Annotated in this window: 137 protein-coding genes and 1 tRNA gene (1 of these 138 running past the window's edge); 47 read left to right on the top strand and 91 right to left on the bottom strand. The window is 74.0% G+C overall.

The genetic code is table 11. The features are described from left to right. Positions 1-174 precede the first annotated feature (174 nt). From MT994_RS17245 to argS, 28 genes are all read right to left on the bottom strand, one after another. A complete protein-coding gene (locus tag MT994_RS17245) occupies positions 175-1,476 on the bottom strand; it encodes an extracellular solute-binding protein (RefSeq protein WP_086150758.1) in 1,302 nt (433 codons plus the stop codon). Between the two features lie 70 nt (positions 1,477-1,546). After that, the gene (locus MT994_RS17240; protein ID WP_198285596.1) at positions 1,547-2,590 is read right to left on the bottom strand and encodes a LacI family DNA-binding transcriptional regulator; all 1,044 of its coding nucleotides are present in this window, start codon (positions 2,588-2,590) and stop codon (positions 1,547-1,549) included. Positions 2,591-2,845: 255 nt separating this feature from the next. Then, a complete protein-coding gene (locus MT994_RS17235; protein WP_354807224.1) occupies positions 2,846-4,126 on the bottom strand; it encodes an amidohydrolase family protein in 1,281 nt (426 codons plus the stop codon). A gap of 48 nt (positions 4,127-4,174) precedes the next feature. Further along, a complete protein-coding gene (locus MT994_RS17230; RefSeq protein ID WP_354807223.1) occupies positions 4,175-4,696 on the bottom strand; it encodes a DUF1990 domain-containing protein in 522 nt (173 codons plus the stop codon). Next, positions 4,693-5,679 (bottom strand): YndJ family transporter, encoded by a 987-nt coding sequence (locus tag MT994_RS17225; protein WP_354807222.1) that lies wholly within the window; start codon positions 5,677-5,679, stop codon positions 4,693-4,695. The genes MT994_RS17230 and MT994_RS17225 overlap by 4 nt, the downstream gene beginning before the upstream one ends. Then, the gene (locus MT994_RS17220) at positions 5,676-6,365 is read right to left on the bottom strand and encodes a TetR family transcriptional regulator (protein ID WP_354807221.1); all 690 of its coding nucleotides are present in this window, start codon (positions 6,363-6,365) and stop codon (positions 5,676-5,678) included. The genes MT994_RS17225 and MT994_RS17220 overlap by 4 nt, the downstream gene beginning before the upstream one ends. 198 nt (positions 6,366-6,563) lie before the next feature. Further along, complete coding sequence (gene nucS, locus MT994_RS17215) at positions 6,564-7,259, bottom strand: endonuclease NucS (RefSeq protein ID WP_021480889.1); 696 nt, start codon at positions 7,257-7,259, stop codon at positions 6,564-6,566. Positions 7,260-7,321: 62 nt separating this feature from the next. Further along, a complete protein-coding gene (locus MT994_RS17210; protein WP_021480888.1) occupies positions 7,322-7,738 on the bottom strand; it encodes a DUF2550 domain-containing protein in 417 nt (138 codons plus the stop codon). A 13-nt stretch (positions 7,739-7,751) separates the two neighbouring features. Continuing rightward, positions 7,752-8,018 (bottom strand): F0F1 ATP synthase subunit epsilon, encoded by a 267-nt coding sequence (locus MT994_RS17205; RefSeq protein ID WP_021480887.1) that lies wholly within the window; start codon positions 8,016-8,018, stop codon positions 7,752-7,754. Between the two features lie 132 nt (positions 8,019-8,150). After that, positions 8,151-9,632 carry a F0F1 ATP synthase subunit beta gene (atpD, locus tag MT994_RS17200; protein WP_021480886.1) on the bottom strand — a complete coding sequence of 494 codons (1,482 nt, stop codon included), beginning with the start codon at positions 9,630-9,632 and terminating at the stop codon, positions 8,151-8,153. A 91-nt stretch (positions 9,633-9,723) separates the two neighbouring features. Further along, a complete protein-coding gene (locus MT994_RS17195; RefSeq protein WP_021480884.1) occupies positions 9,724-10,620 on the bottom strand; it encodes a F0F1 ATP synthase subunit gamma in 897 nt (298 codons plus the stop codon). 2 nt (positions 10,621-10,622) lie between these two features. Beyond that, a complete protein-coding gene (atpA, locus tag MT994_RS17190) occupies positions 10,623-12,254 on the bottom strand; it encodes a F0F1 ATP synthase subunit alpha (protein ID WP_034653508.1) in 1,632 nt (543 codons plus the stop codon). A 109-nt stretch (positions 12,255-12,363) separates the two neighbouring features. Next, a complete protein-coding gene (locus MT994_RS17185) occupies positions 12,364-13,179 on the bottom strand; it encodes a F0F1 ATP synthase subunit delta (RefSeq protein WP_043655661.1) in 816 nt (271 codons plus the stop codon). Beyond that, on the bottom strand, positions 13,179-13,787 hold the full coding sequence (locus MT994_RS17180; protein ID WP_034653505.1) for a F0F1 ATP synthase subunit B: 609 nt from the start codon (positions 13,785-13,787) through the stop codon (positions 13,179-13,181). Before MT994_RS17180 ends, MT994_RS17185 begins: the two co-directional genes overlap by 1 nt. Next, the gene (locus MT994_RS17175) at positions 13,787-14,017 is read right to left on the bottom strand and encodes an ATP synthase F0 subunit C (protein WP_021482769.1); all 231 of its coding nucleotides are present in this window, start codon (positions 14,015-14,017) and stop codon (positions 13,787-13,789) included. Before MT994_RS17175 ends, MT994_RS17180 begins: the two co-directional genes overlap by 1 nt. 104 nt (positions 14,018-14,121) lie before the next feature. Next, on the bottom strand, positions 14,122-14,916 hold the full coding sequence (gene atpB, locus MT994_RS17170) for a F0F1 ATP synthase subunit A (RefSeq protein WP_021482770.1): 795 nt from the start codon (positions 14,914-14,916) through the stop codon (positions 14,122-14,124). A 238-nt stretch (positions 14,917-15,154) separates the two neighbouring features. Beyond that, positions 15,155-15,670, bottom strand: coding sequence for a hypothetical protein (locus MT994_RS17165; protein WP_228074545.1), 516 nt, complete (start codon positions 15,668-15,670; stop codon positions 15,155-15,157). Continuing rightward, positions 15,667-16,923 (bottom strand): MraY family glycosyltransferase, encoded by a 1,257-nt coding sequence (locus MT994_RS17160; RefSeq protein WP_194521023.1) that lies wholly within the window; start codon positions 16,921-16,923, stop codon positions 15,667-15,669. The genes MT994_RS17165 and MT994_RS17160 overlap by 4 nt, the downstream gene beginning before the upstream one ends. After that, positions 16,920-17,690 carry an L-threonylcarbamoyladenylate synthase gene (locus MT994_RS17155; RefSeq protein WP_085387554.1) on the bottom strand — a complete coding sequence of 257 codons (771 nt, stop codon included), beginning with the start codon at positions 17,688-17,690 and terminating at the stop codon, positions 16,920-16,922. Before MT994_RS17155 ends, MT994_RS17160 begins: the two co-directional genes overlap by 4 nt. Then, positions 17,687-18,697, bottom strand: coding sequence for a peptide chain release factor N(5)-glutamine methyltransferase (gene prmC, locus MT994_RS17150; RefSeq protein ID WP_144722696.1), 1,011 nt, complete (start codon positions 18,695-18,697; stop codon positions 17,687-17,689). The genes MT994_RS17155 and prmC overlap by 4 nt, the downstream gene beginning before the upstream one ends. A gap of 1 nt (position 18,698) precedes the next feature. Then, on the bottom strand, positions 18,699-19,802 hold the full coding sequence (gene prfA, locus MT994_RS17145) for a peptide chain release factor 1 (RefSeq protein ID WP_043655669.1): 1,104 nt from the start codon (positions 19,800-19,802) through the stop codon (positions 18,699-18,701). A gap of 203 nt (positions 19,803-20,005) precedes the next feature. Then, positions 20,006-20,224: a 50S ribosomal protein L31 gene (rpmE, locus tag MT994_RS17140; RefSeq protein ID WP_021483241.1), complete on the bottom strand. Its 219-nt coding sequence runs from the start codon at positions 20,222-20,224 to the stop codon at positions 20,006-20,008. Between the two features lie 164 nt (positions 20,225-20,388). Next, the gene (gene rho / locus MT994_RS17135; RefSeq protein ID WP_171468196.1) at positions 20,389-22,509 is read right to left on the bottom strand and encodes a transcription termination factor Rho; all 2,121 of its coding nucleotides are present in this window, start codon (positions 22,507-22,509) and stop codon (positions 20,389-20,391) included. Positions 22,510-22,758: 249 nt separating this feature from the next. Then, positions 22,759-23,688, bottom strand: a complete 930-nt coding sequence (gene thrB, locus MT994_RS17130) for a homoserine kinase (protein ID WP_043658744.1) — start codon at positions 23,686-23,688, stop codon at positions 22,759-22,761. Then, positions 23,688-24,791 (bottom strand): threonine synthase, encoded by a 1,104-nt coding sequence (gene thrC / locus MT994_RS17125; RefSeq protein ID WP_354807235.1) that lies wholly within the window; start codon positions 24,789-24,791, stop codon positions 23,688-23,690. Before thrC ends, thrB begins: the two co-directional genes overlap by 1 nt. A gap of 11 nt (positions 24,792-24,802) precedes the next feature. Next, positions 24,803-26,140, bottom strand: coding sequence for a homoserine dehydrogenase (locus MT994_RS17120; RefSeq protein ID WP_211933115.1), 1,338 nt, complete (start codon positions 26,138-26,140; stop codon positions 24,803-24,805). Between the two features lie 159 nt (positions 26,141-26,299). Next, on the bottom strand, positions 26,300-27,688 hold the full coding sequence (lysA, locus tag MT994_RS17115) for a diaminopimelate decarboxylase (RefSeq protein WP_354807218.1): 1,389 nt from the start codon (positions 27,686-27,688) through the stop codon (positions 26,300-26,302). Continuing rightward, positions 27,685-29,370 carry an arginine--tRNA ligase gene (gene argS, locus MT994_RS17110; RefSeq protein ID WP_354807217.1) on the bottom strand — a complete coding sequence of 562 codons (1,686 nt, stop codon included), beginning with the start codon at positions 29,368-29,370 and terminating at the stop codon, positions 27,685-27,687. The genes lysA and argS overlap by 4 nt, the downstream gene beginning before the upstream one ends. Before the next feature lie 214 nt (positions 29,371-29,584). Here argS and MT994_RS17105 point away from each other — a divergent pair. Next, positions 29,585-29,657 (top strand) — tRNA-Arg (locus MT994_RS17105). A gap of 111 nt (positions 29,658-29,768) precedes the next feature. Continuing rightward, positions 29,769-30,401: a CYTH domain-containing protein gene (locus MT994_RS17100; protein ID WP_034655122.1), complete on the top strand. Its 633-nt coding sequence runs from the start codon at positions 29,769-29,771 to the stop codon at positions 30,399-30,401. 39 nt (positions 30,402-30,440) lie between these two features. Here the strand turns inward: MT994_RS17100 and MT994_RS17095 are convergent, their stop codons facing one another. The 4 genes from MT994_RS17095 to MT994_RS17080 all read right to left on the bottom strand — a co-directional run bounded on the left by MT994_RS17095 (position 30,441) and on the right by MT994_RS17080 (position 34,438). After that, positions 30,441-31,004: a hypothetical protein gene (locus MT994_RS17095; RefSeq protein WP_354807215.1), complete on the bottom strand. Its 564-nt coding sequence runs from the start codon at positions 31,002-31,004 to the stop codon at positions 30,441-30,443. A 55-nt stretch (positions 31,005-31,059) separates the two neighbouring features. Next, positions 31,060-31,866, bottom strand: coding sequence for a M15 family metallopeptidase (locus MT994_RS17090; protein ID WP_354807214.1), 807 nt, complete (start codon positions 31,864-31,866; stop codon positions 31,060-31,062). A 155-nt stretch (positions 31,867-32,021) separates the two neighbouring features. After that, positions 32,022-33,065, bottom strand: coding sequence for a hemolysin family protein (locus tag MT994_RS17085; RefSeq protein ID WP_354807213.1), 1,044 nt, complete (start codon positions 33,063-33,065; stop codon positions 32,022-32,024). After that, positions 33,062-34,438 carry a hemolysin family protein gene (locus MT994_RS17080; RefSeq protein ID WP_043658600.1) on the bottom strand — a complete coding sequence of 459 codons (1,377 nt, stop codon included), beginning with the start codon at positions 34,436-34,438 and terminating at the stop codon, positions 33,062-33,064. The genes MT994_RS17085 and MT994_RS17080 overlap by 4 nt, the downstream gene beginning before the upstream one ends. A gap of 186 nt (positions 34,439-34,624) precedes the next feature. On the opposite strand from MT994_RS17080, the gene MT994_RS17075 reads away from it, so the two are divergent. From MT994_RS17075 to MT994_RS17065, 3 genes are all read left to right on the top strand, one after another. Continuing rightward, positions 34,625-35,431, top strand: a complete 807-nt coding sequence (locus MT994_RS17075) for a response regulator transcription factor (RefSeq protein WP_228075110.1) — start codon at positions 34,625-34,627, stop codon at positions 35,429-35,431. Then, positions 35,428-36,624 carry an ATP-binding protein gene (locus MT994_RS17070; RefSeq protein ID WP_137281208.1) on the top strand — a complete coding sequence of 399 codons (1,197 nt, stop codon included), beginning with the start codon at positions 35,428-35,430 and terminating at the stop codon, positions 36,622-36,624. Before MT994_RS17075 ends, MT994_RS17070 begins: the two co-directional genes overlap by 4 nt. 350 nt (positions 36,625-36,974) lie before the next feature. Next, positions 36,975-40,853 carry a multifunctional oxoglutarate decarboxylase/oxoglutarate dehydrogenase thiamine pyrophosphate-binding subunit/dihydrolipoyllysine-residue succinyltransferase subunit gene (locus tag MT994_RS17065; RefSeq protein WP_255376911.1) on the top strand — a complete coding sequence of 1,293 codons (3,879 nt, stop codon included), beginning with the start codon at positions 36,975-36,977 and terminating at the stop codon, positions 40,851-40,853. A 102-nt stretch (positions 40,854-40,955) separates the two neighbouring features. On the opposite strand, the gene MT994_RS17060 is transcribed toward MT994_RS17065, so the two are convergent. Continuing rightward, entirely contained in the window at positions 40,956-41,951 is a 996-nt protein-coding gene (locus tag MT994_RS17060; protein ID WP_043655897.1) for an aldo/keto reductase, read from the bottom strand. Positions 41,952-42,059: 108 nt separating this feature from the next. On the opposite strand from MT994_RS17060, the gene MT994_RS17055 reads away from it, so the two are divergent. Beyond that, on the top strand, positions 42,060-42,974 hold the full coding sequence (locus MT994_RS17055; protein WP_354807212.1) for an aldose 1-epimerase family protein: 915 nt from the start codon (positions 42,060-42,062) through the stop codon (positions 42,972-42,974). Between the two features lie 96 nt (positions 42,975-43,070). After that, positions 43,071-43,685 (top strand): GDSL-type esterase/lipase family protein, encoded by a 615-nt coding sequence (locus MT994_RS17050; RefSeq protein ID WP_021483233.1) that lies wholly within the window; start codon positions 43,071-43,073, stop codon positions 43,683-43,685. A gap of 73 nt (positions 43,686-43,758) precedes the next feature. On the opposite strand, the gene MT994_RS17045 is transcribed toward MT994_RS17050, so the two are convergent. The 5 genes from MT994_RS17045 to MT994_RS17025 all read right to left on the bottom strand — a co-directional run bounded on the left by MT994_RS17045 (position 43,759) and on the right by MT994_RS17025 (position 47,609). Next, entirely contained in the window at positions 43,759-44,562 is an 804-nt protein-coding gene (locus tag MT994_RS17045; RefSeq protein ID WP_021483234.1) for a DUF4097 family beta strand repeat-containing protein, read from the bottom strand. A 50-nt stretch (positions 44,563-44,612) separates the two neighbouring features. Next, positions 44,613-45,212, bottom strand: a complete 600-nt coding sequence (locus MT994_RS17040) for a PadR family transcriptional regulator (protein WP_076405974.1) — start codon at positions 45,210-45,212, stop codon at positions 44,613-44,615. Beyond that, a complete protein-coding gene (locus MT994_RS17035; RefSeq protein WP_354807209.1) occupies positions 45,212-46,141 on the bottom strand; it encodes a DUF4097 family beta strand repeat-containing protein in 930 nt (309 codons plus the stop codon). The genes MT994_RS17040 and MT994_RS17035 overlap by 1 nt, the downstream gene beginning before the upstream one ends. Before the next feature lie 404 nt (positions 46,142-46,545). Beyond that, positions 46,546-46,881 carry a mycothiol system anti-sigma-R factor gene (gene rsrA, locus MT994_RS17030; protein ID WP_021483111.1) on the bottom strand — a complete coding sequence of 112 codons (336 nt, stop codon included), beginning with the start codon at positions 46,879-46,881 and terminating at the stop codon, positions 46,546-46,548. Continuing rightward, positions 46,878-47,609: a sigma-70 family RNA polymerase sigma factor gene (locus MT994_RS17025; protein ID WP_354807208.1), complete on the bottom strand. Its 732-nt coding sequence runs from the start codon at positions 47,607-47,609 to the stop codon at positions 46,878-46,880. The genes rsrA and MT994_RS17025 overlap by 4 nt, the downstream gene beginning before the upstream one ends. A 304-nt stretch (positions 47,610-47,913) precedes the next feature. Between MT994_RS17025 and MT994_RS17020 the strand changes: the two genes are divergently transcribed. From MT994_RS17020 to hisN, 4 genes are all read left to right on the top strand, one after another. Further along, positions 47,914-48,540, top strand: a complete 627-nt coding sequence (locus MT994_RS17020; RefSeq protein WP_009862310.1) for a DoxX family membrane protein — start codon at positions 47,914-47,916, stop codon at positions 48,538-48,540. An 82-nt stretch (positions 48,541-48,622) separates the two neighbouring features. Beyond that, positions 48,623-50,017 carry a 3-phosphoshikimate 1-carboxyvinyltransferase gene (aroA, locus tag MT994_RS17015; RefSeq protein WP_354807207.1) on the top strand — a complete coding sequence of 465 codons (1,395 nt, stop codon included), beginning with the start codon at positions 48,623-48,625 and terminating at the stop codon, positions 50,015-50,017. Next, positions 50,017-51,084, top strand: coding sequence for a ribosome small subunit-dependent GTPase A (gene rsgA, locus MT994_RS17010; protein ID WP_354807206.1), 1,068 nt, complete (start codon positions 50,017-50,019; stop codon positions 51,082-51,084). The genes aroA and rsgA overlap by 1 nt, the downstream gene beginning before the upstream one ends. A gap of 58 nt (positions 51,085-51,142) precedes the next feature. Then, positions 51,143-51,937, top strand: coding sequence for a histidinol-phosphatase (hisN, locus tag MT994_RS17005; RefSeq protein WP_021482063.1), 795 nt, complete (start codon positions 51,143-51,145; stop codon positions 51,935-51,937). 57 nt (positions 51,938-51,994) lie between these two features. Here hisN and MT994_RS17000 read toward each other — a convergent pair whose 3' ends face one another. Genes MT994_RS17000 through MT994_RS16990 form a run of 3 tightly spaced genes read right to left on the bottom strand, consistent with a single transcriptional unit; the run spans position 51,995 to position 54,604 of the window. Continuing rightward, complete coding sequence (locus tag MT994_RS17000; protein ID WP_194521037.1) at positions 51,995-52,525, bottom strand: hypothetical protein; 531 nt, start codon at positions 52,523-52,525, stop codon at positions 51,995-51,997. A 4-nt stretch (positions 52,526-52,529) separates the two neighbouring features. Continuing rightward, positions 52,530-53,906: a hypothetical protein gene (locus MT994_RS16995; protein WP_354807203.1), complete on the bottom strand. Its 1,377-nt coding sequence runs from the start codon at positions 53,904-53,906 to the stop codon at positions 52,530-52,532. Beyond that, positions 53,903-54,604 carry a hypothetical protein gene (locus MT994_RS16990; RefSeq protein WP_171468205.1) on the bottom strand — a complete coding sequence of 234 codons (702 nt, stop codon included), beginning with the start codon at positions 54,602-54,604 and terminating at the stop codon, positions 53,903-53,905. The genes MT994_RS16995 and MT994_RS16990 overlap by 4 nt, the downstream gene beginning before the upstream one ends. Before the next feature lie 125 nt (positions 54,605-54,729). On the opposite strand from MT994_RS16990, the gene MT994_RS16985 reads away from it, so the two are divergent. Continuing rightward, positions 54,730-54,945, top strand: coding sequence for a helix-turn-helix domain-containing protein (locus tag MT994_RS16985; protein ID WP_061269161.1), 216 nt, complete (start codon positions 54,730-54,732; stop codon positions 54,943-54,945). Positions 54,946-55,037: 92 nt separating this feature from the next. Here the strand turns inward: MT994_RS16985 and MT994_RS16980 are convergent, their stop codons facing one another. After that, on the bottom strand, positions 55,038-55,577 hold the full coding sequence (locus MT994_RS16980; RefSeq protein WP_354807201.1) for a hypothetical protein: 540 nt from the start codon (positions 55,575-55,577) through the stop codon (positions 55,038-55,040). Positions 55,578-55,744: 167 nt separating this feature from the next. Between MT994_RS16980 and MT994_RS16975 the strand changes: the two genes are divergently transcribed. Both MT994_RS16975 and MT994_RS16970 read left to right on the top strand, forming a co-directional pair. After that, positions 55,745-56,893 carry a hypothetical protein gene (locus MT994_RS16975; RefSeq protein WP_354807200.1) on the top strand — a complete coding sequence of 383 codons (1,149 nt, stop codon included), beginning with the start codon at positions 55,745-55,747 and terminating at the stop codon, positions 56,891-56,893. 28 nt (positions 56,894-56,921) lie between these two features. Continuing rightward, positions 56,922-57,512, top strand: coding sequence for an Rv3235 family protein (locus MT994_RS16970; protein WP_354807199.1), 591 nt, complete (start codon positions 56,922-56,924; stop codon positions 57,510-57,512). Between the two features lie 154 nt (positions 57,513-57,666). Here MT994_RS16970 and secA read toward each other — a convergent pair whose 3' ends face one another. From secA to mtrA, 7 genes are all read right to left on the bottom strand, one after another. Beyond that, a complete protein-coding gene (gene secA, locus MT994_RS16965; RefSeq protein ID WP_354807198.1) occupies positions 57,667-60,732 on the bottom strand; it encodes a preprotein translocase subunit SecA in 3,066 nt (1,021 codons plus the stop codon). A gap of 291 nt (positions 60,733-61,023) precedes the next feature. Beyond that, positions 61,024-62,268, bottom strand: a complete 1,245-nt coding sequence (locus MT994_RS16960; protein WP_354807197.1) for a crosslink repair DNA glycosylase YcaQ family protein — start codon at positions 62,266-62,268, stop codon at positions 61,024-61,026. Between the two features lie 263 nt (positions 62,269-62,531). Beyond that, on the bottom strand, positions 62,532-63,185 hold the full coding sequence (raiA, locus tag MT994_RS16955; protein ID WP_021482087.1) for a ribosome-associated translation inhibitor RaiA: 654 nt from the start codon (positions 63,183-63,185) through the stop codon (positions 62,532-62,534). A gap of 270 nt (positions 63,186-63,455) precedes the next feature. Beyond that, positions 63,456-64,352, bottom strand: a complete 897-nt coding sequence (locus MT994_RS16950; protein ID WP_354807195.1) for a ComF family protein — start codon at positions 64,350-64,352, stop codon at positions 63,456-63,458. A gap of 145 nt (positions 64,353-64,497) precedes the next feature. After that, a complete protein-coding gene (locus MT994_RS16945; RefSeq protein ID WP_354807194.1) occupies positions 64,498-66,258 on the bottom strand; it encodes an LpqB family beta-propeller domain-containing protein in 1,761 nt (586 codons plus the stop codon). Then, entirely contained in the window at positions 66,255-68,096 is a 1,842-nt protein-coding gene (gene mtrB, locus MT994_RS16940) for an MtrAB system histidine kinase MtrB (protein WP_354807192.1), read from the bottom strand. The genes MT994_RS16945 and mtrB overlap by 4 nt, the downstream gene beginning before the upstream one ends. Continuing rightward, positions 68,093-68,776: an MtrAB system response regulator MtrA gene (mtrA, locus tag MT994_RS16935; protein ID WP_034655451.1), complete on the bottom strand. Its 684-nt coding sequence runs from the start codon at positions 68,774-68,776 to the stop codon at positions 68,093-68,095. Before mtrA ends, mtrB begins: the two co-directional genes overlap by 4 nt. Positions 68,777-68,980: 204 nt before the next feature. On the opposite strand from mtrA, the gene MT994_RS16930 reads away from it, so the two are divergent. The 7 genes from MT994_RS16930 (at position 68,981) to MT994_RS16900 (ending at position 76,377) form a co-directional block, all read left to right on the top strand. Then, entirely contained in the window at positions 68,981-70,402 is a 1,422-nt protein-coding gene (locus tag MT994_RS16930) for a hypothetical protein (RefSeq protein ID WP_354807190.1), read from the top strand. Continuing rightward, positions 70,399-71,061 carry a DUF4129 domain-containing protein gene (locus tag MT994_RS16925; RefSeq protein ID WP_085387532.1) on the top strand — a complete coding sequence of 221 codons (663 nt, stop codon included), beginning with the start codon at positions 70,399-70,401 and terminating at the stop codon, positions 71,059-71,061. The genes MT994_RS16930 and MT994_RS16925 overlap by 4 nt, the downstream gene beginning before the upstream one ends. Further along, positions 71,058-72,326, top strand: a complete 1,269-nt coding sequence (locus MT994_RS16920) for a DUF4350 domain-containing protein (protein ID WP_354807189.1) — start codon at positions 71,058-71,060, stop codon at positions 72,324-72,326. Before MT994_RS16925 ends, MT994_RS16920 begins: the two co-directional genes overlap by 4 nt. Positions 72,327-72,511: 185 nt before the next feature. Next, complete coding sequence (locus MT994_RS16915; RefSeq protein WP_034656053.1) at positions 72,512-73,486, top strand: MoxR family ATPase; 975 nt, start codon at positions 72,512-72,514, stop codon at positions 73,484-73,486. 10 nt (positions 73,487-73,496) lie between these two features. After that, positions 73,497-74,789, top strand: coding sequence for a DUF58 domain-containing protein (locus tag MT994_RS16910; protein ID WP_163188282.1), 1,293 nt, complete (start codon positions 73,497-73,499; stop codon positions 74,787-74,789). 177 nt (positions 74,790-74,966) lie between these two features. Beyond that, positions 74,967-75,089, top strand: coding sequence for a hypothetical protein (locus MT994_RS16905; protein WP_255179365.1), 123 nt, complete (start codon positions 74,967-74,969; stop codon positions 75,087-75,089). Positions 75,090-75,096: 7 nt separating this feature from the next. Beyond that, positions 75,097-76,377, top strand: coding sequence for a winged helix DNA-binding domain-containing protein (locus MT994_RS16900; protein ID WP_354807187.1), 1,281 nt, complete (start codon positions 75,097-75,099; stop codon positions 76,375-76,377). An 11-nt stretch (positions 76,378-76,388) separates the two neighbouring features. Here the strand turns inward: MT994_RS16900 and MT994_RS16895 are convergent, their stop codons facing one another. Next, entirely contained in the window at positions 76,389-77,378 is a 990-nt protein-coding gene (locus MT994_RS16895) for a stage II sporulation protein M (protein WP_137281191.1), read from the bottom strand. A gap of 86 nt (positions 77,379-77,464) precedes the next feature. On the opposite strand from MT994_RS16895, the gene MT994_RS16890 reads away from it, so the two are divergent. Further along, on the top strand, positions 77,465-78,283 hold the full coding sequence (locus MT994_RS16890; protein ID WP_034654446.1) for an RDD family protein: 819 nt from the start codon (positions 77,465-77,467) through the stop codon (positions 78,281-78,283). Here the strand turns inward: MT994_RS16890 and MT994_RS16885 are convergent. From MT994_RS16885 to ahcY, 5 genes are all read right to left on the bottom strand, one after another. Beyond that, a complete protein-coding gene (locus MT994_RS16885; protein ID WP_354807185.1) occupies positions 78,256-79,608 on the bottom strand; it encodes an acyltransferase family protein in 1,353 nt (450 codons plus the stop codon). The genes MT994_RS16890 and MT994_RS16885 overlap by 28 nt on opposite strands. A gap of 156 nt (positions 79,609-79,764) precedes the next feature. After that, complete coding sequence (locus MT994_RS16880; protein ID WP_034651737.1) at positions 79,765-80,424, bottom strand: response regulator transcription factor; 660 nt, start codon at positions 80,422-80,424, stop codon at positions 79,765-79,767. Between the two features lie 115 nt (positions 80,425-80,539). After that, positions 80,540-82,075 carry a sensor domain-containing protein gene (locus MT994_RS16875; protein ID WP_354807184.1) on the bottom strand — a complete coding sequence of 512 codons (1,536 nt, stop codon included), beginning with the start codon at positions 82,073-82,075 and terminating at the stop codon, positions 80,540-80,542. A gap of 82 nt (positions 82,076-82,157) precedes the next feature. After that, positions 82,158-82,766 (bottom strand): hypothetical protein, encoded by a 609-nt coding sequence (locus MT994_RS16870; RefSeq protein WP_086150795.1) that lies wholly within the window; start codon positions 82,764-82,766, stop codon positions 82,158-82,160. A 40-nt stretch (positions 82,767-82,806) separates the two neighbouring features. Then, positions 82,807-84,306, bottom strand: a complete 1,500-nt coding sequence (ahcY, locus tag MT994_RS16865; RefSeq protein WP_031316692.1) for an adenosylhomocysteinase — start codon at positions 84,304-84,306, stop codon at positions 82,807-82,809. Between the two features lie 639 nt (positions 84,307-84,945). Between ahcY and MT994_RS16860 the strand changes: the two genes are divergently transcribed. The 3 genes from MT994_RS16860 (at position 84,946) to MT994_RS16850 (ending at position 88,206) form a co-directional block, all read left to right on the top strand. Beyond that, a complete protein-coding gene (locus MT994_RS16860) occupies positions 84,946-86,307 on the top strand; it encodes a glycine betaine/L-proline ABC transporter ATP-binding protein (RefSeq protein WP_354807183.1) in 1,362 nt (453 codons plus the stop codon). After that, the gene (locus MT994_RS16855) at positions 86,304-87,173 is read left to right on the top strand and encodes a proline/glycine betaine ABC transporter permease (RefSeq protein WP_061267508.1); all 870 of its coding nucleotides are present in this window, start codon (positions 86,304-86,306) and stop codon (positions 87,171-87,173) included. Before MT994_RS16860 ends, MT994_RS16855 begins: the two co-directional genes overlap by 4 nt. A gap of 97 nt (positions 87,174-87,270) precedes the next feature. Further along, positions 87,271-88,206, top strand: coding sequence for a glycine betaine ABC transporter substrate-binding protein (locus tag MT994_RS16850; RefSeq protein ID WP_194521050.1), 936 nt, complete (start codon positions 87,271-87,273; stop codon positions 88,204-88,206). Between the two features lie 159 nt (positions 88,207-88,365). Here MT994_RS16850 and MT994_RS16845 read toward each other — a convergent pair whose 3' ends face one another. The 3 genes from MT994_RS16845 to MT994_RS16835 are packed head-to-tail and all read right to left on the bottom strand — an operon-like array spanning position 88,366 to position 90,404. Beyond that, positions 88,366-88,554, bottom strand: coding sequence for a hypothetical protein (locus tag MT994_RS16845; RefSeq protein ID WP_021479800.1), 189 nt, complete (start codon positions 88,552-88,554; stop codon positions 88,366-88,368). Continuing rightward, positions 88,551-90,008, bottom strand: a complete 1,458-nt coding sequence (locus tag MT994_RS16840; protein ID WP_354807181.1) for a phosphomannomutase/phosphoglucomutase — start codon at positions 90,006-90,008, stop codon at positions 88,551-88,553. Before MT994_RS16840 ends, MT994_RS16845 begins: the two co-directional genes overlap by 4 nt. Positions 90,009-90,050: 42 nt before the next feature. Continuing rightward, complete coding sequence (locus tag MT994_RS16835; protein WP_009863301.1) at positions 90,051-90,404, bottom strand: DUF3499 domain-containing protein; 354 nt, start codon at positions 90,402-90,404, stop codon at positions 90,051-90,053. Between the two features lie 145 nt (positions 90,405-90,549). Here MT994_RS16835 and MT994_RS16830 point away from each other — a divergent pair, with 145 nt between their 5' ends. After that, positions 90,550-91,128 carry a metallopeptidase family protein gene (locus MT994_RS16830; protein ID WP_336244565.1) on the top strand — a complete coding sequence of 193 codons (579 nt, stop codon included), beginning with the start codon at positions 90,550-90,552 and terminating at the stop codon, positions 91,126-91,128. Between the two features lie 7 nt (positions 91,129-91,135). On the opposite strand, the gene MT994_RS16825 is transcribed toward MT994_RS16830, so the two are convergent. From MT994_RS16825 to MT994_RS16815, 3 genes are all read right to left on the bottom strand, one after another. Next, the gene (locus MT994_RS16825; RefSeq protein WP_354807179.1) at positions 91,136-92,881 is read right to left on the bottom strand and encodes a DUF5719 family protein; all 1,746 of its coding nucleotides are present in this window, start codon (positions 92,879-92,881) and stop codon (positions 91,136-91,138) included. Positions 92,882-92,886: 5 nt separating this feature from the next. Next, complete coding sequence (locus tag MT994_RS16820) at positions 92,887-96,252, bottom strand: glycosyltransferase (protein ID WP_354807177.1); 3,366 nt, start codon at positions 96,250-96,252, stop codon at positions 92,887-92,889. 132 nt (positions 96,253-96,384) lie between these two features. Further along, the gene (locus MT994_RS16815; RefSeq protein WP_021482334.1) at positions 96,385-96,714 is read right to left on the bottom strand and encodes a WhiB family transcriptional regulator; all 330 of its coding nucleotides are present in this window, start codon (positions 96,712-96,714) and stop codon (positions 96,385-96,387) included. Between the two features lie 178 nt (positions 96,715-96,892). Between MT994_RS16815 and MT994_RS16810 the strand changes: the two genes are divergently transcribed. Next, positions 96,893-97,681 carry a TIGR03089 family protein gene (locus MT994_RS16810; RefSeq protein ID WP_354807233.1) on the top strand — a complete coding sequence of 263 codons (789 nt, stop codon included), beginning with the start codon at positions 96,893-96,895 and terminating at the stop codon, positions 97,679-97,681. Between the two features lie 21 nt (positions 97,682-97,702). On the opposite strand, the gene MT994_RS16805 is transcribed toward MT994_RS16810, so the two are convergent. Then, positions 97,703-98,737, bottom strand: coding sequence for a M15 family metallopeptidase (locus tag MT994_RS16805; protein WP_354807176.1), 1,035 nt, complete (start codon positions 98,735-98,737; stop codon positions 97,703-97,705). Between the two features lie 430 nt (positions 98,738-99,167). On the opposite strand from MT994_RS16805, the gene MT994_RS16800 reads away from it, so the two are divergent. Then, positions 99,168-99,875 carry a class I SAM-dependent methyltransferase gene (locus MT994_RS16800; protein ID WP_354807175.1) on the top strand — a complete coding sequence of 236 codons (708 nt, stop codon included), beginning with the start codon at positions 99,168-99,170 and terminating at the stop codon, positions 99,873-99,875. A 32-nt stretch (positions 99,876-99,907) separates the two neighbouring features. Here the strand turns inward: MT994_RS16800 and MT994_RS16795 are convergent, their stop codons facing one another. Together MT994_RS16795 and MT994_RS16790 are read right to left on the bottom strand one after the other, a co-directional pair. Then, on the bottom strand, positions 99,908-100,750 hold the full coding sequence (locus MT994_RS16795) for a hypothetical protein (RefSeq protein ID WP_354807173.1): 843 nt from the start codon (positions 100,748-100,750) through the stop codon (positions 99,908-99,910). A gap of 154 nt (positions 100,751-100,904) precedes the next feature. Then, a complete protein-coding gene (locus MT994_RS16790) occupies positions 100,905-101,741 on the bottom strand; it encodes a hypothetical protein (RefSeq protein WP_143317308.1) in 837 nt (278 codons plus the stop codon). Between the two features lie 118 nt (positions 101,742-101,859). Between MT994_RS16790 and rfbA the strand changes: the two genes are divergently transcribed. Together rfbA and MT994_RS16780 are read left to right on the top strand one after the other, a co-directional pair. Then, positions 101,860-102,723, top strand: coding sequence for a glucose-1-phosphate thymidylyltransferase RfbA (rfbA, locus tag MT994_RS16785; protein ID WP_086150803.1), 864 nt, complete (start codon positions 101,860-101,862; stop codon positions 102,721-102,723). Between the two features lie 311 nt (positions 102,724-103,034). Beyond that, positions 103,035-104,630, top strand: coding sequence for an N-acetylmuramoyl-L-alanine amidase (locus MT994_RS16780; protein ID WP_354807172.1), 1,596 nt, complete (start codon positions 103,035-103,037; stop codon positions 104,628-104,630). A 9-nt stretch (positions 104,631-104,639) separates the two neighbouring features. Here MT994_RS16780 and rfbD read toward each other — a convergent pair whose 3' ends face one another. Next, a complete protein-coding gene (gene rfbD, locus MT994_RS16775) occupies positions 104,640-105,488 on the bottom strand; it encodes a dTDP-4-dehydrorhamnose reductase (RefSeq protein WP_086150805.1) in 849 nt (282 codons plus the stop codon). A gap of 106 nt (positions 105,489-105,594) precedes the next feature. Between rfbD and rfbC the strand changes: the two genes are divergently transcribed. After that, complete coding sequence (gene rfbC / locus MT994_RS16770) at positions 105,595-106,212, top strand: dTDP-4-dehydrorhamnose 3,5-epimerase (RefSeq protein ID WP_354807232.1); 618 nt, start codon at positions 105,595-105,597, stop codon at positions 106,210-106,212. A 31-nt stretch (positions 106,213-106,243) separates the two neighbouring features. Here rfbC and MT994_RS16765 read toward each other — a convergent pair whose 3' ends face one another. The 4 genes from MT994_RS16765 to MT994_RS16750 form a co-directional block, all read right to left on the bottom strand. Then, positions 106,244-108,115 carry a hypothetical protein gene (locus MT994_RS16765; RefSeq protein ID WP_354807170.1) on the bottom strand — a complete coding sequence of 624 codons (1,872 nt, stop codon included), beginning with the start codon at positions 108,113-108,115 and terminating at the stop codon, positions 106,244-106,246. Continuing rightward, the gene (rfbB, locus tag MT994_RS16760; protein WP_354807169.1) at positions 108,058-109,053 is read right to left on the bottom strand and encodes a dTDP-glucose 4,6-dehydratase; all 996 of its coding nucleotides are present in this window, start codon (positions 109,051-109,053) and stop codon (positions 108,058-108,060) included. Before rfbB ends, MT994_RS16765 begins: the two co-directional genes overlap by 58 nt. 106 nt (positions 109,054-109,159) lie before the next feature. Then, positions 109,160-110,113 (bottom strand): NAD-dependent epimerase/dehydratase family protein, encoded by a 954-nt coding sequence (locus tag MT994_RS16755; protein WP_354807167.1) that lies wholly within the window; start codon positions 110,111-110,113, stop codon positions 109,160-109,162. Further along, positions 110,110-111,117, bottom strand: a complete 1,008-nt coding sequence (locus MT994_RS16750) for a glycosyltransferase (RefSeq protein WP_354807166.1) — start codon at positions 111,115-111,117, stop codon at positions 110,110-110,112. The genes MT994_RS16755 and MT994_RS16750 overlap by 4 nt, the downstream gene beginning before the upstream one ends. 102 nt (positions 111,118-111,219) lie before the next feature. Between MT994_RS16750 and MT994_RS16745 the strand changes: the two genes are divergently transcribed. From MT994_RS16745 to MT994_RS16730, 4 genes are read left to right on the top strand one after another with little or no spacing between them, the layout of a single operon-like run. Continuing rightward, positions 111,220-111,750 carry a GtrA family protein gene (locus tag MT994_RS16745; RefSeq protein ID WP_354807165.1) on the top strand — a complete coding sequence of 177 codons (531 nt, stop codon included), beginning with the start codon at positions 111,220-111,222 and terminating at the stop codon, positions 111,748-111,750. Beyond that, a complete protein-coding gene (locus MT994_RS16740) occupies positions 111,747-112,586 on the top strand; it encodes a glycosyltransferase family A protein (RefSeq protein ID WP_354807163.1) in 840 nt (279 codons plus the stop codon). The genes MT994_RS16745 and MT994_RS16740 overlap by 4 nt, the downstream gene beginning before the upstream one ends. Positions 112,587-112,642: 56 nt before the next feature. Continuing rightward, on the top strand, positions 112,643-113,227 hold the full coding sequence (locus tag MT994_RS16735) for a hypothetical protein (RefSeq protein WP_354807162.1): 585 nt from the start codon (positions 112,643-112,645) through the stop codon (positions 113,225-113,227). Continuing rightward, a complete protein-coding gene (locus tag MT994_RS16730; protein WP_354807161.1) occupies positions 113,224-115,545 on the top strand; it encodes a hypothetical protein in 2,322 nt (773 codons plus the stop codon). Before MT994_RS16735 ends, MT994_RS16730 begins: the two co-directional genes overlap by 4 nt. Before the next feature lie 6 nt (positions 115,546-115,551). On the opposite strand, the gene MT994_RS16725 is transcribed toward MT994_RS16730, so the two are convergent. The 13 genes from MT994_RS16725 to MT994_RS16665 form a co-directional block, all read right to left on the bottom strand. Then, on the bottom strand, positions 115,552-117,783 hold the full coding sequence (locus tag MT994_RS16725; RefSeq protein WP_354807160.1) for a hypothetical protein: 2,232 nt from the start codon (positions 117,781-117,783) through the stop codon (positions 115,552-115,554). Further along, positions 117,780-118,499, bottom strand: a complete 720-nt coding sequence (locus MT994_RS16720) for an ABC transporter ATP-binding protein (protein WP_086150815.1) — start codon at positions 118,497-118,499, stop codon at positions 117,780-117,782. The genes MT994_RS16725 and MT994_RS16720 overlap by 4 nt, the downstream gene beginning before the upstream one ends. Beyond that, complete coding sequence (locus tag MT994_RS16715; RefSeq protein ID WP_233140123.1) at positions 118,499-119,350, bottom strand: ABC transporter permease; 852 nt, start codon at positions 119,348-119,350, stop codon at positions 118,499-118,501. Before MT994_RS16715 ends, MT994_RS16720 begins: the two co-directional genes overlap by 1 nt. A gap of 37 nt (positions 119,351-119,387) precedes the next feature. Further along, positions 119,388-121,373, bottom strand: a complete 1,986-nt coding sequence (locus MT994_RS16710; RefSeq protein ID WP_354807158.1) for a glycosyltransferase — start codon at positions 121,371-121,373, stop codon at positions 119,388-119,390. Continuing rightward, positions 121,370-122,557 carry a UDP-galactopyranose mutase gene (gene glf, locus MT994_RS16705; protein ID WP_354807157.1) on the bottom strand — a complete coding sequence of 396 codons (1,188 nt, stop codon included), beginning with the start codon at positions 122,555-122,557 and terminating at the stop codon, positions 121,370-121,372. The genes MT994_RS16710 and glf overlap by 4 nt, the downstream gene beginning before the upstream one ends. A gap of 154 nt (positions 122,558-122,711) precedes the next feature. Beyond that, complete coding sequence (locus tag MT994_RS16700) at positions 122,712-123,875, bottom strand: polysaccharide pyruvyl transferase family protein (protein ID WP_354807156.1); 1,164 nt, start codon at positions 123,873-123,875, stop codon at positions 122,712-122,714. Between the two features lie 88 nt (positions 123,876-123,963). Beyond that, complete coding sequence (locus tag MT994_RS16695; RefSeq protein ID WP_354807155.1) at positions 123,964-125,925, bottom strand: DUF6541 family protein; 1,962 nt, start codon at positions 125,923-125,925, stop codon at positions 123,964-123,966. Beyond that, entirely contained in the window at positions 125,922-126,773 is an 852-nt protein-coding gene (locus tag MT994_RS16690) for a glycosyltransferase (RefSeq protein ID WP_354807153.1), read from the bottom strand. Before MT994_RS16690 ends, MT994_RS16695 begins: the two co-directional genes overlap by 4 nt. Continuing rightward, complete coding sequence (locus MT994_RS16685; protein WP_354807152.1) at positions 126,766-127,758, bottom strand: glycosyltransferase; 993 nt, start codon at positions 127,756-127,758, stop codon at positions 126,766-126,768. The genes MT994_RS16690 and MT994_RS16685 overlap by 8 nt, the downstream gene beginning before the upstream one ends. Then, positions 127,751-129,874: an acyltransferase family protein gene (locus tag MT994_RS16680; RefSeq protein ID WP_354807150.1), complete on the bottom strand. Its 2,124-nt coding sequence runs from the start codon at positions 129,872-129,874 to the stop codon at positions 127,751-127,753. The genes MT994_RS16685 and MT994_RS16680 overlap by 8 nt, the downstream gene beginning before the upstream one ends. After that, entirely contained in the window at positions 129,871-131,865 is a 1,995-nt protein-coding gene (locus tag MT994_RS16675) for a DUF6541 family protein (RefSeq protein WP_354807148.1), read from the bottom strand. The genes MT994_RS16680 and MT994_RS16675 overlap by 4 nt, the downstream gene beginning before the upstream one ends. Beyond that, positions 131,865-133,175: a nucleotide sugar dehydrogenase gene (locus MT994_RS16670; protein WP_354807146.1), complete on the bottom strand. Its 1,311-nt coding sequence runs from the start codon at positions 133,173-133,175 to the stop codon at positions 131,865-131,867. The genes MT994_RS16675 and MT994_RS16670 overlap by 1 nt, the downstream gene beginning before the upstream one ends. A gap of 56 nt (positions 133,176-133,231) precedes the next feature. Continuing rightward, complete coding sequence (locus MT994_RS16665) at positions 133,232-134,398, bottom strand: glycosyltransferase (RefSeq protein WP_354807145.1); 1,167 nt, start codon at positions 134,396-134,398, stop codon at positions 133,232-133,234. 70 nt (positions 134,399-134,468) lie between these two features. Here MT994_RS16665 and wecB point away from each other — a divergent pair, with 70 nt between their 5' ends. After that, positions 134,469-135,536 (top strand): UDP-N-acetylglucosamine 2-epimerase (non-hydrolyzing), encoded by a 1,068-nt coding sequence (wecB, locus tag MT994_RS16660; protein WP_354807144.1) that lies wholly within the window; start codon positions 134,469-134,471, stop codon positions 135,534-135,536. A gap of 92 nt (positions 135,537-135,628) precedes the next feature. After that, the gene (locus MT994_RS16655) at positions 135,629-137,014 is read left to right on the top strand and encodes a hypothetical protein (protein ID WP_354807143.1); all 1,386 of its coding nucleotides are present in this window, start codon (positions 135,629-135,631) and stop codon (positions 137,012-137,014) included. Positions 137,015-137,069: 55 nt separating this feature from the next. Here MT994_RS16655 and MT994_RS16650 read toward each other — a convergent pair whose 3' ends face one another. From MT994_RS16650 to MT994_RS16635, 4 genes are read right to left on the bottom strand one after another with little or no spacing between them, the layout of a single operon-like run. Further along, positions 137,070-138,281: a glycosyltransferase family 4 protein gene (locus MT994_RS16650; protein WP_354807142.1), complete on the bottom strand. Its 1,212-nt coding sequence runs from the start codon at positions 138,279-138,281 to the stop codon at positions 137,070-137,072. A 6-nt stretch (positions 138,282-138,287) separates the two neighbouring features. Next, positions 138,288-139,292, bottom strand: a complete 1,005-nt coding sequence (locus MT994_RS16645; protein ID WP_354807141.1) for a Gfo/Idh/MocA family oxidoreductase — start codon at positions 139,290-139,292, stop codon at positions 138,288-138,290. Further along, positions 139,292-140,392, bottom strand: coding sequence for a DegT/DnrJ/EryC1/StrS family aminotransferase (locus tag MT994_RS16640; RefSeq protein WP_354807140.1), 1,101 nt, complete (start codon positions 140,390-140,392; stop codon positions 139,292-139,294). Before MT994_RS16640 ends, MT994_RS16645 begins: the two co-directional genes overlap by 1 nt. Beyond that, the gene (locus MT994_RS16635; protein ID WP_021479751.1) at positions 140,389-140,985 is read right to left on the bottom strand and encodes an acyltransferase; all 597 of its coding nucleotides are present in this window, start codon (positions 140,983-140,985) and stop codon (positions 140,389-140,391) included. Before MT994_RS16635 ends, MT994_RS16640 begins: the two co-directional genes overlap by 4 nt. Before the next feature lie 155 nt (positions 140,986-141,140). Here MT994_RS16635 and MT994_RS16630 point away from each other — a divergent pair, with 155 nt between their 5' ends. From MT994_RS16630 to MT994_RS16615, 4 genes are all read left to right on the top strand, one after another. Then, a complete protein-coding gene (locus MT994_RS16630; protein WP_354807138.1) occupies positions 141,141-141,860 on the top strand; it encodes a glycosyltransferase family 2 protein in 720 nt (239 codons plus the stop codon). A 10-nt stretch (positions 141,861-141,870) separates the two neighbouring features. Next, entirely contained in the window at positions 141,871-142,293 is a 423-nt protein-coding gene (locus tag MT994_RS16625; RefSeq protein WP_086150833.1) for a DUF2304 domain-containing protein, read from the top strand. A gap of 75 nt (positions 142,294-142,368) precedes the next feature. Beyond that, the gene (locus MT994_RS16620; protein ID WP_354807136.1) at positions 142,369-143,649 is read left to right on the top strand and encodes an LCP family protein; all 1,281 of its coding nucleotides are present in this window, start codon (positions 142,369-142,371) and stop codon (positions 143,647-143,649) included. 4 nt (positions 143,650-143,653) lie between these two features. Continuing rightward, the gene (locus MT994_RS16615; protein ID WP_354807134.1) at positions 143,654-145,090 is read left to right on the top strand and encodes an LCP family protein; all 1,437 of its coding nucleotides are present in this window, start codon (positions 143,654-143,656) and stop codon (positions 145,088-145,090) included. Between the two features lie 3 nt (positions 145,091-145,093). Here MT994_RS16615 and MT994_RS16610 read toward each other — a convergent pair whose 3' ends face one another. The 3 genes from MT994_RS16610 to MT994_RS16600 all read right to left on the bottom strand — a co-directional run bounded on the left by MT994_RS16610 (position 145,094) and on the right by MT994_RS16600 (position 149,149). Further along, positions 145,094-147,244 (bottom strand): acyltransferase family protein, encoded by a 2,151-nt coding sequence (locus MT994_RS16610; protein ID WP_354807133.1) that lies wholly within the window; start codon positions 147,242-147,244, stop codon positions 145,094-145,096. 127 nt (positions 147,245-147,371) lie between these two features. Then, positions 147,372-147,911: a 5-(carboxyamino)imidazole ribonucleotide mutase gene (gene purE / locus MT994_RS16605; protein WP_074807746.1), complete on the bottom strand. Its 540-nt coding sequence runs from the start codon at positions 147,909-147,911 to the stop codon at positions 147,372-147,374. Next, positions 147,908-149,149, bottom strand: coding sequence for a 5-(carboxyamino)imidazole ribonucleotide synthase (locus MT994_RS16600; protein WP_354807131.1), 1,242 nt, complete (start codon positions 149,147-149,149; stop codon positions 147,908-147,910). Before MT994_RS16600 ends, purE begins: the two co-directional genes overlap by 4 nt. Positions 149,150-149,259: 110 nt before the next feature. On the opposite strand from MT994_RS16600, the gene MT994_RS16595 reads away from it, so the two are divergent. Then, on the top strand, positions 149,260-149,811 hold the full coding sequence (locus tag MT994_RS16595; RefSeq protein WP_354807129.1) for a GtrA family protein: 552 nt from the start codon (positions 149,260-149,262) through the stop codon (positions 149,809-149,811). Positions 149,812-149,832: 21 nt separating this feature from the next. Here the strand turns inward: MT994_RS16595 and MT994_RS16590 are convergent, their stop codons facing one another. Continuing rightward, a complete protein-coding gene (locus MT994_RS16590; RefSeq protein ID WP_086150836.1) occupies positions 149,833-151,164 on the bottom strand; it encodes an ATP-binding protein in 1,332 nt (443 codons plus the stop codon). A gap of 43 nt (positions 151,165-151,207) precedes the next feature. Further along, positions 151,208-151,891 (bottom strand): response regulator transcription factor, encoded by a 684-nt coding sequence (locus MT994_RS16585; RefSeq protein ID WP_031316534.1) that lies wholly within the window; start codon positions 151,889-151,891, stop codon positions 151,208-151,210. A 104-nt stretch (positions 151,892-151,995) separates the two neighbouring features. Here MT994_RS16585 and MT994_RS16580 point away from each other — a divergent pair, with 104 nt between their 5' ends. The 5 genes from MT994_RS16580 to MT994_RS16560 form a co-directional block, all read left to right on the top strand. Next, positions 151,996-153,552, top strand: coding sequence for a histidine kinase (locus MT994_RS16580; protein WP_354807127.1), 1,557 nt, complete (start codon positions 151,996-151,998; stop codon positions 153,550-153,552). Positions 153,553-153,594: 42 nt separating this feature from the next. Further along, positions 153,595-154,329 (top strand): response regulator transcription factor, encoded by a 735-nt coding sequence (locus tag MT994_RS16575; RefSeq protein WP_021482457.1) that lies wholly within the window; start codon positions 153,595-153,597, stop codon positions 154,327-154,329. A 218-nt stretch (positions 154,330-154,547) separates the two neighbouring features. Next, positions 154,548-155,369 (top strand): ABC transporter ATP-binding protein, encoded by an 822-nt coding sequence (locus MT994_RS16570; RefSeq protein ID WP_021482458.1) that lies wholly within the window; start codon positions 154,548-154,550, stop codon positions 155,367-155,369. Positions 155,370-155,392: 23 nt separating this feature from the next. Next, on the top strand, positions 155,393-157,927 hold the full coding sequence (locus tag MT994_RS16565; RefSeq protein WP_354807125.1) for an FtsX-like permease family protein: 2,535 nt from the start codon (positions 155,393-155,395) through the stop codon (positions 157,925-157,927). A 112-nt stretch (positions 157,928-158,039) separates the two neighbouring features. Beyond that, positions 158,040-162,139, top strand: the 5' portion of a protein-coding gene (locus MT994_RS16560) for an FtsK/SpoIIIE domain-containing protein (RefSeq protein ID WP_354807124.1). Its footprint extends 250 nt past the window's final position; the window shows 4,100 of its 4,350 coding nt (coding positions 1-4,100); the start codon lies at positions 158,040-158,042; the stop codon falls past the right edge of the window.

The following is a 162,139-nucleotide window of genomic DNA, read 5'->3' as shown; positions in this document are numbered from 1 at the left end:
CCGCGGTCGCGCGCGGCGCCTCGCGCGCGGGTCCGGGCCCGGCCTCGGGCACGGTGTCGGTGCGGGTGGTCATGACGGTCTCTTTCGCGGGAGGTCCTCGGGCGGTGCTCGGGTGGTGCCCGGGCGGCCGGCCGGCGCAGGTGCCGGCCGGCCGCCCGGGACGGGCGGTTCCGCTCAGCTGTCGAGCAGGTCCGCCTTGCCGTCCACGTAGGCGGACTCGAGGCCGTCGAGCACCTCGGTCGGCGACTTCGACTGGTTGATGAGGGACTGGAGCTCGCTGACGATCACGTCGTAGTAGCCGGGCACGGGCCAGTCGGGGTAGAACGCGAGGCCGTCGTCGTCGAGGATCGCCTGGAAGTTCTCGGTGAGCTGCTGCGTGCGCTCGTCCGTGATGACGGACGCGTCACCGGCGACGGGCAGGCCGCCCTTCTCCGCGAGGATGTTCTGCACCTCGGGACGCAGCGTGACGTCGATGAACTCCTCGGCGAGGTCGGGCGAGTCCGCGTTCGCGGGGACGACCCACAGGTTGCCGGACGAGCCGACCTGGAGCGTGTTGCCGGGGAAGTTGAACTGGCCCCAGTCGGCGTCCATCTCCTCGACGATGCGGCCGAACCACCACGAGCCGGAGACCATCATCGGGTAGGTGCCGTTGATGAACGAGACGCCCATGTCCTCCGCGGTGAGCGCCGCGGAGTCGGACGCGACGTAGCCGTCCTTGATCCAGGAGTCGAGCGTCTCGGTCGCCTGCGTCATCTCGGGACCGTGGAAGTCGGGGTCGCCGTCGAAGAGCTGGTACTGGTCGATGAAGTCCCGGTCCGAGTTCGCGAGCACGAGCTCGTACCAGAGCTGGCCCATCGGGTACTCGGCACCGGCCTCGGCGAGCGGCGTCACGCCCTGGGCCTTGAAGGCCTGCATGACGGTCTCGAGCTCCTCGAGCGTCGTCGGCACCTCGAGCCCGTACTGGGCGAACATGTCCTTGTTGTAGTAGACCTGCACGAACTCGCCGTAGTTCGGGACGCCGTACCACTCGCCCGAGCCCATGAGGCCCTGGTCGTCGTAGGTCGCGGTCGTCTGGAGCGAGCCGCTGAGCTTCTCGTCCCAGCCGCGCTCGGTCGCCGCGTCGGTGAGCGGGGTCAGCAGGCCCTGCGCGGCGAGCTGGCCGGCGGTCGCGTTGCCCTTGTTGTACTCCATGACGTCCGGCACGTCGTCGCCGGTGAGGACGATCTTGGCGTTCTTCTGGATCTGCTCGAACGTCTGCTTCTCGACGACGACGTCGACGTCCGGGTTCTCCTCCTCGAAGATCTCGATCGCCTTGGCCCAGGCCTGGCCCATGGCCGAGTCCTCGTTCTCGTAGTGCCAGATCGTCAGGGTCTGGTCGTCGGACCCGCCGCTGCCGCCGGAGCTCCCGCACGCCCCGAGGGCGAGTGGGAGCGCTGCCACGGCAGCGACGAGCGAGATCTTCCGGGATCGCAGCATGTGCGTGTCCTCCTCATCGAGTTCCGGCGGGGGCCGGAGGGCGGCCGGGCGTCGCCCGGCCGGTCGGTGTTCAGCGAGCCGCGGGCTCGGGGTCGTCGTCCGGTGCCCGGCCGGCCGCGGGGGCGACGCTGCTGCCGGGCTCGAGGACGCACGGGATGAGCACGTTCGGTGTGCTCGGACGGGAGCCGTCCACGAGGGACAGCAGCTTCTGCACGCCCAGGCGGCCGAGCTCGGCCCCGGGGGCGTGCATGGTGGTGAGCGGCGGGTTGCTCATCTCCCCGACGCCGGGCGACGTGACGATCGACAGGATCGACATGTCGCCGGGGATCGCGACGCCGCGCTGCTGGAGCTCGGCCACGACGCCGAACGTCGCGATCTCGTTCATGGTGACGAACGCCGTGAGGCGGGGCTCGCGCGCGAGCAGCGTCGCGACGGCGTCACGGCCCGCGCTCGGCGACTCGTCGACGCGCAGCGCGACCGGCTCGAGCCCGCGACGGCGCATCGCCGCCTCGAAGCCCTCCTCGGCGCGGAACGTCGGCGCGTAGCCGTCGTCCGCCGTCGCCTGCGAGTGGTTGACGAGCGCCACGTGGCGGTGCCCGAGGTCCACGAGGTGCTGGACCGCGTCGTCCGTCGTGCGCTCGAAGTCGATGTCGACCGACGGCCGGTCGGACACGTCGCGCGTCCGGCCGATCATCGTGTACGGGACGCCGGCCTCGTGCAGCACGTCGACCCGCGCGTCGTCGAGCGCGACCTCCATGAGCAGGACGCCGTCCGCCATCCCCTGGCGCACGAGGTCGCGGACCTCGGGCGCCTGGGTCGTGCGGAAGGGCCACAGGACCAGGTGGTAACCGTTCTCGCGCGCGGTCTCCGCCGCCGACGAGACGAACTCCGCGACCGTGCCGCCGAGGCCCTTCTCCATCGCGGGGTAGATGAGGGCGAGCACGTGGCTGCGGCGGGACGCGAGGCCGCGGGCCATCGCGTTGGGCTGGTAGCCGAGCTCGGCCATGGCGTCCTCGATGCGCCGACGCGTGGCGTCGGAGACCGGACGCGTGCCGGACAGCGCGTACGAGACCGTGCTCAGCGAGACCTGCGCGCGTCGCGCCACGTCCTGCATCGTCGCCATCCTCACCACTCCCCTGTGGTCCGGTCCCGCGCCTCGGCCGTCGAAGCGCTTCGTCGAAACGCATCGTCGAAGCGCTTCGATTTTACGAGTATTGGTTGAACAAATGGCTGGCGTCAAGTCCGTCGGGCAAGAGCACGCTCTCTCGTTCTTGCTGCGCGCCCCGACCTGCGACGACGTCCGGACGCGCACGAGCCGCCGGGCGGCAGGACCGCCCGGCGGCTCGATCGGTCACCGGCGGGCCCGGGGTCAGGCGGAGAGGTCGACGCCCTCCCCGCCGCGCAGCACCTCGCGCACGCGCAGGTCGCCGTCCGTCACGACGACGTCGGCACGCAGCCCCGCGACCAGCCCGCCGCGGTCGTCGAGGCCGAGCACGCCGGCCGGGGTCCACGACGCCGCGCGGACCGCGTCGACGAGCGGCACCCCCGCCTCGACCGTCTCGCGCACGACGTCGAGCAGGTGGTACGTGCCGCCGGCGATGGCCCCGCCGTCGGTGAGGCGCGCGACGCCGTGCGCGACCGTGACGCGCATCGGACCGAGCTCGTACGCGCCGTCCGCCATGCCGGCCGCGGCCATCGCGTCCGTGACGAGCGCGACGGCGTCCGGCCCGGCCACCGCGCCGTCCGCCCCCACGTGCGGGCCGACGAGCTCGACGACGCTCCGGATCGTGCCGTGCGCGAGGTGGGTGCCGTCGGCGACGAGCTCGACGACCATCTCGCCGCGCGCGGCCGCCGCGAGGCACGCGGCCACGGGCCCCGGCTCGCGGTGGTGCAGCGGGCGCATCCCGTTGAACAGGTGCGTCGCGGTCAGCCGCGCGCCCGGCCGGCCCGCCGCGGCGAACGCCGCGACGCCCGCGGCGATCGCCGCCTCGGTCTGCTCGGTCGTCGCGTCCGTGTGCCCGATCGAAGGCACGGCGCCGACCTCGACGAGCGTCTCGATCACTCCCCCGGGCCCGACGACGCCCGGCACCTCGGGCGCGACCGTCATGGTGCGCAGGTGCCCGCGCGCCGCGGCAGCGATCGCCCGGACGAGCTCCGGGTCGCCGTCGAGCATGTCGTGCGGGTTCTGGGCTCCGCACCGCACCTCCGAGAGGAACGGGCCCTCGAGGTGGATGCCGACGATCTCGCCCGCCTCCGCGAGGTCGGCGAGCGTCGCCGCGCGGGCGAGCAGAACGTCGCGCGGCGCGGTCACGAGCGACGCGACGAGGCTCGTGGTGCCGTGCCGCAGGTGCTCGCGCGCCCCGCCGAGCGCCTCGGCCGCGCTCGTCGCGTCGGGGAAGCTCGACCCGCCGCCGCCGTGGTCGTGCACGTCCACCAGGCCCGGGAGCAGGGTCACCCCGTCCCCGGCGGGCACGTCGGGGAACCCGGCGGCCGCCGCCTCCGAGCGCGGGCCGACCCACGCGACGAGTCCGTCACGGACGGCCACGACGCCGTCGTCGAGCACCCCGTCCGGGGTGACGACGCGACCCGCGAGGACGCGCGCGGTGCCGGGCTGTTGGTCGGGACGAGGGCTGCGGACGGCGTCGGTCATGGGGCCATTCTGGCGCACTTCGTACACCCGGCGTGCAAACCTCTCGGGTCAGCCGTCGGCCGCCTCGAGGAGCCGTCGCGCACCCCGTCCGAGGTGCAGCGCGAACAGCCGTTGGAACGTCGGCACGGCGAACGAGAACGGTCGCACCCACCACAGCACGGGGCGGCTGAAGACGTCGATGCGCCACCACAGGTCTCCGGCGTCGTCGCGCTCGACGGCGAACCGCTCCTCCCCCACGAACGCGTGGCCCGGGAGCGTCCCGTAGGCGAAGCCCACGCGTTGCTCGGTGCGCTCGACCCACACGACCTCGCACGGCTCGTACAGCCTCAGGCGCCCGACACCGAGCAAAGTCGTGACCCGCACCCCCGGGGCTGCCTCCGCGGCGTCCGTCTCGAGCCGCACGCGTGCCGCGGCGTGCACCTGCCACGTGAGGAGCTGCTCGCCCAGCCGGGCGAGGTCCTCGGGCGGCCGGGCGCGGTCGGTGAGGCGGCGCCGCACGTGCAGGTGCCGGTACCCGGCGGGCCAGCGGTCCGTGCGCGTCGCCCCGACCTCGGGATAGGTGAACGTCATGCCGTGCTCCTCTCGGCCCCCGGGCGGGGGCTCGTCGGGTCCGGGTCCCCTGCCGGGGACGGGGTCGTGCCGTCACGGGCGAGCAGCCGGACGCCGAGCAGCGCGCACAGCACGAAGCCGAGCGCGTTCCCGACCCCGTGCGTCGCGGCCATGACGTCGAGGCTCGGGTGCGCGAACCCGAAGGCCTCGCCCCCCGCCCACCACAGCGCGAGCACCATCGACGCGCTCACGACGACGGCCGCCGTGCCGAGCAGCGCCCGGGCCGCGGCTGGCCGTCCGCCGCGGCGCGCGAGCGACCGCACGACGGCGGCCGCCGTCGCCCACAGCGCGAGCGTGAGGACGACCGCCCCGACGAGCTCGGCGACGTCGCCCACGAAGTACCCGACGAGGACGAGCACCGTCCCGGCCGGGACGCCCCAGGCGCCCGCGGTCGCGAGCCGGTCGCCCGGGGCGAGCCGCGCGACCGCGCCGGCGACGAGCGCCGCCCCGAAGCCCGCGTAGAGCATGTGCGGCACCGTGAGGGCGAGGTACGTGCCGGAGAACCCGAGCAGACCCCACTCCGCGCGCTCGGCGACGAGCGCGCTCGCCCCGACCGCGGGCAGCACGAGCGCGGTCACGGTCGCGGCCCGGCTCGCGAGGTCGACGCGCGGCGGCACGTCGCCCAGGCCGGCACGGGGCACGACGGCGTGCGCGCGCCCCGGGCGGGCGGGAGGCGCCACGTCGCGCAGCGTGCCCACGGCGAGGCGGATGCCCGCCCCGAGCAGCACGGCGGACGCGAGCACGAAGGGCAGCGTCAGCACGACGGCCAGCCTGCTGTGCGGCAGCAGGAGGCTCACGACGGCGGCGGCGCCGGCGAGCGGCCAGGCGGCGCTGCGCGGCGCCGGGACGACCTGCCGCCCGAGGAGCCGGAGGCCGAGCGGGAGCACGACCACCGCGCCGAGCGCCACGAGCAGCCCGACGACCGCCTCCCCCGCCGGGCTCACGACGGCACCCCGCGGGTCGGGGCCGGCGCCGAGACGTCCTGGGCGAGGCGCAGGGCGTCGTCGACCACGCCGCGGGCGACCGGGAGGCGTGCCAGCCGGACGAGGTTGCCGACGAGCGTCGCGCCGCCGTCGACGAGGCGGCGCGTGCGCGCGAACCCCGGCGAGGAGTCGTAGACCCAGAAGAGCGTGATGCCGAGCTGCGCCAGCCAGAGCAGCTCCGGCAGGCGCGCCCGGAGGTGCGCCGGGACGCGCGACGACGTCCCCGCCACGACCTCCTCGAAGAGGTCGCGCGAGAGGTCGCGCGCGTCGGTCGACGCGGCCGAGAACGGGCTCGCGTCGGAGCCCGGACGGATCGCGACCGAGATGAACTCCGCGCCGAACGTGTGGAAGGGGGCGAACGCGTCGATCGCCGCGCCCCACACGCCGCGCAGCCGGTCGGCGAGCGACCCGCCCGCCGCGAGGACCGGGGCGGCGAGCGCGGCGTGCTCGCGCTGCACGTCGAGGTAGAGCTCCTGGACGAGCGCGTCCTTGGACGGGAAGTGGTAGTAAGCGTTCCCCGTGCTCACGCCCGCCTCCGCCGCGACGGCGCGCATCGTCGTGCGCTCGTAACCGACGTCGCGCAGCATCCGGATCGCGACGTCGCGCAGGTGCGCGCGGGTCCGCTCGGACTTCGGCGTCGCGCTCATGCGTCAGGGCCCTTTTTGAACATGTTCAAAAACTACCACGGCACGATCCCGTCCCGTGCGGTGCGGTGACGGCGCGCGCCGAGTGGCCATCTGCTGCTGTCAGCCGCCGAGCAGGCGGTCCTGGCGGGACGAACAGGCGGTGGTGGCTCGTCCGGGGGCAGGAAGGCCACGACCGCCCGCTCGGCGGTGGGACGGGCGTCAGAAGAGACGCGAGTCGACGTCGTCGACGCCGCGCATCGCGTCGTAGTCGAGCACGAGGCAGCCGATGCCGCGGTCGGTCGCGAGCACGCGCGCCTGCGGCTTGATCTCCTGCGCGGCGAACACGCCGCGCACGGGCGCGAGCAGCGGGTCGCGGTTGAGCAGCTCGAGGTAGCGCGTGAGCTGCTCGACGCCGTCGATGTCGCCCCGGCGCTTGATCTCGACCGCGACCGTCGCGCCGAGCGGGTCCTTGGCGAGGATGTCGACGGGACCGATCGCCGTCGGGTACTCGCGGCGCACGAGGGTGTGGCCCGAGCCGAGCAGCTCGATCTGCGCGGCCAGCATCTCCTGGAGGTGCGCCTCGACGCCGTCCTTGACGAGCCCCGGGTCGACGCCGAGCTCGTGCGAGCTGTCGTGCTGCACCTCGTGCAGCTCGATCTCCAGCCGGTCGTCGCTCTTCGCGTGCTGGACGGCCCAGACCTCCGTGACGCCGCGCTCGCGCGCCTCGTCGGAGGGCGCGCGCACCGCGAGCGAGCACGGCGGGCTCATCCAGTTCAGCGGCTTGTACGACCCGCCGTCCGAGTGCAGCAGCACGCTCCCGTCGGCCTTGACGATGAGCACGCGCGTCGCGAGCGGCAGGTGGGCGGACAGGCGGCCCGTGTAGCGGGCGGAGCAGCGGGCGACGACGAGGCGCATGAGGCGGGTACTCCGGGTCGGTGGTGGGCGGTCCGGTCACGGCGTCTGCCCCGGGCGACGCCTCAGACGACGACGTCGCGCCGCCCCGGAGGCGCGGCCTCCAGCCAGGAGGCGAGGCCCTCGTAGGCGGCCCGCGACATCGTGAGCTCGAAGTCCTGGCCGCGGTAGCGGCAGCGGACGAGGTAGGTGTCGGACTCCTCGCCGGCGAGCGGCTCGCGGCCCGCGATGACGAGGTCGTAGCGCGACCAGGTGCGGGCGGGCCGCAGCGACACGGACCACAGCCGCCACCAGTCGATGCGGCCGACGCCGTAGTGCGCGATGCCCGCGACCCAGGGGGCCCCGGGGGCGCCCGCGCGCCGCGCGCCGCACTCGAACGAGCCGACGCGGTGCGACAGGGCGCGCAGACGCCACACCCCCAGCCCGATCGCGACAAGGACGAGGACGAGCAGTCCGAGCGCGATCCAGGCCAGAGGCGTCATGGTCGGGCGGAGGTCAGCGGGCCGGTACGGACTCGACGGAGTCCGCCACGATCGTGACCTGGTTCGAGTCGACGGAGAGGAACCCGCCGGAGACGCGGACCTCGAGGGACTCCCCCTCGCCCGCGATGCGTACCGAGCCCTCCTGCAGCACGGAGAGCAGCGGCGAGTGGTCCGCGAGGATGCCGATCTCGCCGTCCGCCGCGGGGGCCGTGACCCGCTGCGCGCGGCCCGACCAGATCTTGCGGTCCGCCGCCACGAGGTCGACGTTCAGCTGTGCCACGGGAACTCCTTCATGGGCGGTTCATGCCCGGTGTGCTGTCCGGGACGACGCCCGGTCCGCGTGCGGCGGACCGGGTCGGGAGCGACGCCCACGGGGCCGGGCCGTCCGGCCCGGCCCCGTGCGAGCGTCGGGTCAGGCGCCGTACTCCTTCTGGATGCGGGCCCAGTTGCGCTCGAGGTCCTCGAGGCCACCGATGTTGTAGAAGGCCTGCTCGGAGATGTGGTCGAACTCGCCGTCGGCGATCTTCTTGAACGCCTCGATGGTCTCGCTCAGCGGGACCGTCGAGCCCACGACGCCGGTGAACTTCTCGGCCATGTAGGTGTTCTGGGAGAGGAACTGCTGGATGCGGCGCGCACGCGCGACGACCGTCTTGTCCTCCTCCGAGAGCTCGTCCACACCGAGGATCGCGATGATGTCCTGGAGCTCCTTGTTGCGCTGCAGGATCGACTTCACGCGCGTCGCGACGTCGTAGTGCTCCTGGCCCACGTAGCGCGGGTCGAGGATGCGGCTCGTCGAGGCGAGCGGGTCCACCGCGGGGTACAGACCGCGCGAGGCGATCTCACGGGAGAGCTCGGTCGTCGCGTCGAGGTGCGCGAACGTCGTCGCCGGCGCCGGGTCGGTGTAGTCGTCCGCCGGGACGTAGATCGCCTGGAGCGACGTGATCGAGTGACCACGCGTCGAGGTGATGCGCTCCTGGAGCAGACCCATCTCGTCGGCGAGGTTCGGCTGGTAGCCGACCGCGGACGGCATGCGCCCGAGCAGCGTCGACACCTCGGAACCCGCCTGCGTGAAGCGGAAGATGTTGTCGATGAACAGGAGGACGTCCTGCTTCTTCACGTCGCGGAAGTACTCCGCCATGGTCAGCGCGGAGAGCGCGACGCGAAGACGCGTGCCCGGGGGCTCGTCCATCTGGCCGAAGACGAGGGCGGTCTTGTCGAAGACGCCCGCGTCCTCCATCTCGTGGATGAGGTCGTTGCCCTCACGCGTGCGCTCGCCGACGCCGGCGAACACCGAGACACCGCCGTGGTCCTGCGCGACGCGCTGGATCATCTCCTGGATGAGGACCGTCTTGCCGACGCCCGCACCACCGAAGAGGCCGATCTTCCCACCCTGTACGTACGGGGTGAGGAGGTCGATGACCTTGATGCCCGTCTCGAACATCGTGGTCTTCGACTCGAGCTGGTCGAACGCCGGGGGCTTGCGGTGGATCGGCCAGCGCTCGGTGATCTCGATCGTCTCGCCGGGCTCGGCGTTGAGGACGTCGCCCGTGACGTTGAAGACCTTGCCCTTGGTGACGTCGCCGACGGGGACGCTGATCGGGGCGCCCGTGTCGGTGACCTGCGCGCCGCGGACGAGGCCGTCCGTCGGCTTGAGGGCGATCGCACGGATGAGCGAGTCGCCCAGGTGCTGGGCGACCTCGAGCGTGAGCGTGAACGACTTCTCGCCCTCGCCCTGCGACGACAGGTCGATGTCGACGGTCAGCGCGTTGTAGATGTCGGGGATGGCGTCCGCCGGGAACTCGATGTCCACGACGGGGCCGATCACACGAGCGACTCGGCCCACGCCGGGACCGCTGGAGTGCTCGACCTGTGCTTCCACGGTGGTGGCGGTCATTGCTGGCCTCGCTTCGCAGTGCCGGAGTGGTCCCCGGCGGGTTCGGTCAGGATGTCGGTGATGGTGCTGGCCGCGCGGGCCTCGCGGCCCGTCATGACGCCGCCAGGGCGTCGGCACCCGAGACGATCTCGCTGATCTCCTGGGTGATGTCCGCCTGGCGCGCCTGGTTCGCGAGCCGCGTGTAGTTGCGGATGAGGTCCTCCGCGTTGTCTGTCGCGGTGTGCATCGCCCGCTGCCGCGCCGCGAGCTCGGACGCCGCCGCCTCGAGGAGGCAGCTGAAGATCCGGCTGCGGACGTAGCGCGGGAGCAGCGCGTCGAGCACCGCCTCCGGCGAGGGCTCGAAGTCGTACAGCGGGAGCACGTCGTGCTTGCCGGCGGGGGCGACGCCCTCGACGACCTCGAGCGGGAGCATCCGCACGACGCGGGGGCGCTGCGTGACCATGTTGACGAACTGCGTGTAGACGATGTGCAGCTCGCTCACGCCGCCCTCGGCGGCCGGCGCGAGGAACGCACCGAGCAGAGTCTCGGCGATCTCGCCCGCGACCTCCGCGTTCGGGGCGTCCGACCCGTACGACCACGTGCCCGCGAGCTCGCGCCCACGGAACGTGTAGTACTGGATCGCCCGACGGCCGGCCGCGTAGAGCGCGACCTCCTTGCCCTCGGCGGCGAGCCGCTCCACGAGGCGCTCCGTCTCGCGGATGATCGACGCCGAGTAGGCGCCGGCCATGCCGCGGTCGGACGCGACGACGAGCACCGCGACCCGGTTGGTGTCCGTGCGCTCGCTCGTCAGCGGGTGCTGCGTCGTCGTGTGCGTCGCGACGGCCGACACCGCCCGGGTGATCGCCCGGGCGTACGGCGCCGCGGCCGCGGTGCGGTCGCGGGCCTTGCCGATGCGCGACGCGGCGATGAGCTCCTGCGCGCGGAACATCTTCTTGAGCGACTGCGTCGACTTGATCCGCTGCTTGTAGACGCGCTGGGATCCGGCCATGCTCAGGCCCTCTTCTGCCGGACGATCTGCTCCTGCTCGATCTCCGTCTCGGTCTCGTCCTCGGTGTCGCCGCCGACGAGCGGCGTGCCGTCACCCTTGAGGAAGCCGGCACGGAAGGCGTCGACCGCCTCCGAGAGCTGCGCCTCGGTCGCGTCCTCGAGCTTGCCCGTCTCGACGATCGTCGAGAAGACGTCCGTGTTGCGGCGCAGGTGGTCGAGCATCTCGGACTCGAAGCGGCGCACGTCCTCGACGGGGACGTCGTCGAGCTTGCCCTTGGTGCCGGCCCAGATCGACGCGACCTGCTCCTCGACCGGGAACGGCGAGTACTGGCCCTGCTTGAGCAGCTCCATGAGGACCGCTCCACGCTGGAGCTGGCCCCGCGACGCCGCGTCGAGGTCGGACGCGAACATCGCGAACGCCTCGAGCGAGCGGTACTGCGCGAGCTCGAGCTTCAGCGTGCCCGAGACCTTCTTCATCGCCTTGACCTGGGCGTCACCACCGACGCGGGACACCGAGATGCCGACGTCGACGGCCGGACGCTGGTCCGCGTTGAAGAGGTCGGACTGGAGGAAGATCTGCCCGTCCGTGATGGAGATGACGTTCGTCGGGATGTACGCCGAGACGTCGTTCGCCTTCGTCTCGATGACCGGCAGACCCGTCATCGAGCCCGCGCCCAGCTCGTCCGAGAGCTTCGCGCAACGCTCGAGGAGGCGGGAGTGCAGGTAGAAGACGTCACCGGGGTACGCCTCGCGGCCCGGCGGGCGGCGCAGCAGCAGCGACACCGCGCGGTACGCCTCGGCCTGCTTCGACAGGTCGTCGAACACGATGAGGACGTGCTTGCCGCCGTACATCCAGTGCTGGCCGATGGCCGAGCCGGTGTAGGGGGCGAGGTACTTGAAGCCCGCCGGGTCGGACGCCGGAGCCGCGACGATCGTCGTGTACTCGAGCGCGCCGGCCTCCTCGAGGGCGCCGCGGACCGACGCGATCGTCGAGCCCTTCTGGCCGATGGCGACGTAGATGCAGCGGACCTGCTTGGTCGGGTCGCCCGACTCCCAGTTCGCCTTCTGGTTGATGATCGTGTCGATCGCGATCGCCGTCTTGCCCGTCTGGCGGTCACCGATGATCAGCTGACGCTGACCGCGGCCGATCGGGATCATCGAGTCGATCGCCTTGAGGCCCGTCTGGAGGGGCTCGTGGACCGACTTGCGCGCCATGACGCCGGGCGCCTGGAGCTCGAGGGCGCGGCGGCCCTCCGTCGCGACCTCGCCGAGGCCGTCGATCGGGTTGCCCAGCGGGTCGACGACGCGACCGAGGTAGCCGTCACCGACCGGGACGGAGAGGACCTCGCCCGTGCGACGGACCTCCTGCCCCTCCTCGATGCCGGTGAACTCGCCGAGCACGACGACACCGATCTCGCGGACGTCGAGGTTGAGGGCGAGACCGAGGGTCCCGTCCTCGAAGCGCAGCAGCTCGTTGGCCATCGCGCCCGGGAGACCCTCGACCTGGGCGATGCCGTCGGCGGCCAGGGTGACCCGGCCCACCTCCTCGGACACGGCGCCCTCGGGCTCGTAGGACTTCACGAAGCTGTCCAGAGCGGCCCGGATCTCCTCCGGCCGGATCGTCAGCTCAGCCATTGCTCTTCTCCTGTCGTGGCCGCACCTCGTGGTTCGGGTGCGGTCGAACGTTTGTCGGTTGTGCGGCCGGTGGCCGGCAGGACGGTCGTCGGTCGGAAGGGTGGGCCGGTCAGCTCACGAGACGTCGGCGCGCGTCGGCCAGCCGGGCCAGCACCGTGGAGTCCACGACGTCGGCACCGACCTGGACGCGCATCCCGCCGAGGACGGCGGGGTCGACCGTGACGTTGAGCTGCACGGCACGCCCGTAGGCCCGCTCGAGCAGCGCCGAGAGGCGGTCGAGCTGTGCCTGCGTGAGCACCGTCGCCGACGTCACGGAGGCGACGAGCCGCTGCCGACGCTCGGCCGCGACCTCACCGATCCAGCCCAGCGTCGGGACGAACCGGCGCCCGCGCAGCGCGCGCGTCGCGTGGACCGCGAGCACCTCGGTCGCACGGTCGGCCTTCCCGCCGAGCAGCGCGTGCACGAAGGCGGCGCGACGCTCGGGGTCGATCGTGTCGTCGGAGAGGATCTGCCGCGCCTCGCGCTGCCCGACGAGCGCGCGCGACGTCCGGAAGAGCTCGTCCTCGACCTGCTCGAGCGCACCACGGGACTGGGCGGACGCGAGGACCGCCTCCAGGCCGAGGCGCTCGGTCGCGTCCGCGAGGTCGCTCTCGCGCGACCACCGCGACCGGACGAGGCCGGCCATGAGGTCGACGACGCGCTCGTCGAAGCCCGACGCGAGGACGGCCGTGACCAGCGCCGCCTTGTCCGCACCGGAGCGGGACGGGTCCGCGAGCGAGCGCCGCAGCGGCGCCGACTCGTCGAGCGCCGCCGTGACCGCGAAGAGCTGCTCGCCGAGCGCGAGCGCGCTCTCGCCCGCCGAGCGCAGGACCGGCTCGAACCGGTCCCGCGCCTGCGTCAGGGACTCGCCGCTCGTTCCGCGCATCAGCGCTCCTCGGTGCCGGGACCGGTGCCCGCCGCGCTCGCCGCCGCGGGACCCGCGGCCTCGAGCTCGTCGAGGAAGCGGTCGACGACGCGGCTCTGGCGTGCCGAGTCGGCGAGCGACTCGCCCACGATCTTGGAGGCGAGCTCCGTGGCGAGCAGACCGACGTCGTTGCGCAGCGAGACCGCGGCCTGCTGGCGCTCGGCCTCGATCTGGCGGTGCGCCGTCTCGACGATGCGCGCGGCGTCGTCGGACGCCTTGGCCCGCAGGTCGGAGACGATCGCCGAGCCCTCGGCGCGCGCCTCCTCACGGATCTTCGCCGCCTCGGTGCGTGCCTCCTGGAGCTGCTGGTGGTACTCCGCCAGCGCCGCCGCGGCCTCGGCCTGGGCGGACTCCGCCTTGGCCAGACCGCCCTCGATCTTCGCGGTGCGCTCGTCCAGGACCGCCTGGAACTTCGGCAGGACCGCCTTGTAGAAGACGACCGCGATGATGACGAGGACGACGGCCGACCACAGGATGTCGTAGCCGGCGGGGAGGAACAGGTCGATGCCTGCCGGCTCCTCGCCGGTCTCCGCCGCGAGGGTGAGCGCGGCGTCAGCCAGCGCCGTCATCACTGGAAGAGGAAGCCGGCGACGAGCCCGAGCAGCGCGAGCAGCTCGACGAACGCGACACCGAGGAACATGGTGGCGCGGAGCTGGCCGGCGACCTCAGGCTGGCGGGCCATGCCCTCGACGGTCTTGCCGATGAGGATGCCGAGGCCGATGCCCGGGCCGATCGCGGCGATGCCGTAGCCGATCGTGTTGATGCTGCCGGAGACCTCGGCGAGGGTGGTGACGTCCACGTGTGCTCGTTCCTTCCGTTGGGCGCCCGACCGGTCGGCCGGGCGTCACATTGAGTGGTGCGTGATGGGAGAGGGTCGGTCGGGGCGCGCGGTGCGGCCTCGGGTCAGTGCTCCTCTTCGAGCGCGATGTTCAGGTACACCGACGCGAGGAGCGCGAAGATGTAGGCCTGCAGGGCCGCGACGAGGAGCTCGAAGAGCGTGAAGATCAGCCCGCCGGCGAGCGTCAGGACGCCGAAGGCCTTCATCGCGGGGACCGCCTCGAAGACGAAGTACTGCGTCGCGGCGAAGCACAGGACCAGCATGATGTGGCCGGCGACCATGTTGGCGACGAGACGGATCGCGAGCGAGGCCGGCCGGATGATGAGGATCTGGAGCAGCTCGATCGGGGTGACGATCAGGTAGATCGGCGCCGGGATCCCCGGGGGGAAGAGGCTGTTCTTGAGGTAGCCGCCGAGGCCGTGCGCCTTGATGCCCACGGCCCAGTAGGTGACGAGCACCCACAGCGCGAGCAGGAAGGGCAGGCCCATGCGGGCGGTACCGGCCATGTTGAGGCCGGGGATGATGCCCGTGAGGTTGAAGGCGAGGACCGCGAAGAAGATCGTCGTGATCATCGGCACGAAGCGCTTGGCGTGCTCCTTGCCCATGATCTCCTCGACGATCTGGACCCGGACGAAGTCCAGCATCATCTCGATCGCGTTCTGGAAGCGCCCGGGGACCAGGCGCGCCCGACGCGCGGCGACGACGAAGATCGCGAGGAGGACGATCGTGGCCACGATCCGGACGATCCAGATCCGGTCGATCTGGAAGATGGTGCCCTCGAAGAGGATCGCCGGCGGGAAGAAGTCGGCGATGGACGGCGCGTGGAAGCCACCTTCGCTCTCGGATGCAGCGAGGAGCACGGGGGTCGCAAGCGTGGACAGGGTGGACTCCCAATGGTCGTGTGGTCCGGGCAGCCGTCACCCGTGGGTGGGCACGCCGTCGGACCTGGCCGTCATGGATTCGCCAGTAGCCTAACGTATGGATCCGCGTGCTCTCGCCGTTCCCGGCCGCTTGTGACATTTTGCTCATGCTGCGGGACGAGGGTCCCTCCCCCCGCGCGGCGGCCCCGTGGTACGTCGGCGGCGCGCCGGTCGTACGTCAGCGCGCCGCGGGGTCGACGTACGGGATCCGTCCCCTGCTCACGGCCCGGTAGTCGAGCGCGGCGGAACCGATCACGCCGACGAGCAGCACCCCGGCGAACACCCACCGGTCGTAGAAGTCCATGCCGCGCAGCACGACGAGGACGGCGATGAGCACCACCATCTTGCCGAGCCAGCTCGCCATGACGATCGCGGCCGTCGTCGTCGGGCTGGAGTCGACGGTGCGCAGCATCGTCCAGACCGTGGTCGCGGAGAAGATCAGGGCGACGCCCACGCCCAGGAGCGCGCCCCAGACGCCTGGCAGCCCCGCGACGAGCGCACCGACGGCGACGCCGAGCACGGTCAGCGCGCCGAGCAGCACCAGCACGTCGCGCAGGGCGGTGCGGAACACCGCACGCACGGCGCGGCCGTGCGCGCCGATCGTCTGCTCGACGGCGCCCTCGGTCGCCGCGCCCTCCGGCCTGGCGTCCGGTCGGTCGTCCGGGCGGGCGGGCTCGGGCTGGCTCGTCGTCATCTCAGGGCTTCCTTCGGCGGGGTGGGGACGGCGGACGACGCGGCCGGGTCGCTGGGCCCGGGCGCGGAGGAGGTGGGGGGCGCGAGGACCGGCGGGACGTCGACCACCGCGGCGGCGTCGTCGTCGAGGAACCGCCCGCGCGTGCGCAGCGGTCCGAGCGTGAGGAGCGCCGCGGCGACGACGGCCGCCGTGAGCCCTGCGGCGACGCCGTGCCAGTGCCACTGGACCAGCGCGACGGCGGCGAACGCGAACACGGCCGTCCACACGTAGAGGATGAGCACGGCGCGCCGGTGCGAGTGCCCGATCGCGAGCATCCGGTGGTGCAGGTGCATGCGGTCCGGGTGGAACGGGGACTTGCCGCGCGCGACGCGGCGCACGACCGCCATGGCCATGTCGAGCAGCGGCAGGAGGATCACCGCGAGCGGCAGGAGGAGCGGGATGAACGCCGGGATCTGCTGCGCCCCGGAGAGCGTGGTCGTGTCGACCCGGCCCGTCACGACGATCGCCGCGGCGGAGAACACGAGGCCGAGGACCATCGAGCCCGAGTCCCCCATGAAGATCCGGGCGGGATGGAAGTTGTGCGGCAGGAACCCGACGCAGATGCCGACGAGGGCCGCGATGACGAGGGTCGCGAGGCTCGAGTAGTCGTCGGCGCTCGCCTTCTGCGTGAGCACGTACGAGTAGAGGAAGAACGCGGCGCCCCCGATCGCGACGAGGCCGGCCGCGAGGCCGTCGAGGCCGTCCACGAAGTTCACGGCGTTCATGGCCACCACGACCACGAGGATCGTGGCGACGAGCTGGAGGCGCGAGGACCAGATGAGCTGCTGCTCCCCGATGGGGATGGGCAGCGTGAACAGCACGACGCCCTGGCTCGCCATGAGCCCGGCCGCGAGCACCTGGCCCGCGAGCTTGGTCATCCAGTCGAGGTCCCAGATGTCGTCGGCGATGCCGAGCAGGCAGACGATCGCCGCGGCGCCGACGATCCCCCAGATCCGGGCGTCGGCGACCATCTGCCCCGCGACCTCGCCGACGAAGACGCTCTCGAGGAAGGGCATCTGCGACGCGAAGACGACCGCCACCACCAGCCCCAGCAGCATCGCGAGACCGCCGAGCCGGGGGGTCGGGATCGTGTGGACGTCGCGGTCGCGCACCGCCGTGATGGCGCCCGTGCGCAGCGCGACCCAGCGCGCGAAGGGTGTCGCGAGGAACGTCACCGCGGCGGCGACGAGCATCACGAGCAGGTAGACCCTCACCCGCCGTTCGCCTCCGGCTCCCCGGCGTCGCCGGAGCCTCGGGTCTCGGCGGGCGCGTCGGAGACGGCAGCCTCGGCGGGCACCGTCTCCGGCGGCTCCGGGGCCGCGTCCGCGGCCGGCTCGTCGTCGGGGCCGAGGACGGGCGCGACCTCGCGCAGCTGCTCGAGCGTCACGGCCCCCTGCCGCACGACGCGCAGCGCGCCGGACGTCGCGTCGACGATCGTGGACGCCACTCCCCCGGGCGCCGTCCCGCCGTCGAGGTAGACGCCGACGGCGCTGCCGAGCTGCTCGCGCGCGTCGTCGACGTGCAGCGCGGCGGGGCGACCCGTCGCGTTCGCGGACGACACGGCGAGGGGCCCGGTGCGGCGCAGGAGCGCGAGCGCGGCCGGGTGGTCGGGCATGCGCAGCGCGACCGTGCCGTGCGTCTCGCCGAGGTCCCACGCGAGCGACGGCTGGGCCCGCAGGATGATCGTGAACCCGCCGGGCCAGAACGCCTCGACGAGGCGGCGCGCGTCGTCGGGCACGTCGGTGGCGAGGCCGTCGAGCGTGCGCGCGTCGGGGACGAGGACCGGGGGCGGCATGTGCCGCCCGCGGCCCTTAGCGGCGAGCAGCGCGGACACCGCCTCGGCGTCGAAGGCGTCGGCGCCGATGCCGTAGACGGTGTCGGTGGGCAGCACGACGAGGCCACCGCGGGAGATCGCGTTGACCGCCTCGTCGATGCCGGCGCCCCAGGTGTTCGGGTCGGTCACGGGGTGGACGGAGCTCACGGGTCCATCCTTCCACGCCCGTGCGGCGACCCCGGGTCACCGGTGGCACCGGCTCGTCGTGCCACGACCATGCGGTCGCGGCCCGTGAGGTCCGTCAGGGTGCGCACCTCGACGAACGCGTCCGCGGCGCGGGCGGCCGCGCGCACGTCGGCGGCCTGCACCTCCGCGTGCTCCATGACGAACAGGCCGCCGGGCCGCAGCAGGCGCGCGGCGGCGCGCACGACGGCGCGCGGCACCTCCAGCCCGTCGGCGCCGCGACCGTAGAGCGCCAGGTCGGGGTCGTGGTCGCGGACCTCGGGGTCGACCGGCACCGCGTCCGGCGGGATGTACGGCGGGTTCGACACGACGACGTCGACCGTCCCGTCGAGCTCGGCGAGCAGGGCCGGGTCGCCCACGTCGCCGACGAGCGTGCGCTGGGTGCCCGACCCCACGCGCGCGGCGTTCGCCGTCGTCGCGCGGACGGCGTCGGGCGAGAGGTCGACCGCGACGACGCGCGAGCCCGGCACCTCGACGTCGACGCTGATCCCGATGACGCCCGACCCGCAGCACAGGTCCACGACGAGCGGCGGCCGGTCCGCGCGGCCCGGGTCGCCGAGGAGCCGTGCCGCCTCGTCGATCGCGACCTGCGCGACCGTCTCCGTCTCCGGGCGGGGCACGAAGACGTCGTCGAGCACCTCGACCGTGACGTGCCGGAACACGGTGTGCCCGACGATGCGCTGGAGCGGCTCACGCCCTCGTCGGCGCTCCACCGCGTCCGCGAAGTCGGCGAGGAAGCGGTCGGTCGCGCCCGTCGGGAGCGCGGGGGCGAGCGGGGCGTCGCCCGCGGGGAGCCGGTACCACTCGAGGCGCGGCAGGCCGAGGCTCCAGGCCGCGAGGGCCTCCGCGTCGTGGCGCGCGGACGGGACGCCGGCCTCCACGAGGATCCCCTCGGCGGCCCGCACCGCGCGCCGCAGGTCGTCCGCGGTGAGCGCGGCGGGCACGGACCGCTCGGTGCGCGCGTCGCCCATCTCAGGCCTCGCCCGCGGCGGCGAGCCGGGCCGCCTCGTCCGCCTCCACGGCCGAGCGCACGACGGGGTCGAGGTCGCCGTCGAGCACCTGGTCGAGGTTGTACGCCTTGTACCCGGTGCGGTGGTCCGCGATGCGGTTCTCCGGGAAGTTGTACGTGCGGATGCGCTCGGAGCGGTCGACCGTCCGCACCTGGGAGCGCCGCAGGTCCGCCGCCTCCGCGGCGGCCGCCTCCTGCTGCGCGGCGAGCAGACGCGCGCGCAGCACGCGCATCGCCTGCTCCCGGTTCTGGAGCTGCGACTTCTCGTTCTGCATCGACACGACGATCCCCGTCGGCAGGTGCGTGATCCGCACCGCGGAGTCGGTCGTGTTGACCGACTGCCCGCCCGGGCCCGACGAGCGGTAGACGTCGATGCGCAGGTCGTTCGGGTCGATCTCGACCTCGCCCGCGTCCTCGACCTCGGGGAACACGAGCACGCCGGCGGCAGACGTGTGGATGCGGCCCTGCGACTCCGTCACGGGCACGCGCTGGACCCGGTGCACGCCGCCCTCGTACTTGAGGTTGGCCCAGACGCCCTCGGCCGGGTCGGACGGCGTGCTGCGCGCCTTCACCGCGACCTGGACGTCCTTGTAGCCGCCGAGGTCGGAGTCGGTCGACTCCAGGACCTCCGTCTTCCAGCCGCGGCGCTCGGCGTACCGCAGGTACATGCGCAGCAGGTCGCCCGCGAACAGTGCCGACTCCTCGCCGCCCTCGCCCGCCTTGATCTCGAGGATGACGTCGCGGCCGTCGTCGGGGTCGCGCGGGACGAGCACGCGGCGCAGGCGCTCGCGCGCCTCCTCCTCGGTGGCGCGCAGGCCCGGGAGCTCGTCGGCGAACGCGTCGCCGTCGTCGCCGCCCAGCGCGGCGAGCTCGGCCGCGGCCTCGGCGTCGTCGCTCGCCTCGCGCCACGCCCGGTACGCGCCCACGACCTGGTTCAGCTCGGCGTAGCGCCGCCCGAGCGTGCGGGCGCGGCCCGCGTCGGCGTGGACGGCCGGGTCGGCGAGCTGCGCCTCGATCTCGGCGTGCTCGGCCAGCAGCGGCACGACGGCGGCGAACGACTCGGTCACGGACGGCTCCTCGGGCGGTACGGCGATGCGGGACGGCGGTCGCGGCGCGGCGCGCGGGCGCCGGGCGTGCGGTCGCACGCGGGCGCGTCACCGGGGCCCGGCGTTCCGACCGGCCCCCGACAACGCGACAGCGCCGGTGGTCCGAGCGCACCGACTGCCCCTGGAGAGGTTGTCGGGCTCGGACCACCGGCGCTGCGGTGCTGCTACTTGTCGGCGTCCTTCTTGCCGTAGCGCGCCTGGAAGCGGGCCACGCGGCCACCGGTGTCGAGGATCTTCTGCTTGCCCGTGTAGAACGGGTGGCAGGCGCTGCACACGTCGGAGCTGATCTTGCCCGACGCCTCGGTGCTGCGCGTCACGAACGTGTTCCCGCAGGTGCACGTCACCTCGGTGACGACGTACTCGGGGTGGATACCAGACTTCACGGTTTTCTCCTTGGGGTGACGTCTCCGGGTCAGGTGCGGCTACCGCACCTGTGAACCGGCGACAGGCGGCCTGACGAGCGCAGGCCGACGAACCATTGTGCCAGAACGCGCGGGGGCCCCGAGAACTTCCCGGGGCCACCCGCCGTCGGTGACCGGGTGACGCGTCAGATCGTGCGGCCGACGTTGTCGTCGTCGGCCAGCCCGCCGGGCGTCGTCTTCTGGACGTGCAGCAGGAACTCGACGTTCGTCTGCGTCTTCTTGAGCTGGCCGAGCAGCAGCTCGATCGCCTGCTGCTGGTCGAGGGCGCCCATGACGCGGCGGAGCTTGTAGATGATCTTCAGCTCGTCCTGCGACATGAGGATCTCCTCGCGGCGCGTGCCGGACGCGTTGACGTCCACGGCCGGGAAGATGCGCTTGTCCGCGAGGTTCCGGGACAGGCGGAGCTCCATGTTCCCCGTGCCCTTGAACTCCTCGAAGATGACCTCGTCCATCTTCGAGCCCGTCTCCACGAGCGCCGAGGCGAGGATCGTCAGGGAGCCGCCGTTCTCGATGTTGCGCGCCGCGCCGAAGAACCGCTTCGGCGGGTAGAGCGCGGACGCGTCCACACCACCGGACAGGATGCGGCCCGAGGCCGGCGCCGCGAGGTTGTACGCGCGCGACAGGCGGGTGAGCGAGTCGAGGAGCACCACGACGTCCTGGCCGAGCTCGACCAGGCGCTTCGCGCGCTCGATCGCGAGCTCGGCGACGATCGTGTGGTCCGACGCGGGGCGGTCGAACGTCGAGGCGATGACCTCGCCGCGGACCGTCCGCTCCATGTCGGTGACCTCTTCGGGCCGCTCGTCCACGAGCACCACCATGAGGTGGACCTCGGGGTTGTTCGCGGCGATCGCGTTGGCGATCTGCTGCATGATGATCGTCTTGCCGGCCTTGGGCGGCGCGACGATGAGACCGCGCTGGCCCTTGCCGATCGGCGCGACGATGTCGATGACGCGCGGCGTGAGACGCGTGGCCTCGGAGTTCTCGAGGCGCAGGCGCTCCTGCGGGTACAGCGGCGTGAGCCGGTTGAACTCCGGACGCTCGCGCGCCTCCTCCGGCGACATGCCGTTGACCGTGTCCAGGCGCACGAGCGCGTTGAACTTCTGGCGCGCGGTGTTGCCCTGGTTCTCGCCCTCGCGCGGCTGGCGCACGGCGCCCGTCACGGCGTCGCCGCGACGCAGCCCGGCCTTCTTCACCTGGCCGAGCGACACGTAGACGTCGTTGTTGCCCGGCAGGTAGCCGCTGGTGCGGACGAACGCGTAGTTGTCGAGGATGTCGAGGATGCCCGCGACGGGGAGCAGGACGTCGTCCTCGTTGACCTCGATGTCGTCGAGGCCCGAGAGGTCCGGTCCCTGGCGGTTGCGGCCGCGCTTGCGGTCGCGGTCGCGGCCGCGGTCGCGGCCCCGACGGCGGCGCCCGCCGCGCTCGTCGTCCAGGAGCTGGCGGTCGTCACGACGGTCGCCCTGACGCTCGCCCCGGCCCTGCTGGCCGGACTGCTGGCCGGACTGCTTCTCCGGCTGCTGCTCGCGCTGGCGCTCGCCGCCCTGCCCGTCACGCTGGCGGTCGGCGCGCGGTGCGTCGCCGTCGCCCTCGCCCGTGCGCGGGGCACCGGCACCGCGGCCCGCACGACGCGAGCCGCGCTCGCCCGTGACCAGGCCGACGGCGGCCGCGGCGCGCGCAGCACGCTCGTCGGGCGACTCGTTCGCGGTGTCGCGCGTGCGCACGCCCTCGCCGAGGGCCTCGGCGACCGCGGCCGCGGCCTCCGAGCGCGCGTCGCGGCGGCCGTCGCGGCGCTCGCCGCGCTGCTCCGTGCGCTGCTCGTCGGCGCGCACCGGGAGGTCGAGCACGGGAGCGGCGGTGCGCTCCTCGCGGCTCGCGGCCGACGGCGCGTCCTGACGCGTCGCCGGGGAGTCGCTGCCGGCCGCGGGGCTCGCCGCAGGCCGCTCGGCGCGGCGGCTGCGGCCGCGCCCCGAGGCGACGGGCGCCTCGTTCGTCTCACGCGACGCGGCGGGCGCCGCGTCCGTGTCGCGCCGGGACGCGGCGGGGCGCTCGGAAGCACCCTGCTCGCCCGTGCGGGCGCGGATGACGTCCACGAGATCGCCCTTGCGCATCTTGGACGTGCCCTTGACCCCGAGCTGCGACGCGAGCGCCTGCAGCTCCGGGAGGCGCAGGGTGGAGAGCGCGCCGTTCCGGGCGGTACCGCCGGCAGCGGTCGCGCTGCTCGTGGCGGTGTCGATGGTGTCTGTCACGAAGGACCCTTCCCCCTCGTTTGCGTCCGTCTCTCAGAGGGCGGACCGCGGGTGGTCGACGCCCGGCCGTGACGGCCGGTGCGCAGGTGTCACCACGCGTCAGTGGTACGACGACGTCATCTGACGCGGGCTGGATTGCCTTCTCTCGGACGGGCTCTGTCGCGGCACTTCCGCGCTGGAGAACGCTCGACTGCTGATGCGAGAGCGTGACCGAAGGCTGGGACCATCCTAGCACCGGCAGGACAGCGGTCAGAGCCGTTCGGCGACGACCCCGCGCGTGTCGACGTCGAGGCGGCGGACCGACCAGTCCGCGCTCCCCCCGACGAGCTCGTCCGCGACGCCCGCGACCTCGTCGAGGCGCTCCGCGGCGGACAGGACGAGGACCGTGGGGCCGGCACCCGACACCGTCGCCGCGAGCCCCCGCGCGCGCAGCGCGCGGACGAGCTCCGACGTCGTCGGCATGACGCCGGCGCGGTACCCCTGGTGGAGCCGGTCGTCGGTCGCGTCGAGGAGCAGGTCGGGACGCCGCGTGAGCGCCTCGACGAGCAGGGCCGACCGCCCCGCGTTGAACGCCGCGTCGGCGTGCGGCACCTGCGCCGGGAGCACCCCGCGCGCGCGGCTCGTCGCGAGCCGGGCCGAGGGGACCAGCACCGTCGCCCGCAGGTCGGGGTGCACGTCGAGCCGGACGGCACGCGCCCCGGCCCCGGGCGTCCCGCTCTCCCACGCGACGGTCGCGCCGCCGAGCAGCGCGGGCGCGGCGTTGTCCGGGTGGCCCTCGATCGCGGTCGCGAGGCCGAGCGCGACGTCGTCGTCGAGGACCGACGGGTCGGCGACGAGCGCGCGCGCCGCCACGATGCCCGCGACGACGGCCGCGGCGGACGAGCCGAGGCCCCGCCCGTGGGGGACGCGGTTGACGCACGTCAGGTGCAGGCCCGTCTGCGGCGCACCCGCCACGTCGAGCGCGGCCCGCAGGGCCCGCACCACCAGGTGGGACTCGTCGCCGGGCACCTCTCCGGCGCCCTCGCCCTCGACGTCGACCACGACGTCGTCGCTCGCGAGCGCGCGCACGTCGAGCACGTCGTGGAGCGCGAGCGCGAGGCCCAGCGCGTCGAAGCCGGGGCCGAGGTTCGCGCTCGTCGCGGGGACGCGCACCCGCACGTGGTCCGCGCCGAGCTGCATCAGTCGAGCCCGAGGGCGTCGGCGATGGACACCACGTCGGCGGTCACGCGCGTCGGCTCGACCTCGGTGCCGTCGAGCGTGCGCAGCGCCCACTGCGGGTCCTTGAGCCCGTGACCGGTGACCGTGACGACGATGCGCGCGCCCGCGGGCACGAGCCCGCGCTCGGCGCGCGCGAGGATCCCGGCGACGCCGGCGGCCGACGCGGGCTCGACGAACACGCCGACCTCGCTCGACAGCACGCGGTGCGCCGCGAGGATCTGCTCGTCGGACACGGCCTCGATGACGCCGCCCGACTCGTCGCGCGCGGCCTCGGCGAGCTCCCACGACGCGGGGTTGCCGATGCGGATGGCGGTCGCGACGGTCTCGGGCTCCGTGATCGGGTGGCCCGCGACGATCGGCGCGGCGCCCGCCGCCTGGAAGCCCCACATCTGCGGCGTGCGCGTCGCGACGGCCGGCAGGCCCTCCCCCGCGTGCCCCGCGGCGCCCTGGCCCGCGTACTCGCGGAAGCCCTTCCAGTACGCCGTGATGTTCCCCGCGTTGCCGACGGGCAGCGCGTGGATGTCCGGGGCGTCGCCGAGCGCGTCGACGATCTCGAACGCGCCCGTCTTCTGGCCCTCGATGCGGTCGGGGTTGACCGAGTTCACGAGCTCGACCGGGTACGCCTCGGCGAGCTTGCGCGCCGCGACGAGGCAGTCGTCGAAGTTGCCGTCGACCTGGAGCAGCCGCGCGCCGTGCGCGATCGCCTGGCTCAGCTTGCCCATCGCGATCTTGCCGTCCGGGACGAGCACCGCGCACGTCATCCCCGCGCGCACGGCGTAGGCAGCCGCCGACGCCGACGTGTTGCCCGTGGACGCGCACACGACCGCCTGCGCACCGCGACCCGCGGCCGCGGAGATCGCCGCCGTCATGCCGCGGTCCTTGAACGACCCCGTGGGGTTCATGCCCTCGACCTTGACGAAGACCTGGGCCCCCGTGCGCGCCGACAGGGCCGGCGCCTCGACGAGCGACGTGCCGCCCTCGCCGAGCGTGACGATCCGCTCGGACACGTGCGCGGGCAGCCGGTCACGGTACTCGGCGATGATGCCTTGCCACTGGTGGGCCATCTGGTGGGCCATCAGGCTCCCTCGACTCTCAGGACGGACGTGATCGTGCGGACGGGCTCGAGCTCGGCGACCGCCGCGACGGTGGCCGACAGCGCCGACTCGGGCGCCGCGTGCGTGGTGATGAGGAGCTCCGCGACGCCGGGCTCGGCGACGTCGGCCGCGCCGCGCGCCGTCGGCTGGCGGACCGCCTCGATGGACACGCCGTGCTCGGCGAGCGCGTGCGCGACCTGCGCGAGCACGCCGGGGCGGTCCTCGACGTCGAGCCGCACCTGGTAGCGCGTGACCGCGGCGCTCGGCGGGAGGATCGGGAGCTCGGCGTACGTGGACTCCTGCGGTCCCTTGCCCCCGAGCACGCGGTGGCGGGCGGCGGAGACGACGTCGCCGAGCACGGCCGACGCCGTCGGGGCGCCGCCCGCGCCGCGCCCGTAGAACATGAGCTCGCCCGCGGACTCGGCCTCGACGAACACGGCGTTGAACGAGCCGCGCACGTTCGCGAGCGGGTGCGAGGTCGGCACGAGCGCCGGGTGCACGCGCACGGACACGCCCGCCTCCCCGGTCGCCCCGCCGTCGCGCCGCTCGGCGATGGCGAGCAGCTTGATGACGTGGCCCGTCTGCGCGGCCCACGCGACGTCGTCGGCCGTGACGGCGAGGATGCCCTCGCGCGCGACGTCGTCGAGCGACACGCGTGTGTGGAACGCGAGGCTCGCGAGGATCGCCGCCTTGGCCGCGGCGTCGTACCCCTCGACGTCCGCCGTCGGGTCCGCCTCCGCGTAGCCGAGGTCCTGCGCCTCCCGGACGGCCTCGTCGAGGCCCCGGCCCGTCGTGGCCATCTGGTCGAGCACGTAGTTGGTCGTCCCGTTGACGATGCCGAGCACGCGGCGCACGCGGTCGCCCGCGAGCGACTCCCGCACCGGGCGCACGATCGGGATGGCGCCCGCGACGGCGGCCTCGAAGTAGATGTCCACCCCGGCGGCGTCGGCCGCCTTGTAGAGCGTGGGGCCGTCCTCGGCGAGGAGGGCCTTGTTCGCCGTCACGACGGCGGCGCCCGCCCCGATCGCGCGCAGCAGGAGCGACCGCGCGGGCTCGGTGCCGCCCATCACCTCGACGACGATGTCGGCGCGCTCGACGAGGCTCGCCGCGTCCTCCGTGAGCAGCGACCGGTCCACCGCGGCGTCGCGCGGGGCGGACGCGTCGCGGACCGCGATCCCGACGAGCTCCAGGGGCGCACCGACCCGGGACGCGAGGTCGTCGGCCTGCTCCGTGAGCAGCCGCGCGACCTGGGTGCCGACGACGCCGCACCCCAGCAGGGCGACGCGCAGGGGCGGGTGGGACTCGGCGGCAGACGGCACGACGGACCTTCCTCGGGTGGTCAGGACGGGTGCGGCGCCGGGCGCGGCCCGGGTCGTGCCCGGGTGGCTCGGGAGCCGCAGGCACAGGATACGGCGACGCGCGCGCCCGCCCCGGGCGTGCCCACAGGTCGGATGCCGACCTGTGGGCACGCCGGCGGGTCAGCCCTCGTCGAGCGCCAGCAGGTCCTCGACGGTCTCGCGCCGCACGAGCACGCGGCTCGCGCCGTCGTGCACGGCGACCACGGGAGGACGCGTCAGCAGGTTGTAGTTCGACGCCATCGAGCGGCCGTAGGCCCCCGTGGCGGGCACCGCGAGCAGGTCCCCCGCGCGCACGTCCCCGGGGAGCTGCACCTCGTGGACGACGATGTCGCCGCTCTCGCAGTGCTTGCCCACGACCCGCGCGAGCACGGGCCCGGCCTCGGAGGCCCGGCCGACGACCTCGGCGTGGTACTGCGCCGCGTAGAGCGCGGGGCGGATGTTGTCGCTCATGCCGCCGTCCACCGACACGTACGTGCGCACGCGCCCGTCGTCGAGGGTCACGGGCTTCACGGTGCCGACCGTGTAGAGCGTGAGGCCGGCCGGCCCGACGATCGCGCGCCCCGGCTCGATCGAGAAGCGCGGCAGCGGCGTGCCGAGCTCCGCGGCCACCGCCTCGACCGCGCGCGCGACGTCCTTCGCGACGCGCTCCGGGTCGAGCGCGACGTCGCCCGGGAGGTAGGCGATGCCGTAGCCGCCGCCGATGTCGACCTCGTCGACGAGCACGCCCGAGCGGGCCGCGAGCCGCGCCCGTAGCTCCAGCACCGCGCGCGCCGCGACCTCGAAGCCCGAGGGGTCGAGGATCTGGGAGCCGATGTGCGAGTGGATCCCGAGCAGGCGCAGCTCGGGGCGCGCGACGACGTCGAGCAGCGCCGTCATCGCCGGGGAGTCGCCGGCCACGCCGCCGTCCGCAGGGCGCGGCGCGGCGATCGACAGCCCGAACTTCTGGTCCTCGTGCGCGGTCGAGATGTACTCGTGCCCGCCCGCGTGGACGCCCGTCGTCACGCGGACCATGACGGGCGCGACCACGCCGCGCTCGCCCGCGAGCCGCGCGACGCGCTCGACCTCGACGAGCGAGTCGACGATGATCCGGCCCACGCCCTCGTCGAGCGCCCGGCCGATCTCGGCGTCGGACTTGTTGTTGCCGTGCAGGCCGATCTCCGGGCCGGGGACGCCGGCGCGCAGCGCGACGGCGAGCTCTCCCCCGCTCGCGGTGTCGACGCGCAGGCCCTCCTCGCGCGCCCAGCGCGCGACGGCCACGGTGAGCAGCGCCTTGCCCGCGTAGTACACGTCGACGTCCGACCCGACGGCGCGGAACGCCGTCTCGAACGCGGTCCGGTACGCGCGCGCCCGGGCGCGGAAGTCCGCCTCGTCGAGCACGTACGCGGGCGTCCCGTGCTCGGCCGCGAGGTCGTGGACGTCGACGCCCGCGACCTCGACCGCGCCGTCGTCCCGGCGCCGCACGCCGCGCGACCACGGCTCGCCGGGGTGTCCCGGCAGGCCCGTGCTCACATGCGCTCCGGCGCGCTCACGCCGAGCAGCCCCAGGCCGTTGGCGAGGACCTGGCGCACCGCGTCGTTGAGCCACAGGCGCGTGCGGTGCGTGTCCGTGACCTCCTCGTCCGGGTACGGCAGGACACGCTGCGACTTCTGCTGGTACCAGGTGTGGTAGTCGCCGGCCAGGGCCTCGAGGTAGCGCGCGACGCGGTGCGGCTCGCGCAGCTCGGCCGCCTGGGCGACGATGCGCGGGAACTCGGTGAGCCGCCCGACGAGCGCCGCCTCGCTCGGGTGGTCGAGCAGCGCGGGCTCGAACCCGTCGGCGCGCGCGACGCCGCGGTCGGCCGCGTTGCGGTCCACCGCCGCGGTGCGCGAGTGCGCGTACTGCACGTAGTAGACGGGGTTCTCGTTCGTCGCCCGCGCGAGCAGGTCGAGGTCGAGGTCGATGTTCTGGTCCGCGGACGAGCGCGCGAGCGAGTAGCGCGCGGCGTCGACCCCGACGGCGTCCACCAGGTCCTCCAGCGTCACGACCGTCCCGGCGCGCTTGGACATGCGCACGGGCTGGCCGTCCTTGACGAGGTTGACCATCTGCCCGATGAGGAGCTGGAGGTTCTTCCCCGGGGTGTCGCCGAAGGCCGCGCAGACCGCCATCATGCGGCCGACGTACCCGTGGTGGTCGGCGCCGAGCATGATGATGACCTCGTCGAAGCCGCGCTCGCGCTTGTCGAGGTAGTAGGCGATGTCGCCCGCGATGTAGGCCGCCTCGCCATCGGACTTGATGACGACGCGGTCCTTGTCGTCGCCGAAGTCGGTCGTGCGCAGCCAGGTCGCGCCGTCCTTCTCGAACATGTGACCGGACGCGCGCAGGCGCTCGACGGCGCGCTCGACGGCGCCCGACTCGTGCAGCGAGTCCTCGTGGAAGTAGACGTCGAAGTCGACGCCGAAGTCGTGGAGCGACGCCTTGATCTCGCCGAACATGCGCTCGACGCCGCGCGCGCGGAAGACCTCCTGCGCCTCGGCGTCCGGGAGCATGCGCGGGTCGGGGTCGCCCGCGGCCAGGGCGTCGGCGACGACCGCGTCGGCGATCTCGGTGATGTACTCGCCGCCGTACCCGTCCTCCGGCGCCTCCTGGCCGCGCGAGCGCGCGAGGAGCGAGCGCGCGAAGCGGTCGATCTGGGCGCCGTGGTCGTTGAAGTAGTACTCCCGCGTCACGTCCGCGCCGCTCGCCTCGAGCACGCGCGCGAGCGAGTCGCCGACGGCGGCCCAGCGGACGCCGCCGATGTGGATGGGCCCGGTCGGGTTCGCGGAGACGAACTCGAGGTTGACCTTCTTGCCCGCCTCGGAGTCGCCGCGCCCGTACGCCGGGCCCGCCTCGACGATCGTGCGCGCGAGCTCGCCCGCGGCGGCCGCGTCGAGCGAGATGTTGAGGAAGCCGGGGCCGGCGACGTCCACGGCCCGGATGCCCGGGTGCGCGGCGAGGCGGCGCGCGAGGTCCTCGGCGAGCGCCCGCGGCGTCGTGCCCGCCTTCTTCGCGAGTTGCAGCGCGACGTTCGTGGCCCAGTCGCCGTGCTCGCGCTGGCGGGGTCGCTCCACGTGGACGCGCTCGGGGACCGCGGTCGGGTCCAGTGCGAGGGTGCCGTCGGCGACGGCGGCGGCCAGGGCAGCGCTCAGCGCTTCGGAGAGCTCGTCGGGGGTCACCGGGCGATTCTACCGAGGCGCGGGGGGCGTCCGTCGCGCCATTTCGCCGCCGCCCGTCCCGCCGTGCCGGCGGCCGGGCCCGCTCCCCCGCGTCTCCGCGCCGGGCCGGAGCACCGGGGCGGCGCACCCGGTCGGCAGCCGGCCGCGCCGGGTCCGCGCACCCCCTGCGGGCTGGTAGTCTCGTGCATCGCGTCGGCGGTCACCGTCGGCGCTCGCCCTCGTAGCTCAGTGGATAGAGCGTCTGCCTCCGGAGCAGAAGGTCGTAGGTTCGAATCCTATCGAGGGCACCCGATCCGCTCCGACGAGCCCGGCCCGCCTCGCGCGGCCGGGCTCGCGCCGTCTCCGGGTCCGCTGCGCGAGGTCCGCCACGACCCGCGCGCTCCCGCTACGGTGGGGCCATGACCGACGGCGGCTACGGGGACTTCGAGTTCGAGCGCCGGTTCCTCGTGCGCGAGCTGCCCGAGGACCTGCGCGACGCGCCCGCGCTCATCGTGCAGAGCTACTACCTGGCCGACGAGGGCTACGCGCTGCGGCTGCGCGCCAAGGTGCCCACGGTCGACGCGACGATGGACGCCACGACCGACCCGGTCCGGCTCCTCGACCGCTACGCCCCCGCCGTCGACCTGTGCACGCTCACCGTCAAGGGCCCCATGGCCGGCGGCACGCGCTACGAGGCGGAGCGCGAGGTCGACGTGGCGGTGGGCGTCCAGATGATCCGCCGCGGCGGTGCGCGCGTCGTCAAGACCCGCTACTCCGTGTGGGTCGGGGCCGACGGCTGGGTCGTCGACGTGTTCGGCGGGGCGAACCACCCGCTCGTCGTCGCGGAGTGCGAGCGCACCGGTCCCGTCACGGACCTGCAGATCCCCGCGTTCTGCGTCACCGAACTCACGGACGACCCCCGGTTCTCCAACGACGCGCTCGCGGGCCGCCCCTACGGCGCGTGGCGCGAGGAGTTCGAGGCCGAGCTCGCCGCGTCGGGCCCGCGGTTCCTCCAGGACTTCGGCCGCAACGAGCGGCTCTCCGGCCCGTAGGCACCCAGCGGGCACACGCCCGGACGCCCGGTCCTCGGGTCAGCGCAGCGCGTCCGCTGCCGCGCACACCGCGGCGACGTCGAACCGGACCGTGCGCCCGTCGACCGGCACCCACCCGGGCTCGTGCCCGAACAGGACCGCCCACGGCAGCGCGCCGGGCGACACGTGCTCGCGCGCCCGGTCGTGCGCGCGAGCCTCCGCGACCTCGCGCTCGACGGCGTCCTCCAGCGCGACGAGGTCGGCCCGCACCGCGTCGCCCTTCTCCGTGAGCCGGCGCGACCGCCCCGCCTCCAGGTAGCCGTCGTGGCGGGCGCTGCGCACGACCTGGCGCGCGGCGTCGTGCACCCGGTGGCGCAGGGCGTCGTCGACCGGGTCGAGCGCGACGCGCGCCCCCTCGCCCGCCGTCTCGCCGAAGAGGGTCGACAGCGCGAGGTGCTCGCGCTCGGAGGCACGCGACGCGTCGAGGAGGACGAGGACGGGGGGCTCGCCGGGCGCCGTCGGCTCCACGCGGACGAGGCCGCCCACGGCGAGGCTCAGCACCTGCGCGGCGAGCGCGTGCTCGGGACGGCGCAGGACGACCGCGGCGAGGAGCAGGTCGGCCACGGTCCGACGATACGGCGCGGGGCGGCCGCCCGCGGGGCGACCGGCCGGGGGCGCGTCAGGAGTTCTGGATCTCCTCGACGCCCTGGACGAACTCGAAGTGCCAGGGTTCGTAGGCGCCGCTGCCGCCGCGCTTGGCCCACGCCGGGTTGGCCCAGCCGTACGTGGCGCCGTTCTGGTTGATCCACGCGTAGACCTCGCGCGAGCCGGTCTCCACGGAGCAGAGGTCGATCGCGAGCCCCCACCCGTGCATGGACCAGCCGGGGGGCGCCGCGAAGGCGCCGCGGGAGGACTTGAGCGAGACCTGCGTCGAGAGCGTGCGGTACGACGACACGAGGCAGAGGTCCCGGCCGAAGGTCGCCCGGAACGCCTCGTTCATCGCGGAGAGCGCGACGGCCGCGTCGGGTCGCAGGTGCTCGTCCGCCTGCCACAGCTCGCACAGGGCGTGCTCGTCGAGGTTGCCGTTCGTGCCCTCGGGCCGCACGGTCGGGTCGCAGCCCGGCAGCGGGTCGCGGGCGGCGGAGCGGGAGGCCGCCTCGCGGCGCACCTCGACGCGGGGCGCGGCGGCGACGCTCGGGGAGACGGCGGGTGCGGTCGCGGCGGCGGTCGCGAGGTCGAGCGCGCTCGGGCCGACGGGGCGGGTCTCCGGCTCGAAGGGCGACCCGCTGCCGAGCACGTCGTCGGCGCCCGCGGAGAGCGGCATCGCGATGGTCGCGGCGGCGAGCGTCCCGAGGACGGCGACGCGCGGCACCCAGCGGTGCTGGCTGGAGACCTGTGCCTGGGGGCGGCGACGCCGGGAGCCCTGCTCCGCCTCGCGCCGGGCCCGTCGTGAGTCGAGGGCGGGTGCGCCGTGCTGCGACTCCACCCGCCACCTGCCTCTCACGTCGTCGGGGTGGCTCCGAGCCACCGATGACCGATCAATCACGGAACAGTAACGAAGGGCTCCGGCGATGCCAAGTCCCCTGCTCAGAGCCTCGGCGGAGCACCATCCGGGGACCTCGCGCCGACCGGGCCGCCGGCCTAGGGCCGGCGCTGCATCGCGTCGCGCACCTCGCCGACGAGCTCCTCGAGGATGTCCTCGAGGAAGACCACCCCGAGCGCGCCCCCGCCCTCGGGACCGTCGACGCGCGCCAGGTGCGCCCCCGAGCGCTGCATGGCGCGCAGCGCGTCCTCCACCTCGTCGTCGGGCGCGGCGGCCGCGAGCGCCCGCACGCGCCACGACGGGACCGGGGCCTCGCGCGTCGTCTCGTCCGCGTAGAGCACGTCCTTGACGTGCAGGTAGCCCACGAGGTCGCCCGTGGCGTCCGCGACGGCGAACCGCGAGAAGCCGGTCTTCGCGACCAGGCGCTCGACCTCGTCGGGCGTGCAGCCCTCGGTGACGGTCACGAGGTCCGCGACGGGGACCATGACGTCGTGCGCGGTGCGCTCGGAGAACTCGATGGCTCCCGAGAGCAGCCCCTGCTCGTCGCGCAGGACCCCCTCGGCCTGGGAGTGCTCGACGATGGACTGCACCTCCTCGGCGGTGAACGCCGACGCCACCTCGTCCTTCGGCTCGACGCCCGTGGCGCGCACCGCGTGGTTCGCGAGCCAGTTGAGCGCGACGATGACGGGGCGCAGCACGCGCCCGATCCACACGAGCGGCGGGCCGAACCACATGACGGCCGTCTCGGGCCCGGAGACCGCGAGGTTCTTCGGGACCATCTCGCCGAGCACCACGTGCAGGTAGACGACGATCGCGAGCGCCACGACGAACGCGATCGGGTGCGCGAGCGCGGTGCTCACGCCGAGCGCGTGCAGCGGGTCCTCGATGAGGTGCGCGATGGCCGGCTCCGCGACGACGCCCAGACCCGTGGAGCAGACGGTCACGCCGAGCTGGGCGCACGCGAGCATGAGCGACACGTGCTCCATCGCCCACAGGACCGTCTGGGCGCGGCGGTTGCCCTGCGCGGCGAGCGGCTCGATCGCCGAGCGGCGCGCGGAGATCACCGCGAACTCGGCGCCGACGAAGAACGCGTTGCCGGCGAGCAGGAGGAGCGCGACGAGGAGCGCGGTGGTCGAGCTCATGCGTCCCCCTCCGTCGGTGTCGCGCGGACCGAGAGCCGCTCGACGCGCCGCCCCTCCATCGCCTCCACGCGCAGCACCACGCGGTGCCGGCCCTCGCCCGCGGCGATCTCGTCGCCGGGCTCGGGGACGCGGCCGAGGCGGGCCATGACGAGGCCGCCGAGCGTCTCGTAGGCGCCGTCCTCGGGGACGCGCAGCCCGGTGACCTCGGTGAGCTCGTCGGGCCGCATGACGCCGGGCACGAGCCACGAGCCGTCCGCGCGGCGGGCCGCGCCGGAGCGCCGGGGGTCGTGCTCGTCCGCGACGTCGCCCACGAGCTCCTCGACGACGTCCTCGAGCGTGACGACGCCCGAGGTGCCGCCGTACTCGTCGACCACGACCGCCATCTGGAGGCCGAAGCCGCGGAGCTCGACGAGGAGCGGGCCGAGCCGCACCGTCTCGGGCACCCGCGGGGCGTCGGCCATGAGGGCCGCCGCGGGGACCTCGTGGCGCCGCTCGTAGGGGACGGCGACGGCGCGGCGCAGGTGGACGAGGCCGACGACGTCGTCACGGTCCTCGCCGATGACGGGGAACCGCGAGTGCCCGGTGCGCCGGGCGGCGTCGACGACGTCCGCGGCGGTCGCGTCCCGGTCCACGACGACCATGCGCATGCGGTCGGTCATGACGTCGACGGCGCTCAGCTCGTCGAGCTCGATCGAGTTGGTGAGGAGGGTCGCGACGGAGACGTCGAGCGTGCCCTCCTGCGCGGAGCGGCGCACGAGGGCGGCGAGCTCGGACGCCGAGCGGGCGCCCGACAGCTCCTCGCGCGGCTCGACGCCTACGCGGCGCAGGATCGCGTTCGCCGAGCCGTTGAGCACGGCGATGACCGGCCGGAACAGCTTGGTGAACTGCCGCTGCACGGGCACGACCTGCCGTGCGGTGGCGTAGGGCGCGCTGAGCGCGAAGTTCTTGGGGATGAGCTCGCCGAAGAGCATCGAGACGAAGTTCACGACGAGCAGCGCGAGCACGCCCGCGAGGACCGCGGAGGCCGCGTGGCCGAGCGGCGTCGAGCTCAGGGCGTCCCCGAAGAGCGCGAGGAGCGCGGGCTGCGCGGTGTACCCGAGGAGGATGGTCGTGAGGGTGATGCCGACCTGCGCCGAGGAGAGCTCGGTCGACAGGTGCTTGAGCCCGGCCCGGACGCTGCGGTCGCGGCGGTCGGGGCCGCCCGTCCCGCCCGACGGCGGGGAGCCGCGTCTGTCGCCCTCCTGGTCGGCGTCGTCCCCGGCGGGGAGGACGGCGGGGTCGAGGGTGACCAGGGAGAACTCGCTGGCCACGAAGACGGCGGTACCTGCGGTGAGGAGCACCCCGAGCGCGACCATGACCCAGTCGCCTACCACGGAGTGCTCCACCGATATCGGGAGGTGCTCTTCATCGTGCCGACGATGTTAGCGCTCGCCCCTCGCCCGGCGCCCGGGAGGGACGGCTCGGCGGCGCCCAGGAGGGGCAGCCCCGCCGTGCGACCTGGTCCTCCGACGACGACGAAATCCGGCCGACCTGGGCCGACGTGTGCCACGCTGTATCCCATGGCAGATCCGAGGGCAGCGAGCGCAGCACCGACCGGCGCGGGGGCCGGTCCCGTCCCCGGCCGCGGGCCCGTGCCCACGACCGCCCCGGTGGCCGGCGGCGGCACCCCGCAGCAGGCGGCCACGGTCCTCGTCGTCGAGGACGAGCCTGCGATCGCGACCGCCATCGCGCAACGGCTGAGCGCGGAGGGCTGGCGCGTCGAGGTCGCGCGCGACGGCCTGTCCGCCGTCGACGCCGCGGCGCGCCTGCGCCCGGACGCGATCGTCCTCGACGTCATGCTCCCCGGCATCGACGGTCTCGAGGTCACGCGCCGCATCCAGGCGGAGCAGCCCGTCCCGATCCTCATGCTCACCGCGCGCGACGACGAGACCGACATGCTCATCGGGCTCGGCGTCGGCGCGGACGACTACATGACGAAGCCGTTCTCCATGCGCGAGCTCGTCGCGCGCATCAAGGCGCTGCTGCGCCGCGTCGACCGCGCCACGCAGGCCGCGAGCTCCGCCCCGAGCGACCCGCCCATGACGGTGGGCGACGTGACGATCGACAAGGCCCAGCGCCGCGTCTACCGCGCGGGTGAGGAGGTCCACCTCACGCCCACCGAGTTCGAGCTGCTCGTCATGCTCGCGAGCTCGCCGAAGACGGTCCTCACGCGCGAGCGCCTGCTCGCCGAGGTGTGGGACTGGGCCGACGCCAGCGGGACGCGCACCGTCGACTCCCACATCAAGGCGCTGCGCCGCAAGCTCGGTGCGGACCTCATCCGCACGGTCCACGGCGTCGGCTACGCGTTCGAGCCGCCCGCCGGATGACCTCCTCCCCCGCCGACCCCGCCGGCGGCACGGACCCGGGGCAGGCGCAGGCTCCCGGCCCGGCGCGGCCGGGACCGCACCGGGCCCACACGATCCGCCCGCACCTCCCGGACGTCCGACCGCTCGACTCGTTCCGCTCGCTGAAGATCAAGCTCGGCGTGCTGGTCGCCGCGACGGTGACGCTCGCGGTCCTCATCACGTGGATCGGGCTGCAGAACCAGCTCGGGCCGTCGCGCACGTTCCCGCTCGCGATCGTGCTGTCGCTGCTGCTCACGCAGCTCCTCGCGCGCGGCATGACGTCGCCCCTGCGCGAGATGACCGCTGCGGCCCGGGCGATGGCCGACGGCGACTACACGCGGCGCGTGCGCGCCACGAGCCGCGACGAGGTGGGCCAGCTCGCGGTGGCGTTCAACGTCATGGCGGAGGACCTCGCGACGAGCGACCAGGTGCGCCGCGAGCTCATCGCGAACGTCTCGCACGAGCTGCGCACCCCGATCGCGGCGCTCCAGGCCCAGCTCGAGAACGTCGTGGACGGGGTGACGCCCCCGACGCCCGCGACGATGGAGATGTCGCTCGCGCAGACCGAGCGCCTCACCCGGCTCGTCGCGTACCTCCTGGACCTGTCGCGGATCGAGGCGGGCGCGGCGGCGCTCAACATCACCCAGATCGACGTCGGCGACTTCCTCGAGGAGAACGCCGAGGCCGTGTCGATGGTCGAGGCGGGCAAGCAGCTGCGCTACGTCGTCGACGTCACGCCCCCGGACCTCGTGCTCGAGGCGGACCGCGAGCGGCTGCACCAGGTCGTGACCAACCTCCTGCAGAACGCGATCCGGCACTCGCCGCAGGGCGGGGAGATCCGGCTCGAGGCGTACCCGGTGGACGACGACGTCGTGCTGGAGGTCGTCGACGAGGGCCCCGGGATCGCCAAGGAGGACCGCGAGCGGATCTTCGAGCGGTTCGCCCGGGCCAGCGCGACGGGCGCGCACACGACGACGGGCGGCTCGACGGGCGGCACGGGGATCGGGCTCGCGATCGTGCGCTGGGCGGTGGACCTGCACGGCGGCCGGATCGAGGTCGCGGACTCGCGCCGGGGGGCGACGATGCGCGTCACGCTGCCCGCGCACGCGGGCTCCGCGCCGTTCCCGCCCGAGGACGGCGACGCGTCGTACACCGCCCACCCCGACGTGCGGTGACTCCGTCCTGACAGCGCGCGCACCCGCACGCGCTCGGTCGTGAGATGCGTCACACCGCCGCGCGGAGATACCTCGGGATGGCGTGGAATTCCGCGATCTTGCCCTCCGACGAGGTGCGCGTGGGGTCACGTTTGCCTGGCCCAGACACGGCGTGAAGAACCCGCGAACAGGCCGCGCCGGAACGCTCGGCCCAACGCCCGAGGCCGACGACGAGGGCCTAGGCTGGAGTGGTCCGGAACCCGGACGAGCCCGTGCCGACGTCGGGGGCGCCGCAGCAGCGGTGCGCCGTCGTGCCACGGTCGCGGGCTGTGACCGACAGCGACCTGTGTGTGAAAGTGGGCGATCCTCGCGTGTCCCCGAAGGCTGAGTCAGAGGCGATCAGCGACGCAAGCTCCGTGTTCGGAGCGAACGAGTGGCTCGTCGACGAGCTGTACGAGCAGTACCTCCAGGACAAGAACGCGGTGGACCCCGCGTGGTGGGACTTCTTCGAGGACTACCGCCCTGCGGAGCGCTCGGACGCCGACACCACGAGCGACGCCCCGGCGGCGCCCGCGAACGGGTCCGTCCCGGCCGCGGCACCCGCGAACGGGTCCCGCCCGGCCGCGGCGCCGGTGAACGGCTCGCCCGCTCCGGCGGCGCCCGCCGCGCCGGCACCCGCAGCGCCGACCGCCGTGACGGACGGCTCGGCCGCCGCCGAGGCCGCGCAGCGCGTCAAGCCGCCGAAGCTCCCGGCCGACCCGGCGGTCAACGCCGCGGTCGAGGCCGTGCACGCGTCGCGCCCCGTCGCGACCGCCCAGCCCGCGACGGCGCCGTACGCCCAGGTGCCCGCGCGCAAGGTCGCCGGCGCCCCCGCGCCCGAGGACCAGGCCACGGACGACGTGCAGAAGCTCCGCGGCCCGGCCGCGCGCGTCGTGACGAACATGGAGGCCAGCATCCAGGTGCCGACGGCGACGTCGGTGCGCGCGGTGCCGGCCAAGCTCATGGTCGACAACCGCATCGTCATCAACAACCACCTCGCGCGCGGTCGCGGCGGCAAGATCTCGTTCACGCACCTCATCGGGTTCGCGCTCGTCGAGGCGCTGGCCGACATGCCGGTGATGAACGCGAGCTACACGCAGATCGAGGGCAAGCCCGCGATCAACCAGCCTGCGCACGTGAACTTCGGGCTCGCGATCGACCTCGCGAAGCCGGACGGCTCGCGCCAGCTCCTCGTGCCGAGCATCAAGAAGGCCGAGACGATGGACTTCGCCCAGTTCTGGGCGGCCTACGAGGACCTCGTGCGCCGTGCGCGCGGCGGCAAGCTGGGCGTCGACGACTTCGCGGGCACCACGATCTCGCTCACCAACCCGGGCGGCATCGGCACCGTGCACTCGGTGCCGCGCCTCATGCAGGGTCAGGGCACGATCATCGGCGTCGGCGCGATGGACTACCCCGCGGAGTTCGCGGGCGCCTCGACCGAGCGCCTCGCCCGCCTGGGCATCTCGAAGGTCCTGACGATCACGTCGACCTACGACCACCGCATCATCCAGGGCGCGCAGTCGGGCGAGTTCCTGCGCATCCTGTCGCAGAAGCTCCTCGGCGAGGACGGCTTCTACGACCGCGTGTTCGCCGCGCTGCGCATCCCCTACGAGCCGGTGCGCTGGGTCCGCGACAACACGACGGACGCCGAGATCGAGGCGGCCAAGCCCGCCAAGATCGCCGAGCTGGTGCACTCCTACCGCTCGCGCGGCCACCTCATGGCCGACACCGACCCGCTCGCGTACCGCCAGCGCAAGCACGGCGACCTCGACATCCAGAACCACGGCATGACGCTGTGGGACCTCGACCGCACGTTCCCCACGGGCGGGTTCGGCGGCCGCACCAAGTCGACGCTGCGCGACATCCTCGGCCTGCTGCGCGACTCCTACTGCCGCACCGTCGGCGTGGAGTACATGCACCTGGCGGACCGCACGCAGCGCAAGTGGCTCCAGGAGCGCCTCGAGTCCGGGTACGCGCGCACGCCGCGCGAGGACCAGCTCCGCATCCTGCGCCGCCTCAACTCCGCCGAGGCGTTCGAGACGTTCCTGCAGACGAAGTTCGTCGGGCAGAAGCGCTTCTCGCTCGAGGGCGGCGAGGCGCTCATCCCGCTGCTCGACGCGATCCTGTCGAAGGCCGCGGAGAACGGCCTCGACGAGGTCGGCATCGGCATGGCGCACCGCGGGCGGCTCAACGTGCTCGCCAACATCGCGGGCAAGAGCTACGCGCAGATCTTCGCGGAGTTCGAGGGCAACCTCGACCCGAAGAGCGTCCAGGGCTCGGGCGACGTGAAGTACCACCTCGGCACCGAGGGCGTCTTCACGGCCGAGACCGGTGCGACGACGAAGGTCTACCTCGCGGCGAACCCCTCGCACCTCGAGGCGGTCGACCCGGTGCTCGAGGGCATCGTGCGCGCCAAGCAGGACCGCATCGACCTGGGCGGCGACGGCTTCTCCGTGCTGCCGATCCTCATCCACGGCGACGCGGCCTTCGCGGGCCAGGGCGTCGTGCCCGAGGTGCTCAACCTCGCGCAGCTGCGCGGGTACCGCACCGGCGGCACCGTGCACGTCATCATCAACAACCAGGTCGGCTTCACCACGGGCCCGTCGTCGTCGCGCTCGACGACGTACGCGACCGACGTCGCCAAGGGCTACCAGGTCCCGATCTTCCACGTGAACGGCGACGACCCCGAGGCGTGCGTGCGCGTCGCCGAGCTCGCCTTCGCGTTCCGCGAGCAGTTCGACCGCGACGTGATCATCGACATGATCTGCTACCGCCGCCGCGGTCACAACGAGGGCGACGACCCCTCGATGACGCAGCCGCTCATGTACAACCTCATCGAGGCGAAGCGCTCGGTGCGCAAGCTGTACACCGAGAACCTCGTCGCGCGCGGGGACATCACGCTCGAGGAGGCCGAGCACGTCCTCCAGGACTACCAGGCCCAGCTCGAGCGCGTCTTCACCGAGACCAAGGAGGGCGGCTTCACGCCCGCCGCGGACCGCGAGCCGGTCGCCGGTCTCGAGCGCCCGGAGTCCCAGCTCGAGGACGCCGGCACGATGGTCGGCTGGAAGACGGCGATCGACCGCTCGGTCCTCGAGCGCGTCGGCCAGGTGCACGTCGCGCCGCCGGAGGGCTTCACCGTCCACCCGAAGCTCGCGCAACTCCTCGAGAAGCGCCGGCAGATGTCCGTCGAGGGCAACATCGACTGGGGCTTCGGCGAGCTCGCCGCGTTCGGCTCGCTCCTCGTCGAGGGAACCCCGGTGCGCCTCGCCGGCCAGGACTCGCGCCGCGGCACGTTCGTGCAGCGTCACGCCGTCCTGCACGACCGCGAGACGGGCGCCGAGTGGACGCCGCTGCTGTACCTGTCGGCGGACCAGGCGAAGTTCTGGGTCTACGACTCGTCGCTCTCGGAGTACGCCGCGCTCGGGTTCGAGTACGGCTACTCGGTCGAGCGCCCCGACGCGCTCGTGCTGTGGGAGGCGCAGTTCGGCGACTTCGTCAACGGCGCCCAGACGGTGATCGACGAGTTCATCTCGTCCGCCGAGCAGAAGTGGGGCCAGTACTCCTCGGTCGTCATGCTCCTCCCCCACGGCTACGAGGGCCAGGGGCCGGACCACTCGTCCGCGCGCATCGAGCGCTTCCTCCAGCTCGCGGCCGAGGACAACATGACGGTCGCGCAGCCGTCCACGCCGGCGTCGTACTTCCACCTGCTCCGCCGGCAGGCGTACGCCCGCCCGCGTCGTCCGCTCATCGTCTTCACGCCGAAGCAGCTGCTGCGCCTCAAGGCGGCCGCGTCGAGCGTCGAGGACTTCACGACCGGCACCTTCCGCCCGGTGATCCCGGACGCGTCGGCCGACCCGGCGAAGGTCGACCGCGTGCTCCTGTGCACGGGCCGCGTCTACTACGACCTGCTCGCCGAGCGCACCAAGCGCGGCGACGAGGGCGTGGCGCTGGTCCGCCTCGAGCAGCTGTACCCGCTCGACGTCGACGGCATCCGGGCCGAGCTCGCAAAGTACCCGGGCGCCGAGGTCGTCTGGGTCCAGGACGAGCCCGAGAACCAGGGTGCCTGGTCGTTCGTGCACATCAACCTGCCCGAGGACCTGCCGCGCGTGAGCGTCGTCTCCCGCCCGGCGTCGGCCTCCACGGCCGCCGGCACGGCGAAGAAGCACCAGGCGCAGCAGGCCGTGCTGCTGGAGCAGGCGTTCGCCCGCTGACCGGCCCGCACGACCCGCGCACGACGAAGGCCCCCTCCGCGCGGAGGGGGCCTTCGTCGTCGGTGCGCCGTCGCCGTCGGACCGGGGGTCGGTCCTGCCGACCTACCAGCGGTCGTGGATCTTCTCGCGCAGGTAGCGGTCGTAGATCTCGCGCACGCCCGAGGTGAAGAGCGGGCCGAGGACGTCCGCGTCGCCCGCGGCGGCGTTCGACCGCGCCTGCTCGACGTTGCGCGCGCCGGGGATGACGGTCGACACGCCCGGCTGCTGCCAGACCCACGCGATGGCCACCTGGGCCGGGGTGAGGTCCTGCCCGACGACGTCGTGCACGAGCGTGGTGAACTCGGCCGCCGCCTGCACGCCGGTCTCGAAGTCGACGCCCGAGAACGTCTCGCCGACGTCGAACGCGCTGCCGTCGCGGTTGTACGTGCGGTGGTCGTCCGCGGCGAACGTCGTGTCCTTGGTGTACTTCCCGGACAGCAGCCCGGACGCGAGCGGGACGCGCGCGATGACGCCGACGCCGGCGTCGGACGCCGCGGGCAGCACCGCGTCGAGCGGCTTGAGCCGGAACGCGTTGAGGATGATCTGCACCGTGGCGACGTGGGGGCGCGCGATGGCCGTGAGGGCCTCGTCCACGGTCTCGACGCTCACGCCGTAGCTCGCGATCGCGCCCTCGGCGACGAGCGTGTCGAGGCCGTCGTAGACCTCGTCGCGCGAGTAGACGGCGGTCGGCGGGCAGTGGAGCTGCACGAGGTCGAGCCGGTCGGTCCGCAGGTTGCGGCGCGAGCGGTCGACCCACTCGCGGAACTTGGCGAGCGTGTAGTTGTCGGCGTCCTGCGGCTCCCGGCGGCCCATCTTCGTGGCGACCGTGATCCCGTGGCCGGGGTTGTCGGCGAGGTAGGAGCCGATGATCTGCTCGCTGCGCCCGTCGCCGTAGACGTCCGCGGTGTCGAAGAACGTCACGCCGGCCTGCGCGGAGGCGTCGAGGACGGCGCGCGCGTCGTCCTCGCTCACGTCGCCCCAGTCGGCGCCGAGCTGCCAGGTTCCCAGTCCGACGACCGAGACGAGCCGTCCCGTCCGCCCGAGCACCTGTCGTTCCATCGTTCCTCCTCGTGCTGCGTCGGGTGCGCCGGAAGACACACCCGGGCACCGAGTCTGACGGGCGTGGGCGCATCGCGCACCCGCGCACGCCGAGTACCGTATGTGAGCGTGAACACCCATGCCCCCTCAGGAGCCCAGGTCCGCATCGCCCACGGCGACCACGCAGCGACGATCACCGAGGTCGGAGCGGCCGTCCGCGAGTACGCGGTGGGGGGTCGGCCGGTCTTCACGCCCTTCGGCGAGGACGAGGTGTCACCCGCGTTCAACGGCGCCGTCCTGCTCCCCTGGCCCAACCGGCTGCGCGACGGGCAGTACACGGTCGACGACACGACGTACCAGGTGCCGATCTCGGAGCCGGACCGCGGGACCGCGCTGCACGGCCTCGCGTGCTGGCAGCGCTGGACGGTCGTCGAGCACGAGGCCGCGCGCGCGACGCTCGAGCTGCACCTGCCGCCGTCGCCGGGCTACCCGTTCGACCTCGTCGCGCGCGTGACGTACTCGCTCGACGACGCGGGGCTGCGCGTCCACGTCCGCACGACGAACGTCGGCGCGGCGACCGCCCCGTACGGCGTCGGCTTCCACCCGTGGCTCTCGGCGGACGGCGCGGACCTCGACGCGTGCACGCTGCGCCTGGACGCGGCGAGCCGCGTCACGACCGACGAGCGGCTCCTGCCGACCGGCACCGAGCCCGTCACCGGCACCTTCGACCTGCGCGAGCCGCGCCTGCTCGCGGGCGTCGACCTCGACGACGCGTACGTCGACGTGCTGCGCGACGAGGACGGGCTGTCCTGGATCCGCCTCACCGCGCCCGACGGCCGCACGGCCGCCGTGTGGATGGACGGCTCGATGGACACGTGGCAGGTCTGCACGGGCGACCACGTCGGCGACGTCGCGTTCCGACGCACCGGCGTCGCCGCCGAGCCGATGAGCTGCGTCGCGGACGCGTTCCGGACGGGCGAGCGCCTCGTCCGGCTCGAGCCCGGGGCGTCCCACGAGGTCACCTGGGGAGCGACGCTGGCCTGAGGCGTCCGGCCGCCGCGGCGACCCCGCGCGGGTCGACACGCCGTCCGCACCGGCTCGGATCGACCCGCGCGGCCCGCGTCGGGGAGAATGGCGCTCGTGGAAGACGCGGTGAGTCGTGAGGTACGGATCTGCGTCGTCGGCGACGAGCTGAGCGCCGGCGTCGGCGACGCGAAGGCCCTGGGGTGGGCGGGGCGCGTCGTCGCGCGCACGCGCTTCCCCCAGCCGGCGTACGTGTTCCCGCTCGCCATCCCCGGCGAGACGACGACGGCCCTCAGCCAGCGCTGGGAGGCGGAGACCGCGCGCCGGTTCTCCCCCGAGCCGGACGTCGACAACCGCCTCGTCATCGGCCTCGGCCGCCACGACCTCGACGCGGGGCTGTCGGTCGCGCGCTCGCGCCTCAACCTCGCGAACGTGCTCGACGTCGCGGAGTCCCACCGCCTGCCCACGTTCGTCGTCGGGCCGCCGCCGGGCCACGCGCAGGACGCGGAGCGCCTCGCGGAGCTGTCCCACGCGTTCTCGGACGTCGCGAACCGGCGCCGCGTCCCCTACGTCGACACGTTCAGCCCGCTCGTCACGCACGAGCAGTGGCTCGCCGACCTCGCGCAGAGCGGCAACGGCTTCCCCGGCCAGGCGGGCTACGGGCTCATGGCGTGGCTCGTGCTGCACACCGGCTGGCACGCGTGGCTCGGCCTGCCCGACGACACCGTCTGAGCCCGCAGGGACGCACGAGGGGAGGCGTGGTCACGGCGGACCACGCCTCCCCTCGGCGTCGGGGCGGTACCGCTCAGCCGCGCGAGACCGTGAGGTCGCCCGAGACGGTGCTCGCCGACACGTAGGCGCCGCCCGCGCCGTGCTGGTCGACGTGGTCGACGGACGTGGTGCGCTGCGCGCTGGAGTCGAGCCGCACCCCGTCGAGCACGGCCTTGCCGGTGACGCTGCGGGCCTTGAGGTTCACGGCCGAGCCGGCGCCGAGGCGCACGGCCACGTCACCGGAGACCGTGCGCGCGTCGACGAGCGGGGTGCTCTCGCGCGCGACGACCTCGACGCCGCTCGTGACGGTGTTGACCGACACGCGCCCGAGCGTGCCGCCGAGCGTGACGGTGCCGGACGCGGTGGTCACGTGGACGTCGCCGACGTGCTCGCCGACGTCGACGGAGCCGGTGGCCGTGCGGACCGACGCCGTGCCCGAGACGCCCTGGACGCGGACGGCGCCGGTCCCGGTCGTGACGGACACGTCCGCCCGCGTCCCGACGACGGTCGCCGCGGCGCGCGCGGTCGTCACCTTGAGCGGGACGCTCGCGGGCACGGTGACCCGCACGACGGCGCGGTCCTTGTCGCGCAGGCCCTTCGCGCGGTCGACGAGGCCCTCGATGCCGGCGAAGTCGTACCCGACGCGCAGCTCGCCGTCGTGCACGCTCACCTGCAGCGGGCGCTCGGACACCTCGCTCACGTCGAGGTGCGCCCCGCTCTCGCGGCCGGGGTCGGCGACGACGTCGACCGACCCGTCCGTGAGCTGGACGACGACGCGCCGGACGTCCGCGACGTCGACGCTCCGGGGGGCGTTGATGACCCAGGACTCGGTGCTCATGCGCTTCTCCTCGTTCGGTTCTCTGGTGCGTGGTCGGTGGTCTCGGGACGTCAGGGCAGGGTGGACCGCACGGCGCGGCGCGCGCTGTCGAGCACGGTGCGCAGCGTGTCGACCGTCAGCTCGGGCACCCCGCCGGTCGCGTCCGCCCGGCGCAGGTCCGCGCGGAGCTCGTCGCGGAAGCGCTGGAGCACGGCCTCCGCCTCGGCACGGCGCGCGGTCGACTCGCGACGGCGGGTGTCGTGCTCGCCGTCGCGCGGGCGGGCGCGCGCCGTCTGGGCGGCGGCGGCGAGCTCGGCGCGCAGCCCCCGCAGGGAGCCCTGCACGTCGGCGCGCAGCGCCTCGGCGCGCTGGCGCACCGTCTCGGCGATGCCGTGCTCGAGCGCCGCGACGTCCGCGCGCCGCGCCTCGATCTCGGCGCGCCCCGCGGGGGTCAGCTCGTACGTCGTCTTGCGCCCGTCGGCGCTGCGGTGGACCAGGCCCTCGTCCTCGAGCCGCGCGAGGCGCGGGTAGATCGTCCCGGCGCTCGGGCGGTAGGTGCCCCCGAACCGCTCGGAGAGCTCGGTGATGAGCTCGTACCCGTGCTTGGGGCCGGACGCGAGGAGCGCGAGCAGGTAGAGCCGGAGCTGGCCGTGGGCGAAGACGGTGGCCATCAGCGGTCCACCGGGCCGCTCGTGGGAGCCGGTCGCCCGGCGGGAGCACCGGGGCTGCCCCACGCCGGGGCGTCGGGGGCCGCGTCCTGCACCGGGGGCGCGTCGGCCGGGGCAGACGACGTCCCGGCCGTCCCCCGCAGGACCGTGACGTCGCCCGAGACGGCCGAGACGCGGACGGGCGCGCCCGCGCCGAGCCGCGCCGCGCGGTGGAAGGACCGCGCGGACCCGCGCTGCTCCTCGCCGTCGACGACGAGCCGGCCGCTGAGGCAGCGCACGGCGTAGTCCATCGCGTCCGGGTCGGGCAGGCGCACGAGCACGTCGGCGGAGACGGCGCTCACCGTGATCTCGTCCGGGGTCGTGCGCGTGTCGACGGTCACGGAGCCGGAGACCGAGTCGAGCCGCAGCGAGCGCAGCGCGCCCGTGGCGGTGAGGCCGCCGGAGACCGACTCCATCCGGACCGGGCCGTCGTGCTCGCTCGCGGCGACCTCGCCGGAGACGGTGTCGACGCGCAGCGGGCCGCGCGTCCGGCTCGTCATGACGGCGCCGGACACGGTCGCGAGCCGCACGCCCTCGCGGGCTCCCGCGACGAGCGCCTCGCCCTGCACGGTCGCGACCTCGACCTGCGCGCCCGCCGGGATGGCGACGTGGACCTCCGCGGCGTCCTTGCCGGTGTACGTGCGGAAGCGCTCGAGGAAGCCCTTCCAGCCCGCCTCGAACGGGCCGTAGCCCACCCGGAGCGTCGTCCCGTCGAGCCGCACCTCGAGCGCGCGCCCGCTCACGGAGTGCACCTCGACGCGCGCGTCGGTCCGTGCCGGGTCCTCGTGCGCGACGACGTCGATGCGCCCGCCGATCATCGTCGCGTCGAGCCGGCGCACGAGCGCGAGGTCGATGGCCTGCGGACCGGTGAGGGTCCAGAGCTCCTGCGTCATCCTGCGCTCCGTCCTGGTCGCCGCGCACCATCTCGACCAGGACGGCCGAAGGGCACTCGCGATATATCTCGTTCTGCCAGACACGATATATCGCGCGCTCGACCGTGACAAGGGGTCGCGTGTGGGACCATGGGAGACGGACTGGACACGCCGAGACCGGTCGTTCCACGTCGAGAACCGCCGAGACCGGCAGCACTCCCCGACCGTCAGGAGAACACCATGAGCAAGCGCGGACGCAAGCGTCGCAGCCGCAAGGGCAACGCCGCGAACCACGGCAAGCGCCCCAACGCCTGAGACGGCGCAGCCCCCGCGAGGGGGAGCACGGAAGAGGGCCCGGACCGACGTCGTCGGTCCGGGCCCTCTCTCGTGCGCACGGGCCCCAGGGGCTGGCCCCCGGGCCCGGGTCAGCGGGTCTCGACGACCGTCGTCGTCGTGACCATCACGGTGAGCTGCGTGTGGATGCGCTCCCGCAGCCCCGCCGGCGCCTTCTCGTGGCACGAACGGCGCACGAGCTGCTTGACGAGCTCCTCGACGCTCAGCTCGGCCAGGCACGGCGAGCAGTGCGCGACGTGCTGGCGCATGCGCAGCTCGTCGTCGGGCGTCATCTCGGAGTCCAGGTACTCGTACAGGTGCGTGAGCGCGTGCTCGCACTCGGACTCGCCCGCGGTCGAGTGCGGGATCGGGGTCACCGGCTCCTCGACCGGCCCCCGTCCGGGCTCACGGGTCTCTGACGTGCTCACGACTCACCTCCGGGGCTCTTCGCGCCCACCAGTCCTCGCCTCGCGGCGTAGTCGGCCAGCAGCTCGCGCAGCTGGCGCCTGCCTCGGTGCAGGCGGGACATGACCGTGCCGATCGGTGTCCCCATGATCTCCGCGATCTCCTTGTACGGGAAGCCCTCGACGTCGGCGTAGTACACGACCATGCGCCGGTCCTCGGGGAGCTCCTGGAGCGCGCGCTTGACGTCCGAGTCCGGCAGGCGGTCGAGCGCCTCCGCCTCGGCCGAGCGCAGGCCCTGCGACGTGTGCGACGCCGCGCGCGCGATCTGCCAGTCCTCGACGTCGTCCGTCTGCGCCTGCTGCGGCTCGCGCTGCTTCTTGCGGTACGTGTTGATGAACGTGTTCGTGAGGATCCGGTACAGCCACGCCTTGAGGTTCGTGCCCGGGCGGTACTGGTGGAACGCCGCGAACGCCTTCGCGAACGTCTCCTGCACCAGGTCCTCGGCGTCCGAGGGGTTGCGCGTCATCCGCAGCGCGGCGGAGTACAGCTGGTCGAGGTACTGCAGGGCGTCCCGCTCGAACCGGGCGGCGCGCGCGGCGTCGCTCTCGGCCTCCGGGGCGCGGTTCGTGTCCTCGGCGTCCGTCGCGTCGGCGGGCGGCATCGTGCCGGCGGGCGCACCGTCGTCCGGCGTCGTTCCCGACGTCGTCGCAGGGCTGCCGGAGACGTCGCTGCCGGAGATTCGCTCTGTCATCAACAACGAGCCTAGTCCCCCGTTCGTCTGGGTGTTCGATGAGGCGTCCCGCGCACGGCTCGGCACCGACCACGCGGCGGCGAACGCGGCGTCCGGCGCCGGGGTCGTCGACGCGACCCGGGCGGCGGGTGCGGGAGTCTGGAGCAGGGCGGTCACGAGGGGTGCAACCCGCGAGCGCCTCTGGGCATTCCCGGCCCGGGCACCGCCGCGGGTGGCGCCGTCCCGGGGGGCGCGGCAGGCTGGGACCCACCGGAGGACGCCCGCCCAGGGCACCGGCGAGTCACCAGCGATGAGGAGAGAACCGATGCTGCTGCGTCACCTCGCGAGGCCCATGCTGGCCTCGTGGTTCGTCTACGACGGGGTCCAGGCCGCGCTCAAGCCGGCGGAGCACGTGCGGGCCGCGCGCGCGGGCGTCGAGCTCGTCGAGAAGCGCGTCGGCATCGAGGCCCCGCTCAGCGAGCGGCAGGTGACGACGCTCGTCCGCGCCCACGGCGCGGCGACGGCGGTCGCGGGCCTGTGCCTCGCCGTCGGCAAGGCGCCCCGGACCGCCGCGCTCGCGCTCGCCGCGCTCACGGTCCCGCTGGCCGTCGTCAACCAGCCGTTCACGGGCGGCGAGGCCACGCGCACCGAGCGGACGCGGAAGTTCGTCGCGAACGTCGGCGCGATCGGGGCCGCGCTCATCGCGGGCGCCGACTACGAGGGCCGCCCGGGCGTCCAGTGGCGTCTCGAGCGGGCGCGGCACGACCTCGCGCTCGCCAAGCAGGCGAAGCAGGAGGCCGTCGTCGCGGGGGCGAAGAGCACCGCGAAGGACGTGTCGCGCTCGGCTCGCCGCGCCGCGAAGGCCGCCCAGGACGCCGCGCAGCACGCCGCGAGCAGCACCGCGGGCGCCGTGCACGACGCCGGGGCCGCCGTCCGCGCCAAGGTCGCCTGACGCGTCGCACCGCGCGGCCGCGCCCGTCCGCCGGGCGGGACCGGCCGCCGTCGGGCGGCGACGCTCCACTAGCCTGGACGCCATGACGACGCAGCCCCCCGCGCCCACCGACGCACCGTCCCCCGCCCCGGCCGACGCCTGGGTCGCGCCCACGGCGGGCGGGCCGCTCGACGCGACGGTCGAGGTCCCGGGGTCGAAGTCGCTGACGAACCGGCTGCTCGTGCTCGCGGCGCTCGCCGACGGCCCCGGGACGCTGCGCGGCGCGCTGCGGAGCCGCGACGCCGACCTCATGATCGCGGCGTTGCGCGCGCTGGGCGTGGGGATCGAGGAGGGCGCGTCGCCGACCGAGCTGCACGTGACGCCCGGCGCCCTGCGCGGACCGGTCGACGTCGACTGCGGTCTCGCCGGGACGGTCATGCGCTTTCTCCCGCCGGTCGCGGCGCTGGCGGACGGCGCGGTGCGGTTCGACGGCGACGAGGGCGCGCGGGTGCGGCCCATGGGCCCGGTCGTGGCGGCGCTCAGCGCGCTGGACGTCCCGGTCGCGGGCGACGACGGCGGCAGCCTGCCCACGACGCTCCCGTTCACCGTGCGCGGGCGCGGCCGGGTCCGCGGCGGGTCCGTCGACATCGACGCGTCGGCGTCGAGCCAGTTCGTCTCCGGGCTGCTCCTCGCGGCGGCGCGCTACGACCAGGGCCTCACGGTCCGGCACGTCGGGCACACGCTGCCGAGCATGCCCCACATCGAGATGACGGTGGAGGTCCTGCGGGAGGTCGGGGTCGTCGTCGACGACTCGCGCCCGGCGATCTGGCGCGTGGAGCCGGGGCCGATCGCGGCGCGCGACGTGCAGGTCGAGCCGGACCTGTCGAACGCCGCGCCGTTCCTCGCGGCCGCGCTCGTCGCCGGGGGCACCGTGCGCGTCACGGGCTGGCCGACGGCGACCACGCAGCCCGGCGCGATGGTCCCCGAGCTGCTCGAGACCATGGGCGCCACGTCGTCCCTCGACGGCGACGTGCTCACCGTGACGGGCACGGGCGAGGTGCGCGGCGTCGACGTGGACCTGCACGCCGCCGGCGAGCTCGCCCCGACGATCGCCGCCCTCGCGGCCCTCGCCGACGGGCCCAGCCGCCTGCGCGGCATCGCGCACCTGCGCGGGCACGAGACCGACCGCCTGGCCGCGCTCGCGACCGAGATCACGCGCCTCGGCGGGCAGGCCGAGGAGACGCGCGACGGGCTCGTCATCACGCCGCGCCCCCTGCACGGCGCCGTCTTCCGCACCTACCACGACCACCGCATGGCGACCTCGGCCGCCGTGATCGGGCTGCGCGTGGCGGGCGTCGGCGTCGAGAACGTCGCGACGACGGCCAAGACGCTCCCCGGCTTCGCGGGCATGTGGGAGCGGATGCTCGGCGGCTCGGCCGGGCCGGGGACCGGCTCAGGCACGGCCCCCGCGGCCGGCTCGGGGGCGGCGGCCCGCTGATGGCCCGCGTCCCGGACGAGTCCGACTTCCGCTCGCGCCCCGGCAAGCGCGGCAGCCGCCCGCGCACCAAGCAGCGCCCCGAGCACGCGGACGCGGTGACCGGGTTCGTCACGGGCGTGGACCGGGGCCGGTACACGCTGCTCGTGGGCGGGACCGACGACGGGACGGTCGTCGGCGCCGAGGACGAGCGCACGGTCCTCGCGATGAAGGCGCGCGAGCTCGGGCGCACGCGGATCGTGTGCGGGGACCGCGTCGACCTCGTCGGCGACGTCACCGGGGACGACGGCTCGCTCGCGCGCATCGTCCGCATCCAGGAGCGGTCGTCGGTGCTGCGTCGCACCGCCGACGACACCGACCCGTACGAGCGCGTCATCGTCGCGAACGCGGACCAGCTCGTCGTCGTCACCGCCCTCGCCGAGCCGGAGCCGCGCACGCGCATGATCGACCGGTGCGTCGTCGCCGCGTACGACGCCGGCATGGACGTCCTGCTGTGCCTCACCAAGGCGGACCTCGCCGACCCGGCGCCGCTGCGCGCGCTCTACGAGCCGCTCGGCGTCTCCGTCGTCGTCACGCGGCGCGCGCCCGACGGCCTCGCGCCGGACGGCTGGGCCATCGAACCGCTCGACGCGGTCCGCGAGGCGCTGGCCGGGCGCACGTCGGTGTTCGTCGGGCACTCGGGCGTGGGGAAGTCGACGCTCGTCAACGCGCTCGTGCCCGACGCCCGGCGCGCGACGGGGCACGTCAACGACGTCACGGGGCGCGGCCGGCACACGTCGACGTCGGCGGTCGCGCTGCGCCTGCCGGGCGGCGGGTGGGTCATCGACACGCCCGGCGTGCGGTCCTTCGGGCTCGCGCACGTGCAGGTCGACCACCTGCTGCGCGCGTTCGAGGACCTCGACGCCGTCGCCGCCGCGTGCCCGCGCGGGTGCACCCACCTCGACGACGCGCCGGACTGCGCGCTCGACGACTGGGTGGCGGACTCCCCCGACGACGTCACCCGCGACGCCCGCGCGGCGCGGCTCGAGTCGTTCCGGCGCGTGCTCGCCTCGCGCATCGGCGCCGCCTGAGCCCGCACCCCGCGCGGCGCCTCCCCCGGCCCGTGCGCGCACCGCTACGGTGTGAGCCATGACGCCCCCCTCGACGCGCGGCTACGACGACGACCTGCGCCTCGCCCATGTGATCGCCGACCAGGTCGACGCCCACACCCTGTCGCGCTTCAAGGCGCTCGACCTGCACGTCGAGTCCAAGCCCGACTCGACGCCCGTGAGCGACGCCGACCGGACGGCCGAGGAGATCATCCGCGGCCAGCTCGGCCGGGCCCGCGGCCGCGACGCGATCGTGGGCGAGGAGTACGGCGAGACGGGCCACGGCGCCCGCCGCTGGATCGTCGACCCGATCGACGGGACGAAGAACTTCGTGCGCGGCGTCCCCGTGTGGGCCACGCTCATCGCGCTCGCCGACGGCGACGAGGTCGTCGTCGGGCTGGTGTCCGCGCCCGCGCTCGGCCGGCGCTGGTGGGCCTCGAAGGGTACCGGAGCGTGGACGGGCAAGTCGCTCGCCGCCGCGTCGCGCCTGCACGTCTCGGGCGTCTCGTCGTGGTCCGACGCGTCGCTCGCCTACGCGTCGCTCGACGGCTGGGAGGAGCGCGGGAAGCTCGAGCCGTTCCTCGACCTCATGCGCGGCGCGTGGCGCACGCGCGGCTACGGCGACTTCTGGTCGTACATGCTCGTCGCCGAGGGCGCGGTCGACGCGGCCGCGGAGCCCGAGCTCGAGCTCTACGACATGGCCGCGCTCGTGCCGATCGTCACCGAGGCGGGCGGGCGGTTCACGTCGCTCGACGGCGCCGACGGCCCGTGGGGCGGCAACGCCGTCGCGACGAACGGCCTGCTGCACGACGAGGTGCTGGGCCGCCTGGGCTGACGGGGCCCGTCACCCCGGCGGCGTCCCAGGCTCGGTCTGCCCGGGTTCGCCCCGGCCTCAGGCGCGCGGCACGTCCTTGAGCTCGGACCAGTCGTACCAGAGCAGGTCGCGCTCACCCACGCGCTCGATGGCCGCGTCGAGCGCCGCGTCCGCGTCGGGACCGTCGTCGTCCGCCGCGGCGAGCACGGCCTCGACGTCCGCGACCGCCTCCGGCTCGTCGACGTGCACGCACACGATCGCGACGTCGGGCACCGTGCGCAGCACCTCGACGGCGCTCGGGGCGGGCGCGTCCTCGTCGTCGGAGTCCTCTGCCCCCACGACCTGGACCGCGCCGTCGGGCACCTCGAGCGTGACGACGAGCCGCTGCCGCGGCGCGTCCGGGCGTGATGCGACGAGCGCGAGCGAGTCGTCCGCCGCCTCGAGCGCCGCTGCGTACTCGAGACCCTCCTCGTCCTCGTCGGGCAGCGCACGCGTCAGCGCGGCGGTCACGGCGTGGGCGCCGCGCGGGGCGACGGTCCAGCGGGCGGCGTCGGCGGTCACGGTGACGGCGTCGAGCTCGTCGAGCGTCGCGGGGAGATAGATGCGCATGGGTTCAGTGTGCCGCCTCGAGCACCGGACCGGGCGCCGCACCACGCCCGGACGGGACGGCCTCCCGCACTGCCTCCGCGAGCCGGGCCAGCGCGCGCCGGGCAGGGCTCGCCGGGGTGGTCTCGCCGAGCGTCCTCCCCTCCCGGAGCGCCACGTCGACGGCGGTGTCCTCCGGGACGACGTGCAGGTCCTCGACGCCGGCGTACCGCGCCATCGCGTCGCGCACCGCGCGCTCGGGCCGTGGCCCGACGACGCTCGCCCGCACCCGGTTCACGACGACGACCCGGGCCGCGGCGACCGCCGCCCCGGAGTCTCCCAGCTCGTCGAGCGCGCGGACGAGGCGCTGCAGCCCGACCGGGTCTCCGCCGCCCACGACCACGACGACGTCCGCGGCGCCCAGCGCGCTGAGCGTCGCGTCGTGGCGCTGCGGGGCGCGGGTGTCGTAGCTGAGCAGCTCGTCCTGCTCGATGCCGAAGCCGCAGTCGACGACGGTCCAGTCCGCGACCGACCGTGCCACCTGCCACACCGCGTCGAGCGACGGGCCCGGCAGCTCGGGCCAGCGCGCCGCCCGGGCGAGGCCCGTGAGGACCCGGACTCGGGGCACGAGCACCGGGGCCAGCGCGCGGAGGCCCGCGGCGTCGAGCACGCCCTGACCGGCGCTGCGGGCCGCGGCGGCGAGCCCCGGGGACTCGTCGAGCAGCCCGAGGCGCTGCGCGACCGTCCCGCCGTACGTGTCCGCGTCGACGAGCAGCACCTCGGCCGGAGGCCCGACGGTGGCCGTGGGAGCCGCGTCGACCTCTCGCGCGCGGCGTGCGGCGCGGCGCCGACGGGGCCGCCCCGCGGGTGCCGGGCCCGCGAGCTCGACCGCGAGGTTCGTCGCGACGGTCGTGCGGCCCGGCGCCCCGGTCGGGCCCCAGACGACGACGGTCCGGCCGTCGCGCCGGTCGCCCTCGCCGTCGGCCGGCACGGGCGCCGGGACGCGGGCGGGCGCGCCGGGCGGGCCCGCGTGCCCGGTGCGCGCCGGCACGACCGCCCGGACGGCGTCGCACAGGGTGCCCGGGGACCGGTCCACGTCCACCACGGTGTCCACCCCGTGGGCCCGCAGCCGGTCCTCCTCCCACGTGCCCCCGGGGGCGAGCGCGACGACCCGGACGTCGTGCGCGTGCAGGTCGGCCACGGCCTGCCGGTCCAGCGCCGGGAGGTCGTGCGAGACGACGGCGACCCGCCCGGCCCCCGCGGCCGCCGCGGCGAGCAGCTCGACGACGTCCGCGCAGCGCCGCGTCACCCGCAGCCCGGACGCGTCGAGCGTCGTGACGACCTCCGCCTCGCGCGCCCCGCGGACCGCGCACAGGACCGTCGTGACCGTGGTCGCGCCGCTCACCCCGCACCGCCGACCGGGACCAGCGCGAGGGTCCCCTCTCCCGCGACGGCGGCGAGCACGGCGGGGAGGTGGTCGACCTCGACGAGCAGGTGCACCGTCGTCGGCCCGCCGACCACGAGCGTGCCCTCGCCCTCGTCGACCTGGGCGACCGTGACGCCGCCGACGAGCATCTCCGGCACGGCGCCCGGCCCGTCCGGGACGTCCTGCGCAGCGTCCGGGGACGGTGCGGCGGCGGCCTCCGGGACGTGCCAGAGGTCGACGTCGGCGCCGGCCACGATCCGCTCGGAGAGGCCCGACGTCACGGGCACCGCGACCGCCCGCACCGCGAGGTCGGTGGCGGCACCGAGCGCCGTCGCGGGGACGAGCTCGCCCGCGGCCACCGTCCGCAGGACGACCGCCTCGTCCGGGAGCCCGTCCTCGACGAGCAGGTAGCGGTCGGTCTGCGCGCCGAGCCGCACCTCGACCGTGCGCAGCTCGGCCGCACCGACGGTGGTGCCGGGCGTCAGCGGCGTGCCGGCCGCGTACACCGCGACCGTCCGGCTCGCGCTGCTCACGGCCCAGGACCCCAGCGCGACGGACAGCGCCACCACGACGACCCCCACGAGCAGCCGCGGGTCCTTCCAGCCCGGCCGCCGCAGCCGCGCGGCGGGCGGGGGCGTCGCGGCCCCCGGGACGGGTCGTTCCACGGTCGTCGTCATCCATCTCCCCCTCGGTGGTCGGCACGTCGCCCGTGCCGCGGCTTCATGATCCCCGGTCGGCGGGGCGCGTGGCAGGGCCTGTGGACGAGCACCGCGGTGGGGCGTGCGCGTGCCAGACTGACGCCATGCCCCAGCGGTTCCTCACCCTCGCCGACGTCACGGACGAGCTCAACATCTCGGCGGCGCAGGCGTACGCGCTCGTCCGGTCGGGAGAGCTCCCCGCGATCCAGGTGGGCGGACGCGGCCAGTGGCGGGTCGAGGTGAGCGAGCTCGAGGCGTACATCCAGCGCATGTACGCGCAGACGCGCCAGCGCATCGAGGCGGGCGACTTCGACGGCTGACGGCGCGCCGTCGCGCCTCCGCCGCCCCGTGCCGCGTCCCCACGCCGTCGTGCGACGGCGTCCCTGCTCCCCCGGCTCCCCCTGCCGCGCGCTCACCTCGGCACGTACCCCGCCTCCGCCTCGCTGACGCACACGACGGCCGACCAGGGCACGACCCGCGCGCCGTGCGCGCTGCCGGGCGACGGCTCGAGGTCGAGATGGTCCTTCCCCACCCGGGCGACCCACCCGGAGTAGGACCCGGCGGCCGTCCGCACCTGGACCGGTCTCCGGTCCCGCTGGAGCGCACGCAGCGCGTGCCCGAGGCCGAGCGTCGCCGACCGGGACGAGCGCGGCGGGTCGGCGTGCCGCCCGAGTCCTCGCACCGCGACCACGGCGTCCAGCGGGACGAGGTGCTGCCGGCTGCCGTCGACGACCAGCGCCCACTCCTGCGCGACCTCCCGCACCTCGCCGGTCACCGCCGACGCGTCGCGGAGCTCGAGCGTCACGGGCCCCGGCGCGGCGCGCATCCGCTCGGTGAGAAGCACCGTCGCGTGCTCCGCCCGGGTCAGGTCGGCGACCGCGGCGACGCGGTCCTGCGACTCCGCCGCGGCGAGCTGCGCCGCGAGGTCGTCGAACAAGGCGTCCCATCGCATCGGCACACCGTAGCGGGGCGCCACCGCACCCGACCCTCCGTCGTCCACATCACGGGACGGGCCTGGACAGGCGTCGATCCTGCGCGCTTAGATCGACGTGTCGTCATCAAACGACACCAAACGACATCAAAAGCCGTCGAGTGCGCGACGGCAGGCAGGGGGCAACGATGGACCGGGGTACTGCTGCATCCCGACGAGCCGGGGGTCTGCTCGCCCTCCTTGCGCTCGTCCTCGTCCTGGGCGGCGCGACGACCGTCCTGTCGCTCCGGGCGCTGCACCTCGTCGCCGCGCTCCCGACGCACCGCGTCGAGCCCTGGGTGGAGCTCGGCGCGGTGTCGGTGGGCGCGCTGGCCGCCCTCTGGGTCGCGCTCAGTGCGCTCGTCGCGGTGGCCTGCGTGGCTGCCGAGTCCGCCGGGCGGTCCTGGACGACGGGAGAACGCCTCCTGCGCCGCGCGGCGCCGGCCGTCGTCCGGCACGCGGCGCGCGCCGCCGTCGGCGCCACCGTCGGCGCGGGCCTGCTCGTCGCCGGCGGGACGGCGCACGCGGCCACCCCGGCGGACGACCCGGGCGTCGTCGCCGTCGATCTCGGGTGGCGACCCAGCGGTGCCGTCGCCGGGGGCGAGGGCACGGTGTCAGGGAACGGCGCGTCGGAGAGCGCCGCTTCGACGTCCCGGACGACCCCCGGCACCTCGTCCGCCACGGCGGACGGCTCCACGACGGGCTCCGGCGGTCCGTCGAGCACCCGGGCGGACGCCGCGCCAGGCCAGCCAGCGCCGGTCACCTCGGTGCCGCCGTCTTCGGTGCCACCGTCGTCCGTGCCGGCGCCTTCGGTGAGGCCCTCCGGGGTGCCGGGGGACGCGGGCACGTCGCAGGACCCCCACCGCTCGCAGGGTGCCACCTCCGCAACGACCGGCGCGACGCCGTCGACGAGCGCGGAGAGCGCTGGTACGGGCGACACCGCCGAGTCCGGAGGGACGCACGCCGCCGGGGCGGGCGTCGTTGGCCAGGAGACGGAGGCTTTCGGCACCGCGGGACCGACGGTCGCCGCGGAGGGGGCCTCGTCGGACGCCGCCCGCCAGCGCGACGCGGCGCTGGCCGTGACGCGCGACGTGCCCGGTCCGGAGGCCGCGCCGGAGGTGGTCATCGTGCGCGGCGACTCGCTGTGGTCGATCGCCTCCCGGCACCTGCCCGCGGGGTCCACCGACGGGCAGGTCGCGGAGGCGGTGGAGCGCTGGTACGCCACGAACGCCGACGTCGTGGGCGCGGACCCCGACCTCGTCCGGCCGGGCCAGGTCCTCGTCGCGCCGTCCGCCTGACCTCCACCGACCTCGAAGGAGCCCCACCATGACCGCTCCCCTGCTGGCCGGCGCACACGCCCCGGTCACCACCGTGACACCTGCGGCCGCACCGACGGCCCCTCCCACGAGCGGGACCACGGTCCGCCCGCTCCGCTCGACGAGCGTCCCGTCCGCCCCGCCGGCCCGGCTGCTCCGGTGCCTCGGCGACCCGACCGTCGCCACGGTCGACGTGACCGACCCGACGGCGGCCCGCGTGCCGCAGCACGTCGTCCGGGGTCGTCCCCTCGGGCGCCCGACGACGCCCGTGCCGCTGCCGGACCCGACCGCGCTGTGCTGCGCCGTGGTCCGGGCTGCGGTCGAGGTCGTCCGGGGCGAGCGCACGGTCGGACAGCTCGCGCGGTGGGTGTCGCCGGAGATCTACGAGGCGCTCGCCCGGCGCGCCCGACTCGTGGCCGACGGGCCGGGCGAGACCCCGGCCCGCCCGGTCGCCGTCCGCCGCGCGCGGGTCCTGCGCATCGGCGACGGCGTCGCCGAGGGGACGGTCGTCGTCCAGGACGGGGACCGGGTCCGCGCCGCCGCGGCGCGGCTGGAGGCGCGCCGCGGAGCCTGGCGCGTGGTCGCGCTCGAGATCGGCTGAGCCCTTCCCGGACCGGGCACGACGACGCCCTTCCCGGACGCGACGCCCTTCCCGGGCCCGACTCCCTTCCCTGGCTGGGCACGACGACGGCGAGGCCCCCCCGCAGGTGGACGCCTCGCCGTCGTCGTCAGGGTGCCCGGCGGACGGGCACCGGTCAGGCCTCGTTCTGGCCGTGGCAGACCTTGTACTTCTTGCCGGAGCCGCACGGGCACTGCGCGTTGCGGGGCGTGCCCGGGAAGGTCCGGCCGTCGCTCTCGACCGCCGTCGCCTCGCTGTGCAGCGCGCGGCGCGAGCGTCGGCCCGCGTCGCCGGACACGACGGCCTGGCCCGTGCCGTCCTCGCTCGGGGCGGTGTACGACAGCGGGACCTGGCGGTCGGGGCCGTCGAGGCCCTTCGCGATGAGCGTGCCAGGGCGGTCGCCGCCCGGGCCCTCGGCCCCCGCACGTGCCGCCACCGGCTCCGGCGCGACCGGCGCGTCCTCGACGGGCGCGTCCTCCGCGGAGGCGTCCTCGACCGGCTCGTCCGCGACGGGGGCGCCGTCGACGGGCGCGTCCTGCGTCGGAGCCGCGTCGCGCTGCGCCGCCGCCGCGAGACCGGCCGCCGCACCCGCCGACGCGGCACCCGCCGCCCCGCCGAGCGCCTGGCCCGCGGCCGACTGCGCGGCCTGCGCCGCACCCGCGACGGAGATCGCCGGCGCCTGGCCCGTGGCCGCGCCCGGCTCGGCGACCTTGACCTCGAGGTTGAACAGGTACCCGACCGTCTCCTCCTTGATGGCCTCGGTCATCGCCTGGAAGAGCTGGAAGCCCTCGCGCTGGTACTCGACCAGCGGGTCGCGCTGCGCCATCGCGCGCAGCCCGATGCCCTCCTTGAGGTAGTCCATCTCGTAGAGGTGCTCGCGCCACTTGCGGTCGAGGACCGAGAGCGTCACGCGACGCTCGAGCTGGCGCATGTTCGCCGCGCCGAGCTGCTCCTCGCGGTTCTGGTAGGCGATGCGGGCGTCCGAGAGGATCTCCTCGAGCAGCATCTCGCTCGTGAGACGCGTCTCGCCGCCGGCCTGCTCCACGACCTCGTCCACCGTGATGGAGATGGGGAACACCGCCTTGAGCGCGGTCCACAGCCCCTCGAGGTCCCAGCTCTCCGGGTTGCCCTCGGTCGTCGCACCCTCGACGTACGCGGTGACCACGTCGGTGAGGAAGTGCTGCACCTGCTCCTGCAGGTCCTCGCCCTCGAGCACGCGGCGGCGCTCGTCGTAGATAACGGTGCGCTGGCGCGACAGGACGTCGTCGTACTTGAGGACGTTCTTGCGGATCTCGAAGTTGCGCGACTCGACCTGGCCCTGCGCGCTCGCGATGCCGCGCGTGACCATCTTCGACTCGAGCGGCACGTCGTCGGGGAACCCGGCGCGGTTCATCATCGACTCGGCGAGCGTCGAGTTGAACAGACGCATGAGGTCGTCCTGCATCGACAGGTAGAACCGGGACTCGCCCGGGTCGCCCTGACGGCCGGAACGACCACGGAGCTGGTTGTCGATACGGCGCGACTCGTGCCGCTCCGTGCCGAGGACGTAGAGACCGCCGAGCTCGCGGACCTCGTCGTGCTCCGCGGCGACCGCGGCCTTCGCCTTCTCCAGGGCGTCGGGCCAGGCGGCCTCGTACTCCTCCGGGTTCTCCGCCGCGTCCAGGCCGCGCGCCGCGAGGTCCGCGACCGCCATGAACTCGGCGTTGCCGCCGAGCATGATGTCCGTACCGCGGCCGGCCATGTTCGTCGCGACCGTCACGGCGCCCTTGCGGCCCGCGAGCGCGACGATCGCCGCCTCGCGCTCGTGCTGCTTCGCGTTGAGGACCTCGTGCGGCACGCCCTGCTTCTTCAGCTTGGACGACAGGAGCTCCGACTTCTCGACGCTCGTCGTGCCGACGAGCACCGGCTGGCCCTGCGCGTGGCGCTCGACGATGTCCGCGACGACGGCGTCGAACTTGCCCTCCTCGTTCTTGTAGACGAGGTCGGGCTGGTCGACGCGCTGCATCGGGCGGTTCGTCGGGATCGGCACGACGCCGAGCTTGTAGGTGCCCTGGAACTCCGCCGCCTCGGTGTCGGCGGTACCGGTCATGCCCGCGAGCTTGGAGTACAGGCGGAAGTAGTTCTGGAGCGTGATCGTGGCGAGCGTCTGGTTCTCCGCCTTGATCTGCACGCCCTCCTTGGCCTCGATGGCCTGGTGCATGCCCTCGTTGTACCGGCGGCCGGGCAGGATGCGGCCCGTGTGCTCGTCGACGATCATGACCTCGCCGTTGAGCACGACGTAGTCCTTGTCGCGCTTGAAGAGCTCCTTCGCCTTGATGGCGTTGTTGAGGAACCCGATGAGCGGCGTGTTGAGCGACTCGTACAGGTTGTCGATGCCGAGGTAGTCCTCGACCTTCTCGATGCCGGGCTCGAGCACGCCGACGGTGCGCTTCTTCTCGTCGACCTCGTAGTCCGTCCCGGGGTTGAGACGGCGCACGACCTTGGCGAACTCACCGAACCAGCGGTTCGTGTCGCCCGAGGCCGGGCCCGAGATGATGAGCGGCGTGCGCGCCTCGTCGATGAGGATCGAGTCGACCTCGTCGACGATCGCGAAGTTGTGGCCGCGCTGCACGAGGTCGTCCGTGGACCACGCCATGTTGTCGCGCAGGTAGTCGAAGCCGAACTCGTTGTTCGTCCCGTACGTGATGTCGGCGGCGTACTGCTCGCGCCGCTGCGCCGGCGTCTGGCCGGACAGGATGACGCCGGTCGACAGGCCCAGGAAGCGGTACACGCGGCCCATGAGCTCGGACTGGTACTTCGCCAGGTAGTCGTTCACCGTGACGACGTGGACGCCCTTGCCCTCGAGCGCGTTGAGGTACGCGGCCGTCGTCGCGACGAGGGTCTTGCCCTCACCGGTCTTCATCTCGGCGATGTTGCCGAGGTGCAGCGCCGCGCCGCCCATGAGCTGGACGTCGAAGTGCCGCTGGCCGAGCGTGCGCCGCGACGCCTCGCGCACCGCGGCGAACGCCTCGGGGAGCAGGTCGTCGAGGGTCTCGCCCGCCTCGAGGCGCGCCTTGAAGCGGTCGGTCTCCTCCCGCAGCTCCTCGTCGGTGAGATCCTCGAAGCCGGGCTCGAGCTTGTTCACCTGGTCGGCGATGCCGGACAGCTTCTTGAGGATCCGGCCCTCGCCGATGCGAAGGACCTTGTCGAGGATCGAAGGCACGCAGGACTCCCGTATCGATCGGTGCCCGGGCCGGGTGGTCCGGGAGCAGAGCCGACGCTCTGCCGCGCGGGCGCGCACGGCAGCGGACGTCGGCAACGTCACACAACATCGTAGGGGAGTCGGGGCCGCGCCGGTCCCGTCCGGGTTTCGCCGACGACGAACCTCTCCCCCGCGACGTCGTCCGCCAGCCTACGGCGAGGGCCACCCGGGCCGGGCGCCTCGTCCACCGCCGACGCGGCGGTCGGGACGACCGCGGCGGCGGCGCCGCCAGCGACGACGGCAGCGACGACGTCAGTGCGCCGCGACCTCGGCGGCGAGCGCGGGCGCCAGGTCCCCCACCGGGGCGACGTCGACCTCCGGCACCCCCAGCCACCGGCCCAGCACGTGCAGCTCGGCGGCGAGGCGCGCCGCCGTCTGCGGCCCGGCCGCCTGCTCGCGGTGCGCCGACTGCACGCGCAGCACCCCGGCCCGACGGTCGGCCTTGAGGTCGACGCGCGCGGTGAGCACCTCGCCCTCGAGGAAGGGCAGGACGTAATAGCCGTGGACCCGCTTCGCCGCGGGCACGTAGATCTCGATCCGGTAGTGCACGTCGAACAACCGCTCGAGGCGCGTCCGCTCGAACACGAGCGGGTCGAACGGGTTGAGCAGCGTCGTCCCCGTCGCGCGCCGCGGGAGCGCCGCGTCCGCGTGCAGGTAGGTCGGCTCGTCCCACCCCCGCACGGTCACCGGGCGCAGGGTGCCCGCCTCGACGAGCTCGTCGAGCGCCGTCCGTACCGCGGGCCCCTTGAGCCGGAAGTAGTCGCGGAAGCAGCGCAGCGTCCCGACGCCGTGCGCGCGGGCGCCGATCTCGAGCAGCGCCCGGACGGCGTCGGCGTCCGCGACCGGCGGCGCCGCGACGACCTCCGGCGGGAGCACGCGCTCCGTGAGGTCGTAGCAGCGCTCGAACGCGCCGTTGCGGCGCGCGGACGTGATCTCCCCCGTGAAGAAGAGGAACTCGAGCGCGCGCTTCGCGACCGTCCAGTTCCACCCCCACTGCGAGCGGTCGCGCGGGTGCGCCCGCCCCTCGGCCTCGAGGATCTCGTGCACCTCGCTCGCCGTGATCGGGCCGCGCTCCGTGACGAGCCGCCGCACGTCCTGGACCGCCTCGGAGTGGCTCATCTCGACCGCGCTGATCGTGCCCCACGCCTCCGTGCGGTACCGGCGGCGGCGCCACTCGAGCAGCGGCCACGTGCTGGGCGGCACGTAGGACGCGACGTGCGCCCACGTCTCCACGAGCCGACGCGGCGCACGGCCCGCCGCGCGGTCGAGCAGCGCCGTGTCGTACGGGCCGAGCCGCGCGTACAGCGGCATGAGGTGCGCCCGCGCGAGCACGTTGACCGAGTCGATCTGGAGGAGCCCCAGGCGGTCGATGACCCCCTGGACCTGCCGCATCGTCGGGGCGCGCCCCCCGGACCCGGCACGCGCGGCGACGTCCGGGCGCTCCCGGTGCAGCCCTTGCGCGGCGAGCGCGACACGGCGCGCCTGGGACAGGGACATCGACTCGGACCTCGACGGCGTGGCGACCACCCTCCGATCCTGCCCGCCCCCACCCACACGCCGACCCGCCCCCGCCGAGCAGGCGGTCCTGGCGCGTCCCGGCCGCCGGACCCGCCACGACCACCTGCTCGGCCGACCGGGATCGCCTGGTCGGCGGCGGACGGCGGACGGCGGGCGGCGGGCGGCGGGGTCGGTCAGCGGACGACGGGTCCGGACAGCACGACGCGCCCGGACCCTCGAGGGTCCGGGCGCGTCGGGTGCGGTCAGGCGCTCTTCTCGACCGAGGCGTCGGCGCAGTCGCAGGACGTGTCGAGCGCGACGACGCCGTACGTCCAGCCGCGGCGGCGGTAGGCGACGGACGGGCGCGACGTCTCGATGTCGACGAAGAGGAAGAAGTCGTGGCCGACCATCTCCATCTCGTACAGCGCGTCGTCGACCGTCATGGGCTCCGCGGTGTGCAGCTTCTGCCGGATGACGACGGGCGAGTCGCCGAGCGTCGTCTCGACGGCCTCCCCGGGCGCGGTCGGCGCGGTCGGCGCCGGCGGCGGGGGTGCCTCGTGCGTGGCCGGGTCGTAGGGACGCACGTCGACGGGCGGCACGACGGTGTGGTTGCGGTGGTCCTTGCGACGGTCGCGGGCGCGGCGGAGCCGTTCCGCGAGCTTGTCCATCGCGAGGTCGAGGGCGCCGAACCGGTCGTCGGCCGCGGCCTCGGCGCGGACGACGGGTCCCTTGGCCCGCACGGTGAGCTCGACGCGTTCGCGGACCCCCGAGAGCCTCGGGTTGTTCTCGTGGGTGACCTCGACGTCCACGCGCTGCGCCGTGGGCGCGAGCTGCTGGACCTTGGCGAGCTTGTCCTCCACGTGCCGGCGGAAGCGGTCTGCCACTTCCGTGTGCCTGCCGACGACGACGATCTCCATGTGAGCCTCCGCGAGGATCTAGTGCGACGCCCGGCCCGGTGCGTCCGGGCGCCTCGTTCGGATTCGGTAGGAGCACCCGCTGCCGGGTGCGGTGGGCTACCACCTCCTTGCGGCGCAGGGCCGCGCGCTCGGTACGCTCGCGCGGCGGCGCACGTGTCCTGCACGTCCGTCGTCCGCGGCGACTGGCCCTCAGCCTAACCCCGGGTCCGGGGTGTCGGCAGCACCAACGGGAGGTGAACGAGGGGACCTTCGGCCCCCGCGGCGCGCACCTCACGGAGGCTGCCCGGCGGACCGCCGTCGTTCGCCCGGCGACGGGGTCGCGGCGAGCGCGACGGCGCCCAGCACGAGAGCGCCCGCGCTGGTCAGCGCCCTCTCGCACGCGGCGAGGGTCGCTCCCGTGGTGACGACGTCGTCGACGAGGAGGCACGCCACGACCGGTGCTGGCGCACCGGTCGACGGGCGCCGCCCGGGCGGTCCTCGACGCGCTCCGGCGGACGGTCCGACGAGCGGTCGGACGAGCCCTCCGGCACCGGCCCCGAGGAGTTTCCCGGGGGCGACGGCGACCGTGCCGAGCCGGGCCCCGCGCGCCCGCGAGCCGAGCCCGACCTGGTCCCGGGCGCGCCCGCGATGCACGAGGAGCGCGGCGCTCCGGGCGGGGGTCCCCGAGGCGTCGAGGCCGGCGGCGACCGCACGCGCGAGCAGGGCGACGGGGTCGCGCCCGCGGGCGCGACGCGCGGCCCGCGTCGTCGGAGCCGGGACGACGAGCACCGGGCACCCCCGGGACCCCTCCCCCAGGACCGCCCCGACCCCAGACCCGAGCGCGGGACCACGCCCCGGCCCGAGCACGGCTCCGAGCACCGGCCCCAGCGCGGTGCCCGCGCGCCACGCGGCGTCCGCGAGCGGCCGGTCGAGGTCCGCCCTACCGCGGTCCTTCCAGGCGACGACGACGCCGCGCACGGGCCCCGTGTACGCCGCCGGCGCCCACACCGGCAGGGGCGCGACGCCGTCGAGCCGGTCGAGGCGGGGCGCGCCACGTTCGCGCCGCCGGAGCGGGGCGCGCAGCGGCGCGAGGCAGGGCTCGCACCACCGGACGTCGGACGCGTCGCAGCCGGGGCACGCGACGGGCAGGACGAGGCGGGCGACGTCGTCGAGGGCGGCGAGGAGCACCGGGCCAGCGTGCCCGGTGGCGCGAGCGTCCGGCACCGGCGGACCGGCCACCTGTGGACGACGCACGCGCCGCTGGCTCCCGACCCGCGCCGTCCGGGAGCCTGTGGTCGCCCGGCGCGCCTCGCGCCGCCGGGCGCGCGGCGTCTCAGCCGGGGTACGTGGGCAACCGGACCTCGGTGGCGATCTTGGTCCAGAGGCTCGACGTGCCCGCGGCGTACAGGCTGCTGTCGCTCGTCCCGACGAGCGTGGTGCCGACGCCCGTGGCCGACGCGAGCGAGACGGCGCCCTCGACGGGCGAGGCGGCGAGCGTCGGTCCCCCGACGGGCACCCGCTGGACGACGACCTCGGACTCCCCGGACGCCCGGCCGAGGACCCCGAGGAGCGTGCGGTCGACCCACGTCACCTGTGTCGCGGCGGCGATCGGCTGCCCGACCCGGACCGGTGCGGAGAGCTGGGTCGGCCGGCCGGTCTCGTCGCGGACGATGCCCGCGACGTGGACCTGCGCCCCGGATCCCGAGTCGCTGACGACGGCCACCCGGGCGCCGTCGGGCGCGACCCGCAGCGACATCACGGTGCGCCCGTCGAGCCACGGCGCGGCCACCTCGGACACCGCAGCGTCGCTGCCCGCCTCCCGCAGGTCCACGACCTGCAACGACCCTGCCTGCACCTGCGGGCCGCTCCACACATACTGGAACCGGTCGATCGACGGCGCGACGAGGCTCGTCCCCGTGAGGAGCGTGACGGGCCCGGCCTCGGCCGTCGGCGCCGTGACGAGCCGCGCGGCGCCGTCCCGCACGACGTACGTGGCGTCGTCGGCCCGGCCGCGGAAGGCGAGCGCGGTGGGCTGGAGCCCGGCTAGGGGGGCGGCCGACGTCACCGCCCGCGTCGTGCGCCCCTCCAGGCTCATGACCTGGTCGCCCGAGAGCACGACCGGCTCGTCGGGCGTGGTGGCGACGCCGATGGTCGGGACGTCGTCGGCCGAGAGCTCCGAGCCACCGACGCCCACCGTGATGTCGACGGGCACGCCGAGCGAGGCCTGGAGCTGCGCGATGAGCATCGCGCGGTCGGCCGGCGACGCCGCGGTCACCGGGTCGGTGAGGGGCACCGCGACCCTGCCCTCCACCGGGGGCACGGAGTCGATGCTCAGCGAGGTCCCCTCGGGCGCGACCGTCGCGACGGACCCCGCGAGCCAGTCCGCCGGGCCGCGCAGCGTCTCGCGGACCGCGAGCGCCTGCCAGTTCCGGCTCGGGAACCAGCGGGCGTCGGGCACGAGGTAGGCCCGGTCGAGGGTCGGGAAGTAGAGGTTGGCCTGCTTGAAGGTGCGGGCGAAGTTCGTGGCCGTGATCGTCAGCCCGTCGTCGACCACGTCGATGCGCCACTGGTCGTCGGCGTCGCGGACGAGGCCGTAGGAGACCTCGGTGGTCCGGCCGGGCGCCTGCTCCGTGTAGACGCCGCGCTCGTCGACGGTGCCCACGACGTCGGCGGTGGCGCGGACCGTCGTCGTGCCGCCCTCGATCGCGGCCTCGTCGACGTCGAGCTGCGGCACGTCCTCGAGGATCGCGACCTGGGAGACGGGCGACCAGTCGTCCTGCGCGTCGCGCGTGAGGAACTCGGACGCGACGTCGAACGAGCCGCGCGCGCCCTGGGCCTGGGCGGCCAGGAAACCGCGGACGATCTGGTCCGGCGAGGCGTCGCGGCGGGGCGACGCGGCGCTGACGAACGGCTGGCCCGGGTCCTCCGGCGTCGCCTCGCCCTCGACCACGGGCCCGGACGTGGGGATCGAGGCGCACGCCGCGAGGGCGGCGACCCCCACGGCCGCGAGCCCGGCCGCGAGCGCGCGCCCGACCCGGCGCCGCAGGTCCGCCTGCCCCGCGGTCGGACGCCGCACGGTCCCCGTCGTGGTCATCGCCCCTCCTGGACGTCGTCGGGGCCGGCGGCCGGACCGCCGCCGGAGCCGGGCACCGTCGCCCGGCCGGGCTGGGGCGCGTGGTCGCGCGGGATGACGACGGGGATGCCGCCCGTGACGGACGGCAGGTCGGCGGGGCCCGCCGTGCCCTCGACGTCCTCGACGACCGGCGTCCGCACGCTCCACTCCGCGGGCAGCCCGCGGCCGGTGGCCGCCTCGGAGACGAGCGGCAGGGGAGACGACTGGAGCCGGATCCCGGCGCGCCGCGGGAGCGTGAGCCGGAAGCTCGCGCCCCGGCCGGGGCGGCCCCACGCCTCGAGCCACCCGCCGTGCAGGTGCGCGTCCTCCAGGGAGATCGCGAGCCCGAGGCCGGTGCCGCCGGTCGTGCGGGCGCGAGCGGGGTCCGCGCGCCAGAAGCGGTCGAACACGTGCTGGACCTCGTCGGTCGTCATCCCGACCCCGTGGTCGCGGACCGTCACCGCGACGGCGTGCCCGTCGCCGTCGACCGTGATCTCGACCGGCCGCTCCTCGGCGTGCTCGATCGCGTTGACGACGAGGTTGCGCACGATGCGCTCGACCCGCCGCGGGTCGATGTCGGCCGTGACGGGCTCGTCGCCGAGGTGGACCGACAGCCACACGCCCTTGCGCTCGGCGAGCGGGGCGGCGTGGTCGACGGCGGCGTTCACCACGTCGCGCAGGTCGCGCCGCTCGGCGTCGAGGACCGCGGCGCCGGCGTCGAACCGGCTGATCTCGAGCAGGTCGGCGAGCAGGTCCTCGAACCGGTCGAGCTGGGCCTGCAGGAGCTCGGTCGAGCGTCGCGAGACCGGGTCGAAGTCCTCGCGCGACGCGTACAGCACCTCGGAGGCCATGCGGATCGTGGTGAGCGGCGTGCGCAGCTCGTGGGACACGTCCGAGACGAACCGGCGCTGGAGCATCGACAGCTCCTCCATGCGCCCGATCTGCTCCTGGAGGCTCTGGGCCATCTCGTTGAACGAGTGCGCGAGGGACGCCATCTCGTCGTGGCCCTTGACCGGGAGCCGCTCGTCGAGGCGGCCGTCCGCGAGCCGTTCCGCGACGCTCGCGGCCTGGCGCACCGGGAGCACCGCCTGGCGCGTGACGAGCGCCGTGATGCCGACGAGCAGGGCGAGCAGCACGAGGGCCCCCACGAGCAGGACCGACTGGAGGAAGCGCAGCGTCTCCTGGTCGGCCTCGAGGTCGTAGAGGTAGTAGAGCTCGTACGTGCCCGCGACCGGCACCTCGACGGTCGAGCCCACGACGATGCCGGGCACCACCCCCGACGACTCCGGGTGCGCCGGGTCGACCGGGATCGCCACCGACTGGAGGTACTGCTCGCCGTCCGCCGCGACGGTCGCCGCGCGCATCTCGGGCGACACGAGGCCGTCGAGCTGCTGGTCGGTCGACTGGTCGAGGAAGCCGACCGTGCCCGACCCGCCGGACTGCCAGAGGAAGACGTCGCGCGACGACCCGGTGGTCTGGAGCATGGAGAAGAGGTCGAAGAGGAGCGACTGGGCCTCGGTCGGCGTCGACGCGGGCGACGCGTCGAGCGTGCGGCGCGCCTGCTGCGTGGACTGGGCGCTCTCCTGGTCGAGCTCGGCGGCACGCCGCTCGTAGAGGCCGTCGCGCATGGCGTCGGTGAGGTAGGCGCCGAGCGCCCCGACGGTCAGCACGCCGACGACGAGCGCCGACGTGACGACACGGAGCTGCATCGACGAGCGCCAGCGCCACACCACGCGGCGGACGGTCGCGCGCGCCCGGCGCCGGACGCGGCGCCAGAGCCCTCGCCCGCGCCCGTCGGCGGAGCCGGCCGTCGTGCTCACGTGCGGGTCGCGCCCGCCTTGTAGCCGACGCCGCGCACGGTGAGGACGATCTCCGGGTTCTCCGGGTCGTGCTCGATCTTCGAGCGCAGGCGCTGCACGTGGACGTTGACGAGGCGCGTGTCCGCCGCGTGCCGGTAGCCCCAGACCTTCTCGAGGAGCACCTCGCGCGTGAAGACCTGCCACGGCTTGCGCGCGAGCGCGACGAGGAGGTCGAACTCGAGCGGGGTCAGGGACACCTGCTCGCCGCCGCGCGACACGCGGTGCCCCGTGACGTCGATCTCGACGTCGCCGATGGACAGGTGCTCGGGGGCGGGCTCCTCCGTGCGGCGCAGGCGCGCCCGGATGCGGGCGACGAGCTCCTTGGGCTTGAACGGCTTGGAGATGTAGTCGTCGGCACCCGACTCCAGGCCGAGCACGACGTCGACCGTGTCGCTCTTCGCGGTGAGCATGATGATCGGGACGCCCGACTCCGCCCGGATGAGGCGGCACACCTCCGTGCCGTCCTTGCCCGGGAGCATGAGGTCGAGCAGGACCAGGTCCGGCTGCGTGGTGCGGAACGTCTCGAGCGCGAGGTCGCCGTCCGCGCAGAACACCGGTTCGAAGCCCTCGGAGCGCAGGACGATGCCGATCATCTCGGCCAGGGCGGTGTCGTCGTCCACCACGAGCACACGAACCTTCATGCGGACATCTTGCCATCGACGGGCCCGACGTCGGGGCGGCCGGGCCCCGCGGCGAGGGTGAACCCGCGGGCGGGGCGCACCCGGCGGCGCGAGCCGGTCGGCCGCCGCGCAGGGCCGCGTACTAGGGTGGCCTCGCCGCCGTTGCCGATCCTCGCCCGGCGGCCTGGACCGACGCCCGAGCCGATCGCGGGGGACCACGAGCACATGAGCACACCCGACACCTCCGGCACGCCGGACGGTGCCACGCCCGACCCGACGGCGGCCCCCGGCCCCACGCCGCCCGCCGCGCCCGGTCCGGGCGGCGACGCGAGCGGCTGGGGCGCGCCCTCGTACGGCGCCCCCGGCTACGGTGCGCCCGGCTCGTCGACGCCCCAGCCGCGGTACGGCCAGTACGCGCCCGGCCAGGAGCCCGGTCAGCACCCGCCGACGGACCAGCCGCCCGCACCCGGCGCGTGGGGTGCGCCCGGCGCCGCACCGGGACAGCCGGGGTACGGCCAGCCGGGCTACGGCCAGCAGCCCGGCTACGGCCAGCAGCAGCCGGGGTACGGCCAGCCCGGCTACGGTCAGCAGCCGGGTTACGGCCAGCAGCCCGGTTACGGCCAGCAGCAGTTCGGGCAGGGCCAGTACGGGCAGCAGCAGTACGGCGCACCGGGCTACGGCCCGCCGCCCGGCCTCGCGGGCGCGCCCTACGCGCCGGCCGCGGCGAAGCCCGGCATCATCCCGCTGCGCCCGCTGTCGCTCGGCGAGATCTTCGACGGCGCGTTCGGCGCGATCCGCCACAACCCCCGGGTCGTGCTCGGCATGAGCGCGCTCGTCGTCGTGGTGGCGACGCTGCTCGGCACCTTCCTGGGCTGGGCGTTCTCCGGCTACGTCGCCCAGTACTTCGACGTCATGCTGGACGAGGCCACCTTCCCCGGCTTCGACGAGAGCTTCGCCACGACGCTCGCGAGCTCCCTCGGCATCCAGGTGACCACGTTCTTCGCCGCGCCGATCATCGCGGGTCTCCTCACGGTCTCCGTCGGCCAGTCCGCGATCGGGCGCAAGGCCGGCGTCGGCGAGGTCTGGTCCCAGGTCGGACGGCGCACGTGGTTCCTCATCGCGTTCCCCCTGCTGACCGGCCTGGCCGCGTCCGTGGCGCTCGGCCTGGCCACGCTCCTCGTCGTCGCGGGCTTCGCGGTCTCCGAGGGGCTCGGCGCGTTCCTCATCGTCGTCGCCCTGCTCGCCTGGCCCGTGCTCCTCGTCTGGGTCGGGACGCGGACCGGCCTCGTGCCTCCCGCCCTGGCGCTGGAGGGGCAGCCGTTCTGGCGGACCGTCAAGCGGGCGTGGCTGCTCACCCGCGGCAGCTTCTGGCGCCTGTTCGGCATCTACCTGCTCGCCCTCGTGGCGATGAGCTTCGTCTCCGGCATCGTCGCGTACCCCGCGAGCCTCGCCGCGTCGTTCCTGCTCATGGCGGGCCAGACCTTCCTGTACCACCTCGTGCAGGCGATCGGCGTCGCGCTCTCGATGATCCTCACCTCGGTCTTCCTGGGCTGCATCGTCGCCCTGCTCTACATCGACGTGCGCATGCGCCGCGAGGGCCTGGACGTCGAGCTCGCCGCGGCGGCGAGCGAGCAGCCGCCCGCATGACCGTGCGGTCGCTCGCGGCCGACGTGCCCGTGCAGCCCGGCGCCGACGAGGCCCGGCGGTGGCTCGTCGGCGAGCTCGCCGGGCCGGAGTACCGCACGGACCCGTCGCTCCTGCAGCGGTTCCTCGAGTGGCTCCAGGGACTGTTCGACGGCGCGCCCACGCTCGACCTCGGCGGCCCGCTGACGGCGGTGGTCGTCGTCGTGGCGGTCGCCCTGGTCGCGGCGGTGGCCTACTGGGTCGCCGGTCCGGTGCGCCTGTCGCGCCGGGCGAAGGCCTCGGTGGTCGTGCTCGACGACGACGCGCGCACCGCGGCCGAGATGCGGGCCGCGGCCGACGCCGCCGCGGCGCGCGCCGACTGGGCGACCGCCGCGCTCGAACGCTTCCGCGGCGTCGTTCGCTCGCTGGAGGAGCGCGCGGTCCTCGACCCGCGTCCCGGACGGACCGCGTGGGAGGCCGCGCGGACGGCGGGCGAGCGCCTGCCCGACGTCGCCGACGGGCTCGAGCGCGGCGCGCACCTGTTCGACGACGTCGCGTACGGCGCCGTGACCGTCGGCCCCGAGGCGGACGCCTTCCTGCGCGCGCTCGACGAGCGGACGCTCGCGACGCGCCCCGCACTCCGTGCGGAGCTCGCCGCGTCCGCGCCCGGTGACGGCGCATGAGCGCCCCGACGACGTCCTCCGTCCCGCCCGGTGCGGCGCCCTCCGCGGGCGCGTCGGGCGACCCGCGAGCCGTGACGACCGCCTACGTGCCCGTCGTCGGCGACGGCACGACCGCCCGCTCGCGGGCACGCAGCCGCTGGCGCCGGGCGCGCTGGCCCGTCGCCGTCGTCGGCGCGCTGCTGCTGCTCGCCGGGCTGACGGCGCTCGCGCGGCCCGCGACGTCGGCCACACCGCTCGCACCCGACAACCCGGGCCCTGCCGGGGCGCGCGCGGTCGCGCAGGTGCTGGGCGACCAGGGCGTCGAGGTCACCTACGTGCGCACGGTCGCCGACGCGGTGCGCGCCGCCGAGGAGGGCGGCACGCTCCTCGTCGCGCAGGGCGACTACCTGCTCGACGAGCAGGTGGACGCGCTCGTCGGGACCCCCACGGACCTCGTGCTCGTCGCGCCGCCCGACCACCTGCTCGCCGCCGCGACCGACGGCGGCGCGGAGCTCGCGTACGCCTGGGGCTCCGGCGGGTCGGCACGACCGGCGCGCTGCGCGGACCCGGCCGCGCAGGCCGCGGGCTCGATGCGCTCCGACGGCGTCGGCTTCGTCGCGCTCGACGACGCGACCGTCCTCTGCTTCCCCTCCCCCGACGACCCGTCCCTGGGCGCCTACCTCGTGCACGAGGCCGACGGGCGCACGGTGCGCGCGGTGGACACGCCCGCCGTCCTGCGCAACGACTCGGTCACCGAGGACGGCAACGCCGCGCTCGCGCTCTGGACGCTCGGCGCGCACGACCGTCTCGTGTGGCTCGTGCCCGACCCGTTCGACACGTCGCTCGCCGACGACGGGAGCACGACCCCCGGCCTGTCCCTGCCGCCGTGGTTCGGCGTCGTCGCCCTCCAGGCGCTCGTCGTGCTGCTCGTGGTCGTGCTGTGGCGCGGCCGCCGGCTCGGCCCTCTCGTCACCGAGGACCTGCCGGTCGTCGTGCGCGCCGCCGAGACGACGCGCGGCCGCGGCCGCCTCTACCGGCGCGCCGGGGCGCGCGGCCACGCCGCCGCGGGGCTGCGCGCGAGCGCCGCCGACCGCCTCGCGCACCGCCTCGGCCTGCCCCGCTCGGCCGACGCCCCCACCGTCGTCGACGCCGTCGCCCGCGCGACGGGTCGGCCGGGCGACCAGGTCGCCCAGCTCCTGTACGGACCACCACCCGCCGACGACGCGGCGCTGCTCGAGCTCGCGCGTCACCTTGACCGGATCGAGAGCGAGGTCTACCACTCGTGACGCACCACCCCGACGGCTCCGTGCCGCAGCCCGACCGCTACGCGCCGCCCGCCCAGGACCCGGGCGTCGCCGACCGCGTGAGCGCGGCCGCCGGCCAGCCCGCGCACCGGCCCGGACCGCAGGCACCCGCCCCGCAGACGCCGTACGGCCAGGGCCACGCGCCCGCCGCGCCGACCCCCGCACCGGTGCACGACGCCCCGCCCGCGCCGTCGCCCGAGCTGCGGCAGGCGCTCGCCGCCGTCCGCAGCGAGGTCGGCAAGGCCGTCGTCGGGCAGGACGGCGCCGTGACGAGCCTGCTCATCGCGCTGCTCTGCAAGGGCCACGTGCTGCTCGAGGGCGTGCCCGGCGTCGCCAAGACGCTGCTCGTGCGCACGCTCGCCGCGTCGCTCGACCTCGGCACGAAGCGCGTGCAGTTCACGCCCGACCTCATGCCCGGCGACGTCACGGGCTCGCTCGTGTACGACGCGCGGACCGCCGAGTTCTCGTTCCGCGAGGGGCCGGTCTTCACGAACCTGCTGCTCGCCGACGAGATCAACCGCACGCCCCCCAAGACCCAGGCGTCGCTCCTGGAGGCCATGGAGGAGCGGCAGGTCTCGGTCGACGGGACGCCGCGCCCGCTGCCCGACCCCTTCCTCGTCATCGCGACGCAGAACCCCGTCGAGTACGAGGGCACGTACCCGCTGCCCGAGGCGCAGCTCGACCGCTTCCTGCTCAAGGTCGTGCTGCCGCTGCCGGAGCGCGAGCAGGAGGTCGAGGTGCTCGCGCGGCACGCCGCCGGCTTCAACCCGCGCGACCTCGCGGGCGCCGGGGTGCGCGCCGTCGCCGGGCGCGACGTGCTCGACCGCGCCCGCGCGGAGGTCGCACGCGTCCAGGTCGCGCGCGAGGTGCTCGGCTACGCCGTCGACGTGTGCCGCGCGACGCGCCACTCCCCCTCGCTGTCCCTCGGCGTGTCCCCGCGCGGCGCGACGGCGCTGCTCGCCACGTCGCGCGCGTGGGCGTGGCTCTCGGGCCGCTCCTACGTGACGCCGGACGACGTCAAGGCCCTCGCGCACCCCACGCTGCGCCACCGCGTGCAGCTGCGGCCCGAGGCCGAGCTGGAGGGCGTGACGGCCGAGAGCGTGCTCGACACCGTGCTCGCGTCCGTCCCCGTCCCCCGCTGAGGCGTCGCTCGTGGCCCTGACGTGGCGCGCCGTCGTGCTGGCGGCGCTCGGGATCGTCCCTGTGCTGCTCGTCCCCGTGCCGGGGACGGTGCTCGTGTGGACGCTGCTCGTCGTCGCGCTGTGCGCGCTCGACGCGGCCCTCGCGGCGTCCCCGCGGCGCGTCGCGATCGAGCGGCGCGTCGCGGGCTCCGTGCGGCTCACCGACGCGACGGCGTCCCGGCTCACGCTGACGAACCTCGCCCCGCGGCGGTTGCGCGCGCTCGTGCGCGACGCGTGGCCGCCGTCCGCGGGGACGCAGGTCAACCGGCACGCCGTCGACCTGCCGCCCGGCGAGGCGACGCGCGTGACGACCGTGCTCGTCCCGACGCGCCGCGGCGAGCGCGTCGCGGACCGCGTGACGATCCGCTCGTTCGGCCCGCTGCGGCTCGCCGCACGCCAGGCGTCGATCCCCGTGCCCGGGCGGCTGCGCGTGCTCCCCGAGTTCGCGTCGCGACGCCACCTCCCGAGCCGCCTCGCGCGCCTGCGCGAGATGGACGGGCGCGCCGCGGTGCAGGTGCGCGGCGAGGGCACCGAGTTCGACTCGCTGCGCGAGTACGTGCTCGGCGACGACGTCCGCTCGATCGACTGGCGCGCGTCGGCGCGCGGCCGGGACATGGTCGTGCGCACGTGGCGGCCCGAGCGCGACCGCCGCGTGCTCATCGTCGTCGACACGTCCCGCACGTCCGCGGCGCGCGTCGGGGACGCGCCGCGCCTCGACGCGAGCATCGAGGCGGCGCTCCTGCTGGCCGCCCTCGCGGGGCGCGCCGGGGACCGCGTCGAGCTCGTCGCCTACGACCGCACCGTGCGCTCGCGCGTCGCAGGGGCCGCCGGGCCGCGCCTCATGCCCGCCATGGCGGACGCCCTCGCGCCGCTCGAGCCCGCGCTCCTCGAGACCGACTGGCCCGGCCTCGTCGGCACCGTCCACGAGCGCCTGTCGCAGCGCGCGCTCGTCGTGCTCCTGTCGACGCTCGACGCCGCCGCCGTCGAGTCCGGCCTGCTGCCCGTCGTCGGGCAGCTCACGGCCAAGCACCAGGTCGTGCTCGCCGCGGCGGGCGACCCCGAGGTCGCCGCCCTGCGCGACGACCGCACCGGGACCGCCGAGGTGTACGACGCCGCGGCCGCCGCGCGCGGCGAGATCGAGCGCGCCGCCGTGACGACGGTCCTGCGCCAGCGCGGCGTCGAGGTCGTCGACGCCCTCCCCGACGACCTCGCCCCCCGGCTCGCCGACACCTACCTCGCGCTCAAGGCGGCCGGCCGCCTCTGAGCACCGCGCCCGCCCACCGCGCCCGAGACGGTCGCCGCGCGAGGGAGAGCCACGGTCCCGCAGGAGCCGACCCCGGGGCCGCCCGAGGCGCCCCACCTCCCGACCTCCCGACGACCTGCTGCGGGAGGCGAGAGGTAGGGTCGTTCAGCACGTCCATCCCGACCTCAGGAGACTCCCGTGGCCTGGCAGCCGACCGATCCCCGGCAGCGCGTCCGGCGCAACCGTCGCGTCGCGATCATCGTCGTGGTGGCGCTGCTCGCGACGTTCCTCGTCCCGGCGCTCGCGATCGTCCTGTCCTGACGGGCCGATGGCCGACGAGCGGTTCGGGCCGCGGCTGAGCCACGACGACCTCAACCGGGCGCTGCTCGCGCGCCAGCACCTCGCGGCACCGCGCGACGCGACCGTGCTGGACGAGGTGCGCCACCTCGTCGGCCTGCAGTCGCAGGTCCCGTCGTCGCCGTACCCGGCGCTCTGGTCGCGCCTGGCGGGCTTCGCGCCGGACGACCTGGGCGGCCGCCTGCTCGACCGCCAGGTGGTGCGCGTCGCGACGCTGCGCGGCACGGTGCACCTCGTCGCGGCCGACGACGCGCTCGAGCTGACGGCGCTCGCCCGCCCCGGCCTGGCGACCTACCTGCGGTCGCGGAACCAGCACGGGACCGCCCTCGCGCACGTCGACCTCGACGACCTCGAGCGCGCGGCGCGCGACCTGCTCGAGGAGCCGCTGACGTCGGTCGAGCTGGGGCGGCGCCTCGCGGAGCGCTGGCCCGACGTCGACCCCAAGCACCTCGCGTACGCGGCGCGCTGCCTCCTCCCGCTCGTGCAGGTCCCGCCCCGCGGCCTGTGGGGCGCGAGCGGCGCGGGCACGACGACCACCTGGACGACGGCGCAGGCCTGGCTCGGTCGGGCCGACGACGCCCTCGACGCCGTCGCGCACGGCACGGACGCGGACGCGACGCTCGCGGCGCGCGTGCGGCTCGTGCGCCGGTACCTCGCGGCGTTCGGCCCGGCGTCGGTGGCCGACGCCCAGCGCTGGGCGGGCCTGACCCGGCTGCGCGCCGCGGTCGACGTGCTGCGGCCCGAGCTCGTGACGTTCACCGGCCCGGCCGGCACCGAGATCCTCGACCTGCCCGACGCGCCCCGCCCGCCGGGCGACGAGCCCGTGCCCGTGGTCCTCGCGGGCGACTTCGACAACCTGCTCCTGTCCCACGACGACCGCACGCGCGTCCTCGGGGACCTGCCGGTCACGAGCGTCGTGAGCGTCAACGGTCAGGTCGCGGCGGCGGTCCTCGTCGACGGCCGCGTCGCCGGCGCCTGGACGGCCCGCCCGGCGGCACCGGCGGCGCGCAGCGCCCGAGCGGCGGACCCGGCCGACGGGACGCGCCCGGTCGACGGGACGGACGTCGTCGTGCACGTCGAGGTGCGGCCGCTGCGCGCACGGAGCGGCCCCGGCGCGCCCGGCGGCGAGGCGCCGAGCCTCGCCGACCGCCTCCGCGACCCCGCGGTGCGCGACGAGGTCGTCGCGCGCGCCGAGGACTGGGTGCGGTGCGGGTGGCCGGACGCGCGGGCGCGCGTCGTCGTCGACGGCTGAGGCGTCGCGGGTCAGGCCGCGACGGGCGCGGTGTCGCCCGCGTGGTCGGCCGTGAGGTCGCCCGTCTCCCCGGCCCGGACCGCGCGGCGGCCGAGCACGATCGTGTAGACCCAGAACGCCGCGAGCGCGACCGCCCCGATCACGATCTTGAGCCACCACGGCAGCTCCGACCCGGTGACGAAGCCCTCGATGACGCCGGAGACCGCGAGCGCGATCGCGAGGCCGATCGCGACGGTGACGAGCGCCCGGCCCTCCTGCGCGAGGGCGCGCGAGCGGGGCAGGGGGCCGGGGTCGATCCACGCCCAGAAGATCCGCAGCCCGGCGGCGCCGGCGACGAAGATCGACATGAGCTCGAGCAGCCCGTGGGGCGCGATGAGCTGGAGGAAGAGCGCGAGCTCGCCGTGCGCGGCCATCATGCCGCCGATCGAGCCGATGCCGACCGCGTTCTGGAACAGGACCCACGCGGGGAACACCCCCGTGATCCCGAGGCCCACGCAGAAGGCCGCGATCCGCGCGTTGTTCGTCCACACGACGGCGGCGAAGTCGACGCCCGGGTCGTAGTAGGACGCGAACGCGTCGTTCACGTACTCCTCCTGGACGCTGGGCGGGCCCATGGAGGCGAGGCCCTCGGGCGTGGTCGCGACCCAGACGCCCGCGACGAGCGCGACGAGGAGGCACGCGGCGGTCACGCCGACCGACCACCACCGGATCCGGTAGAGCGCGGCCGGGAGGGACACCGTGAGGAACCGCACGACGTCGCGCCACGCGGGCTCGTGCGCCCCCGCGATGCGCGTGCGGGCGCGCCCGAGGAGCACGGACAGGCGCGAGATGAGCACCGGGTCCGGCGCGACGGAGCGCACGGTCGACAGGTGCGTCGCGACGGCCTGGTAGAGCCGGACGAGCTCGTCGGCCTCCGCGCCGTCGAGCGTGCGGCGGCGGACGAGCGCGTCGAGGCGGTCCCACTCCGCGCCGTGCACGTCGGTGAAGGCGTCGAGGTCCACGACCGATACCCTGCCACACGGGGCGTGCCGCCGGTGCGCCGACCGACCGGCGGGCAGGGCCCGCGACGGCGAGGACGGGAGCGGGCGTGCGCGAGGGCATCGTGATCGGCGAGGGCGTGGTCCTGGACGCGCGACCGGCGTCGTTCGTGACGCGCGGGCTGGCGCTCGCGCTCGACCTGCTCGTCGTGCTCGTGTTCTTCGTCGCGACGCTCTTCGTGCTCGGCGCCTCGCTGGGCTCGCTCGAGCTCGACCTGGTCACCGCGATCCTCATCGCGTTCTCGGTCCTCGTCATGGTCGTCATCCCGACGACAGTCGAGACGCTCTCGCGCGGCCGCTCGCTCGGCAAGCTCGCGCTCGGCATCCGGGTCGTGCGCGACGACGGCGGCCCGGTCCGGTTCCGGCACGCGTTCCTGCGCGCTCTCGTCGGGGTCGGCGAGATCTGGCTGACGTTCGGCTCCGTCGCGCTCGTCGCGTCGCTGACGAACGACAAGGGCAAGCGGCTCGGCGACATGGCGGCGGGCACGTACGCGATCCGGGTGCGGGGCGGACGACCGACGCTCGCCCCGCTCGCGATGCCGCCCTACCTCGCCGCGTGGGCCGCGCACGCGGACATGCGCCGGCTGCCGGACGGCCTCGCGCTGGCCGCCCGGCAGTTCCTCGGGCGCGCCGACCGCCTGCACCCGGCGTCGCGCGCGCGGCTCGGCCAGGAGCTCGCGGGGCAGGTGGAGCGGTACGTCGCGCCGGGCCCGCCGCCCGGCACCCACCCCGAGACGTTCCTGCTCGCCGTGCTCACCGAGCGCCGCGACCGGGACCGCGCGACGGCCCACCGCGCGCAGGCCGCCGCGCGCGAGCAGGCCGAGCTGCTCCACCGGCTCCCCTACTCGGTGCCCGACCCGACGCGCTGACGCGCGCGGCGCCCCGTCGGGGCGTCCTCGAACCGCCCGACGACGCGCGCGATCCCGGCGAGCACGAGGGCGAACGCGCCGAACCACACGGGCCGGCTCGCCCACCAGTCGGCGCCGCCCACGGCCGGGAGCTCCTGCCCGAGCACCACGAGGACGACCCCGACCACGACCACCATCGCGGTGAGGTGCCACAGGTACACGGTCATCGAGCGTCGCGCGAGACCGCGCACGACGGACCGCCCCCGGCCGTCGGCCCAGCGCGCGAGCGGTCCCCGCGCGGCGAGCGCGAGCGCGACGAGCGCGACGGCGTGCAGCACGACGGGCGCGGTCGGCGGCCCCAGGTTGGACATCGCGTCGCCCGGCATGCCGATGAGCGAGACCGGGTAGGGCCCGACGGCGACGAGCAGGGCGGCGAGGGCCGCCGCGGCGAGCCCGACGGCCACGAGCACGCGGGGCCGCGGCACGACGGCGACGGGGACGACGCGGCCCCGGCGCACGACCCGCAGGCCCGAGCGGGCGTCGGCGTAGAGGAGCCCGACCGCGTACGGCACGGCCCACACGAGCACCACGTTGACGAGCGCGAGCCGCTCGAGCCCGGCGCCGAACCGCAGGGCCTCGACCGCGAGCGGGGCCGCGGCGAGCCCGGCGACGGCCCACCAGCCGGCGGCGTGCAGCGCGCGACGCAGGAGCGGCGTGAGCACGACGAGGCCGAGGTAGACCGCGAGGAACCACAGGAGCTGCGGCGCGAGCGTCGCGAGCGAGCGGACGGCGTCGGCGGGGAGCCCGACGGCCAGCAGGACGCCGACGGCGACCACCCACGCCCCGACGAAGACGGCCACCGGCCGCAGCAGGCGCGGCAGCCGGGCGCCCGCGAGGCGGACGCCGTCGGCCAGGTCGGCGACGGCGCTCGGGCGGGTCACGACCCGGCCCCGGGCCGCGGTCCCACCAGGGCCGTCGGCGCGTCGCAGCCCGTACGCCGCCGACGCGCCCGCCGCGAAGAACAGCAGGGCGAGCACCTGGAGCACCCACGTCACGGCCCACCCGGCGCCGTGCGCGAGCGCGTTCCCGATCCGGAGCTGCTCGCCGTCCCACGTCGCGTCCGCCATGAGCCAGTGCACCGTGAGGACGCTCAGGGTCGCGACGGCGCGCACGGCGTCGACGAACACGTCGCGCGACGGGCGGCGCGGTCCCTCACCCGCCGCGGCTGATGCACCGGGCCGGTCCGGGCGCGGGGCGAGCGGGCCGCCGTCCCGGGTCCGGCGCGCGGCCGGGAGGGCGGGCGACGACGCGCGGGGTCGGGCGGGGGGTGGCGACAGGACGGCCACGGGATGCTCCTCGGTCGGCGGGCCCGGGAGGTCTCCCGGTGCTCACCAGTCTCGAAACATCCCGTTCGTCCCGGTACGGGACGGTCCCCCGACCGCGTCGCGGTCGTCCACCGAGGTTCCGGGGGGTTGTCCCCCGCTGCTCAGGCCGTGAGCCGCTCAGACCTTGAGGTAGCGCAGGACCGCGAGGACGCGGCGGTGGTCGCCGGCGTCCTGCGGCAGCCCGAGCTTGCCGAAGATCGAGGTGACGTTCTTCTCGACCGCGCCGTACGAGAGGAACAGGGCCTCCGCGATGGCGGAGTTCGACCGGCCCTGCGCCATGAGCTCGAGCACCTCGGTCTCGCGCGGCGTGAGGCGCGCGAGACCGTCGTCGGACCGCGACGCGCCCATGAGCTGGCTGACGACCTCCGGGTCGAGGACGGTCTGGCCCGCGGCGATGCGCGTGAGCGCGTCGACGAACTCGCCGACGTCCGCGACCCGGTCCTTGAGGAGGTAGCCGACGCCGCGCGCCCCGCCCGTGAGCAGCTCGCTCGCGAACCGCGTCTCGACGTACTGGGAGAACAGCAGCACCCCGAGATCGGGGTGCGCCGCGCGCAGCGCGAGGGCGGCGCGCAGCCCCTCGTCCGTGAACGTCGGGGGCATGCGGATGTCGACGACGGCGACGTCCGGCAGCGCGTCCTGCGCCGCGAGCCGCGCGACCTGCGCGACGAGCTCGTCGCCGTCCGCGACCGCCGCCGCGACCTCGTGGCCGCGGCGGGTGACGAGCGCGACGAGACCGTCGCGCAGGATGGCGGAGTCCTCGGCGATGACGAGCCGCATGGTGTCCTTCCGGTCGGGCGGGCCGGGCGGCCCGGGCGGGCGCGGTGCCCCGGGGACATCCTGCCCGACGCCGCCCCGCCGCCCGGGCAGGACCGTCCCGTCCGTGCGCAGCACGTCAGACCCGGACGGGCAGGAGGACCGTGACCACCGTGGGCCCGCCGACGGGGCTCGTGAGCTCGAGCGAGCCGTCCACGGAGCGCACGCGCTCCGCGAGACCCGCGAGCCCCGAGCGGTGACCGTCGGAGCCCGGCTGCACGACGCGCGCGCCGCCCTGGCCGTCGTCGCGCACCCGCAGGCGCAGGCGGGCCCCCCGGCCGCCGCCCTGGCGCTCCACGAGCACGTACACGCCCGACGCGCGCGCGTGCTTGACCGCGTTCGTCACGAGCTCGGCGACGCAGAAGTACGCGATCGACTCGACCGCGGGGGCGAGCCGGCCGGACGCCTCGACGGCCGGGTCGACGTCGACCGTCACCGGCAGCGGCGAGCGCGCCGCGAGGGTCTCGAGCGCGACCGCGAGACCGTTGTCCAACGCCGGCGGGTGGATGCCGCGCGCGAGCTCGCGCAGCTCGACCAGCGCCTCCTTGGTCGACGAGTGCGCGAGGTCGACGAGCTCGAGCGCGTCGCCCGCGTCGCCGCCCGCCGCGAGCTGCTCCTTGGCCTCGCCGAGCTGCATCGCGACGGCGACGAGGCGCGCCTGCGTGCCGTCGTGCAGGTCGCGCTCGATGCGGCGCAGCTTCGCGTCGGCGTCCTCGACCGTGCGGCCGCGCGACTCCTCGAGGTCGGCGACGCGCAGGCTGGACAGCGTGGGGCCGAGCAGCGCCACGGTGAGCACGCGGAAGAGGTGCGCGAACGCGCGCGTGACGTGCGGCCACACCCAGAGGAAGAGCGCGCCGACGAGCACGAGGCCGAGCTGGCGCGCCGGGGTGTCGACGTACCAGTCGACGCCGATCTGCGCCCCGCGGTGCCACGTCCCGTCGGCGGCCTGCTGCAGCGGGAGCCAGCGCGACCAGATCCAGTGCGTCATGCCGCCCAGCCCGACGGCGAGGAGCACCGTGCTCACGACGAAGGACAGGATGGCGAGCGGGAACGTCACGAGGAGGAACAGCACGGCCCGCCACCCCGTGCCGTCGCCGATCCCGCTCCACAGCGTGCTCCAGAAGCCGCGGCGGCGCGTGTACGGGGCGGGGGCGGCGACGTCGACCCCGAGCAGGGACCGCGCGAGCGACCGGTACATCGAGCCCCAGCCGCGCCCGCCGACCACGAGCCACCCCGCGACGACGAGGCCCAGGACGGGCACGATCATCGCGACGAGGAAGACCACGGAGAACAGCCCGTAGGAGAACGCGAAGGGCGCCAGCAGGAGCGCGAGCGAGAGGTACCCGTACTCGCGCCACGTGCGCCCCGCGAACGGTGCGCGCGCGAAGCCGACCCGCTCGCGGTGGTCCACGTACCGCGGGTCGGGCTGCGAGCCCGCGAACGCGCCCGGGACCCCGGGCGCGGCGGCCACGGCGGACCCCGAGGGGTCCGACGGCGTGGCGGGCGACGACGGCACCGCGGAGGGGTGCGGCGTCGGCACGGCCGCCTCGGGCGCGCCGGGCGAGGGCTCGCCCGCGGGCACGACGCTCGGCTGGTCAGGGGTCACGGCAGTCATGGTGCCAGTCTGGGCGCGCGCGTGCGGCGACGACAGGGTGGCGTCCGCCGCACCCGGGTGGGGACAACCCCCGTGCCTGCCGTCAGTGCAGCAGGTACTTGACCGCGATGACCACGCCGCCGAACGCCGCGGCGAGCAGCGTCTCCCCCACCAGCAGGCCTCCGCGCGCCCCCGCGCGGTACGCGGCGAGGAACCCCACCACGCCGAGCAGGACGACGGTGAACCACACCGCGACGAGGGCGGCACCCTCGGCGTCGAGCCCGGCCGCGAGCGCCACGAGGTACACGACGATCCCGGGGAGCGCGCCGAGCAGCACCCCGACGTTGGACCGCAGCGCGACGACCGTGCGGCCCCACAGCGAGTGCCCGGTGTCGTGGAAGCGTCCGCTCACCGCGTCCACGTAGCAGTGCGCGAGCCAGTAGCCCACCGCCACGAGGGACGTCGCGAGCACGACGCGGTCGCCCGTCGGGGCGTGCACGCTGGAGACCGCCATGACGAAGCCCGCGACGATCGCGCCGTACAGGAGGTCGTGCGGGGGCTCGCGCTCCCAGCGGTCGCCCACGCGGTGCCACAGCGGCCGCACCCGGCCGGGCGGCGGCTCGTCGCGCACCTCGTCGGCCGGCCCCGCCGTGCCCTCGCCCGCGGGGGGCGAGGGCACGACCGGCGTGCGCTCGTCGGACGACGGGTCCATGCGACCTCCTCGGCGCGTGCCGGACGACTCGGGGCAGTGCTCAGTAGCGGTAGTGCTCCGGCTTGTACGGCCCCTCGACGGGGACGCCCAGGTAGTCCGCCTGGGACGGCGAGAGCTCGGTGAGCCGGACGCCGAGCGCGTCGAGGTGCAGGCGCGCGACCTTCTCGTCGAGCACCTTGGGCAGCCGGTAGACCTGGCGCGCGTAGGCGCGCTCGCGCCCCTCGCGCGCGGCGGCCGTGGCGTCCTGGTAGAGCTCGATCTGGCCGATCACCTGGTTCGAGAACGAGTTGCTCATGACGAACGACGGGTGGCCCGTCGCGTTCCCCAGGTTGAGCAGGCGGCCCTCGGACAGCACGACGACCGAGCGGCCCGCGGGCTGGCCGTCGGGGCCCGGCTCCGCGAACGTCCACTCGTGGACCTGGGGCTTGATCTCGGTGCGCGACACCCCGGGCACCTCGGCGAGGCCGGCCATGTCGATCTCGTTGTCGAAGTGGCCGATGTTGCCGACGACGGCCTTGTCCTTCATCGCGACGAGGTGCTCGGCGCGGATGACGTCCTTGTTGCCCGTGGTCGTGATGAAGAAGTCGGCCTCGCCGAGCACGTCCTCGATCCGGGCGACCTGGTAGCCGTCCATCGCGGCCTGGAGCGCGCAGATCGGGTCGACCTCGGACACGATGACGCGCGCGCCCTGGCCGCGGAACGCCTCGGCCGCGCCCTTGCCGACGTCGCCGTAGCCCGCGACGAACGCGACCTTGCCGCCCATGAGGACGTCGGTCGCGCGGTTGATGCCGTCCGGCAGCGAGTGACGGATGCCGTACTTGTTGTCGAACTTCGACTTGGTGACCGAGTCGTTGACGTTGATCGCCGGGAAGAGCAGCTCGCCCGACTCGGCGAGCTGGTAGAGGCGGTGCACGCCCGTCGTCGTCTCCTCGGTGACGCCCTGGATCTCCTGCGCGATCGTCGTCCAGCGCAGCGGGTCGGCCTCGAGCGCGCGGCGCAGCACCCCGCGCACGACGTTCATCTCGTGGGTGTGGTCGGGCTCGCCCGGGAGCGTGTCGGGCGGGACGACGCCGGCGCGCTCGTACTGCAGGCCCAGGTGGACGAGCATCGTGGCGTCCCCGCCGTCGTCGAGGATGAGGTTGGGCGACTCGTCCCCCGGCCACACGAGGATCTGCTCGGTGCAGTCCCAGTACTCCTCGAGGCTCTCGCCCTTCCACGCGAACACCGGGACGCCCTGCGGGTCCTCGGGCGTCCCGTGCGGCCCGACGACGACGGCGGCCGCCGCCTCGTCCTGCGTCGAGAAGATGTTGCAGCTCGCCCAGCGCACCTGCGCGCCGAGCGCGACGAGCGTCTCGATGAGGACGGCCGTCTGCACGGTCATGTGCAGGGAGCCGGCGATGCGGGCGCCCGCGAGCGGCTGCGACTCCCCGTACTCGGCGCGCAGCGCCATGAGGCCGGGCATCTCGTGCTCGGCGAGGCGGAGCTGGTGGCGGCCCGCCTCGGCCAGGGACAGGTCGCGGACCTTGTACCGGCCGGGGATCTCGTCGAAGCCGGGGGTGGCGCCGGAGGTCGGGGCCTGCGCTGTGGTGGACATGGTTCTCCTGTGCGTTCTCGGTGCCGGCGGAGCCGGTGGTGCCGGCTCGGCGGTGGCTGCCGATGACTGGTCGGTTGCTGCGCTGGGGGCTCCCGTCCGCGCGGGACGGGACCGCGGCCCGCCCGGCACCAGCCTACCGAGGACGACGCCGTCCGGCCGGGGCGCGGACCGCCCGGGCCCGCAGCACCACCGTTCGTCCGGCGCGCGCGCCCGGGCGCGCGCGTAACACGAACGCTTGACCATCTCAAGATCACGAAGGGATAACGATCCCGGTTCCGCCGTCATCCGCGCCATTCCAACGATGCTCGGTCAAGAATCGTCCTGGAATCGCCCCCGGTGCGGGGGTCCTGGGTAGAAGTTGAACCTCGAATCAGGCAGGGTGGGCGCGAACCGATTGACATCGGATCAGCGTGAGGCCCTGTGTGCGCCGGCCCCTGCGGGGGCAACCGGCCGGACGCGCCACCCCAGGGAGGACGTCCTCGCACCCGGGGCCTCCTGCCGTGCCCTCTCGTCGAGCGCCCGCACCCGGGTGCTCCGGAGGGGCGTGACGCTGGTCCACGACCGGAAGGTGGCGACACCCACCGCATGACAGCTCTCAGCACACCCGTGCCGACCGACCCGGCCGCGCACGCCGGCGCCGCGACCGTCGGCACCGACGACCGCGCGACCGCGCTCTCGGTCCGCGACGTCTACAAGGTCTTCGGGCGCCGCCCCGTCGAGGCGATCCGCCGCCTCGAGCAGGGCGCGAGCCGCGACGACGTCAAGCCGCTCGGTACCGCCGCGGTCATCGACGCGTCGTTCGACGTGAAGCAGGGCGAGATCTTCGTCGTCATGGGCCTCTCGGGCTCCGGCAAGTCGACGCTCATCCGCATGCTCAACGGGCTGTGGAAGCCGACGTCCGGGCACGTGCTGCTCGGCGGCACCGACCTCGCCCAGGCCGACGCCAAGCAGATGCGCGCGCTGCGCCGCAAGCACGTGTCGATGGTCTTCCAGCACTTCGCGCTCCTGCCCCACCGCACCGTGCTCGACAACGCCGCCTACCCCCTGGAGATCCAGGGCGTCGGCAAGGCGGAGCGCCGCGAGAAGGCCCGCACGGCGCTCGGCCTCGTCGGGCTCGGCGGCTGGGAGGACTCCCTGCCCTCGCAGCTCTCCGGCGGCATGCGCCAGCGCGTCGGGCTCGCCCGCGCGCTCGCCGCCGACACCGACGTCCTGCTCATGGACGAGGCGTTCTCCGCGCTCGACCCGCTCATCCGGCGCGAGATGCAGGAGCAGCTCCTCGAGCTCCAGCAGACGCTCGGCAAGACGATCGTCTTCATCACGCACGACCTCAACGAGGCGATGCACCTCGGGGACCGGATCGCCGTCATGCGCGACGGCCGGATCGTGCAGATCGGCACCGCCGAGCAGATCCTGTCCGACCCCGCGAACGACTACGTCGCCCAGTTCGTCGCCGACGTGGACCGCACGCGCGTCCTCACGGCGTCGTCCGTCATGGTGCGCCCCGCCGTCGTCGTCCCGCTCTCCGGCGGTCCCCGCCAGGCGAGCCGCACGATGCGCGAGGCGCAGGTCTCGGCCGCGTACGTCGTCGACCGCCAGCGCCGCCTCCAGGGCGTCGTGCGCGACGAGGACGCGGTCGCCGCCCTGAAGAAGGGCCAGGACAGCCTCGACGGGCTCGTGCGCCAGGGCGTCGCGCCCGTCTCCCCCGACACCCCGCTCGCGGAGGTCTTCGCCCCCGCCGCGGAGTCGCCGCTGCCCGTCGCGGTCACGGACGCGCAGGGCCGCCTCGTCGGCGTCGTCCCCCGCGTCACGCTCCTCGAGGCCATGGTCCCCGGCGACCAGCCGAAGACCGGCGAGATCGACCTCGGGCAGACGCCCGTCGTCCAGGACGCGCCGGCGGAGGGCTCCGCCCCGCTCGCGGCCGCCCCGACCGAAGGCGGTGCCGCGTGAACGACACCCTCGTCCCCCGCATCCCGCTCGGCGAGTGGGTCGACGCCTTCGTCGGCTGGGTCACCACCACGTTCCGCCCGCTCTTCCGGTTCATCAAGGACGTCCTCGTCGGCGTCTACGACGGGCTCGACGCCGTGCTGTCCGGCCCGCCGTTCTGGGTCGTCGCGATCGCCCTCGCCGCGCTGGCGTTCTTCGTCAAGGGCTGGCGGCTCGCGGTCGGCACGCTCGTCGGCTTCGTCCTCATCGCGGGCGTGAACCAGTGGGACAACGCGATGGACACCCTCGCGCTCGTCCTGCTGTCCGCCGTCCTCGCGATCGCCATCGCGATCCCGCTCGGCATCTGGGCCGCGCGCAACGACCGCGTCTCCGCCGTCGTGCGGCCCGTGCTCGACTTCATGCAGACGATGCCGGCGTTCGTCTACCTCATCCCGACCGTCGTCATCTTCCTCACCGGGCCCGTGCCCGGGATCATCGCGACGATCGTCTTCGCCATGGCCCCCGGCGTCCGGTTCACCGAGCTGGGCATCCGGCAGGTAGACAAGGAGGTGGTCGAGGCCGGGCAGGCGTTCGGCTCGACCCCCGGCCGCATCCTGCGCCAGATCCAGCTCCCGCTCGCCCTGCCGACGATCATGGCGGGCGTCAACCAGGTCATCATGCTCTCGCTCTCCATGGTCGTCATCGCCGGCATGGTCGGCGCCGGCGGCCTGGGCGAGGACGTCGTCGCCGCGCTCCAGCGCGTCGACGTGGCGCTCGGGTTCGAGGCAGGCCTCGCCGTCGTCATCCTCGCGATGTTCCTCGACCGCGTGACCTCCGCGCTCGGCGACCGCGCCCCCGTGGCGCGCGCCCTCGCCGCGGCGCGCGTCTGACCGCGCCACCCACCGTCCCCGGCCGCACGCCGGGACCCTGCCCACGCACCCGCCGTCGGGCACCCCGACCGGGCCCCCCGGCCCACGGAAGGAACGCATGACCCCCGCACGCAAGCGCACCACTCGCACCGCCGCCGTCGCCGCGACCGCCGTCCTCGGCCTCGCGCTCACCGGCTGCGCGTCCGACTCCGGCTCGGGCGGCTCCGGCGACGGCGCCTCCTCCACCGGCGAGGACGAGACGTCCGTCTCCATCGGCATCCCGTCCGGCTGGGACGAGGGCATCGCCGTCTCCCACCTGTGGACCACCATCCTCGAGGACGAGGGCTACGACGTGTCGACGCAGACCGCCGACGTCGGCGTCGTCTACACCGGCCTCGTCGGCGGGGACTTCGACCTCACGCTCGACGTCTGGCTGCCCTACACGCACGCGTCGTACGAGAAGAAGTACGGCGGCGAGATCACCGACCTCGGCTACTGGTACGACGACGCCAAGCTCACCATCGCGGTGAACGAGGACTCCCCCGCGCAGACCCTCGAGGACCTCGCGGCCATGTCCGACGAGTACGGCAACAAGCTCGTCGGCATCGAGGCGGGCGCGGGCCTGACCGAGATCACCCAGGACCAGGTCATCCCCACCTACGGCCTCGAGGACATGGACTACTCCATCTCCTCCACCCCCGCGATGCTCGCCGAGCTCAAGGGCGCGACCGACAGCGGCGAGAACATCGCGGTCACGCTGTGGCGGCCGCACTGGGCCTACGACGAGTTCCCCGTCCGCGACCTCGAGGACCCCGAGGGCGCGCTCGGCGAGGCGGAGAAGATCCACATGTGGGGCTCGGCCGACTTCGAGGAGCGCTACCCGACGCTGACGAAGCTGCTCGGCGCGTTCTCCCTCGACGACGAGCAGCTGTTCTCGCTCGAGAACATGATGTTCAACTCCGACGAGTACGCCGACGAGCAGGCCGCCGTCGAGGCGTGGCTCGAGGAGAACCCGACGTTCGTCGACGACCTCAAGGAGGCCGCGGGCGTCTGACGCCCCGACCACCCGCGCTCCGACGGGCCCGGCAGGCCCGTCCCGGACGGGCTGCGGTCCCGGTTCGCCGCAGCCGTGCGGGCACCCTCGGTGCCCGACGCCGAAGGCCGGCTCCCTCGCGGGGGCCGGCCTTCGGTCGTGCTGCGGGACGAGGCGCCCTCAGAGCTCGCGCGCGTCGTCCTCCAGCAGCACCGGGATGCCGTCGCGCACGGGGTACGCGAGCGGACGCCCCGGGTCGGTCGAGTGCAGCTCCGGCTCGCCGGAGGGGCTCGTCCCGTCCACGAGGCGGGCGCCCGTCACCGGGCACCGCAGCGCCTCGCGCACCCAGGGGTCGATCTGCAGGCTCATGCTCGCTCCTCGTCGTCGTCCGTGCGCACGAGCGACAGGACGTCGTCGCGCACCTTGTCCATGATGTCCTCGTCCGCGGCCTCGACGTTGAGCCGCAGGAGCGGCTCCGTGTTGGACGCCCGCAGGTTGAACCACCACTGCGGGTGGGAGCCCCAGTGGGAGACCGTCAGGCCGTCGAGCTCGTCGACCTCGACGGGGCCGGCTCCCTGCTGGGTCACGTACGCCTCGACGACGCGCGCACGCGCCGCCGGGACGTCCGCCACGGTCGAGTTGATCTCCCCCGAGGCGACGTAGGGCTCGTACATCTCCGCGAGGTCGGACAGCGCGTGCGGCTGCGACCCGAGCGCGGCCAGGACGTGCATCGCCGCCAGCATCCCGGTGTCCGCGAAGAAGAAGTCGCGGAAGTAGTAGTGGGCGCTGTGCTCGCCCCCGAACACGGCGTCGTGCTCCGCCATCTGCGCCTTGATGAACGAGTGGCCCACCCGCGTGCGGACCGTGCGCGCGCCGGCCGCCCCGAGGAAGTCGGGGACGGCGCGCGAGGTGATGAGGTTGTGGATCACCGTGGGAGTGCGCCCGGCCTCGAGCTCCTTCGCGACCTCCCGCAGGCCGACCAGCGCCGTGACGGCGGACGGGGAGACCGGCTCGCCGCGCTCGTCCACGACGAAGCAGCGGTCGGCGTCGCCGTCGAACGCGAGCCCGAGGTCGGCCCCGTGCTCGACCACGGCCGCCTGCAGGTCCACGAGGTTCTTCGGGTCCAGCGGGTTCGCCTCGTGGTTCGGGAACGTGCCGTCGAGCTCGAAGTAGAGCGGGACGACGTCGAGCGGCAGGGCGGGCAGTCCCGCGCCCGTGCCCAGCACGGCCGGCACGGTGTGCCCACCCATCCCGTTGCCGGCGTCGACGACGACCTTGAGCGGACGGATGCCCGACAGGTCGACGAGGCCGCGCAGGAACGCCGCGTACTCCGCGAGCATGTCGCGGTCCGTGACGGTGCCGGGATCCTCGGCGGCGGGCGGGAGACCGTCGTCCAGGTAACCCTCCGCGAGGGTCCGTACGTCGATCAGGCCCGTGTCCTGGCCGACCGGTCGCGCGCCCGCGCGGCACAGCTTGATGCCGTTGTAGACGGCGGGGTTGTGGCTCGCGGTGAACATGGCCCCGGGGACGCCCAGCACCCCGGACGCGTGGTAGAGACCGTCCGTCGAGCACAGCCCGATGCGCGTCACGTCGACCCCCGCGGCCGTGAGCCCGGCGGCGAACGCGTCGACGAGCTCCGGGCCCGAGTCGCGCATGTCGTGCCCCAGCACGGCGCTGGGCCGCGTGCCGGCCGGGGCCTCCGGCAGCACCACGGCCTGCGCGAACGCCGCGCCGACCGCCCGCGCCACCTCCGGGTTGAGCTGGTCCGGGACGGTGCCGCGGACGTCGTAGGCCTTGATGAGAGGGGAGAGGTCGGTGCTCACGCGGCCCACCCTACCGACGCGCGGCGGCCCGGGCGTGACGGCTCAGTCGGCCTCGGCGCGCAGGACCCGGAGGTGCCCGCGTCGTCCGACCTCGGTGACGTCCGGCGGCTCCGGCTCGGTGCGGACCTTGCCCGCCTCGCGGACGGCGTCGGCGAGCGCCGAGAGGTCGTCGTCGCTGGGACCGGTCTCGACGAACTGCGGCGACAGGCGCACGACCTCCCAGCCGCGCGGCGCGGTGAGCCGCTCCGCGTGCTCGGCGCACAGGTCGTAGCTGTGCGGCTCGGCGAGGTGCGCGAGCGGGCCCAGGACCGCCGTGGAGTCGGCGTAGACGTAGGTGAGGGTCGCGACGGCGGCACGGACGCACGCCGTGCGCGAGCACTGCCTGACGGATCTCACGGCCTGACCTTACGCCTTCCGGAGGGATCCTGGAGACGGCACACGCCGTCCGTCGCCGCTCCGGGCCGTGGCTGGTCGCGGCCGGGTTCGTACCGGAGCCCGACGAGTCCCGGTGCGTCGGGCGGCGGCCGACTAGAGTCGGGGTGTGCGTGGCAACTCATCGTCCCCCGGCTCGCGCCCCGACCCGGCCGGCGCCGGGCGCCGGGCCCGCGACCGTTGGTCGCGTCGCAGCGCCGTCACCCCTCCCCCGGTCTCGTTCGACGAACTCGTCATCCCGCCGCGCGCCCCCGGGCCGGGCGGCCACGGCCCGGTGCCCCGACGGCGCGACCGCCGGGGACGCGGCATCCGAGGTCCTCTCCTCCCGCCGACCGCGCCCGCGAGCCGCACCCGCGCGGAGAAGTTCGACGACGTCGTGCTCGACGTCGTGGAGCGCGTGCAGCGCTCGTGGGCGAAGCAGCTGCGCGGGACAGAGTTCGCGGTGGAGGACGTCCCGCCGTCGGACCCGGCGCCCTGGGAGGACGGCGGCGTGCCGCTCGGCCGGTGCTTCCCGGCCGAGTCGGGCCAGCCCGCCCGCATCGTGGTCTACCGGCGGCCCGTCGAGGCGCGCGCGTTCGACGCCGAGGATCTCGAGGACCTCGTCCGCGACGTGCTCGTCGAGCAGGTCGCGCACCTGCTGGCCCGCACCCCGGAGGAGATCGACCCGCGCTACACGGGCGACCGCTGACCGTCGCCTAGCGTCCGAGCCCGGCCGTGTCCGACGCGCGGACCGCGACCTCGTGCGCGGCGGGCGCGTCCGTGACCGGCAGGAGCACCGACACGAGGCTCGGCGCGCCGTCGCCCTCGTCGCCGCTCGGCGGGCCGGCGCTCGCCGTGAGCGACCAGACGGGGAGCAGGCCGTCGTCCTCCCCGACGACGTCGACCGTCACCGCCGCGGGGACGGCCTCGGACCCCTCCGCCCGCACCGTCGCCGGGTCGAGCGTCTGCGTCGTGCCCGCGCGGAGGGTCAGGGTCGTCGTGCCCGCCTCCGCGCCGCTCTCGTCGTAGACGCGCACGAGGAGCTCGAGCGAGCCCGTCGGCTCGTCCTCGTCGGCAAGCGCCGCGGGGACGGCGGCGAGCGTCAGCGCGGAGGACGTGCCCGGGACGAGCGCCACCTGACCGGCGGGAGACGTGTCGTCGGTGGACCCGGCGCTCTCGTCGGCGCCCTCCGCGTCCGTCAGGGACGGCAGCGGTCGCGCCGCGACCCAGGCGCGGTCGTACTGCCGCTCCTCGTGGAGCAGGTCGGGGTCCGGCTCGCCGCGGCGGTCGACGGACGCGCCGCCGACGACGGGGACGTCGGCGTGCACGGAGACGGCGTACGCGCCCGCGGGCAGGCCGCCGAGCGACACGTCCGTGACGACGCCGGGCGTGAGCGCGACCTCCTCGGCCCCGCGCAGGGGCACGGCGCCGTCCTCGCCGTAGACCGTGACGCGCGCGGTCCCGGCCTCCTCGCCCGGGGCGAGCAGGCGCAGCTGCGGCGCGTGCGGGTCGTCGACCGCCTCCCCGACGCTCGTGACGCCCGCCAGCGCGAGGTCCGTCGTCGGCTCCGCGCCCGGGACCACGTGGTCGACGCCGAGCGGCACGAGGCCGTCGAGCGTCGAGTGCTGCAGGTACGCCGACACGAGGCCGCCCGACGCGGCCACGTGGACGACGAGGCGGCGCTGCTCGGGGGCCGCCGCCTCGACCAGGGTCACGACCTCCTGCCCCGGACCGACGAGCTGCTGCCCGCCCCCGGAGAGCACGACCTCGCCCCCCTGCCCCCAGACCTGCACCTGGACGACCGCGGGCGTGAGGCCGGGGTTCTGGAGCACGAGCTGGGAGCTGCTGCCGATCTCGGTGCTCCCGCCGACGAGCCACTGGCTGATGCCCGGCCGGGAGCAGCTCGCCGCGGCGAGCCCGCGCAGGTCGCCGTCGGTCGTCACGGAGCCGACGGACGCGGCCACGCGCGGGGACGAGTCCTGAGCGGGGCGCACCGTCAGGACGGTGCCGTGCGCGGGGTCCTCGACGTCGCCCACGGTCACGTCGGCGCCCGGCCCGGGCGCGATCTCCTGCTCCTCGAGGTCGCCGCCGTCGAGCACGCCGAGCCCGGCGGTCCCCTCGCCCTCGACCACCGCGCGCAGCCGGCTGGACGTGCCGACCGGGGCGGGACCGAACTGCGCGTCACCGACCGTCTCCGGGTCGGTGAGCCGCGCCGGGCCCGGGCAGACCGAGACCTCCTGGGCGGGCTCGACCGTGACCTCCTCGACGGGGTCCGCCGGGGCCGGCGCCGCGGGCAGGAGCGCCGCGCCCGTGCTCCCGAGCACGACGACCGCGCCCACCGCCAGGATGCCGACCAGCCCGGCGCCCGTCGTCGTGACGCGGCGCACCACCGCCCGGGCGCGCCCGGGGCGCGCGTCCGTCTCCGGAGCCTCGTCGTGGCTCGTGCCGTTCGTCGTCGTCACCGTTCCTACCTCGTTCCCGCGCGACGGCGCCGGACCGGCACCGCGAGCAGCACGTACACGACCAGGGTCACGCCCGCCGCCGCCATCCAGCCGGACCGGTGGTCCGCGGCGTGGTACACCTCGAGCCGCCCGGCGTCGGTCCCGAGGGCGAAGGCCTGCAGCCCGCCGGTCGTCGCCGGGTCGACCGCCTCCAGCGGGCGGCCGTCGAGCGTCGCACGCCACCCGGACGACGCGTCCTCCGCGAGGACGACCTGCCGGTCCTCGGCCCCCTCGGGCACGGTCGTGACGACCGGGCGCAGCGCGTCGCGGTCCGCGGCCAGCGGCTCGACGCCCGCGTCGGACTCGACGCGCGCCCACGACGGCTCGCCTCCCTCGGGCACGACGCGCCAGAGCAGCGCCGAGCGGCCCTCCGTCATGCGCTCGAGCCCCGGCACCATGTCGAGCCGGGCGACCAGCTCGGCCCGCGCCTGGTCCTCCGGCGCGGACGCGGGCAGGAGCACGGCCCCGATGCCCAGACGGCCCAGGCCGTCGGCGACGTCCGCCGAGGTCCCGGAGACGAGCTCCGCGACGAGCCGGGGCAGCTCGCCCTCGGTCACCGCGGGGTCGGCCGCCTGCCACGCGTGCACGACGACCGACGAGTCGACCGCCTGCGGACCGTCCGAGCGCAGCGCCGCGTACTCGACGACGCCACCCGGACCGTGCTCCAGGGTGAGCACGCGCGCCTGGCGCGGCGAGGACTGCATCTGGCGGCCGACCGGCGGCACCACCGGCTCGGTCGTGGCCACGACCGAGCCGACCCGGGCGTCGTCGCGGTCGAGCACGCCCACGGTCCACGACGCGGCGGTCCCCAGGGGCAGCAGGGTGACGACCAGGGCGAGCGCGACGACGGCGCCTGCCCGCCAGCCCGGGGCGCCGGCACCGGGCCATCGCGGGACACCGAGGAGCGCGGCGCCGAGCAGGGCGAGCAGCGCGAGCGACAGCCCGGCGCCGGGCCACCCCGTGACCGGGGCGTCGGGCGACGCCCCGGCGGCCACGACGGTCGACCCGGCGAGGACGGCGGCGGCCAGCCCGAGCGCCGCGACGAACCACGCCCCCACGGCCAGACGGCGGCCGCGCAGCACGGCGAGCACGGCGAGCGCCACGACGACCGCGCCGGCGGCGAACGGGGCCCAGCGCGCCAGGAGGTCACCGGCGCCACCCCCGTCGAGCCCGAACCACGCCTCGGGCGCGGTCGGCAGCCCCAGGAGCTGCTGCCACGGCGCGGCGGGCGTCGCCGCGACCGGCGCGCCCGGGTCGGCGAGCAGCAGCCGCCACCCGCCGTCGCCCGCGGTGCGGGCCACGTGCACGAGGAACGGGGCGAAGAGCACGAGGGCCGGCACGGGGACGAGGGCGAGGTAGCGCCGGTGCGCCCGGACCCCGAGCGCCACGACGACGAGCGCGACCACGCCGACGGGCAGGAGCACGGGCGCCCCGGCGACGGCGACCGCGAACAGCAGGCCCGCGGTGGCGGCGGCCGCGAGCGACCCCGGCTCGCGGCGCGCGCCCCGGCGGACGACGTCCTGCGTCGGGGGCGCGACCACGTCGAGCCGCTGGAGCCCGAGCGCACGGACGACCGCGAGCGCGAGCCAGGGGAGGATCGCGTGCACGAGGACGGCGCCGACCCGGCCGGCACCCGCGGCGGTGAGGAGCGCGGGAGCGGCGACCCAGACGAGCGTCGCCCAGGCCCGGAGCGGCACCGAGCGCGTGACCGCGCCCGCGGCGAACCACGCGCCCAGGCCCGCCGCCAGGAAGCACGCGGGGACGAGGAGGTTCACGGCGGTCTGCGTGGCGCCGCCGGCGAGCAGGGACGCCGGGACCAGCGCGGACACGAACGGGTCCGCCGGCGCGGGCGCGCCGAGCCCCGTGGTGACCCAGCCCGTCGTCGCCGCGCGCCACACGTCCCCGAGCGTCCCCGAGGCCGGGAGCAGCGAGCCGCCGACGAGCCGACCGCCCGCGAGGAGAGCCCCCGCCAGCGGCCCGAACACGACGGCGGTGAACCCCGCCAGCACGACGGCGGCCCCGGCGAGCCCGGCCCGACGCCGCACCGCGAGGGCGCGCAGCTCGCGCCGCTCGATGTCGGTCGGCGCCCACGCGGTGCGCCGCTGCTCGGCGCGCGCGAGCCGGCGGTCGCGCCGCTCGACGAGCACCTCGCGCCACGTGCCGCGCAGCGGGCGCAGCGCTCGGCGCGGGAGCGTCCGGGTCCGGCGCGCCACGCGGCGCGCCCGCACGACGGGCCCGACCCGCACCAGCGCCCACAGCGGCGCGAGCAGCTCGTCCCGGGCCTGCCCCGGCTGCTTGACGAGCAGCCGGAACGCGGCGTGGAAGGGTGCGCCGACGACCATCGCGAGCGCGACGAACGGGAGCCATGGTGCCGCGACGCCGACGAGCCGCGCGTGGAGCTGGGAGTGACGGCGCGCCGCCGACGACGCGTCGGGGTCCGGGGCGGGGAGCGCCGTCGTCCCGCGCCGACGCTCGCGCAGGCCGAGCAGGGAGGCCTGCGCGTGCCGCACCACGGCCGACGGCACGACGACGACCCGGTGCCCCGCGAGGCGCGCCCGTCGGCACAGGTCCAGGCCGTCGCCGAACGGGCCGAGCTCGGGGTCGGTCCCGCCGAGCTCCTGCCACACGGCCCGCCGCACGAGCGCCCCGGCGAGCCCGACGGCGAGCACGTCCTCGCGCGCGTCGTGCTGCCCCTGGTCGACCTCGTCCTCGTCGATGCCGGTCAGGCGGCGGCCGAGCGGCGTCGTGGTCACGCCCACCTCGACGAGGCGGCTGACCGTGCCCGGCTCGAACGGCGCCGCGGGCTGCGCGTCGGTGCCGGGCACCCAGCGCTCCTGCTTGGGCCCGGCCACCGCGACCGCGCTCGAGTGCTCGACGGCGCGCAGCAGCTCGGCGAGCGCGTCGGGCGCAGGGGCCGAGTCGTCGTGCAGGAGCCAGAGCCACGTGCCCGGCTCGACGTTCGCGAGGGCCGTGTCGACCGCGTCGCCGAACGAGCGGGCGCGCGGCGCCGCGACGAAGCGCGCGTCCCCGAGCTGCAGGCCCTGGTGCTCGCTGCTCGCGTCGCCGGTCGCGGCGTCGACGACGACGACCTCGTGCGGGCTCGTCGTCTGGGCGCGCAGCGCCGCCAGCGTGTGGGCGAGGAACGGGGTGCGTCCGCGCGTCACGACGACCGCCGTGACCGTGGTCACGACGGGCAGCGCGCCCGTCACGGCGGCGACGATCCCGGGTGCCGCGACGACGCCCGGCACGGCGGCGGCGCGCGCGGCGGCCCCCGGCGTGACGTCGCCGGGACGGGCGCTGCGCGCGGACGTGGTGAGGTCGGAGGAAGTCATGTCCCGTCGATCATGCGACGGACACGGCTCCAGGCGCGGCATTTGCGCGCCCCGGTGTGGCGGGTGTCGGCCACCCGTCACGACGGCGCCCGCCGACGACGCCGACGAGCCCGCCGGGCCGAGGCCCGGTCGTCAGACGACGCGGCGCTTGAGCTTGCGGCGCTCCCGCTCGGAGAGCCCGCCCCAGATGCCGAAGCGCTCGTCGTGCTCGAGCGCGTACTCCAGGCACTCGGCCCGGACCTCGCAGCCCGTGCAGACCTTCTTCGCCTCGCGCGTGGACCCGCCCTTCTCCGGGAAGAAGGCCTCCGGGTCCGTCTGGGCGCACAGCGCACGCTCCTGCCACCCCATGAGCGAGTCGTCGACCGGCTCACCGAAGAGCGGCAGCACCGGTGCCACGCGCTCCACCTCTCGCTCAGCGTCGGAGGGGAAGACCCCGCCCGTCCCGTCCAGCATGTTCCACATTGCTCGCCCCTTCATGCCGTTCGCCGGGCCTCGAGCGAGAACCAGGCAGGAAACTGCATTGAAGAAATTACACGCGTGTCATCCGCGGGCGTCAAGCCGAAATGTGATAGCCCCGCGGAGGCGGCGGGTGAAACCATCACATCTCGGGTGTCGATATCAGCACCCTAGGGTGGTGTCCATGGTGTCCGCTCCCCACTCCCCCGCCCCGCGCGGCGACCGTCCCACCCACATCGCTGACCTGCTCCGACTCGTCACGCGCGATCCCGGTCGGCCACGGCTCACGTGGTACGGGGACGACGGCGAGCGCGTCGAGCTCTCCGGCGCGGTGCTCGAGAACTGGGTCAACAAGACGACGAACCTGCTCGTCGAGGAATTCGACGCCGGCCCCGGAACGCGGGTCGTTCTCGATCTTCCCGTGCATTGGCGCACCGTCGTCTGGGCGTTGGCTGCATGGCGCGTGGGAGCCACCGTGGTCCTGGTCGACGAGAATGCCATCGCCCCGGGCACCACGCACGCGCAGGCGGACGTGGTCGTCACCCACCGGCCCGAGACGTGGACGGGATCGGGGTCGGAGCTGGTCGCCGTCGCGCTCCCGGCCCTGGCCCGCCGGTTCGACGTGCCCCTCCCCGCCGGGGCGGTCGACGCCGCCTCGGCGGTCATGACGTACGGCGACCACGTGGGCTGGGCACCGGAGCCCGAGCTCCGGCGTCCGGCAATCGATACGCCGACGACGACCCTCGCGCATGACGCGCTGATCCCTGTCTCCGAAGCGCCGCCGCACGCGCGCCCGCGCGTGCTCGTCGACGGCCGCGAAGGGTTCCTCGCGGCGACGTCCCGGATTCTGGCCGCCGCCGCCGAGGATGGCTCCGTCGTGCTCGTTGGCGCAGACGCCGCCCGGGTGCTGGACGATGACGCCGCACGGCGTGCCCGGCTCCTGCGCACCGAGAGGGTCGACGAACGAGACTGAGAACTGCCGCCGTACGTCCGATCAGCCCGTGTACTCGAAGTGCCAGTACTCGGGGTTCGAGCCGTTCTGCCACGCCCACCGCGGCGCGTGCCAGCCGTAGGCGGGAGCGTTGGCCTTGAGCCACTCGTAGGACTCCGAGCCGAACCCGTGCTGCGACCCCTGGGCCGTGTCTATCGCGAGCCCCAACCCGTGGTTCGAGGTGCCCGGCACGGCGGCGACCGTGCCCAGCGTCATGCGGAGATAGACCTGCGTCGCGTACGTCCGGTACCCGTACCCCACCGCGATGGATCGTCCGAAACGCCCCCAGTACGCCGAGTTCAGCCTTTCCAGCTGGTACTGCGCGTCGCATCGGAGCAGCACGTTGGAGGTCCAGGACACGCGGCACAGGGCACTCGTGTCCAGACGCCCGTTTCGTCCCGCGTACGGTGTCGGCGAGCCGGCCGCCTGCCACTCCGCGAAGGTGAGGTATCGCTGGATGGTGGGCCCGGAGTACCTGACCCCCGGACCCACGAAGTCCTTCTCGAAGAGGTCGCCGGGCAGGCGTGGTGAGACCCGCGGAGTCGGGAACCCCTCCTTCATCCACTCGTCGTAGGCGATCGGCCGGCCCTGGCCGTAGCGCAGGTCGGACATGCGCGCGATAGTCCCGTCCCAGGACAGCTTCACGAAGCCCTGGTTCCGCCGCACCGCCGGGGTGCGCTGGCCCGTCGCGGACCATTCGGCGAAGGTCAGCTTGTGGAGGCTCCCGTCCTCGCCCACGAGGAAGAGCTCGGGAGACGACTCCCACTGGTGGATCGTGCTGCCGGCGATCCAGCCGGCGGCGCGTGCCGGCGGACGCCCGGCAGCCGTCCATGCCTCCCACGTCAGGCGGTCCCAGTCCCAGTCGCTCGAGGACCAGTAGGTGACCGCGTACAACGTCGGCGACCAGGGATACCGCACATAGTCGGTCCACGTGCTCTGCGGCGTGGGCGATCCAGCACCGACCCACTGCGCATACGTCAACTGGCGGTGGCCGGAACCGTCGACGACGTAGATGGCGGAGTCGTGCGGCTTCTTCACGTAGCGGACAGCAGCAGCACGGGACAGAGCGGCGGCGGGACCGGCGGGCTCCGTCGAACCAGTTGCCTCGGGCGCGTCAGGCGGTGCGGTCTCCGTCCGCTCGGGGCGGGCGGTGGTCGTGCGGTCCCCCGCCTCTGGGGTCAGCAAGGTTCCCGGCGTCGGCGACGACGACGGCGGCGCCAAGGAGCCGTCGGGAACGACGGCCTCGGCAGGATCGGCGGAACCGTCCGGCACTGCATCGTCGTCGGGCTCGACGGCCGACGATGCAGGATCCGCGTGACCCGCGCCTTCCGTCGACCCCGTGACCGGTGGGTCGACCTCCCGCTGCGCGGCACCAGCTCCACCCGCTGGTACGGCCAGGGCGAGCGCCCCGACCACGACGACCGACAGAACCCGCCCCCGTGCGCGCACAGGACGACCCCACGCTTTCATGCATCCCCCCTCGACATGGCCCTCCGTTCGTCGGCACGGTAGTGTCGCGACACCGAGACGGGAGGAAGCCGTGGCTGCCGAGTCTGCCCCCGAAGGGTCCGCACAGCATCTCGAGACCACCTCGGCCGCCTACACCGAGCGGCTGCGAGCGCTCCAGGGCACGTGGTGGAAGCGGGCGCTCCACGTCCAGGCTCCGTACCGCTGGAATGTCCGGCGACACCTCGGTGACCGGCCGACGATCGACCTCGGCTGCGGCATCGGGCGCAATCTCGCGACGCTCGCACCAGGAAGCATGGGCGTTGACCACAACCCCACGTCCGTCGCTTTCTGCCGAGCGACCGGACGCGAGGCCTACGTCCCTGAGGACTTCTTTCGGCTCCCGGACGACGCTCGGCCACGCGACGGACTGCTCGCAGCGCACGTCCTCGAGCACCTGCCGCCGGGGAGCCAGACGGAGTTCCTCGGCCCGTACGTCGCCACGCTACGACCCGGAGCGACCGTGATGATCGTCTGCCCCCAGGAGCGAGGGTTCCGCAGTGACCCGAGCCACACGGACTTCGTCGACGGTCCACGCATCGTCGAGGTCCTCCGCGCCCTCGGCCTGGCGGTCGACGGCTGGGAGTCGTTCCCGTTCCCCCGCTGGGCCGGGAACCTCTTCGTCTACAACGAGTTCGTCGTCGTCGGACGGGTCGCCTCCCAGGCGTGACGGAACGGTCCCGAGGCCACCGGGACCTCGACTCATCTCCTGCAGGCCCAGGAAGCTGGGAGTGCGGGGGTGTACGACACCGCGGTCGGGCTCGGCCGTCCGGCCGCTGCCCACTCGCCGTAGGACAGGTGGAAGAACCCTGCCGGGCCGTCGTACCAGATCTCGTCGTCGTAGCCGTAGCCACGCGGCGGGCCCTGGATAAACCTGCTCGTGGAGGTCGCCGCCACGACCTGGGGCGTCGGTGATCCGGCGTCCCGCCACTCGGGGTAGCTCAGACGGCTGCCGCACGCGTCGTAGTGCTCGTTGCTGGTCGAGCGGTTCACCGGTCCGATCTTCGCCGGGAACTCCCAGAACAGGATCGGGCTCCATGCCAGCTTGTAGACGCCCGCCGGGCGATCGGTCGAGCTGGGCTTCGGGCGCCCGAGCGCAACCCACTCCGTATACGACAGCTTGTGGACGGGCGCCCCACCGAGAGGCTCCTCGAGGAAGATCTCGGACGGAGACGACGGCAGGGTGAACGTGCTGCACCGGAAGGTGGCGTCGGTGCAGACGCGGTAGTCCTTCTGCGGCGGAGGGCTGCCCGCCGAGCGCCACTGGTCATAGGTCAGCGCAGTCGCTTCGGCCCGCTGACCGCCGTCGGGCCAGTAGGTCAGGGCATAGACGGTGGAGCTCCAGGGCAGCGACGAGTATCGCGGCTCCCAGACGACGGGGCGGGGCGACCCGAGGGCGCGCCACGACGCGAGGTCGAGGTACGTCCGCGGAGACCGCGTCGACGGCCAGGACGCAGGGTCCCCCTGGACGACGTAGAGGTTGGCCTCGAACCGCGACTTGACGACGAAGGACTCGACGCGCGCGGTCGCCGGGAGCGACGGCACTGCGCACCCGATCAAGGCGAGTAGAACGGCGACGGCGACTGCCCGCAGACGGGCCGAGAGGCGACGGGCCGCCGGCCTCGGGACGGACGGCGACTCGCCGGTCCCGACGGGCCCGGGGGCGCGCCGATCTCGCACCTGAGTCGACCCGGCCATCTCAGCGCCCGCCCGGCGTGACGACGATGCCGCCACCCGACGGCGCCCCGAACGGCTTGCGCTCCGGGGTCGGCGAACCTGCCGCGGCCCACTGCGCGTAGGTGATGCGGAACAGCCCGGCCGGACCGTCGTAGTAGACGTCCGGGCTGCCGGCGAAGAGCAGGAACCGCTCGCGGACCGCCGACCGGACCACCTTCGGCGTCGGCGAGCCTTCCCGCCGCCACGCGTCGTACGTGAGCGAGCGCCCTGACCCGTAGACGTCGCTGGTGAAACCGATACGGCTGCCGATCTGGGACGGCTCGGTCATGAACACGCGGTCAGACCACGACAGGCGGTAGAAGCCCACGGGCTGGTCGATCGACACAGGCGGAGAGCCGAGCGTCGTCCACTCACGGAACGTCAGTTTGTGGACGCCACCAGAGCCCGGGACGTCGACGAAGAGCTCGGACGAGCTCGGGTAGCGGGTGATCCCGCAGCCCACCAGCGCGCAGAACGGTGCCGAGCGGTCCGGCGCCGGACGCCGGGCCGACACCCACTGGGCGTAGCTGAGCGGGACCGCGTCGGCCCACCGCTCGCCGGGCCAACCGGTGACGGCGTAGATCGTCGACGACCAGGAGAGAGCGGCATAGACGTCCGGCTCCACGACGGCGGGTGCAGGCCGCCCCACCGCGACCCACTCCGCATAGGTGACCGCCCGCCGCTCCCCGACCACGTCCCCCCACTCGTCGACCTGGACCTCGTAGATGGTCGGGTCGAACCGGGCCTTGACGAGAACGGCCTCGGTGTCCGCTACTGCGGCCGGCGGCGCGACGCCCAGCACCAGAAACCCCGCCAGCACCGTTGCCAGCACACTTGCACGACGCATCGCCGTCCCCATTCTCACGGAGCCGCCCGTGCGGCTGCCGGGAGCGTAGCGCACCTCCGACGCTCTCCCGCGACATGAGAGGATCGCCCCCATGCGCGGAATCATCCTTGCCGGAGGCTCCGGCACCCGACTGCACCCGATCACCCTGGGCGTGAGCAAGCAGCTCGTTCCCGTCTACGACAAGCCGATGATCTACTACCCGCTGTCCACGCTGATCCTGGCGGGCATCCGTGACGTCCTCGTCATCACGACCCCCCACGACGCCGAGCAGTTCCGCCGGCTCCTCGGCGACGGGTCGCAGTTCGGGGTCTCGATCTCGTACGCGGTGCAGGAGCAGCCCAACGGTCTCGCCCAGGCGTTCGTCCTCGGGGCGGACTTCATCGGTGACGACTCGGCCGCACTGGTCCTCGGCGACAACATCTTCTACGGACCCGGGCTCGGGTCACAGCTCACCCGGTTCGACGGGATCGACGGCGGAGCAGTCTTCGCGTACCGCGTGTCCGACCCGACCGCGTACGGCGTCGTCGAGTTCGACGAGCACGGGACGGCGCTCTCGCTCGAGGAGAAGCCACAGCATCCTCGGTCCAACTACGCGGTGCCTGGTCTGTACTTCTACGACAACGACGTCGTCGCGATCGCCAAGGACCTCGAGCCTTCCGCTCGCGGTGAGTACGAGATCACCGACGTGAACCGCGAGTACCTGCGCCAGGGGCGACTCCAGGTCGAGGTGCTGCCCCGTGGCACCGCCTGGTTGGACACCGGGACCTTCGACTCGCTTCTCGAGGCGTCCGACTTCGTCCGCACCATCGAGAACCGCCAGGGACTCAAGATCGGCTCCCCCGAGGAGGTGGCTTGGCGCCGGGGCTTCCTCACGGACGACGAGCTCCGCGCACGGGCCGAGCGACTGGTGAAGTCGGGCTACGGGAGCTACCTCCTGAGCCTCGTCGCCGACTGAGCCTCGTCGCCGACTGAGCCGACGGACCACGCGGGCAGGACTCCGAGCGAGAGAGACGAGCGGGACACGCCCTTCACACCCTGCGCCAACGAATGCCGCGGGCTACTGTGTCGGAGGCAGGCGCGTCTTCTCCGCCTCGCCCTGGTCGCTATTCGGGGGTACGCGTGATGAGGGAACACTGGCGGGTCACCGCTGTTGTCGGCTGCATCGGGATCGGTCTCTCGCTCCTGGTTGCGCCTCCCGCGGCGGCATCTGCCGCCCCGCTGGATGCGGCCACGAGCAGCGGGGCGGCGACCGAGGCGGTCGAGCCGGTGATCACCGAGTCCGACTTCACCGTAGCGACGCCCCCCGCGCCGCAGCTCCGTGCCGCAGCACCCGACGAGGGGCAGGTCCAGGCCGGTGACCTCTCCGCTGTGGCGGACGTGGACGGCTTCGCCACCGTGGGCGTGACCTGGGTCGGGCCGGCAGAGCCGGCTGGTGTCGACGTATCGGTCCGCGGGCAGCACGCGGACGGCTCCTGGGACGAATGGACCGCGCTCGAGATCGAGGTCGGCCCCGAGGGCGGTCCCGCGGGCACCGCTCCCCTCGTCGTCGGCGAGGTCCAGCGGGTCGAGGCACGCATGCGCGGAGCGGAGCCGGGCTCGATCGCGGACCTCCAGCTCGTGGTCGTCGACCCGGGCACCCGCGCCGCCGATGCGGGTCTGCCCGCCCCGGCGCCGGCCTCGTCGCCCTTCGGGCGAGGTGTCGGGACCCTCCCGGGAAGCGGCTCGCTCGAGCGCGCGGGCGGGATCGTGACAGGCTACCCAGGCTCGACCAGCCCTCCCCAGATGTACTCGCGCGCCCAGTGGGGAGCGGACGAGTCGCTGCGCGCGTGGGCACCCTCGCAGGGCGACTTCAAGGGTGCCGTGATCCACCACACCGCCGGGACCAACTCGTACGCGGAGGCGGACGTCCCGGCGATCCTCCGGGGGATCTACGCCTATCACGCCCAGACGCGGGGATGGGGCGATATCGGTTACAACTTCCTCGTCGACAAGTTCGGGCGCATCTGGGAAGGGCGTTCGGGCGGTTTCGAGATGGAGACCGCAGGAGCTCACGTGAGCGGGTACAACTCGGCCACGGTCGGGGTCTCGGTGCTCGGCAACTACCAGACTGCGACGGTCAGCAACGCGGCCGTCGATGCGATCGTCCGCCTCCTCGGGTGGAAGCTGTCGATCCACGGGATCGACGCCGCCGGCCGGACGGTGATCAACGGCAACAACCTGCCGACGATCTTCGGTCACCGCGACGTCGCGTCGACCACGTGCCCCGGCCAGTCGCTCTGGGTGCGCCAGGACGAGATCCGACGTCGCGTGAAGGCGGAGCAGTCGAAGTACGCCGGCCTGTGGGGGCAGGCGACGGGCAACTTCGTGATGTCGCCCTACCGCTCCGACGTCTACCTCGTGGTGGGGGGCACGAAGCACCACGTGAGCTCGTTCGGGATCCTGTCCTCCCTGTCCAACTACGGCCGCGTCTCCGACGCCGCGGACAGCTACCTGAACCACCTGACCACCGGAAAGCCGCTCGGCCGCTTCGTCCGAGACCCGGGAACCGGTGAGATCGCCTTCGTCGACGGCAACGTCAGGCGACGCGCCGCCAGCTGCGCCGACATCGCGCACTTCGGCTCGTCGTGCAACGCCGCCGTCGACGTCACCGGGGTCCAGTTCCGCTCGCTGAGTGCAGGCTCCGGCTTGAGCCGCGCCGTGCGCGCGTCGAACTCCGACCGCGTGTACTACATGGAGAACGGTCGCAAGCGATGGGTCACGTCGTGGGCCCGTCTCGTGAGCCTGTACGGGGGCCGCGCCCCTTCCATCACGGTCCTGTCGCCCACCGCGGTCTCGGCCTTCCCGAACGGCTCGAACATCTGAGGGTCTGCGTCAGCGCCCGAGCACGGACGGGGCCGCGACACGCCAGCGCTCGCGCCAGTCACCGATCGGCACCACCCCGGCAGCCAGGAGCGCGTCGTGGCCCAGCACGGAGTATGCCGGCCGCCGCGCCGGACGGACGAAAGCGTCGCTCGTGGTCGGGCGGACGGCGGACGCGTCGAGCCCCAGGTGCGTCGCCACCTCCACGCCGAGATCGTGCCACGAGCACAGTCCGCTCGACGTCCCGTGGAACGTCCCGCCCGGGACCTCGGCCTCCACGAGACGGATGACCAGCCGAGCGAGGTCGGCAGTCCACGTGGGCTGGCCGACCTGGTCCGTCACGACGTCGACAGACCCCCGCTCGCGGAGCAGTCGGCCGATGGTCCGGGGAAAGCTCGAACCGTGCGCACCATAGAGCCACGCGGTCCGCACGACGAGGTGATCGGTGCCGCCCGCACGTACTGCCCACTCACCCGCCGCCTTCGTCCGCCCATAGGCCGACACCGGGCGCACAGGCTCGGTCTCCAGGTACGGTGCGGCAGCCGCACCGTCGAAGACGTAGTCCGTCGAGATGTGCACGAGCCGCGCGCCGGAACGGGTCGCGGCCACGGCGAGATTGGCGGCTCCCAGGGCGTTGACCGCGAACGCGGCCGCCTCGTGCGCCTCTGCCCCGTCGACATCGGTCCACGCCGCACCGTTGAGGACGACGTCGACGCCCGCGACAGCATCGGCGCAGGCGCCCGGGTCCGTCACGTCGACCTCGTTCCTGCCGACCTCGACGACGTCGTGCCCGGACCTCCGGACGACCTCTGCCACGTCGGTGGCAAGCATCCCGCCGGCACCCGTGATCAACCACCGCATGGACGTTCCTTCGCTCGACGACAACCAGCGCGCCCGAGCCTAGCCGGTACCCTAGGCGTCTGTGCCCGACCGGGCGCGTGAGCCAGCAGAGACGGAGCGACGAGGCGTGCAGATCCGAGAACTCACCATCGAGGGCGCGTGGGAGCTCACCCCGGCTCAGTTTGGCGACGACCGTGGCGTCTTCCTCGAGTGGTTCAAGGACGAGGTCTTCCAAGAGTCGGTAGGGCACGCGTTCGACCTTCGCCAGGGCAACCTCTCGGTCTCTGCGGCCGGAGCCCTGCGGGGCGTCCACTTCGCTGACCTGCCTCCGAGCCAGGCGAAGTACGTCACGTGCGTGAAGGGCGCCGTGCTCGACGTCGTCGTCGACATCCGCGTCGGCTCGCCGACGTTCGGTGCGTGGGACTCGGTCCTCCTCGACGACGTCGACCGCAGGGCGGTCTACCTCTCAGAAGGACTCGGTCACGCCTTCTGCGCCCTGGAAGACGGTTCCACGGTGGCATACCTCTGCTCCGCGCCATACACACCGGGCCACGAGCACGGGATCGACCCGCTGGACTCGGAGATCGGCATCGCCTGGCCCACCACCGCTCGCGACGGCTCGCCTCTCGAGTTCACGCTCTCGGACAAGGACCGGGCGGCGCCGAGCCTGGCGGCGGCGCGCGAGTCCGGCCTGCTCCCTCGTTGGGAAGACGTGCTCGAGTTCCGTCGCTCGCTGCACGGCTGAGCGCGCGCCGTCGGACGAGCAGCGGTGACGGTCACTCCTGCGCGTCGAGCTCCCAGAGGACGTACGTCCGCCCGTCGGCCGTCTCCTGGGCGGTCTCTCGTGCCCCCTCTTCCGCGAGGTCCGTCGTCCAGGCTGCCTCGCACGAACGGTCGACGACCACACCGGTGATTCCGGCAGCAGTCGCCGCGTCGATGTCGAGGACACCCTCGGTTCGAGCAGCCAGCACTGAGCGGAACTCCTCCTCGCGCTCGGGCCATGCCAGGCCGAGGTTGTAGAAGGCGACGGGTCCGCCCCACACGATCTTCAGGGTGAGCGGATCGACGCACGGGTCGGCCAGCAGGATGCCGCCAGACGACGCCTCTGCGGTGCGCGCGAGCGCCGCAGACCGGTCGTCGTAGAAGTTGAGGGGCCGACGGTCCCCCACGTCGTCACGGAACGCGACGAAGTCCATCATGCTCACGCCGAGGGCCCCGACGGTGACCACGGCCGCGCCTCCGGCGAGCAGGCGTCCCCCTGCCGGACCTGAGCGGCGGGCATACCGGACAGCCGCGAGGACGCTCTCGACGACGAGAGGCGTGAGAGCGACGCACAGAAGCACCATCGTGTCGAGCCAGAACCGGTACGGCTCCTGGTTCGCGCCCCACCGGTCGTTGGTCGCGCCCATCGCCCAAGCGAGCAGCATGCCCACCGGGAGCGCCGCTCGCACGACGGACCCCCGCGCGACACCGAAACCTACGACGAGAGCGACGGCGACGAAAACCGCTGTGCCCGAGCGAATCCCGACCAGCGCCGGGACTCCGAGGTTGCTCGACGACCCCTCGCGGTAGACGAGGAACGGGTCCCCGGAAGCGACACCCAGCACGGTCTCGAGGAGCTGCGGCGCGGCTGCTGCTCCGGCGAGGACCCACGGGAGCAGGACCCGCCACCATCCAAAGCGGTGTGCGAGGAGGACCAGACCGGGGACCGTGGGGAAGACTCCGAGGGCCAGCGCGGCCAGAGGACTGGCGTCGCCGATGAACGGTCCCGCCAGCCACACCAGCGCGACTCCCACCGCGGAGACGGCTGCCCACACGACAGGCCTGCCCGACGCCGCCACACCGTAGGCCGCCGCAGCGTACGCGATCACGAATACCGTGGAGAGGAACGTGTAGGTCTGCATCTGACCAGTGACACCCACGAGCAGGGCCGCCACGAGGACGAGCACGAGTCGGGCGCGGGACGACGCGGGCCGACCGACCGCCACGAGCAGGAGGAGCAGGAGGGCGATCCCGGCCAGGCACAGCGCGGCCGACTCCCCGTTGTTGGTGAAGAGCACCCCGAACGGCCCCCAGAGGACCGCGTGGGAGTCGAGCGTCGTCTTCCAGTCGGCCTGGGTCAACGAAGCGAAGGTGCCAACGAGAAACGGAAGGGGCGCGAGGAATGAGGTCCACCAGTGCCGCGTGACGGCGACGGTGGTCATCCCGACCGCGATGACCAGCACGGCCTGCAACACCGAGCCCAGAACGGTCCACATCGCGACCGGGTCGAGGCCCGTGACGTCGGAGAGCCAGCCGAGGACGCGGTAGTAGAGGTCGGGATACGGGCTGTTTCCCGTTCTCGTGAACGGCTCGACGTCCGCACGCTCACCCAGCGACCAGTTCCGCGCGATCGCGAGGTAGGAGAGCTGGTCGTAGTAGTAGTAATCACGGAAGGAGCTGAGGTTCCAGTCCTTCTGGGTGACGAAGGCACCGAGATGGAGCACGAGGTGGAGGACGGCCGCAGCCACGGCCGCGAGGATCGCCGCCCACCACCGCACCGCTGCGCCGCCGTCTGCCGTCGCGGAGCCGGCGTCGAGGCGCGCGAGCCTCACTGCCCGACCGCTGCGTACTTCGCCTCGACAGCTTCCTTCGCGGGCCGCCACCACGCCTCGTTCTCCTGGTACCAGCGGACGGTGGCCTCGAGTCCGGTGCGGAAGTCGGTGTAACGGGGCTCCCAGCCGAGCTCGGAGCGGAGCTTCTCGGCGTCGATCGCGTACCGCAGGTCGTGCCCGGGGCGATCGGTGACGTGGTCGAAGTCGTCGACGGGTCGGCCGAAGATCTCGAGGAGGGTCTGCACGACCTCGAGGTTCGACTTCTCGCCGTCCGCGCCGATGAGGTACGTCTCGCCGGTGCGCCCCTTGTCGATGATCGCCCAGACGGCTGCGTTGTGGTCCTCGACATGGATCCAGTCGCGGACGTTGAGCCCCGCACCGTACAGGCGCGGACGAATCCCGTCGACGAGGTTGGTGATCTGGCGCGGGATGAACTTCTCGATGTGCTGGTACGGACCGTAGTTGTTCGAGCAGTTGGAGATCGTCGCCTCCACGCCGAACGAACGAGCCCACGCGCGCACGAGCAGGTCGCTGCCTGCCTTGGTCGAGGAGTAGGGGCTGGACGGGTTGTACGGCGTGGTGGGCGTGAACTTCCCCGGGTCGTCCAGCTCCAGGTCCCCGTAGACCTCGTCCGTCGAGATGTGGTGGAAGCGCGCGCCGTGGCGCCGCACAGCCTCCAGCAGCGTGAACGTCCCGACGACGTTCGTGTGGACGAACGGCGACGGGTCGTTGAGCGAGTTGTCGTTGTGCGACTCTGCCGCGAAGTGGACCACCAGGTCGGCTCCCGCGACGAGCCCGTCGACCAGGTCGGCGTCGGTGATGCTGCCCTCGACGAACGTGATGTCGTCGGCGACCGGCATCAGAGATCCACGGTCGCCTGCGTACGTCAGCGCGTCCAGGACTGTTACGTCGTGCTCCGGACGCTCGCGGACGGTCTGCTGGACGAAGTTGGCGCCGATGAAGCCGGCGCCACCGGTCACGAGGACCTTCATGGATCTCTCCTTGGCGTTGTGGGCGAGTCGCCTCGCGGGCACGGGTCACGGCCTGCGTGCGGCGACCAATCTAGCCGATCCCCCGCGTCGGACACCGTGCCCGTCCTCAGGACGGCCCGCGGCGGCGGAGCGCGCGCCCGATGTCCTCCCCCGTCGCGGCGATCCCGACCGGGAGGGGAGTCAACGCGCGAGCGTCCAGGTCCGGCCACACGAGGGAGCGGAACCGCAGGTCGCGCGCCTGCCTCGCACCGAGCGGGGATGCTGCCAGCACCGCCTGGGGCTTGCGCTTGTAGATGGTGCGGAGCTCTCCGATGATCGCGGCGATCGTGACCGAGCTCTGCGAGGCCAGGATCTTCGTGACCGGGCCACGGCCCGGGTCGTGGTCGACTGCACGGTCGAGGACGTCGAGAACGAGGTCGGCACAGTCGTCGACGTAGATGTAGTCGCGCAGCGTGTCGAGCGAGACGTAGATGCCGATCGGTCGGGCGAGGTGGTGCGCGAGGCACAGCTGGGAGATCAGGCCCTGCGGCTTGGCAAGGTTCTGACCGGGGCCGTAGAGGTTGGAGATGCGACCGAGGACGACACTCGCGCCGTGCTCGGAGAGCCCGGAGAAGATCGACTCCGCGACGAGCTTCGCGCGTCCGTACGGCGCGAGCGGCGCGGGAAGCGTCCGCTCCGTGAACGGGGCCTCGCCGGCACCTGCATAGACGCCCCCGGCGGAAGAGGCGAAGAAGAGTGTGCAACGCCGCAGCGCGTGCGGGTGCCGTCGGACGAGATCGTCGACGAACCCCTGCATGACGGCGTTCTCCGCACCGAGCGCATCATCGGTGGACGCCGTGACTCCGGCGCCTGCCGCCCAGACGAGGTTCCAGCGGCCGTCCCCACCATCGCGCAGCAGCTCGTCGACCGCGATCGATAGGTCGTGGACGGCGCTGGACGGCTCCGACCAGTCGACGGACGCCGGGACGGACGTGAGACCTCGCACCGCCGCCCTTCTGCGCACGGCGCTGCCGAGGAGCCCTCTCGCGCCGACGACCAGGGTCGGCGGGTCAGTCCTCACCGAGCGCGGCTTCCCCGCCCGAGCGGACCACGGGCAGGGTCGGACACGATGAGGTAGAGCGGCTTGCCCATCGCCATGTTGACAGCGACACCGATGTACTCGGCGATGACACCGAGAGCGAAAAGGATCGCGCCGGTGCCCAGCAGCATCACCACGATGAGCGATGTCCAGCCCTCGGGCACCGACCCACCCACCAGTCGCGTCACGGCGAGCGCCACTGCGACGACGATCCCCGCCACCCCGCAGAGAGCCCCGAGGACGCTCACGATGCGCAGGCCCCGTGTGCCGCTCGAGAGGACCATGCGCCAGAAGTGGGAGAGCAGCCGGCGCACGGAGTATCCCGACCGTCGGTCCCCCTCGTCCCTCAGGGTCACCGGCGCCGTCGTGACCTTGCCGCTGACCCAGCCGAGCGCGACGTCGAGGTAGACGTTCGGACCGGCGTACGCGGCGACCGAACGGCCGATCTCGCCGAGCACGAGGCGATAACTCTGGTAGAGCGAGGTGTCCGTCCCGCCTGCCAACGCCTCGATGACCTTCTTTGCACCCCGCGAGGTCGCGTTGCGGAACGCGCTGTGGGGCGGAGGGTTCGTGGGCAGCGCGTAGACGACGTCGGCCTGGTCGGTCAGTGCGGCGTCGAGCAGCCCACCCATCTCGGCCGGGTCGTGCTGGCCGTCCTCGTCCAGCGTGACGATCCAGTCGCCGCCCGACGATGCCATCCCCGCGAGCGTGGCGGCGTGCTGCCCGAAGTTCCGGCTGAGCCAGACCGGGCGGACGAAGTCGTGTCGCTCCGCGAGAACACGGATGGTCTCGGCCGAACGGTCGGGACCGTGGTCGTGTACCAGGAAGACCTCCGCGACGACCGCTTCCGCTCCGCCGGGCGTGACGAACGGCGACGTCAGCACCTCGAGCTCTTCCAGAAGGGCCGGAAGAGTGCGCTCGCCCTGGTACACCGGGACGACGACCGAGATGCGGTGCGGTGCTGCGGCGGTGCCTTCGTTCGTCACGCAGGAGACTATAGTCGTTGGGGCCCGGCCGACCGTCGGAGCGCCTTGCGCCCACGGATCACGCGCCACACCCGCCGAACCTGAGGAGAGGACCTGCGTCCGATGGTCATGGACCCGGAGCCGCCGACGACGGGCGACGCACACGCACCGCGGCCTCCGGCAGGGATGCAGGGCACCCTCGGCCCGCTGTTCAAGATCGTCAAGGACCAGCGCGTCGCGTTCCTTATCGTCGGTGGGTTCAACACCTTCCTGGGTACTGCCTGGTTCGTAGCCTTCGAGCTGCTGTTCCGTGGCCACCTCGGAGCCTACGGCTACATGGCCAGCCTCGTGTGCGCCCACGTGGCCGCAGTCCTCTGCGCCTTCGTGCTCTACCGCAAGTTCGTCTTCCGGGTGACGGGGCACGTCTGGCTCGACCTCGCACGGTTCGAGGTGGTCAACCTGGCCGCTCTCGCCGTCAACGTCGTGGCCCTGCCGTTCGTCGTCGAGCTCGTCGGGCTCTCGCCGATCCCGGCACAGCTGCTGATCACCTGCGTCACCGCGCTGATCAGCTACTTCGGGCACAAGGGCTTCTCTTTCCACCGCAAGCAACCTGCCTCTGAGCCGAACCCACGAGTCGAGGAGACCGAAGCGTGAGTCCCCGTGTGTCCGTCGTCGTTCCCGCGTACAACAACGGGGACTACATCGCCGAGACGATGCGTTCCGTCCTTGCCCAGACTTTTACGGACTTCGAGCTCGTGGTCGCCGACCACTCGTCCACGGACGACACCCGGGAACAGCTGGAGCCTTTTGCCTCCGACCCACGCGTCCGTCTCGTGACGACCGAGGCCGGCGGTGGCGCTCGGCGCAACTGGAACAGGGTGAGTGAGCTCGCCCAGGGCGCGCTCATCAAGCTGGTGTGCGGAGACGACCTCCTGCGGCCGACGATGCTCGCGGAGCAGGTGGCCGCGCTCGACGCGGCCGGCGAGCGCGCGGTCATGGTGACCTCGCAGAGAGACCTCGTGGACGCCCGCGGGGAGGTCTTCGTGAAGGCACGAGGGCTCGGCCGTCTCGACGGCGTCGTGCCCGGGACGAGAGCCCTCCGCGAGACGGTGCGGTCAGGCACGAACATCTTCGGCGAGCCCGCGTGCGTCATGATGCGCACTGCCGCGCTGCGTGACGCCGGCTGGTGGCAGGACCTTCGGTATTACATCGACGCCGGGTCGTACGCGCCGGTCATGGCGAAGGGCGACGTGGTCGCCATCCGACGTCCCCTCGCGGCATTCCGGGTGAGCGCGAGCCAGTGGTCCGTCCGGCTCATGCAGGCCCAGGCGAAGGAGGCTTCCGAGTTCCACCGTCTCGCCCAGCGGCTCGCCCCCGACGTCATCTCCGACGCGGACGTCCGGCGCGGCGACCGCATGGCGCAGGTGGTGGCCCTCCAGCGTCGGCTCGCGTACGCGGTCCTGGGTCGCCGCATGCGACCCCGCGACTGAGCCTCTGAGCGCGCTCCGCGCGCCGAATCCCGACCGGGCGGTTACGGTCGGAGGCGATGACCCGCCACCTCCGTTCCCGCACCGCGCTGACGCTTCTGGTCCTTGCCGCGTTCTGCGCCTCCTGCTCCGCACCTCCGACCCCTGCGGACACCACGTCCACTGGCCCGACCGAGAACGCGGCGGGTCGCCCCACGGCGTCCGGCAGGCCTACCTCGGCCGCCTCCGACCCGTCGACAGCTGGCGCTGACGCTGGCGCTGACGACGGGATCGACGCTCTCGACGTCGGCCCGTCGCCGACGTCACCGCCCGCCGATGAGCACGAGGCGGAGACGCCACCCACCGAGACGACGAACGTCGTGCCGACCGTCTCTTGGGCCGGGGTCGAGGACGGGGCCATCGTCGTCAACGCCTTCGCTCCGGTGGTGGAGTCAGGTGGAACGTGCACCCTCGAGCTCATCTCAGGAGAGAGACGGGTCGAGGTGCGCTCGCCTGCGGTGGCCGACGCCGAGGTCACCTGGTGCGACCCTCTCGTAGCACCGCTCACGGAGCTCGGTGTGGCGGGCGCTTGGTCGGTGCGCGTGTCGTACGCCTCCACGGCGAGCTCGGGCTCGTCTGCGGTGATGACGGTGGAAGTGCCGTGAGCACCCGGCGGACCCTGGCGGCGCGCTGGGCCGTTACGGCGGTCACCGTGCTCGGTCTGCTCGGGTCTTTCCTCGTCGCCCCGCCGCGCGCGGCGGCAGCAGTGGCGTCCGACTTCACCGCAGGGTCGCTGATCGCCGACTCGGTCTTCTATGACTTCGGCACCATGACCGAGGCGGAGATCCAAGCCTTCCTCGCACAGCGTGGACGCAACTGCGTCGCAGGTGAGATGCCGTGCCTCAAGGACTACCGCGAGAACACGCCCTCGAGGCCCCAGGAGAGCGGGCTGTGCTGGGGATACACCGGAGCGGCGGGCGAGTCCGCCGCCCGGATCATCCGCAAGGTCGCGACGGCCTGCGAGATCAACCCCCGTGTGCTGCTCGTCATGCTCGAGAAGGAGAACAGCCTCCTCACGCGCTCCCGCCCGACTGCGCGGTCGTACCAGGCTGCCATGGGCTTCGGCTGCCCCGACACCGCGCCCTGCAACACCGAGTACTACGGCTTCTCGAACCAGGTGTACCGCGCGGCACGCCAGTTTCTCGTGTACCGGCAGAACGCCACCCGCTACGGATACCAGGCGGGCCGCACGAACACCATTCGGTACAACCCGGACGCATCCTGCGGCAGCGCACCCGTGTACATCGAGAACCAGGCGACCGCCGCGCTCTACATCTACACGCCCTACCAGCCCAACGCCGCCGCGCTCGCCAACCTGTACGGGGTCGGCGACCGCTGCTCCGCCTACGGGAACCGCAACTTCTGGCGGCTGTTCACCGACTGGTTCGGTGATCCCCGGCTCGGCAGCGCCCTCGTCCGGACAGAGCAGGACCCGCAGGTGTTCCTCCTCGCCGACGGACGTCGACTCCCGGTGCCCGACCTCGCCGTCTACGGCGACTACGTTGACCGGCTGGGTCCTGTCGGCTACGTCTCGGCAGCGCTGCTCTCCAGGTACCCGCTGGGACCGACGCTCGGTCGCGTGGTGCGGGACACGTCCGACGGCTCGCTCTTCTGGATCGCGCGAGGCTCGAAGCACCACTTCCCGAGCTGTGACGTCGTCGTCCGCTGGTCGAACCGTGCCTGCGGGGACGCATACGTAGACCTCGATCCCTCGCAGGTCGCGGCGTTCCGGGACGGCCCCGCCGTCGCGGCGGCCGTCGGTACCTCCGGTGGACGTTCGTACTGGATCGAGGGGGGCCGCAAGCGAGAGATCCTCGACAGCGCGTCTCGCGCCGCGGCCGGGATCCCGGCCGACCAGACGACGGTCCCCGACACGACCCTCGCCGCACTCGCCCTGGGAGTGCCGGTGGTTCGGACGGACGTGGTGGTGACCGCAAGGGGTTCCTCGAGCACGTGGCTGGTCATGGGGTCGACCAAGCACGCCGTCGCGCCTGACGTCCGGACGGGCACCGGGCTGCGCACGCTACCGCAGGGAACCCTCGATGCCGCGAGCCTGGGCATCCTGTCGACCGGAGCGCCGATCGGACTGCTCGTGCAGGACACGGTGCGCGGCACGACCGCGCTCCTGACGAACGACGGGCTCGTTCCTGCCCCGGCGGGCTCTCCACCTGGTGTGCCCCTCTCTCCTGGCGTCTCGCGCGCCCTCCCCGCCCGGGCCGCGGTCACCGCGCCGTACTTCCTCAAGTCGCCGACGAACCCCGCGGTGTGGGCGGCTGACACCGTCGGCACAACGGTGCACCGTCGGCAGGTGGACTCCTGGCCGCTCCTGCAGGCTTACGCTGGCGCGAACCCCCGCGTGCTCACCATCGCCCCGAGCCTTCTGTCGTCGGTACCCCAGCGCACCGGGCCGTGGATCGCTCCGGGACGACTGGTGAAGTCGTCCACGGCACCGGCGATATACCTGGTGGACAGCATCGCGAGCGCCGTCCACGTGGAGTCGTTCGGCGACGTGGCCGCGCTCGGGCTTTCGCGCAGCTACACCACGGTCGACGCCGCCACGCTCAGGACGCACACCGCGACACCGAGCCCGCTGTCTCCCGTCGTCCGCTGCGGCACCTCAGCCTTGGTCGGCGTCGGCGGACGGATCTCGCCCCGCGCAGTCGCCGACCCCCCGGTCGTCCCCGTCTCTGCGCTCTCGCCGGGGACGTGCTCGCGCCTGCCCGCGGCGGGTCCGCGGACCACCGGGCCGCTCTTCGTCAAGGGTTCCGGTGCGACGGTGTACGTGAGCGAGGGCAACGTCGTCCGACCGGTGCGGTCGTGGAGCAGCGTTCTGCGCCTGAACGCCGGGCACGGCACGCCGCTGATCGTGACGCTCAACGACGCCGCGCTGGGGCGGCTCCCCCTGGGCCCGGCGATCCCGTGAAGACGGTCAGACGCCGGGGGCACCGGACCGGGACCGCGTGACGGTGCGACGACGGCGTGTCGCAACCGCCTCCACGGCCCCCCAGACGAGGATGCCCGCCCCCGCGACCCCGATGCTGACGAGACCGAGCGTCCACCCCGGAGGGGTGAACGAGACGGTCACCGTGGTGCCCGCTGCCGACTCGTCCAGCGCTGCCGTCAAGAGGTACCCGCGTACGGACGCCGCCTGGCGTGCACCGTCGAAGGTGTAGCCGGGCCAGTCGAGACGCGAGAAGACGACCTCGCCCCCACCCTGCGGCACCGCGTCGACGTGGAACCGGACGTCCCGCTCGTCGGTCTCGACGTCGCTCAGGGCGACGCCGGGTGAGGTCCAGGACACTCCTCCCGCAGTCGGCAGGGTCTCGTCACGGACCCACAGCCGGCTCGAGCTGTCCCCTGCCTGTTCCGTCCAGCCTTCGGGCGTCTCGGCAAACCGGTAGGGGTCCGCGCGACGGACGGAATCGACGTCGTCAGGGACGTCTTGGCGCGGGAGGACCTGGACGGCGCTGAGGGACAGCAGGTCCGCCACAGGCACACCGGTTTCCGGGTCGGTCTCGAACAGCGTCTCCGCCGTCTCCCAGCAGACCACACCGTGCGGGTCCACACAGAGGTCCTGGCTGTAGGCCTCGTGCGCGACGGGCGAGTAGACGTTGACGACGGAAGCGTCGTTGAGATACCAGGAGTTCGCGTACAGCGTGTCTTTCCACCAGTCGCCCTCGAAGCTCGGTCGACCGACGGTGATCGCGTCCCCCTCGACACCGCTGAGGGCCGAGGAGTACGACGCCCGGTCGGCCGGCAGACCGAAGTCGGGCAGCGGCGACCGCGGGAAGTAGTGGTGCTGCGCGAGACCGACTGCCGCCGTCACAACGAGGAAGGTCGCGACCAGAGGTGCAGTCCTCGTCCGTCGAAGAAGGAGGAGCGAGCCGACCACGCCGACCATAGCCAGGGTGGCGCCGAGGCCGATGACCTTCCACCAGTTCGGGCTCTCGAACCAGGCGAACGCCGCCCCCGCGACCACCAGCCCGGCCCCCGCCCAGACGCGTGCACGCGTCGGTCGTGCCGAGGCACGGCTGAGCAGGACCACCACGACGACCATGATCACGAGGACGAGGTATGGGAGCACCCGCGCGGGAAAGCGCAGGGGTCCCATGTCGCTCGGGCCGAAGGTGAGAACCGTGGCTGCGAGGCCAAGGACGCCGGCCGCGGCCATCTGACGGAGCACCGGCCAGGCCCGGCCTGGGACGACCAGCACGACAAGAGGCAGGATCCAGGCCACGTACATGAGCGGCGCGGCGACCGGAGGCGCCCAGAAACCAGACATCCAGGGCAGGGCCAGCGGCGTCCCACCGGTGGCGAGTCCCGAGAGGTCGGGCGACATGAAGTTGGTGTTGAGGATCTCGTCGTCGCTGCGCGCAGTGACCGGCGCGGTCAGCACACCAGGCAGATAGACCGCGACGGCCACGAGACCGAGCGCCACTCCCACCGCGAGCACGCGAGCTGTCTGGGCCCACAGTCGGGCAAGACTCCCCTCGAGCAGCACACCGGCGATGACGAAGCAGAGCATCAGCGTCCCGTGCACATAGCCGACCGTCACGAGGAGGTACCCGGCGACGAACGGGACGAGCGGGTTGCCGCCGTGGAGCAGCGTACGTCGCAGGCCCCACCACACCCAGGGCAGAAGCGCCCACACGAAGAGAGACGTGACCCAGGAGGCCGCGTCGATGTACGTCGTGAAGCCGGCCAGCGGCGTGAGCAGGGCGGCAGCCGCCGCCCACGGCGCCCGGGCTCCGTACGAGCGCGCGACGAGATAGATGCCACCGGCGGCGACGGCGAGAGTCACGAGCTTCACGACGGTGCTCACGACCACCGCATCCGTCGCGCCGCTCGCCACCCACCCGATGAGCCAGACCAGCGGGTTGAACAGGCCCCACTGGCCCTCCGCGACGTAGTTCCCCGCCATCCACCGGGAGGGCTCGAAGAAGGGGAACGTCCCCTCCCGGAGGTCTCGTCCGATCGTGACCCAGATCCCGTAGGCACCGGCCTGCGTGTCGTCGGCGAAGTAGAACCGGGGATTGAAGAGGAGTGGGATGCACGCGGCCGCCAGGACCGCGCCGACCGCGCCGAGTCCCCACCACGGACTCGCGCGCTCGAGCTCCGGCTCGTCGTTCCGGACCGCGGCTGCCTCGGCGACCTCGTTCATCCCCGCATCGACTCCACGATCTTGCCCGCGTCGTCGTCCATGGTCATGACCCCCTTCTCCAGCAGGATCCCGCGCTCGCACAGCCGTGCCACCATGTCGAGGTCGTGGCTGACGATGACGAGGGTCCGGCCTTCTGCCTTGAGCTGCTTGATGCGTGCGAGGCACTTCTTCTGGAAGGGTTCGTCCCCCACGGCAAGGATCTCGTCGACGAGGAAGACCTCCGGGTCGGAGTGCACGGCGACGGAGAACGCGAGCCGGAGGAACATGCCCGACGAGTAGAACTTCACCTCGGTGTCGATGAAGCGTTCGATCTCGCTGAAAGCGACGATCTCGTCGAACGCCTCGTCGATCTGCGCCTCCGACATACCGAGGATCGCGCCGTTGAGGTACACGTTCTCCCGACCCGTGAGATCGGGGTGGAATCCCGCTCCGACCTCGATGAGCCCTGCGACGCGTCCCCGTGTCCGCACGGTGCCGGAGTCGGGCCGAAGGACTCCTGAGATCAGCTTGAGCAGGGTCGACTTCCCGGACCCGTTGAAGCCCAGGAGAGCGACCGCCTCGCCCTCCGTGACCTGAAACGAGACGTCGTCCAGCGCGAGGAACGTATCGGACAGGTCCTTCTTGCGCACCATCGCGACCGCCAGCTCCTTGAGCGAACGGTTGTGGCGAAGCGTGAACCGCTTTGAGATGCCCGCGACATCGATGTACGTCGTCATCACAGCTCCTGAGCGAAGCGCCCCTCGAGGCGCCGGAAGACGGTCTGACCGATCAGGAGCACCAGGACCGAGATCCCGAGCGCACCGGCTCCGAAGGCCCAGAGATGGTCCGGCACGGGCGGGAACCCGTCCGGCATCGTCTCGGGACGTCCCGTCGCCCCGTACCAGAAGGCGTAGTGGAACAGCTCGACGGCGGACGTCAACGGGTTGAGCTGATACACGACGAACAACCAGTCGGGGACCGCCTGCTGCACGCGCCCCCACGTGTAGAGGACCGGAGAGGCCCACGTCGCCACCATGACGATGAGGTCGACAAAGTTCTCCGCATCCCGGAAGTACACGTTGGCTGCTCCGAAGAGGAGACCCAGCCCGAGAGCCAGGATCGCCACGATCACGAACCCGAGGACACCCGCCAGCAGCTCGGTGGGCTGAGGGCGCCACCCGCCCACGACCGCCGCCACGAGGAGGACCACGAGCTGTGGGAAGAAGTGCACCGCGGAGACGTACAGCGACGCGACGGGGAACAGCTCACGCGGAAGATAGATCTTGTTGATGAGAGGCGCGTTCCACACGATCGAGCGCGTCGCGTTGGAGAATCCCTCACCGAAGAAGTTCATGACGACGATGCCCGAGAACAGGTACACCGCGTAGTCGGGGATCGAGTCCCGGAGCTGGAGGAAGACGCCGAGCGCGACGAAGTAGACGATGAACTGGATCGCGGGCTTGACGTACGACCACGCCATCCCGAGCGCCGAGCCGCGGTAGCGGACCCGGAGCTCCTTCCGGACGATGAGCCGGAGCAGGAAGCGCCGGTCGAGCACGTCGAGGAGACCCCGACTCCGACCGGGCACCGTCAGCGCACCGAGTTCCCTCCCGGCCCGTGCCGCGTCAGCGCCCCTCAACCGAGTTCCGATCGAACGTCTTCTCCCACGCCGCAGCAGACGTGAAGGCGGGAGCCTCAGCACGATAGAGCTCGCGCAGCTCGGGCCACCGCGCGAGGAGCTGACGGTGGAGGTCTGCGCTCCGCGCGAGGTAGGTGCGGAACGACTCCGGGTCTCGCTGGTACCAGGAGGCGCCGGTACCGTCCGCAGACGTCACGACCGCAGAGTCGAGGTGCGAGAGTCGCCACCATCGTGCGTCCATGGCAGGGACGGACGCCTCGGGGCGGTCGACGGCCTCGGGCTTCACCGGGCGCAGCTGTCGCGCCGCGCCCGTCAGCGCTGAGAGGAGGCCGCGTGCGACACCCCTCGGCACCTCGGGCTCGCGGCCCCGGCGGGGCGGACGGACCGGCTTGGGCTCGGGGAAGGCCGCGGGGTCCTTGCTCACGACAGCGTCCGGGTGCTCGCTGCGGATGCGCCGGATCTCGGGGAGCTTGCTACCGATCGTCGCGTGGAGGTGCTCCGGTCCGCTGAGGAGGTCCTCGAGCGCGCGAAGCCGCAGGTCGACGGCGGAGTACTGCAACGACAGCAGGTGCTTGACGTCGACCTGGAAGCTCTCGCGAGGTAGTGAGCCACCACGCTCGTAGGGAGAGTACAGCAGCGCTGCGAGCCATCGGTTGCGCTGGTGGTAGTAGGCCTGCCAGTCGATGGTGTCGTCCTTGTCCGTCCACGGCACGTGCCAGACGGCGGCGCCGGGCAAGGAGACCGTTGGGTAGCCCGCCTCGCGTGCGCGCAGCCCGAACTCGGAGTCGTCCCACTTGATGAAGACCGGCAGGGAGAGCCCGATCTCGCGCACCACGCTCGTGGGGATGAGGCACATCCACCACCCGTTGAAGTCCACGTCGACGCGGCGGTGGAGCCACGCCGTCGAGCGCAGCGAGTAGTTCGCGAAGCTGTGCGCCTCGTCGGTCCCGCTGACAGGTCCCCAGAAGAACCGGAACGGGTTGACCTTCTCACCGTAGGTGTGGAGCACCGACTTCTCGTAGATCGAGAACATGTGGCCACCGACGAGCGTGGGCTTGCGCGCGAAGTCGGCGAACGCGATCGCTCGGGCGATGCCCTCCGGCTCCGAGACGATGTCGTCGTCGAGCAGCAGGACGTACGTGCTCTCGTTCGCCTGGAGGGTCTCGTACATCCCCCGGGCGAACCCGCCAGAACCGCCGAGGTTCCCCTGACGCACCACCCGGAGCCGCTCCCCGAGGACCTCGGCCGCCGAGTCGAAGCCGTCCTGCTCCTCGACGAGCTGCGTGCCCTGGTCGACGACGTAGATCCGGTCGACGAGCTCGGCGAGCACCGGGTCAGCCCCGAGGCGCTCGAGCTGTGCGACGCAGTAGTCGGGGCGGTTGAACGTCGTGATCCCGATCGACGCGGTGCCCTGGCTGACCGACTCCGGCTGCTCGACGCTCCAGTCGGCCGAGACGAGCCTCACGTCGCCGGACTTGGCGAAGAGGTCGAACCAGTACCAGCCGCCATCGCCGAACGGCGCCAGGGTGAGGTCGAAGGTCGAGGTCCCGGTTTCGGCATCGAGGAGATCGACCCTCTGCTGGATGCCGCGGGCGTTCGACTTGTACACCGTGACGGTCGCCGGCGCGTCGAGGGTGACCGACAGTCGCACGGACGTGGCGACGGTCCACCGGCGCCAGTACGAGGCGGGAAACGCGTTGAAGTACGTGCCGAACGAGACCGACGACCCCTCGGCGAGGAACGCGCTGTGCCGCCCGGCCATGATGCTCGGGTCGAGCTCGCGCCGAGGCACGAACGGCCTCTCCGCCGCATCGTCGCCGTCGTAGACCTGACCGTGCGCCGGGTCGAAGTCCACGTACAGGGGCAGGACGTCCAGGTCGTCCTCGACGGGCATCACCACACGGTGCACGACGCGCCAGGTGCTGTCGTCCGTCGCGATCTCCCGGCCGAAGCTCTCGACAAGCGTGCTCATGCGTCCACTCCCCCGCTCTCGATGCCCGCTCCCTTGCCGAAGTGCGGGGCGAGCTTGTTGTCCACCATCGACAGCGCGGCGCCGATGGCCATGTGCATGTCGAGGTACTTGTAGGTACCGAGCCGACCGCCGAAGAGGACGTCCTTCTCCCCCGCGGCCAGGTCACGGTACGCCAGCAGCCGCGCCCGGTCGGCGGCGGTGTTCACGGGGTAGTACGGCTCGTCGGCCTTCTCCGCGAAGCGGGAGAACTCCCGCATGATCACGGTCTTGTCCGTCGGGTAGTCCCGCTCGGGGTGGAAGTGCCGGAACTCGTGGATGCGCGTGTACGGGACGTCGGCGTCCGCGTAGTTCATCACGGGGGTGCCCTGGAAGTCGCCGACCGGGAGCACCTCCTCCTCGAAGTCGAGCGTGCGCCACGAGAGGTCGCCCTCGGCGTAGTCGAAGTAGCGGTCGACGGGACCCGTGTAGACCACCGGCACGTTGCCGACCACGTTGCCCTTGCTCACGGGCTGCGCGTCGTCGAAGAAGTCGACGCCGAGCCGGACCTCGATGTTCTTGTGGTCGGCCATGCGCTCGATCCACGCCGTGTAGCCGTCGACCGGGAGCCCCTCGTGCGTGTCGTTGAAGTAGCGGTTGTCGTACGTGTAGCGCACCGGGAGCCGCGAGATGATCGACGCCGGGAGTTCGCGCGGGTCCGTCTGCCACTGCTTCGCGGTGTACTCGCGGATGAACGCCTCGTAGAGGGGGCGGCCGATGAGGGAGACCCCCTGCTCGTCGAGGTTCTCGGGCTTCTTGTCCCCGAGCTCGGCCGAGAGCTCCTTGACCAGCGCGCGGGCGGCGTCCGGACCGTGCGCCGAGCGGAAGAACTGGTTGATCGTGCCGAGGTTGATCGGCATCGGGAAGACCTCGCCCTTGTGCGTGGTGTACACGCGGTGGACGTAGCTCGTGAACGCCGTGAAGCGGTTCACGTACTCCCAGACCCGCTCGTTGGAGGTGTGGAAGAGGTGCGCCCCGTAGCGGTGCACCTCGATCCCCGTCTGCTGCTCCGCCTCGCTGTAGGCGTTGCCCCCGATGTGGTTCCTCCGGTCGATGACGAGAACCTTGCGGCCGTACTCCTCCGCGATGCGCTCGGCGACGGTCAGGCCGAAGAAGCCCGATCCCACGACGACAAGATCCGCGTCCACACACACTCCTCAGTCGGTTTTGCAGCCGCCCAAGCGTAACGCGCACCTCGGCACCGCCAGCCCACCGTGCCCTGCGCGGGCAATTCCCCACAGGACGTTCACACGGGCCGGGCGAGGACCCGGGTCCCAGGGCGCGTGTGCCGCGACGGCGCTCTCAGCTCGCGCGGTAGAGCCGACGCGCCGTCTCGAAGAGGTTCTTGGAGTACGACTCGGCACGGGCGGGCAGGTCGCCGGGACCCCCGGCCGACGTCTCCGCGTCCCTGAGAGACGCGACCCGCCAGCCCGAGCCGAGAGCGGTGACGGCGGCGTGCTTGATCCCGTAGTAGTCGTCGCTCAGGCTGAGGGCGATCCCTTCGGCCCCGGCCGCGGCCGCGAGCAGGTGGGGGTGGTACCGGGACGAGACCCACCTCTGCCCGCTACGCGCCGGCAAGCCCTCCGCGAGGATCTCCCACGGCGGGTAGAAGCGCGCGTGCGGGATCTCGTCACGCAGGGCGTCGTAGATCCGGCGGTCTCCGCGCGGGATGCACTCCACGAAGCCGACCGTCCTCGATGCCGCTCCCCAGCTCTGGAGGACCCTCCGGACGTAGTCGGTGACACGGTCGGGGTCGCCGTCGTACATGTCGGACTGGACGCACACCATGAGGTCCGGGGACCGCCGCGCCCTCGACTCGTAGGCGGCGGCGAGCCCTCCGAGGAACACGTCGTCAGGAGCCGCTTGCGTCGGCCGGCCGACCTCGCTCAGAAGCTCGGCGGAAGCGGCGTCGCGGACGGTGAGGACGTCGAACCGCGGCGCCGCCTCGCGCCACACGTCGAGGGCGTCGTCCGTGCACGGGAGCAGCCCGAGCCCGGTCGCCCCCACCCGCGCCCGGGTGTTCTCGGCCATCCACCCGGCGGCCGCCACGAGACCCAGGTGGCGGGGCCAGATGGTGTTGACGTAGCCCCCACCCACGACGTGGAAGACGTCGACGGTCCGCAGGAGCTCGATGCCGGGGATCCATCGCGGCGCCTCGCCCGGCTCAGAGAGCGCGCGTCGGACGAACTCCGCGACGTCCCTCGGCTTGTCCGACGGCGCCTCCCAGCACAGTCGGTACAGCGTGTCGGTCGCGCGGAGCCGGGGGTGCTCGCCGGCGAAGAGGGCCGCGCTCGGCCCCGGCGCGGGAGTGTCGATCCACACGTCGGCGTCCGGCTCGGTCCGCGCCAGCAGCCGCAGCCACCGCCGCACGATGATCTCGTCGCCGTAGTTGGGGTGGCCGGCGGTCGTCACCAGGTAGATGACCCGACGTCCTCGCGACGCGCCGAGACCGAGCTTCTTCGTCATCGAAGTGATGTCCTCCTGAGCTTGTGCTGGCCCGAGTGTAGGGCAGCCGCGCGCCTCGTCGGGCAAGCCTCCTGGTCGCACCGGAGGTTCATCCGCACTCCTGGATCTCGTACACGCGCGCCGAGCCGCCCTCGTCGACGAGGGCGAAGTCGCCGGCGGGCGGTTCGGCGTCCAGACCCTCGTAGAGGTCGTGGGCGGGATGCCCGACGGAGTACAGGTCCGGGTCGACGTAGAGATAGCGAACACCGAGTCGATCGAGCGCGGCGCACACCGCGGGATCGGTCTCGATGTCGTCGAAGTGCAGACCCAGGTACGCCGCGTCCGGCTCCCACCGGCCCCGCACGTGCGTGTACACGACCTCGACCCCGCCGACCGCGTACGCCAGCGCGCTCCCCGTGAAGGGGTCGCCGAGAATCCTCGCGTCCTCGGGCAGCTCGTCCCCGAGCCGCTCGAGCATCGCGAGCTCGTCCGCCGAGGCGAGGATGTTGGTGGCGCCGCCGTAGACAGGACCCGCGTACCCGCCGGAGACCTCGTCCGTCCGCATGTCGAGGCGCAGCCAGCCGGTGCCGACGACCAGCAGCGCGACGAGCCCGACCGTCGTGACGGCCGTCGTGCGTGCGCGCGCCTCCGGCCACCGAGAGGCCACGGCGCGCCCGACGAGGACGGCGGCGCCGACGACCCCTGTGCCGGCGAGCACGGCGCCGAAGATCGGTACGAGACCCGCCAGCCGCACGACGTCCGCGTACCACGGCCTCAGCAGGTCCCGGAGCCCCAGGGTCGTGTCTGCCGTCAGCGCGAAGAGCCCGAGCGACACCGCGTACGAGACGACGGCCCACCGTCCTTGCCGGAGGACGAACAGGGTGACGGCACCGGCGACGACGAGGACGGCGAGAGCCCAGCTCCACGAGCCGCCCGTCCCGGCGCTCCCGAGCCCGCCGTCGCCGACGGCCTGGACGACCGCGTCGGCGACGGAGCTCGTCCGCTGCCGGTCGTACACCCCGACGTTGGACGCGAGAACCCACCAGACGGCGGCCCAGCCGCCGAGCCACAGCAGGAGCGCGATCATCCGAATCGTCCTGCCCTGAGCCGTCTGCTCGCGGAACCCGACGACCGCCGCGGCGACCAGAGCCGGCGTGACCAGGACGGCGTACGCGAGGAGGCCGCTGGGCTGAGCCAGGGCCACGGCCACGAGGGCGGCCGCCGCGGCGGCGGCGGGCGGGACCCGGTCGACCAGGGTCCGCTGTGGTGCGCCGCGGGACCGCCCTGCAGCGACCACGGTGAGCGCGACAGCCGTCGGCACGAGCGCGTAGGCGAGCGCGTTGGGCCAGAGCGTCCCCCAGGTGACCATCCGCTCGGGGAACGCGACGAAAGCGGCGGCAGCGACCGGGGACGCGAGCGATACCAGCGGCCAGGACGGCGTCACGACACGGGCCAGCGCGACGACAGCGAGCGGCCACACGAGGCCGGCGAGCACGAGCGTCGTCGCGTTCGACGCCACGACGACCGAGTCCGTCGTCGACAGGGAGACGACGGAGTGCCACGCGCCGGGGTAGAAGCCTCGCCCCTCGACCGTGTTCGCGACCACCCCGAGGTCGAGTGACGACGCGTCACCGGAGTCGAGGATGTGCCGTACAGCATTGAGGTGGAAGACGCCGTCCCACGTCTGGGGCGGCAGGTCTGGCTCACCGATCCCGCGCCGGAGCGCGACCACCGCGGCCACCGCGGCGATCCCGACCCCGACGACCGCCCACACGTCGCTCTTCCGCACTCCGACCGCGCCGACGGCGGTGCGCTGCCGGACAGGTCGGAGCACCACACCTGCAGCGGCGACCGTGATCGCGACGCTGACGGCGGCGCTCAGGCGGTCCCACGACACGCCGACCGCTCCGAGGGCGACCGGCCATGCCGCGAGGAGCGCGACTGACAACGGGGGCGCGGCGAGCACTCGCCACGATCCGCGAAGCCCGATCGCCCAGCCGAGGAGCACGCCGGGCACGACGAGCCACGCCAGCGCGAGCGCCAGCTCGTCGGCCGCCTGCCACCAGCTCATACAGCGGTCCCGTGGTGCGTCCGCCCCAGCATGAAACGTCGGTACGAGCGACGACGGATCGGCTCGGGCACGAGGCGGTAGCCACCGCGGACCAGCACGTTGCGCACCGCCTGCAGCGACGTCGTGAAGCCGAGCCTACGGAATCGCCGCTGCAGCTCGATCTCGGACCGGAGGATCTCCGCCCCGCCCCGGCGGGCGTACGCGCCCGCTCCGACGCGGTAGAGCAGCAGAGGCTCCGGCAGGTTCGCCGGACGAGCACCGCCGTGGAGCATGCGGGCGAAGAGCCAGTAGTCCTCCAGCAGCGCCAGGTGCTCGTAGCCACCCGCAGCCTCGACCGCGGCCCGGCGGAAGACGACCGACGGGTGGTGGAACGGGGAGCGCAGGCGCGCCGCCCGCACGATCTCCTGGGTGCCGACCGGAGGGACTCGCACCGCCCCTGGGTCGGCCTCGTCGTCCTCGAACTCCTGGATCGCGGTGCCTACCACGTCGTGGCCGCAGACGAGGAACGGGATCTGCCGCGCGAACCTCTCTGGTCGGCTGACGTCGTCCGCGTCCATCCGGGCCACGATGTCGTGGGAGCACGCCCGGAGGCCCGCTTCGAGCGCTTCGGCGAGCCCACGGTTCTCCGGCAGCACGACGAGACGAACCGGTACGGGTGACTCTCGCCGGATCTGTTCGAGCGCCTGTTCGAGCGGCGCGCCGACCGGGCCGTCCTGCACGACCACGAGCTCGGCCGGGCGCAGGGCCTGCTCATCGGTCACGGAGCGCGCCGCGCGCACGAGGTGGGCCGGGACGTCGCGATGGTAGACGGGGAGGAGCACCGAGAACTCGGGCAGGACATCAGTCACCGCTCTGGTCCTGCCGCCCTGTCTCGAGGCAGCGCACGTCGCGCGTGACCGGACCTGCCCCGCTCAGCGCGACGGAGGTGGCCCGCGGTCTGGTGAGCAGGCCGCGGCGCAGCCCGCGCAGACCGACCGTGCGGAGCAGATCGCGGTCCTGCGACCTGGCGACCGTCCGGCCCCAGCGGCGCAGCGAGGCGCCGAGGTAGAGGATGCGTTCACCCGGCGAGAGGGACGGGGACCGCGTGAGCATCCACACCTTGTTGCGCACCTCGTAGAAGAACCGCTCCCCTGGGTCGGCGTCGGTCGCGCCGAAAGTCCTCGTGCGGTGCTCGACGACGGAGCTCGGCACGTACAGGCCGGTCCCGTGACGGAGCAGGCGAGCCGAGAACTCGAAGTCGTCGTTCCAGATGAAGTAGTCGGCCACCGGCAGGCCGTGGTAGCGGACGGCTCGCCCGTCGACCAGCATCGAGACGAACGACGAGGACCGAACGGGCACGGCGCCCGCGGCCCGGGCGCGCGCGATCTGGGTGCCGGACGCCCCCGGACGCTGTCTCGGCGTGTTCATGGGGTGGTCACGGCCGTCGTGCCAGACGACGCGGCTGCCGAGGAGCGCGACCGGGCCCTGGTAAGCGTCTCGCGCGCGGAGGAGTTCGGCGAGCGCCGTAGGCGTGGGGATCGTGTCGTCGTCCATGAGCCAGACCAGGTCGGCTTCGAGCGCCTCGAGGGCGTGCGCGATGCCGGCCGCGAAGCCTCCTGCGCCCCCGGTGTTCCGCGACAGCTCGAGGACGGTCGCGGACACCGGATGCTCCGCTGCGACGACGGCTGAGTCGTCGTCTGAGGCGTTGTCGACGACGAGCACGGCGTCGAGCGGGCGAGTCTGCGCAGCGAGCGCATCGAGCGCATCGGTCAGCAGGTCCCGGCGGTTGTAGGCGACGACGACGGCGACGACGCGGTCGGCGCCCGCGGGGCGCGGGGCGTGGTGGTCAGGCACGGGCAGCAAGGCTACCGGACGGCGCGAGCCCTTCATCGGCGTCCGCACCCGCTCTGGCGAGCACCGGCGCCAGCGCCTCACGCACCTGTGGCAGGGTGCTCTCGACGTAGGTCCGGGTGAGGTGCGTCGTCTGCCGGTAGACGAGCACGTTGCCCACCACGGGCCAGCACGTCTCCGTGCACACCGCGGAGGTCAGGTCGACCACCTCGACCCCGTCGACACCGTCGGCAGCGAGTCGCTGCACGGGCGCCGCCGATCGCTCCGTCCCCGCGTCCCGGTCGAACGCGCACTCGACCAGGGCGTCCGGATGAGCCGCCACGCACTCGTAGACGTTGCCCTCAGGGTGCGGGTTGTCGAGCACGACGCCTACCGTCGCGCCCCGCGCGCGCGCCGACTCCCACACCGTGCGCAGCCCGTCCACCATGGCGTCGACCGAGGTCCCTCCCGAAGGGTCGATCGCGTCGCTCTGGTACTGCGAGGTCAAGATGACGGCGGGGTCGAGCCGCTCCAGCTCTTCGTCGAGACGCTGGTTCCACTCGACGCACTCGTCGTACGGCTCGCCGTCGACGTGGGGCGTTGCCGCGGTCCAGGCGCACGAGGTTTTCGTCAGGACGACGAGCTTCCACCCCTGCTCGCGCGCCAGCCGGTCGAGCACCGGCTGCCACTGGAGCATCTTGGAGTCGCCCACCGCGGCGACGGTGGTCGTACCCTCCGGATCCCCGTAGACGCACGTCGAGAGGTCGGTCGCCTCCTTGACGGCTTGGCAGCCGTCCGCGTACGCGACCGGGAGGTCCTTCGGCGCTGCCACGGGTGTCGGGAGGACGGAGCCGGTGAGCGCCCGCGGCGGCAGCGCAGCATCGCCCGCCAGGAGCGCACTCGCACCGCGAGCCTCTGCGCGCTCCGCCTCCGTGGGCGCCTTCGCGTCGGTCGTCACGGCGAGCACCCCTCCGGCGACCAGGCCGACGGCGGTGAGCATCGCGCCGAGCGCGAGCGACCGCCTCGTGCTGCCGGCGAGGTACGGCGCCGTGCGGACGGGGTTCTCGAGGAGGTGCAGGCTCAGCCACGCCGGGAGCACCGAGACGAGCACGACCGCGAGACCCTCCAGCGGCCCGATGTCTCCCCAGACGGCCCGGGCGAAGACCAGCAGCGGCCAGTGCCAGAGGTAGAGGGAGTACGACAGGCCGCCAACCCAGACCATCGGCCTCGTGGCGAGCGCACGAGTCAGCGCTCCGCGCGGCCCACCGCTGCCTGCCGCCAGCACCAGCACCGTCCCCAGGACGGGGAGGAGCGTCGCCGGGCCGGGCCACGTACGGGGCTCGGCCAGCACGAACGCCGCAGCCACGAGCAGCACCGCGCCTACCCATCCCGCAGCGGTGAGCGCACGCGGCCGCCATCTCCGGACACCGGGCAGGACGATCGCCAGGAGAGCCCCTGCGGCGAGCTCCCACAGCCGGGTCGTCGTCACGAAGAACGCCGCTGGGCTGCCGTCCTCGAGCAGCGCGAACGCGAACGAGACCCCTGCCAGGACCGTCAGGAGCACGAGTGCCGGACCGCGGTACCCCGTGCCGCCGAGCCGGCGCGCGACCAGGACCGCCGCGACGAGCACGAGGGGCCACAGGACGTAGAACTGCTCCTCGACCGCGAGGGACCAGAAGTGCTGGACCGGGGACGCCCCTGCGTCTTCCGCGAGGTAGTCGACGGCCCGGGAGGCGAGGACCCAGTTGACGACGTAGCCCGCCGCCGCCGCGACGTCCCAGCCCGCATCGTGCCGTTGCGTGGGGGGCAGGAGCACCGCGGAGAGCACCGCGCACACGACGAGCACGAGGGCCGCCGCGGGAAGGAGCCGGCGCGCGCGCCGGGCGTAGAAGCCTGCGATCGAGAGACGTCCCGTGCGGTCGATCTCCCGGAGCATGACACCGGTGATGAGGAAGCCCGACACGACGAAGAAGACGTCCACTCCCGCGAACCCGGCGTCCGCGCCCGGCACCCCTGCGTGGTACAGCAGCACCGCGACGATCGCGACGGTACGGAGCCCCTCGATGTCGCCACGGAAACCGCCCCGCGGCCCCTGCGTCACGTCGGCGGCCGCCCGGACGGCGCGCGCGGTCTCCGTCATCCCTCGCCGCCTGCCTGCACGTCCTCGCACGCCGTGATCCGGTAGACCGTCGTGACGTCGGACGAGAACACCTCCACGAAACCGGTGGAGGTGTCCACGTCGAAGAGGCCGGGGGAACGCTTCCCCATGCTCGTGCCCTGCACCTGGGCGGGGGGCTCGGAGTAGAAGTGGGTGACGCCCAGCCGGCGGACGATCTCGCAGACCCGCGGGTCCTCGTGGATGTCGCGGAAGTGCTCGCGCAGGTAGTTCTGGTCGTCCGAGGAGCCCGCACCGCCGATCTGGGGAAAGACCACGGGCACCCCGGCAAGCGCATAGGCGTAGGCGGCTCCTGTGAGAGCCTCACCGAGCAGCACGGCGTCGTCCGGCAGAGTCGTGTCCATCTCGTCCAGCATCTCGCGTTCCTGCGGCGTCACCATCGTGCCCCAGGCAACCACTCCCGGCTGGTAGGCGGCCGCGAACGAGTCTCGCCGCTCCCCGGCCCTGAGTCCCGACGTCGAGACGAGAAGAAGGGCCACGACCACGCCCGCGACGAGTCCCTGCACGACGGCCGCCCGCCGCGGTGAGACGAGCCTGCCGCTTCGGCGCAGGGCGCGGGCAGCGCCTGTCGCGAGCACGCTGATGCCAACCGCGCCCAGCGGCGCGGCAGGGACCGGGAGGAGAGCACTGATGCGCACATGGCTCCTGTACCAGAACCCGCTCAACCACCGGAACGCGTTCTCGGGTCCCGCCGCAAGCACGACGAGGCAGACGACGGCGAGCAGGGAGACGACGAGCCAACGACCCTCCTTCAGCACGAAGGTCCCGGCGATGCCGACCACGATGACCGCGAGCAACCCGACGCTGAGGAAAGGTCGCTCCGCCGGGGGAAAAGCGAGCAGCGTCGTCTTCCAGGCATCGGACGAGCTCATCCGACCAGGCCGGTCGTAGTTCAGCACCGAGTCGAAGGCTCCGGTACGCGCCGCCACCACGACCACGAGCACCGCCGCCGCGACACCCAGAGCACCCAGCACCGTCGCGGTGATCGCGTGACCGCCCCGCCACTGCCGGACCAGGGCCCGCACACCCCGGCCGACGACCAGGGCGGAGAGGAGCGCGACGAGCGCGAAGACAGCGCTGCCGTGCGCGAGCACGGCACCGAGCGCCGCGACAGCGGCGACGGCGAGCCCGACCACGTACTGCCACGGTGACTGTCCGGATCGGGTGGCGAGCACCACGAGTGCGCACACACCGGGGAGCAGCGCCACCGAGTACCCGTTCGGCCACTGCCCCGACGTGCTGAACGTCCAGCTCGGGAACGTGATGAACGCTGCGGCGAGGACCGGTGCGAGCATCGCGACGAGCGCGCGGGACGGAAAAGCGGCGCGCGCCAGACCAGCGAGGCCGACCGTCCACACGCCGGCGCCCAGCACGAGCGACGAGGCGTTGGCGGCAGCCGGGATCGAGGCCCATGGGGTGACCGCCACGACGGAGTGCCACACCGCGGGGTAGAAGATCGATCTGCCGCCGTCCCCGTACATCGGGGAGAGACCACCGAGAGACGAGGCGTTACCCGTGTCCCGGACGGTGGCGACGGCATTGAGATGGAAGACACCGTCCCACTGCTGGAGCAGGGCGTCGGGTCGCGCCATGCCGGCCTTCATGCTCCACGCGAGGAACAGGGTCACGATCGCGACAGAGCCGACCACGGCGAGACCCTGGGCGCGGGTCGCGTCGGGGCCCCACCCGAACCGGACGCGTCGGCCGGCCCACCCGACCAGCGCAGCGGCCGCCCAGGACGCCGCCACGAGTCCGAGGACGCTCGCCAGCGTCCATGGAACTCCGAGACGTCCGAAGGCTACGGCCCCGAGCCCCAGGATCGCGGCGCCGACCGCGGGGCCGCCCGCCCACGCGTACAGCCCGCGGACGCCGACAAGCCGGAGCACGACGGTCCCGGGGAGGACGAAGAGGGCCGCCGACGCGAGAAGGGCGGGAATCAGGTCCCACCAGGACATCAGTCAGTGCCCACCGGCGTACCCGCACCCAGCACGCTGCGGGCGACCCCGTGCCACGAGGAGAGGTCGACGAGCCGACGGCCGTCGACGAGCAGCCGCACGCCCGGGAAATCGGTCGGGACGACGTCGCGGTACTCACGGTGGTCCGCCTGGACCAGCACGACGTCCGCGGGCTCGCCGAGCCGGTAGGGCGTCAGCCCCAGAGCCTCGAGCTCCTCCTCCGAGAACATCGGGTCGTGCACGACGGCTCGCGCCCCCCGAGCGGCCAGCGCCTCGACGGTCGGGAACACCCCGGAAAAGGCGGTCTCCTTCACCCCGCCCCGGTAGGCTGCGCCGAGCACCGCGACCGTGAGTCCGTCGAGGCTCCCCAACGTCCTCGCGGCGGACTCGACGACCTGAGCCGGCATCCCGGCGTTGACGCGACGTGCCTCCCGGACGATCGAGGCGTCGGGGTCGACGGACAGGTAGAGGCGGGGATAGACGGGGATGCAGTGCCCGCCGACCGCGATGCCGGGACGATGGATGTGGCTGTAGGGCTGGGAGTTGCAGGCCTCGATGACCGCGTGCACGTCGATGCCCTGCGCATCGGCGAAGACTGCGAACTGGTTCGCAAGCCCGATGTTCACGTCGCGGTACGTCGTCTCGGCGAGCTTGGCCAGCTCCGCCGCCTCCGCGCTGCCCAGGTCCCACACGCCGTTCGGGCGCGGCAGGTCGTCGCGCTCGTCGAACTCGAGCACCGTCTCGTAGAACTCGCGGGCGCGCCGCGCACCCTCGGCGTCGAGACCGCCGATGAGCTTCGGGTAACGGCGGAGGTCCGCGAAGACGCGCCCGGTGAGCACGCGCTCCGGTGAGAAGACGAGGTGGAAGTCGCTCCCCTCGACCAGGCCGGAAACCTCCTCGAGCAGCGGCTTCCACCGGTTGCGCGTCACACCGACCGGGAGGGTGGTCTCGTACGAGACGAGGGTCCCGGGCGTGAGGTGCTCCGCGAGCGAGCGCGTCGCCGAGTCCATCCACGCGAAGTCGGGCTGCGCCGTCTCCTCGTCGACGAACAGCGGGACCACCACGACGACCGCGTCGGCACCCGGCACGGCATCGGCGTAGTCGGTCGTGGCGCGGAGCCGCCCGTCGGGCACCAGCAGCGCCAGCTTCTCCGCCAGCTGCGCCTCACCCGGGAAGGGTTCGCGCCCGGAGTTGACCGACTCGACCACCTCAGGATTGATGTCGACCCCCACCACCTCGTGACCGCGATCCGCGAACTGGACCGCCAGGGGAAGACCGATCTTGCCGAGTGCGACGACGGCGATACGCATGGAGATTCTCTCGTCCTGCTGGGTGGAAGGGGTGGGCGCGCGAGCGCGGGGCAAGCCTACAAGCCTGGAGAGGCCCCTCGAGGCCCGAGAAGACGCTCGATGATCCCCGCACCGACCGCCGCGTCCGCCTCGAAGCTCAGCTCCCGAGACGCGGCGTCCGACGCTGCTTTCGCCGCGCGCACGGACTCGGCGTCGAGCGCCCGGAGCGACGCCGCGCAGTCAGCAGGCTCGAAGCTCTCGCTGACGAAACCGAGCCCGTACTTGTCGACGAGCGTCGCCATCTCGACAGACGGCCCGATGGCGACAGCGAGGCGCGCCTGGACGTAGTCGAAGAACTTGTTCGGGAGGGCGAGGCGCGCGTTGGTCTGCGTCGGCGGGATCCAGTGGACACCGACGTCGTAGACGTTGAGGGCGTCCGGCAGCTCGTGGGGTCGCACAGGGTCCCGGAACGTGATGCGGTCGCAACCCTTCGCGCGCTCCTTCAGGGTGCCCAGGTACCTTCCGCCGTCGGCCGCAGGTACCAGGAGCAGATCGAGCGTGAAGCCAGGACCGAGCTCTCGGACGACGTCGATGATCGTCTCGATGTTCCGGCTCGGTTCCGCCCCGCCGCTGTGGACGAGTCGGATGGGCGAACCGTCCGTGGGTGACGGATGCAGGTCCCGCCAGGGCGACGAGTTGCGCATCACCTGCGCCTCGACCCCGAAGCGGTCTCGGTACAGCTCCGCGATCGCGCCTCCGACCGTCGTCACGGCCGCTGCGCGCGGGAGGTACGTCGCGCAGAGGTGAGTCATGAACGGCGCGACGAGCAGCCGCCAGGAGAGCACCTGCGTCCGCTCCTCCGGAGCCCACTCGTGCATGTCCGCCCAGACCGGTGCGCCGTGCGCGACATCGAAGGCGAGAGCGAGGACCCGGGCCTCGTTCGCGACCACGAGGTCGAACCGGTGGCCCTGGAGCCGACGCTGTGCCTCCGCGACCGCGGGTGCCGCGAGCTCGGCGGCCCGGAACCGCCGCGCGGCAAGCAGCGCGACGCCACGCGGCGTCTGCGGGAGCGACGTGAGGTTCTGCGGGATCTCGAGGTGCTCCGTGGCGAGGTCCGGGCGCGGACCGTACCCCACCGTCGTCACGTCTCCGGCAGCGGCGAGCACCTCGAGCTGGCGGAGCACCCGCGCATCACGGTGGATGGGCGACAACGAGAGGCAGAGGATCCTGGGACGAGTGCTCACGCAGGCACTCTAGCGGGGCGGTGGGAGCGGCTGGTCGGGCTTCTCGCCCAGGCCAGTAGACTGCGACCCCGTGAAGGTCATGAGCATCGTGGGAGCCCGTCCGCAGTTCGTCAAGCTCGCGCCCGTCGCCACCGCGATGGCCGCTCACGACGACGTGGAGCATGTCATCGTGCACACCGGCCAGCACTACGACCCCATGCTCTCCGACGTCTTCTTCCGCGACCTCCAGATCCCGTCCCCGGACGTCCACCTCGAGGTGGGCTCCGCCGGCCACGGGAAGCAGACCGGCGCCATCCTCGCCCGGATGGACGACGTGATCGCCGAGCAGGGTCCCGACTGGGTCCTCGTCTACGGCGACACGAACTCGACGCTCGCTGGAGCACTCTCGGCGGTCAAGCTCGGGGCACCCGTCGCCCACCTCGAGGCGGGACTGCGCTCGTTCAACCGCCGTATGCCCGAAGAGCACAACCGGGTCCTCACCGACCACGCCGCCGACCTCTGCCTCGCCCCCACGGAGGTCGCCATGGGGCATCTCCGATCCGAGGGTCTGGCCGACCGCTCCGAGCTCGTGGGCGACGTCATGACCGACGTCCTCCACCTCGTGGCGAGGCGGGCCGACCACCAGCCCGTGGTGGTGGCAGACCGGGGATGGCACGACGGCGACTACTACGTCGCGACGATCCACCGGGCCGAGAACACCGACGACGTCGCGCGTCTTGACTTCGTCCTCCGCGCCCTCGCCGGACTCGACCGACCCGTGCTCCTCCTCGCGCACCCACGGCTCGTCGCCAAGGCTGCATCGGCCGGCCTGGAGCTCGCCCGCGGGGCGATCGTGCCGACCGCCCCCTTGCCCTACCCGGAGCTCGTGGCGGCCGTGTCGCGGAGCGCCGGCGTGGTCACGGACTCGGGCGGCCTCCAGAAGGAGGCGTTCCTCCTGCGCGTGCCGTGCACCACGATCCGTACGGAGACGGAGTGGGTCGAGACCGTCGAGCTCGGGTGGAACGTACTGGCCAACTCGGAGAGCGCCGTCCGCGAGGCGGTGCTCCGTCCCACGCCGGCGGCGACGGACGCGACGCCCTACGGAGACGGCGCAGCCGCCGTCCGCGTCGTGGACGCACTCCGCCGCCACGCGGTCTGAGCACCGCCGTGTCGTCGGAAGAGGAAATCGGCACGACGAGCACGAGAGCGCGGTCCGGCCGCTTCGACCTGGTCCTGTCGACAGCAGGGACAGTGACGGGCGGCGTCGTCAGGTTCCTCTACAACGTCGTCATCGGCAACGTCCGCGGCCCCGCTTTCCTGGGCGTCGTGGGGAGCGCGCTCTCCACCGCGATGTTCGCCGCCGTGGTCTACCCGCAGGCGGTCGCCACGGCGGCGACGACTTTCGTCTCCCGGGCCGGCGGCCGGCCTGAGGAGGCCCAGGACCGTCCCGAGGCCGTCGCGTGGTACCTCGCGAAGCACCTGGTGCTCGTCGCGCTCTTAGTCGGCGCCGGAGCCGGCGTCGCGGCATGGCTCCTCACCCAGCGCGGCGCGCTCTTCGCGTTCGCGACGGGGCTGCTGACAGTCGGCTACTCGGCCTACATCTTTGGCCGCTCCGTACAGTTCGCCACCTACCGGGCTCGCCGGGCGGTCGTCGCCGACGCCGTCTCCGGGCTGGTCGCGCTCGCTCTCCTCGTGCTCGTGCTCCTGCGCGAGCTCGACGACCTCGTGCTCCTCCCGCTCGCCCTCGGCTACGGGGCCGCCGCAGCGATCACCTGGCCGCGCCGCTCAGGCCCGATCTCCCGGGAGCTGCGCACGGAGCTCCGGCGCTTCATCGCCATCGGGAGCGTGGGCGCGGTCGCGAGCGGCGGCTTCCTCCAGCTGTCGATGGTCGCGGCCAAGATCCTCGGGTCGCCCGACGACGCCGGCCTCTACGCGGCGGCGCTCTCCATCGCCACACCGCTGTCGATGGTGTCCACGGCCATCGCGATGGTGGTCGTCCCCGCGATGGGCGCTGCGGTGGGTCGCTCCGACATCACCGGCTTCCGGCAGGTCGTCGACCGCGCGACGCGAGGCGTCTCCGCGCTCGCCCTGGCCGGGTTCGGCATGATCGCCGCCCTCAGCCCTGTTCTCGTGGCTCTCTTCTACCCCGACGGCTACTCCGGAGCGGTGCCCCTCCTCGCCGTGCTCGCCGCCGCCATGCTCTGCCTGACGTCACGCATGCCGGTGACGAACGCCCTCGCTGTGCGCTCACCCGTCGGTATCCGCACGACCACGACCGTCTCGCTCGCCGCGACGGCGCTCGGAATCGCGGTGTGGGCGCTCGCCGGTCCGCGGTTCGGCGTTGCCGCCGTCGCCGTCGGCGTCCTCGCCGGGAACGTCCTGGCCCTCGTCTGGCTCACCGCGAGCGTCGCGCGTCAGGAGTCGATGCCCTGGCTCTCCCCGACCCTGCGCCACGGGGTGGTGCTCGTGCTCGCCGTGCTGCTCGCTGTCGTCGTGGCCCTCGTCGACCTCTCCGTCGGGGCAAGCGTCGTCGTGGCCGCCGCCTACCTCGCCCTCTGGGCCGTCCTCGTGGCCGTCCCGGACCGCGGGGCGCTCCTAGGCCTGCTCGGGGCGGGCCGCGGCCGCGGCCGCGGCTGATCGTGCGCCCGAGACCCGGCACCGTGCGACGGGCAGTCGGGCGCGACGCGGCCGGTCAGCGACGGCGCGAGGTGGGTGTCGCCGCGTCGAGCACGAGCTCGGCCGCTCGACGCCCGGTCGCCTCGGCGGACGCGTTCCGGCGCACCCAGTCGGCGAGCTCCGTCCGTCGCTCCGCGCTGGGAGCGTCACGAAGCGCCGCGACCATGGCGGCCGCCACCTGGTCCTCGTCGTAGTCGGTCGCCCAGCCGAGGCGTTCGTCCTGCACGGCCCGATGCGCTGGACCCGGGCCCGCGAAGACGACAGGCGTCCCGCACGCCACGGAGGCGAACACCTTGGTGGGGAACGCGAAGTCGTACCCCAGCCCAGGGCGCAGGCTGACGAGCCCGGCGCGCGCTGATGCGAGCGCGGCGGCGGCCTCTGCCGGGGGGACGCTGCCGCGGAGCTCGACAGAACCCGGGGGGAGCTGAGCAGCGACCCGCTCGATCTCCCGCCACTCCGACCCCTGGCCGAGGAACACCAGCCGCGCGTCCGGCACCGTCGCGAGCACCTTGCGGAAGGCGGCGACGAAGATCGACGCCCCCTGCCACTCCGAGGCGGTCCCGGCGTACACGAGGGTGGGACGGCTGGCGGTCCCCTGCTCGGCCGCGCCCGGTTCCACGGTCTCCGGGCCAACGGGCCGGAAGACGGTCGTGTCGATCCCGTTGCGCACGACGGCGACGTCTCGGCCGCCCAGAGCGCTGACCCGTTCGGCGACCCCGTCGGACACCGCGAGCACCCGGGACGCACCGCGGAACGCGAACGACTCCATCGCCCGGACGACGCGGCGCACCACGCGCGGCGCATCGGTCGACTCGGTGGCATCGGACCAGACGTCAGCGGCGTAGTAGACGTACGGGACGCGCCGCAGCGCGCACGCGATGCGCACGACCACGCCCGTGGTCGGTGGCGGTTCGACGACGACGACGTCCGGACGGCGGCGCAGCGACAGGACCCGGAAGAACGCCGGCACGTCGAACGAGAGGTAGCAGGCGTATCCCCGCACGTAGCCCTCGGCGTCCCGCAGCACCGGGAACCGACGCACGTCGGCACCGGCGTCGTCCCCGGCCTCCTGGCCTCGCGGTGGGCACACGGTGAGCACGGTCGGGGAGGCGCCGGACCGGACGAGCGCGCCCACGAGAGCCGACAGCCGAAAGGACGCGGCGGCGGGCTCCGGGGCGAAGATGCGAGAGACCAGGAGAGGGCGGGGCGGGCCGCCGACACGTGCCACGCTGGCTCACTCCGCCGTGTCGTCGGCGATGTGCACGGCGCGGCCAAAGCGCGCCGACTCGAGGACGGCCTCTGCCACCTCGAGGGTGCGCAGCCCTTCCCGCATCGTCACCACGTCCTGCCGCTCGCCCAGGACGGCGTCGCGGAAGGCCTCGTGCTCGACGCGGAGCGGCTCCCGCTTGGCGAACGCGTAGCGCGTGACGTCGCCCTCGGAGACGCCCCGGAACGCCGAGACGGCCTCCCACTCCGTGGGGATGACGCCGTTCGCGTAGAACGTGAGGTCGGCGGTGCCGGTGTCCGCGACGAACGCTCCGCGCTCCCCCGTCACGATCGTCACCCGCTCCTTCATGGGCGACAGCCAGTTGACGACGTGGTTGGTCACGACGCCGTTCTCCAGCCGGCCCGTGGCGGTGACCATGTCCTCGTGCGGGCGTCCGCTGCGGTGGGTCGTCTGCGCCGCGACCGAGCGGTACGGGCTCTGCGCGACCCAGGCAGTCAGGTCGATGTCGTGGGTGCCGAGGTCCTTGACGACGCCGACGTCGGCGATGCGCGCGGGGAAGGGTCCCTGGCGCCGCGTCGCGATCTGGAAGACCTCGCCGAGCTCGCCGGCCTCCGTACGACGTCGCAGCTCCTGGAGCGCGGGGTTGAAGCGCTCGATGTGCCCGACGGCGCCGACCAGCCCGGCGTCCTCGAACGCCGCGGCGACCTTGCGCCCGGCGTCGCTCGTCGCGGCGATGGGCTTCTCGACGAGGGTGTGGACACCGGCGGCGGCGAGGGCGAGGGCCACGTCCTCGTGGAAGACGGTCGGGACCGCGACCACGGCCATCTGGATCCCGGCGGCGATCAGCGCCTCGACGTCGGGCAGGACGTCGAGGTCACCCGACACGCCGTAGGGGTCGCCGCCCGGGTCGGCGACGGCCACGAGGTCGACGCCGTCGATCTCGCGGAGCACCCGGGCGTGGTGCCGTCCCATGGCGCCGAGCCCGATGAGGCCTGCGCGGAGGTCGGCCATCACGCACCTGCCTTCACGACGGTGTTGACCGCGGTGACGATACGGTCGAGGTCGGCCTGGGTGAGCGACGGGTGCACGGGCAGGGAGATGACCTGCTGCGCCGCGATCTCGGTCTCCGGCAGGTCGAGGCCCGGCGCGAAGTGCCGCAGGCTCTCGAGCCGGTGGTTGGGGATCGGGTAGTAGACGCCCGAGCCCACGCCGTGCTCCTCCCGGAGCGCGGTCACCACGCCGTCGCGGTCGTCGGCGACCCGGATCGTGTACTGGTGGTAGACGTGCACCGCGCCGTCGGCGACGGGCGGCGTGACGACACCCTCGAGGTTCGCGCTGAGGAACGCGGCGTTGCGCCGGCGGTCCGCGGTCCAGCCCTGGACCTTGGTGAGCTGGACCCGGCCGATCGCGGCGTGGACGTCGGTCATGCGGGCGTTGAAGCCGACGACCTCGTTCGCGTACTGACGCTCCATGCCCTGGTTGCGCAGCAGCCGGACGTTGCGGGCGACGTCGTCGGTCGCGCAGGACACCATGCCGCCCTCGCCCGACGTCATGTTCTTCGTCGGGTAGAGGCTGAACATCGCGAACGTGCCGAACGAGCCGACCGGACGACCGTCGAGCGTCGCGCCGTGCGCCTGGGCGGCGTCCTCGAAGAGGAGGAGACCGTGCTCCTCGGCGACCGCTCCCAGCGCCGTCATGTCCGCGGGGTGGCCGTAGAGGTGCACCGGCATGATGGCCTTGGTGCGCTCGGTGATCGCGGCGCGCACCGCGTCGGGCGACAGGCAGAAGTGGTCCGGCTCGATGTCCGCGAACACCGGCGTCGCACCGGTCAGCGCGACCGAGTTCGCGGTCGCCGCGAACGTGAACGACGGGACGATGACCTCGTCGCCGGGGCCGATGCCCGCGGCGAGGAGGCCCAGGTGGAGCCCGGAGGTCCCGGAGTTGACGGCGACGCACGTGCGCCCGCCGACGAGCACGTCGGCGAACTCCTGCTCGAACGCAGCGACCTCGGGGCCCTGAGCGATCATCCCGCTGCGCAGGACGCGGTCCACTGCCGCGCGCTCGTCGTCCCCGACGATCGGCTTCGCCGCGGGGATCAGTGTCTGGCTCATTCGGCCGCAACCTCTCTGATGGACTCGTCGTGCTCTTCGTAGCGGGCGCCCGTCACCGGGCACACCCAGTGGTCGCCCTCCGGCCGCAGGGGCTGGCCGGCACGACCCACCCAGCCGACCCGCCGCGCGGGCACCCCGACGACGATCGCGTGGTCGGGGACGTCCTTGGTGACCACCGCCCCGGCGGCGACGGTGGCCCACGCCCCGACCGTCACGGGTGCGACGCAGACCGCCCGCGCGCCGATCGCGGCGCCCTCGCCGATCGTCACGCCGACCGCGTGCCAGTCGTCGGCGCTCTTCAGCGAGCCGTCGGGGTTGACCGCACGCGGGTAGGTGTCGTTGGTGAGCACCGCCGCGGGACCGATGAAGACGCCGTCCGCGAGGGACGCCGGCTCGTACACGAGCGCGTAGTTCTGGACCTTGCAGTGGCGCCCCATGCGGACCCCGGTCCCGATGTAGGCGCCGCGACCCACCACGCACGCCTCCCCCATCGTGACGCCCTCGCGCACCTGCGCGAGATGCCAGATCTGGCTGCCGTCCCCGATCGACGCGTCGTCGGCGACGTCGGCGCTGGGGGCGATGCGAACACCCATGCTCGTGCGGCTCCTAGGTAGAGAGTGGGGCAGGCCCGCCACAGGGCGCCGCATCACTGTAACGGCACGTGGCGTGGGCAAGGCTACCTTCGGCCTGAGGCCCGGACGAGCGACGAAGGTCCTGAGGAGCCCGCAGCTCCTGCGACAATATCGCCATGCATCCACCGGACGCCGTGACCGCGGGCGCCGCAGCCACCCGGCCCGACCCGCAGGACGACGTGTGGCTCGTCATCCCGTTGTTCAACGAAGCGACGGTCATCGCCGACGTCGTGAAGAACGCCATGACGGTGTTCGGCCACGTCGTCTGCGTGGACGACGGCAGCTCGGACTCGTCGGCGGCGCGGGCGCGCGGCGCGGGCGCGACGGTCCTTCGCCATGCCGTCAACCTCGGCCAGGGTGCCGCGCTCCAGACAGGCATCGAGTTCGCCCGAGAACAGGCTGGCTGCCGTTACATCGTCACGTTCGATGCCGACGGACAGCACCGGGTCGAGGATGCCCTCTCGATGGTCGAACAAGCGCGCCAGGACGACCTGGCGATCGTCTTCGGCTCCCGCTTCCTCGACGACCGGACGAAGCCCGGACTGATCAAGCGCCTGGTGCTGCGCACTGCAGTCTGGTTCACGAACCAGAGCACGGGCCTCCGTCTCACCGACGCGCACAACGGCCTCCGGGTCATCCGTTCAGACGCAGCGGCGGGCGTCGACCTCCACCAGGACCGGATGGCCCACGCCAGCGAGATCGTCCTCCAGCTCGGACGGACGGGTCTGCCCTGGGGCGAGCATCCCGTGCACGTCCTCTACACCGACTACTCCCGCGCAAAGGGTCAGTCGCTGTGGAATTCAGTCAACATCCTCGTCGACCTGGTCTTCAAGTAGGGACACGCACATGCTCATCCAGGTCCTCCTCGTCGTCGCGATCGGCGTCGTGACCATCTTGCTCACCCGTTCGACCGCGAACGCCCGGCACCAAGCGATCCGACGGCTCCTTCTCGTCGGGTTCGTCGTGGTCGCGGTGCTCTCCGTGATCTTCCCGGAGTGGCTCACCTACTTGGCGAACGCCCTCGGCGTGGGTCGAGGCACCGATCTCTTGCTCTACGCGCTGGTCATCGCCTTCGTCAGCTACATCGCCACGAGCCATCGCCGTTCCGCGCTGCTCGAGCGCAAGCTGACGGTGCTGACGCGCGAACTGAGCCTTGCCGAAGCGGAACTCCGACGCGTGGACGACTCCCTCGAGCACGACGAAGCCTCCGAGGACGGTGCGGCCGTCGAACGGCACGCACCAGAGAAGGACGGCACCAGCGCGCGCTGACCTGCACAAGTCCTCTACGGGCTGAGCCCCGGCCGCGCGCGGGGACGATGCACGCGCGGCCTATGCTCGACTCCCGTGACGTCCCGTACCCGTGCCCAGGACCGCGCCGAGGCGGCAGCCTCGTCGGCGCGCGGGCCCGCGCACGCCCGGACGCAGCGCTCGCACCGTGTGGCGCGCACGGTCGGTCTCGTCGCCACCGCGGCGCTCGCGTTCGGGGCGGTCGGCGGGGCGTCGGCGCTGTCGAACATCCAGGGCAACATCACGTCGTCGGGCGCGCTCGACCTGCTCGACGACCGTCCCGCGCAGACCACCCCGGACCCGAGCGACCCGAACGCCGGGAAGCCGCTCAACATCCTCGTGATGGGGTCGGACGCGCGCGGCGGGGAGAACGGCCACGAGGTCGAGGGCGTCGAGGGCATGCGCTCGGACACGACGATCCTCGTGCACGTGTCCGCCGACCGCTCGCGCGTGGAGATGATCTCGATCCCGCGCGACTCGCGCGTCGACGTGCCGGCGTGCACCACGACGAACGGGAAGACGACCGCGCCGGCGAACACGCGCTTCAACGCCGCTTTCGCCAACGGGGCGACGGTCGGCGGGGACGTCGACTCCGCGGCGGCGTGCACGGTGCGGACCGTCGAGAGCCTCACCGACGTCTTCGTCGACGGCTTCGTCGTCGTCGACTTCGCGGGCTTCCAGAACATGGTGTCGGCGATCGGCGGGGTGCGCATGTGCATCCCCGAGGCGATCGACTCCCCCAAGGCGGACCTGCAGCTCGCCGCGGGGTGGCAGACGCTCGACGGCGCCCAGGCGCTCGGCTTCGCGCGCGCCCGGTACGGGGTGGGCGACGGGTCGGACCTCAGCCGCATCGGCCGGCAGCAGCAGCTCCTCGCCGCGACGGTGAACCAGGTGCTGTCGAAGAACGTGCTCTCGGACCTCGGCCAGATCTATGGCTTCGTCGACGCGGGCACCAGGTCGCTGACGATGAGCGACAACCTCTCGTCGATCCCGAGCCTCGCCGGGCTCGCCTTCAGCCTCCGGGGCACGTCGAGTGGCAACATCACCTTCATGACCGTTCCCCACGCGCCGGACCCGCGGGCTCCCGACGCGAAGGTCGTCTGGACGCCGGAGGCCGACGAGCTGTGGGCGAAGGTGCGCGCGGACGAGCCGGTCGTCGCGCCCGCACCCGCGGCCGACCAGCCGGCCGACGACGCCGCGACCGACGCGCCGCCGGCCGCCGAGGGCGACGACGCCCCGGCGCCGGGCACCGCCGCGGACGAGCCCGCGCCGGTGCAGACGAAGGAAGCCGGCAAGGAGGCGTTCTCCGCCGCCGACGAGACCGCGCAGTGCGGGTGATCCCATGACCGACTCCCGCGACCCCCGCTCGCTGCCCCCGAGCTTCACGCCCCAGGGCGGCCGCTCGCCCCGGCCCACCTCGGCCGACGATGCGATCGCCGTCGGGAACAGCGGTCGCCCCCGCCCGCCGGCCCGACCCGTGCCCGACGACGCCGTCCGGGCCGAGCCGCGCATCCGGCGTCAGTCCTCGCGGGAGATCCCCGTGACCCCCGCCCGCAAGGGCACCCCGCCCCCGGCGCCGCCCGCAGGGCGCACGCGCCCCCGGAACGAGCCCGCGGCCTCGGCGCTGCCCCCGTCCGTCGCCCCGACGCGGTCGCCCGAGCGCTCGGCTCCCGCCCGCGTCTCGTCGTCCCCGCACGCGAGCGCGCGCGCCGCGACCGCGAGCCCGGGACGGGGCCCCGCGCCGGTGTCCCGTCCGCGCCCGGGCGGTCCCGGCCGCCCCGGCGACGGCCGCTCGCCGTCGACTGCCGGCGCGTCCCGTCCCGGCGGCGGCTTCCGCGTCCGCAAGGGCCGCATCGTCGGGCTCGTCGCCGGCGTCGTCATCGTCGCGCTCCTCGCCTGGCCCGTCGGCCTCCTCATCTGGGCCAACGGCAAGATCCAGCACGTGGAGGCGCTCTCCGGCGCTCCTGGTACCGCGGGCAACACCTACCTGCTCGCCGGGTCGGACGCGCGGGGGGACGGTATCAGCGAGGACGGCACCGAGGGCGCCCGCACCGACACGATCATGGTCCTCCACGCGCCGCCGAGCGGCCCGGTCGCGCTCATCAGCCTGCCGCGCGACACGTACGCGGAGATCCCGGGCAACGGGTCGAGCAAGCTCAACTCGGCGTACTCCTGGGGCGGTCCGGCGCTGCTCGTGCAGACCGTCGAGCAGCTCACCGGCCTCACGGTCGACCACTACGTCGAGGTCGGGTTCGGCGGTGTCGAGGGGATCGTGGACGCCGTCGGCGGCGTCGAGCTGTGCCTCGACTACGACGTGGACGACCCGAAGAGCGAGCTCGTCTGGACGGCGGGCTGCCACGTGGCCGACGGGCACACCGCGCTCGCGTTCTCGCGCATGCGGTACTCGGACCCGCAGGGCGACATCGGACGGGCCGAGCGTCAGCGCCAGGTCATCGGCGCGATCAGCTCGCAGGCCGCGGACCCCGGCATCCTCTTCCGCCCGGGCGACCAGGTCTCGCTGCTCGACTCCGGGCTCGGGGCCCTCACCGTCGACGAGAAGACCGGCATCGTGGACCTCGGCAAGCTCGCGCTCGCCTTCCGCAAGGCCAACGGGCCCGACGGCATCACCGGCACCCCGCCGATCTCGAACCCCGACTTCCGCCCCGGCGGCAACCTGGGGTCGACCGTGCAGCTCGACCCCGAGACGGTCGGCCAGTTCTGGGTCGACATCCGGGACGGCAACCTCGCGCCCGGTCAGGTGGGCGGCCTCCCCCGGTAGCGCTCACCACCACCCGGTCGCGGCGCCGAGCCGCTCTTCGAGGACCGGACTGAGCGTCACCGCGTACGTCGCAGTCAGGTGGTTGTCGTCGCGGTACACGAAGCGATTGCCCTGGACCGCGCGGCAGACACGCTCGGGGCACAGGACGTCGTTGAGGTCGAGGGCTGTCGCGTTCCAGAGGTCCTGGACAGCGTCGACGGCGGGGTCGACGTCGTCCAGCACGTCGCTCCAGGCGAATGCGCACTCGTCCGACTCCCAGCCGTGAACGGCCACGCAGTCCGGCATCCACACCGGGAACCAGGGGTTGTCGCGGATGGCCACGACCGGGATGTGGTGCTCGGCGAGACGCTCCCACGCGCGGACATACTCGTCAGGCACGACCTCGCGCGGCGCCTCCGACAGGGACGGGCGCGTGGAGGTCGTGATGACGAGGTCGGGCTTGATCGACAGGACGTAGTCGAGAGCCTGCCCCTGCCAGGTCGTGCACTCGCCGTCCCCCGTACCGTCCACGGGATCGATGAAGAGGCACCCGGCCTTGAGGACCGGCACGATGCGAAGGCCGCGCCGTTCGGCCACAGGCTCGAGCGCGGCGAACCAGTGTTCGCTGTGCGAGGCGCCGACCAGAGCGACGACCGTCGACGCCTCGGCGGGGCCGTACGAGCACTGCTTGACGTCGCTCTCCCCGTTCCCGGTCATGCAACCGTCGGCGACGACACGTGACGTGTCCTCGGCCACCGTCTCCAGCGCGGGCACCGGGTGGACGGGCGAAGCGCCGTACACGCCCGGCTCGAGGACTGAGAGCGCGCCCGGGTAGACGGTGACGTCCATGTCCCGGACCGCCCCCTCGTAGGCACGCTGGACCCACGCGACATGGGCGTTCCACGCGATCGGCGTCAACGCGACGAGTGCGGTGACCGCCGCGACCACGGTACGCGTCGCCCCCCAGGCCCGCGCTGCGGGTAGCCCGGTGAAGACACGCTGAGGCCGACGGAGCGTGTCCTCGACGAAGTGCTTCGTCAGTGCGGCGAGCACGGCCGAGAGAAGGAGCACGCCGGCCCCCGCCAACCATCCCACGGGACGGTCCCGCACCACGACGGCGAACACGAGCACCGGCCAGTGCCAGAGGTAGAACGCGTACGCGTAGCCACCGGCACGTGCGACGGCGGGCTTACCCAGGAGACGTGACACGGATCCCGCCGGCGCTGCGTGGCCCGCCGAGGCGCCTGCGACGACGACGAGCGCCGCGCCGGCGAGGGGGACGAGCGTGGCGGGGCCCGGGAACAGCGCCCCGCCGTCCACCAGGACCCCGCTCGCGACGACGAGGGCCACGCCGACCCAGCCCACGACGACGGCCCACCGGCCGTGCAGACGGACCCGCGCCACGAGCACCGCGAGCACCACTCCCACGAGGTACTCCCACGCGCGGGCAAACGTGTCGTAGTACGTGAACGCCTGGTCGGCGCGCACACCGAGCGCCGCGTGGACGAACGACGCCACGGCGAGGACGACCACGGTCGCGTGCACGACGACGAGCCGCCGCTCGACGCCGGCACGGCCCGCCAGCCACCAGACGATCAGGAGCAGGACGGGCAGCCCGACGAAGAGCTGGCCCTGGACCGAGAGCGACCACACGTGCTGGAGCGGGCTCTGGGTGGCGTCCGCGGCGCCGTAGGCCTGCTCGGCGGCGGCGAGCCGCCAGTTCTCCACGTACAGCAGTGACGCGAGCGTCTCGCCGGAGACGCCCGTCCAGCGGGTCCGTGGCAGCAGGGTCGCGCTCGCGACGAGGACCGCGGCCAGCACGACGGCGAGCGCGGGCAAGAGCCGGCGCGCGAGCCGCGGGACGTACGTTCGCAGCCGCACCGGCGTGCCGCGGGCGAACGAGCGCAGCAGGCTCCCGCCGACGAAGAACCCGGAGAGCATGAGGAAGACGTCGACCCCGCCCGAGACCCGGTGGACCCAGACGTGGTAAATGGCGACGAGCACCACGGCGAGCGCACGCAGCCCGTCGAGGTCGTGCCGGTAGCCGTCCCGGGCCGGGACACTTCGGGGGCGGGCGTGCCGGGGGACCAGGCCCGTCAGCGGGGCGACGGTCTCCGGGGTCGCGTAGGACGACGCCGTCGGCGTCGTCCCGTAGGACAGGTGCGGTACTGCCACGTGCGCGTTCTCCGGAGGGGTGTCGGACCGACCCGTTCCGGCCGTCTCAGGCCTCGCCCCCGCGTCGCGGGAGGCTCCCGCAGGCTAACCCGGCACCCGCCCGGCGCAGAAACCCGTGGCGTGTCGGTCAGGCTCCGAAGCCGGTGCGCTGCCCGCCGGCGCGCGACGCACGCAGCCGGGCGCCCTTCGCGCGCGCCTGGTCTCCCAGGTCCGCCTGGAAAGCGACCATGCGCTCGCGCAGCCGCGCGGCGTCGTCGTCGGTGCCCGCGGCGAGGATGCGCGCGGCGAGCAGGCCCGCGTTGCGCGCGCCGCCGACGGAGACCGTCGCGACGGGGACGCCCGCGGGCATCTGCACGATCGACAGCAGCGAGTCCATGCCGTCGAGGTGGCGCAGCGGCACGGGGACGCCGATGACGGGCAGGGGCGTGACGGCGGCGAGCATGCCCGGCAGGTGGGCCGCTCCCCCGGCGCCCGCGACGATCACGCGCAGGCCGCGCTCCGCGGCGGTGCGGCCGTAGTCGATCATCTCGACGGGCATCCGGTGGGCGGAGACGACGTCGACCTCGACGGGCACGTCGAACTCGGCCAGCGCGTCGGCGGCGGCCTCCATGACGGGCCAGTCGGAGTCCGACCCCATGACGATGCCGACGACAGGGTTCTGGCTCATGCGCGCTCCTCGTTCGGGTCGGTCGCGGGGTGCTCGCCCCGCAGGATCGCGGCGGCGGCCAGGGCCCGACGCCGGACCTCGTCCAGGTCGTCGCCGCTCACGTTGACGTGGCCGAGCTTGCGCCCGGGGCGCACGCCCTTGCCGTAGAGGTTGACCCGGGCGTCGGGGAACGCGGCGAGGACGTCGGGCAGCGCGTCGGTGAGCTCGTCGAGGGTCGAGCCGAGGACGTTCGCCATCACGGTCCAGCGCGCGGTCGACGCGGTGGCGCCGAGCGGAAGGTCGAGCACGGCGCGCAGGTGCTGCTCGAACTGGCTCGTCACCGCGCCGTCGATCGTCCAGTGGCCGGAGTTGTGGGGGCGCATCGCGAGCTCGTTCACCAGCACGCGCGGGCCCTCCTCCCCTGCGACCTCGAACATCTCGACCGCGAGCACCCCCGTTACGCCGAGCCCCTCGGCGATCCGCACGGCGGCGTCGCGTGCGCGCTCCGCCTCGGCGTCGGTGAGGCCGGGCGCGGGCGCGATCACCTCGGCGCACACGCCGTCGCGCTGGATCGACTCCACGACGGGCCAGGTGCGCACCTCGCCCCGCCCGTCCGCGCCGCCGCTCGGGCGCCGGGCGACGAGCACGGCGAGCTCGCGCGTGAACGGGACCTTCTCCTCGACGAGGAGCTCGGGGCCGTCCGTCGCGGCCGACTCGATCCACTCCGCCACCTGCTCGGGGCCGCTCTCCGCGGCCGAGACCACGCGGACGCCCTTGCCGTCGTACCCGCCGCGCGCCGTCTTCACCACGGCCTCGCCCCCGACCTCGGCGAGGAAGTCGGTGAGCGCGGCCCGGGCCGCGGTCGGGTCCGTGGGGAGCGCGGCCCAGCGCGGGCACGGCACGCCGAGCTCGGTGAGCCGGCGGCGCATGACGATCTTGTCCTGGGCGTGGACGAGCGCGTCCGGGCCCGGGCGCACGGGCGTGCCGTGCTCGAGGAGGTCGGTGAGCAGCGCGTTCGGGACGTGCTCGTGCTCGAACGTCAGGACGTCCGCCGGGGCGGCGCCCGCGGGGGCGATGAGGGAGCGCACCGCGGCCTCGTCGGACGCGACGCCGACGGGCGCGTCCACGACGACCTGGGCCGCGGACGAGTCCGCGGCCTCCACGAGCACGCGCAGGTGCACGCCGAGCTCTCCGGCCGCGGGGGCCATCATGCGTGCGAGCTGTCCTCCGCCGACCACGGCGATCACTGGGGCTGCCACGTGCACCCACCCTAGTGCCTGGCAGTGGGTCGACCCTCCTTCGACCGCCCGTCGGACGGACGGCGGACGGCACCCGGGCGGGGCCCAGGACCGGCCGGTAGCCTCGAGGGGTGGTGAGCGACCTGGACCGGCGAGCGGAGACGTCCGCGACGTCCGGGTCGCGCCGCGAGCGCGTGCTGGCGCGGGTCCGCGAGCTCGCGAAGTTCGGGTCGGTCGGCGCGCTCGCGTACGTAGTCGACCTGGGCCTGTTCAACCTGCTCAGCTTCGGCCCGGGCGAGCTGCTCGGGCACAAGCCGCTCACCGCGAAGATCGTCTCCGTCGCCGTCGCGACGCTCGTGGCGTGGGTCGGCAACCGGTACTGGACGTTCTCGGACCGGCGCACGCAGTCGCGCGGGCGGGAGCTCGCGGCGTTCGTCGTCGTCAACGTGGGCGGCATGCTCATCGCGGTGGGGTGCCTCGCGATCTCGACGTACGCGCTCGGGCTGACGTCGCCGCTCGCCAAGAACATCTCGGCGAACGTCGTGGGGCTCGCCCTGGGCACGGCGTTTCGCTACGTCGCGTACCGCCACCTCGTCTTCACGGGAGACCGCCCCGACGCCGCGACCCCGGCGAAGACCGCGGACGGCGCGACGCGCCCCCCTGCGGACGTGCGGGCCGACTGAGCCGCGCGCGTCCCGGACGTGTCAGCCGCGTCGGCGCCGACGCCGGCCGCCGGCCGCGACCGCCGTCCCGGTCGGCAGCACGACGCGCGGGTCGAGGCGTCGCGGCACCCCCGCGAGGAAGAGCGCGAAGACCGCGGGCCGACGCTGCGCGAGCTCCAGGCGACCGCCGTCGGACGCGGCGAGATCTCGGGCGAGCGCGAGGCCGAGGCCGGTCCCCGCGCCCGAGGTGACCTCGCGCTCGAAGATGCGCGGCGCGAGGTCGTCGGGGACGCCCGCGCCCTCGTCGGACACCTCGGTGACGATGGCGCCGCTCGTGCCGGACGGGCGCGCGCGGACCGTCGTCGTGCCGCCGCCGTGCTTGAGGGAGTTCTCGATGAGCGTGGCCAGGACCTGCGCGAGCGCGCCGGGCGTCGCGAGCACCTGGTACTCGGGCGGCACGTCGACGACGAGGCGGCGCCCCGCCTTCGCGAACGTCGGCACCCACTCCTCCTCCTGCTGGTGCACGACGTCGAGCAGGCTCACGGCCTCCGTCGTCCCGCCCTGCGCGCGCCGGGACGACGCGAGGAGGTCGTCGACGACCCCGACCAGCCGCTCGACCTGCTCGAGGGAGATCCGCGCCTCCTCCTGGACGGCCGGGTCGTCGGACGCGAGGGAGATCTCCTCGAGCCGCATGCTCAGGGCCGTGAGGGGCGTGCGGAGCTGGTGCGACGCGTCGGCCGCGAACTGGCGCTCCGCGGCGAGCCGGCCCGCGAGCCGGTCGGAGCTGCGCGCGAGCTCGGCGGCGACGAGGTCGATCTCCTCGACGCCCGAGGGTTCGAGCCGTGGGCGCACCTGCCCCGAGCCGAGCTGCTCCGCCGACGCCGCGAGGTACACGAGCGGCGCGGCGATCCGGTTCGCTTGCCACACGGCCATCCCGATGCCCGCGGCGAACGCGACGATCGCCGCGGCCACGACGAGCAGCACGACCTGCGCGGCCTGGAGATAGGCGTCCCAGTAGGAGACGGTGAGGGTCACGAGCGCGCCCGAGTCGGAGTGCAGGGGCTGCTCGATCTCGCGGCCGGTGACCTCGTCGCCCGCCGTGAGCACCGTGCCGTCGGGCAGCGCGACGTAGACGTGCGCCGGCGGGTCGCTCGCGCGCGGCTGGACCGCGTCCTCGATGACGTAGTCGGGGATCTCGTCGCCCGCCGCGAGGCGCGCGTCGATGGACCGGGACAGGCGCTCCACGCGGGAGGAGACGTCGTCGACCTCGCCCTGGAGCACGAACCGGGCGCCGTAGAAGGCGAGGGGGAACCCGAGGAGGATCACGGCGACGGCCACGGCCGCCACCGTCGCCTGCAGCATCCGACGCCGCACGCTGCTCCTCGCTCCCCGTGTCCCTCGTCCCGTCAGGGGACGGTCAGCTCTCGCCGGTCTCGAAGCGGAATCCGAGGCCCCGGACGGTCGAGATGTAGCGCGGCGCGTTGGCGTCGTCGCCGAGCTTGCGGCGCAGCCACGACACGTGCATGTCGAGCGTCTTCGTCGAGCCGACGGGCTCCGAGCCCCACACGTCGCGCATCAGGGCGTCGCGGACGACGACCGAGCCCGCGCTCGCGACGAGCACGCGCAGCAGCTCGAACTCCTTGGTGGTCAGGTGGAGCTCGCGCTCGCCCTGGAACGCCCGGTGCGCGGAGACGTCGATGCGGACGTCCTGCGCCGCGAGCTCCTCCTCGTCGACCTGCTCGCCGTGCGAGCGGCGCAGGAGCGCCCGGACCCGGGCGAGGAGCTCCGCGAGGCGGAACGGCTTGGTGACGTAGTCGTCGGCGCCCGCGTCGAGCCCCACGACGAGGTCGACCTCGTCGGCGCGCGCGGTGAGCACGAGCACGGGCGTGGTCAGGCCCTTGTGACGGATCTCGCGTGCGACGTCGAGGCCGTCCATGTCCGGAAGGCCCAGATCGAGCACCACGATGTCCGCACCGCTGGCCGAGTCGATCGCCCCTTGACCAGTTCCTTGGACGACGACGTTGTAACCCTCACGTGTCAGTGCGCGCGCCAAAGGTTCGGCAATCGCCGGGTCGTCCTCCGCTAGCAGTACGTGGGTCATTCGCTCATGCTAGGGCATCAGTACGACTTCGGTCCCATCGTGCCCGGTGAACTCTGCGACCCTGGTCGGACGCCGCGCGACCACCCGCTGCCTAGGCTGGACGCATGGGTTGGTACGAGCGCCTCGGGCAGTGGTCCGACGAGCACCGCTTCGGTGTGGACCTCACCGTCACGCTCGTCCTCGCGGTGGTGTTCGTGCCCGCGTCGGCGGCGTTCTCCGCGTCCGGCGCGAGCGGCGTCGGCACGAGCGGCGGCTGGGCCGCGTTCTGGGCCGTGCTGCTCCTCGCGCCGCTCCCCTGGCGACGCTCGCACCCGCTCGCGTCGGCGGTCACGGTGTACTCGGTCGCGCTCGTGCACCTGCTCGCGGGCTACCTCCTCATCTTCCCCGCCGACTTCGCCGTGCTCGTCGCGCTCTACTCGGTCACGGTCTACGGGCCGCGCTGGGCGCACCGCACCGCGATCGTCGCCTCGCTCGTCGGCGCGGTGGTCCTGGGCGTCGCGCTCGGGCTGCTGTCGGGCCGGCTCACCGACCTCGCGCTCATGGTGTTCCTCACGTCCGCGTTCGGCGGGATGACGTTCCTCGCCGTCTGGGCGTTCGGCCTCGTGCGGCGGTCCCGGCGCGAGACGATCGCCGCGCTCGTCGACCGCGCCGAGCGCCTCGAGGTCGAGCGCGACCAGCAGGCCCAGATCGCGACCGCCGCCGAGCGGGCGCGCATCGCCCGCGAGATGCACGACATCGTGGCCCACTCGCTGTCCGTCATCATCGCCCAGGCCGACGGCGGCCGGTACGCCGCCGCCAACGACCCCGACGCCGCGGCCCGCGCGCTCGCGACCGTCTCGGAGACGGGCCGCACCGCCCTGGCCGACATGCGCCGTCTGCTCGGCGTGCTGCGGTCCGAGCCGCCGCGCCCGCCCGCGCCGGGGGCCGCCGTCGGGCCCGCGGGCACCCTGGCGCTGCCCGCGGGGCGCGGCGGCGTCCCCGGCCCGGGCTCGCCGTCCGGACCCGGTGCGGCCACGCAGCAGCTCCCGGGGAACCCCCCGCCGGCCGCCCTCGAGCGCGCGCCGCAGCCTGACGCCGCCGACCTCGAGAGCCTCGTCGCCCAGGTGCGCGACAGCGGGATGCGCGTGTCGTTCGTGCGCGTGGGCGAGGCGCGCACCCTGCCGCCCGGGGCCGGGCTCACGGTCTACCGCGTCTGCCAGGAGGCGCTCACCAACGTCCTCAAGCACGCGGGACCGGACCCGGAGGTCACGGTCGTCGTGCGCTGGGGCGCCACGACCCTCGACCTCGAGATCGAGGACGACGGCCGCGGCGCCTCCAGCGCGGCGGAGGCCCGGCAGGACGCCCGCTCCGGCGGGTACGGCGTGCTCGGCATGCGCGAGCGGGCCGCGCTCTTCGGCGGGTCCGTCCAGGTGGGGCCGCGCGCGGGCGGCGGGTTCCGCGTGCACCTGCGCCTGCCCGTGCCGCCGGTCCCCGGTCGCTCGCCCGCGCCGCCCGGCCCCGCGCCGTCGGGACCTGTGCCGCCGGGCCCCGCGCCGTCTGGCCCCGTGCCGTCGGGGCCCGCGCTGCCGGGCAGGTCGGGACCGTCGGGCAGGATGGGACCGGGCAGGACGGCCACGGGACCGGCGCCGGGCCTGTTCGCCCCGCCCCCGCCGCCCCCCTGACCCGCGCGCGAGCCCTCCGACCAGACCGACCGACAGGACACCATGACCGACGCCCTCCCCGTGCCCGGCGACGCGTACGCCACCGAGCCGCACGCCCCCGTGCGCATCGCGCTCGTCGACGACCAGCAGCTCGTGCGCGCGGGCTTCCGCATGGTGATCGACTCCCAGCCCGACCTCACGGTCGCCGTCGAGGCGGGCGACGGGCTCCAGGCGCTGCGCCTGCTCGCGGACCACGCGGTCGACGTCGTGCTCATGGACGTGCGCATGCCGCACCTCGACGGGCTCCAGACGACGGCCCGCCTCACCGCGGCGGCGGCCGACGGCGCGCACGCCCCCAAGGTCATCGTCCTCACGACGTTCGACCTCGACGAGTACGTGCTCGAGGCCATCCGCTCGGGCGCGAGCGGCTTCCTGCTCAAGGACGCGCCGCCCGAGGAGATGCTGGCCGCGATCCGCACGGTGCACCGTGGCGACGCGGTCATCGCGCCGTCGTCCACGCGGCGCCTGCTCGAGCACCTCGTGACGGCGCTGCCCGCCGAGCAGGTCCAGGACTCGCCCGCGCACGCCGCCGTCGAGGGCCTCACCGAGCGCGAGCGCGAGGTGCTCGTGCTCATGGCGCGCGGCCGCTCCAACACCGAGATCGCGAGCGACCTGTTCGTCGCCGAGGCGACGGTCAAGACGCACGTCGGGCGCATCCTCGCCAAGCTCGGTGCGCGCGACCGCGTGCAGGCCGTCGTGACGGCCTACGAGACGGGGCTCGTGCGCCCCGGCGCCTGACCTGCTCCGCCCGCGCCCCACCGGTCCCCGACCGGTGGGGCGTCGTCGTGTCCACCCTGGGCGGGGCACTCCTACGACCAGAGGATGACCCGGCCCGCGGCCATGACCCGACCGTCGCCGGACGCGGCGGGCCGGGCCTGCTCCGTAGCGTCGTCCACGATCCCGACGCACGCCCGCGACCACCGGTCCGCGTGCGGCACGACGAACCAGGAGACGACGTGGACACGACCGTGTACCGACCCACCGACCCGGCCCCCGCCGGCCCGCCCGCGGTGCGGGCCCGCACGCTGCGCAAGACCTACGGCACGGGCGAGGCGGCGGTGCACGCGCTCGACGGCGTCGACGTGGACTTCGAGCGCGGACACTTCACGGCCATCATGGGGCCGTCGGGCTCGGGCAAGTCGACGCTCATGCACCTGCTCGCGGGCCTCGACACCGCGACGAGCGGGCACGCCTTCATCGGGGACACCGAGGTCACGGGCCTCAACGACAACGCGCTCACGCAGCTGCGCCGCGACCGCGTGGGCTTCGTGTTCCAGTCGTTCAACCTCCTGCCGATGTTCACGGCGGAGCAGAACATCACGCTCCCCGTGGAGCTCGCGGGCGGCAAGGTCGACCGTGCGTGGTTCGAGACGCTCGTGCGCACGCTCGGCCTCGAGGCGCGCCTGAGCCACCGCCCGAGCGAGCTGTCCGGCGGGCAGCAGCAGCGCGTCGCCATCGCGCGCGCCCTCATCGCCGGCCCGGAGGTCGTGTTCGCCGACGAGCCGACGGGCAACCTCGACTCGCGCTCGGGCGCGGAGGTGCTGAGCTTCCTGCGCCGCTCGGTGCGCGAGCTCGGCCGCACCATCATCATGGTCACGCACGACCCGACGGCCGCCGCGTACGCGGACCGCGTCGTGCTCATCGCCGACGGGCGCATCGCGGGCGACATCACCGACCCGACGCCCGAGTCGGTGCTCGCGGGGCTCGACGCGCTCCGCACGCTCGACGCCGGCACCGACGGTCCCGCCCCGACGGCGTCGCAGGCGGTGCGCGCCTGATGTTCCGGCTCACCCTGGCGCAGATGCGCCGCAGCATCGGCCGCCTCGTCGCGGCCGGCGTCGCGATCGTCATCGGGACGGCCTTCGTCGCGGCGACGCTCATCGCGGGCAACGTCATCACCCAGACCACGAACGACTCGATCGCCGCGCAGTACGCGGACGCCGACCTCGTCGTGTCCGCCCCGGACGACCTCACCGCGCCCGACGTCGAGGCCCTGCGCTCCGTGCCCGGCGTCGAGGCCGTCGACGCCACGTCGTTCACCTACCTCGACCTCTCGCACGGCGCGAAGCGCGTGTTCCAGCTCGGCGTCCCGGCGCCGTCCGACCCGCGCTTCGAGGCGCTCGAGGTCGTCGAGGGCTCGATGCCCACCGCGTCGGGCCAGGTCTCGCTGCCCACCGCCGTGGCCGAGCGCCTCGGCGTCGGGATCGGCGACACCGTCACGAGCTCGCGCAACGTGTGGGACGAGACCGCGCCCGACGGCGGCGACTACACGGAGGTCCACGACAAGCTGACCGTCGTCGGGACGACCGACGACCCGTACGGCGCGTACGCCCAGATGGGCGGCGCCGTCGTCGTCCCGGCCGAGGACGTCGCCGCCTGGGAGGCCGCGCAGGCCACGCCCGACGACCCGGCCCGCACCTACTCGTCGGCGATGGTGGCCCTCGCGCCCGGCACGGACCTCGAGACGGCGCGCGCCGAGCTCGTGGCTGCCTCGCCGGACGGGGCGAAGGCCGTCACGCCGGACGAGCACGCGCAGGAGCAGGCGCGGAAGATGACCGGCGACCAGGACGTCTTCACGTACGTCATCCTCTCGTTCGCCGCCGTCGCGCTGCTCGTCGCCGCGCTCGTCATCGCGAACACGTTCCAGGTCCTCGTCGCGCAGCGCACGCGCACCCTCGCGCTCCTGCGGGCGGTCGGCGCGAACAAGGCGCAGCTCGCCCGGTCCGTGCTCACCGAGGCGACGATCCTCGGCATCGTGTCGTCGCTCGCCGGCATCGTCCTGGGCGGCCTGCTCACGCAGATCGCGCTGCTCGTCGCGCGCGGCGCCGACCTGGGCGTCCCGGTCCCCGCGACCATCACGGTCACGCCCGTGGTGGTGCTCGTGCCGCTCGTGGTCGGCACGCTCGTGACGGTCGTCGCGTCGCTCGCGCCCGCCCGCGCCGCGACCCGCGTCGCCCCGCTCGAGGCGCTGCGCCCGGCCGACGCGCCGAGCATCCTGCGCGGGGGCGGCCGCGCGCGGCTCGTCGTCGCGTCCCTGCTCACGCTGGGCGGCGTCGCCGTCCTCGCGGGCGGGATCTGGCTCGGACTCACCGACAAGCCCGAGATCGGGCTCCTCGCCGGGGTCGCCGGCGGCGCGCTGTCGTTCGTGGGCGTCCTCGTCGGAGCGGTCTACTGGCTGCCCGCCGTCGTGTCGTTCGTCGGCCGCCTGCTCGCGGGCACCGGGTCGACGGCGCGCCTCGCCACCGCGAACACGCTGCGCAACCCCCGCCGCACCACAGCGACGAGCACCGCGCTGCTCATCGGCGTCACGCTCGTCGCGATGATGTCGACCGGCGCCGCGAGCGCCCGCACCTCGCTCGACGCCGCGCTCGACGACCAGTACCCCGTCGACGTCATGGTCGCGACGGACGCGTACGGGTCGACCGGTGAGCCCGTGCCGTCCGACGTCGTGCGCGCCGTCTCCGGTACCGAGGGCGTATCGCGCGTCGTCGAGCTGTACGCCGCGACGGTGACCATGCCGGACGGCACCGAGACGTCGTTCCACGGGGCCGACCCCGACGCCGCACGCTCCGTGGTGCGGACGCCGGACGACCTCGCGGCCTTCGGTCCCGGGACGCTCCTCCTCTCGGAGGGCGAGGCGGAGAACTACGGCCTCGCGGACGGCGAGACCGCCGAGCTCACGGGCCCGACGGGCGAGACGCTCGACGTGACGGTCCGCACCGGGGGGATCGGCTCCGGCGGGCTGCTCACCGTCGACGACGCGCGCGCCGTCGACCCGACGAGCCTCATGTCCCGGCTGTGGGTCGGCCTCGACGACACCGGCGCCGCCGCACAGGTGGTCCCCGCGATCCAGGACGCCGTCGTGGAGTCGGACACGCCCGTGGAGGTCGCCGGGATCGCCGTCGAGCGGGCGGCGATGCAGAGCGTCATCGACACGATCCTCGGGGTCATCATCGGGCTGCTCGCGGTCGCGGTCGTCATCGCGCTCATCGGCGTGGCGAACACGCTGTCGCTCTCGGTCATCGAGCGGCGACGCGAGTCCGCGACGCTCCGGGCGATCGGCCTCAGCCGCTCCCAGCTGCGCTGGATGCTCGCGATCGAGGGCATGCTCATCGCGGGCGTCGGGGCGGTCCTCGGGATCGTGCTGGGCGTCCTCTACGGGTGGGCCGGAGCGGCCACGGCGCTGAGCGTCATGGGCGATGTGTCGCTCGCCGTGCCGTGGCGCGACATCGCGCTCGTGCTCGTGGTCGCGCTCGTCGCGGGGCTCGTCGCCTCCGTCGTCCCCGGCCGCACCGCGGCCCGGACGTCGCCCGTCGCGGCGCTCGCCGTGGACTGAGCGACACGCCCCACCGGCCGTCGGCCGACGCGCGCCCCTGTGGACGGATCCCCGTCCACAGGGGCGCGGTCGTGCGCGGCCGGTGCGGACCGCCGTCGGGCACGATCGCCGGGTGCTCTCCCCCGCCCCGCCCCTCGCTCCCGGTGCACCGCCGGGCAGCACGCCCGCGCCCGGGACCGACGGCGGGGCGTGGGTGCGCGTGACCGTCCACCCGGGCACGGACGTCCTGCTCGCCGCGGGCACGCGCCTCGGCGACGCGCGACCCGCACTCGCCGACCTCGGGTGCCGTCCCGAGCTGCGCACGGCGCCGCTGGCCGTGGACGGCGTCCCCGTCGACGACGACCAGCGCTGCGGCTCGCGCCCGCTGCTCCCCGGGGCGACGGTCACGGTCGTGCGGGCGGGGTCGGCCCCCCGGTGCCGCGACGCCGGGCCCGTGCCGGAGGACGTGCTCGCGGCGCCCCGGCACGTCGCGGTCCTGGGCGGCCCGGACGCCGGGCGGCTCGTCGCCGTCGGGCACGGCGACCGGGGACGCACCCGCGTCGACCGGCTCGACGTCCGCTGGCGCACCACGCGGCGCGGGTCCCGGGTGCGGGTGCGCGTGCCCCGCGGCACGCGCAGGGTGCCCGACGACGCGGCCCTCCTCCGTGCGCGCCCGGCCCGGGCCGGTCGGCGGGTGGGCTCGTGGCGCGCGGTGCGCTGGCGCGTCGGCCGCGCCCTGGTGACGCCCGACGGCGCCTACGCCCTGCGCGCGCGGCCCGCGCTCGTGCACGGTCCGCGGTCCGGTCCGGCCGTGGGTCCGGACCGTCCCGTCGAGGCCGGCCGCCTCGGGACGGCGCCGCTCGCGACCGCGCTCGTGCCGGCCGTCGCGTCGGTCGGGCTCGCGGTGGCGCTGCGCCAACCGCTCCTCGCGCTGCTCGCGCTCGTCGGGCCGCTCGCGGTTCTCGGTCCCGCGCTCGCCGAGGCGCGCCGTCGCCGCGCCGCGCAGCGCGCGGCACCGCCCGGGGCCCCGCCGGACGTCGGGGCCGCCCCCGGCACCGTGCCGGTGGACCCGCTGCACCCCCGGCCCGCCGACGTCCTGCTCTGGGCGACGATCGCCCGGCTCGCCCCGGGCGCCGACCTGGCGGGGGCAGCGGGGGCGGCGGGCGCTCTCTCGGCGCACGCCGGGTCGTCAGGGGCGGCGCCGGGAACGACCGTCGGCACGACGTCCGGCGGGTCCGTGGGCGCGACCGGTGGCGGGGCGCCGCTCGCGGCGTCGGGTGGGACGAGCCCGTCGCGGGCCCGGCTGCCGGACGGGTGCGTGGCCGTCGTCGGGCCCCGGGACGTCGCGCTCGCCGCGGCCCGGGCCCTGCTCGTGGAGGTACTCGCCTCGGGGGCGCCACTGACGGTGCGGCCCGCGGCGCAGGACGCGCCCGCGTGGTCGTGGTGCCGCTGGCTGCCGCACGCCCGCGCCGTCCGGACGCTCGACGCCGTGGCCGCCGCCGACCCGCCCGGCCTCGTCGTCGTCGACGGCCCGGTGCCTGCGGGCGAGCTCGCCCGGGCGTGGGAGCGGTGCGCACCCGTGGGCACGGACGTGCTGCTGGTGCTCGGGGACCGGGCGCAGGTCCCGGCGTGGTGCCGGACGCTCGTCGACGTCTCGGGAGCCGTCGCCGTCGTCACGGGTCCCGACGGCGCCCGGACGCCGCGCGAGCACGTCGGCGTGAGCGCCGGGTGGGCGCTCGGCCTCGCGCGGCGGCTCGCCGCGGCCGAGCACCTCGGCCGGCTGGGCACCGGGGACGGGGACCGTGCGGGTGAGCCCGACCCGGGCGACCCCACGGCGCGGTCGCTGCCGTCGGCGGTCGCGCTCGGTCCCCTGCTGGGCGCACCGCGAGCGCCGGACCGGCTCGCGACGTGGGTCGCCGAGCGCTGGCAGGACGCGGCCCGCCGGGACGGGCACGGCCTGCGGACCGTGCTCGGCGTCGGGCCCGGGGGCGCGCCCGTCGCCGTCGACCTCGTCCGCGAGGGGCCGCACGCGCTCGTCGCCGGCACGACGGGCGCCGGGAAGTCCGAGCTCCTGCAGTCCCTGGTCGCCGGGCTCGCGCTCGGACGCTCGCCCGACGAGCTGTCGTTCGCGCTCGTCGACTTCAAGGGTGGCGCGAGCTTCGGGGCGTGCGGCCGGCTGCCGCACGTCGTGGGCCAGGTGACCGACCTCGACCCGGGGCTCGCGGGACGGGCGCTGGCCGGGCTCCGGGCCGAGCTGCACCGGCGCGAGCGGATCCTCGCCGCGGCGGAGGTCGCGAGCATCGACGCCCTCCCCCGGGGACGGCTCGCGCGGCTCGTGGTCGTGGTGGACGAGTTCCGCGCGCTCGCCGACGACCTGCCCGACCTCGTGCCCGGGCTGCTGCGTGTTGCCGCGCAGGGCCGGTCGCTCGGCGTGCACCTGGTCCTCGCGACGCAGCGGCCCGCGGGCGCCGTCAGCGCCGACGTGCGGGCGAACGTCACGCTGCGGATCGCGCTCCGGGTCGTGGACGTCGCCGACTCGCGCGACGTCGTCGACTCGCCGCACGCGGCCCGCGTCCCGGCATCGACGCCCGGGCGCCTGGTCCTGCGCCGCGGCGCCGAGCCACCGGTGGCCGTGCAGTGCGCACGAGCCGGCGGGCCGCTCGCCCTGCCGGAGGCGCGCGTGCGGCTCGCGGACCCGTGGGGCGCTGGACGCGGCCCGGGCGGGCCCGTGCCGGGCTCGGCGGACGACCACCTGCCGCTGCTCGTCGCGGCGGCATGCGAGGTCGCGGCGCGCTCGGGACTGCGCCCCCACCCCGCGCCGTGGCTCCCCGCCCTGCCCGCTCGCGTCGGGCCCGACGAGCTCGCCAGGGTCGACGGGATCGACGGGATCGACGGGATCGACGGCGAGGCGGTGCGCTCCGACGACCGCGCGCTGCCCGTCGCGCTCGGTGACCTGCCGGCCCTACAGCGCCGCACGGTGGTCCGCTGGGACCCGCGCGACGGTCATCTCGCGGTCCAGGGCCGGCCCCGGTCGGGCCGCACCACGGCCCTGCGCACCGTCGGGCTGGCCGCGCTCGACCGCGGCTGGGCGGTCCACGCGATCGGGTCGGGGCTCGCGGACCTCGCGGCGCACCCCGGCACCGGCACGGTCGTGGACCGGAGCGACCCGCGCCGTGTCGTCCGCCTTCTCCGGCTCCTGGCCGGTCACGACGACGGTCAGTCCCGACCCGCGGGGCTCGACCGCACGACCGGGCGCACCCTCCTCCTCGTGGACGACGTCGAGGCCGTGCGCGGCGTGCTCGCCGGCGTCGCGGGCGGGGCCGGCGCCGACGCCCTCGCGGACGTGCTCGCCGACTCCCCCACGGCGGTCGCCGTGAGCGCGAGCGGGCCGACGGTCGGCGGCCTGGCGTCGCTCGTCGGCGTCAGAGCGGTGCTGGCCTCGCGCGACCGCCACGACGACGTGTCGCTGGGCGTGCCAGCAGCGCTCGCCGGGCAGGGCGGACCGCCCGGCCGGGCGGTGTGGCTCGGGCCGGGCGACCCGCTCGTGTGCCAGGTCGCGCTGCCACCGACCGTCGCGCGAGGACGAGCACGGCGCCCGGCACCACCCCGCCGGGGCGCGTTCCGGCTGCACCCGCTGCCCGACGACGTCGACTCCGTCGATCTCGACGTAGCCGGGCACGCGCCGGGCGGGGGCTACCCGAGCTCCGCCGCCGTCGTGGCGGAGCCGGACAGCCGAGCCGTCGCAGAGGTCGCGGTCGGCCGGGGCGGCGACGACGGGCGGACGCTGTGGATGGACGTCGGGCGCGGCGCGCTCGTCGTCGGGCCGCCCGGGAGCGGCCGCACGAGCACGCTCGCGCTGCTCGCCCGGCACGCGGCCGCCACCGGCCGGCTCCGCGCGGTCGTGACCCGCGACGACGCGCTGGCGGGCGCCGTGATGGCCACCCACGGACGCACGACGCGCACCACCAACCCGACCAGGAGCTCGAGCAGGACGGCCGTCGGGAGAGCGAGCGGCAAGAGCCACAGCAACGGCAACGAGAAAGGGAACGGGAACGGGGCGATCGTCGTGCGGCGGTACACGCCGGCAGACGTCGCGCGCCTCCTCGACACGCTGGAAGCAGGTCAGGGCGCTGAGACGTTCCCGAGCAGGGCGACGGCGCCGCGGGTCGTGGTGGTCGACGACCTGGACGTGCTGACCCAGCCCTGCGTGCTGGAGGCCGACCGGCTCGCGGC

It is taken from the genome of Cellulosimicrobium sp. MI9406 (genome assembly GCF_040595865.1).
In the GTDB taxonomy this organism is placed as follows: Bacteria; Actinomycetota; Actinomycetes; order Actinomycetales; family Cellulomonadaceae; genus Cellulosimicrobium; species Cellulosimicrobium funkei.
The sequence above is the reverse complement of the archived record's forward strand: the minus strand, read 5'-3'. Positions and strand labels throughout refer to the sequence as shown.

Bases quoted from the DNA above. Each gene is read 5' to 3' on its own strand.
- atpD (WP_021480886.1), bottom strand. From the start codon at position 9,632: ATGACCGCCACCACCGTGGAAGCACAGGTCGAGCACTCCAGCGGTCCC.
- MT994_RS17045 (WP_021483234.1), bottom strand. From the start codon at position 44,562: ATGAGCACCGAGTCCTGGGTCATCAACGCCCCCCGGAGCGTCGACGTC.
- MT994_RS16670 (WP_354807146.1), bottom strand. From the start codon at position 133,175: ATGCGTATCGCCGTCGTCGCACTCGGCAAGATCGGTCTTCCCCTGGCG.
- MT994_RS17245 (WP_086150758.1), bottom strand. From the start codon at position 1,476: ATGCTGCGATCCCGGAAGATCTCGCTCGTCGCTGCCGTGGCAGCGCTC.
- rsgA (WP_354807206.1), top strand. From the start codon at position 50,017: ATGGCCCGCGTCCCGGACGAGTCCGACTTCCGCTCGCGCCCCGGCAAG.
- MT994_RS17180 (WP_034653505.1), bottom strand. From the start codon at position 13,787: ATGACGGCGCTGGCTGACGCCGCGCTCACCCTCGCGGCGGAGACCGGC.
- MT994_RS16580 (WP_354807127.1), top strand. From the start codon at position 151,996: ATGGGTTGGTACGAGCGCCTCGGGCAGTGGTCCGACGAGCACCGCTTC.
- MT994_RS17230 (WP_354807223.1), bottom strand. From the start codon at position 4,696: ATGACGTTCACCTATCCCGAGGTCGGGGCGACGCGCACGGACCGCTGG.
- MT994_RS16860 (WP_354807183.1), top strand. From the start codon at position 84,946: ATGACAGCTCTCAGCACACCCGTGCCGACCGACCCGGCCGCGCACGCC.
- MT994_RS17085 (WP_354807213.1), bottom strand. From the start codon at position 33,065: ATGAGCTCGACCACCGCGCTCCTCGTCGCGCTCCTCCTGCTCGCCGGC.
- MT994_RS17040 (WP_076405974.1), bottom strand. From the start codon at position 45,212: ATGGCCACCGTCTTCGCCCACGGCCAGCTCCGGCTCTACCTGCTCGCG.
- MT994_RS16845 (WP_021479800.1), bottom strand. From the start codon at position 88,554: ATGAGCCTGCAGATCGACCCCTGGGTGCGCGAGGCGCTGCGGTGCCCG.
- MT994_RS17035 (WP_354807209.1), bottom strand. From the start codon at position 46,141: ATGACGCAGGAGCTCTGGACCCTCACCGGTCCGCAGGCCATCGACCTC.
- MT994_RS16970 (WP_354807199.1), top strand. From the start codon at position 56,922: ATGACCGCTCCCCTGCTGGCCGGCGCACACGCCCCGGTCACCACCGTG.
- MT994_RS16810 (WP_354807233.1), top strand. From the start codon at position 96,893: ATGGTGTCCGCTCCCCACTCCCCCGCCCCGCGCGGCGACCGTCCCACC.
- MT994_RS16735 (WP_354807162.1), top strand. From the start codon at position 112,643: ATGACCCGCCACCTCCGTTCCCGCACCGCGCTGACGCTTCTGGTCCTT.
- MT994_RS16565 (WP_354807125.1), top strand. From the start codon at position 155,393: ATGCGCCGCAGCATCGGCCGCCTCGTCGCGGCCGGCGTCGCGATCGTC.
- thrB (WP_043658744.1), bottom strand. From the start codon at position 23,688: ATGCAGCTCGGCGCGGACCACGTGCGGGTGCGCGTCCCCGCGACGAGC.
- MT994_RS16875 (WP_354807184.1), bottom strand. From the start codon at position 82,075: ATGACTGCCGTGACCCCTGACCAGCCGAGCGTCGTGCCCGCGGGCGAG.
- MT994_RS16880 (WP_034651737.1), bottom strand. From the start codon at position 80,424: ATGCGGCTCGTCATCGCCGAGGACTCCGCCATCCTGCGCGACGGTCTC.
- MT994_RS16675 (WP_354807148.1), bottom strand. From the start codon at position 131,865: ATGTCCTGGTGGGACCTGATTCCCGCCCTTCTCGCGTCGGCGGCCCTC.
- MT994_RS16710 (WP_354807158.1), bottom strand. From the start codon at position 121,373: ATGAGCACGCTTGTCGAGAGCTTCGGCCGGGAGATCGCGACGGACGAC.
- MT994_RS16585 (WP_031316534.1), bottom strand. From the start codon at position 151,891: ATGACCCACGTACTGCTAGCGGAGGACGACCCGGCGATTGCCGAACCT.
- MT994_RS16815 (WP_021482334.1), bottom strand. From the start codon at position 96,714: ATGTGGAACATGCTGGACGGGACGGGCGGGGTCTTCCCCTCCGACGCT.
- MT994_RS17070 (WP_137281208.1), top strand. From the start codon at position 35,428: ATGACCTCCTCCCCCGCCGACCCCGCCGGCGGCACGGACCCGGGGCAG.
- MT994_RS17210 (WP_021480888.1), bottom strand. From the start codon at position 7,738: ATGACGCCTCTGGCCTGGATCGCGCTCGGACTGCTCGTCCTCGTCCTT.
- MT994_RS16960 (WP_354807197.1), bottom strand. From the start codon at position 62,268: ATGTCCCTGTCCCAGGCGCGCCGTGTCGCGCTCGCCGCGCAAGGGCTG.
- raiA (WP_021482087.1), bottom strand. From the start codon at position 63,185: ATGGAGATCGTCGTCGTCGGCAGGCACACGGAAGTGGCAGACCGCTTC.
- MT994_RS16990 (WP_171468205.1), bottom strand. From the start codon at position 54,604: ATGACGACGACCGTGGAACGACCCGTCCCGGGGGCCGCGACGCCCCCG.
- aroA (WP_354807207.1), top strand. From the start codon at position 48,623: ATGACGACGCAGCCCCCCGCGCCCACCGACGCACCGTCCCCCGCCCCG.
- prmC (WP_144722696.1), bottom strand. From the start codon at position 18,697: ATGGGCGACGCGCGCACCGAGCGGTCCGTGCCCGCCGCGCTCACCGCG.
- MT994_RS16980 (WP_354807201.1), bottom strand. From the start codon at position 55,577: ATGCGATGGGACGCCTTGTTCGACGACCTCGCGGCGCAGCTCGCCGCG.
- MT994_RS16920 (WP_354807189.1), top strand. From the start codon at position 71,058: ATGAGCGCCCCGACGACGTCCTCCGTCCCGCCCGGTGCGGCGCCCTCC.
- nucS (WP_021480889.1), bottom strand. From the start codon at position 7,259: ATGCGCCTCGTCGTCGCCCGCTGCTCCGCCCGCTACACGGGCCGCCTG.
- atpA (WP_034653508.1), bottom strand. From the start codon at position 12,254: ATGGCTGAGCTGACGATCCGGCCGGAGGAGATCCGGGCCGCTCTGGAC.
- rfbD (WP_086150805.1), bottom strand. From the start codon at position 105,488: ATGCGGTGGTTGATCACGGGTGCCGGCGGGATGCTTGCCACCGACGTG.
- rfbA (WP_086150803.1), top strand. From the start codon at position 101,860: ATGCGCGGAATCATCCTTGCCGGAGGCTCCGGCACCCGACTGCACCCG.
- MT994_RS17075 (WP_228075110.1), top strand. From the start codon at position 34,625: ATGGCAGATCCGAGGGCAGCGAGCGCAGCACCGACCGGCGCGGGGGCC.
- rfbB (WP_354807169.1), bottom strand. From the start codon at position 109,053: ATGAAGGTCCTCGTGACCGGTGGCGCCGGCTTCATCGGCGCCAACTTC.
- MT994_RS16745 (WP_354807165.1), top strand. From the start codon at position 111,220: ATGGTCATGGACCCGGAGCCGCCGACGACGGGCGACGCACACGCACCG.
- MT994_RS17195 (WP_021480884.1), bottom strand. From the start codon at position 10,620: ATGGCCGGATCCCAGCGCGTCTACAAGCAGCGGATCAAGTCGACGCAG.
- MT994_RS16975 (WP_354807200.1), top strand. From the start codon at position 55,745: ATGGACCGGGGTACTGCTGCATCCCGACGAGCCGGGGGTCTGCTCGCC.
- MT994_RS16820 (WP_354807177.1), bottom strand. From the start codon at position 96,252: ATGACTTCCTCCGACCTCACCACGTCCGCGCGCAGCGCCCGTCCCGGC.
- MT994_RS16930 (WP_354807190.1), top strand. From the start codon at position 68,981: ATGAGCACACCCGACACCTCCGGCACGCCGGACGGTGCCACGCCCGAC.
- mtrA (WP_034655451.1), bottom strand. From the start codon at position 68,776: ATGAAGGTTCGTGTGCTCGTGGTGGACGACGACACCGCCCTGGCCGAG.
- MT994_RS16615 (WP_354807134.1), top strand. From the start codon at position 143,654: ATGACCGACTCCCGCGACCCCCGCTCGCTGCCCCCGAGCTTCACGCCC.
- MT994_RS16985 (WP_061269161.1), top strand. From the start codon at position 54,730: ATGCCCCAGCGGTTCCTCACCCTCGCCGACGTCACGGACGAGCTCAAC.
- MT994_RS16680 (WP_354807150.1), bottom strand. From the start codon at position 129,874: ATGACGGAGACCGCGCGCGCCGTCCGGGCGGCCGCCGACGTGACGCAG.
- thrC (WP_354807235.1), bottom strand. From the start codon at position 24,791: ATGGCCCACCAGTGGCAAGGCATCATCGCCGAGTACCGTGACCGGCTG.
- MT994_RS16850 (WP_194521050.1), top strand. From the start codon at position 87,271: ATGACCCCCGCACGCAAGCGCACCACTCGCACCGCCGCCGTCGCCGCG.
- MT994_RS16900 (WP_354807187.1), top strand. From the start codon at position 75,097: ATGGCCGACGAGCGGTTCGGGCCGCGGCTGAGCCACGACGACCTCAAC.
- MT994_RS16700 (WP_354807156.1), bottom strand. From the start codon at position 123,875: ATGACGAAGAAGCTCGGTCTCGGCGCGTCGCGAGGACGTCGGGTCATC.
- MT994_RS16720 (WP_086150815.1), bottom strand. From the start codon at position 118,499: ATGACGACGTACATCGATGTCGCGGGCATCTCAAAGCGGTTCACGCTT.
- MT994_RS16695 (WP_354807155.1), bottom strand. From the start codon at position 125,925: ATGAGCTGGTGGCAGGCGGCCGACGAGCTGGCGCTCGCGCTGGCGTGG.
- MT994_RS17025 (WP_354807208.1), bottom strand. From the start codon at position 47,609: ATGACAGAGCGAATCTCCGGCAGCGACGTCTCCGGCAGCCCTGCGACG.
- MT994_RS16725 (WP_354807160.1), bottom strand. From the start codon at position 117,783: ATGAACGAGGTCGCCGAGGCAGCCGCGGTCCGGAACGACGAGCCGGAG.
- MT994_RS17000 (WP_194521037.1), bottom strand. From the start codon at position 52,525: ATGCGCATCTATCTCCCCGCGACGCTCGACGAGCTCGACGCCGTCACC.
- MT994_RS16945 (WP_354807194.1), bottom strand. From the start codon at position 66,258: ATGACCACGACGGGGACCGTGCGGCGTCCGACCGCGGGGCAGGCGGAC.
- MT994_RS16630 (WP_354807138.1), top strand. From the start codon at position 141,141: ATGCATCCACCGGACGCCGTGACCGCGGGCGCCGCAGCCACCCGGCCC.
- MT994_RS16800 (WP_354807175.1), top strand. From the start codon at position 99,168: ATGCATCCCCCCTCGACATGGCCCTCCGTTCGTCGGCACGGTAGTGTC.
- MT994_RS16925 (WP_085387532.1), top strand. From the start codon at position 70,399: ATGACCGTGCGGTCGCTCGCGGCCGACGTGCCCGTGCAGCCCGGCGCC.
- MT994_RS16640 (WP_354807140.1), bottom strand. From the start codon at position 140,392: ATGAGCCAGACACTGATCCCCGCGGCGAAGCCGATCGTCGGGGACGAC.
- purE (WP_074807746.1), bottom strand. From the start codon at position 147,911: ATGAGCCAGAACCCTGTCGTCGGCATCGTCATGGGGTCGGACTCCGAC.
- MT994_RS17220 (WP_354807221.1), bottom strand. From the start codon at position 6,365: ATGAGCGCGACGCCGAAGTCCGAGCGGACCCGCGCGCACCTGCGCGAC.
- MT994_RS17165 (WP_228074545.1), bottom strand. From the start codon at position 15,670: ATGACGACGAGCCAGCCCGAGCCCGCCCGCCCGGACGACCGACCGGAC.
- MT994_RS17060 (WP_043655897.1), bottom strand. From the start codon at position 41,951: ATGGAACGACAGGTGCTCGGGCGGACGGGACGGCTCGTCTCGGTCGTC.
- MT994_RS17240 (WP_198285596.1), bottom strand. From the start codon at position 2,590: ATGCAGGACGTGGCGCGACGCGCGCAGGTCTCGCTGAGCACGGTCTCG.
- MT994_RS17100 (WP_034655122.1), top strand. From the start codon at position 29,769: ATGACCGACGGCGGCTACGGGGACTTCGAGTTCGAGCGCCGGTTCCTC.
- MT994_RS16635 (WP_021479751.1), bottom strand. From the start codon at position 140,985: ATGGGTGTTCGCATCGCCCCCAGCGCCGACGTCGCCGACGACGCGTCG.
- MT994_RS17185 (WP_043655661.1), bottom strand. From the start codon at position 13,179: ATGCGCGGAACGAGCGGCGAGTCCCTGACGCAGGCGCGGGACCGGTTC.
- MT994_RS16645 (WP_354807141.1), bottom strand. From the start codon at position 139,292: ATGGCCGACCTCCGCGCAGGCCTCATCGGGCTCGGCGCCATGGGACGG.
- MT994_RS16870 (WP_086150795.1), bottom strand. From the start codon at position 82,766: ATGGACCCGTCGTCCGACGAGCGCACGCCGGTCGTGCCCTCGCCCCCC.
- MT994_RS17235 (WP_354807224.1), bottom strand. From the start codon at position 4,126: ATGACCGACGCCGTCCGCAGCCCTCGTCCCGACCAACAGCCCGGCACC.
- hisN (WP_021482063.1), top strand. From the start codon at position 51,143: ATGACGCCCCCCTCGACGCGCGGCTACGACGACGACCTGCGCCTCGCC.
- MT994_RS16575 (WP_021482457.1), top strand. From the start codon at position 153,595: ATGACCGACGCCCTCCCCGTGCCCGGCGACGCGTACGCCACCGAGCCG.
- MT994_RS16625 (WP_086150833.1), top strand. From the start codon at position 141,871: ATGCTCATCCAGGTCCTCCTCGTCGTCGCGATCGGCGTCGTGACCATC.
- MT994_RS17020 (WP_009862310.1), top strand. From the start codon at position 47,914: ATGCTGCTGCGTCACCTCGCGAGGCCCATGCTGGCCTCGTGGTTCGTC.